This window comes from Paraliomyxa miuraensis (genome assembly GCF_026337845.1).
Taxonomy (GTDB): domain Bacteria; phylum Myxococcota_A; class Polyangia; order Nannocystales; family Nannocystaceae; genus Paraliomyxa; species Paraliomyxa miuraensis.
In genome coordinates this window covers 54,270-236,289 of the sequence record NZ_JAOVZF010000145.1, presented here as the reverse complement: position 1 = coordinate 236,289, position 182,020 = coordinate 54,270, and the positions used below count along the sequence as shown (strand labels likewise).

Genomic DNA, 182,020 nt, shown 5'->3' with positions numbered 1-182,020 from the left:
CCCCCAGCCTTACATTCCCCACGATCCCCCAACCGTCCCCCAACCCCCGTCCCCCACCCCCCCAACCCCATGAACCACCTCAACCAGGAGGGCTCCGCCCGACCGCCGGGGAGGGGGCCCCGGGACGGCTTTGCCGGCCCGGGGGAGGGGCTGCGAAGCCCCTCCAGAAAGACGTAGCGCCTAGTCCCTCCCCCGGAGCAAAGCTCCGGGATGAGGGACTAGTTCGGAAGCTTGCGCCCCCGAACGCGAACCTTGCCCAGCCCCTTCTTGAGCCGCCCGTGCGCCGTCTCGAGCTCGGCCGCCTGGGCCTCGTTGGTGGCGTCGAGCATCATCGACAGCGCGGCGAAGGCGTCGTTGGTCTCGCGATAGAGCTGCTGCCACTCGTCCTGCTCGAGCCGACGGCGGCTCTCGATGATCCCATCGACCCGATCCATGGCGTAGTCGAAGCCCTCGCGGGCCGTGGCCTCGTCGATCTGGCCCGAGCCATAGGGTGCCGAGGGTACGGGCTCGGCGCGCGAGGCCTGCTCGACGTGCTCGACCTGCGCCCCCGGGGTCATCGCCAGCCCTCGCGCGGTGCGACGCAAGATCTCGCGGTTGCGCTCGAGCTCCTCGCGGTGGCCCTCGTCGGCCTGGGCGTCGGCGATGACGTCCTCGACCACCTCGTCGGCATCGGGATTGGACAGCGACAGCACCACCGCATAGCCCACGAGGACGACGGTGGCGAGCAGACCCAGCGCTTGGAGCAGACGATTCATGGCGGTCGGGGACCAACGTGCCGCGCACTGCGCGCTTGCGGGGCTCGTCGGTCCAGAGCATAGGATCGGATGGTGACGTCGGCCAACGACGACGCCGCCATCGCCATGCCCGACGGTGGCCCCGAGCACGAGGCGCTGCTCGATGCGCTGTTTCGAGGGCCGCGCGAGCGTTTCGTGGCCGAGCGCAACGCGGCGGCCAAGCGCCTGGCCGCGGCCGGCGAGAAGGAGGCCGCGGCCGCCCTGCGAGGGCTGCCCAAGCCCGGCGTGTCGGCGTGGGTGGTCAACCAGCTGTGGTGGACGGCGCGACCGGAGGTCGAGGCGCTGCTCGATGCCGGGCGGCGCCAGCTTCAGGCGCTGCGCACGGGCGCGGGCCCGGGCGCGCAGGCGTCGATCACCCAGTCGCGGCGACGCGCGCTGCAGGCCCTCGAGGAGGCCGCCGTCGCGGTGCTGCAGCAGGCGGGGCACGTGCCAGCGACCGGCACGCTCCGCAAGATCAACACCACGCTCGAAGCCCTCGCCGCCCATGCGGCATCGGACGACGGACCTCGGATCGGACGGCTCACCGCGGATCTCGACCCCCCGGGCTTCGAGCTGCTGGCCCGGCTGGCCGCGTCCCGAGCTCCCATCCCCGCGACGGCCCCCTCGCCCGAGCCGAGCGCAATCGAGGACCGGGCGCGAAGCGAGGCCGAAGCGGCGGTGGTCTCGGCTGCGCGCGCGCACGAGGAGGCCCGGCTGAAGATGGAGCACGCCGCCGCGGCCTTCGACCAGACCACCAGGGATGCCGACGAGGCCGAGCTGTCCGCCCAGCATCATGCGCGGCTCCACGAAGCGGCCGTGGCCCGAGCCGAGGCGGCACGTCAGCAGGCCGACGCGGCCGAGCGCGAGGCGCTGCGCACCCGGGCCCATGCCCGGCGCGAGCGCGAGCGCAGCGAGACAGCCCGCGCGGCGCTCACCGATCGCGCCGCGGAGCTGCAGCAGCACGACCAGGCGCTGCTGCGCGCGCGACAGCGCCTGGCCGCGCTCGACTGATCCCCTACCCTGCCGTCGGATCGGAGAAGCGGGGATCGACCAGGAAGGCCTCGTCGGTGAGCGCCTCGAGGAATGCGACGAGGTCGGCCCGCTCCGCGGCCGTGAGCTCGAAGCCCGCGACCAGCGGGCTCTTGTTGGGATTGTCGGCGCCCACGCCCGCCCATGGACCATCGCTCAGCGTGCGGCCACCCGCCGCATAGTGATCGAGCACCCCGTCGAGGTCGGCGATGCTCCCGTCGTGCATGTAGGGCGCGGTGACGGCAATGTTGCGAAGCGAGGGGATCCGATGCCGACCCATGTCGGTGGACTCGCCCGTGAACTCGAACAGGCCCACGTTGGGCGGCGGGTAGCCACCCCCCGCGCCCAGATCGTAGAGCCCGGTGTTCTCGAACCGAGCCGTGGCCTCGGGGTCGTCGGCGCTGCGCATGTCGGACGCGAGCAGCAGTCCCCCGTGGCAGCCTGCGCAGCGGAGCCGCGACGACTCGAACAGCGCCAGCCCGCGCTCGGCGGCCGGGCTCAGCCCGCCCGGCTCGCCGCGAAGGTGGCGATCGTAGGGCGAGTCTCCCGAGCTCAGCGTGCGCTGGAACGCCGCGAGCGCGGCCGCCACGTTGCCCACCGTGAAGGGATCGTCCTGGTCGGGAAAGGCGTCGACGAAGCGGGCCCGGTACTCGTCGGCGGCCATCTCTTCCAGCACGTCGACGATCACGTACTGCGCCCCCAGCTCGAGCGGCACGTCGAGGAACAGGGGCACCAGGGCCTGCGCCTCCAGGGTGTCGAGCACCGGGTTGCCCCACGTCAGCGTGGGCTGGTGGGCCACGTTGGCCAGCGTCATGGAGCTGCGCGTGCCGGCATGGCCATCGGCGCCGATCGAGGTGGCTCGGCCGTCGGTGAAGGCCAGCGCCTGCACGTGGCAGGTGCCGCACGAGATCGTGCCGCTGACGGAGAGACGCTCCTCGTAGAAGAGATGGCGACCCAGCTCGACCTTCGCCTCGCTCATGGGCGCGTCGTCGGGGACCCACGGCTCGGGGAAGTGGGGCGGCAGCCGCCATGCATAGGGCTCCGCCTCGCCGCCGTGGCAGGCAACGACGAGCGGCAGCGCCGCGAGGGCCCAGCGGCTCACGGCGCCTCGAGCCGGACTCGGTTCACACCGTGGCACATGTTGCACGAGCCGCTCGCTGCCGGGTGCCCCATGAACGTGCGGATCACCTCGTCGCTGCCGCGCTCGACCACGGGCCAGAACGGCGGCGCCGCCTCGGGCGGCAGCTCGGTGCTGTAGAAGTTGCCGTACGGATCGGTGACGAGCGTGGCCACCACGTCTTCCTCGCGGTAGGTCCCCACGGGCTGATCCTGGCACTGCGCGCGCTCGTCTCCCTCCTGGCACGGCCCCGCCGCGATCGGCAGCAGCTTGACCGTGGCATCGGTGAGCGGGGTCTCGCCGTCGGCCTCCCACACCGTGCCCGCCACGTCGAACAGGCCCGCCCCCGGCCCCTTGGGCTGGTGGCAGCTCATGCACTGGTTGCCGGGCCCTCGCCGGTGGGTGCGGCTGCCGATCGGCAGCGCGTCTCCCATGGGGTGGGAGCGCGCCACGCCGGCCTCGCTCACCACGGAGACGTCGAGCCGGGGATCGCGATCGAAGGCGTCGCTGCCGGGCTGCGGCACCTGGTCCGACTCGCTCGGCGAGACCAGGTCGGGGGCCGCGTCCACGTCGACCTCGAAGGCGATCTGCTCGGGCGCCGCCTCCTCGCTCATGAAGCGCCGGCCCAGCTTGGTGAAGATCGGATCGCACTCGGGGTCGGGGTCGAACGACATGCAGCCCGCGATGAAGTCGCCGCTGGCGAAGTCGACGGGCGCATCGAGGTCGACCTCGGCCAGCAGCGCGGCCACGTTGATGCGCAGGCCGTCGCGACCGGGCACGAAGTCGTCGACGTCGACGAGGATCTCGTGATCGCCCGCGCACGAGAACCCGTCCTCGACCGACCCCTCGCACGCGGTGGCGCCCACGTGCACGAAGTACGACTCGTGCACCGCGGTGGCGAGGGTGAGCTGCAGGAACTTGTAGCCGCCCTGCCAGCTCCACCACGTGCTCGGCTTGTTCAGCGGGGCGGGAGCGGTGACCGCATCGAGGTGGTTCTGCGCGGGCGGCAGGCCCACGCGAAACGCGATCCCCACGTAGTCCCCGTGATCCGGCGCGGTGCCCACGATGCGCGCGTTGGTCTCCGCATCGCCCAGGCAGGCCCCCGTGGCGTCGTTGAAGTCGAGCAGCACCACGCCCTGGCCTTGCCACTGCTGATCGTCGACCAGCTCGAGGGGCACGCGCTCGCCTCCCTCTCGCACCAGCTCGACGCCGTGGAGGAACACGAGGAAGTCCTTGAGTTCGAAGCTCGCCCCGGTGGTGCCCGCCCCCGCGTACGACGCTCCGCAGGTGACGACGTCCGAGCCGAAGTAGGGGGCCACGGGGATCTCGAACGTGCGAGCATCACCGGATCCACCGGGCTCCGGCTCGTGCGAGCAGCCCGCGGGGGCGAGGGTGAAGGCGAGGATCGCGGTGCAGGAGTAGCGGGAGAGCGAGCGTGGCATGGGTCCGCCCCCCAGGATGGAAGAGCCCAGGGGACGTGGCCATGGGACGAACTGTCGCAGCATGCCGAGGCGCCGGTGCTCGGCCCGAGCGACCGAGAGCCAAGCGGCCACAGGAGCCGTCGGGCGCATCGAATGGCGGGAAGGGGTGCCGGAACACCGTTGGGGCTGCTACAGTCCGCCGCCGAGGACGTGGGGAGCGCAACCAGAACGTCTCGTTGCGGGGTGATGGCGTGGGCGCTTGCGTCCTGGCTTGCCCTACCCAGCGCGCTCGTGCTCGCGGCACCTCCCGAAGGGGCTTCGGCCGCGCCCACCGGTGAGCTTCGCCCTCCGCTCCTGGAGAACACGACGAGCCTCGACTATCCGGCCGACCTCGCCGGACGGCCCGACCCTCCCGCGGGTGACGTGATCATCGAGCTGACGATCGGGACCGACGGCGTCCCCAAGGACCTCACGGTCGTCCAGCCCCTGCACCCCACCCTCGACCAGCTCGCGCTCGAGGCGGTCGGCCGCCTGCGCTACACCCCCGCCACCCTCGATGGCCAGCCCGTGGAGGTGGTGCAGCGGCTGACGATTCCGATCGCTCCGCCGCCGCCCCCCGAGCCCGAAGCCGAACCCGCGACCGAGCCCGCAGCCGAAACCGAGCCCGAGCCCGACTCGGGAGCCGCCGCCGAGGTCGATCCCGACGCGGCCACGACCGAAGGGGGCGACGCGGACGAGCAGGCCGGCCCCGTTCGCATCGCGGGCACCGTGCTCGAGGCGGGCCAGCGCACGCCGATCCCCGGCGCCCGCGTGGTGGCGATCCCGGCCGCCGCCGACGAGGACTTCGGCCAGGTCCGCAAGACCCGCTACGACCCCCCCGGGATCCCGGCCTGGCAGGCCAGCGCGACGACCGACCCGGAGGGCAACTTCGAGCTGCGTGGGATCCCGGGCGGCGGCAAGATCCGCGTGATCGTGCTGGCCCAGGGCTACGAGCGCATCGAGTTCGTCGAGGGGCTCCCCGCCAACGAGGCCATCACCGTCAAGTACTTCGCCCCGCGGCTCGAGACCAACCCCTATCGCACGGTGGTGGTCACCGAGGGGGCGGGTCGCGAGGAGGTCGCCCGTCGCACGATCACCGCCGACGAGATCCGCGTGCTGCCCGGAACCCAGGGCGATGCGCTCAAGTCGATCCAGAACTTCCCGGGGGTCGCCCGCGCCCCGTTCGGCATCGGCCTGCTCGCCATCCGCGGCACGGGCCCCAACGACTCGGCCGTATACCTCGGGCACCACGAGATCCCCACCCTGTTCCACTTTGGTGGGCTCACCTCGGTGTTCAACGGCGACATCCTCGACAAGATCGACTTCGTCCCCGGCAACTTCGACAGCCGCTACGGCGACGCGATCGGCGGCATCATCGACGTCACGCCCCGCGCGGGCCGACGCGACGGCTACCACGGCTACATCGACAGCGACGTGTTCGACACCGGCGTGCTCGTGGAGGGACCGGTGGGCAAGGGCTCGTTTGCGCTGTCGGGCCGCCGCTCGTACATCGACGTGCTGCTGCCCGCCTTCATCCCCGACGACGCGGGCCTCGACCTCACCATCGCCCCCCGCTACTACGACTACCAGACCCTGTTCGACTACCCGCTGGCCGGCGGCACCTTCACCGCGCGGATCTTCGGCTCCGACGATCGCACCAAGGTGGTCGCGGCCAACCCCAACGAGGTCGAGCCCGACGAGCGCGACGCGTTCGAGACCGCTCAGTTCTTCCACCGCTTCGATCTGGCCTACGAAAAGAAGAGCGGGCCGTGGCGCTTCCTGGTCACGCCCTCCTATCGGCTCGAGTACATCCAGTTCGGGATCGGGCAGTTCTTCGACTTCGACCTGCGCACCCACAACGTCTCGCTGCGCTCCGAGGTCGAGCGCACGCTCGGTCGGCGCAGCGGCCTTCGCGTGGGCACCGAGTACGTCGGCACGTGGTTCCAGGTGGACGTGGAGGCCCCGCCCATCCCCACCGGGGGTGGCGGCAGCAGCTCGGGCAGCCTCACCACCACGGTGAAGTCCGCGGCGGCGGTCCCCGCCGTCTACTCCACCGCCACCCTGGGCGTGACCGACACCTTCACCCTCTTCCCGGGGGTGCGCATGGGCTACTACACCCGGCCCGATCCCACGAGCTTCGTCGACCCGCGCATGAACTTCGCGTGGCAGCTGGCCGATCGCACCCTGCTCAAGGGCGGCACCGGCATCTACACCCAGTCGCCCCAGGCGGTCGAGTACAGCAGCGAGTTCGGCAACCCGCGGCTGGGGGTCCAGCGCGGGCTGCAGAACAGCGTGGGGGTCTCGCAGCAGTTCGAGTACGGCATCAACCTCGATGGCACCGCGTTCTTCAACTACATCTGGGACCAGAGCACGGGCTCGTCCGAGCTGGTGCGACGCGAGGACGGCAGCATCGGCCCCGAGGTGTTCGCCAACACCCAGCAGGGCCGCACCTACGGCCTCGAGGTGCTGCTGCGCAAGCAGCTGACCGGGCGCTTCTTCGGGTGGCTGGCCTACACGCTGTCGCGCAGCGAGCGTCGAGCCACCCCCGAGGACGACTGGGAGCTGTTCGGCTTCGACCAGACCCACATCCTCACCCTCATCGGCGTGGTCAAGCTGCCCAAGGGCTGGCAGGCGGGCGCCCGCTTTCGGCTGGTCTCGGGCAACCCCATGACCCCGGTCGTGGGCGCGGTCTACGACGGCGCCGGCGGCTTCTACGTCCCGCTGAACGGGGTCACCAACTCCGACCGCATGCCCGCGTTCCACCAGCTCGACCTGCGCGTGGACAAGCAGTGGACCTGGAAGCGGGCCAGCCTTACGCTCTACCTCGACGTGCAGAACGTCTACAACCGCCAGAACACCGAGTTCCTGATCTACAGCTTCGACTACTCCGACCGCCGCCCGGTGGCCGGCCTGCCCATCATCCCCTCGCTGGGGCTCAAGCTCGAGTTCTAGGACTAGTCATGCCCCCCGCATCCTCCGGTAGGCAAGCACACCGCCAGGTGCCCCCCAAGGGGGGGCTGGTGGGGGCATCGCGTCGTTCGTGCATCGTCGCCCTCTCGCTCGTGGGCGTGGGCTCGGCCTGCGCGATCGACTTGCCGATTTCGGAGCGCATCGCGAGCGTGCGGCCGCTGGCAATGCGGGTCGAGGCGATCGACTTCGTCCCCGATCCCGACCGGCCCCCGCGGAGCGAGGCGCTGCCCGTCGAGAGCATTCGCGCGATCCCGTTCATCGTGGACGACCAGGGCCCGCTGACCCCCGAGCGCATCGAGGCCGAGCTCGAGCCGATCTGGCTGGCGTGCCCCATGCAGCCGATCCAGGGCCTGTTCGCCTGCCTCTCGGGGCAGCTCCCGCTGGCCCTCGACGAGATCGAGGACTGCCCCCCGGTCGACTTCTCCGCGCTCGACCCCAGCCTCGGCACGGAGCTGCCGGCCATGCCCGCGCCGTGCCGCATCCCCGTGGGCGTGGGCGCGAGCACCCCGGCCGAGCCCAGCATGCAGGTGCCGCTCGACTTCAACTTCTTCCTCGGCGGCGACCTCGAGCTGACGATGATCGGCCATCGCACCGACGGGGTGAGCACCGAGCGCTGCGCCGAGGCACTGCTGGGCGAGCAGCCCGTGCCCTTCGAGTGCCTGGTTGCCGTGCAGCGGGCCTCGATCGGTCCCGACGCCGAGATCCTGCGCCTGGCCGCCGACGCCGGCCTGCCGATCGACCAGCTCGGCTCGCTGCCCCCGGACGACCAGATCCCCGAGGCCGACCGCAACACCCAGGTCACCGGCTTTCGCGTGGTGGTGAGCGACGAGCCGGTCGGGCGCGACGATCTGCTGCGAGTGCTCGAGGAGCAGGGCACCGAGGTCGCGGCCGGCGACACGCTGATGGCGAGGGCCGGGCAGACCCTGGTCATCGAGACCACCTCTCCCGAGGACGATCTGCAGACCTACCTCATCTCGGCCGAGGATGGGATGTACGAGGAGCGGCAGGAGAACTACCGCGGCGACTGGTACCGTACCTGGGGCACCCTGCTCAGCAACGACAGCGACGATCCCGTCAGCTACAACACCTGGCAGATGATCCCCGGCGAGCAGGACGACATCGAGAGCGACCTACCGCCCGACGGTCGCGCCACGCTCTACTTCGTGCAGCGCGACGACCGGCAGGGCGTGAGCTGGTTTTGGTTCCACGTGATGGTCACGCCCTAGCGCTTGCGCAGGAACTCGAGGTCGCGATCCATCACCGTCTTGCGCCCGTCGGCCCGGGCGTTCTCCGCCGCGCGCCGAGCCACCACCCGCAGGTGGTCGCTGAGCACGTCGAAGACCCCGTCGGACGTGTTCATGCCGAAGCGCTCCTTGACGTACGACTTGAAGCGGGAGACGACCACCAGCACGTCGCCCGGCGGCTCGGGCGGGGCCGCAGGGCGAGGGGCCGAGCCCACCCGGATCCGCCGACGCGGTGCGTCGGGACTGGCGGGCACCACCGCCGGTGCAGTGGTGGTTGCCGTCAGATCGACCTTGGAGATCTCCGAGGTCGGACCATCGGGCCCCGTGCCCGAAGGCTCCTCCCACTCCGCCCTGGTGGGTGCGGTCTCCTCCACCGCCCACGCCTCGCGGTGGCGCATGAGCGGCAGGTGCTCCTCCCAGCACTCCACCGTGCAGAAGCGATAGATGGTGCGCGCGCGATTGCAGGTGGAGACGCTGCACACGTAGTAGGTGTCGCCAAGGTCGATCGGCCCCCGGCAGGTGCTGCACCGCTTCCAGATCGTCGCGTCGTCCTTGCCGCCCGAGGTCGCCATCGCTGGCAATGGTAGCGCGGGCCGGGCGTGGCATCACGGCCCAAGAGGGTACGGGTCCACGTAGACCACGGGCAGACCACGGGGTAAGGGAGTGTCGCAACGTTGCTGCGTGGGCTATGGTGCGTGCGCGCCATGGCAGACGGTGGAGAGACCGAGTCCCGCGGCTTCAGTCGGACCTTTTGGGTCGCCAACTCGGTCGAGCTGTGCGAGCGCGCGGCCTGGTACGGCGTGTTCGTCGCCATCACGCTCTACCTCAGCCGGATCCTGGCCTACTCCGACGTGGAGGCGGCCACCGTCTCGGGGGTGTTCTCGGCGGGGCTCTACTTCCTGCCCACGTTCTCGGGGGCCTACGCCGACCGCATGGGCTTTCGGCGCGCGCTGCTGCTGGCGTTCGGCCTGCTCACCCTGGGCTACGGGGGCATGTGGCTGCTGCCCACGCTGCTGCAGAGCGCGGGCCTGGTGAGCTACGGCCGCGAGGTCGCGTTCCACGGCCTGGAGCGCAGCGGCCACAAGTGGCTGTTCATCCCCGTGATGCTGCTGGTGATGGTGGGCGGCTCGTTCATCAAGTCGGTGATCACGGGGACCATCGCCCGCGAGACCACCGCCTCCACCCGCGCCCGCGGCTACTCGATCTTCTACGCGATGGTGAACATCGGGGCGTTCGGGGGCAAGACGGTGGTCAAGCCGCTGCGCGAGAGCATGGGCAACGAGGGGCTCGTCGTGCTCAACCTGTTCGCCGCCTCGATGACCGCGATCGCGTTCGTGCTGGTGCTGGTGGCGTTTCGCAGCACGCACGGCGACGGCGAGGGCAAGTCGATCGGGCAGCTGTGGCAGGCGCTGCGCGCCGTGCTCGGCCGCACTCGCCTGCTGGTGCTCATCCTCATCATCACCGGGTTCTGGATGGTGCAGCACCAGCTCTATGCCAGCATGCCCAAGTACGTGCTGCGCATGGCCGGCGAGGGCGCCTCGCCCTCGTGGTACGCCAACGTCAACCCGGCCGTCGTGGTGCTGACGGTGGGGGGCATCACCGCGCTCATGCGCCGCCGCACGGCCCTGACCTCGATGACGGTGGGCATGTTCATCATGCCGGTCTCGGCGTTCTGCATGGCGGCCGGCAACCTGGTGGATGGCGGCGAGATCCTCGGCATGCACCCGGTGGCCTTCATGATGGTGGTGGGCATCGGGATCCAGGGCCTGGCCGAGGGCTTCATCTCACCGCGCTTCCTCGAGTACTTCTCGCGCCAGGCGCCCGCCGGCGAAGAGGGCCTCTACCTCGGGTTCTCGCACCTGCACTCGTTCCTGGCCTCGCTGCTGGGCTTCGTCACCTCGGGGTTCTTGCTCGAGCGCTACTGCCCCGAGCCCACCACCCTCTCCGCGGCCGACCAGGCCCAGCGCCTGCGGGCGCTGGCGGGCGAGGGGCCCATGCCGGAGGCCTACGCCCATGCGCACTACCTGTGGATGGTGTTCGTGGGGGTCGCGCTGGTGTCGGCCGTGTCGCTGGTGATCTACGGCCGGGTGGTCCGACGGCTCGACGCCGGAGACGAGGCCCGGGCCCAGACCAGCCCGCACGATCGCGACGAGCCACCCGCGTAGCGTCGAGTCGACTCGATCACGGGAGCCCGCGGCCGTCGCTCACTCGCCTCGCTTGCCCCGCCGCTTGCGCTTGGGCTCGGTCTTCGCGTGCCACGACGCCGGGTCGGGCCACAGGTCGCCCTCGAAGCGGAAGCCCACCACGAAGTAGGGCACTCCCACGCTCACGTCCTGACCGGTGCGGAAGCGGTGCTGAACCCACCACTGCGACAGCACGATGAGCGTGGGCTTGTTGAAGCGCTTGTCGGGGCGATCGAAGAACGTGTAGAGCATGGCCGGACCCAGGCGATGCGTGGGTCCATTGGGGCCGCTGATGGGCTCGGCGGGCTGGAAGTGCTCGGGGCGATAGAACGCCTGGGTCAGGGTGTAGCGCAGGCCCAGGGTCAAGCCGAAGTCGAACAGGTAGAGCCCGTCGAGATCGTTGGTCATCGCCCAGCCCTTGTTGGGGATGGTGATGTCGAGGGTCTGGTCGTACGAGACGGTGTCGCCGGCCCGCAGGTCGTAGTCGGCCCAGTAGAACTTGAGGTTGTCGCGCACCGCGATCCGCCCCACCTTGGCCTGGAGCAGCGCCGAGAGGGTCACGAAGTGCCCGGTGGTGGCGTAGTTGTCGAGCGTGGGATGGCCGAGGTCGTCACGGCGGTCGAGCTCGGTGTCGGACCAGTCGGCGGTCGGGCTGTCGAACGACTGGAACAGGCCGAACGAGCCGAAGTAGCCGGTGTAGTCGTAGGTGGCCGAGAGGTTGAGGATCGCCAGCGGCTGGATGTCGATCTTGGGCCCGATGCGCCCGTACGCGGGCGTGAGATAGGTGTGCAGCTGCGCGGCGACGAAGCTCTCCTTGAACAGCGTGGAGTTCTTCTTGATGAGCTGGTAGCGGTAGCCCGCGGTGAACTCGTTGACCAGCCCGAGCGGGTTGTAGCGCACCGCGCTGAGGTTGCTGTAGATGAGCCGATGCATCGGCCGCTTGCGACGGGGGCGCTCGACCTCGGGCTCGGCCTCGCCGATGGCCTCGACCCCTTGGACCCCGACGGTCTCCGGCTGCTCGGGCTCGGGCTCGGGCTCGGGCTCGGGCTCGGTCGGCTCGGGCTCGGTCGGTTCGGGCTCGGTCGGCTCGCCCGGCTCGGTCGGTTCGCCCGGCTCGCCTGGCTCGGTCGGTTCGCCCGGCTCGGTCGGCTCGCCCGACTCCGGTGTCACGGGCTGGCCCGGATCACCGGGTGCTACGGGTACCTCGGGCTCGCTCGGCTCGCCCGGTTCCTCGGGCGCGACCGAGTCCGGCACCGGCTCGGGCGCCAAGCCCCGACCCTCGGCTTCACTCGAAACGAGGGTGGCCAGCAGCCAACCCCCCACGCTCCACCCCACTGTCGTGGCCCAGCGAACCGCCATGTTCGCTCGCACGATACACCCATCGCTCGGCGCGGGGCCATCCCCTGCCCGCGCGGGTCGGGCTCAGGGGGGCGACCGCCGTCGCTCCTCGGCGAACATCCGCAGCGCATGCTGGCCGATCCGCGTCTGCCGCATCTCCTCGACCAAGGCCCGGGCCGCGGGCGGCAGCTCGTCCACCCGCCCCAGGTACGCCGAGTAGCCCTCGTCTTGGCTCGGCAGCAGCGCGGGCGCCAGCATGCACGCGAGGGTCAGATCGGCGGCGGAGAAGCGATCGCCCACGAGGTAGCCCCCCTCGCCCAGCCGATCGCCGATCCGCTCGTCCAGCTGCGCAACCTCTTGCCGAAGCTTGGCCGCGGAAGCCTCGGCCCGGGCGCGATCGATGCCCAGGGCCCGTCGCAGCACCCGAGACCACAGGGGAAGCCCCCTCACGAACACCGCGGCCTGGAACGATCCCACGTTGTTGCGAGCCAGCGCGGCTATCAGCGCGCGCTCCGGCAAGAGGTGGAAGTAGGCCACGCGACGGGAGTGGGCCCCCATGCGATCGTGCAGCCGCTGCTCGAGCGCCTCGATCTCCGCGCGGTGCTCCCGGGGATAGAGGGTGCTGGCCTCGTCGCCATGGCGATCGTCGGCGTAGCGCACGATCGCCGACGAGTCGCACAGACGCTCGCCCTCGTCGGTGATGAGCACCGGGGTGGACCAGCGCGTGGACACGCGATCGGATCGCCCTCCACGGAACCGGGTGGTCCACATCACCACCGGGAAGTGCAGCAGCGGCAGGCAAGCGCGCTCGCGGTAGACGACGCCGAAGCGGTCGAGGCCCCAGCGGGCCTTCTCGTTGTAGTGGCTGAAGGCGATGGTGACCAGTTGCATCGAGGACGCCTGGAGCATGCCCCCGGTCGTCCTCGATTGCACGCGAACCTCGCCTGGGCCTCAGTCCTGCGGCCAGGGCTCGGGCGTGGGCGTGCCCGGAGGCACCGCGGCGCCCCGCGCCATGAGGTTGTCGATGAACATCAACACGTAGCGAAGGTCGTCCTCGATGTCGGCATCGGGGTGGGTCTCCAGCCACTGCGAGACGCTTCTGTGGAGGATCTGCAGGAGGTTCAGAGCCGAGGCATCGTCGCCCACCTCGGCCCGCTCGGCCGCCATGGCGAATCCCATGTAGAGGTTCAGGGTGACGAACGCCTTCTCGACGCCGGCGTCGTCGAACAGGCCCTCGGCCGGGGTCTGCCCCGGGGCGAGCGACGAGAGGATCCGCTCCTCTTGGACCACGTCCTCGTCGGTCCCCGGCACGCGGTAGCGCAGGGTCAGCGTCCCCACGCGCTCGTCGTCGGGCACCGCTCCCGGCTCGGCCAAGAGCTCGACCACGATCGCGCCCCCGCCCCCGCGACGCCCGCCTTCGGTGTCTCCGACCGACTCGCGGTGCGCCAGGTGCAGGCTGGGGATCGACAGGTGCGCGGCGCCTGCCCCCACGGTCGCGAGCTTGGTGCCGTACACGGCCCGCAGGCGGTAGCCGGAGGCCACGTCCACGTCGATCTCGACCTCGCTGGCCAGCGGCAGCAAGAGCGCCGCGGCCTCTTCCTCGAACACCTCCTCGACCGCGGCGTGATCCTCGAGGAAGTAGAACGCCCCGCCTCCGCGCTCGGCGAGGCTGCGCATGAGGGTCGGATCGAACTCGAGCCCCATGCCCACGGTGGACAGACCGATCCCCTCGATCGCGTAGTCGGTCGCGAGCTCGACCAGCCGGTCGTCGCCCAGCAGGCCCGTGGTCGCCTGCCCGTCCGACAGCAGCAGCACCCGGTTCTGCTCGGCGAGATCGGCCCGATCGAAGGACACCTCGTAGGCCGTGCGCAGGCCGTCGTAGAGGTTGGTGGAGCCGCTGGCTCCGAGCGATGCGATCGCCACCTGGAGCTGCGCCGAGTCGCCGGGCAGGTCGTCGGCGAGCACGCTGGCCACGTCGCCAAAGCCCACCAGGCTCACGCGGTCCTCGGCGCGCAGGCCCTCGGCCATGCGCAGCAGGCCCTCGCGCACGTGCTCGATGGGCGCACCATCCATCGAGCCGCTGGTGTCCACGGCCACCGTGAGGTGCAGCGGCGGTCGCTCGATCCTCGAAGGGTCGATCGGCGTGTTCATGCCGAGCAGCACCAGCGTGCAGTTGGACCCGCTGAGCATGTTGCCCGCCACCCCCAGCTCGGCGTGCAGGCACACGTCGTCCCCGCAGTCGGCGGCCGGGAGCTCGATCTTGTGCTCGTTGAAGAAGCCCACGTCGTCGAGGGTCTGCGGACCGGGGATCCCCCCCGCCTCGAGGATGGCGCGGAACTGGCCGAAGTCCTGGGCTCCGCCCTGCCCCACGCCCGGAGCCAGCGGCGTCTGCCCGCTCCCCGGATCGGATCCGTCATCGCCCTCGCCGGGCGGGGGGCCCCCATCGGGCCCGCCGCTTCCGTCGTCCCCGGAGCAGGCGGGCAGCGTCGACAGGCACAGCGCGGCCGCGGTGGCGGCGAGCGTGCGGCTCAGCGTTCGAGAGATCGTGGCGTTCATGGTCATGTCTCGTTTCGTGTGCAAGTCGGCAAGGATGGCGAGCTAGCGGGGCCACTGGGCGATCACCACCTCGAGGTCGGGGCCGAGGTCGTCCGCCCCGAGGCTGCATGCGGGGTCGAGTACGAAGCGCTCCTGAGCGTGGAGCAGGGTCACCTCCACGCCGCGGCCGTCACCGCCCTGGCGAGCCGGCGCATCACCGGCGTGCAGCTCCACCGCGTCGAGATCGGGACCGCTGACCAGCAGCTTCATCGGTCGCTCCACCGCACCGCAGCGGGGCTCGGACGTCGGGTCGCAGCCGTAGAGCGGCACCGCTTGCAGCTCGACGTCCGCCACCGTGGGCAGGCCCGAGCCGGCCGAGGCCAGCAGCGACGGCATGGCGAGCGCCTCGCCCTGCTCGTCCCTCGCCACGATCTCGAGCGCATTCAGCTCGGGCTCGGTTCCCTGGGGCAGGCGCACCTCGATCTCGTCCCCCGCCGCGAACGGGAAGCTGGTCTGCGGCACGCACAGATAGAAGGTGCGGGGAGCCAGGCCGTCCTGCGACAGCTCGAGGGCCAGGCAGCCATCGAGGCCCACCTCGACCGCTTCGATGCGCGACGGCCCCCACGGCACCGGCGTGCTCCACCCCAGGCGTCCGGCATCGGGCTGCCAGGCACACTCGCCCGCCTCCAACGGATCGATGGGATCCACGGGGAACGCGAGGCCAGCGGCCGCCTGCAGACCCAGGCCATCGGGGCCCCGGTCGACGAGGGCGAGCTCGCCCGCGCTTCCGGTCTGCCCCTCGCCCGGGACCGTGGTGATGGGCGGCTGCCCATCGAACCACAGGATCACATGGGGCGGCAGCGCATCGGCCTCGACCCATGCGGCGTAGCAGGGCGCCTGCCCGGCCGTGTGATCGAGGACCTCGACGTTGGTGTTGGCGGGCAGGGTCCAGCTCTGCGCGGCGTCGAACAGCTCCGAGCGCAGCAGGCTCCCGGGCGCCTCGGCCACCGTGGCGCAGTCGAGCGAGACCCCGGCGCGCAGCGGTCGGATCCGCACCACGCGACCCTGGGCGGTGGCGTTGGACAGGACCACGTCGGCCTGCAGCGAGGGCAGCGGAAGGACGTCGTCCCCGATGCCCTCGCCATCGGTCTCGGTGCCCCAGTCTTCGTCGTCCCAGCAGCAGTCGTCCTCCTCGTAGGACGTGGCCACGCAGCAGAGCAGGCCCACCGAGGCCAGTCCGGCCTCGGCGCTGCGCCGCGCGTTGCGGGCCGCCGAGCGCCGCATCGCCGGCAGCAATCCCCACAGGCTCAGCGCGAGCACGGGCAGGGCCAAGAGGTCGGTGGCATCGCGCGTGATCACCCACGGAACGCCCACCATCTTCGTCAGCGCGGCAAGGCCCGCGGCGCACGTGGCCGAGAGCTGAATGGCGCAGAACACCGCGCCCACCGCCACGTGGCAGGCCACCCACGGCCCAAAGCCACGCACGCGCAAGAGCACCGCCAGCAGCACGGGTGCCACGATCAAGCCCGCAAAGTCGCTGAGCTTGCCCGTGATCACGGGGGGCAGCAGGCCCGCCCCCTTGAGGACGTGGTCGTTGAGCGCGAGCACGGCCAGGCTGCCGAGCCAGGCCGGGTGCAGCAGCGCACGTGAGGGATGGAGCGTATTGGAAGCCATGATCGTCGTGCCAATCCAGGGACGAGCGGGTAGTGCCCACCACCGGCCCTTCGATCACGACGAGCCGCACGAGCCTGCCAAATCGCCACGAAAACGCCATCGACGCGCGCCCTCGACCCCATGCACCAGGAGCCGATACCCTCGATGGTCGATGACCGTGCGCGACCAGATCCGGGAGCTCCTGGAGCTGCGACCCCACACGACGCTGCAGATCTCTCAGGCCGTGGGCATTCCCCAGGGGGAGGTGGCCGGCCACCTCGAGCACCTCGCGCGCTCGCTGCCGCACCAGGGCCTCGTGCTCGAGGTGGAGCCCGCCTCGTGCATCGCGTGCGAGCTCGCGTTCGAGGGCCGCAAGCGCATGACCAAGCCCAGCCGCTGCCCGAGGTGCCGCAGCGAGAGGATCAAGCCGCCGCGGTTCTCGGTGCGGCCGGGGTAGGCCGCCCAGTCTTGCTCACCGGCGGCGTCGCAGCGCCGGACCGAGGAGCACGAGCATCCATGGCCACGGCCCGCCCGCGCCGCCATGTCGGCACCCGCAGCCCTTGCCGTCCTCGTCCTGCCCTGCACCGTCGGTCTCGCCCTCGGTGCCACCGATCTCGATCACCTCGAGGGTCACCTGCGCGCTCACCCCCTCGTTGCCGTTCTCGTCGACGGCCGAGGCCTGGAGCACGTGGGTGCCGGCGGGCACGTTGGTGATCGCAAAGCCCCACGGCTCCATGGTGTCGAGCATCACCGGCACGCCGTCGTGCAGCAGCTCGACCTGCGTGATGGGGCTGTCGTCGGTCACGTTCACCACCACGGAGAAGTCGCTGCCCGCCTCGAACTCCTGGCCGTCGAGCGGGGCGGTGATGAGCACCACGGGCGGATCGGTGTCCACGATGGCGGGGCCGAACAGCGTGAGCAATTCCTGGTGGGCGTTCTGCCCCGTGCCGTCTGGACAGTGCTGCAGGTGCTGCTGGGGGCACACCGAGCCGCCCACGATGGGAATGCACTCATCGATGAAGGTCGGATCCCCGCCCGCGTTGTACGGGTTCATGATGTCGTTGGGCTCGTCGACGTGCTCGAGCCCGAACGAGTGCGCGACCTCCTGGCCGATGGTGGTCGCCTGGATCGCCGCCGAGAACCCATCATTGGCGCTGTGGAACGCGAACGTGACGTTGCTGTGGGTCTGCAGGTTGGAGCAGTCCACCGGCGCGATGCCCAGCACTCCTCCCCCGAAGGGATTGGTGGGGCCCGTCATGTTCATCACGTACTCGCCCTCGGCCGGGCGCTGGTCCACCACCACCATGTTGTAGGCGGCCCAGTCGGCCATCACCGCCTGCAGCACGGCGTCGCGCTGCGTGGCGTCGCCTCCGTAGGCCTCGAAGGGTCCGGCGAGCTCGAAGATCTGCGTGATGTTCTGCTGCGCGCTGTCCATCCCCGAGGTCAGCGTCTCGCCGTCGAAGTTGACGAAGATGACCCATGGATCGGGATCGCCGGGGCCGTGCGAGCCATCGTCATCGGCCCCGAGGTTGCGCCGGGGGTACTCGGGCGGCACCGGTCGGGGATCGCCCCGCGACTGCCCCAGCCCGATCGCCTGCAGCTCTTGCCGCGTCATGTCCCAGGTCTCGGGCCGTGCGTGCGCCAGGACCGGCTCGGCTGCCCATGCGCTCGCGCTCGCACCGACCACGAGGGGGGCCAGCACGAGGCCCACGAGGCCCCGCGCCCGCCCTGGGGCCACGCGCCGCCAACGGCTCGCGAGCAAACGGCGTTCACTGGGATCGAGCGGGACGGTCATCGGGGCACGCTCCAAGCGGGAACCAGCCGGGACCGTCCCGGCCATCGTTCATGGAGCATGATAGGCCCTGCCCCCACGGCTTGGCCTGGACGAGCCGTGAGTTGCCGCTCGTCGTGGCATGCTCGGGACGAACGTCCGGCCGTGCGCGGCGGACGGGAGGAGGACGATGGCGGCACCGCTCTTGGACATGCTCTCTCGGGTCTGCGAACGGATCGGCGAGCTACGAGAAGACGAAGACGTCGAGCGCTTCGCCTCGGTGTTGCTCGCACGGCGACCCGAGGCCTTCGAAGGCCTTCCCGGCGGCGCGACGGGCTCGGCGGCGCGAGCGATGGCCCCGAGGATCGCTCGCAAGCAGCTCGAGCTCGTGCGCGAGCTTCCGGGGATGGTCGAGACGATCGCGGCCACGCTCGACGTGCCCACCGATCCGCCCGCCCTGCAGCTGATGCAGGTGGCGGCGCTGGCCTACCTGGTCGATCCCGGTGATCTGCTCCCCGACGACATGCCCGCCGGCTATGGCTTCGTCGACGACTCGATCGTGCTGCGCGCCATGGCCGTCACGGTACCGCCGCTCTATGGCATGGACGCGACCGCGGTCGCGCGCGAGCGCCTCGTCATCGACTTCCATGGCCTGTGCATCCCGCGGGCGATCGCCCCCGAGCTCGAGCGCTCGGTGAGGTCCTCGTCCACCATGGTGCAGATGCTCGGGTTGCTGCCCCCGGCCCTGGTCCATGACTCGATCCGCAGGCTCCTCGAAGAGCCGCTGGTCCCGCTGCAATCGCAGCCGCCCGCCGGCACGGGATGGGGCCTCTCGCAGGGTAGCTGGTTTCGCCTGCCCGACGGCGTGCTCGAGGAGCTGCCCGGGGGAGGCGTGCGCTACCGCCTCGATCACGAGATGGGGGTCGCGCTCCTTGGAGATGCTCTCGAGCGACGCTAACGAGCACGAGCGCTGGCGCCGATTCGTCCGCGAGCGGCTCGGCGATCCGATCCGGTTCGAGCCCGTCGGCACCGAGCACGGCGAGGCCCGCGTGTGGCGGGCCACCCTGGCCGACCATCGGACGGCCTACCTCAAGGTGCATCGAGTGCCCGACAAGTGGCGGCGCGAGCGAGCGCTCCTGCAGCGGCTGGCCGAGCCCCCGGCCGCTCCCGTGCCCGCCGTGCTGGCCCACGACGCCGAGGGGCTCGCGTTGCTGCTCGAGGCCCGACCGGGGGTCCAGGCCAGCACCCACGCGTGGACGGCCGAGCAGAGGATCGCCCTCCACGAGCAGGCCGGTCGCTTTCGTCGACGCCTCGACGCGGTCCCGCTCGACGGCGAGGACGACCTGCCGCTCCCCGACGCCATGGACCGGCGTCTACGCGCATGGATCGAGCGTGCTCGGACGGGCCTGGATGCTCCGTTGCTGCGCGCGGTGCAGGCCGCGTTCGACTCGCGCTGCTTCGAACATGCCGACCGCAGGTGGTGCCATCGCGACTTCGGGCCCTACAACTGGATCGTGGATCCCAGCGGGCCGCACCTGTCGGTGATCGACTTCGGCCAGGCACGCCCCGATGCCTGGCTGATGGACGTGATCAAGCTGTGGGACGAGCCCTGGGTGCACGACCCCGCGCTGGCCGATGCATTCTGGCGCGGCTATGGCCGCAAGCCCGCGTCGATCGAGCGCCAGCAACTGCGCCAGCTCGCGCTGCTGCACGGCCTGGCCACCGCCACCTGGGGCGACCGCCACCACCACGCCCACTTCTCCCGGCACGGTCGTGCGGTGCTCGCTCGTGCGCTCGCCTCAGCGGAGCCCCTCCCATGACCGCCGTGGCCTCGACCACGGCCCCCGGCGCATGGCTCGTGCATCTATGGGCGCCGCCCGAGCGCGAGGCACGGCTCTTGCGGCTCTTGTCCGAGGACGATCGCCAGCGCTGCGCCCGGTTCGTGTTTCCCTGGCTCGAGACCCGCTTTGCGGTCGCCCACGCCGCCTTGCGCGTGATCGCGTCGCGGCACGGCGCGGGCCCTCCGTCCCAGCAGCGCTGGACCAAGGGACCCCACGGCAAGCCCGCCCTCGTGGACTCGGCGTTCGAGATCAACCTCAGCCACGCGGGCGACTGGGCGCTGGTCGCCGTGAGCCACGACGGCCCCGTGGGCGTGGACATCGAGGCGCTCGCCCCCGAGCGAGTGAGCCCCGGCATGGTGAAGACGGTGACCTCGGAGCTCGAGCGCGCCGCGTTCGCCACCCTGTGCGAACCCCAGCACTCGGCTGCGTTCTTCCGGCTGTGGGTGCGCAAGGAAGCGATGCTCAAGGCACTGGGTACGGGCCTCACCCGCAGGCTCGGCACCATCGACGTCCCCCTGCAGACCGAGGCGCCGCCCGATGGGGTGGTCCTGCGACCGCCCGTACCGGGTCGGCGCCCCTGGCTGTGGGACCTGCCCGCCCCGCTGGGATATCTCGCGGCCATGGTGGTGCTGCAGCCCGAGGGCGAACCCGCGCGCCCCCCCGGGCCCCTGCAGTGGCTGTCGCTCGACGACCTCGACCCTCCGCCCCAATCAGCGGGGATGGGATGAGCGGGGATGGAATGAGCGGGGATGGGATGAGCGGGGTGATCCTGGTGCGCGCGTCGTCGACCGAGGCCGGGGCCGCTGATAGACTCTCGGGCGATGCGCGTCGCGCTCGCGATCACCGTGCGGTCCACCCTGCCCCTGGCCCTGCTGGCCGCGATGCCGTCGGCCGGCTGCTCGGAGCCGAACCCCAACTTCTCCGTGGCCATGTGGTTCGACGGCGTCGAGGAGTCTCGCCCCACCGAGCAAGGGCTGCACCCGGGACCCAACAGCTCCGCCCCCGGAGAGTGGTCGACCACCACCTCGATGGCCAACAACGGCGACACGGCCTGGCACTTCGGGGACGGCACCACCTACCCGCGGCTCTCCAACGCCTCGCTGCTCACCCCGGAGTTCGACGCCGGCTCGACGAGCTTCCTGCGCTTCTCCTACTACAGCGACATCCAGCCGCTGTCGGACTCCACGGCCACCGATGGCCTGGTCGTCGAGGCCCAGGTCGAAGGGGGCGAGTGGACCAGCCTCGAGCCCCACGGAGGCTTCACCCACACCCTCGATCAGGTGGTGCTCGGCTCCCAGCTCTCGCTGGGCGAGGGAGTGCTGTCGGGCAACGATCGCCAGTGGCACGACGACTACGTCGAGCTCGGTGACACCGAGCCGCGCGACCAGGTGCGCTTTCGCTTCCGCTTCGGCTGCGACATCGACGAGAGCAACAACATCGGCAGCGGCTTCTTCATCGACGACGTGGAGTTCCTCGTCATCGAGTGAGCCACCGCGTCAGTCGTCGTCGTCCACGCCCAGCGCCGCCCGTCCGCCTGCGCTGTAGCGCTCGTAGAGCTCGCGCAGCACCTCGCGCGGCAGGCCATGGCGCTCGGCAATCGTGCGCAAGCCGTCGTCCCCCAGCAGCACGGCACCGATGGCCTGCTCGAGCTCGTCGATGGGCAGCGGCAGTCGCTGCCGCCCGGACGCTCGCGGCAGCCCGGCGATCGCCGGGCGCCGCGGCGGCTCGGCGGCGCGGACCGGCGCCGCGCCGTGGTGCAGGGGAAGGCGCGCCGCGGGATCGCCCAGCAGCACGTAGGCCGACAGATCCTCCCTCAGCATCCACAGGTGACTGCGTCGGGCCACCCACGCGTCGTCGGCCGGGATGCGCCCGCTCTTGGCGTCGCGCTCGAGCGCGGTGAGCTCGGCGTTGGTCCGATCGAAGTAGCGGTGGAGCTCTCGCAGCGCGAGCCCGAAGCGATTGCGCTCGAGCAGGCTGCGCAGCACCGCCATCATCTTGCCCGGGCGCTCGCGGGGAGCGCCGTCGTCGAGCTCGCGGAAGGCATAGGTCCATGCCAGATCCACGTGGCCCACGAACCCGAGCGGTCCATCGGGATTGGCCAACACTCGCTGCGGCAGCCAGGCCACGAAGGGACGCTCGGCCGGGAGCGCATCGAGCACGGCCGCCGGCTCCCCGCCAAAGCGCCCCCGTGCCTTCAACGCCTCGAGCCAGGGGAGGTAGGCGCTGGTCTGCGGGCTGCCGGCGCCAAAGCACGCCATCATCAGCCACACCCCGCCGGGCAAGAAGCTCCCGGTGGCCACGTCCTCCCCGCGCAGCTGCCCGCGACGACCAAAGCTCATGGCCCCCTGGCAGCGGCGCTGGTGATCGGCGCTCGGCCAGCCCGCTCGAGGAGGGCCCTCGCCGTGGCTGAGGCTCAAGAGCACCCCCGGTCGATCCGCATTGGCCTCCACCCGCAGGTCCGAGGGATCCCCGACGCGCGATGGCCCTGCCTCGACGATCCGATCGGCGTTGAATTGGCCGCGCTCGAGCCGCTGGCGCGCCGCCTCGAGGCACGGGCGCACGAGCCCCTCGTAGCCCGCGGTGGTCGCACCCGAGCGATCGTGCACGGTGTAGAAGATCGCCCGCCCCTCGCGCTGGGGGGCCGCCCGTGCCTCCCAGCGCAGCACCTTGTCCACGTAGGCCTCGAGATCCTCGTCGTCGTCGAACGCGACTCGGCCCACGTAGCCATCGGAGGACTGCGCTTGCTGGAGCGTCAGCGGAACCTCGTGCAGATCGCCGACGATGAGCTGATAGCGAGGGACCTCGAGGTCGAGGTCGGTGCCCGGTGCGAACACTTGCTTCTTCCAGCGCAGGGCCTCGGACTGGGTCATCCGGGGCGGCACCCGATGCACGCGGACCGGCTCGCCGTGCTGCTGCGCCCGGCGGAGCGCGACCAGGGGCTCGAGGATCGCCAGCAGGCGATCGCCCCGAGGGCCCTGCGGCGCGATGACCCCCCAGCGCTGGTGGACCAGATCGTTGGGATCTCGCCCTTCGTCCCACAGGTGCCCGGGCTGCTCGTCGCTCGCCGTGCCCACCACGACCGCGTCCTCGGTCATGCCCTCGACCAGCGGCTCGTGATCGTCGGCCCGCACCATCAGCAGGCTCAGGTCGCCCGTCACGGTGCGCCCTCGGGCTCGTCGTCCTCGACCTCCTCCACGACCTCGGCCTTCAGCTCACAGCCCATCGAGCCCATGCACCCCTCGTCGGACTCCGATCCGCACGCCTTGACTCGAGCCTCGTGATCGTCGCGAGCGTGCACCACGATCGCAAACCCGCCCGCGGCCGGCTCGCAGCGATAGTGCCGGAAGGTACGCGAGCGTCGCCGCTTGCCCTTGCGGGGCGCCTTGCGCTCGCTCATGGGTTTGGCGGCGACGCTGGGCTCGGTCGGGTCGCCGGTCGACGCGGTCGACTCGGTCTCGTGGCCGGTCTCGCCGGTCGTGGTGCTCGGCTCCGGCGGGGCTCCGGTCGAGGCACCAGCGTCGGAATCCACGAGCGCGGCGGGCTCGGTCGCCATGGGCTCGGGCTCCTCCGGCGGCAGCGCCTTCGACTCGATCCCCGCCTGCGGCTCGACGGCCCTCGACATCGACGTGGCTCGGGTCTGGGAGGCGGCGGTCCGCACCTCGTCGGGACGCACGAGGACGAGCGCACCGCCCAGCATCGCCAGCAGCAGCAGCAGCAGGCCCAGCCCCAGCTTCTTCTTGTCGAGCGAACCACGATCCGCGGCCGGGGGCGGGACCGGAGGCGTGGGCGACGACGGGGGCGAAGCCGCTCCTGGCCCGCCCTCGGGGGGCAGCGGGGCAAACGCAGGCGTCACGAGCAGCGATTCCACGGGGAACCCGAGGGCCTGCTCGAGCCGACCGTCGTGCCAGGCCTGCAGCAGCCGCTGCGCTCCGTCGACGCTCACGCGCAGGACGATGGGGCGAGCGTCGTCGTCGGTCATCGCCCTGCGCTCCCCTGGGATCCTTCCTCCGCGAGCTCGACCGTCGGATCCTCCGACAGCATCCGCAACGCGGCCAGGAGCATGTCCCGCTGGGCCTGACGCGCCTCGGGGGTGCTGGCGGGCACGATCGTCACCGTCTGCTGCGGGGGCTCGGCCGCCGGGGCCGGGCCCTGCGACGTCCCGAACGGATAGGTGCTCAGCACCGGACGCGCGCCGTCCTGGCCGCCCCCGTCGGGGCCGCAGGCCTCGAGCGCGTGGCTGTAGATCTGTAGGCCATACGCGTCGCCCTCGTGGGTCTCCCCCAGCTCGTCGGCGCGCAGCAGGTGCATGCGGGCGTGCCGAACCGCTCGCTCGAGCGACCACCCCTCGCGCAGCAGCTTGTCGTAGAGCGCCTTCGCCAGCCGCCCCGCCCCGGCGATGCTCAGGCGGTAGCGAGACGACACCACGGTGGGGATCCCCTTCTTGTGGATCTCCTGCGCCATGCTGCCCAGGAACAGCGCGTCCTGGCTGGCGTCGCCGCTGCCACACGCCGACAGCACCACCATGCGCACGTGATTGCGATGGGGCCGCAACAGCTTGGCCAGCGCGACCGCCGTCACGGGCTTGTGCGAGCCATCGCCCCACGAGAGCGTCGCGGGTTCCCCCGGCGACCGGCCCGGCGCGCCATGACACAATAGATGGACCACCGACAGCGGCCGCTCGTCGAGCGCGTCTTGCAGCGTACCCGCGTGCACCCGGGGCAGCTCGTGGAAGGCGACCCCTCCGGCCGTGCACGCGGCCTCGATGCTCTCGCGCATCGAGGCGTGGGGAACCCTGCCCCCCGCATCCGACCAGGCAAACAGCACCCCCGGGTGCTCGGGCGCAGCCGGAAGGGGTCGGGTGGCCAGCCCGGGCACGCAGTGCCGCACCATGACCGATGGATGGTCGGCCAGGAACGTATCGCTGGTGTCGGTCCGCACGATCTCCCACGGCAGCGTGTAGAGCTCGGGCGCCGACGAGCGCACCGTGAACACGACCTCCTCGCCGAGCGCGTCGGCGTCCTGCAGCGCGTCCTCGTCGGGCACCCACTGCAGGCCCGCGAGCAGGCGCGCCAGGTCCTTGGCCATGCGCTGCCGCGCCCCGTCGGCGTCCTCGCCGTGGAAGATGGTCGCCAGATCGGAGAGCTGCCGCTGCGACCACGGGAACCGGCTCGGCCCCCGGCGCTCCGACCCCTCCATGCGAACGTAGTCGCGCTCCTCGAACGAGAACGCGTCCTCGTCCTCCGGCTCGGCATCGGGGATGAACAGCAGCTCGCGGTGCATCGGCTCGGTCCTCTCACCCGCCAACCGTTGGCGCTCGGCTCGATTCGATGATCCACGGCGGCCCTCGGCTCCGCAACCGCCGGCGATTTCGATCGCTTTCGAACGCAGTCCGGAGCAGCGAAACGGGCGTTCCGCGGCGTCGGCCGTGAGACCCCAGGGCGTGGACTCAGAAGCGAACCGAGAGCGAGATCGAGGCCTGCTTGTTGCCCCCGCGAGCACGCACGGTGACGCGCTGACCGTGGATGAGCAGCGCCAGACCTCCCGCGACTCCCAGGCCGCCGGCCGCCGTTCCGATGATCCCCCCCAGCAGCGTGTCGTAGCGGTCGCGGCACTCACCGCGAAAGTCGACGTCCTCACCCGAGCAACCGGCCACGCCCTTCTCGTCGATGAGGATCATGGCAACACCGGCCGCGACCCCGGCCAAGCCGGCGCCCAGCACCACCCACCCGCCGATCTTGAGGCCGCGCCCCGGATCGGGACCGTCGGGCACCGGTTCCTTGGCCTTGGCCTTCTTGCCCTTCTTGCCCTGGGGCTCGGGCGTCGCGAGCGGAGCGGCGGCCAGCGTGGCCTCGACGGGCAGCTCGGCCCCCTCCTCCACCACCACCTTCTGCTCGAAGGCGGCGAACCCTGCCTTCTCGATCGCGATGGTGTGCTCGCCCGCGGGCAGCTCGATGACCTGCGGGGTCACCCCCTGCTCGGCCCCATCCACGCGGACCGTGGCCCCCTCGGGAGTCGAGCGCACCGCCACCCGGCCGGGCGCGGGCGCCTTGGGCTCGTCGAGCTTGGCCGCGGCCTGCTGCAAGAGCCCCTGCATGCGCTCGCCCACTTGATCGAGCGAGCACCCCTCGCAGGCCTCCTGGAGCTCGAGCGCGACGGCGTCGTCGGAGCCCAGCACGGCCAACGAGAGCGCATAGCTGCGCTTGCCCGTGAGCTCGACCGACATCCGGGCCTTGTGGCCGCCGACCCCGACCTTCACCCCGCTCACGGCCGATCCGAACCGCTTCTTGAGGCCCTTGCGTGCGTCCTTGGACAGCTTGCCCGAGAGCTCGAGCGGCAGCGCCTCCAACGGCGTGCCGGCCTCGGACTCGGAGGTCTTGGCCCCGGCCGCGGACGGCTCGTTGCCCGCGGACTTGCCCTCGGGTGCCGCATCCGCGGCCTTGGCTGCGTCGGCCGGCTCCGCCTTGCTCGTGCCATCGCCTTCGGCCGCGCCCTCGGGCTTTGCCGGCGCGCTCTTCTTGCTCTTGCTCTTCTTGCTCTTCTTGCTCTTGCTCTTCTTGCTCTTGCTCTCGGGGGCATCGGACGGCGCGGCGGCCGGTGCCGCGCCCTCGGTCTTCGGCGGCGCCGCCGTGACCGACGACGGCAACACCAGCGCCAGCGAGACCACGGTCGGGACGAGGCCACGACCCAGGGAGCGGATGAGCGTCGACATCGGCAGCAAGGCGCGATGAGTTCACCACGCCCGGTCCCTGGGGCTCAAGGGCGATCGGACGAGGGCCCGGCAGGGGGCCGTGGTTGCTCGCCAGCCAGCAGCAGGTCGGCCAGTCGTGCCAGGCCCGGTAGATCGCGGACCTCATCGTCGAGCCTGGGCACGCGCACGCGATGGCACTCGGAGGGAAGCTCGGCGACCAGCCCGTCGACGATCCGCCCAAAGCGCTGGTTCTCGGCCACGGCCTCCTCCCGCAGGGCTCGCATGCGCTGCGCCACTTGCAGCCCCTCGGCCTCATCGAGCGCGGGGTCGAGCGCGGGGTCGAGCGTGCGCACGAGCGCGCGGACCTGCGCCTCCACGTCGGCCGGCGGCAGCCGCAGCACGAGCTGGTGGGGCGCGCGCGGATCCACGGGCACGAAGCTCTGGTTGAACACCACCGCGTGCACGGGCACGCGCCGACGCAGCAGATCGTCACGCAACCAGGCCGCATCGTCGGCGCTCGACGGGCTGGCCGAGCTCACCAGCACGAACGCGGTGTCACGGTCTCGCAGGATCTCCTGCACCCGCTGGGCCCGCGCAATGAACCCCTCCCGCATCGACGCGAACACGGTGAGGAAGGCGATGATCTCGTCGAGCAGGGTCTGACCGGTGACCCGGGCCAGCAGCCCGGTGGCCACCTCGCCGCCCTTGGCCAAGAGCCGCGCCCCCAGCCCGGAGGGCTTGTCGGCCGAGGGGATGAACCAGCTGACCACGCGGCCATCGAGGAAGCTCGCCAGGTGCCCCGGGGCATCGAGGATGTCGAGGGCGTTGCGGGCCGGCGGCGTGTCGAGCACCACCAGGTCGTAGCCGCCGTGCTCGATGGCGTCGTAGAGCCGCTCCATCGCCACGTAGGCGTGGGAGCGGGACAGCGAGCGCGACACGGCCTGGTACACGCGGTTGGCCAGCACCCGTGCCTTGGTCTCCTCGTCGGGAGCGATGCGCTCGATGAGCGCGTCGTAGCTGGCCCCCGTGTCGACCATGGCGGCCCACAGACTGCCGCCCGAGCTCGACGGGTCGCCCTCGCCCTCACCCTGGGAGAGCCGCTCGAGCGGAACGCGGCGAATGGTGTCGTCCAGGCCATCGAGCCCCAGCGCGTCGGCCAGGCGCCGCGCGGGATCGATCGTGAGGACCAGCGTCTTGCGACCGGCTCGCGCCGCGGCCAGACCCAGCGCCGCCGACACGGTCGTCTTGCCGACGCCGCCCGGCCCCACGCAGACCACGAGCGACCCCCGGCCCACCAGCGCGGTCAGGCTCATGCATCCTCCGTGGGCGTCGAGCCCAGGGCCGCCCGGCCCAGCCGGCGCAGATCCTCGAGCTGCATGCGCGCCGCGGTCAGCCGTGGCAGCAGGACCACGGCCGGCACCGCACCGCCCCCATCCGCGCTCTGACGCCGCAGGCCCTGGGTCAGCCGCTCCACCTGCCGACGCGCCTCGGTCTCGGCCGCCAGCACGCGCTGGGCCAGCTCCGCATCGGCGCGCAGCTCGGCGTCGCCGCCCTGCTGCGCGGCCTGCCGCAGGCGCTCCACCATGGCCTCGTGGCCACGCAGCCCCGAGCGCGGCACCCGGTTGACGAACACCCGCCCAAAGCCGACCGAGCGCGCCGAGGCCACGCGCGCGTGCAGCTCGAGGGTCTCCGTCACGGGCAGCTCGTCGGGCAGCGTCACGAGGTTCAGGCGCGTCCTCTGCGGGTCGGCGAACAGGTCGGCCATCTCGTCGATCAGGCGGCGCATGGGGCCCGCCCCCATCAGGTGGCGCACCACCTCGCGCAGCTCGAGGAACATCAAGGCGTGCCCGGTGGCATCGAGATCGACGAGGATCGGGCTCCAGCGTGGACGCCCCCGGCCGTCTCGCTCGGCCTCGAGGCGGTGCAGCGCGTTGACGGTGGCGATCTCGCCGACCGCCGGCATCGCTCGAAACAGACGCTCGAGCACCTGGTTGCCCACGATCGCCCGGGCCAGGCGCCGCGACGGCACGTGCTGGGCCATGTACTCGACCACCGCCTGGTCGATCTCCACGCTCATCGCATGCACCCCGTGCCCCACCGCGCGCGGCGTGAAGCCGACCTCGTCGACCCCGAACACGCTGCGCATGGTCGCGCGGTGCCCGAGCTCGACCACCAACGGCGACCGGCCCTGGGTGGCCGCCTCGATGGCCAGCGCGGCCGTCACCGTGGACTTGCCCACGCCGCCCTTGCCGGTGAACAGCAAGAAGCGATGGTCGAGCAGCTCCGAGCCGGTCGTGGGGGACGTGGCGTGGGCAGCGGCCGGCACCGGGGCGTTGCCTAGCGCACCACCGACCGAAACACAAACCGAGCCCATCCAGGCGGTCCTGGCGGGGGCGCTCGCTCCCGCGCGGCAACCAGCGCCGCGAGCGGGTATCGTTGCCCCGTGCGACGCTCCGCCGCTCCCCAGTCCACCGAGAGGCCGCACCGGCCCGTCCTTGCCTCGTGGGTCCGTCGTGGTCTCGCGATTGCGCTGGGCACGACCCTGGCCCTGCCCGCGGGCATGGGGCTCGCCCCCAGCGTCGCCAACGCGGCCGCCAAGCCCGGCAAGGGCAAGGCCAGCAAGGGCGACGAGGCCGACGAGGCCGCGCTGGCCGAGGCCAAGTCGCTCTACGACGAGGGCAAGGCTCGCTTCGACACCTTCGACTACGAGGGTGCGGTGGACATGTGGACCAAGGCCTACGCCAAGCTGCCCGAGGACGCCTCGGGCATGCGCAACGCCATGGTCTACAACATCGCCACCGCGCAGGAGAAGGCCTACGACCTCGACAAGGATCTCCAGCACCTGCGGCAGGCCGTGCTGCTGCTCGAGACCTACGTGACGAACTACAAGGCGATGTTCGCCAAGACGCCCGAGACCACCGCCGAGGTCGAGAAGGCGGAGAACCGCATCGCCACCCTCGAGGAGCGGATCGGCCGAGCCGAGCGCGGCGAACCCGAGCCCGTCCCCGTGGAGACCGGCGAGGGTGAGACGACCCCCGAGGAGGGCACCGAAGAGGGCGCCGAGGGGGATGCCGAAGGCATCGTGTGGAACACCGGCCACAACCCACCCGCCGATCCCGCGGTGGTGGACAAGAACCGCCGCCTGGCCGAGGCCGACGCCAAGACCGACAAGATCCTCATCGCCTCGTACGTGCTGCTGGGCGTGGGCGGCTTCATCCTGGTCTCGGGGGCCAGCGCGCTGGCCGGCGGCCAACGAGCCACGGACGCCGAAGCGGAGCTCGGGCTGCGCAGCGGCGGCTACGGCGGGCTCGCCCTCGGAGGCGCCGCCGTGATCACGGGCGCCGTGCTGCTCGGCGTGGGGCTCGATCGGCGCAAGAGGGCGCGCGCGGGCACGTTGGTCGCAGCCACGCCCGTGGTCGCGCCGGGGTTTGCGGGTGCCAGCGTCCGCGTGCGGTTCTGATGCCGCGCCGGCCGCGACTGCACGAGCCTCGCGGGCCTCAGGCGCCCGGAGCCGGGAGTGCGCGCGCGAGCGTGACCACGCTGTAGGCCACCGCCGTCTGCCGCCCGAGGTTGCGATAGGCGTGGGGCTGATCGCCGCGAAACACCACCACGTCGCCGGGCTCGAGGGCAAAGCGCTCGCCCGACGCGGTCAGCTCGAGCGAGCCGGACTCGCACGTGAGGTACTCGCGAGTGCCGGGCGTGTGCGGGACGCCGACCATCGAGGCGCCGGGCGTCAGCTCCATGCGCTCGAGCTCCATCCCGGCGATGGGATCGGGCAGCAGCCTGCGCACCGTGACCTTGCCCTTGCGCCGCAGCGGCAGCTCCTGCGCCCGATAGAGCCGGGCCACCGCACGAGGCGGGCCCACCAGCTCCTCCAGCGTGACCTGCAACGCGCCCGCGACCTTCATCAGCACCGACAGCGTGGGGTTGGCGGCGCCCGACTCGAGGTTGGCCCAGGTCGGCCGCGGTAGATCGGCGGCGCGGGCGATCTGGTGCTGGGTGGCTCCTCGGGCCTCGCGGAGCTGCTTGATGTTGAGGGCGAGGTTTTGGGCAGGGTCGTCGGCCATGACGACAGGATGACCGCTTGTTGATGATTTGTCATCAAGGATGACAACAAAGGGTCAAGGGCGCATGGTCGAGACATGACCGAACGAACCGCAGCCCTCATCACCGGTGCCTCTCGCGGCCTGGGGCGAGCCCTGGCTCGCCGCCTCGCCGAGCGCGGGCACCCCGTCGTCCTCGTCGCGCGGGAGCGCGAGCCCTTGTTGGCCGCGGTGGCCGAGCTCGCGGCCGCCGGCTGCACCGCCCATGCGATCGAGGGCGACCTCGGCGATCCCGACGACGCCCGCTCGATCGCCGCCCGGGCCACTGCCCTCGTCGGCCGGGTGGGCTTGCTCGTGCACAACGCCAGCACCCTGGGCCCGCTGCCGATGCCGAGCCTGGCCGACACCACCCCCGAAGACCTCGCGGCCGTGCTCGAGGTCAACCTCCTGGGGCCGTTTCGGCTGACCCGGGCGCTGCTGGGCGGGCTCGCGCTCGGGCAAGGCGGCACCGTGCTGCACATCAGCTCCGACGCCGCAGTGGAGGCCTACCCCGGGTGGGGCGCGTACTCGGTGAGCAAGGCGGCGCTCGATCACCTCTCGCGGGTGTGGGCGGCGGAGCTCGCCGACGCCGGGGTGCGCGTGCTGAGCGTGGATCCCGGGGAGATGGACACGAAGATGCACGCGGATGCGATTCCCGGTGCGGATCGGTCGACGCTGGCGGATCCCGAGGAGGTGGCGCGGAGGATCGTGGCGTTGCTTCACGATCCCGAGGGGGCACCGAGCGGCGCGCGGGTGGTCGCGGCGAAGTGGGAGGTGGCGGCATGAACGGGCACCAGGCATGGAAGGCCGCGGCGGCGCCGCGGGGAGTGGAGCAGCAGCGCTTGTTGGTGGTGGATCCGCGCGGTGGGGTTGCGTTCGACACCCGGGCGCGAGCGTTGCCGGAGCTGCTGCGGGCCGGGGATCTGGTGGTCGTCAACGATGCCGCGACCTTGCCGGCGTCGCTGCCCGTGCGGACGGAGAGCGGACGAGCGCACGAGCTGCGGGTGGCCACCGCCGACGGGCCCACGGGGTGGTGGGTGGTGCTGATGGGCGAAGGCGACTGGCGCACGCCCACGGAGCGGCGGCCCTTGCCCGAGCCGCTCGACGTTGGCGATGCGATCGCGCTGCCCGATGGCACGCGGGCGCGGGTGGTCGAGCGATCGCCTCGCTCGCCGCGGCTCTTGCGAATCGACTGGGGTCGCGACGATGCGAGCGTGCTCGCGCTGCTCTACCGGCATGGAGCTCCGATCCAGTACAGCTATCTGCGGCGTGACCTGAGGATCGAGGAGGTGCAGACGCCGTTCGGCGTGCGGCCATGGGCGGTGGAGATGCCCTCGGCCAGCCGCCCGCTCGACTGGGCCGCGCTGGCGGCCCTGCGGCGGCACGGGGTGCAGCTCGCCACGCTGACGCATGCGGCCGGGCTGTCATCGACCGGTGACGATGCGCTCGACGCCCAGCTTCCGCTGCCGGAGCGGTACGAGATCCCCGCGCGCACCGTCGATGCGATTGCACGTGCGCACGCGCGGGGCGGACGGGTGCTCGCGGTGGGCACCACGGTCGTGCGCGCGCTCGAGGGCAACGCCATCACCCACGGCGGTCGGCTGCGCGGAGGCACGGGGATCACCGCGCTGCGGATCGACCCCGGCTTCCGCCCCGAGGTCGTCGACGGCCTGCTCTCGGGCGTGCACGAGCCCGGCACCAGCCACTACGACGTGGTCTCGGCGTTTGCTCCGGCCGCGCTGGTCGATGCAGCCCACGAGCATGCGGCGGACCGGGGGCTGCTCGTGCACGAGTTCGGCGATGCCACGCTGGTGCTGCCGGGGGTGGCCGAGCCAGCCGCCGCAGCCGCCTGAGCCACGCGTGGCCGGTCAACGAAGTGCCGCTGCCGGCTCGGGCAGAGCACGGAGCCAGTCGTCGAAGCCCCCCAGCGTGCTGTCGCGCAGCTCGGGCGTCTCGGCGAGCTCTGTGATCCGCTCCTGCAGCAGCTGGCGTCCGCGGCGAAGCCGAGTCTTGACGGTCCCGACCGGCAGACCGGTAATCTCGGAGATCTGCGCGGCACTCTGCGCCTCCCAGTAGTGCAGCTCGAGCGCGACTTGATAGTCGAGCGGGATGTGCCGAAGGGCCCGCAGCAACAGGCGCTGCTCCTGCCGGCGACCGAGCACGGTGGACGGACCCGGCGCGAGCTCGGCCGCCGACCGAGCCCCGGAATCCAGTGGCTGCTCCGACCGATGCCGTCCCCGTAGGTGGTGCCGCAGGGTATTGTGGGCGATGCCGAACAGGAACGTCCGCAGGCTGGCGTCGTGGCGAAAGCGCCCCTGGGCCTCCAGACAGCCGAGGAACGTGCGCTGCACGAGATCGTCGGCCGCCTCGGGCACCTTGCTCAGGAAGAAGCGGTAGATGCTCGCATAGTGGCGCTCGAACAGGGCAGAGCCGGCATGTTGGTCCCCCGCCCGCCAGGCCTGCAGCAGCGCCTCGTCCGAGGTGTCCGAAGGGTCCACGCCACGGTCGATGATACGACCGGCCGGGGTCTCGAAGTGGTTCTTCGTTTCCCCGCCACCGTGAATCCCCTCCCGATGCTCCCGATGCTCACGCGGATCCGGAGATCCGGACTATCGGTGACGCCATGCGGCGACCTCGACGGGCCCCTCCCCTGCCTCTGCCGTCACGCGGGCCTCCACCCGCATGTGCCCGGCGTGCCCCACCGGGAAGCCGTAGCAGAAGCCAGCCCTGCTCACCCGCGAGGGCCCCGCGCTCGCCGCGATCACGTCACTCGCATCCTCCAGCGGCGAGACCTCGACCCGCAGCGGACCCGCCGTACCGTCGATGGCCACGGCCATGATCTCGAAGCACCCCGCTGCACAGTGCCCGTCGATGGGCTCGTGACACCCGCGTGGATCGGGATCGAGCACGAGTTCGAACGCAGCCGGACGTCCGACTGCAACCTCCCCCCGTCGAACCGGCCCCACCGCGACGTACCCCAGCGCCGCCACTGGCTCCCAGGGCGAGAGTGCAGCCACGCCGTCCTCCGGGGCCACCGCGCTCGCTCCTCCCGTCCCCATGCAGACCGGCGCACGAGCCTTCGATCGCAGCGGAGCGGGATCGCTCAGCACCACCGTCGCCCCCAGGCCGCCCAGCGCCACCGCCATCACCAGCTCGATCCGACGCCGATGCATCGGCCCCCGAGGTATCAGACGACGAGGCTCGTGTCCACGACCTGGCGCGGGCGAGGGGTCTCGAGGTCTCCGACTGGTGCACCGGCTTGACCAGGTACGCCGCGCAGCCGGCCGACTCGAGCGCCTGGGGGGGCACCTCGCTGCCTGCTTGCCTACCGCTGACCGCGGGGCGAGCAACCCTCACCGTCACGATCGCCCGCCAATCTTGCCCCCCTTGGGGGGCACCTCGCTGCCTGCTTGCCTACCGCTTACCGCGGGGGGGCATGGCTAGTGCGGACCGTGCTGCCCGGACTCGCGCGCCGTCTCCCGCGCGCGATCCTCCTGCTCCTTGCGCTGCTTCATCCAGTCCCTCACCTCGCGCCAGTCGTCGAGCTTGGCCTCGGACTCGCCGAGCAGGAAGGCACGCAGCGACTGGTTGGGATGATCCTCGGGCAGCGGCGCCAGAGCCACGCGCAACACCTCGTCGAGGCTCTCCACGAACTTGAACTCGATGGCCTTCATCACGTTCTTGGGCACCTCGTGGAGATCCTTCTCGTTCTCCCTGGGGCACAAGACGGTCTTGATCTCGGCGCGATAGGCCGCGAGCACCTTCTCCTTGAGACCACCGATGGGCAGGACCTTGCCCCGCAGGTTGATCTCGCCGGTCATCGCCACGTCCTTGCGCACGGGCGCGGCCAGCAGCGCCGAGACCAGGCTGGTCACGATGGTGACGCCGGCCGAGGGCCCGTCCTTGGGCACGGCCCCCTCGGGAAAGTGCAGGTGGAAGTCGACGTGCTCGTAGAAGTCGGGCTCGAGCCCCAGCGCCAGGCTGCGGCTGCGCACGTAGGTGATGCCCGCGGTCGCCGACTCCTTGATCACGTCGCCGAGCTGACCGGTGAGCGTGACCTTGCCCTTGCCCGAGGTGATGGTGGTCTCGACCGGCAAGAGGTCGCCGCCCATGGGCGTGTAGGCCAGGCCGTTGGCCATGCCGATCATGTCGGTCTCCTCGGCCCGGTTGAACCGGTACTTGCGAGGCCCGAGCAGCTTGTTGGCCAGCTTGGCATCGACCTTGAAGGTCTTCTTCTTCTTGGGCTCCTTGACGTGCTCGCGCGCGAGCTTGCGCAGCACGCTGGCAATCTCGCGCTCGAGCGAGCGCACGCCGGCTTCCTTGGTGTAGTGGTGGATGAGCTCCTTGACCGCGCTGTCGCTCCACTGGATCTCGACACCCTCGAGCCCGTTGAGCTCGACCTGCTTGGGCACGAGGTACTGCTTGGCGATCTTGAGCTTGTCCTCGTCGGTGTAGCCGGAGAGCTCGATGATCTCCATGCGATCGCGCAGCGGCAGCGGGATCGTGTGCAGTGAGTTGGCCGTGCACACGAACAGCACCTCGGAGAGGTCGTAGTCGAGGTCGAGGAAGTGATCGACGAACGCCACGTTCTGCTCGGGATCGAGCACCTCGAGCATGGCGGCCGAGGGATCGCCGCGGAAGTCCATCGACATCTTGTCGATCTCGTCGAGCAGGAACACCGGGTTGGTGCTGCCCGACTTGCGCAGGCCCTGGATGATCTTGCCCGGCATCGCCCCGATGTAGGTGCGCCGGTGGCCGCGGATCTCGGCCTCGTCGCGCACGCCACCGAGCGACACCCGCACGAACTTGCGACCGGTGGAGCGCGCCACGCTCTTGGCCAGCGAGGTCTTGCCCACGCCGGGCGGGCCCACCAGGCACAGGATGGGGCCGCGTACCTTCTTCACCAGCGCCTGCACGGCGAGGTACTCGACGATGCGCTGCTTGGGCTTCTCGAGCCCGTAGTGATCCTCGTCGAGGATCCGCTCGGCCTCCTCGATGTCGATCTTGTCCTCGGTGCGCTCGTTCCACGGCAGCGCCAGCACCGTGTCGATGTAGTTGCGCACCACGGTGGCCTCGGCGCTCATCGGGCTCATCATCTTGAGCTTGCGCAGCTCCTTCTTGAGCCGCTCGGTCGCCTCCTTGCTCATCTTCTTGCGACGGATGCGATCCTCGAGCTCGGCCAGCTCGTTCTTGAACTCGTCCTGCGATCCCAGCTCCTTCTGGATCGCCTGCATCTGCTCGTTGAGGTAGTACTCCTTCTGGTTCTTCTCCATCTGCTTCTTGACGCGAGTACGGATCTTCTTCTCCACCTGGAGGATCTCGATCTCGTTCTGCATCAGCTCGTAGAGCTTCTCCAGGCGAGCGCGCACGGACTCGGTCTCGAGCAGCTCTTGCTTGGCGGCCAGCTTGAAGTTGACGTGGGCCGCGATGGTGTCGGCCAGGCGCGAGGCGTTGTCGATGCTCTGCACGCTCACCGCCAGCTCGGGAGGCACGCGCTTGTTGAGCTTGACGTAGTTCTCGAACGTGGCCTGGACCGAACGCATGAGCGCCGCCAGCTCGGGGTCGTCATCGGGGGTGACCTTGGAGGCCTCGATCTCCTCGGCCTCCACGTGGAAGAAGCGCCCGGTGTCGAGGTACTCCTCGATCTTCGCGCGGCTCTTGCCCTCGACCAGCACCTTGACCGTGCCGTCGGGCAGGCGCAGCAGCTGGATGATGGTACCGATGGTCCCGTAGTCGTGGATGCCCTCGGGCTTGGGGTCGTTGACCTTGGCCTTCTTCTGGGCGCAAAGGAGGATGTGACGGTCGGCCGCCATGGCCTCCTCGAGCGCATTGATCGACTTCTCGCGGCCGACGAACAGGGGCACGACCTCGTGGGGAAAGACGATCAGCTCGCGCAGCGGAAGGAGGGGGATCTTGCGTTTCATCGCGGGTTTCCACGCCGAATTCGGCGTTCGAAGCTTGCCAAAGCTAGCATCGGGGGTATGGGCGGTCAAACCTCGGGCCGGTCGAAGTGCAACCGAAACCATCGCGATCTCGATGACTTGGATCGAGCGCCGCGGCCGCCTCACCCGTGCGAGGGCCCGCACGCGAAGAGACTCCACCGAACCTGGTCGATCGGCTAGGTGGGGGCGTGTCGGATCGACGACCGCAACGACCCATCGGCGGCGGGAATCGGCGGCTGCAAGCGTGGCCGGAGACCGTGATCTTCAGCGGGCCGAGGCTTCGCCGTCGAGCAAGCCTGGGCCCACGTACCAGCGCCAAAGACGGGCCACCGCCACCGTCGCCAGCACCGACCACGGCAGCGCAGCGTAGCCTGGAATCGCCACCAGCAGCACGGTGAGCTCCACCAAGGGCGCCCCTTCGACCCAGCGCGGCATCGTCACGCTCAGCCGCTGCGCCAGCATGTCGAGCTGGGGCATCGCAAACACGTCGGCCGGCCGGTCGCGAAGGATGAGCCGCGCCTGGACCAGCGACAGCAGGGCCGCGGCCCCGCCCGCAGCCAGCAGCACCACCGCCGCGACCGTGGAGCGGTGCGTCTGGGCGACCAGTACATAGGTGAGCGCGACCATCATGGCGGCGTGCGACAGCGGCCGCGTGGCTCGGGCCACCCGCTCGCCCGGTGCGAGCGCCACCGAGTCGGTCCGAGGACCACGCAGCTCGCGAAGCGCCTTCATGTGGAGGCCGACCTGCACCCCCACCAGCATCGCGAAGGCCCCCAGGGGCAGGCCGGCCGCCCCTCCGCCGAGCACCAACGGCAGCGCCAGCAGGGCCACGGCCAGCGCCAGCAGCTCGATCTGGGCCAGGGGGCGCCGGCTGTTGCTCAAGCGCCGGAGGATCGGCAAGGTGATCCGTCGATGCCAGGCCGAGCGCCCGGGCAGACCCACGCGGTCGCCGAGCAGCACCAGGTTCTCGGCCCGGGCCAGATCCTCCTCGTACACCAGCCGCACCACGTCGCTCGGACCCATGCCGTCGGGCCACGGCAGCTCCTCGGTGATCGCCAGCGACGACGGCATGTGCCGCAGCCCGCCGCTGAACACCGCGGTGGGGCGGCCCGCCTCGTCGTACAGGGTGTAGCGCTCACCGGGCTCGAGCGGGTGGGCGACCATCAGCCGCAGCAGCTCCGGGTGCACGCCGCTGCCCTCGTAGACCACCAGGGCCGGACGCTCGATCGGCTCGCCGGTCGCCAGCTCCTGTGCCCCGGGGGGCTCGGCCCGCGTGCCCGCTCCCATCAGCACCCCGCCAAAGCCCGCGTCGAGGGCCGCGCGCGCCAGTCGATCGATCAGCGGTCGTCCCAGCACCGGGCACAGCACGTCGAAGGTGGCCTCGGGATCGGGCAGGATCACGAGCACGGGCGGCGGCACGTGGGGGTGGGCCTCGGCCTCCGCCGTCTCGACGATCTCGAAGCCCTCGTGCATGGCCGCGGGCAAGCCTACCGCAGTCGTCGGCGATGCGGCGAGCGAGGCTCGCTACTGCCCCGTGACCTGCAACCGCTCGAGATTGGTGCAGGCGATCGCAACGCGCTCCTCGCAGGCTCGATGAAGTGACGCCCGCGCCGCCGAGGCATCGCCACGCCCATGGAGCATCACCCCGAGATCGTTGCAAGCGACCGCATCGCCCCCTTCGCACGCGCTGCGCAGCGCGGACTCGGCCGTGGTGGCCAGCGTCTGGTCGGGGCGCAGATGGGCCGCCGCCAGGGCCAGCGCGCAGCCATGGGGCAGGCCGCCCTGGCACGCCGTGGTGGCTCGCTCGAGTCGCCTGGGATCCTCGAACGACAGCAGCGTCGCGTGATGGAGGCAGGCTCGCGCGTCGCCCAGCTCGCATGCTCGACCGTAGAGCATGCCCGCGGCCACGAGATCCTCGGACACCGCGGCCCGCAGCCCTCGCCAGTCGGCGGTGAAGCGCGTGGTGCCATCGGTGGAGAGCTCGAGCGCCAGCGTCACGTCGCCCATGAGCCAGTGATGCAGGGAGCCGGCGACCGCACAGGCCCGAGCCTGCCCCCCGTCGCAGCGCTCGGTGGCGACCTCGATGGCTTGCTGCGACACGCTGGCCTCGCGCCCCAGCACCGCGCAGCGAAGGGCATCGCCCTGCTGATAGCGCTCGACCCCACCGGCCGGCGGGGGCGCGGGCCAAAGGCGCATGCAGGCCTCGAGCCCCGGCTCGACCCGGGCGTCGCGATCCTTGGCGACCGTCGCCGATCCACCGCCGTCGGCGACACCATCGAAGGCATGCACGAGCCGAGCGCGCGTGCCTTCGACCGCCACGTAGGCCACGTGCGAGTGACCGCCGTCGTTGGTCACCAGCCCCACCTCGGTCACGCGTACGCCTTCGGCCACGATCGACGACGTCCAGCCGTCGTCGCCGCACACGGCATGGCGCAGGCGACCCACGGCGGACTCGTCGCCCGCGGGGCGTTCGAACAACGCGACCACCGGCCGGTCGCCGGCCAACGCCAGCGCGTAGGCGTCGATCCGCTGCTCGGGAGCCGCATCGAGCGGCTGGCACGATCGGCCGCTCGGAGGTTGGTGCCACAGGGTCCGACCATCGCGCGAGCGCTCGAGCGTGTGCGTCCCGCCGGCCCCCGCCGCCTCGCGCAGGTCCGCGCGAGGACGAGGGCACGGGCCGGGCTCGGCGGGCCCGGTGCTGATGCCATCCCATCGTACCGCCTCGAGCTCGCCTTCGAGCTCCCCGTAGGTGATCACCACGGCGCCGTCCTCCGCAGCCCGACCGCACGTCCGCCACGATGCGGGCGCCAGCGGCACCTCGACGCGCCATCCCTCGTCACGCCGTCGAGCCAGCGCGATCGATTGCACGCCCACCGTGAACGCCCGATCCACCAGCACCACCTGCGGCCGGCCCTCGTGATCCAAGAACACCGAGGGCGTGCCCAGGGCATCCGCCCCCGTCTCGACCAGCACCGTCTCCACCTGCCACGACCGCTCGACGATCTCGGGTGCCTGCGACCACGGACGGATCCAGCCCTTGCACGAGGTCAGGCCCCCCACGGCGAGGACGAGCAGGGACGGCACGAGGCAGCGGGAGACGATGGAGGTACGCATGGCGACGAAGACGGCGCATGCTAGCCCGGGTCGAAACCCGAGGGAGTCCCTCGAGTCTCTCGCCGCGATTCGTATGCCCCCATACAGGAGCGTCACGAGATTGGCGCCTCGTCGTCTCCTTCTTCAGGGGACGGGGGCCGAAGCTCGACCAGCGTCGCGCCCCAGCTCCCCGCCCCGTGGCCGCCGAGGCGATGGGAGAGCACCCCCGGATGTCGCTGCAGGATCGCATGCACGGTTCGCCGCAGGTTGCCGATGCCCTTGCCGTGGATGATCCGCAGCTGCAGCACGCCCTGCCTGCGGTGCTGCTCGATCGTCTCGAGCACCAGCGGCTCGACCTGCTTGGGCGAGAACGAGTGCAGGTCGAGCACGCCATCGACCGGCATCGGCAGGGGGGCCGGCTCGGGCCCGCGGTCACCGCGAATCCCGGCCCAGGGAGCCCATGGTCGCGGCTCCACGGCGACCTCGTCGACCGGTCGCGAGGGACGGCCGCGATTGCGGCGCTCGATCGACACCGGCCGACGCCACGGTGCCCGTAGCCCCCCACCCTTGCGCTCGAAGGTGAGCCACCGTCCCGGCTCTCCCACGCACACCGTGACTCGCCATGGCATGCCGTCGAGCTGCTCGATCGTCAGCCGCACTCGACCCCACAGCGCAGCTGCAACCAGGTCATGAGCCAGGCCGAGCGCGTCGTGATCGTCGTCCGGATCCTCCTCGCGCGGGAAGCGGCGCGCCCATGCGCCGCCGAGGGTCACCACCACGGCATCGTCCTCCACGCTCACCGCGACCGCGAAGCCGTCCTCGGCCACCGGCTCGATCTCCACCAACGTGCCGTCGGCGCGCACCCCGTAGACCCCCGGGTCGCCGTGCTCCCGTGCCACGCAATCCCGAGCCGTGTCGGCCACCTCCCGCAAGAACGCCTCGGCCGCAGGATCCACGCCCGGCAAGCGTGCCCCACTCTCGTGCCGGCGTGGTGCCGAGCGGGGATGCCAAAGCGGGATGCCAAGCAGGGACGAGTCGGGTTGCGAGCCGGCGCGCGAATTCGGGGGCATCCGCCCCCCGGCGGGCATTGAGCGGGCCGGACGCCCTAGGGCATGCTTGACCCCCACGAGCATGGACTCCCGCGAAACCACGGGCACGCGATCGACGGCGGATGCGGAGACGATCGTCGAGGCTCCCGACGGCCGTCGGATCCTGCCGCAAGAGGTCGACGAGAGCGGACTGACCCCGGGCACCCACCTCGGCCGCTACGTCGTGCTCGAGATGATCGGCTCGGGCGGCATGGGCATGGTGCTCGCCGCGTACGATCCCGAGCTCAATCGCAAGGTCGCGCTCAAGCTCATGCGACCCACCAAGCGCGACCGCCGACGGGAGCGCAAGGGCAAGGGCGGCCGCCTGCTGCAGGAGGCCCAGGCCCTCGCCAAGCTCGCCCATCCCAACGTGATCACCGTCTATGACGTGGGAACCTGGGAGGACCGCGTGTTCGTGGCCATGGAGCTGGTCGAGGGCAGCACCCTCAAGGGCTGGCTGCGGGCCCGCAAGCGCCGCTGGGACGAGGTGCTCGCGGTGTTCGTTCCGGCCGGCCGCGGCCTGGCGGCGGCACACGCGGCCGGTCTGGTCCACCGCGACTTCAAGCCCGACAACGTGCTCATCGGCGACGACGGTCGCGTGCGCGTGATGGACTTCGGCCTGGCGGCTCCCGTCCCCGGGACCGACACCGACAGCGTGGGCAGCGTGGAGAGCCTGGACCTCCTCGAGGCCGCACTGGCCCCGCCCGCCGCCGGAGGTCGCAGCGAGACCTCGCGTCCCGACATGGTCGCTTCGCTGATGTCCCAGACCGGATCGGTGATGGGCACGCCCGCCTACATGGCGCCCGAGCAGCACGTGCGCAAGGCCACCGATGCCCGCAGCGACCTCTACAGCTTCTGCGTGGCGCTCTACCATGGCCTCTACGGCGCGCTGCCGTTCGACGGCGAGGACACCTCCACCCTCACCAGCCAAAAGCTCGCCGACCAGCTCGCCGAGCCGCCTTCGGGCGCGAGCGTGCCCGGCTGGGTCCGCAAGGCGGTGCTCAAGGGGCTGGCCTCCGACCGCGCCCTGCGATGGGCGTCGATGGACGAGCTGCTCGCCGAGCTCGAGAACGATCCCCGCGTCGCTCGTCGCAAGTGGCTGGGCATCGCCGGAGGCGTGCTGCTGGCCGGCGGGAGCCTGGGCACCGTCGTATACCTCCGCAGTCAACGTCCCGAGGTCTGCCAGGGCGCCGAGCAGGAGCTCGCGGCGGTGTGGAACGAGGAGCGCAAGTCGGCGGCCAGCGAGGGTCTGCGCGCGGCCGCCGTGCCGGACACGGATGGCGCCTGGCTCGCCCAGGGGGCCGAGCGGATCGTGACGCTCGTCGACGGCTACGGCGCGGCTTGGGTCGAGATGAGCACCGACGCGTGCGAGGCCACCTACGTGCGAGGCGAGCAGTCGGCGCGCCTGCTCGCCCAGCGCCACGATTGCCTGGATCGACGCCGCGCCGAGCTCGACGTGCTGGCCCAGATCCTGGCCGACGCCACCCCCGAGGTCGTGCCGCATGCTTTCGAGGCCGCATCCTCGCTGAGCCCGCTGTCGCGCTGCGCCGACTCGGAATCGCTGGCCGCGGCGGTCGATCCACCCGAGACCGACCAGGCCCGCGTCGCCGTCAACGAGCTGCGCCACGAGCTGGCCCGCGTGCAGATGCTCGATGCCGCCGGCCGCCACGAAGAAGCCGACACGCTGGCCCAGCAGCTGCTGAGCCAGGCTCAGGCCCAGGGCTACGCCCCGGTCGAGGCCGAGGCGCGCTTCCACCTGGGGCTGGTCAAGCACAGCCGCGCCGATGCCAAGGCGGCCGAGGAGCACCTGAGCGAGTCGCACTGGCAGGCATCGAGCGTCAAGCACGACACGGTGGCCGCGGCCGCCGCCAGCGCGCTGGTCGACGTGGTCGGCATCGAGCTGCAGCGCCGCGACGAGGGACTGGGCTGGGCGCGCCACGCCGAGGCGGCGTTCAAGCGGATCGGCCTGGGCGGCGTCGACGAGGCCGCCCTGCGCCATCGCGTGGGATCGATCCACGCCGCCAACGGCAACCTCGACGAGGCCAGCGAGGCATTCGAACAGGCGCAGGCGCTCTACGACAAGCAACCCCATCGCGCGCTGGCGCTGGCGCGCGTGCTCCACGATCTCGCCGCGATCCGGCGCGACCAGGGGCGATACGACGAGGCGGTGGCGCTGCTCGAGCAGGCCAGGACGCTCGTTGCCACCGCGGCCGGCGAGCACCACCCCGAGCTGGCCCGAGCGCTGAGCGGGCTGGGTCGCGTGGCCGATGCACAGGGCCGGGCCGAGTCCGCACGAGTGCGCTACCGCGAGGCGCTGGCCCTGCTCGAGAGCACGGTCGGACCGCGACATCCGTGGGTCGCCGAGATCTACGAGGATCTCGCGCGAAGCCATGCACGAGCCGAAGAGCGGTCCGAGGCCACCCGGATGCAGGAGCAGGCCTACGACCTGCTGAAGCAAGCGCTGGGCGATCACCCGCAGGTCGCCCAGGCCCTGTTCGACCTGGGCACCCTACGCGCCGAGTCCGGTGGGCGCGAACAGGCGCGCAAGGACTGGGACCAGGCGCTCGCGCTGTGGGAGAGCACCCGCGGCAAGGACCATCCCGCGCTCGCCTACCCGCTCACGCGCCTGGCCGCACTCGACCTCGAGGACGGCCATCCCAAGCAGGCGGTGGAGCGACTCGAGCGCGCACTCAAGGTGCGAGGGCGCAAGGGCCTGGCCCCGATGCTCCTGGCCGCCACCCAGTTCGACCTCGCCAAGGCCCTGCACGAGAGCGGCGAGGACCGAACCCGCGCGCAGGAACTCGCACGCAAGGCTCGCAAGACCTACGAAGACGCGGGCTCGCAGGGCGTGGCCTCCATGGCCGCGGTCGATCGCTGGCTGGCCGAGGTCGGGCCCGAGCAAGCACCGCCGTCGGAACAGTAGCGACGACTCAACCCGCTGCACAGCGATCGGCCGCTTCGGTGGCCTGGGTGCAGGTGTCGCGCCCACGGCCGCACGCGCTCGTGTAGCGCTCCTCACCCGGGTGCTCGTCGGCCAGGGCACACACGCGATCGCTCAGCACACAGATCCGATCGGCGAGCCCGCGGATCCTCTCGCAGCGATCGACCACGTCCCCGGGACCAGCCGCGCCGGCCTCGACCGACGCGGGCTCGCGCGAGTCCTCGAGCGTCCGCAGCTCCTCCCACGAACGATCGAGCTCGAGCTCGAGCGAGGAGAGATCCGCGGCTCGCAGCGAGGCATCGTCGCGATCGCCTCCGGCCGCCGACTCGTCGACTCCTCCTGCGGGAGCAGTGAGCGGCGCCTTGGCGGTGCACGCCGAGAGTCCCAGCAGCGCCCCCGCCCCCATGGCGAGGAGTGCCCGGCGAGGGCTCACTTCGCCCCCTCCTCGGCGAGCTCGCGATCGAGCAGCGCACTGTTCATGTCGAGCGCCTCGACGTAGGCGGCGAGGGCATCGTCGTCGCGGTCGAGCTGCTCGAGCACCTCGCCTCGCAGCGCGGCGAGGCGCGCGGTGAAGGGATTGATGTCGAGCTCGCGGTAGGACTCGCCGAGCCCCTCTTCGGCGATTCGCAGCAGCGCCTGCGGCTCGACCGGCAAGACCTCGGGGTGATCGAGCCGTAGCCGGAGCAGGCGGCCATAGACATCGTGGCGAAGCTGCATGCCCACGTCGCCACCCGCTTCGTGATCGGGCCACGGCTGCTCGCGCAGGGCCTCGAGGGCTTCGATGGCTCCCGCCATGTCGCCGCGCTCGAGCATCAGGTCGACCCGGCGGTGCTCGGCGTCGAGCAGCTGGCCCAAGGCCACCACCGTCTGCGGCTCTCGTGGCTTGAGGCGACCGGCCTCGGCCAGCCCCACCAGCATCGCCAGTGCCCCGAGCACCATGCCCAGCGCGAGCGGCAATAGACCCTTGCCACGACGGGTCGCGGGTGCGCGGGTGCTGGTGTCGTTCATGGCGCACCTCCCATGGTGCGGCCATCGGCGTGGATGGCCGCGGTCAGAAGATCGCCACGCAGGCTGCTGCGCCCCTCGTCGACCGAGCGATCGACCTCCGCACGAGCCCCCGGCTCGAGCATGGCGAATTGGGCCTCGATGGTGGCTGCGAGCTCGTCGTGACCGCTCACCGTGGCGAGCTGCTCGCCCGTGAGCGACTCGCCGCCGCCCGGCTGTGGTCCGGGGCCGGACCACACCACCACCAGCACCGCGGCCGCCGCCGCGGCCAGGGTCGCGCTGCCACCCCACAACCACAGTCGCTGAGAGCGGCGCAGCCATCCTCGCCATCCGGTGGATGCGGCGGACTCGGCCAGCGAAGCATCCACGTCGTCCCACAGGCGCTCGAATGCGGCATCGTCGAGGGGCTGCGGGGCGCGGGCGTGTCGCAGCAAGTGGATCACGGCGAGCTCGCCCTCGACGCTGCCCTGCTCGTCTTCGGCCGCCTGCCCCGCTCGCAAGGCGACCTCCCAGCTCGGGTCGAGCACGCCGCCGGGGCGGGTCTCGGTCGCGGAGGTGTCATCGGCGGACATGGTGGCTCCCTCGTGCTCGAATCGATCGGTGATGGCCGGCGGCCCTTGGCGGGGGCCTTCGCCCCCATCGTCTGCCGGGCGGGGTCCGCCCGGTCGCCGGCTGGAACGCGCCCCACAAGAGGGCTCTTACACGGGCCCCAACGAGGCCCTGCGGCGCCGCCACTCGGCCCTCGGCCGCCGTCGACACGGAGTCCTTCATAGCTCACCTCCCAGGGCCATGCCGTGCTTTTCGCAGGCTTGCTTGAAGCTGCGGCACGCCCGAAACAGCAGCACGTCGAGCGTGCCGATCTTCACGTCGAGCAACGCCGCGCACTCGTCGCGGCCACGATCCTCGAGCAGCCGCAGGCGAAGCACCTGGGCGTAGCGCGGATTGAGCGTGTCGAGCACCTGCTCGATCCGCCCGCGCAGCTGCTCGCGCTCTAGTTCTTCGTCGCCCACGGCGCTGGCCGTGCCCCCGCCGAAGGCGTCGACGTGCTCGGCAAAGGCGCCCCGTAGACGCTGACGACGACCCGAGGCCCGCAGCAGATCGCGAGCCTTGTTCTTCGCGAGCACCTTGAGCCAGCCGTAGATCCCCGGCGGCTTCCACGTATAGTTGGGCAGCGCGCGGTTGGCCGCGAGAAAGGTCTCGCGCAGGCAATCCTCGGCGTCGTCGGCGTCGCCGAGCATGGGGATGAGCACGTAGCCGAACAGGGTGCGCGCATAGGCGCGATAGATCTGTTCGAAGGCCCTGCGGTCGCCACCACGGGCCCGCGCGACGATGCGTTCCTCGTCGGGCAGAGGCTGCGGCCGACCGCTCACTGCGCCGAGAGTATCGCCTCGGGCCCGCGACGGCCTAGTGCGAACGAACCGCGACTTGGGCACACTGGCATCCCGAGCATGCCGCGGCTGGACGCCCTGATCGCCCGCAACCTCGGGCTCTCGCGCCGTCAGGTGACGCGCCTGCTTCGAGCGGGGCGGATCCACGATCCGGGGGGCCTGCGGCTCGACGATGGTCGGATCCCTTGCCTGCCCAGCGAGGGACCGCGGCAGGTCGTGGTGGACGGCGAGCCCCATACTCTGCACCACCGCGTCAGTCTCCGGCTGCACAAGCCCGTGGGCGTGGTCACGGCCCACGACGACCCGCGCCACCCCACCGCCCATGCGCTGCTGCGAGAAGCCCCGCTCTTCCGCGAGCTTCGAGCGGTGGGACGCCTGGATCTCGACACCAGCGGCTTGCTGCTATGGACCACCGACGGCACGCTGCTCCATCGCCTGACCCATCCCCGCTACGGGGTGCCACGCGAGTACCACGTGGGCTTGGCCGGTGGGTTTCGCGACCCACCGTCCGACCTACGGCTCGACGACGGCCACGCCCCGCGAATCGTCGCGCTGGAGCGCCGTGTCGTGACCAGCATGCACCCGGGATTGCGACGCTCCCCGGATGCCCGCGTGCACGCGACCATCACCCTCACCACCGGCCGCTTCCATGAGGTCCGCCGGATCTTCATGGCGCTGGGTACCGAAGTGCTCGACCTGTGCCGCGTACGCTTCGGCGTGGTGGAGCTACCGGTGTCGCTGCCGGCGAGCGCCCACGAGCCAATCGATCTCCACGCCGTGTTCCGGGGGCTGTCACCGCAGCCCGAGGCTTGATCGCCACCGCAGGATGGCGACGCCAGTCGTCCCATGGCCAGTCGTCCCATGGCCAGTCGCTTGACAGATGGTTGGACAGCCTCGCGACCGTGGGCGTAGGCTCTGCGGCCATGCCAGATCTCCGCGGCCCCGTGCCGGTCTCCCTGCTGGCCTCTCTATTGGTTGGGCTCGTTCCCATGGCGTGCGGTACCTCCGCGGACCCAGGGCCATCGGACGCCAAGCCCGAGACCGAGCGCCCCAGCTCCGACTCGGCTGCCGCCGCCGTGCCGCCCACCACACCGCCATCGGAGCCCAGCCCGCAGCCCGAGGAAGCCACCCCGAGCGATCCGCTTCCGCTGCCCCCCGAAGGGCCGCACCCCTTCGGGGCCCGCGATCTCATCGCGATGGACCGCCTCGGCGAGCACGCCGTGTCGCCCGACGGCAAGACCGTGGCCTATGTGCTGCGCACGCTCGACCATGCCACCGGCAAGAGCCGCACCGATCTATGGTCGGTGTCCACCGACGGCGGCGAGCCAAGCCAGCTCACCGACGACGAGCATGCCGACGGCAACCCGTGCTGGTCGCCCGATGGCAAGACGCTCTACTTCGTCTCGTCGCGTGGCGGCACGAGCCAGGTGTGGCGCATGCCCGCCGGAGGCGGCGCTCCCGAGGCGGTCACCGAGCTCCCGCTCCCCGTGGCCAACCTCCAGCTCTCGCCCACCGGCGATCGGATCGCGTTCACCACCGAGGTGTTCGTGGACTGTGAGGGCCTCCAGTGCACGGCCGAGCGCCTGGAGAAGCAAGAGCGCGATCCCAGCACCGGCCACGGCTACGACGAGGGATTCGTGCGGCACTGGGACCACTACCGCGACGGCCGGCGCTCGCACCTGTTCACCCTGGCCCTCGACAGCCAGGCCGGCACCGAGCCCGTCGACCTCACGCACGGTCAGGACGCCGACGTCCCCAGCCAGCCGTTCGGCGGTATCGAAGAGTATGCATTCTCGCCCGACGGCGGCACCATCGTCTATACGGCGCGCGACGTGGGAGCCAGCGAGCGCTGGTCGACCGACTTCGACCTCTACGCGGTCTCGACCGACGGCCGGGGAACGCGACGCGAGCTGACGGCCGACAACCCCGCCTGGGACACCCACCCCGTGTTCTCCCCCGACGGCACGATGCTGGCGTACGCATCGATGGCCACGCCGGGCTATGAAGCCGATCGCTTCGCGATCAAGCTGATGGCGTGGCCGGCGGGTGAGGTGCGCACGCTGGCGGCCGACTGGGATCGCTCGGCCGACGAGCTCTCCTTCAGCCCCGACGGCAAGTCGCTGCTGGTCACCGCCCAACATCTGGGCCAAAGGGCAGTGTTCCGGGTCGCGGTCGAGGATGGCGCGGTGACCGAGCTGCTCACCGAGGGACACGTCCTCGGCGCAACGCAGGCCGGCGGTCGCATCGTGCTGGCACGCGACGACCTACGCCACCCCGCCGACCTCTGGATCATGCCGGCCGGCGGAGGTGACCCCGTACAGCTCACCCGCCTCAATGCCGAGCGCTTGTCCGACGTGACGATGGGCGAGCCCGCACAATTCACCTTCGAGGGCTGGCGAGGGGAGACGGTGCACGGCTACGTGGTCGCGCCCGCCGAGCGCCGCGAGGGCGAGCGCTACCCGGTGGCCTTCCTGATCCACGGTGGGCCCCAAGGCTCGTTCGGCAACCACTTCCACTACCGCTGGAACCCACAAACCTACGCGGGAGCCGGCTATGCAGCGGTGATGATCGACTTCCACGGCTCCACCGGCTATGGCCAGGCGTTCACCGACTCGATCCAGGGGGACTGGGGTGGCAAGCCGCTGGTCGATCTACAAGAGGGCCTGGACGCTGCGCTCGAGCGCTATCCGTGGCTCGATGGAGATCGCGTGTGCGCACTGGGGGCTTCGTACGGCGGCTACATGATCAACTGGATCGCTGGCCGCTGGCCCGAGCGCTTTCGCTGCCTGATCAACCACGACGGCGTGTTCGACCAGCGCGCGATGTACTATGCGACCGAGGAGCTGTGGTTCCCCGAGCGCGAGCACGGAGCCCCGCAGTTCCAGGATCCCGCGGCCTACGAGGAGCACAACCCGGTGCGCTTCGTGGAGCAGTGGCAGACCCCGATGTTGGTGATCCACGGCTCGCTCGACTACCGCGTACCCGAGACCCAGGGGCTGGCCGCCTTCACTGCGCTACAGCGGCGCGGGATCCCAAGTCGCTACCTGCACTTCCCCGACGAGAACCACTGGGTGCTGCGTCCCGCCAATACCCTACAGTGGCACGCCGAGGTCGAGGGCTGGCTCGAGCGCTGGCTGGCCGAGATTCCCAACGCCGACACCCAGAAGTCACCCGAGCAACGACGTCGCTAGCCAGGGCGCAACCTGCGACCACGATTGAGGCGCCATCGTCTTGCGCCAGCGGGATCTCCGCTTCGGCGGGATCGGGCTCGTGATGGCCCCCGTGGCTACGCTATCATGACCGTGCATTCCTCCGCGCACGGCCGCGAGCCGTCCACGCGCGCAAGGGCGCTTGCGAAACTTCGCGTCCCGGTCCGTCGTTGGGCAGGGGGAAGACGACCTGGGTAGACCGCCGTGAAGCCCGAGAAGGACAACGCCCTCCAGGCGATCATGAAGGATCTCCGCCGCGAGCGGCGGGTCCGCCGGGCACACTTCCTCCCGGCCTTGCTGCTCGCCGCGGTGGTCGTGATCGGGGTGTTGGTCTCGGTCGAGGTGAGGCCCGATCTCCTGCAGCAACCGGCGGGTCAGCTCGTGCTGCAGGCCGCGCTATGGGTGATGTGTTTGCTCGTGCTGCCGGCGGTGGGAGTGGGATTGCTGTTCCCGGGCCGCTGGACGCGAGTGCTCCTGGCCACGAGCGCGATCCTGCTGGCCGCCTCGGCCTCGACCGGCTGGCCGCTGGCCGGACTCGAGCACGGCGGAGAGTCCGGTGAGGACGCATGCATGATGCTGGTGCTCGGCACCGGGGTGATGCTCGTGCTCATCGGCTTCCTCAGTGGCGCGTTCGTAGAGCGGCGCGGCATGGCCAGCGTGTTCTGGGTGGCGGCAGGGTTGGCCCTGGTCGCCCTCAACGTGGTTACCTGGCACTGCCCTGCCTCGGGCATGTGGCACGTACTGCCCGGACATCTGGGCGGAGCGGTGCTGCTGATGGCCGTGGCGGTGGTGGTGGGGCTGCTCAGCCGCCGCAAGCGCGAAGGTTCCGAGGGTTCCACGAGGTGACCGATCGTGAACCGCGGCTGATGCTCGCAGCCCGAGTTTCGCTGACGACCGCCGAGGGCCCAGGCCGACGGTTCGCAGTCTGGGTCCAGGGGTGCACGCTCGGCTGCCCGGGATGCTGCAACCCAAGGATGCTCTCCCCTCGCGGCGGACCGACGATTCCGGTGCGCGTGCTGGTGGACGAGCTGCGGCGAGCTCGTGACGAGCACCAACTCGAGGGGCTGACCGTCCTCGGAGGGGAGCCACTGCAACAGCTCGCCGGTGTGACCGCGCTCTGCGAGTCTGCGGCGGCGCTCGGTCTGGGCGTACTGGTGTTCTCCGGCTATCGGTTCGAGGAAGCGCGAGCGAAGCCGGGGTTCTCGACCCTTTGGGATGCCATCGACACCCTGGTCGATGGCCGCTACGACGCCCGACGGCCGGAGCCCTCGGCGGACGACGGAGGCCGGCGCTTCATCGGGTCGAGCAACCAGCGGCTGCACCACCGCACCGACCGCTATCGAGATCCCGCGCTCTGGCACGGACCGCCGAGGGTGGAAGCCCATGTGGGCGAGGATGGCCAGCTCGTGCTCAATGGCGAGCCAGCAGCCCTTCAGGCGCTCCTGGATGCGCTTGGGACCAAGGTGGTGCATTCGCGAGCATCGGTGGGCTGACCCCATGTGATTTCCCCGACGCTCCCGGGGTCCGATGATGTGACCTTCAGTAGGATCTTGTCGGGCAAACGCTCCAACGAGGCCCGACGTACCGCTCGGGTCGACCGTCCCGGAGCGAACCCTTCGCCTCTACGCTCTCGGACTCGAGCACCCGCGGCGAACCCTTCGCCTCTGCACTTTCGATTCGGGACGCCCAGAGCGAACCCTTCGCCTCTGCACCCTCGATTCGGGTACCCGGAGCGAACCCGAAGCCTCTACGCCCTCGATTCGGGCCGCCCGGAGCGAACCCTTCGCCTCTACACCCTCGCTTCGGGGCACCCGGAGCGAACCCGAAGCCTCTGCACCCTCGATTCGGGCCGCCCGGAGCGAACCCTTCGCCTCTACACCCTCGATTCGGGCCGCCCGGAGCGACCCCTTCGCCTCTACACCCTCGATTCGGGCCGCCCGGAGCGAACCCTTCGCCTCTGCACCCTCGATTCGAGCATCCCGGGGCGAATCGTGCGCCCGATCCGCTCGGGGAGATGAGCCCAGACCAGAACCGATGAGCCTCCTCGAGAGAGTGGGCATCCCAAGCTCGCCTTCGCGAGGCACATCCGCCACGCTCGCCCTGCATGACCGATGACCTTCCACGTCCGCGCTCGTGGCTGCTCAAGAGCGAGCCCGACACCTATTCGATCGACGACCTGCAACGCGAGGTGATCGGGCACTGGGACGGCGTCCGCAACTTCTCCGCGCGCAACCTGATGAGGGCCATGGAGGTCGGAGAGCTCGCGCTCTTCTACCACTCGAGCACGAAGGTCCCCGCGGTCGTGGGTATCTGCCGGGTGCATCGCGTGGCGTACCCGGATCCGACTCAATTCGATCCCAAGAGCCAGTACTTCGATCCCAAATCGAGCACCGAGACCCCGCGGTGGTCGATGGTCGACGTCGAGTACGTGGGGCACTTGCCGCGCGCGGTTGCGCTGCAGGAGATCAAGGCGACACCGGAGCTCGGCGAGATGGTGCTGGTCAAGCGCTCGCGGCTCTCGGTGCAGCCGGTGACTCGGGCGGAGCTCGAGCACATCGTGGCCATGGGCGGGGGAACGCTGCCGACGACCGGGAGGACGAAGAAAGCCACCATGAGGACGGCGTCCCCCAAGGAGAAGTCCGGTACCAAGAAGCCCTCCGGTACCAAGAAGCCCTCCGGTACCAAGAAGCCCTCCGGTACCAAGAAGCCCTCCGGTACCAAGAAGCCGGCCGGCACCAAGTCCTCGCGCAAGGCGAAGCGCTGACTCACTCGGGATCGGGTATGGCCGCCAGCGCGGCTCGCATGCTCGTTGCGCGCTCGGCGGGCATGAAGGCGTGCTCGATCGACGCAGCCGCCAACGCCCGCAGCCTGGGCGGCCCCCACCCGAAGGCCTCGGCCACCCGCAGGTACTCCTGCACCAGATCCGTCCCGAACAACGGTGGATCATCACTCCCCAGACTCACGGCAACTCCGGCCTCCATGATCCGCGGCAGCGGATGCTCGGCGATCGACCCGCACACGCCGAGGCATACGTTGCTACTGGGACAGACTTCGAGCGGGACCTCCCGCTCTCGTAGGAATTCGACCAGCGCAGGATCGTCCAGACAACGGACCCCGTGCCCGATCCGATCCGCCCCGAGCTTCCGTAGCGCCTCCCAGATCCGCTCGGGCCCCGCGAGTTCGCCCGCATGGGGTAGCGAGCGCAGTCCCTCGGCCCGTGCCCGTGCAAACGCCTCCACCAGGGGCGCCACATCGTGCGGCCGGTCCTCGGGCCCCGCCAGACCCAACCCTACCGTTGCCCCGGGATCCACCCGTTCCATTGCGAGGGCAAACGCCAACGTGGGCTCGGCCTGCTCGGGGAAGATCCGCACCACGTCGAACACCCAGCGCAGCAGCACGTCGTGACGCTCGAGCACGGCCCGGCGGCCCGCAACCAGTCCCTCGATCATCATCGCGTCGTCGATGCCCCGCGAGCGATGCAGGGCGGGCGTGAACGTGACCTCGGCATAGCCAACCCCTTGCTCGTGGAGCCGCCGGCCGAGGTCCTCCGCGATCTCGGCAAAGTCTCCCGCCTGCTGCAAGCACCGGGCGATCGCCAGGTAGAGCCGCAAGAACCCGGCAAAGTCCACGAACGGAAACGCCTGGCGAAGATCGAGTGTCTCGCCCAGCCCGGCCCCGGGCATCTCCACCCGATGTCGACGCGCGAGCCTTCCGGCCATGGCCGGTGTCACCGACCCCTCGAGGTGCAGGTGCAGCTCCGCCTTCGGCAAGGCGCGAACGAACGCGTCGAGGTCGACCATTGCGCACCGAAGGGTATCAGCCCGTCCGCAGCCTGATACCCTGCCCCGCATGGCGGACGACGCCCCCTCGACCCGCGAGCCCCGCGAGATCCCGGCCGGGTGGGCGTTGGTCCCCGTGCTCGCCCTGGTGGCCCTGCTGACCACGGTCCTCATCGTCCTGCCGCGACTCGAGCCGGGCTTCGAGGGGACGGGGCACCTGCCCCTACTCGCAGCCGCCGCCGTTGCCGCTGCGGTCGCCCATCGCTTCGGCCACGACTGGAACGCGCTCGAGCTCGCGGTCGTCGAGGCCATCCGCATGGCGATGCGCGCCATCCTGATCCTGCTGGTGATCGGCATGCTCATGGGCACGTGGCTGGCCGGTGGCATCGTGCCGGCACTCATCCACTGGGGGCTCATGCTGCTGTCCCCCGGATGGTTCCTCCCGACCGCCTGTGCGGTCTGCTCGATCGTGAGCCTCGTCAGTGGCTCGTCGTGGTCGACGGCGGGCACGGTGGGCCTTGCCATGATCGGGATCGGCGGCGCCATGGGCATCGACCCCGCCATGACGGCCGGTGCAGTGGTGAGCGGAGCCTACTTCGGAGACAAGCTCTCGCCGATGTCGGACACCACCAACCTGGCCCCGGCCATGGCGGGGACCGAGCTGTTCACCCACATTCGCCATCAGGTGCTCACCACCGGTCCCGCATGGGCCATCGCGATGGTGGGCTACACGATCCTGGGGCTGACCCTCGACCCCAACACCGCGGCCGCGGGCATGGGCAGCATTGGAGCGACGATCGAGGCCAACTTCCACCCGGGTCTGCTGCACTTGCTGCCCCCGCTGGTGGTGGTGGGCTTGGTGCTGCGTGGCAAGCCGGCGCTCCCGGTGCTGCTGCTGGGCGTGGTGCTCGGTGCCGTGGTCGCGGTGGCGGCCGAGGGCGCCACCGTGGGGTCCACCCTCAGCGCAGCCATGAGCGGCTACGTGGCCACCACCGGTGATGCAGCCGTGGACGAGCTGCTCAGCCGCGGCGGCATGTCGAGCATGGGTAGCACCGTGTTCCTGGTGCTGTGCGCGATGAGCTTCGGCGGGATCATGGAGGGTACCGGCATGCTGCGGGCGCTGGCGGCCCGCCTGCTCCGTGCCGCCACCAACACCGGGAGGCTCATCGCCACCACCGTGCTCACCTCGGTGGGCATCAACGTGGTGGCCGGCGATCAGTACATCTCCATCGTCGTCCCTGGCCGCATGTACGCCGCAACCTATCGCGAGCGTGGCCTACATCCCAAGAACCTCAGCCGGGCACTCGAAGATGGCGGCACCATCACCTCGCCGCTCATCCCCTGGAACACCTGCGGCGCGTTCATGGCCGCGACGTTGATGGTGCCCACCGGAGCCTACTTGGGGTATGCGTTCCTCAACATCGTCAACCCGCTGATCTCGATCCTCTACGGCGTGATGGGGTGGACCATCGCGCCCGCCGATCCGCCATCGGCGGGGCCTCACGAGGACTCGAGCCGCACGCCATCCACGTAGACCGCCACGGGGCGCGCGAGCGTGGTGGGGTCACGCAACGGATCCTCGTCCAGCACCAGCAGACTGGCTGCCTTGCCCGGCTCGAGCCGCCCCAGCCCGGGCAGCCCCCAGAACGTGGCCGGGATCTCGGTCATGGCGTCGAGGATCTCGGCCGAGGACAGCCCCGCACGTGCGAGTTCCTCGAGTTCCTCCGGGTCGATGCCCACCACGGGCGAGTTGCCCAGATCGGTACCATAGAGAACCGTCGCTCCCGCCTCGTGCAGTCGGCGGAGGTTGTCCACCGCGGTGGGACGCGCCCCAAAGGCCATCAACGTGCTCACCACGGCGCGCCCCCGCCACGCCGCCACCGTGTCGTCGGTCAGCGGCTCGACCGGAGCATGGGCCAGCACGTCGACGCCCACGTCGGCGGCCAGGGCCACGTCGGCATCGCCCAATGCGTGCGCGGCCACCTTCAGCCCGCGAGCATGGGCGTGCTCGACCAGCTCGTGGAGCACCGAGCGACGCAGCGTGGGCCCCTGCCCCAGCGGTATCTTCACCACCGACGCCCCCGCGTCCACGAGCACATCGACGGCCGCACGTGCATCCACGCCATCGTCGATCTCGAGCCCAAAGCCCTGCGAACCCCAGCTTCGGGTGGGGTAGCCGCGGCGGGCCGTGAGCATGGGGCCGGCGGTCAGCCAGCGCTCGCGATCGAAGGCTCGCATCGCAGCCAAGGGCGCCGCCAGATCGACGCCCGCCACCACCCCTGCCGCGGCCAGCCGAGCCCGACCACGCTCGACCCCGTCGGCTCCGAACCGATGGGCGAGGTGCACGTGGCTGTCTACCGCCCCCGGCACCACGAACCGCCCCTCGAGATCGATCACCGAGGCCACGGCGGGCGGCTCGTCGTGGATGCCCACGAGGAGACCATCGCGGATCTCGAGCGCAACCGAGCCGGATCCGGGGATGCGTGCTCGTACCAGCACGAAGTGACTCGAGCCCACAGGCACCCGAGACCCGGGTACCTCGTCCACGCCAACCGGCGACGCCGGCGACGCCGACGACCGCGCAGCCGGCGGCGACGCGACCGGCGACGGCGACCCGGACGCGGGCGCAACCCCACATGCACATCCCAGCGCGATCAGCAGGCCACCTCGACCAAGCACTCCGACGGTACGAGACGGGGGCGACCGCGGATCAGTGCTGCTGACGTTGCTGCTGACGCTGCTGCTCTTGTTGGGTCTTGGCCTCCCAGACCGCCGCGAGGGCCTTCTTGCCCTCGATTTCCTCCCCGCCTGCGAAGAACCGGGCGGTGCCTCGCAGCACGTGACTGACGCGCTGCGACAACGGCAACGCGAGGAATTCCTCCACCGTAATCGACTGGGGACCTTCGGGCGTGGAGATCTGGATCTCGTCGGGCAGCATGGATCACCCCTGCGGCAGGCACAGCACGTCGCCGTGCGTGGAGGCCACCAGCTCGATGGTTTGCTCGATGAGATCGGGATCGATGCCGAGCTCGGTGAGCGTCTGTTCGAGGTGCACCAATATGGCATCGAAGTGGGGCTCACCCAGGCCATCGTTGACCAGGCGCTGATGAGCGGACCTCAGATCGCGGCCCGTGTAGCTGTGCGGGCCGCCGAGCGCCATGGTCATGAATGCGATGAACTTCTTCACCTGCGCGTCCATGTGCAGCCCCCTGAAGTAGGGCGCCAGGGACGGGTCGGCCATGACCTTCTCGTAGAAGCCAATGGTTGCGGCCTGAACCGCAGCCTCGCCTCCTAGGAGCTCGTAGAGCTTGCCCACGGCCCGAGGGTAACGCGGCTTGGGGCGGCACGTCAGCCCCGCGGACCGACGAGGCGCTCCGACGGCCTCGCCCCCCCAATTCCGACGCAAGCAGGCGAGATCGCGTCTGCCACGGTCAGCGGGGCTCTACGACTCCACAGGGGTCTTCGGGGGTCGGCGTGCACCCCTGGCAATCCCAACCAAAGCCGTCGAGCAACACCAGGGTATCGAGCTGGTCGTCTCCCATGTCGAACAAGGCCAGGGTCAGCTCGAGCATCTCATGGGGTGCGGCCGACCCCTTGAGTCGAAACCAGCCGGTGCCGCCGCCCTCGCCCAGGGCATGCTCGCCAAACCCGGTGTCCTGCAGCTGTGGCGCAACCCCCTCGTAGGGCACGGGCCACAACGCGGTCACGGTGCATGGTTGCTCGTCCACGAAGCAGAGGTTGCCAACGTAGGTCTCGCTGCTGCTCCACACCACGAACATGTCGTTGAAGGTGGTTCCCACGGACTCGGGAAACTCCTCGGAGAAGAACGCCAGATCGAAGGCGAATCCGTGCGTGCCCCCGGGGACCTCCGCCCGTAGCTGGAACCACAGCAGGTCGTTGGCCGCGCTGCCGCCGGCCAGCCACTGATCCCACAGACTGTCGGAGCAGTCGGCCACCCCGTTGCACCCCATGAACGGGGTCCCCCCGCTGCCCGGTGCAGGCACCATGGGCGCAGGGAGGGGCTTGTCATCGGGGTTGTCGTTGGCGTCCTGCTCGAGGGTGGCCATGAGCACGCGGCCCGTCGCGTCCGGTGGAGCGATGAACCCGCTCGAGATCATCAAGAGCTGGTCGCCATGAGTGGGACCCCAGGTGGGCATGCCCATGGCATCGACATGGGAGCCAAGCTGGGTGCCAATCTGCCAGGCATCGGCATCGGCGGACTGAAACGTGGAGCTCACCAGGGCGATCGCCTGGTCGGGACCCCCGGGGCAATCCAAGCCGATGGCCTGGAGTGGAGTGGGAGCATCGCCGAAGCCGTCGCACGGCACCACCGCCACGGGAGCCTCGCACAGCTCCTGCCCCGTGCTGCTCTCCCCGTCCGTGGTCGAGCCGCTCGTCGCATCGACCGCGGTGCTCGAGCTCGTCGAGCCTTCGAGTCCGGTCGAGACCCCCTCGCCCGTCACGCTCGTGTCGGCGCCGCCTAACGTGGCCGGGGTGCCCGTGCTCGGGGTGCCGGTGCTCGCATCGGTCCCGGGAGGCAGGGGCGTCGCGGTCTGGTCGTCGGCGCACCCTTGCAGGGCGACGACCAAGGCCAACATGGGGCGTGCTCGCATGGGCTCCAACCCGACGGTATCAGCGATCGGCACGCAACGCCGCGCGGCACCGCGCCGGCACCGCCCTACCTATGGTGGAAGGCCGGAAGGATTGCCCGCAGGATTGCCCAGCCCTCCGCGGATTGCCCGCAGAGCCCGCCGACCGCGGGATGGTCCCGCCCTCGCTCGCGTTCGTCCCTTGGTGCTTGGCGACCGCCCCCGAACCCCCTAGGGTGGAGGCATGCGCTGGTGGACTGGGTCGTGCATTGCCTTCGCCGCTCTCGCGGGGTCGCTCGTCGTCCCCTCTTCCGCTCGAGCGACGTCTCCGAACGAAGCCTCCGCTCCGCCGACCGAGGATCCAGCGCCTCGACGCAAGCGCGAGCGGGTCCGCGCCATCGAGGTCCAGGGGCTGGCCATGACGCAGGTCTTGCCTCGGCCGGGCTTTGGAGCCGATGCAGCGTTCGTAGTCGGCCATCCCAACTTCCAGGCCCGCGTGGGCGCGATGCTGGTGGGCATTCCCCCGTTTCGGCTGGGCGAGGGCTCGATCGCCAACGTGCTGCAGGTGGGGACGCTCGATCTATGCGCGGCCAAGCAGGTCTATCAGCATCAGATCCGCATGTGCATGGGCGGCCAGGCCGGTGGCATGGCCCACCTCTGGAAGGGCTACGCACGCCCCGGTCGTGATGCGACGGTCTGGGCCGCCGGCACCCTCAAGGGCGACTACCAGCTCCGGCTGACCTCGCGTTTCGGGGTCATCGGTGGCGTGGGCATGGTGCTGCCGGTGGTCGGGCCTTCGTTTCGTGCCTTCGATGCCCATGGTTCGCCCACGCCGATGGTGTTCCCCGGTCCTGCCGCGGCATACCTGAGCCTGGGCACCACCTTCCACTGGTAGCCCGAACGCGCGGCCCGGCCGGCGGGGCTGGAACTCAGGGCGACGGGGCAGCAAGGCTCGCCAGCAGTGCCTCGGCTGCGGCGCGTTGCTCCTCGAAGCCGCTGCCCAGATCCCGGTAGGCCGCGCGCGCCTGCTCGGCGAGCGAGCGCGCCTGCGATGTCGAGCCGAGCACGCGCGCATGCCCCAGGCGGCACGCCGCGAGCTCGGGCTCGGTGCCGTCCATGATCGCGGCCAGCCCGGTGCAGGCCCGTTCGAACGCCGCGCGGGCCTGCTCCGCACGTCCCTGGACGGCACGGAGCTCGCCTTCCAGACGCAGCACCTGGAGGCGATGGATGTTGTCCGGGCCATACCCGGCGTCATCCTGTACGCGGTACGTTGCCCGCACCACTTCCTCTGCTCGCGCGAGCTCTCCCCGGGCCAGATACACCTCGATGAGCGGAACCGACTGCCGCCCCACGGTCGAGCCCCCTCCGGCGCCGAGCCCCTCGTAGATCGTCCAAGCGCGCTCGAGCTCGCCGCTCGCCTCGTCGAGCCGCCCTGCCCGATGCAGGGCCCGTCCCAACCACCAGCGTGCATTCGCGACCAGCTCGTTGTCGGGCCCGACCCGTTGCTGCTCGCGGGCAACCGCATCCCGCAGATCCTCGAGTCCCCGCTCGACCTCCTGCAGACCGCCCGCCAGGCCCACTCTGGCAAAGCCGCGCAGCGAGAGCCCCACCGCACGCATCGGATCGTCGGGCAGCTCGGCCTCGATCAGCATCAGCGCGGCCTGGGCATCGGCGAGCGCGGCCTCGTTTCGACGCACCGTGGCGTGGAGATTGGCGCGCTCGAGCAGGAAGGTCGCCCTCGGATGGACATCCGAGGGCGGCAAGCGGCCGAGCCCTTCGTCGAGCTCGACCTGCGCGGCCGAAGGCCGTCCGGCCTCCACCAGGTTGGCTGCGAGCCGGGCGGTGAAGATCGCGACATGAGGGTGCTCGGGGCCCAGCAGTGCCTCCGCCGCGACCCTACCGGAGCGCAGCTCGTCTGCCGCATCGGAGGGGCGCCCCAGGCCGGTCGACAGCAGCATGGCCAGGTTGAAGCGCGTCGAGATCTGCTCCACGGGATATGCGTCGGGGTCTGCCTGCTCGATCACCGCGAGGGCCTCGCGATACGAGCGCTCGGCCTCGACCAGCGCTCCGCTGCGAAACAGCGCCACCCCACGATTGTTGAGCAACAGCCACTGCAACCGGGTTGGCCGCCCGAGCTTGTGGGCGAGCGCATCGGCGACCTCGTCGTCCCTCCGCCCTTGGCTCGGTTGCCGCAACGGATCGGCCACCACCCACATGCGACGAGCCAACGCCTCCACCGCGACCTCGTCGTGGCCCGAGCGCAACGCCGCCGCGATGCTGCGGGTCAGTGCCTCCCGGGCCGCCTCGTGCTGGTACACTCCCATCAGCGCGGCTCCCAGCCCGAGCTCGGCCTCCGCCACCAGCGGCTCGTACGCCAGCGTCTGCGCCCGCTGCAACGACGCGAGCGCGCGCTCCCTCGCCGCTTCGTACGCTCCCGCCAGCACCAGCGATGCGGTGCTCGCCAGGGTCTCGCGCTCGCGCTGGACCTGGGCCGCCACCTCGGCGTCCTCGGGTGGCGCCACGGCGGCGGTGAGCGCCCCGGTGTCGCCGCAGGGCGCCACCCCGGGCAAGCTGGCCACGGCCCACGTCGCATTCTGCACGGTCGCGGCATCGGCATGCTCGAGCTCGGTCAACAGCTCATCGAGCCCGGCGCGGCGCGCATCGAGACATGCCGTGCGCAGGTCGAACAACCGCAACGACTGCATGCCACCTCGATGCGACTCGCAGACCTCGTGCCGCATGTCCCCCAGCTGCCCCACGTAGTCATCGACGCGGCCGCTCACCCGCACCAACGTGTCGGCCGCCAGGAGGCTGTCGCTGGCCTCGAATGCGGCGCCGATCCGCTCGCGACGAGCATCGGGCCACAGCGCCTGGCGCTCGGCATCGGCGGGAGGACAGGAGGCCGCCTCGTCGGCGCGAAGCTCCGCCAGTCCGAAGCCACCAAGCCCGGCCAGGATCCCCAGGCCCAGGGCCATCATCCACCGCCGCCGCGATCGCGTGGGGTCGCGCTCGAGCGCCTGCACGAGCGCGAGCATCGACGGCCAGCGATCGGAGGGCTTGGGGGACAGCCCGCGCAGGACGATGCGGTGCACCCACGAGGGCACGCGACCATCGGTCGGTGGAGGCTCGACGTCCCCCGAGACCATGCGATGCGCAATGGCGACCGGGGTGCGAGCATCGAACGGACGGCGGCGATGGAGGGCCTCGTAGAGCGCCACGCAGAAGCTGAACTGGTCGCTGCGTGCATCGGCGAGCTCGCCCCGGTGCTGCTCCGGCGCCATGTAGGCCGGGGTCCCGAGCACCGCTCCCGTCCGCGTCAGGTCGACGGCCAGGGCCGAGCCGCCGCTGTCCGAGCGCACGAGCGCTTCATCGAGCTCGTCCGAGGCCTCGTCGCCCGCCGCGCGCGCGAGCCCGAAGTCCAGCACCTTCACCACCCCGTCGTCGGTGCGCATGATGTTGTGGGGCTTGAGGTCACGGTGGACCAAGCCGGCCTGGTGGGCAGCGACCAGGCCTCGTCCGGCCTGGACGAATGCGTCGAGGACCTCGCGCCAGTCCGGCTCGTCGTTGATCCACTCGGCGAGGCTCTTGCCGCGGATGAACTCCATGGCAACGAAGACCTCGCCGTCGGTGTTGCCAACCTCGTAGACGGTGACGACGTTGGTGTGGGTGAGGCGAGCCATCGCCTGGGCCTCACGCTCGAGCCGCCGCCGTGCCACGTCGTCGGCAAAGTCCGCGGAGCCGATGACCTTGATCGCGATCTTGCGGTCGAGCTGCTCGTCGTACGCGGCGTAGACGGTACCCATGCCCCCTCGGCCGATGCGCTCGAGCACCGAGAACCGTCCGATGCGGAGGACCTCCGGCTTCTGCTCGAACAGCCGCTCGAACACCAGCGCCCCGATCCGATCCTGGGTGACCGCCCCCACGCCTCCGCGGCCCGAGTCGCGGGGCGAAGGGAGCGACACCGAGTCCCCATCGAGGGGCGTCGGCGCGGCCATTCCATCCAGCGCCGCGCGCTCATCCAAGGGGTCGTCGAACGTGGTCATCGCGCCAGGCAAACCCTACCGGTTCCACGCACGAGGTTCCCCCCTCCTCTGCGAGCCACGCAAGCGGGTCCCCCTGCCCCGAGCGCCGCCAGCAGAGCGCGAATGCGTGCAGGCGCTCGGCCCAGCGCCGAGGGCTCATGCCGTCGGCAGCATCCGACGGGGCACGAGCTCGCGCGAGAACTGCCGGAGCGTGAGTTCCTTGCCCTCGTCGTACCTCCCGTGCGCCGACTGCGAGCGTACGTGCAGATTGGCCGGTTGACGCCAGCGAACCATCTTGCGCTGCACCCCCGTCCACAGCCGCGCCCATGCATCCAGTGCAGCCGCAGTGCCCTCGTAGATCTGCGCTTGCGCCTCGTGGCCGTCGGCACAGCACACCAACGCGTGCTCGAGCCAGGCTTCCTGCCGCTCGGGCCGCCGCACGCAGCGGTGGAAGTAGTCGAGCTCGTCGCTGGTGAAGCCGACCCGTGACAGTCCCCGCACGACGAACGAGAACATGGGAGGAACGCTCCACTCGTGGCCGGGGCCCACGGCGCCCAAGCCCACGAGGAAGGGCTCGTTGGTGCACAGCTCGAGCTGAGCACGCACGAACGCCGTCACGTGGGCGTGCAGGGGGGTGTCGAGCGCCTCCGCGTCGCTGGCACCCGCTGCGAGCAGGTACTCGCGATGCCGCGCGACGTGGACCTCGCGACCGGCCCCCTCGTGCTCGTGGAGCAGCGCCTCGAGGATCCAGACCCTGGCCTCGCTACCGCAGGCACGAGGCAAGAGCTGCTCCAGGCATCGGGTGTGCAGGCCCACCACCGCGTGGTGCTGCAACCCCAGGATCTTGTGGTCCTCGCGGGTGAACGGCACGTGCACCAGTCGGGTCAGCAGCGGATGATTGACCGCGGGGTGGCTGCGAACGAACGCGCGTAGCCGGGCGAGGAACTCCCGGGGATCGTCGTGGAACGGAGCATCATGCACCTGCCGCTTGGACCGGGGGCTCGACGCGCTGGGGATGACCACGACCGGATCGGCCGCCGTGACCGCCTCGGACACGGAGAGCACGTGCTGCGCCGGACCCTCGGCACGAGCCACGCGCAGCTGCACGAGCGACGGCGATGCACTCAGCGGTACCGGTGCCGCGGGCCCGGGCCGGGCACGAAGCGGCGCGTTCTCCACGGTGATCCCCACGGGGATCGTCCCGAGCTCGTCGCGAAGGTGCGAGCCGGGATCTCGCACGATGCTGAAGTAGGCGCTGCGCTTCTTGAGCCAGCGCAGCGCCCCCCCGAAGGTATGGAGGAAGAACGCCGGCCGCTTGCGCACCGCCGGCAGCGCGCCCTTGCGAACCGACGCCCACACCGAGTCCCGCTGGGCGGCGAACTTCTCGTAGAAGCGCTCGCGGGGGAGCTTGGTGGGGAGGACGGAGTGCAAGAGGTCGAAGAAGCGGGCGTCGGTGGTGAGGAGCTCTTCGTAGCGCTCGCGATAGAGCTGGGTGCCGGGCAGCGGGGTGAGGATCGAGACCAGCGGAATCGCGACGCCGAGCTCGTTGATGTGGGCATAGAGCCGATCGAAGTCCTCCTCGGAGAAGTCCTGGCGCACCATGAAGATCCCGGTGGAGATGATGCCGAGCTCCTGCATGATCTCGGCGGCCCGGCGGTTCTTCTCCACCGTGGTGCGCTTGAGCAAGTACTCGAGCCCGTGCTCCTCGTTGGACTCGTAGCCCGACAGGACCATGATGAGGCCGGCGTCGCGCAGGCGCTTCATCAGCTCCGGGTTGTCGGCGATGAAGTCGGTGCGCCCCTGGGTCGCGTAGTACTTCTTGATCCCTCGCCGCTCGATCTCGTCGCAGAGCTGGCCGAGGCGGGTACGATTGGTGAGGAAATTGTCGTCGAGGAAGAAGACCACCCGCTCCTCGATCTGCTCGAGCCGGTCACAGATGGCCTCGGCGCTGAGGAACCGGGTCTTGCGCTCGTAGAATTCCCAGATCGCACAGAAATTGCAGTCGAAGCTGCACCCACGAGACGTGCTGATCGAGGCCATCGGCCCGGCGGTCATGAAGAAGTAGTCGCCGGGGCGCCGGCGAACGAGGTGACGGGCCGGAGGCGGGAACGAGTCGAGGTCCCGGTTCTGCTTGCGCTTCTCGGTGGTGACCCAGGCGTTGGTGGCGTCGCGAAACCGCAGGCCATCGATGGCATGCAGCGCGTCGAACGGCTTGCCCGCGGCGAGGTGGGCGACGAGCTCCTCGAACGTCTCCTCGCCCTCGCCGAGCGCGATCGCGTCGACGCAGTCCGCCTCGAAGTCGGCGGGGGACAGCGTGGGGTGGTGCCCACCCACGATCGTGAAGCAGCCCGGGCCCAGGGTGCCCTTGGCGGCCTCGAGCACCGCCTTGGCCTGGTAGCAGTCGGTGGTCATCGACGTCGTGCCCACGAGGTCGGGCTGGAACTCGAGCAGCACGCGATTGAGCTCGACGTCCTCCTCGAGGCGCATGTCGAGGATGCGAACCTCGTGGTCGGGCACCATCGCCGCGAGCTGTGCCAGCGCAACGGGCTCCGACATCCAGATGACATTCTCGAGGCCGAGGCGGCCGGGCTCGAACGGAGCGGGTTGCACGAGCAAGATTCGCATGAATGCTCACGACACGGGCTGCTCGATGGCAGCGTGCTGAGGGCAACGTGTTGAGGACCGTTCGTTGACTCGGCCTGCGAGCGTAACGCAAAATCGGGTGCGTTGGCAGGTCTCACGGCTGCGAAGGACGCCCTCCCCCGCCGACGATGGCAGCACCGAAGCCTCGTTGTGGTGGGGGTTGCGGTGGGGGTCCTGGTCGTCGCGACGGCGGGACTCGGCGCATGGGTCTACGGCGACTTCGCCCCCGCGCTCTACGAGCCGATGGAGCCCGCCGCCGGGGTCGGCAGCCTCTCGGCCCAACAGTGTCGGGTATGCCACGCCGAGATCCATGACGAGTGGGCGAGCAGCGGTCATGCGCGAGCGTTCGACGATCCCCTGTACCAGGCGGAGCTGCGACACCAGCCCACGACGTTCGTCTGCCATCGCTGTCACACCCCGCTCAGAGAGCAGCGCCCATCGGAGACGCACGGGCTGTGGATGGCATGGCCGGCGATCATCCCGCTGTCGTGGCCCAACGATGGATTCGACCCGGCGCTCCAGCGCGAGGGGGTGACCTGCGTCTCCTGCCACCAGGTCGACGGCCACATGCTCGGCCCCTTCGATGACGCGGCCGGGGCCCCTCACCCCACGCGCAAGGCGGAGCTCCGGGCGGTGGAGACCTGCGCCCGGTGCCATCAGTTCGGGTTCGAGCGCATCGGACGACTCGACCGGCCGATCATCGACACGGTGACCGAGTGGCACGAGTATCGCGAGCGGGGCGGTCGGGAGCGCTGTGCCGATTGCCACATGCCGACGGAGGACGCACGTCCCGCGGCCAACGGGGGGCGTCTGCGCCCCCACACGAACCACCGGCTGTTCGGTCCCTTCGATCGCGAGTTCGTGGCCAAGGGGGTGATCGTCGAAGATCTCGAGCTCGTGATCGACGAGCCCAATGTGGCACGGGCATCGCTGGTGCTCGTCAACGGCACGGGGCACCGCCTGCCCAGCGCGGAGCCGGAGCGCTACGTCCGGGTGCACCTGTCGGCGCGCGGGGCCGACGACGAGCTCCTGGCCGAACGCGAGCTCCGCATGGAGCGGCCCGTCGACGTCGCCCGGCTGCGCGAGCTGGGCCCCGACACCACCCTCGCACCGGGCGAGCGCCGGCGGCTGACCCTCGAGCTGACGGACCTTCCTCCCGATGCGAGCACCGTCCGCATCGCGGTGGACTTCCACCTGTGGCGCAACGGCGAGCTCGCCCGCGAGGCCGGCCTGGATGGCGACGACCTCGTGCACTCCATCGTGCAGCGCTCCGCATCCCGAGCCCCATGAGCACGCGACGAGCGAACCTCCTCAACTTGGGGCTGCTGCAGCTCGGCTGTGCAGTGCCGCTGCTGGCATGCGCGCTGGACAGGCGAGGCGCGGGCGTGGTGCTGGCGTGGTCGGTCCTGGTGCTGGCGGTGTCGATCTCCGAGCACCGGGGTCGCGACCTGCGGCTGCTGCTCGCGGGAGCGATCCTCGGCACGCTGGGAGAGCTGGCCGCCGTGCTGGTCGGGCTGATGAGCTTCGTGCACCCGTCGTCGCCCCTCCCGTTCCCCGGGTGGCTCCCCCCCTCGTGGGCGCTGCTCGGAATCGCAACGGCCCATGTGCTCAGGCCCCTGCGGGGGCGCATGCTGGGCTCGGTGATCGTCGGGGGACTCGTGGGCATGCTGGGGCTCTACGGCGCGATGGCGGCCGAAGAGATCGTGGTGACGCACGGGTGGCACGTGGTGGTGATCAGCGGGTGGCTGGGCGTTCTGGTCGCGCTGCTGATCTTCGTGGCGCCCTGGCTGGAGCTCGCGCCTCGATCACGAGGCCGGTTCCCCATCCACGTGCCGCGCCGCTGACCCGAAGGCCCTCGAGAGCAAATTCGCTCACCGCGGCGGCGTCGCTTCAGCGCGCATGCGCGCCCCCACCGAGCGGCTCGAGCGGCTGCTCGCTCCGCAAGAGATGCAGCTGCACCAGCGCACCGGGCTCGAGGTGCGTCTGCTCCCGCAAGAGCGCCTGCAGCACGTTCACCTCGCGCGCCTCGACGGGGATCACCAGCAGCGGGTGCTCGCTCCGCCCCCGCACCACCGCGCGCAGCGCCCGGAACGCCTCGTCGCCGGGCGAGAGCCGCAGCGGCTCGCCAAACCCCTGCGCCACCAGCTCGGCGATCCGGGCCGGGTCGTGCTCGTCGACCTCGATCACGGCCAGCAGTCGCTCGGGGCCAGCGTCGCCGGGCTCGTCGGCCCGCGAGAACGCGCGCTCGGCCGTGCTCACGGCGGCCACGACCTCGTCCGCGTGCGTGGCCGCGCGAAGCCGATCGAGCAGCCCCGCGTGGTGGCACAGCCGGCCCACGTGCGCCAGCGCCCGCAGGTGCGCGTGGTGGTCGTGCTCCGGGGCGAGCAGCACGAAGAACACGTCGGCTTGGTCGCCGTCGACCAGCAGCGGCGACGCGGTGGTGACCAGCGCCACCATCGGCTCCTGCAGATCCTCGATCGGCGCGTGCGGCAGGCTCACTCCCTCGCCCAGGCCCACGTGACCCTCGGGGCGCTGCAGGAGCGCGGCGACGAGCCGGTCCGCCGGCTGCCCTGCGTGCGGAGCAAGCAGCTGCGATGCAGCAACGACCACGTCGCGCAGCTCCTGGGCCCGCAGGCCCACGTGCACGCGCGAGGGCTCGAGCCAGCGCTCGGCCAGCGCCGGAGCGGCGGCCGCAGCCCGGTGCACGCGCTTCCACTCGCCCCACACCAGGTGCAGCATCGATCGGGGCGCGACGGGGCGCGCTCCGGTGAGCGCCTCGCGGTAGCGGTCGGTCAGCTCGTCCCACTCCACCACCATGCCGGGCGCGTCGTTCTTGCGGCGGCGCTGGTTCCAGCTCGACAGCAGCTCGAGGCACGCGTGGTCGATGTGATCGAGGTGGTCGATGTGCACGTGCAGCTCGCGGTCGGTCGGCACCCCGTCGAGCACCTGGGCCAGGTACGGCAGGCGCAGGAACGTGGCGGAGCCGGCCAGGTGCAGGTGGTGCACGTTGGAGTCGCGGCTGGGCTCGCTGCGGACTTGGAGGCTCGTGAACGTGTGGACCAGCTTGGCGACCGCCGCCACGAGCCCGGCCACGATCCCGACGAACAGGTCGAGGAACACCACCCCCAGCAGCGTGATGAGGCAGATCACCAGCTCGGAGCGGCCGCGCCCGTAGAGCTCGCGCAGCGCCCCCACGTCGACGAGCTTGTAGCCGGTGTAGACCAGGATCGCGCCGAGGCTTGCGCGGGGGATCAGCTCGAGCACCTCGGGCGCCGCGACCACGAACACCAGGATCCAAAGCCCGTGCAGCATCGTCGACGCGCGGGTGCGGGCGCCAGCGTCGACGTTGACCGAGCTGCGCACGATCACGCCGGTCATCGGCAGCCCTCCCAGCAGGCCCGTGGTGAGGTTGCCGATGCCCTGCGCCTGCAGCTCGCGGTCGAAGTCGGCCTGCGAGTGCGTCTGTCGCTGATCGATCGCGGCGGCGGTCAGCAGGGTGGCGGCGCTGGCCACGAACGCGAACACCAGCGACCGACCGACGAGCGAGGCATCGAGCAGCACGCCCAGGCTGGTCACGCTCACCGGCTCGAGCCCGTCGAAGAAGCTCGGCGAGATGTCGAGCACGCGGGTCCCGGTCCCGAGCGCCACGGTGACCGAGGTGACGACGAGCAGCGACACCAGGTGCCCCGGGACCAGCTGGAGCCGCGCGGGGCGCAGCGCGTTCCACCCGATCAGCATGGCGATGGTGGCCGCCCCCACCAGTGCGGGGGCCAGGCCGGCCATGCCCCTCGACAGCATGCCGGCGAGCTTGCCGGGCAGGGTGAGGACGTTGTCGACGAACGACGAGCTCGGATCGGCATCGATCGCCACGTGCAGCTGCGAGGCGAAGATCAGCACCCCGATGCCGATGAGCATGCCCCGGATCACCGCGGGGGCCACGGCCCGAAACCACTGGCCCAGGCGCAGCCGGCCCGCGATCGCCTGCCACACACCCGCCAGCATCACCACCGGCCCGAGCATGGCGATGCCGTGCTGCGAGACGATCTCGAACACGGGCACGATGAGGCTGGCGGCCGGGCCGCTGACCAATAACGGTGCGCCCGCGATCGAGCCCACCACGATCCCACCGACGATGCCGGTCACCAGGCCGCGCTCGGGCGGGACGCCACATGCCACCGCGATTCCGATGCACAGCGGCAGCGCGACCAGGAACACCACCACCGACGAGGGGAGATCGGCGAGCCACGTGGAGGCGCTCGGCTCGCGGGGCGAGCTCTGCTTGCGCGCGTGGGTCACAACGGCGCCGAGGCGCAGTCCTCCCTCGAGCACCTCCCGCGACGGCGCGGCGCGAAGACGATCACTGCCCGACGATAGCGATTCGGAGCACGATCCGTCGCCCCGGAACCGGCAGACGCTGGAGGTCGTCGCTCGATCACGACGAGAATTCAATGATTTTCAATATTTATGTCCTCGAGAGCGATTGCATGAACAAATCCCCCCGTGGAGCCGACTCCCGGGGCGGGCGTGACCTCCAAGCAGGGGCGCGCCCGCGGGGGAATCATGATCGACACGCACGGCACGCTCTCGACCCTGGCTCTGGCAACCCTCCTGGGAGCGACGGGTTGCGATCAAGCCGGTGATGGTGGCAACGACTTTCGCGCGGGGGGCATCGGGACGGGCGGCGGCCTGACCCTCAACACCAATCAGTGGGTCAGCTCCAGCGCCCGCGACGTGTACGAGTTCAACCGCATGGGCGAGTGGCACACCAACAGCTACGGCTACGAGACCAGGCTGTCGCAGATCCACCTGCCCAACTCGCCCTACGGACCGGTGACCACCACGGTCGGCGCGGCCGCGGGTGGCCAGCCCAAGGCGACGATCAAGCCCGGCGACGAGCTCGAGATCCGCGTGAGCGGTCCGGCTCCGACCGATCCGAAGTACGTGCTCGAGGGCGATCAGCTCATCGGCATGCAGCTGACGTTCACCGTGCGCGCCTTCGACGGGATCGATCACCCCGCCATCATCCAGGTCGTCGATCACATGGACTTCGAGGGCGTGGGAGCGTTCTACGAGTTCCACAAGGTCGACCCGATCTCGGGCACCTTGCTGGCTCCGCTGTGCGAGCAGGATTCCAACGAGCTGCGAATGGCTCGGGTCTTCGACGGGCTGACCGTCAACGGGGACACCGGCGCGATGACGTTCACCGGGCAGGCCGTGCACCACATCGCGTGCACGTCGAGCGCCCCGGGCAAGGCGGCGCTCTACGGCTATGGCCCGGCCGAGCTCGCTCCGGTCGACCCCATGGCGTTCGCGCTCGCCAACCGGGTGATCCGAGCCGACTACTGCGCCGACGGCTACCCCTACACCTATCCGGGCAACCTCTTCGGCCTGACCGACAACGGAAGCCCGGGCAACGAGGGCACCACCCTGCCCGACGTGCTGGCCAGTCTCGACGAGGGCGTGGTCATCGAGGCGGTGTGGGACGACTTTGGCGTGCTGTGCATCGGCAGCCCGCGCAACACCAACATGGGCCGCGAGGACATCGTGTGCCCCACCAAGCGCTTCCCCAATGGCTCGGTCGCCTACAACTGGCGCCCGCCCACCTGCGAGACCTGGGCCGACCCCGACCCCACGAAGATCCGCTTCTACTCGACCACCGAGGAGTAGCGCCCGGAACGAGCACCGGAGCAAAAACCGAACAATCAGAACCGGAGCAGGACCCCCGGCCCCGGCTCGAGCCTCACGCGCCCGTGCATGCCGTGGCGAAGCCGCCACTTGCGGTAGCGCTCGCGCTGCAGCAGCCCCAGCACGAGGATGGTGCCGCCGCTGGCCAGCATGAGCGCCCCGTAGGCGGTGCGAATGGCGTTGAACGTGTAGAGCCCCTGGCAGCGACCGGCCGTGGTCTCGATGCCCAGCGGACGCAGCCGCTCGGCGCAGTGGGTCGGGACCGTGAGCCACAGGCCCACCGCGCTGGTCACGGTGGCCAGCGTGCCCAGCGGCACGAGGATGGAGCCCACCACGATCCGATTGTGCCCGTCGGGGGGCGGCCGCTCGAGGATGGTGCCATGGCCGTAGTACCCGCCCGGCGCCAGGCCAGGCTCGGATTCGAAGTCGTCGGCCGGGACGTCGTGGGTGGTCGGCGCGGGCTCGGACTCGTCCACTTCGCCCTCGTCGATGGCGACCGGCGCCACCGCCTGGGGCTCGGACTCGTCCACCTCGCCCTCGTCGATGGCGACCGGCGGCGTCGCGGGCTCCGCCCGTGCGAGGCCTGGCATCGAGCCCAGCACCGCCGCCACCCCGATGGCCACGGCTCGGATCATCCGCCGTGCCCTCCGCCGTGGGCCCGACCTGGCTGGCCACCCGCCGCGGCCTGCTCGAAGCGCTTGACCTGACGTCGATAGAACGCGGACTTCGGCTCGATGGCGCTGGCCTTCTGGATCGCCGTCAGCGCCTCCTGCTGGCGATCGAGCAGGTGCAGCAGCTCGGCCTCCACATAGCGAAGATCCGCGTCGTCGGGCGCGAGCTCGATGCCCTTGCGCACCGCCGCCAGCCCGGGCTCGAGCCCGCACTTCTCGCGAAAGGAAAACCACCCGTAGCTGCTGGCCAGCGTGGGATCCTCGGGGTTGGTCGCGACCATCGCCTCCAGTGCGGCCACGGCCTCCTCGGCCCGTCCGAGCCCGCAGAGGATCCGCCCCTCGTGCCGCCGGCTCCGCACCGCCTCCTTGCTGTCGGGGAAGCGTCGCTGCAGCGCACGAAACTCCTCGATCGCTCGCTCGGGCTCGCCCTCGAGCTTGAAGGTGAGGAACAGCGCTCGATCGTAGAGCGCCTTGCTGGCCAGCCCCAGCTCGTCGACCGGGTCGGCCAGCAACACCGCATCGAGCTCGGACCTGGCCGCGTCGGCCTGGGCCGCCAGCAGGTACGCATGCGCCAGCTCGTAGCGCTTGGCCACGTCGTCGGGATCGGTCTCCACCGCGTCGATGAGCTCGGCGAGCACGTTGCCGCCCTCGGAGATCCGCCGCAGCGCCGTCAGCAGCTCGTCCGCGGGCAGGAAGTCGACCAGGCGCCCCTTCTCCACCCCGGTGGCCTCGAGCACGAGCATGGTCGGATAGGCCTGCACGCGGTAGCGCTCGACCAGTTCGGGGCCCTCGCCCTTCTCGGCGTCCACGTGCACCGCCACGTAGCCCTCGCCGAGCGTGCGCCCGACCTCCGGCAGCACGAACACCTCCTCGTCGAGCCGTTGGCACGGGGGGCACCAGTACGCGCCCACATCGACGAAGACGAGCTTGCCCTCGGTCGTGGCCTTGGCGAGCGCCTGCTCGAGCGATCCATGGAACCATGCCACGGCCGATACGATCTCTCCGTCGGGCCGGACCCCGGGCTCGGGCGGGCGCGTGGGCTGCGGTGGCGTGGAGGCCTTGGCCTCGGACGGCTCGTCGACGGCGGGCGCGGTCTTGGGCTCCTGCTTCGGCGGCGCCTGATCACCCCCGCAACCGACCACACCGACCACGAACCACGAGCACGAGGCGGCGAGGCTTGCTCTCGAGAGGCCGAAGAATCTGCGTCGTGCCGCGCTGCGATCGATCATGGATGCGCTCACCCTGCCGCGACCGCCTCGCCGATGCAATGAGGACCGCCGGTCACGCACCGGGGGGTTGCCCAGTCGCGACCCGGGCCCATATTCCCCCGGCGCTCCGGAGAACCGAGCGCGGCCGTCACCAGCATCACCGTGCCCCCGTCGGGGCATCCGGCGTCATCGCCGGCCCTTGCCCGACGCATCACCGCGCATCACCGGCTTCGACCCGTGCTCGCACCGCCCGTCCTCTCGATGGCCCCGGTCGCGCAGGGACGGTCGTACCCCCACGGACAGGAAGCACCACCATGCCCGCCTTCAGCCCCGAATCCGCCACCATCAAGACTCGCCATGCGCTCGCTCACGCACAGGCCATGGCCAAGGAGCTGGGGCACCCCGAGGTGACCAGCCTGCACCTGCTCACGGCCGCGGTCCAGCAAGACGGCGGGCTGGTCGGCCCGCTGCTCGAGCGCGCGGGGGTCCACGCCAACGCGGTCTCGCGCGCGCTGGCGACGGAGCTGTCCAAGCTGCCGCGGGTCAGCGGCGCCGAGCTGCGGGTGGCTCGCGAGCTCGGTGATGCGCTCGAGCTCTCGGCCAAGGAAGCGGCCGAGCTCAAGGACAAGTTCGTCAGCACCGAGCACCTGCTGCTGGCGCTGGTGTCCGATGCGGCGCGTCGCAAGGAGGTCAAGGCGGCCCGGGTGCTGCACGAGCTGGGGGCCAACCGCGAGCTGCTGCTCTCGGCGCTCCGCGACGTCCGCGGCACCCAGACCGTCGACACCGAGGACCCCGAGGGCAAGTACGAGGCGCTGCAGAAGTACGCCCGCGATCTCACCGCGCTGGCCAGGCAAGAGAAGCTCGATCCGGTGATCGGCCGCGACGCCGAGATCCGGCGAGCGCTGCAGGTGCTGGCGCGGCGCACCAAGAACAACCCGGTGCTGATCGGCGACCCCGGCGTGGGCAAGACCGCGCTGGCCGAGGGCATCGCCCAGCGCATCGCCAGCGGCGACGTGCCCGAGAGCCTGCGCGACCGCCGGCTGCTGCAGCTCGATCTGGCCGCGATGGTGGCCGGTGCCAAGTACCGCGGCGAGTTCGAGGAGCGGCTCAAGGCCGTGCTCGCGGAGGTCTGTGCCGCCGAGGGCAAGATCATCCTGTTCATCGACGAGCTGCACACGCTGGTGGGCGCGGGTGCGGCCGAGGGAGCGCAGGACGCCGCCAACATGCTCAAGCCGGCGCTGGCCCGGGGTGAGCTGCGCTGCATCGGCGCGACGACCCTCGACGAGTACCGCAAGCACATCGAGAAGGACAAGGCGCTCGAGCGGCGCTTCCAGCCCGTGCTGATCGACGAGCCCTCGGTCGAGGACACGGTGGCGATCCTCCGCGGGCTGTCGGGCAAGTTCGAGGCCCACCACGGGGTGCGGATCCAGGACGCCGCGCTCGTGACCGCGGCCCGGCTCTCGCATCGCTACATCCCCAGCCGCTTCTTGCCCGACAAGGCCATCGATCTCATCGACGAGGCCTCGGCCCGCCTCAAGATGGAGGTGGAGAGCGTGCCCGAGCCGATCGACGAGCGGGAGCGCAAGATCACCCGCCTGCAGATCGAGCAGACCGCCCTGCGGCGCGAGAAGGACGACGCCTCCAAGCAGCGCCTGCGCGCGGTCGAGGCCGAGCTGGCCGAGCTGCGCGAGGAGGTCGCCGGCATGCGCTCGCGCTGGCAGACCGAGCGCGACCGCATCGCCGAGATCAAGCAGCTCAACGAGCAGATCGACCACATGAAGGGCGAGGCGGCCCGGGCCGAGCGCAGCGGCGATCTCAACCGCGCGGCCGAGCTCACCTACGGCACCCTGCGAGAGCTCGAGAAGTCCCGCGAGAGCGCCCGCGAGGCCCTCCACCGGGCGCTGGCCGGCGGCGGCTCGTTCCTGCGCGAGGAGGTCACCGACGAGGACGTGGCCGAGATCGTCGCCAAGTGGACCGGGATCCCCGTGGCCAAGATGCTGGAGAGCGAGCAGAGCCGCCTGCTGCACATGGAGGACGGCATCCACACCAGAGTGGTAGGGCAGGACGAGGCCGTCGCTCGCGTGTGCGCGGCCGTTCGCCAGGCACGGGCGGGCCTCGCCGACGAGGGGCGTCCGGTGGGCTCGTTCCTGTTCCTCGGCCCCACCGGCGTGGGCAAGACCGAGCTGGCCAAGGCGCTCGCCGAATTCCTGTTCGACGACGAGCGTCACGTGGTGCGCATCGACATGAGCGAGTACATGGAGCGGCACGCGGTCTCGCGGCTCATCGGAGCCCCGCCCGGCTACATCGGCTACGACGAGGGTGGTCAGCTCACCGAGGCGGTGCGGCGCCGTCCCTACTCGGTGGTGCTGCTCGACGAGATCGAGAAGGCGCACCCCGACGTGTTCAACGTGCTGCTGCAGCTGCTCGACGACGGGCGGCTCACCGACAGCCAGGGACGCACGGTGGACTTTCGCAACACCATCGTGCTGATGACCAGCAACATCGGCAGCGAGCTCGCGGCCGCGGGCCTGTCCGGCGAGGCGCTCGAGCGCGGGAGAGCCGAGGCTCTGCGTCGGCACTTCCGCCCCGAGTTCCTCAACCGGCTCGACGGGATCGTGCAATTCCACAGTTTGGGTCGCGATCAAATGCGCGGGATCCTCGACATCCAGCTGCGCCGGCTCGAGCCGCGGCTGCGCCAGCGCGAGCTCGGCTTGCAGGTCACCGAGGCCGCCCGCGACGCCCTGGCCCGCGGCGGCTACGACCCGGAGTTCGGCGCCCGACCGCTCAAGCGGCTGATCCAGCGGGCGATCATCGACCGGCTGGCCCAGGGCATCCTCGAGGGCAGGTTCGGCGCCGGACGGACGGTGGTGGTGGACCTCGAGGAGGGCGCCTCCTACGACCCGGCCACCGACGACGTGCCCCCGCTGACCCTGCGCACGGCGTAGCGTAGGATCGCGCCCGCCGTGCGCTCCCCGACCTGCATCGCGCTCGCCTCGTCGCTGGCGCTCGCCTGCACGCTGCCGGGCTGCCAGCGCGCTCCGAAGCCCGAGCCGGTCGGGGCGACCGCCGCTCCCGAGCAGCCGCCGGTGCAGCGAGTCGAGCGCGTCGATGCATCGCGGTTCGAGGGTCGCTGGGAGGGCACCGTGGGCGGCATGCGAGTGCGCTCGCCGACCGACCAGACCTCGCTCGAGCCCGGCGACGAGGTGAGCCTGTGCTCGTTCGGGATCGGCTGCCGAGTACCCTACGCGCCTTCCGAGCTCGGACCCGACGGCGGCACCATCGAGGGCAAGCCCGGCATGTGCGTGCTCGCGCTGCTGACCGAGGACGGCCAGGAGTACGCGCTGCTGTTCGCCGAGCCGCCCGATGCCACGATCACCGTCACGAGCGACGAGCTCGTGATCGAGCTGCGAGGCGTGGAGGACGACACGGGACGGGCGGTGGCACTTCGCTTCTCGGGGCGGCCTGCGGCACGATCCCTGTAATCGAGTGAAATCGCGACGAGCCGGGCTGAGTGACCGCAAGATCCGGGTCGCTCCCCCACCCCCGCGGGCGTAGGACCAGGCACAATGAACGCGCCCGTTTCCATGACCGACGCCGGCACCAGCGACTACGCACGCGTCGCACGCGTCATCCACTACCTGCGCGAGCACGCCCACGAGCAGCCCTCGCTGGCGGAGTGCGCCGCGCAGGCGGGCCTGTCCGAGTTCCACTTCCAGCGGTTGTTCCAGCGCTGGGCCGGCATCAGCCCCAAGCGCTTCCTGCAGTTCGTGGCGCTCGGCGAGGCCAAGCACGAGCTCGCGCAGGGGAGCAGCCTGCTCGAGGCCAGCCTCGCGGCGGGGCTGTCGGGCGCGGGCCGGCTGCACGACCTGTTCCTCTCGATCGAGCGCATGACCCCGGGCCAGTACAAGGCGCAGGCCGACGGGCTGACCGTGCGCTTCTCGGTGGAGCCCACCCCGTTCGGCCCCGCGCTCTTGGCCGCGCTCGATCGAGGCCTGTGCGGCGTGTCGTTCGTGACCGACACGGGGCAGGCCCATGCGATCGCCGAGCTCACCGCTCGCTGGCCCCGCGCCACGCTGCTCCGCGATCCCAGGGCCATCCGTCCCTACGCGCAGGCCCTGTGCGCACGCATGCGCGGCCAGCAGCCCCGACCGCTGGGCGTTGTACTCAAGGGCACGCCGTTCCAGCTGCAGGTGTGGGAGGCCCTGCTGCGCGTGCCCGAAGGCGCGGCGGTGGGCTACGGAGCGCTCGCCGCAGAGCTGGGCACGCCCACGGCGGCACGCGCGGTGGGCACGGCGGTGGGGCGCAACCCGCTGGCGTTCCTGATCCCGTGCCATCGCGTGATCCGAGCCTCACGGGTGCTCGGCGACTACCACTGGGGCGCCGACCGCAAGCTGGCGCTCCTGGGCATCGAGCACGCACGTCACGCCGCGGGCAGGCAGAAGTAGAACGTGGAGCCCTCGCCGGGCGTGCTCTCGAGCCCCACCGAGCCCTGCATGCGCGACACCACGCGCTTGACGATGGCCAGCCCCAGCCCGTGGCCGTCGGTCTTGATGTGGCCGAGTCGGGTGAACTCGTTGAACACCACCGCCTGCTCCTCGGGCGCGAGCCCGCGGCCGTTGTCGCGCACCATGTACTGGATCATGTCGTCCTCGGAGCGCTTCCAGTCGATCACGATCCGCGGCGGTCGCCCCCCGTACTTGATGGCATTGGTGATGTAGTTGATCCAGATCTGCTCCACCCAGGGCCCGTAGCCGAGCGCCCGCGGCATGTCGTCGGGGACCTCGATGTGCGCCGACGAGGTGGCCAGCACGTGCTGCAGGATCTGGCGGGAGCGCTGGATCAGGACCCGCATGTCCAGCGGCTCGGACTCCACCTCCTGCTTGTGCAGCTTGGACAGCGTGAGCATCGAGCGCACGATGGTGTGGATCCGATCGGCCGAGGCCTTGACCCTGACCATGTCCTCCATCGGCAGCCCCCCCGTCATCAGCCCGGCGTCGACCTGCAGGATGATCTGCGTGAGCGGGTTGCTGATCTCGTGGGCGACCATGCGACCGAACGCCTCCTGCTCCTTGCGGGCGTACGACAGCGCGAGGTGGGTCCGCACCCGGGCCAGCACCTCGTCGGCATCGAACGGCTTGGTCACGTAGTCGACCGCACCCGCCGAGAACGCCTTGATCTTGTCGAGCTTCTCGTCGGCCGCACTGATGAAGATGATCGGGATGTCGCAAAGCCGCGGATCGAGCTTGAACGCGGCGCACACCTCGTACCCGTTCATGCCGGGCATGTTGACGTCGAGCAGCACGAGATCGGGGAGCAGCGCCAAAGCCGACTCGAGCGCCGCCGTGCCGTCGAGTGCCGGCCGAACGCGATGACCTGCCCGCGTGAGGACCTTGGCCAGCACCTTGAGGTTGGTGGGCACGTCGTCCACCATCAGGATGCTTCCGTGGAGATCCTCGTGCTCGGGCAGTCCTAGCGTTCCAGCCATTGCAGTACCCTCCCGAAGTGGAAGTCGCCCACCGCAGGCCCGGGGCTCGTCACTCACCAAGCGCTCCCCGGGAACCAACCGAACGCATCACGCCGGCGTCGTGAAAGCCCAGGGTGCCGCCCCCCTGCGGGGATGGGTGCCGAAAATGGGAAGAATCCATCGAAGTTCGAGGGTAGCCGGATCCTCGCCGCGCCTGAACAACGTAAATATTCAATGATTTCAAATAGTTGAAATCGCAACGCAGTTTCGTTGGCTCGGATTCGCGGAAATGACGCGGTGGTACCCGATGATCCAGCCGGGCTGCAGACGCTCACCCGGGCATCGGGCACCCCTCGTCGACAGGGGGCGGATGCCGTCGAGATGGTCAGCGCCATGACCCGGCTTTCTCGATGCGTCGACCGGGTGACGCCATGCGAAGTCCCCATGGCACCGTGATAGCGTCGGCCCATGCTCGCTCGACGCTTGGCCTTGCTCTCGTTGCTCCCATCGATTCCGTTGCTGCCGGGTGGCTGCTACGGCGGAACCACGGGCAACGACGCGGGCGGCGCGGCGACCGACACCGAGGCGACGTCGGAGGACTCCTCGGGCCCCACGCCACCGACGACCACCACGTCCCCGGCCACCACCGAGCCCGGAGGCACGGGCACGGGCACCACCGCGGGCTCGGCCGACGGCGAGACGGGCACCGGCCTCGACACCGGCGGCAGCAGCGAGACGGGCATGGAGCCGGTGGGCAGCCCGGGGTGCATGGCGATGCAGAGCCTCGAGGAGGGCGAGCACCAGTTCATGCTCGATGGCCACGACCGCCGCTACATCCTGCGGCTGCCGCAGAGCTACTCCGCCGACCAGCCGTGGCCGCTCGTCTTCGCACTCCACGGCAACGGCGGGAGCCCCGACTACTGGGATCAGACCGGCGGCGATCGGGACATCCGCACCGCGTTCGCCGACGATGCGATCATCATCATCCCCGAGGCCATCGACAACCAGTGGCGCGACTACAGCGCGCCTCCCGATACGTGGCCCGAGCGCATCGAGCTCGAGCTGAATTTCTTCGACACGGTGCTCGAGGAGGCGCGCAACGGGCTCTGCATCGACGACGCCAACGTGTTCTCGATGGGCTTCTCCGGCGGGGGCTCGTTCTCCGGCGTGCTCGGCTGCCGCCGCGAGTACATCCGGGCGATCGCGGTGGGAGGCAGCGTGATCTACTTCGAGCCCACCGAGTGCATCGCGACCCCGGCCGCGTGGATCACCATCGGCGACGGCGAGCTGAACGCGGGGCGCGAGGAGTTCCGCGACTTCTTCCGCATGCTGGCCGGCTGCGCCGACACCTCGACCGACGGCAACCCGATGGGCTGCGTGAACTACGACAGCTGCAACGCCGACACCCCGGTGACCTTCTGCTCGCACCCGGCCGGCCACGTGTGGCCGTCGATCGGCACCGACGCCACCAAGGCGTTCTTCGAGCAGTTCTACGCGGCGGGCTAGCCCCTCGCGCTCACGTGGAGCCGGGGTCGAGGTCCGAGGACCACCGGAGATAGCCGCCGAAGCGCTCGGCGATCGCCTCGGATCGCAGCCCGAACCACTCCATGCGGTAGTGGTGGCGCCCGGAGTGCCCGCGCGGCTGCTCCCGTAGGTAGCGCCGGATCCGCTCCGCCATGCCCGACGGCCACGAGAGCGCCAGCGCCTCGTAGATCCGCTCGACCTCGGCCACGTGCTCCTCGACGAGCCTTCGGTGGACCATGTCGTAGAAGCGGGCCCCGACCGGGACTCGCTGGCGCGCGGCCATGCCCCGCTCGATCCCCTCGGCCGACAGCGGCAGCCACTGGGCGCCGATGCGGAGCGGATCGACGCGATGGTTGAAGGCGCTCTGGATGATGGCGGTGAGGTTGCAAAGCGACGGCAGCGCCCGGTCGAGCGCGCGATGGGTCTGGATCACGCACGCATCGGGAAACACCTCGAGCAACGACGAGAGGTGCCACAAATGGAACGGCCACTTGAGCACCAGGCGGCGAGCCGCGCCCGGAGGCCGCGACCACAGCAGCACCTGGAGCTGCTGGCGGTAGCTGCGATAGAACGCAGCGGCGTCGGTGCTCAGCATCCATCGCCCGTAGTCGTCGGCCTGGAAGGCGATGAACAGCGCGGTGAACACGTCGTTGTCGAACAAGAACTGGCACTCGTCGGGCATGTCCGCGTGCATCGGATGCGCGACCGTCAGCCCGGGGGCCAGCCGCCGGCCGATGACCACGGCTCGGTCCCCGAGCTTGCGCCGCTCTCGCTGCTCTCCATCGATGCGCATGCCGGTGGGCACGGGCCGCCGCAGCTCCCAGAGGCATGGAGCGTAGAGTGCCGGGTCCAGGCTCATCAGGTCGTGGAGCGCCGTCGTACCCGTGCGTGGCCAACCCACGATGAAGATCGGGCGCTCCACGGGGATCCGCTCGATCTCGGGGTGTCGCCGCAGGACCTCGGTCAGCTGCAGTCGATTGCACGTGGCCTCCTCGAGGAACGAGCGCATGGTGAGCCGCCCCAGGGAGGTCAGCGAGGCCTCGCGCTCGAGCGACTCCACCAGCCGATCCATGCGCTCCTGGTGACCGGGCATGCCCAGCGCGTGCAGACCGGTCCGCTGCCGGGCCCTGGAGATCGCGAGGCTCGGATCGAGCCAGTCACGCCCCAGGCCGAGCCGCTGTAGCCCCCCAATGACTCGGTCGACGGCACGCGAAGGCCAGGGCGGCCGCGGGGACACGAAGGGCTCGGACATCGCATGCATGCTACTTCAACCGATCGCACGACACCGACGACGAGGAGACGCCGGCGCGGGCTGCTCTGGCTCCGCCCTCCCCGGCCCGGGTATGCTTGGGTGCGTGTCGGTCGTGCTGACGCTCGAGCCGCTGGTGTTCCTGCGCGAGCACCCGTACGGCGCCTGCTATGCGTTCCCGATGGCGGCACCCAAGCAGCTCGCCCGCGGCGGCACGGTGGACGCCGCGCTCGAGGAGCAGCGCTCGTTCCTGACCAAGTACCTCGCGCGCTGCCCCGCGGGGCTCGTCGCCAAGTACGTGTACCCCGAGCAGGCGCGCTTGCTCGAGCTCCCGGTGGTGCTGCCACGGGGCGATCTGCCGCGGCGGCTGAACGTGCAGGCCCCGGTGACCGTGCCGTGCGTGGTGGTGCCCGAGGGGCGAGCGCACTGGGTGCACGTGGTGCCGCTCGGCCACTCCGTCTACGTGCGGCCCACCGAGGAGCTCTCGCGGCGGGTCACGGCCGAGATCGAGCGCATGGCGTGGGCCCAGAACCTCGACGCGAGCGAGTACCTGCGCCTGCTTCCGACCCCGGCGCATCGCCTGGTGCGGCTGCCGATCACGGTGGAGCGCGACGATGCCTCCGACGCCAGCCGCCGCGCGGCCGACCGCCGACGGCAGCAGGGCGAGGCCGACGAGCAGCGCGCGCGGGAGCGACTGGCGAGCGTGGGCACCGAGCTGCTGTCGAAGCATCGCGGGCGTCGCGAGGGGCCCCCGGTGGTCGGTCGCGATCGCGAGATCCGGGCGCTGGCAAGCCTGCTCGACGGGCGGGAGCGCATGAGCGTGGCGCTGGTGGGCGAGCCGCTGGTGGGCAAGAGCGCGATCGTGGAAGGGCTGGTGAGCCAGGCGCTGGTGCGGTTCTCGTCGCACCCGGTGTTCGCCACCTCGGGGGCGCAGCTGGTGGCCGGGCAATCGGGGTTCGGGCAGCTCGAGGAGCGGGTCGACGCGGTGATGAAGGCGGCCGAGGCGATCGATGCGGTGCTCTACTTCGACGATCTCGGCGATCTGTTCGCGGGGACCTCGGGAGGCATCGAGGACATCGCATCGATGATGCGCCCGTGGCTCGTGGATGGCCGCGTGCGCGTGGTGGGCGAGCTGTCCCCCGAGGTGCTCGAGCACCACGAGAAGCGCCACGTGGCGTTCTTCGGCGCGCTGCAGCGCATCACCGTCGAGCCGCTCGACGCGGGGGCGACCCGCGCGATCCTGCGGGCCCGCATCGGGCACCAGGCGGCGACGCAGCGCCACCGCCCGCGACTGCTCGAGAGCTGCGTGGATCCGCTGGTGGATCTGTCGGAGCGATACCTGCGCTACCACTCGTTCCCGGGCAAGGCGGTGGTGCTCGCGGAGGAGCTGCGGGCGATCCACGACGGCGAGGTGGACGAGGACGGACGACCGCGAGCCATCGGCCCCCACGACGTGTACCGGGCGTTCTCGGTGCGCTCGGGCATCCCCATGTTCTTGCTCCGCGAGGAGCAGGCCATGCGCCACGCGGAGGTGCTCGCGTTCTTCTCGCGGCGGGTCATCGGGCAGCGCGAGGCGATCGAGCGCGTGGCCTCGGCGCTGTGCACGGTCAAGGCGGGCCTGCAGCCGCCGAGCAAGCCGCTGGCCAATCTGCTGTTCCTCGGACCCACGGGGGTGGGCAAGACGGAGGTGGCCAAGACGCTGGCGCGCTTGCTGTTCGGCGACACCAGCAAGATGGTGCGCTTCGACATGAGCGAGTACGGCGATCCCCTTGCGGCCGAGCGGCTCATTCGAGGCACCGAGCGCGAGGACGGCGAGCTGACCCGGCGCGTGCGGCAGCAGCCGTTTTGCGTGGTGCTGCTCGACGAGATCGAGAAGGCTCACCCGGCGGTGTTCGACCTGCTGCTGCAGGTGCTGGGCGAGGGACGCCTGTCGGATGCGCGCGGGCGCACCACGTGGTTCCACAACTGCATCATCATCATGACGAGCAACCTGGGGGCGAGCCACCGCCGGCCGCGCTCGGGGTTCGGTGGCGCGGCCGACTCGGCGCGGGCCGAGCACCAGCACTACCTCGACCAGGTCGAGCGCCACTTCCGGCCCGAGCTGGTCAACCGCATCGATCGCATCATCCCGTTCTCGTCGCTGAGCGCCGCGGAGATCTCCGAGGTCGCCAGGGTGGCCCTGCGGGGCCTGCTCGAGCGCGAGGGGCTGACGGTCCGGGGGATCGAGCTGGTGGTGTCCGAGGCCGCGCTGGCGGACCTGGCCTCGGGGGGATTCTCCGACGTCTATGGCGCACGAGCGCTGCGACGCCACCTGGAGGACCACCTGGTGACTCCGATCGCCCGGCTGGTGTCGGAGGCCGGCTCCGATGCCGAGGGCGGCACGATCCACGTTGCCCTGCACGAGCAGGAGCCGGCCCCGGCGATCCCCAAGGGGCACGCGCTGGTGGCCAAGCGGCACTCGGGCGCGCTCGAGGTGGTGCTGATGCGGCGGCCCGCTCGCGAGGAGCGCCGGACGAGCCACGCGCTGCAGTGGATCGCGGGCCTGCGCCGGTCCGCCGCCACGTGTCGCGGTCTGGAGTCGGTCGTCGAGCTTCGCGATCGCCGAGCCACCTTGGTGGCCGAGCTCGCAGGCGCCCGGCATCGCTCCTCGCCGGCGACGCTGGCGTTCGAGCACGCACGGCTGGACACCCACCTGCGGGCCCTCGACGATGCCATGGAGGCACTCGAGGGCGCCGAGGATCTGGCCATCGCCGCGCTGGCGGAGGGAGAGTCGGCCGACGCCTACGTCGACGATGCGGCGCAGGCCCATGCGGGGTTCGAGCGCGCGTTCGTGCAGCTGGTGCTGGGAGCCCACGCGCTCGATGCCATCGTGCTGAGGGTCAAGGCGCACACCGACACGATGCGGCTGACCCGGTGGTTGCTCGGGCTGCTCGAGGCGGCGCGGCAGCGGGGCTGGCGGGTGCTCGTGCATCGCTGGGAGGATCGCGAGCGCCCCCCCGAGTGGCCCCCGGCGCTGCCGTGGGGGCCTCCGCGCGAGCCGGCGTGGGTCGAGCAGGCGCTGCAAGGCGCCGAGCCCGAGGCGATTGCCAGGGCCTTCCGCGGGGTGCTGGTGCGGATCGCGGGGCCGCTGGCGGGCTCCTCGATGGCCTACGAGCTGGGGCTGCACCGCTACTTGCCGCAGGCGCCGGGGGAGGAGCTCGAGCACGTCGACATCGGGGCGGTGTCGATGGCCTTCGACGTCACCGAGGAGCAGCTCGGGTCCGAGGCGCTGGCCCTGGGCAAGCCCGAGGAGCGCGGGGTGCTGGCCCGAACGCCGGCCGTTCGCGAGCACGACCCCACGGCGGGCGAGGTGCGAGCGCCCAGGGCCAACCAGGCGTTCTCGGTGGATCCCGCGGACTACTGGTCGATGCACGAGCGGATCGTGTTCTCGCTGCTCGCCGACGCCCTGGTGCGCGGTGAGGATGCGATCCCGGGAGACGGCACGTGGAGCTGACCTTCACCGTGTTCCAGCGCCGCCGCGGGCGGCACTACGAGTGGTTCCCCCTCGGCCTGGGTCGGCTGGGTCGCGCGTGGCAAGGGGCCAACCTGGCCAAGATCGAGTCGTCGCTGACCGAGGCGCTGCGCAAGTCCCTGACGGATGCGATGCCCGCCGTGCTCGAGCCGCTGGAGATGATCCCGGGGCGACGGCTGGAGCTGGTGGATCTGTCGCTGTCGCTCTCGTCCCGCGGGCGTCTCCACGGCAAGTTCCCGCTGGTGGTGGAGCCCCGCCCCGGCGGGCCCGCGGCGGACGGTGAGCCCTTGCGATGCGTCTACCACCCGCTGCGATCGACCGAGTGGTTTCCCTGGCCCGAGGGAGAGTCGCTGGCCGAGCGAGCCACCGCGTATCTGCGCACGCAGTGGAGCGAGCTGGGCGAGGACGAGCTCGAGGACCTGCGCGCCCACAAGAACGATCGCCTGCGCGTGGTGTCGATGTCGGTGACCACCAAGAACCTGCGCAACCAACTCGACGACGACGACGACAAGAAGCGCAAGGAGGGCGGCTCGCTGGTGGGCGGCGGGCCCCGGCTCCGGGGCAGCGCCCTGCTGGCCCAGCTCGCGGTCGACGAGACCCGACGGGCCATCGACGGGCGCCTGCCCTGCGGCATGCCACGCCGACCGCTGCGCGATCGACTGGCGCAGCTGGTGGCGGGCAAGCGCCGGGTCTCGGTGCTGCTGGTGGGACCCTCGGGCTCGGGCAAGAGCATGCTGGTGCGCCAGCTGGTGCACGACCTGCTGCAGGTCGACGACTACCCCAGCCACCGCAACTACGATCGCCTGCATCCGGTGTTCCGGTTGGCGGGGCGCCGCATCATCGCCGGGATGTCGTACCTGGGGCAGTGGGAGCAGCGCTGCGTCGACGTGGTGGAGGCGGGCCGCAAGGTGGGCGCGGTGCTGTGGATCGAGGATCTGCACGCGTGGGGACGGCTGGGCGAGACGCAGCAGAGCGATCGCAGCCTGGCCAGCTTCTTTCGCGGGCCGGTGGCACGCGGCGAGCTGGCCATGGTGGGCGAGGTGACGCCCGAGCAGTACCAGCAGCTCCAGGACGATGCCCCGGCGCTCGCAGCCGCGTTCACCACCCTGTTCGTCGAGCCCAGCGATCGAGCCGAGACGATGCGCATGCTGGTCCACGAGTCGCGCGCGCTCGAGCTGCGGCACCGGGTGTCGTTCGACCCCGCGGCGCTGCGCACGATCTACGAGCTGGGCCATGCGCTGGGCTCGGGCAGCGCCCAGCCGGGCCGGGCCATCGAGCTGCTGCGCAGCATGGCCGCGGCCGACGACGTGGGGAGCCTCGACCTGCGACAAGTCGAGGCCGCAGTGCGTCGCGGTCGCAAGATCGACGCGATCAAGCTCTACCGCTCCATCTGCGGCGAGGGCCTCAAGGACTCCAAGGATGCGGTGGAGCAGTTCATGAGCGCCGGGCACTGGCCGCTGCGGGGCCTGGCCGCCGAGCCCCCGCCGCTGCGGATCCGCAGCGAGCGCGCCACCGACTTCGGGCACCGTCCAAGGACCTCGGAGATCGATCCCGCAACGGTGATCCGACGGCTGGCCCGGCGCACGGGCATGCCCGAGGTGCTGCTGTCGCCCCAGCGCTCGCTGTCGAGCGTGCACCTGCGAGAGCAGCTCGCGGCCCAGATCATGGGGCAGCCCGCGGCGGTCGACGCCATGACCGCGCTGGTGCTGCGGATCAAGGCGGGCCTGACCGATGCCTCACGGCCGTGGGGCGTGCTGCTGTTCACCGGTCCCACCGGCACCGGCAAGACCGAGATGGCCAAGTGCCTCGCCGAGTACCTCTATGGATCCACCGCGCGGCTGCTTCGCTTCGACATGGGCGAGTTCGCCGACCCGTATGCGCCCGCGCGGTTGATCGGCGACCGGGCGCGGCCCGAGGGCGCGCTGACCTCCCGGGTGCGCGTGCTTCCGTTCTGCGTGGTGCTGCTCGACGAGATCGAGAAGGCCCATCCCTCGGTGCTCAACCTCATGCTGCAGCTGTTCGACGACGGACGGCTCACCGACGCCGCGGGCACGCTGGTCGACTTCACCCACACCGTGGTGGTGATGACCAGCAACCTCGGCGCGCGGGCCATCCCCCCGGCCGGCTTCGGCGGTCGGATCCACGGCAGCGCCTCCGAGGTGGAGGCGGCGGTGCGGGAGTTCTTCCCCCCCGAGCTGTTCAACCGCATCGATCGCGTGGTGCCGTTCGAGCCGCTGGAGCGCGCGGCGGCCACCCAGATCGCGCGGCGGGAGCTCGATCGCCTGCTGACCCGACGCGGCCTGACCGAGCGCAACGTGTTCGTGCGCTTCACCGACTCGGTGGTGCGGGGGGTCGTCGACGAGGCGTTCGACGCACGCTACGGGGCGCGCTCGCTCAAGCGATGGCTCGAGGATCACATCGGCGCATGGCTGGCCGACGAGATCGCGGGACAGCCCTCCGCGGGCCTGCGGGTGCTGTGGCTGCACCGCGGCCCCGAGGGCCTGCGCCTGCACGCCGAGCTGCTCACCGAGGCCGAGGCATGGGGCGAGCCCGGCCCCTTCGAAGCGCTGCTCTCCTGGAACGCCAGCCGCCTGCGCACCCAGGTGCCCGGAGCGCTGCAGCGGCTCGAGCGGCTGCTCGAGTCCCCGCGCGTGGAGGCGCTGGCACGGGCCCTGCGGCAGCGGCTGGCCGCCTCCGTGCACGGCGATGCCGACGCAGCCGATGCGGTGTTCAACCTCGAGGGCCTGCGCAGCGAGCTGACGGGCCTCCGCGAGCGCCTGCGCACCCAGGCCGAGTACGACCCCTTGCTGCTCGCCCGCTCCGAGCTCGAGGAGCGGGCCGATCACGAGGGCGAGCTCATCGAAGCCGGCCGCTTCGGTCGCCTGCGCATCGGCGGCGATCGCTGGACGGGGGACATCATGGTGCGCGTGCTCTCCCCCAATCCCCTGGGCCCCAGCCTCCCCATGCAGCGCCGACCCGACTTCGTGGGCGCCCTGGCGGATCTCTACTTCATGGAGCTGGCGCTCGAGCACGCACACGAGCCCGAGTACCACGCGGTGCTGCTGGAGCTGTCACGGGTGAACCGACCCGAGCAGTCCAATCGCTTCCTCGAGGCCGGCCCGGGCCTCGTGGAGCAGCTGGCCCGGGCCTACGTCGAGCATGGCCGCGGAGAGCCCGACGCCTGGGAGGCGGACGGCGGCACGACCTCGACCCTCGACGAGGCGCTGGCGCGTGCCAACGAGCGCCTGGTGATCCGCCTGGTGGGCCCAGCGGTCCGCGCGTCCTTCGAGGGCGAGCACGGCAGCCACGTGCGCCACGGCCTGGGCGGCGGGAGCGAGGTGGTGCGAGTGCGGGTGCTCGACGGATCGATCACCCCGGCCGAGCACGTGCGGCGGCTCGAGACCGAGCGCGAGGCGTTCGTGGCCGGGCTCGAGTCCGGGGCCGTCCCCCTGCCCGACAATCCCGATGCGGTGCTGCCCATCGTGCGGCGCTATCGCTTCGATCCGCCGCGCCCCGGCGAGCCGACCTCCATCGAGATCGAGGACTACCCCCTGGCCCATGCCGTACAGACCCGTGCGCGCGGCCTGGCGGACGTGCTGCCCTCGCTGTGGCTGCTGCGGGTAGGACGACGATCGGCCGGGCTCCCGCGGGCGTCCTCCCCCGCGGAGCAGGAAGGGGTCGAGAGCTGATGGCGCGCCCGAGCTTTCGCGTGCACCTGTCGACCCACCACGACGGGCGCATCACCGGGCGTCTGTTGCCCTCGTCGGGGCGCGAGGCCCAGCCCCCCGCGGGCTACGGAGAGACCTCCGAGCAGGTGCTGTCCCAGATCGCGCTGGCGATCGAGGAGCGCAGCGCCGAGATCCCGAACTACCTGTGGGAGACCCCCGTCGAGCTGCATCAGGTGCGGGTGTCGGTGCACCCCCAGGCCGTCGTCAAGCAGCGCCACGTGATCGGCAAGCAGGAGATCGTGCTCCCGATCACCTATGCCTCGTCTCGACAGGAGGACGGCGGCCATCGGGTGCTGGTGCCTCGCTTCGACTGGTGGTTCCAGCTCGAGGACGTGGACATGGCGCCCGGCGTGATCAAGCAGGCGGTCAGCACCGCGCTGCTGGGCGAAGGCGGAGCCTCGCTGCTCGAGCTGCGGGCCGAGTCGCACGAGCAGGTCATCGAGTGGTCGCCTCGGCTGCCGCGGGGCGCCTCGCGAGCCCGGAGCGCGCCCGAGTCCAGCCGCACGCCCACCCTGCACGCGGTGGCCGAGGAGCTCGTGGCCCAGGCCAAGCACCGCCGGGGCCGACCGGTGGTCGGGCGGATCGACGTGGAGCGCTGGCTACCGCTGGTGCTGCGCGAGTCCCCGCGGTCGCTGCTGCTGGTGGGCCCGACCGGGTGCGGCAAGACCACGTGGGTGCGGGCGTTGGCCCGGCGGCTGTCGCAGCTCGACCCCGCGGAGCACCCCTACGTGCCACGGATCTGGAGCACCAGCGCGGATCGAATCGTGGCGGGCATGGCCTACCTCGGCCAGTGGGAGCAGCGCTGCCTCGACCTCGTCGACGAGCTCGGCGGGGAAGGCGATCTGCTCTACGTGGGAGGCCTGACGGGGATGGTCCGTACCCGCACCGGCCGCACCTCGATCGCCGACATGCTGCTGCCGGCGGTCCAAGACGGCGAGCTCTCCCTCGTGTGCGAGTGCGACGAGGCCACCCACGAGATGCTCAGCGCGCAGCACCCGGGGCTGCTGGGGCAGATGGTCATGGTGCGCATCGACGAGCCCTCGACCTCGGCGATGCCCCACCTGCTCGACGAGTACCAGCGCCGCGTGCTGCGGGGCCTGAGGATCGAGCCCGCGGGGCTGCGGCGGCTGGTCTCGCACCTCGATCTGTTCCAGCGCGACATCGGCTTTCCGGGCAAGGGCATTCGCTTCATCGACTGGCTCGGTGCCGAGCAGGGCGCGACGGTGGGGCCGGGGCGCACCGAGTCGGCCACCGAGCCGTCCGTCGAGTCGGCCACCCCCACGACCGAGCACGACGCCGAAGCGGTTCGAACGCTGACGGCCGACGAGGTCAGCGAGGCTTTCGCCCGGGCCACCGGCCTGCCCCTCGAGATCATCTCCGATGCCCGCACGGCGAGCCTCGAGACGATCCAGCGCCGCCTGGAGGCGGGCGTGATCGGGCAGCCGGAGGCCTGCCGCGTGGCGGCACGGGTGATCACACGGCTCAAGGCCGGCCTCGACGATCCGCTGCGACCGGTGGGGAGCCTGCTGCTGGTGGGTCCCACCGGGGTCGGCAAGACCGAGCTGGCCAAGCAGCTCGCGCGCTACCTCTTTGGCGACGCCGAGCGAATGATCCGCCTCGACATGAGCGAGTACATGATGCCCGGCTCGGCCCCTCGCCTGCAGGCGGTGGGGCGCGGCGTCCAGAGCCTCGTGGAGCGGGTCCGCAGCCGCCCGCTGTCGCTGGTGCTGCTCGACGAGATCGAGAAGGCCCACCCCGAGGTCTTCGACCTGCTGCTGGCCATGTTGGGCGAGGGGCGCATGACCGACCTCGACGGACGCCTGGTCGACTTCTCGATGACGATCGTGGTGATGACCAGCAACCTCGGGGTCACCCGCACCGCCGCGCCGGGCTTTGGCGGACGGCGGGCCGAGGGCGCCGAGCTGGTGGGAGAGGTGCGCAAGCACTTTCGACCCGAGCTGTTCAACCGCATCGATCACGTGGTGCCGTTTGGCGCGCTGTCGCCCGAGGACATCCTGAAGATCGTGGAGCTCGAGCTGCACAAGGCCGGCGGCCGCGAGGGGCTGCAACGGCGAGGGCTACGGCTGGTGGCCGACACCGCAGCGCGGGCGCGGCTGGCCGAGCTGGGCTTCCATCCCACGCGCGGGGCTCGACCCCTGCGGCGGGTGATCGAGGAGCGGGTGATCGGGCCGCTCGCGGTGCGGTTGGCCGCGGACCGGGCGCTTCGCGATGCTGCGATCCACCTGGTGGTGGAGGGGTCGGAGCGCGCACGCGAGCTGATCGCCCGTGGCCGCGTGGTCGTGGAGGTTTGAAATCGTCCCCCCGAGGGCGGGCGCGCTCGCGGACGCGAGCCCGTGGTACTCTCGTTCCTGCCATGGCCAACGACCACGACAGCTCGGTGCTCAAGCTTCCCGTCGGCCCCTCGGCGCCTCGCCTGGGCAGCCATGCGGTCACCGTCGTCCGGCTCGAGCGCGATGGCACTCCCGTCGTGGAGGTCGATGGGCAGCCGATCCGCGCGCGGGCCACCGTTGCCGTGGCGCCCCAGGACGTGGGCGGCCAGGCGATGGTCACGTTCCTCGAGGGGGATCCGAGCCAGCCGGTGATCACCGGGCTGTTCGTCGAGCCGAAGGCCCCCCCGCGTCGGCGTCACCTCCAGCTCCGCGCCGACGAGCTCGATCTCCAGGCCGCGTCCAAGATCACGCTTCAGTGCGGCAAGGCCAGCATCACCCTGCATCGCGACGGCAAGGTCGTGGTGCGAGGGACCCATGTGCTCAGCCGGGCCACCGGGGTCAACCGCATCCGCGGAGGCTCGGTCGAGCTCAACTGAACGAGGCGAGCATTCGAGCCTCCCACGCACGAGCATTCGAGCCGTGAGCCGACGATTCCTTCGATCGCTGCACGAGGAGCACCTCGAGGAGATCGGCTCGCTCTACGAGCGTCGGATCGGCTTGCTCGACGACGTGGAGATCGACCACGACGACCTCGTGGACCTCGAGTCGCGGCTCGAGGCCCACCTCGATGCGCTGGTGGTGGGGGCCGAGCCGGCCCTCGAGCTGTGCGCCGAGCGAGCGCTCGAGGCCGATCCCGGCGAGCTCTTCGGGGCGCTGTGCGTGTTCCTTCGGCAGGGGCGCCAGGACCTGTTCGAGGCCGCGCTCGCTCGCTTCGAGGACGGGGACGACGACGAGCCCTCCCCCGCGGACGACCCCGACGATGACGACGAGCCTCCCATGGAACAGCTCGTCGCCTCGGCCAAGGCCGAGCTCGGGGTGGGCGACCCCGACGACCCCGACGCCAACGACGACGAGGCCGTGCCCTCGGGCGAGGACGACGACGAGGTCGACCCCGACGCCGCCGCCGCCGCCGACGACGACGACGACGACGAGCCATTCGCTCCCACGCCGGCCCAGGCCCTCGCCGATGCGCTGTGCGCCGACGGGCCGCCGTCGTGGCAGCCGTTCTTCGAGCGCCTGCTCGAGCCGGGCAACCCCGCGGTGGTCGCCGCGATCGCGCGGATGATGGCGGTGCGAGGCCTTCGCGTCGGGCCCAAGGTGGTGGCCGCGGCCGACCGCCTGGAGCCGGGTCCTGCCCTCTCGACGGTGCTGTGGTCGCTGGGCCGCGCCCGGGAGCGCACCGCGTCGCCGCTGCTGGGTCGCTGGGCGCAGCGGCTGCGGGGAGACGAGGCTGCGATCGCGACCCTCGGCATGCTGCGCTCTGGCGATCCCTCCATCCTCGACTTCGTGCTGCGGTTGGTACCAACCCACGCCTGGGCCGTCTCGCTGCTGGCCATCACGGGGGGCCCGGCGGTCGCGCCCGTGCTCCAGTCGCGGCTCGAGCGAACCGAGGTGAGCGCCGAGGACATCATTGCCGCGGGCTTGTTCGGCGAGCCCTCGATGGTGCCGCGGCTGCTCGACCTGCTCGAAGGCTCGCCCGAGGCGACCACCCAGGCGCTGTACCTCATCACGGGGGCACCGGTCGTCGAGACCGTGGTCGAGCCGGTGGAGGAAGCGGGGGTGCTGGGAACGCTCGCCAACGGCGAGCCCGACCCTCGCGATCGAGTCGAGGTGCAGCGGCTCGCCCACGACCCGGCACCGTGGCGCCAGTGGTGGAGCGCCAATGCCAACGCGCTGCCCTCCGGCCGGCGCCATCGCCTGGGCAGGCTCGCCTCCCCCGAGGTCCTCGGCCAGACCCTCCACCGCTTCGTGCTGCGCCGCTTCGTTCGACAGCTCGCGGCCGAGGAGCTCGGCCTGCGCTACGCACCGCAGCGCGATCTCGACGTCGATCAGTGGGTCGGGCCGCAGCGGGCGGCGCTGGCGGGCCTGTCTGCATTGCGCCAGAGCCACGCGGTCATCGCTCGAGCCGACGGCGCGTGGGTGCTGGGGCAAGCGTTGCTGCGCTAGGCGCTGCGTGGAGCGTCGGAGTGGCTGCCGGCACCCGCCCCGCGGCTGCTCAGCGTGAAGGCGCCATCGCGATGTCGGTCATCATCGAGGGCAGCGCGGGTCGCTTGGGCTGAGCGACGATGGCGCCCGCACCCCCGAGATCGTCCGGCTCCATGACCAGCACCGTGGTCTCCGGATCGGCGACGGTCGCCATCGAGAGTTCGGGCTCGGGGGACGGCTCCTCGGGCTCCTGCGGCTCATGGGTCACCGGATCGTTCGGGGCGGCGGGGGCCGAAGGCGAGGTTGCGGGGGCGTGGCCGCACGCCGAGGCCAGCACGGCGGCGAGGATGAGGAGCTTGGACCTGCGCATCACCCAGGTCCTTGTCCGGGTCCCGGGGCTTTCGTGATCGCGATCGACGAACGTCGTCCCGCCTCGCGGCTCCTGCTCCTCGGGGCGGGATCGCGGCCTGTCCGCGGCGCGCGCTCGGGACGACACACCGGCGCCTTGCCCGCGAGCCACGGCTCGCGAGCTGCCATCGAGTAGGATGCCCTCGTGGTGGACCCTGCCGGGAGTCGGAGCCCGCTGGCTGCGACGGTCATGGACTCGCAGCTCGGGATCGAAGACTCGGCCGACGCCGAGGAGTCGACCAGGGCCGGAGCCGGCCCCGTGCTCGAGGCCAGCCGGATCGGCCGCTACCAGATCCTCCGCGAGCTCGGAGCCGGTGGAATGGGCATCGTCTATGCGGCCTACGACGAGTCCCTCAACCGCCGCGTGGCCCTCAAGCTGCTGCTGCGCGAGACCCCGATCACCACGGCGCGGCTGCGGCGCGAGGCGCAGGCCATGGCTCGGATCTCCCACCCGAACGTCGTCCAGATCTTCGAGGTCGGCGAGCACGACGGGCAGCTGTTCGTGGCGATGGAGTACATCGAGGGCATCAGCCTCACCCGCTGGCTGGCCGAGCAGACCCTCACGTGGACCGAGATCATCGACGTGTTCATCCGGGCGGGGCGCGGGCTGCAGGCCGCACACGAGGCCGGCGTCGTGCACCGCGACTTCAAGCCCGACAACGTGATGATCCAGCGCGCGGGCGCCGATGGTGGTCACAGCCCGCTGCGGGTCAAGGTGCTCGACTTCGGCATCGCCATCGTCGATCCCGAGGCCGCATCGCTCGCCGACGAGCTGCCAGTCAGCGCCAAGGACGTGCCCTCGCACCTGACTCGGGCGGGCGCGCGCGTCGGCACGCCGATGTACATGTCGCCCGAGCACGCGCTCGGCCAGACCACCGATCCGCGCTCGGATCAGTTCAGCTTCGCCATTGCCCTCTACGAGGCGCTCTACGGCCACCGACCGTTCGAAGGCGAGGACGTCGAGCAGCTGCTGGAGGCGGTGGTCCGTGGCAAGCTGCGCCCGGAGCCCAGGGACACCGATGTGCCGGCATGGGCCCACGAGACGCTCGCGCGGGCCCTGGCGGTCGACCCCGGCCAGCGATGGGGCTCGATGGACGAGCTGCTCGTGGTGCTCGCCGAGCATCCCGAGCGCACCGACGATCCGGAGCTCGACCGCACGGTGGCCCTGCGCCAGCGACTGTGGATGCTCTCGGTGCTCACGCTCGGTGGGCTCGGCCTGCTCGGCACGCTGCTGCTCGTGCGCGTCAGCGCCAGCGGGTCCGGGTTCGACGAGTACGCGTTCTGGTCCAAGGTGCTGTTCGGGTCGAGCACCGGCGTGGCGCTCGTGGCGACCAAACACGTGTTTCGGCGCAACCACTACAACCAGCGCGTGTTCGCCATGGTCATGGCCCTCGCGCTGGCCACGGTGGCCATCACGATCTGCTCGCGGCTCATCGAGCTCTCGGCCGAGCAGACCGATCGCTTCATGCTCGTGGTGGCCGCGGCGATCTTCGGGCAGGGCAGCGCGAGCGTGGGCCGGTGGCTGGGCATCGTCCCCGTGCTCGCGCTCGTGGGTCTGGCCGCCAGCTTCGTGTTCCCGTTCGCGGCACCGCTGACGCTGGGCATCTGTGTGGTCTGCGGGTCCGGCATGACGGCGTACTTCTGGAGCCGCCGACGGCCAGTGCCGGGCGCGGGCTCCCCCATCATGCGCACGAGCGCGGCGTCCACGGATGGCGACGGCATCGCTCGCGGCCAACTACCGCGGCTCACCCGATCGACGGGGTGACGGGGGCGGCACCAACCACGTTCGCGACTCGAGAAGTCTGCTCCATCCCTCGTCTACTCCTTCTCGACCTCGGTGCCCTTCTCATGGGGTAGGAGGTTGTCGAGCAGCCTGCGACTCACTCTCTCGCGTGTGGTCGCCGAAGAACGTCAGCCTGTCTTCTCAACCTTGGAGATCGGACTCGCGCTGCTCTCGGGCCAGGTCAGCGGGGATAGCTTGCGCTTCCACTCGGGCCACTTCTCCACCCGATCCTCCGCTCGCTTCGCCCCCTCGAGCACCTCCCGCAGGGTCAGGGTGATCGGTTGCGAGTTCTCGGGCTTGGTCGTGGTCATCGGGTGCTCCTGCGGCGGTGGCTCCGGGCAATTCAGAGCTTCCCATCGCCTGGTTGTTGGCGTCTATAGTATTTCGCACAAGCGTCCTCCCGCTCGAGATAGGATCGGGAGTCCAAGGGGAGCCGCGGTAGCGATCCCTCACCGCGCTCCCATCCCTCTCGCGCACCGTCCGCCCCCTTTTTCTTGCGACGGACCGGCCTACCGCTCCCCAGTGTGAGGGAGAACAGATCTACGAACCGCCGAGGACCAATGCCCTCGAACGCCCTGAATTCCACCCGCCGCTCCTGAGACTCCCACCTCCTCTCGTCCTCAAGTGGAAGGACGATCGCGTCGGTATGGAGATCCTTGGCCTTGCTCTTGGCGTACGGCTCGACGTAGACGACCCGCGTGATTCCCGACGCGATGATGTGCTTCGCGCAGTTGTGGCAGGGGAACGTCGTGCAGTAGAGCGTTCCCCCCACGGGGGTGACGCCGGATCGAGCACACGACATCAACGCCGCCATCTCGGCGTGTACGGCTCGGCCGAACTCCGTGAGGTCGAGGATGCCCGTGCCCTCGAGGCGGTCCTTGTACTTCGCGATCAAGGCGCTGCGCGCTCCTGGGCTCAAGTCGTCGATGCCATCACCGGATGCCTCGTCTCGGGCCTCCTCGGGAACGAGCTTGGTGATCACCCGCGCCAAGATGCGGTTGCGCTCGCGCTCGTTGGAGTCGTAGCCGCGGAGATAGTCGGGACCCGCCAGTTCGTCGGTCGACCCATCGAATTCGACTCTCGAGGGCCAGTACGTGCCGCCGTTGGGAGCCGGCGCTTCATTGGCCCCGGATGCAACCACATCGCCAAGGCGATTGGCCACCACGGCGCCCACCTGACGCGAGAGGTCGCTCGAGCGGAGTGCAGCCGCGTAGGCCATGAACATGGCGTGCTCCTCGGGAGTCGGCGGGTGGAACGGGCACGAGAACAGGAGATCCAGGATACGGCGAACCTGGTGCCCGATGCGCTGGCCATCATCGCCATCTACCCACAGGTAGGCATCGGCCAACTGAAAGGTCTCTCGCGTTTGCTGGCCGATCTTCTCGTCTTCGGCCGCGTCCTTGTCGAGCAGCCGGTTGGCCTCGTCGAGGGGGAAGTTCCTCTTGATGAGCGTCTCGCACCGCAGGCTCCGCGGAGCGGAGACCCCGAGCAAGAAGAAGCCCTTGCCATAGACGTGTCGGAGCCGAGTCACCTCGTCGGGGTGCTTGAGCGAGCGGATGAGGTGACCTCGGCATTGATGGGGCAGCACCTCGTCGTGCTCGTCGATCTCTCGTGTCGCATTGATGTGCGCAATGGCCATCAACGCAAGGTAGTCCCCTCCGTGCTCACGGCGCAGATGGGTGCCCGCTTCCATCAGGCGTTCCTGTCGCGCGGCTGGGCGCTCGTCCTGTGGTGCCTGCCGCATCTCGTCGAGGTGCTCCGAGATGCGTACCAGTACCTCGAGGCCATAGCCATGCTCGCGGAGCCCATCGGACAGTGCCTTCTGCACGCCGTCGAGCGGTGTGCCCAACGGTGAGACGAAGGCCAAGACGAGCTCCGCGTCCCGGTTCTCTCGAGCCAGCGCACCAACGTTCTCGATCACGAAACTCGTGGTACAGGATCGACGGCGGGCTGTCACGGATCGCGCGACGAGGATGGGCTACGAGGAACCACTCTCGAGGCAATCGATGGCCCTACTCCGTCCTCGCTTCGGCCCCCGAGCAAGGCAAGCTCGCAGTGCACGACGTGAGCAGCTTCGAGGCGTTCTGGTGCTGCACCAGCGGGGCTTCGACCCTCTCGGTGAGCGCTTCCGCCTGCCGCCCGACGTGTGGGACGGACTGCCCGCCGACACGGACTCCGGGCTTGCCGTCTCGAGCCGCGGAACGATCGCTCGCGGTTGGGCAGCCCCTCGGGCCTCGGCAGCGCGCTACGGCTCCACGCCGTCCTTGGCCCCCCTCGAACGGCGCTGGGCCGCCGCGCGCTCCGCGACCGAGGGTTGGTGAGCGCTCGAAAACGGGAGGATCTTGGACGCGTGCCCTTGGCGTGGTACGTCTCCAATGATTCCGAGCCCTTGAGCGGTCGATGAACGACTCCTTCAAGATGTTCCTCATCGCCCTCGTGACGGCGGTGGCCACCCAGCTGCTCCTTGGGCCGTACATCTTGCAGCTCCAGGGTCTGTTGCCCGCGGGGCCGGCCGGCCCGGCGGGTCCGACTGCGCCGTCCGACCGCGCCACCAAGCTCGAGCAAGGCCTCCCGACGGCCCCGGCCCCGACGCCCAAGCTGAACGCGCCCAACCTCGAGGGCATGTCGGTCGAGGCGGCCCGCGAGCGCTGGCGTGACAAGGGGCTGGTGATCATCGAGGACGGAGAGAAGGTCGACAGCGGCGCCGAGCCGGGGTCGATCATCGAGCAGCGTCCGGCGGCAGGATCACCGCTGGCGTCCAAGGAGATCCGGGTCACCGTGGCCAAGGAAGCCCCCGATGCCGAGATCCCCGACGTGATCGGCAAGCCGGTCGCCGATGCACGGCTGGTGCTGCAGGACGCAGGCTTCGAGGTCCCCGAGCCCACGATCGAGCCCTCGCGCGAGGCTCCGGGTACGGTCATCCGGCAGCTCCCGGCGGGGGGCGAGCGCGCCAAGGCCCCCTCGATCGTGCGCATCGTGGTGGCCGAGTCGCCGTCGATCGAGGTCCCCAAGGTCGCGGGTACCTACCTCGGCAAGGCCCGCAAGACGCTCGAGAAGGCGGGGCTGACCGTGGGCACGATCCGCCGCGTCGAGCACGAAGAACGCGGTCAGGACTACGTGCTGCGCCAGGATCCGCAGCCCGGCGCCTCGGTCCCCCCGGGCACCGAAGTCGAGCTCACGGTGGTGGCTCCCAACTAGATTGGGGGCACCGGCTGGGGGCTGGCCGGATGCTCGGCTGCCCAGATGTCGGGGCAAGAGACAGTTAATACGACCTGCGCCGACGCGGTTTGGGGTCTACGCTACCCAGGAACGCAGCGGTCGATCGCGGCGTCGTCGGTCGATCGATCGTCGGGTCGATCGTGCCAGTGGTTCGTCCGTGGGACGGGTGCATCGACATGGAGGCACGCACGCAGCAATCGGGACACCTCGAGGACGTCTGTGCGCTCGATCTGCTGCAGAGCCTGGGCATCTACCGCCGCTCGGGTCACGTGCGGTTCTTCCATGCACACGGCACGAGCACGCTGTGGTTCTCGGCGGGGCAGATCGTCGATGCGCAGAGCGGAGCGCTGCGAGGCGCGGCCGCGGTGTATCGCATCGTGACGCACGACCGCGGGGAGTTCCGGGTCGAGATCACGGCCGAGCCCCGGCCCCGCACGATCGAGCTCCCGACCACGGCCCTGATCTTCGAGGCGGCTCGGCGGCTCGACGAGGGACAGCGCGTGCGGCAGCGGCTGCCCGCCCCCGACGTGGTGCTGACCTGCCGCGGTCCGATGCCGTCGCTCGCCGATGCGACCGAGGCCGAGCACCGCCCCACGCGATCGCGGTTCGACGGCGGCGCCACCCTCGGCGAGGTGCTCGAGCGATCGCCGCTGGGCGAGCTGGAGACCCTGCTGCAGGTCGATGCGCTGGTGGAGGCCGGTGAGCTGGAGCCCACCGGCGCGGTTCGGGAGCCGCCACCGCCGGCCCTCGATGCCCTGCACGCGGTCCTGCCGCGCGCGCTCGAGCGTCCGCAGCCGATCGCTTCGCTCGCCGATCCCGCCCGGGTTGCCGTTGCGATCGAGCCCGTGCCCGCGCCGACTCGCCGCTGGTGGATCCCCGCGACGCTCGGCGGGGTCGTCTCCATGCTGGTCACGCTCGGGGCGATGCACGGTGGAGACGATCGATCCGCCTCGTCGATGGATCGGCAGGGCTCCGCGGCCGAGCCGACGCCGCTGGCCGTGACCGGTCGACCGATTGCGGGGTTCGGGACCGAGCCGGCCGCGGCGAGCGTGGCTCGGCGCATGCCCGAGCCCTCCGTCACGAGCGACCGGGAGGTCGAGCCCACCTCGGCCGCGGACGATCGCACGGCGAGCTCGCGGTCGCCATCGGCCGCGTCGAAGTCGAGGAGCCGCAGCAAGCACGAGCCGAGAGCGAGCCGAGCTCGCTCCACCCCCACGCTCGATCCCAAGGACACCCGCACACCACCGCCAGCGACTCGCACCTCGACCGCGGAGGACCCCAGCGCCCTCATCGTGGACGCGCGACGAGCCTACACCTCCGGTGACGCGACCACCGCCCACCGCCTGGCTGGCCGAAGCCATGCGCTGCGCCCCAGCGCCGACGCAGCCGAGCTGATGGCCCTGGCCGCGTGCTCGCTCGACGAGCCGGACGAGGCCGCCCAGGCCCTGCGAGACGTCCCGTTGCTGCGGCGCGCCAGCGTGCGCGCCAAGTGCAAGCAGGCCCATGGCGTGCGGCTCAAGCCAGGACGCGGAGCACGGTGAGCGTGGCCCCCTGGTGACGCGCGCACACCGATGAGCGGTCGTCCGCGGGAAATCCGTTCGCCGACCGTATCCCGCGCCTGGTATGGAAGATTCACGGCGTTTGCTACGCTCCGCCTCGGAGACCCGCCGTGAAGATCGGCATCCTCACCCACGACCCATCCAAGTACACGATCCGTCGCCTCGTGGAGGCCGGGGAGTCACGCGGCCACGAGGTCGCGTGCGTGGACTACTCGCGCTGCTTCATGACGATCACCTCGCGCGAGCCCCAGGTGCTGCTCGAGGGGGAGCCGCTGCGGTTCGACGCGATCATCCCCCGCGTGGGCGCGGCCCAGAACTTCTACGGCACGGCGGTGGTGCGGCAGTTCGAGATGGCGGGCGTGATCTCGGCCAACGGCTCGCTGGCCATCGCCCGGGCCCGCGACAAGCTGCGCGCGCTGCAGATGCTCGCGGGAGCGGGCGTGCCGCTGCCGGTGACCGGCTTCACCCGCACGTCCGAGGACATCGGTGCCGCGATCCGCTTCGTGGGCGGCGCCCCGCTCATCGTCAAGCTGCTCGAGGGCTCGCAGGGCGTGGGCGTGGTGCTGGCCGAGACCGACAAGGCGGCCGAGTCGGTGATCGCGGCGTTCCGTCAGCTCGAGGCCAACATCCTGGTGCAGGAGTTCATCGAGGAGGCGCAGGGCGCCGACCTACGCGCGTTCGTGATCGACGGCAAGGTGGTGGCGGCCATGATCCGCCAGGCCGCCCCCGGCGAGTTTCGCAGCAACCTCCACCGGGGCGGCAGCGCGGAGAAGGTCAAGCTCTCGCCCGAGGAGCGCTCGATCGCGGTGCGCTCGGCCAAGGTATTGGGGCTGCGCGTGGCCGGGGTCGACATCCTGCGCAGCAACCACGGCCCGCTGGTGATGGAGGTCAACGCATCGCCGGGCCTCGAGGGCATCGAGAAGGCCACCGAGAAGGACGTGGCCGGCAAGATCGTGGAGTTCGTCGAAGAGCTGGTGCGCCGTGGCAAGAGCCGTGCGGAGGGGTGAGCCCGAGCCATTCGAGCTCGAGGGCACCGCGGTCGATCCGGGCACGATGACCACGGTGGACCTGCCGATCGCCAGGCTTCCCACCGGCGACTGGGTCCACATGCCGGTGGTGGTCTCGCACGGCAAGAAGCGCGGGCCGGTGGTGTGGCTGTCGGGCGCGGTGCACGGCGACGAGCTCAACGGCATCGAGATCGTGCGCCGCGTGGTGCAGCTGCTCGATCCCACGCTGCAGTCGGGCACGGTGCTCGCGGTGCCCATGGTCAACGTGTTCGGCGTGACCGCGGGCTCGCGCTACCTCCCCGACCGCCGCGACCTCAATCGCTCGTTTCCGGGCACGCGCCGCGGCTCGCTGACCGGGCGGCTGGCCCACGCGTTCTTCGAGCGGGTGGCCAAGCGTGCGGAGCTGGGGCTCGACTTCCACACGGGCTCGGGCGGACGCACCAACCTGCCCCAGATCCGCTGCGATATCTCCGACCCCAAGACCCGCCGCCTGGCGGTGGCCTTCGGTGCACCGCTGGTGCTCGACACGCCCGCCACGCCAGGCACGCTCCGCGCCGAGGCCGTCAAGCGCGGGATCCCGGTGCTGCTGTTCGAGGGTGGCGAAGCGGGCCGCTTTCACGAAGAGGTGATCGAAGCGGGCGTCAGCGGGGCCCGACGGGTGCTGGCCCGACTTCGCATGATCCCGGCCGTGCCAGCCGCCGAGGCGCCTCCGGTGTTCACCGAGGGCAACCGCTGGATCCGCGCCGGACGCAGCGGCTTTTGCCGGGTGGAGGTTCGACTGGGCGAACGCATCACCCGCAAGCAGCGGGTCGGGGTGGTCTGCGACGCGGTGGGGCAGAGCGAGCGCGTGCTGCACGCCCCCGACGATGGCGTCGTGATCGGGGTGCTGCGGACGGCCGTGGTACACCGGGGCGACCCCGTGGTGCACATGGCCAAGATCCGCGGCAAGGGGGCGCGCAAGAAGGACCGCCCCGCCGGCCAGACCGAGGACGTCTCGACATGAGGATCGCGATCCTGTCCCGCTACCCGGGGAGCTACTCCACCCGCCGCATGGTCGAGGTGGCCAAGCGACGCGATCACGAGGTCGAGGTCGTCGACTACAGCCGCTGCACCATGAACATCACCTCGCGTCGACCCGAGGTCCGGCTGTCGGGGCGGACCGTGGAGACCGACGCCGTGATCCCGCGGATCGGCGCCTCGCAGACGTTCTACGGCACCGCCGTGGTGCGCCAGTTCGAGGCGATGGACGTGTTCACCGCCAACCCCTCGCAGGCCATCGCCCGCTCGCGCGACAAGCTGCGGGCGCTGCAGCTGCTGGCCGCCCGGGGGATCGGCATGCCGGTGACCAGCATCGCGCGCAACCCCGAGGACATCGCCGAGGTGATCGAGCAGGTGGGCGGTGCCCCGCTGGTCATCAAGCTGCTCGAGGGCACGCAGGGCATCGGCGTGGTGCTGGCCGAGACCCACAAGGCGGCCGAGTCGGTGATCGCAGCGTTCCGCCAGCTCGACGCCAACATCCTGGTGCAGGAGTTCATCAAGGAAGCCGGCGGCGCGGACGTGCGCGCGTTCGTGGTCGACGGCAAGGTGGTCGCCTCGATGCTCCGCCAGGGTCCCGAGGGCGAGTTCCGCAGCAACCTCCACCGCGGAGGCTCGGCCGTGCAGGCCAAGCTCACTCCCGAGGAGCGCAGCACCGCCGTGCGCTCGGCCAAGATCCTGGGGCTGCGGGTGGCGGGCGTCGACATGCTGCGCAGCAACCACGGCCCGCTGGTGATGGAGGTCAACAGCTCTCCCGGGTTGCAGGGCATCGAGACCGCGTCGGGGGTCGACGTGGCCGAGCGCATCATTCGCTTCGTGGAGGAACAGGTGCTCCAGGGGCGCAAGTCCGATCGCATCGAGGGTTGAAGATCCGGTAGAGTCGCCCACGAGGCCCCATGACCGACGCCCCTGCGCCCCAACGAACCTCCGTGCTCGCTCCCCTCGAGGGCCTGTCGCTTCGCACGTGCCTGGCCATCGGAGCGGCAATCGGGCTCGTGTGCCTGGCGCTGGTGGCGGCGTTGGGACCCGAGGACGGCGCCAGCCCGTCCGGCTCGGTGGCCACGGCGGGCGCGGTCGGGGGTGGCGCGGGCGCTGCGTCCGGAGCCGATGGAGCGGGCGACCGAGCCGCGGCCGGCGAGGGCGCGAACGGTGACGACGCGGCCGGCGAGGGCGCGAACGGTGACGACGCGGCCGGTGACGACGCGGCCGGTGACGATGCGACCGGTGACGACGCGGCCGGTGACGATGCGGCCGGTGACGATGCCGCGGCCGGTGACGATGCGGCCGGTGACGATGCCGCGGCCGGCGGCTCGGGTGGCGACGAGCCGGCCATGGCCGACGAGGGGGCCGATACCACCGCGGGCTCCGCGGACGAGCCCGTGCTCGACGACGAGGACGGAGGAGCGGCCAACGGCGGCGGGAACGACGGCGGGCGCTCGACCAGCAAGGCTCCGACCGCACCACCCTCCGATCCGGACGCCGAGTCGGCGATGACGGCCGACGAGCTGCTCGAGGAGGCCAAGAAGGCGCTGTCCGAGAGGCGCTACCGCGACGCCTACCGACTGGCCAATCGCAGCGTGTACAAGAAGAAGTCGGGCGAGGCCTACGAGGTCAAGGCCAAGGCGGCGTGCGGCATGAAGGACGAGTCCGCAGCCAAGGACAGCATGAAGTCGCTGCCGCTGGGTGACGATCGCCGCAAGGAGATCCGCAACTACTGCCGCGATCGCGGCATCCGCCTGGGCCTGTGACGAACGCGGAAGGACCCGAGGCCGGCGCAGCGGTTCCGGGTTGGGAGCCAGGCTCGAGTCCACGCGAGCCCGACGACGCAGCGAGCGGGCGAGGCAGCGCGTTCACGACCACCGATCCTGCGCCCCGGGAGCCGTCCCGAGAGCCACCCTCGGAAGACGAGGCCCTCGACGTGGAGCGCGCCCATGCGCGGGCCAAGCTCAAGGCGCAGCTGTTCCAGGTGGAGAGCGAGCCGCTCCGGATCGGACGCTTCCCCATTCTGGGGCGCCTGGGTCAGGGCGGCATGGGCACGGTGTTCTCCGCCTACGACGAGGAGCTCGATCGCAAGATCGCGGTGAAGGTGATGCGAGCGGTCCCGGGGTCCGGCGGCACCCAGGGACGCGAGCGACTGCGCCGAGAAGCGCAGGCCATGGCCCGGCTCTCGCATCCGAACATCGTGGCGGTGCACGAGGTGGGCGAGGTCGACCGGCAGGTCTTCATCGCCATGGAATTCGTGCGGGGCTCGAGCCTCGATGCATGGCTCATTGCGGAGCCCCGGCCGCTGGCGACGGTGCTCGAGGTGTTCCTCCGCGCGGGTCGGGGGCTCGCGGCCGCGCACGAAGCCGGCCTGGTCCACCGCGACTTCAAGCCCAGCAACGTGATGGTGGGCGACGACGGGCAGGTGAAGATCCTCGACTTCGGGCTGGCCCGAGATTCCAACCAGCGAGGGGGACGCTCCGAGCCGCCTTCGTCGCGCGAGGACGCCTTCGTCGAGCCCCATGATCGCTCGCTGACCAGGACCGGCGCGATCGTGGGCACCCCCGCGTTCATGGCCCCCGAGCAGCATCGCGGCGAGCCGGCCACGGCCAAGAGCGACCAGTGGAGCTTCTGCGTGGCGCTCTACTCGGCGCTCTACGGGATCCATCCGTTTCCGGTGCAGACCCTGCCCGCGCTGGTGGCCGCGATCTGCGACGGGGCACCGGTCGAGGCACCCAAGGACACCCCGGTGCCGGCGTGGGTGCGGCGCGTGGTGCTGCGAGGGCTGTCGCGTGCGCCCGCGGAGCGGCACCCGTCGATGGCCGCGCTGCTCGAGGCGCTGGCGGCCGACCCCGGCGCCCGACGGCGACGGTGGGTCGTTCGCGTGGCCGCGCTGGGGGTGCTGTTCGGGGGTGGCTTTGGCGTGGCGCAGCTCACCGAGCGAGAGCCCTGCCCCGATGGCCGCGAGGCCCTGCTCTCGGCGTGGGACGATGCCCGGCGCACGCGGGTGGCCACCGCGCTGCGGGACGGCGCGCCGCATGGCGACGACACCTGGGCTCGCGTGGAGCCGGCGCTCGACGCCTATGCGGATGCGTGGGTGAGCTCTCGGCACGAGGCCTGCCAGGTGCATCGCTCGGGCACCGTGTCGGACCTGCTCTACGAGCGCCGCCTGGCCTGCCTGTCGCGCAGCCGCAGCGCGCTCGATGCTCTGGTGGAGGTGTTCGAGCAGGCCGACGCGACCGTGGTGGAGAAGGCCGTGAGCGCGGTGACGGGACTGCCCGCGATCGCGCGCTGCGAGGATGCCGAGGCGCTGCTGGCCGACGTCGAGCCGCCGTCCGAGGCGATTGCCGCCGAGGTCGCGTCGCTACGCGACCGCCTGGCGCGGGCGCGCTCGGTAGAGGACGCGGGGCGGCTGCAGGAGAGCATCGCCGCGGCCGAGCAGGTGCTCGCGCGGGCCGAGCAGCTCGATTACCCGCCGCTGGTGGCCGAGGCACTGCTGCGGCGGGGCACCGGCCAGCTGCTGGCCGGCGAGGGGGCCGCGGCCGACCAGAACCTCGGGACGGCGGCCTGGATCGCGATCGATTGCGGTCACGACGAGGTCGCGGCGGAGGCGGCCACGCGCAAGATCTACGTGCGCAGCGAGCAGCTGGGCAAGCCGGCCGAGGCGAAGCTCGAGCTGCCGTGGGCACGAGCGCTGGTGGAGCACACCAACGACGACGCGCTCCTGGGGCTGTTCCTCCACAATGCGGCGGCGGTCGAGATCCGAACTCCCGATCTCGACCAGGCGCGGGCCCTGGCCCGCCAGTCGCTGGAGACCCGGCAACGCTTCCTCCCCCACGCGCACCCCGAGATCGCGCTCACCCTCGCCAACCTCGGTCACATCGAGCGCGACATGGGTGATCACGCCAGCGCGCTCGAGACCCTGCGCGAGGCCATGCACGTCACGGAGATCGCACTGGGTCCTCGGCATCCGCAACGCGCCATGATTGCGACCATTCGAGGCACCACCCTGCTCGATGGCAGCCGCCATGCCGAGGCCAGGCGCGACCTCGAGCTGGCGGAGACGATCTACCGCGAGAGCCTGGGCTCGCAGGCGATCCCGCTCTATCACGTGCTCCATGCGCTGGGGCGGCTGGCCCTCCTCGAGCGACGCTGGGGCGACGCTCGTCGGCTCTTCGACGAGGCGCTGGCCCTGGCCGAGCCCCAGGTCGGCACCGACCACCCCATGCTGGCCAACACCCGGCTCGCCCTGGCCGAGCTCGAGGCTGCAACGGGCGATCCCACGGTCGGCGAGGCCATGGGCCGCGCCGCACAGCAGCAGCTGGAAGCAGCCCTCGGCCCCACGCATCCCTACGTCGCCAGCGCGTGGCTGCGGCTGGGCCGTCTGCTGCTGGCGGCGGGCGTCCTCGATCGCGCCGAGGAGTGTGTCCGGCACGCCGTCGAGATCGAGAGCTTGCGCGCGGCGACGTTTCCCTCCGGAGTCGAGCTGGCCGGGCTGTGGCTGGCACGCATCCAGGCGGCCAGGGGCGAGCACGACACGGCGATCGCTCGGCTCGAGGGCCACCTCGAGGCGCTCGCCGCCTCGGTCCCCAATGACAGCGTGTGGGTGCTCGACGGTCGAGCCGCCCTCGCGGATGCATGGCTCGAGGCCGGAGATCCGCATCGAGCCGCCGAGCTGCTCGGGATCAACGAGACGATCCTCGCCGGGATCCGGAGCGAGGGCGATCCCGAGTCGACGTGGCTACGCGCCCGGCGGGCGCACCTGCGGGCTTCGATCGACTCGCCCGCGTCGACGCGGGCGACCCTCGAGCACGCCACCGCCGTGCTCGAGGCCCATCCCGCCTATGCGGCCGAAGCGCAAGCAGCGCGAGACTGGCTCGCGGAGATCGGGCGCCCATCGCCCTGAGAACGCCGTTCGAGCCGCTGACCACTTTTTTTCTGCGATCGCGGTGATCGAACGCGGTGCCACCCGGTCTAGCGCCACCGACTGGCACGACGCCAGCAGTACCGACCGCCCTTCCACTCGGGAGATCACGATCATGCCTTCGATTCGCACCGCTCTGTTGTCACTTCCCCTGCTCGTCGTGGCCTGCGAGCCCGAGGGAGGCCCCGACTCGTCCGCCTTCGAGCCCATCGACGTGGAAGCCCGCTGCCTCGGCTGCAACTGGGATCCTCCGGTGACCAACACCCACGGCCTCAACGGCCTGTCGGTCGCGGCGCTCGACACCACCGGGCAGATGTACGACGGCTGGCGGCTCGAGTCGGTCGAGATCATGATCGATCGCACCCTCACCCCGGTCTACGACGTATACGTCAAGGACGGGATGCTCCACGGCGTCGACGCCTCGAGCACGGAGCACTCGGGCGCCGCATTCGTCGACTCGGTGTGGACGGTGAAGCTCGAGGCGACCGAGAGCACCGCGGTGATGACGATCTCCGAGTTCACCGATGACCACGGGGCCTCGCGCTACACCTTCTTCGGCGGCACCGGGACCCCGAACTCCGAGACCTATACCTGCGCCGAGGACCCCGACACCGGCGAGTACTCCGTGGTGCTGTTCGAGAACATCGACGTCGACCCGGAATCGGGCACCCACTTCGAGCGCAGCGACACGATCTACTTCGGCTGCGTGTCCGGGGCGGTCGGCAAGGCCGCGGTGTGGGGCTACAGCCCCTGGAACGCCAGCGACGACGCCCACCAGGCGGCCTCACGGGCCGTGAGGGCCGACTACTGCGGAGACGGGACCCCGCACACGGTGCAGGGCACCGCCCTGCAGCTCGCCGACCCGTTCGACATCAACGAGTTCTCGGACCTCACCAAGGACACCGAGTCGTTTTGGACCCCCGACGGTGCCACCTGTGTGCTGACGACGCGCATCGCCGACTACCACGAGGGCATCGAGTGCGAGGGCGTGATGCTGCCCGAGTGCGACCCCGCCGACGAGCTCGCCGACTGGCCCGATGCACTGCTGTGGACCAAGGTCTTGGTCACGCCCTGATTGGCGACTGGCTCGGTCGCTGGTCCGACTATCCCTTGGGCCCCAGCACCTGCTCGCGCAGCGCCGCCGCCCAGGACTCGAGGTCGGTCATCGTCGACTCGACCGCGGCGGGCGAGCGCAGCAGCGTCTCGAGCTGCTCGCGCAGGAGCTCCCGCCCGCGTCGCAGGCGGCTGCGCACGGTGCCCTCGGGGACCCCGAGCACCTGCGCCAGCTCGGGGCCGCGGATCTTCTCGAAGTAGAACAGCTCGAGCGCGACCTGGAGATCGATCGGCAGCGAGCGCAGCGCCACCAGCAGCATCCGCTGCTGCTCGTCCTCGGCGATGATCCCGCTGGGAGACACGCCCAGATCGGCGCACGAGGTCACGCCGTAGTCGATCGCCCCCTCGCGATGCCGACGCTCGAGCTGGTTGTAGAGCTTGCTGCGCGCCACCGTGAACAGGTAGGTGCGAAAGCTGGAGTCGCCGCGAAACCGGTCGCGGCTCTGGACGCAGGCCAGGAAGGTCTGCTGCACCAGGTCGTCGGCCCCGTCGGTGACCTTGTTGCGAAAGAAGCGGAACAGGGCGTCGAAGTAGCGATCGAACAGCTCGTTGCCGGCCATGCGATCGCCGGCTCGCCAGGCATCGAGGAGCTCGAAGTCGGTCTTCACCTGCGGGCCGACTCTACCGCGATCGCCGGGGCCCGGGCCAGCACCGCGCCCCGGAGGCCGCGGCGGCGGACGGGCGCTCGGGGATCGGCACGGCCCCGAGTCCTAGAAGCGCGCCAGGACCACGGTGACGTTGTCGCGCCCGCCCGCCTCGTTGGCCGCGTCGACGAGGCCGCTGACCACCCGCTCCACCTCGCGATCGGTGCGTCGCAGGTGCTCGGCGATCACGTCGTCGCCGAGCATGTCGTAGAGCCCGTCCGTGCACAGCAAGAGCTGGTCCTCGATCTCGAGCTTCACGCGATGCAGCTCGACGTGGAGCTCGTCGCTGCCTCCCCCCACCGCGTTGACGAGCACGTGGCTGAGGTGGGAGCGCGCGGCCTCCTCGGGGGTCATGGCCGAGCCGTCCACGAGCATCTGCGCCAGGGTGTGATCGCGGGTCAGGCGATGGAGCGTGCCCTCGCGCAGCAGGTAGGCCCGGCTGTCGCCCACGTGCACGAGGTGGAGGTCGGGCCAGGTCACGTACGCCATCGTCAGCGTCGTGCCGAGATCGGGCGAGACGTTCTTGCGCCGCGCCACCCGGCGCACCCGAGCCTGGGCGCTGGCCACCGCGTCGCGCAGGCTCTGCGAGAGCTCCTCGAACGAGCGCTCGTCGGATCCCACGGCCCAGGGCATGGTCTCGAACGCATAGAGCGCCATGGCATCGATGGTGATCGCCGAGGCGAGCTCGCCCCCGCCGTGCCCCCCGATCCCATCGGCCACGATGAGCAGACGCCCTTGCGGCGTGTCGGTCAGCCGCGTGCCCGCCTGCGCCGGCAGGCTCGAGCCCTCGATGAACAGCGCGCGCTCGAGCGCGGCCACCAGGAATTGATCCTGATTGCTCGCACGCGTGCGTCCCACGTCGGTCGCCCCGTAGATGTCAGCGATCACGCCGGGGTTGGCGGCGATGGCCGCGGCGTCGGCCAGGCTGCGGTGCCCCCTGCCCCCGGCCGCCAGCAGCTGCAGCGTGCGGTTCTTACCGCCCCGGGTGCCACCCGCGGGCTGAGTGTCGCCGGCCATGGGGCGATCGTCTTGGTCGCTCACTTCGCTTGGATCGCCGGTGCGGGCCCGATTTGCAATCGCCTTCGCCCCGGGGCCCCAGGGGCTCGCCAGGGCTCGTCAGGGCATGGAACGCGCCTCAGGGGTCGCGGCCCAGGCGAGCCACGAGGGAGGTGGCGAGGAAGCCGGCCACGATGAGACCGAGCGCCCCTGCGATCTGCCCCGCGCCGGGATCGAAGAACACCGTGGGATAGTCCTTGGCCGGCAGCTCGGCGAGGCTCTGCGCGGTGAGGACCCTTCCCTTGATCACGTCGCCGACGGCGGGCTTCTCCCCGCGCTGGAACGGCCAAAGCCCCACCACCGCGCCCACCAGCAGCCCCAGCAGCACGCCGAGGGTCGCCTGCTCGTAGCGAGCGAGCAGCCACTTGAGCGCGTTGCTCACCAGGGCCACGCCCACCACCACGCCCAGGCCCACCGGGATCACGATGCCGAGCAGCGGATCCGAGAGCGCGGCCATGTCCCCGGCCTTGAGTGCGAGCTTGACGTCCTCGATCCCGCCCAGGATGGTCACGTAGACCCCGAGCACCAGCAGCAGGTAGCCACCGCTGACGCCCGGCAGGATCATCGCGCTGGCCCCCGCCACGCCGGCGAGGAACATCATGACGAACCCGACGTCGTCGGCCCCCGTGCCCGCGTGGCCCTGCGCCTGCGAGATGCCCAGCGCGGCCATGCCCCCCAGACCGCAGAGGGCGGCGATCCAGACTGCGGGGGTCAGCGGACGTCGCATGAGCCTCCAGATCACCGGGACCCCACCGAGGGTCAGCCCGATGAAGATGCTGTAGGCGACCCAGCGATGCTCGACCACGAAGTCCTTGACCAGCCCCGCGAAGCCCACGATCGCCACCAGGGCCGCCGAGACCACGATGCCCAGCACCAGGAGCGACTGTCGCCGCAGCTTGAGGGTGGTGACGTCGGCCACCGCCCGGATGAAGTGCGGGTAGATCCCCGCCGCCAGCAGCATCGTGCCGCCGCTGATCCCGGGCACGAGGTTGGCCAGGCCCATCAACACGCCTCCCATGCCGCCTCGGGCGAGGAGGGTCGCGGTGGGCAGGGGCGGGGGAGCGTCGTCGTCGTGCTGTGCCAAGGGTCCTCGGGAGCGCCGAGGCTAGCTCACGAAGGCGGGCGCGGGTAAGACCGACGTCAGAGCACGGTGAAGACCACGATCACCAGGTTGCGCCCCCAGGCGGCTCCGGGGGGACGGAAGTGGCTGATGGTGATGGCGGCCGCCACCTGCGGGTCCGTCACGATCGGCCCCTCGAGCGCGGGGTTCCAGCCCTCGAGCGAGTGCGGCAGGAGCACCATCCCCTCGAAGCTGCGGTGGGTCTGCTCGGCAAAGTGCCGCAGCAGCTGCCCGACCGCGTCCTCGGGCATCAGCTCGCCGTCGCGCACGCGCGCCGCCACGGCGGCCATCGTGCGCACGTCGCCCGGAGCCATGACCCGCACCAGGGGGTCCAGACCCGCCGCGGCGCGCTGGCGATCGATGGTCTCGAACAGCGCCACGATCTGCGGCGTGTAGTCGCGATCGCGCAGCTCGCTGTAGCTGGCGATCACGGACACCCGCATGGGCTGCGCTGGATCGGAGATCTCGGTGTAGGCCACGGTGTTGGCCTCGGGATCGAACAGGCGAGAGCGCGAGTAGGGCGAGAACAGCTCGGCCGCCAGATCGCGCTCGAGCGGCCAGTTGCTCGGCGAGGTGCTGGTGGAGAAGCTGCCCCAGCGGATCGCGGTGCCCACCTTGCGGCCCGCCATCATGCCCAGGGCGATCTGATCGGCCAGCTCGCCCTGCGAGGGATCGGCGATCGCCACGAGGAAGTGCGGCAGGAGCTGCGCGAGCACCTCGCTCTGGCCGGCGGAGGCGATGACGGGCTCCATGCCCGCCTTGCGCCGCAGGGCGCTGACCGCCGTGGCGAGCGCGAGGTCGTCGTGCTCCTGCGGGCCGATGGGCAGCGAGAGCCGCGGCGACTGGTAGTGGGTGGGCACCGGGCCGCGCGACGAGACCAACAGCCGCAGCACGCCGCGCCCGAGCAGCCGCCCCTTGGGGGAGGCGTTCAGCTCGATCACGGTGAACGCATCGTCGATGGCCACGGGGCAGCGCAGCGCGAAGCGAGGGGCGGCGATCGGCTCGTGGGTGATCGGGCGACACGGCAGCGCCCCCAGCTCCCCGCGCGAGGCATGGCCGCTGAGGTTGTCGAAGTCCCAGCGCATCCGCCCCCGCACGTCGACCTCGTGCCGCCCGTCGAGGACCAGCGGCACCGGCTCGAGCTCCACGTCGGGCACGCCGAACGCCAGGCCGAGCACCGCCTCGTCCTCGCCACGACCGATGAAGAACCCCGCGCTGGCCTCGGCCGGGACGTCCTTGGCCAGCGCGTCGAGGAACTGGCGATCCTTGACGGGGTGCAGCGGTCGCCCCGGCAGCTCCTCGACGGGCAGGCGCTGGATCGCGACCGCGGGGAAGCTCACCGGCGTGCCGCAGCGCGCGACGATGAAGCCGCGAAGGTCGGCCGCAGGCTCGTCGCCATGGGCGAGCACGAAGCGGCTCATCTCCTCGGCGACGCACTGCATGCCCTGGGTGACGCGGCGTCCGTCCTTGCCCTCGGCCAGCACGGCCGCCAGCGCCCGGGCATTGGGGTCGTCGCCACGATAGGTCACCACCTCGGTGCGCTGGGCCACGGGCCGTTGGAGGTCCCACGCATCGATGGGCGCCACCGACTGACCGAGGAGCCGCGCCGCCTCGGGGTGCGGACGAGCGGAGATCTGGTCGAGCTCGGCCTGGGTGGGGAAGGGATCGGGGATCGAGGACACCGGCTCGTGCTTGGCCGGCACGGCGGCGGCCGGCTGGGGCGGCGCCACGGTGCCCTCGGGTGCCGATCCCGAGGGCGCCTTGAGGCAGGCGCTCACCAGCAGCACGGACAGCGGGGCCAGGATGCGAACCGGGCGACGATCGGCGGTCGGCATGGTGCAGCCAATCATACCCCTGGGCCCGGCCCGCCGTGCCGCCGTCGATCGGGCCCGTCAGCCGTGCGCGGTGGCCAACAGCACCGCCCAGGCCACCAGCAGCACCACGGCACCGAGGCCCCAGCGCAGCGCCAGCCGTGGCCGCAGGCGTCCCTTGGGCCCGATCCCCCGCAGCACGAAGGCCACGACCGACAGCACCCAGCCTCCGAACGCCAGCGCGGCCAGGTGCCCGCGCACGGGTGCCGGGCCGGGCTCGCGCGAGAGCAACGCGAGGTGGTGGGCCGTCCGATCGCCGCCCGCCGAGCGCTCGATGCCCATGGCCTGCTCCTGCTCCGCCATCAAGGCGGCGATCCGCTCGTTGGCCCGCTCCCACCGCTCGCGGTGCGGGATGCCCAGCACCCGCGTGGCCAGCAGGCCCCGACGGATCTCGCGATGAGCCGCCAGCGCCACCTCGCGGCCGGGCGGACCGAGGGCCTCGTGCTCGGCCGCGATCGCCTCGAGGCGATCGAGCGCCACCTCGTCGGCCCCCCCGAGCGGCAGGCGCCAGCGCAGCGCCCGACCGAGGTGCTCGATCCGTGCGTCGACGTCGGCGCGAGCGCGGGCCTGCTCGGCCGCCGCGAGCTCGTTGCGCCCCTCGATGGCCACCCGCGCCGCCACCGGCACGAGCACCGCCGCCACCACGCCGACCACCATCAACGGACGCCGCGCCCACGCCGGGAGGCGCGATGCGGGGGCCGGCGGGGCCGGGCCAGGAGCCTGCTCCCCGACCTCGTCGGGCGTGGATGCGTCGTCGCTCACACCAGATCCCGCCGGGCGAAGAGCACCATGGCCCCCACGAGGCACGCGGCCGCGTAGAGCAACCCGTAGAGGCTGGCCTCGGCCACGTAGCCCCAGCTCACGAAGCTCTCGTGCACGCTCACCACCGTGTCGCCACCGGGCAGCTGCGACCCGGAGACGTAGAGCGCGTGGAAGTCGGGCACCACGTCGGCGCACGCTTCCAGCACGGTGCCCAGCGGAGTGCCGCCCAGCTTCTTGCCGGTGGCGAACGCGAGCAGCTCGGCCCGGTTGCGACCGATGACCCACAGCGCCCCCGTGAACATCGCCGAGAGGTAGGGCGAGGAGAACGACGAGAACAGCATGGCCACCGCCGTGAGCAGGCACAGCTCCACCAGCACCAGCACCTCGGCGCGCACCATCACCACCCCGTGGCTGCCTCCCTGCACGAGCACGAAGATCGCGAGGATGGCCGCCATCAAGGTCACCAGCACGGTCAGCGTGAGCACCTGACCGAGGTACTTGCCCAGCAGGAATTCGAAGCGACGCAGCGGCTTGGGGATCACGAAGTAGACCGTCTTGCGATCGAGCTCCTTGCTCAGCAGGTTGACCCCCAGGAACAGTGCGATCACCACCCCCACGAAGCTGATGCCGAACAGGCCCAGATCCTTGATGACGCGGATCTCCTCGTGCATCGACAGCTCGCCGAGCACCACCGAGAACGCCATCAGACCCACGGCGAACAGGGCGAGCACGTAGAGCACCCGGTTGCGCACGGCCTCGCGGAACGTGTTGAGGGCCACGGCCCACACGCGTGGCCCCATCGCAGACCGGACCCGCCCGGCCTCGTCGGATCGCCCGCTCATCGGCGCGCCTCCCTTCCATCGGCGGCCCCGCCGGGCGGCCCCTCCCCGCCCGGGTCGTCGTCGGGTCGCTCGACCTCGCTCATCAGCAGCGCCTCGAGGCTCTGACGGTGCGGCTGGAGCTGGAGCAGCCGCCCGCCCGCTTGCAGCAGCGCCCGCACGAAGGCATCGGCCTGGTCGAGGTCGGCCACCGACAGCAGGTGGCCCTCGGCCGCCTCGCGATGCTGGCCTTCGAAGCGCCGAAGACCGTCCACCGCATCGGCGGGCGCCTGCCACACCACGTCGACGCCGAGCAGGCGCGGGTCGAGCAGCTCGGCCTGCGAGCCCACGTCGCGCAGGCGCCCTCGCACCAGGATGCCCACGCGATCGCACAGCGCCGAGGCATCGGCCAGGATGTGCGTGCAGAAGAACACGGTGGTGCCCTGCTCGCGCAGCTCGAGCACCAGATCGCGGACCTCCTTGCGCCCCACCGGATCGAGCCCGCTCATCGGCTCGTCGAGCACCACCAGCTCGGGCTCGCCGATCAGCGCCTGGGCCAGCCCCGCGCGCTGCAGCATGCCCTTGGAGAACGACCGCAGCGGGCGATCGGCCGCATGCGACAGCCCCACCCGCTCCACCAGGGCATCGCCGCGCCGCCGCCGGGTCGCCGCGGGAAGGCCGTGCAGCCGCCCCACCATGTCGAGCAGCTCGCGAACCGAGAGGTAGTCGTAGAAGTAGGGATTCTCGGGGAGGTAGCCCACGCGGGCCTTGGCCGCGGGGTCGCCCGCGCGCAGCCCCAGCACCTCGGCCTTGCCTCCGGAGGGGAAGATGAGCCCCATCAGGATCTTGATGGTGGTGGTCTTGCCCGCCCCGTTGGGGCCCAGGAAGCCGAAGATCTCGCCGCGCTCCACCGTGAGGGTGATGCCCCGCAGGGCCTCGGTGCGACGACGGAGGAAGCCCCGGGTGAAGGTCTTGCGCAGGTCGCTGACGTGTAGGACGGCCACGGGGGTGACGAACGGCGCCCTGGGCGGCGCCCAGGCGGTGGATGGCGGACGGCAGGAGGTCGGCGGCCGAGCCGCGTTCGCGAGCGGGGTCCGCCGGCTGGGCCCGGCTCGGCCTCGAATCGGCGCTAGGATACGATGTCCGACGCCACCGATGCGACCCGTCGATCTCACGCGCCGCACGCTCCTGACCGGGCTCGGCGCCGCCGCCCTGGTGCCCGTGGCCGGGCTGGCACGCTCGGTCGCCTCGGCCCCGGGGGGCTCGGGCTCGCGGGCTTCGTTCGATCCGATTCCCGCCGCGCCGCCGGGTCCGGGTGTCTTCGATCCCACCACCCCGGACTGGGATGACCACGACCCCGCGCCCTTCGATCCATTTACGGGCAACCTGCACGGGGTCGACTCCTCCACCATCACCATCGACCTGCCGCAGCTGCGCTACGAGGGCAACTGGAACCCCCGGCCCGGCGCGATGCGGGTGCTGGCCCGCGAGCTGCGGCTGCGCACGCGCCTCGAGCCGGCGCTCGAGCCCGGCGAGGTCGCGGCCGATGCCGACGCCCTGTTCTCGACCCCGTTCCTCTACGTGGCCGGCGAGGGCGAGCTGCCGCCGCTGCCCCCGGGAGGCGAGGAGGCGCTGCGACGCTTCATCGATCTGGGCGGGCTCATCCTGTTCGATGCGGCCGACGGCGGCACCGATCCCGGGTTCGTGCGCGACGTCAAGGCGCTCTTGCAGCGCATCGCCCCCGCCAGCGAGGTGGCCCCGGTCGGTCGCGACCACGTGCTCTATCGCAGCTTCTACCTGGTGGACGCCCCGATGGGCCGCACCCGCACCCACGACCACGTGCTGGGGGTGCAAGACGAGGGCCGGCTGCGCGCCCTGGTGATGCGCAACGACCTGGGCGGAGCCCTGGCCGAGACCAACGACGGCTTGCCCGCCTATCCCTGTACCCCCGGTGGCAACGTGCAGCGCGAGTGGGCCGTGCGCTTCGGCGTCAACGTGCTGCTGTACGCCACCTGCACCGACTACAAGGCCGACCGGGCCCACGTGGAGACCCTGCTCCGGTCTCGTCGCTGGCGATGAGCGAGCGCATCAGTCTCGCGGCCGGGTACGTGCCCGACCCCTTGCTGGTGAGCGTGCTCGCCTGTGCGCTGATCCTCGCCGTGGGCGAGGGCCTGACCGCGTTCCGTCGCCGGCGTCCGGGGGTGCCCCGACGGATCGCCGCGGGCCTGCTCGCCCTGCGCCTGCTGGCGTTGGCATCGCTGCTGGCCGTGGCCTTCGAGCTGACCCTGCGCATCGAGCAGGTCACCGCGTCGGGGCGTCGGCTGGTGGTGCTCGTGGATCGCTCGGCGAGCATGGCCCTGCCCGACGCGCCCGACGAGGACACCGCGCCCACCACCCGGCACGCGCGGGCGATCACCGCGTGGCAGGACGGCGCCGACGCCCGGGTGGGCTGGCGCGACGACGGCCTCGTGGTCGACGTGCGGGGCTTTCATCTCCACTCGCAGCCGTTCACGGGCGCGCTCGCGGACACGCTCGAGGGGCAGTCCGACGGCGCGGGCTCGGACCTCGCCCGCGCGCTCTCCGAGCTGACCCAGCCCGAGCCCGACCGCGCCCCGCTGGCCGGGGTCGTGGTGATCTCCGACGGCCTCGTGGCCGCGGACGCCGCCACCGAGGGCCGCCTGGACACCGTGGCCGCGTCGCTGGGCGTGCCCATCACCACGCTCTTCGTGGGCGCGCCCTTCATCCGCGATGCCAGCGTGGCCGAGGTGCGCGCGGGCGAGTTTGCGTTCGTCGAGAACGTCACCGAGTTCGAGGCCACCATCGTCGCCCACGGCCTGGCCGGGGCCGCCACCGAGGTCCAGCTGCGACGCAACGGCGAGGTGGTCGCCACCGAGCGCCTGCGGCTGCCCGCCGACGGCCTGCCCGCCGTGGTGCGGTTCGAGGTCGCGCCCGATCGAGTCGGCCAGTTCGTCTACGAGATCGCGGTGCCGCCCCAGCCCGGGGAAGCCACGAGCGCCAACAACACGCGGGCGTTCGTGGTGAAGGTGCTGCGCGACAAGGTCCGCGTGCTGCACGTGGCCGGCCGCCCCGACTGGGACGTCCGAGCCCTGCGGACGCTCTTGCGGCGCGACCCCAACGTGGAGCTGCTCAGCTACTACATCTTGCGCGGCCTCGACGACATCACGCGGGAGGACGACACCGCCCCGCTCAGCCTCATCCCCTTCCCCACCGACGAGCTGTTCGAGGAGGAGCTGGGCTCGTTCGACCTGGTGATCCTGCACAACTTCGACGCCGTTCCCCACCAGGTCGAGCAGTACCTCGACAACATCGCCCGCTACGTGGAGGAGGGCGGCGCGCTGGTCCTCATCGGGGGCGATCTCGCATTCACCGATCTGGGCTACGGGCTACCCGAGCTGGCGGGGCTGTTGCCCGTGGACACCCGTCGACGCTCGCCGCTCGAGCATGGCGCCGTGCGTCCGATCCTCACCGAGGCCGGTCGCCGGCATCCGATCACCGCGTGGCTGTCGGCCGCCCACGAGGGCTGGTCGCAGCTGCCCCCGCTCGACGACCACAACCCGCTGCCCCTCAATCCCCGGGGCGATCGGATCGGCGCGACGTCGCTCTTGGTACACCCCGACGGCGCCGATGAAGAAGGACGCGAGCGCCCGATCCTGGCCGTGGCCGAGCCCGGGCGGGGGCGCATCATGGTGCTGGCCACCGGCTCGACCTGGCGGCTGGGCTTCGCGCCCGATCTGCCGCTCATCGACGGGGCCCGGCCCTACGATCTGCTGTGGCTCGGTGCAGTGCGGTGGCTGCTGCGCGACGACACCTCGGGTCGGCTGACGCTCGAGACCGATCGCCCGCGCTACCTCGTCGGCGAGACGGTGGAGCTGCTGGCCACCACGTGGTCGGCCAGCTACGCCCCCGAGCCGGGCATCGCGGTGGACTGGGCCCTGCGACCGCTGGCCACCATGAACCCTTCGCAGGCTCCCGCGCCCGACGGCGCCGCCCCCAAGCCCTTGCTCGAGGGCCAGTGGACCACCGACGGCCTGGGTCGCGCCCGCCACACGCTCGAGGCGCTCGAGGTGGGCGCCTACGTGGCCTGGGCCCGCCGCGAGCTGGCTGCGGGCGACGGCACCGGTCTCGCCGAGCCCAACCTCGATCCCGACGTGGACGCCATGGGCCAGCACGAGGTGCGCCGCGTGTTCATCGTGGAGCCGCCCGGACGCGAGCTTTCGCGGGTGGATGCCGATCCGGGCCTCGCTCGCCTGGCTCGACTCGCCGAGGCCACCGGGGGAGAGGCGCTCGTGGCCATCGAAGGCGACACCCTGCCGCGGAGGATCGCGCTGCGCGAGCCCGAGGACGGCCGCAACGGGCTACGGGTGGATGCACGACGCGACGTGCCGCTGTGGAACGGCTGGATGGCGCTGCTCTTGCTGCTGGCCAGCTTCGGCGGCGAGTGGCTGCTGCGACGCCGGCAGGGCGAGGTGTAACGACGGGCGATGGAGCGACGGCTCGCCTACCCCTCCCAGGCCATCGCCCCCGTCGCCGGATCGTACGCCCGCAGGTGCGACCAGTACTGCAGCACCACGTAGCGCCCATTGAACGCCATCGCGCTCAGGTTGTCGGTCACCATGCCCTGCAGCGGCACCGCATAGCGCTCGGCGCCCGTCTTCGCATCGAGCCCGATCAAGAGCCCTTCCTTCTCCTTGCCGGGCCGGGCCCCGAACACCACGACTCGATCGCCCGCCACCGCCAGCCCCGAGGCGAAGGTCGCCGCCGCATGGGGCAGCTCCTGCTCGAGCACCTGCTTGCCACCCTCGCGCACCCGCAGCGTGAGCATGGGCGTGCCCTGCCGGCGCTTGGAGAGCGCGTACTCGCGGCCATCGACCGTCAGCGACGTCGACTCGCCCGTGAGCCCGATGAGCCCCGGCGTGTCGAACGGCCCCGGGAACCTGGCGGGACAGTCGGTGACGCTCCCCGAGGGCAGCGCGACGCCCATGACCGAGCCATCATTGGTCTGCACGGCCACGCAGTCCTTGCCCATGGCCGCGGCCCTCAGAACGTCACGCCCCCGTAGCGACACGGGCGTGCCCGGCGAGCGCGCGTCGTGGAGCCACACGCCGAAGTCGGCCTTGCCCACCACGAACCACTCGCGCGAGGGACACGAGAGCCTCGCGCCCTCGCCCGCATGCTCGCCGCGCCACAGCGCCTCGCCGGTCGCCCCGTCCACGATCGCCGGAGTGAAGCTCTCCCCCGGCGGACCGACGAGCCCGACCACGTCGTCCACCCCGTCGCCGTTGGCATCCACGAGACAGACCCCGGTGGCATTCCAATGGTTGGCGGTCAGGCCCCCGAGCGCATCGGAGAAGAAGCCATCGACGTCGGTGGCGCTGCCGATCGCCAGGAAGACCGTCACCGCCACCCCCACCAGCGAGAGCACGAGGCTCATGATCACCACGGTGCGCGCGCCCGAGGCCACCGTGCGGGCCGAGCCCTCGAGCGCGAGGCCACTGGGCACCTCGGGCCCGTGCGCCGACACGCGGTTGTGGGCCTTGCAGTAGGTGCACGTCACCACGACCGCGCCCGAGGAGACGTCGAGCGGAGCCCCGCAGGCCTTGCAGTCGATGACGGCCACCTCCCACGAGGATACCGGGTCGCACGACGGGGGCGAATCCCCCTGCGAAGGATCCGGCGCTGCGGGAGCAGCACGGGCCGGTGGCGATCGAGGAGCCCCGGGTGTCACGATGGGTCGAGCCCACCGGGCCGGGGCGCCCGCTCACGGCGGAGGCGCTCGAGTCGCTGTAAGCCGCTATCCCTTCGCCATCGCGGCCTTGAGCGTCGGCGGCAGATCATCGATCGAGCAGGCCAGCCGCGCCTTGCCCTCGAGCAGCTCGAGCTGCGGCGAGCACGGCAGCACGTCCATCGACGGCAGCGGGAACACCAGCGGCGGCACCCCTGCCATCGGGACGGCGAGCTGCACCAGGCGCCCTTCGACGCGGGCCTTCACCTCGAGCTCCTGGCCCTTGTACACCCCCTTGGCCTTGCCGGGCGAGAACACGATCTTCGCGACCCCGACGTTCTGCGTGGCGATCACCCGGCTGACGTCGTCGTCGGTGACGAACGCCTGCGCGGTGGCCTTGCCGATGTCGGTCACCACCAGGCGCTGCTCGTCGATGAGCGCGTCCTTGTCGAGCGAGATCGTGTCCACGTCGAGGCTGACATCGGTGGCCGAGAGCCCCGCCTCCTCCACCGCGCCGATCCTGACGTGGAGCGCCTCCACCTCGCCATCGAGCAGCACCCCCAGCGTGAACGGAAAGCCGTCGAACTCCACGTCGATGCCCTTGGCCTGGGGAAGCGCCTTGGCCAGCTGCTGCTCGGCATGCTCCTCGGCCAGCTCCCGCACGTGCACGTCGGCATAGGCCAGACCGCCCACGATTGCACCGAGCACCAGGAGCACCACCACCAGGATCACGAGCTTCTTCATGGCTTGGACTCGCCCGAGCCAACCGGGCGAGCGCCAGTATGCCGCACGCGGCGCCTTCGCGTCGCCCGGGCCGGCTCATGCCGTAGGGCCGCATCGCGTCGCCGCTCTCCGTCCCCTGCACCGGATCCGCGCACGATCGGCGCTGCGATCCCGTGGACGCAGCGCGAGGCGCTCTCGAGATGCCTCGTGCGCGGTCGTGGCTAGGCTCTCCCCGCGATGATCGAACCCGGAACCACTGCCCCGACCTTCACCCGCACCGATCACCTGGGCCGACCGCTCGACACGGCCGCGCTCGGGGGCAAGCGTCACCTGCTGCTGCTCTTCTACCCGCTCGACTTCACCCCCACGTGAAGCTCCGAGGTGCCAGCGCTGGAGGCGCTGCAAGACCGTCTTCGTGCCGCCCACACCACCGCGTGCGGCATCTCCATCGACACCACGTTCAGCCACGCGGCCTGGGCCGAGCAGCTGGGCGGCGTCTCGTTCCCGCTCGTCTCCGACTTCCACCCCAAGGGCGAGCTGGCCGAGGCGTTCGGCGTGTACCTCGGGGACGATGGGATCTGTGATCGCGCCACGGTGATCGTGGATGCGGCGGGCACCGTACACCACTGCGCCAGCGTGACCCCGGCGGGCAAGCGCGACGCCGAAGCCCTGGTGAAGGTCTGCGAGGATCTCGACGCCGGCTGGTCGGAGTCCCTCCCGGACGCGGTCGCGCCCAGGGGATTGCCGCCGGGGGTTCGGCTCTACGTCAAGGATCGCTGCATGTTCAGCCGCTGGGCGCTCTACGCCCGCACCAACCTGCACCTGCAGGATGCGCTCCCCGTCGTCAACGTCTCCCGCGACCCCGAGGCGCTGGCCGAGCTCGAGCGCCTGGGCGGCAAGGGCCAGGCCCCCGCGCTCTACATCGACGATCGCATCGTGTACGAGTCGGCCGAGATCGCCACGCTCCTGGCCGAGCGCGCCAGCTGGAGCTGACGCTGCCCACCTTCACCCCGGCCGCCTCGGGCTCGGCTTCAGGCCGAGATCACGCCCTCGACCGACTCCCCCACGGTCCCCGTGCGGGCCGAGCCCAGATCGAGCAGGGCCATCACCCGGGTGCTCTGCGACTTGCCGCGCAGCTGGATGTCGTAGGGATCGCTGACCACGGCCTCGTCGCCGAGCAGGTCGCGGGTCGCCTCCGAGATCAGGATGTCCTGACCCAGCACCTTGCACGTCGACTCGATGCGCGCGCACACGTTCACCGAGTCGCCGATCACGGTGTAGTCGAGCCGCTGGGGCGCACCGATGTTCCCGGCGATGGCCTCGCCCGAGTGCACGCCGATCCCCATCTGCAAGGTGGGCATGCCGTCGGCCTCGAGCTTCTCGTTGAGCGCGACGAGCCGGCGGCGCATGCCCACGGCGGCCCGAGCGGCGCGCAGCGCCGACTCCCGTGCGGGCAGGACCACCGGGGCGCCGAACACCACCATGATCGCGTCCCCGATGAACTTGTCGATGAACCCACCCTGGGCCTCGCACTCGTCGACCATGGCGGTGAAGTAGCGGTTGAGCAGGCGCACCAGCCGGCGCGGGGGCAGGCTCTCGGTGAGCAGCGTGAACCCCCGGATGTCGGCCATGAGCACGGTGACCTCGAGCAGCTCGCCGCCGAGATTCAGGCCCCCTTGCAGCACGGTGTCGGTGACCTCGTGGGTCACGTAGCGCGACAGCGCGTCCTTGATGAACTCGCGCTCCTCGAGACCGTCGAGCATCTGATTGACCGCCACCATGAGCTGCCCGGCCTCGTCGCTGTTGCGCGGCAGGGCTCGCATCCCGTAGCGCTCGGGGCACAGCTCCGCCAGCATGCGCGTCAGCTCCTCGACCGGGCCGGTGATGTGGCGAGCGACCAGCAAGCACCCCGAGAGCGAGACGGCCAGGCCCGCGGCCGTGACCACCAGGAGCTCGAGGGCCAGGCCCGAGATGTCGCCGCTCTGCACCGCCTGCTCCGCCCCGCGGTACGCCAGCGTGCCCGCCACCACCGCCCCCACCACCGACACGCCCACGATCACGATGGCCATCTTCGCGGCCAGACCCAGCGACACGATGCCGCGGCCGGACACGGGCAGCAGCGGATTGCGAGCCGCCATCGCCCGCAGCACCTCCGCCATGCAGTGATCGGTGTAGAGCCACACGAACACGGCATCGAGCAGCGACGCGAGCAGGCCGCCGACCGCGATGTGCATGCCGATCGAGAGGCTCTCCGCGTAGAGCCCGGTGACGCTGGCGGCCAGCAGGCTCACGCCCAGCGCAGCCATGCCCACTCCGATCGAGATGAACACGGGGTAGTTCAGCGCCTCGTGCCAGGCACCGAGATCGACCATGTCGTCCGGATCTTGCAGCCACGCTCGCAGCGCCCGGGTGAGGCGCCGGTGCAAGAGGTAGGTGACCCCGATCGAGAGCCCGACCAGGACCCCCAGCCCCGCCAGGAAGAACGCCAGCACCCCGGGGGGGAACACCACCGAGAGCGTGATGTAGTAGGCGCCCACCGCCGCCGCGGTGGAGCCGATCGCGATCGCACCCGCATAGATCGCGGACACCCGGCGCGGAGACGGCAGCGCGACCTCGATCGGGCGCGCCCGCAGCTCGGGTCGCACCAGCAGGCTCACCGAGGTCGCCCCCGCGATCGAGTCGGCCGGCGTGGGCCGGATCTCCGACGGCTGCGGCACCAGACTCACGACGTCATGGCCTCCGCAGCAACCTCGCGTGGTAGTCGGCCGCCAGCGCGAGGGGATCGCTCGCCTGCTCGTACACGTTGGACGGGGTCACGATCGTCTGCGCCCCCAGCTCCAGGGCCCGCGCCGCTGCCCCGGGCGACAGCTCGTCCGACACCACCAGGTGCATCTCGGGCAGCTCGCGCAGGGCCGAGACCAGCTTGTGATCGATGGGGACCCGCGGGTCCTCGTAGTCGAGCGCCAGGTAGCGATAGCCCACCATCCGCGCGTACATCGCGTAGCCCATCAGCACCTTGGTCGACGGAAGCTTGAACGCATCGAAGTACCAGCGCGCGGTCGAGTCGCCCAGGATGAGGTAGGCCACGGGCAGGAACGGAAGCCCCTGCTTCATGATGTTCATGGCCGTCGCCACCGCGCCCGAGCCGAACGGCCGTGCGAAGTGGGAGTTGGAGTTCATCACGTCGGGCATCAGCACGATGTCGGCCTCGCAGACCGCATCGGGGCCCGACGGGTAGAGCACCACCGACAGCGAGGTCTCGCGCCGAATGGTCGGGATGAGCTCGTGCATCGCCGCCGAGCCCGTGCCGCCCATCAGCACCTGCTCGTAGCCGATCTTCTCCAGCTCGCGGTAGAACGCCGGGTCGGGGAAGGCGTCCGGATCGAGCAACGGCACGTAGGACGCAAAGACGTAGCTGAAGTCGGGATCCATCGGGATTGCGGGGCCGCAGGGACGCCCCGGCGTGGATCCTAGACTACACGAGCGGCCGAGTGTTTTCGCGCAGGGGTCGGGATCCGCGCAGTTTCAGCCGTCGCAACCGGGCAGAACGGGCAGGACGGGCAGCGCCCGGGTGCCAAGGGCGACGCGCTGGGCCGGGTCGAGCCCTGCACCGGGATCGGGCGCATCCAGGTCTTCCTCGACCAGCGCGAAGCGTCCGTGGTCGAACGGACGTCCCGGTGCACGCTGCAATGGGACCAGGCGCTCCCGTCGACCGGCCGCCGCCAGCGTACGCGCCCGGAAGTGGCAGTACGGATTGTTGCCCGGCCGACCGAGGATCGAGTGCGCGGTGAAGGTGCACCCTCCCATGCAGGTCCGTGCGAACGCGCAAGTGCGGCAAAACCCCCACAGATCCTCGACGGTACGGCCGCGCAGGGACCCCACGCGAGCATCGTCGGCCCAGATCGTGGCCAGCGGTGCCTCGGCCACGCTACGCCCCGCGTAGGCGTGGGTCTGCAGCGAGGGGCAGCCCTTGATCGCGCCATCGGACTCGATGCCCATCACCAGGCGACCCGCCTGGCAGCCCGCGAAGTGGTCGTCGCCATCCTCGGTGGGCGAACGCAGGAGCGCCTCCTCGGGGCCGAAGTAGCCGAGGTTGTTGCCGGGCATCAGCCGGATGCCATCGGCGAAGGCTCGCCGCTTGAGCGCGACGATGCGGGGGACCAGCTCCAGCAAGTCCCACGGCTGAAGGATCATCTCGGGACGATCGGCCGCGCGCCCCAGCGGCGCGGTGAGCTGCACCTGCCAGGCCACGATCCCCTGCGCGCGCAGGTGCTCGTAGAGCGGCTCGAGGTCGGCTCGATTGAGCCGGTTCACGTTGGTGTTGGCCGCCGTTCGAATCCCGGCCGCCCGCAGGTGCCCAAGCGCCGCCGTGGCTCGATCGAAGCTCCCATGGGAGGCCCGCATGCGATCGTGGGTGGCTCGAAGGCCGTCGATGCTGACCGAGCACAGGCGCAGGCCCGCGGTGGCCATGCGCTCGGCGAGCGGGCCGGTGATGCCCTTGCCGCCGGTGGTCATGGTGGGACGCACCCCGGCGCGTGCGAGCGCCGCGACGATTTCGAAGAAGCCCTCGTGCAGGTAGGCCTCGCCGCCGATCAGCACCACCTCGCGGGCACCGAGCGCCGCGAGCTCGTCGACCACCCGCAGCGCCTGCGCGGTGGTCAGCTCCACGTCGCGGGCCACCGCGGCTCGCGATCCGCAGTGGGTGCAGGCGTGATCGCAGCGCAGCGTCAGCTCCCACACCACGTAGGCGGGGTGGTGAGGCTGCGCGAGCACGTCGAGGCGACGCCGAGACATCGCAGGCTAACGGGGTGCCGCGGGGGGATCGGCCGCGCCCGCTCCGGTCGACTCGGCGGAGCCCGTCGACTCGGCCGCTCCGGTCGACTCGGCCGTGCCCGTCGACTCGGCCGCGCCCGTCGACTCGGCCGCGGCGGTCGATTCCTCCGTCGCGGTGCCGGCCGTGCCCTCCGTGCTGCCAGTCGGATCGGTGTCGGTGGGGTCATCGGGATCGTACGGCACGCCGTAGCAGGCCATGAGGGTCATGGCTACCGATGCACCACCGGCAGCCTTGAGCCAGAGGCCAATGCGACCGCCCACGCTCGAGGCGCTCGCGAGCGCACCGCAGTGGGGGCACGAGGAAGCACGCAGCGGCACGAAGCCGCGACACGAAGGACAACGGGGCAAGGAAGCCACGAGACGCACGATATCACGGGCCGGGGTGCGGCAACGCGCATTTCGATCGCCGCTCCCGAGCAAGCCGCTCTGACCGCTGGCGCGGCACAGCCCGCGCCCCCCGGGACTCGAAGGATTCTTCGGGGGCTGGGGGACGAGCGCTGGGCACCCTCGACGCTATGACTTCTCGGCCATCGGCTCGCGGATGATCTCGTACTCGTCCATGATCGTCCCGTTGATCGTCTTGACGTAGCCGCGCGCCTTGTAGGGATCGCCGTCGACGTAGAAGTCGATGAACAGGGCGCCCGGGGACTCGTCGCAGTCGTCGATCACCCCGCCGTTCATCTTGCACAGGTTCGAGGTGTAGAAGGACGCCCACCAGGTGTCGTCGTCGTGCTTGTCGGCCTCGTAGTCGCGCAGGCCCCGTCCGCCCGTGCCGACGACGCTGACGAACGTGCTGCCCTCGCCCACGGTCACCAGGTCGAAGACGCCGGTCGCCCCGTGGCCATCGTCCCCGTTGCCGAGATTGGTGAGCGTGAGCGTGCGCGAGTAGGTGTGCTCGTGCCCGGTGATGATGATCGCGCCCTCGTCCTGGCAGGCCTGGTACACGCCCCAGCCCGCGTCGTTGGTCTTGCTCCCGAGCTGCATGTCGGTCTGGTTCTTGTGCCACAAGCAGATCGACCAGATCGCGTCATTGGCCTCCAGCTCGGCGCGCAGGTGATCCTCGCTCTCGGCCTGGCCGTCGGTCACGTCGACGCCGGACATGGCCATGAACAGGCCCCGGTAGGTGCAGGCGCTGTTGCCCCCGATCTCACCGGTGCAGGCGGCTCCGTCGGCGAGCGCGTGTTGCAGGCGCTCCACCAGCTTCTCCTGATAGCCGTCGAACTCGGCCTTGTCGTGGTTGCCGACCACCGCGAAGATCGGATAGTCGGATCCGAACCCTTCGACGTTCTCCTCCTCCCACAGGTTCGGGTCGTCCTCATAGTCGAAGTCACCGGCGATGAGCACGAAGTCCGCCCCCTCCGACTCGATGAGCTCGCGAACGGCCACGGAGTCCTCACCGTTGCCCTGGTCGCCGATGAAGGCGACGCGCAGCCCCTCCTGGGTCGGGGTGCCGATGAGGGGAGGAGCTCCGTCTCCGCCTCCCGTGGAGGCGCCGTCTCCGGCTCCGGTGGTGTTGGCATCTCCACCTGCGGTGCTGGCAGCACCGCCACCGGACGATGCGGCACCGCCGGGCACGTCGACGGTACCGGGGCTGGTGTCGAGGTTGCCCACGGTGGCAACCGAACCGTCGGGCCCGACGCCGGACTCACCGAACGGAGGATCCGCGGGTTCCGCCGAGCATCCGACGACGAGCCCAAGCGAGAGGGAGAGGGAGAGAGTGGTGTAGCGGGTGGCAGGAGTACACGGTGTGTCCATCGAGCACGACCGTGTCACGAGCGCACCAGCAGCAGGAGGACCAAGGGAAGAATCACTCGGAGAATTTGCATAGTTCGTTCGATCGATCCGAACCATGCATGATGATGAATACCCGGGTTTCAGGGCACCGTTCGAGCGGCCGATGAGTCATGACGACATGGCCGACCGATCAACGAGGAACTCGTGCCAGCAGCTGGTGGCCTCACCATCGCGTCAGCCCGCGCGGTCACTCGCACGGAGGCGGCGGCGTGCCGTCGCACCACTCGAACGTGAACGTGCAACCGTCGGGGCCGGTGACCTGCGTGCACACATCGCCGCGGTGGTAGTGACTCTCGCCCCATATCATCCCCTCGACGTCGAAGTAACGGATGGCGATCGTGTCGCAGGACTCACCGGGCTCGACGATGACCTCGGACACTCGATTGCCGTTTCCATACGTGAACACACCGGCAGGGGGCTCCGTTTGGACGCTCAAGCTCCCGCCATCGTCGGCCAATGTCCAACGGAATTCCTGATGTTCTTGTCGCTCCGAGCAGACGTACCAGTCGAGAAGGAACGTCCCCGACGCCATGATCTCGATCTTGCCCCACCAGTAGGGGTTGTTCGAGAACGACATTCCGACATCATCGGCCTCGCTGCTGAAGACACCGAGCGCCCACTGTGGAAGCGACTCTCCCATCGTCTCCCTGGCGCCGTTCTCCGAGCCGCTTTCACTCGTCGTCGAGGGATCTCCGTTCGATGCCTCCGTCTCCGTGCGGTCCGTAGGGTCGCTGCATGCCTGTGCGACCAAGCCCGTGAGCGTCACGACCAGCGCGTTCGCGCGAGCGCGACGACGACGTCGCACTCCAACGAGCGCGAGCAACCCGAGGACCGCCGGGGCCAGGTCTCCGCGAGTGGAGCCCGTGCTGCATTCACAGCCGCCGCCGTCATCGATCACACCACCGCCACCCGTGGCGTCGCCGTCGGCCGCTCCAGCCCCGGTGACGTCGTTGCCGACGTCCGTCGCGCCCGTAACGTCGGCCCCCTCCGCAGCATCACACATCGACGTGTCGAGCATGCACGAGGCGTCGCACGCGAGCAAGCCGCCACTGAACTCTAGGCCGGCGCAGCTCGCTCCGCCAAGGTCGTTGCCATCGCAGATCTCCGAGCCTTCGCGTACACCGTTGCCGCAGGTCTCGCAGATTGCTGGAGGTGGAGCACCGCACGCTCGAAGGTCGTGATGGCACAGCACGTCGTTGACCTCCTGGTAGACCGCAGCGCCGAGGTTACACGACACGTGCGTCGCGAATGCGTCGATGAATTGGCGGAAGGAGTTCGCATCGATGCGCAAGGCATAGAGGAACGCGGGCATGAAGGCGTCGCGCGCCGACAGCCCCGGCGGAAGGTTCATCGGCGTGCACACATAGGGCGGCGTCGCAGCGCAGCTCTCACCGTGGAAGATCTCCCAGAACCCCTGGTGAAGGCTGTCGACCCGGTAGCCTCTCGACTGAGCGCACAGCCCCGTTGGCGGGTCCTCCTGGGCGACGAAGTCGTGATCGCAATGCGCTCCCACTGCGCAGGAAGCCGGGTCGAGAAAATGCGAGTAGGGCTCACCGCCCGGCCGACACGCGTCATTGTGCGGGATGCCGTCGCCGCCGAGGCTGATCGCGAGTAGCGGGTCGCAATCGTCGAAGGTCGCCATGGGGAAGAGCTCGCTCGTCGCCGCGATGGTGAACACCTGAGCGACGGCCTCCCGTAGCGCCGGCGCTTCCTCCGAGGTGTCGGGCTGGCAACTCGGCATGCACCCGGGAGCGCCCGTGCAGCCCAAGCCGGCACCGACGAAGTACGGCGCCGCGAACAGATCGACGATGTGGCCGAATTCGTGCGCGAGCACGTGTGCCGACGCGCCGGGGAATTCGATGGCGATGCTCGAGCCGTTCTCCAGCGTGGGGCCACCGAGCGGCTGCTCGTACTCGTCTGCGACGAGAGCGGGATCAACCCCTTCGAGCGAAACGTAGTTGGCGCAGTAGCTCTGCGTCGGACACAGGTCGAAGCCGGGCTGCACCCACAGCATCACCCTCGGCTCGAACTGACCGGGCGAGACCCCCGGTACGACGTTCAAGGAATCCCAGACGCCGGCCATGTACCGATCGACGAATGCGTAGAAGCTCTGGACGCGAACGTAGTGATTCTGAACATCGTACGCGATGGTCCCCGGCAACGCATCGAAGTCCGTCGTCACGCTCACCAGCGGCGGCACGGGACCGATGTCCATGAAGCTCATCGCCGAGCTGAGATCGTAGCCAACCACGCGCTCCGTCCCGACGATCACCTCGCCCCCGCGCGTCGAGCCTCGCAGTGGGCTCGCGTCGAAGAGCTGCGCCAGGCTCGCCGTATCGTCCGGTGGGCCGAATACATCCGATGCGGGATCCTCGGCCATCACACTGATATCCACCTCGTCGACCAGCCCCGCGGCCTCGATGTGCTCGGCGTGGATGATCGGCAGCGGAACGCTCGCCTCGGGGTCGGCGTCGACCACGATCGTGGTCACGGGCGAGAGCCCGGAGCGCACCGTCCCCGCCCAGCCGATGCGCTGCACCCTCGGCACCGCGACCAGGCGCACGCTCGCGATCTCCAACTCCTCGACGGGCAGCCCCGAGCGCTCCGCCGCGTGCGCGAGGATCGACCGTCGAGCCACCGCCTCGCTTGCGTGCTCCTCGACATTCGCCCAGTCCTGCCGCCCATCGACGATCGCGCCGTCGAACGCGATCGCTCCCCTCGGCCCCAGCGTCACCCGCACCGTGCCGTCCGGCCCGTACACGGGAATCCCACGGTACCGCTGCTGCAACCGCAGCACCTCGAGCCTACCTGCGGGTCCCCGAAACACCGGAGCCGGAACCAGATCGAGATCCTCCGGCGACACCCCCGCCGTCAGTCCCACGTCCTCGGGATGCTCGACCACGAACTGCTCGAACGACGCATGCAGTTCCTCGTCCGTCGCACCCGCGGTGGCCTCGAACAGCCGTGCCCCGAAGGCCGCGAGCCCCCATGTACGCCCGTCCCCGTGGCAGTACGACGCAAAGCTGCACTCCGCACCATCACAGGGCCAGTCACACGCAGGCCCCGTCCATCCGGGTGAGCACGTCGGGAGGACCTCGCCGCTGCAGGCCATCGAGTTCGCTCCTGCCGCCGCCGCAGTCTGTTCGGGCCCTTCGCCGCACTCGTGGGTCACGACCCGCCCGCTGCCTTCGCGCACCGACGCGAGCTCGTCCGGACATCCGGCCACCGCAATGCCCACCACCGTCAGCCCCCCTGCCACCAGAACTGGCGAACGATCCACTTGCCCGGACTAGCAACCGACCTCGCTGAAGCAACGACCTCGGCCGAATCGAGCTCGGCCTTTTCGTGCCATTTCCCATTCCATCGCGCGCCAGGCTCGCCTCCGCGAGGCTCCACAGCCCCTCACCCGCGACGTGCTCGCCCGCGACGAAGCAGCTTCCCCGGCATGCTCCACAAGAGCTGCGCCCCGGGATACCCCAACGCACGCAGCACTCCGGCGTAGGTGAAGAACCCCGCCCCGATGATCACCAGCAGCACCGGTGCGAGCACCAGCACGGGCCACGTCGTCGACCCAGCCCTCGCGGCGAGCTGCTGCGCCAGCCACCAGCCGCCCCATGCCACCGCGGCCAGGATCGCGTTGGCCACCAGCAACGCTCCCAGCCGTCGCGCTCGATCGGGCACCGGCAGCGGTCCGATGATCCGAGCGAACGCCACCCGCAGCACCAGCACGTTCGCCAGCGCCCCCAGCCCGGTGCCCAGCGCGATCCCGGGCGCGCCCAGCCAGCGGTAGGTGAGCGCGTTGAACACGATGTTGACCACCACCGCCGTCATCGAGGCCAACAGCGGGATCCGGGGCTTGTCGATGCCGTAGAACCCCGGCGCCAGGATCTTGACCAGGCTGTAGGGCAAGAGCCCCAGCACGTAGGCCTGCAGCACCAGCGCGATGGCCTCGGCGTCGGCCATCGACGTCTGACCGTGGCGATACACCAACACCGTGACCGGCACCGCGAGCACCAGCAAGCCCACGCTCGAGGCACTGACCAGCATCCAGCCCGCGCTGGCGCTCTCGGCCACGCGCTGGGCCAGCGCGCCGCGATCCCCTCGCGCCGCCTCCTCGCTGACGTGGGTGGTGGTCACCGTGGCCAGCGCGACCCCGAACACCCCCAGCGGCAGGAAGAACAGCCGAAACGCATAGCCGAGCTGGGCCACCGCGCCGTCGCCCAGCACCCCCGCGAACCCGGTGTTGACGAAGATGTTGATCTGCACCGCGGCCAACCCCACCGCGGCCGGAGCCATCAAGCGTGCGATCCGACGCAGCCCCGGGTCGTGCCACGCCCCCCGCAAGCGCAGCCCGGGGCGATAGCCCATGCGCCACAGCGACGGCAGCTGGGCCACCGCCTGCGCCACCCCGGCCAGCAGCGTGCCCACGCTCCACAGCATCACCCCGTGCTCGATGCCAGCGCCCGAGAGCCACACCACCACGCCCGCCACGATGCTGACCACGTTGAACACCGCAGGGGCGAGCGCGGGCACCACGAAGCGGCGCTGGGCGTTGAGCATGCCCATCCACACCGCGCCCAGGCTCACCAGCGCGAGGATCGGCATCATGATCCGAGTGAGCTCGGCGGCCAGGGCGACCTTCTCGGCGTCGCCCCCGAAGCCCCGCGCCATCGCGATCACCAGCGCCTCGCTCCACATGATCCCGAGCAGCGTCAGCAGGCCCGTCACGAGCAGCAGCACGCTCAGCACGAGGTTGCCCAGCGCATGGGCCCGGTCGCGTCCCTCCTGCTGCAAGGTCGAGGTGAAGGTGGGCACGAACGCGCTGGACAGAGCGCCCTCGGCCAGCAGGTCCCGCAGGAGGTTGGGGATGCGAAACGCCACCGTGTAGGCGTCGGCCACCGCCCCCACCCCGAACAGCGCCGCGAACACGACCTCGCGGCCGAGCCCGAGCACGCGCGACGCGAGCACGGCCACGGACACGCGACCGGTGGAGCGGAGGGCGTCGGGCACCATCGGGATGGTGGACCGGCGAGGGCCCCAGGTCGAAGAAACGTGCACGACCGGAGCCGCACGGGCTTCCTTGCGGTCATCGCGGGCGCGACTGCGGAAACAGCGCCCGCGCGCGACGCCCTGGCGAGTCCACCGCTACGGCAGCCGCGCTCGCGCTTCCATCAGCGCGAACCCCAAGAGGTTCAGCCCACGCCAGCGCGCGGGATCCTCGGCGCGGGGATCATCGTGCGCCAGCCCGATCCCCCACACCCGATCCACCGGGCTGGCCTCCACCAGCACGCGCCGGGCGGTCCCCAGCAGGAACTCGAGCAGCGCCGGGTGCTGGGAGAACTTGTGCACGTTGCCCTGGACCACGATCTCGAAGCGCCGCTGCGCCCACGTGTCCTCCGAGAACCCGCTGATGCGGCGGCCGTGAGCCTTGGCGTCGCCCGGACCGTGCACCTCGAGGATCTTGGCCCGCCGTGTCTCGTCGCCGAACAGGCGCGCCTTCTCGGCCATCATCCAGTGCTCGGCCGTGCGATAGAGCTGGCCGTCCACCGTGAACGGCGAGGGGTACCACTGGCTGAACACCCACGAGCCGATCGCCCCGTCGACCTTGGCGGTGTGGCCCCAGAAGAACACGTACTTGGCGCGAGCCCCCGCCGCCACCGCGGCGGCAAGGGTCTCCACGTCGCGGGCGTCGGCAGGATCGGCCATGCCCCCCGATGGTAGCCGAGACGGACCGCCGCGGGCAGGCGTCCCCCGAAGGTCTCGCTCACCACTGCGGTCCCGCGCCCGCGGTCCCCGGCCAGCGCACCTCCATCAAGGTCAGTCCACATGCAGGCGCGGTCGGGCCCGCCCTGGTGCGATCGGGGATCGACAGCAGCTGCGCGATCGAGTCCACCGGCCGTCGTCCCAGCCCCACCTCGACCAGCGTGCCGACCATGATCCGCACCATGTTGTAGAGGAACGCGCTGCCGTGCACGTCCACCTCGATCACGTCGGGGCCATGCCCGGGCGCGCCGCCATCCGCCACCGCGTCGAGCCGTCCCGGATCCCCGAGCGGACCGCGAGGGTCGGCCCCCCAGCGCAGGGTGACGCGATCGATGGTGCGCTCGGTGCTCGTGGCCTGACAGTGCGCGCTGCGAAAGCTCCCGAAGTCATGGGTGCCCTCGAGGGCACGCGCCGCCGCTTGCATCACCGAGGGATCGAGCCGTCGCCGCAGCGACCACTCGCCGTGCACCGCGAGCGGGTCGCGGGCGTCGGTGCACCGGATCCGATAGCGGTAGTGCTTGCCCGCGTTGCCGCGCCGCACGTCCACGGGAGCGCCGTCGTGGCCGTGCTCCTCCCAGGCCGCGAGCACGGCCACGTCGGGCGGCAGGCGGCCATTGAGGGCACGGGCCACGCCTCGCGGCGGGATCGCGCGTGGCCCCTCGAACGCGACCAGCTGCCCCCGTGCATGCACCCCCGCATCGGTACGCGAGGCTCCGCGGGTGGGCACCGGCGCGCCGTAGAGGCCCGCCAGCGCCGTCTCGAGCTCGCCCTGCACCGTGCGGATCGGACCGCCGGGACCGGCTGCCTGGCGAGCGAACCCGTGAAACGCGGATCCGTCGTAGGCCACGCGCAGGAGCGTGCTCATCGGGGCGAGCATAGCCCGGGTCGGCGACGGCGTCGGAAGAGCCCCGCGCCCAGCACGATCCACAGCGGCCCCCACGGCGAGCGTCGACCCGTGCGGCAGTTGCAGCTCGAGTCCACGCTCCCGACCCCGGCGCTCTGGCCGTCCTCGGTCTCGGTCCCACTGCCGCCGGCCGTGCCCATGGTTCCCCCCGTCGCGCTCACGCCATCTCCCGCGCCCGAGCCACCACCGGAGTCGCCCTCGGCCGAGGCATCGCCCACGGTGGCGCTGCCCACCGTCCCCGCCGTGTCGTCCAGCCCCACCGTGCCATCGCTCACCGTGCCGGCGCTCGCGCTCATCGTACCCGCGCTCTCGGTACCCATGCTCTCGGTACCCATGCTCTCGGTGCCCATGCTCTCGGTGCCGCTCGCCGATGCGCTCGCCGACCCCATGCTGTCGGTACCCATGCTGTCGGTGCCCATGCTGTCGGTGCCCCCGCTCGCCGATGCGCTCGCCGACCCCATGCTGTCGGTGCCCATGCTGTCGGTGCCCCCGCTCGCCGACGCGCTGCCCGACCCCATGCTGTCGGTGCCCCCGCTCGCCGATGCGCTGCCCGACCCCATGCTGTCGGTGCCCCCGCTCGCCGATGCGCTGCCCGACCCCATGCTGTCGGTGCCCATGCTGTCGGTGCCGCCCACCGGGACGATGGTGCAGTCGTTGGCGCACCCATCGGTCTGATCGAAGTTGCCGTCGTCGCACTCCTCCACCCCGGCGTGCACCACCCCGTCGCCGCAGGTCGCAGCCTCGCAGCTGGTCAGGCAATCGTCGGTGTCGTCGAGATCGGCGTCGTCGCACTCCTCCACGCCGACCTGCACCACGCCATCACCGCAGGTGGCGACGATGCAGCCCACCAGGCAGGCATCCGAGTCGTCGAGGTTGCCGTCGTCGCACTCTTCCACTCCGGCCAGCGGGAAGCCATCGCCACAGAACGCCACCTGGCACGTCGTGGGACACAGGTCGGTGTCGTCGGGGTTGCCGTCGTCGCACTGCTCGAACGGATCGATGATGCCGTTGCCGCAGCACGAGGCCGGCAGCTCCACCATCGCCTCGGTCTGGCTGAGCCCATCGTCGAGGCCCAGCGTGACGTAGACGTACGGGGCCTCGCCCAGCAGCCGGGTGGGCGTGTTGGGCGGCGCGGTGAGATCGACGATGTCGAAGTCGGCCGCTCCGTCGCCGTCGACGTCGAGATCGTCCTCGAACGAGGTCACGATCGCCCGGGCCGTGCCCACCAGATCGGCCGCGTCGCACGCGAGGAACACCGTCTTGCGAAAGCCCACCGCGAGCGGGTCGTAGCCCCACATGAACGCGGCCTGGCCCAGGTCGTTGATGCCGATCGCACGCACCGAAGCCGAGCTCTCCAGGGTGATGCCCGCCACCACGTCGCCCTCGCGCAGCACGATGGAGCCGTCGTAGGCGATGAAGTCGTCGCTGGTATCGGGGCCGTCGGTATCCCCGCTGAACAGGTAGTGCCCAAAGTCGTTGATCGCCACCAGATCGAAGTTGTCCCAGTTGTCGCCGGCGCCGCTGGGATCGAGCTCGCGAGCCACCAGCGCGCCATCGACCCACAGGAAGTTGTCGGTGTCGGAGGGACCCTCCATGTTGAGGACCGCGATCCGGTGCATGCCGCTCTCGGCCACGGCGTAGTCGCCGTCGATCCCCTGGGCGTTGTCGTCGATGACGAATGCACCGATCGGCTGACCGGCGCGCAGCACCACCTCGGCACTGGCCAGCGTGCCATCGGGGGCACGAAACAGCCCGAAGCCGTCCTCGATGCCGTCGCCGTTGGAATCGACCCCCGCCCGCCAGTAGATCGCCCCGGTGCTGGTCATCGAGGGAAACGAGAACGAGACGTAGGTCGAGCCGGGGATGAACCCCACCGCGGGATCACCCACGAGCGCGAAGATCCCCGCGTTGGTGTAGAGCGCATCGACCCCGTTGACGTCGGGCGCATAGACGAACGCCCCCATGCCGTTGCTGTCCATGTGGGGATCGATGCTCGAGAGCACGTCGATGAGATCGTCGCTGCCCTCCCACACCACGGTGTCGTCGATGAACACGAAGTGGTCGCCGTTGTCGTAGAGGCCGACGAACGCGACCTCGTTGCTGGCGTTGACGTACGGTGCGTGCACGTCGACCACCGCGGGCCCGCCGGTGGGCGTGTCGCCCTGGCGCAGGACGATCGTGCCGGACACCACGGCCGCCGAGGCCGGAGCACCGACCGACCATACACACGAGCACGCGCAGACGAGCGACGCGCCGACCCGAGCGCGCGAACGTCCAACGCAGGAACGGAATCCCACGAGGCCAACCATGGCCCCCCGACGATAGCGCGGCTCGTTGCGGCGAGGGCGAAGTTCCGCCCCGTGACCATCCCGAGGTCGTCGCGAGCCCCGCGTGTCACCGACCGCGACGCGGCGCTTTCCCTGGCCCGCTCGGGCCGCCCATTTTCTCTTTTGATTTCAAGTCACTATGCCTCGATGATCACTCCCTGCTAGGGTCCGCCGCGGCTGGGCTCGCGCTCGGTCTCACCCCAAGGGAGCAGTTTTCCATGCCCAAGGTCCTCATCATCGGCGCAGGCGGCGTGGGCGGCGTGGTCGCCCACAAGTGTGCCCAAAACCCCCAGGTCTTCGAGGAGATCGTCCTCGCCAGCCGCACCAAGGCCAAGTGCGATGCGATCGCCGATCAGGTCAAGCAGATCCAGGGCCGCGAGCTCACCACCGCTCGCGTCGATGCCGACGACGTGGCCGAGACGGTGGAGCTGATCGAGCAGGTGCGCCCCGACCTGCTCATCAACGTGGCCCTGCCCTACCAGGACCTCCCGCTGATGGACGCATGCCTGCAGACGGGGGTCGACTACCTCGACACCGCCAACTACGAGCCCAAGGACACCGCCAAGTTCGAGTACCACTGGCAGTGGGCCTACCGCGAGCGCTTCAAGGACGCGGGCATCATGGCCCTGCTCGGGTCGGGCTTCGACCCGGGCGTGACCAACGTGTTCTGCGCCCACGCGCGCGACGAGCTGTTCGACACCATCGACACCATCGACATCCTCGACTGCAACGGCGGCGATCACGGGCACGCGTTCGCGACCAACTTCAACCCCGAGATCAACATCCGCGAGATCACCCAGAATGGACGCTACTGGGAGGGCGGCGAGTGGGTCGAGATCGAGCCCATGTCGCAGAGCATGATGTTCGACTTCCCCGGGGTCGGCGAGCGCAAGGCGTTCCTGCTCTATCACGAGGAGCTCGAGTCGCTGGTGCAGAACATCCCCGGTCTGCAGCGCATCCGCTTCTGGATGACCTTTGGCGAGGAGTACCTCACGCACCTGCGGGTGCTCGGCAACGTGGGCCTGACCAGCATCGAGCCCATCGAGTTCCAGGGCCACAAGATCGTGCCGCTGCAGTTCCTCAAGGCGCTCTTGCCCGATCCGGCCAGCCTGGCCCAGGGCTACACCGGCAAGACCTCGATCGGCTGCCTGGTCCGGGGCACCAAGGACGGCAAGCCGCGCAAGGTGTTCGTCTACAACGTGTGCGACCACGCCGAGACCTACCGCGAGGTGCGGGCGCAGGCCGTCTCGTACACCACGGGGGTGCCCGCGGTGGTCGGCGCCGAGATGATCCTGACCGGCAAGTGGCGACGCCCGGGCGTGTGGAACATGGAGCAGCTGCCCTCCGAGCCGTTCCTGTCCCGACTCGGACCGGCGGGGCTGCCCTGGCACGTGCAGGAGCTGTAGGAAGGCCGTGTCCACCGCGCTGCAGCTGCCCCATCCGGCCCCGGATCTCCCCCTCGAGCAGGTGCCCACGCCCTGCTACGTGGTGGACCTGGGCTTCCTCGACAAGAACCTCGACGTGCTCGCCGACGTGCAGGCCCGCAGTGGGGCCAAGATCCTGCTGGCCCTCAAGGGCTTTGCGATGTGGAGCGTGTTCGACCGGATCGCCAAGGTGCTGCCCGGGATCACGGCCAGCGCGCCCGACGAGGCCCAGCTCGGCCGCGAGCACTTCGGCGGCGAGGTGCATGTGTGCTCGCCGGCCTACAGCGAGTCGGACCTGCGGACGCTGCTGCCGCTGTGCGATCACATCGTGTTCAACTCGCTGTCGCAGTGGCGGCGCTTCGCTCCCACGGTCCGCGCCCACGGCGAGCGGGCTGGCCACCCCCCTGGCAAGCGCATCGAGCTGGGGCTGCGGATCAACCCCGAGCACAGCGAGGTGGAGGTTCCGCTCTACGATCCCTGCGGGCCACGATCGCGCCTGGGGGTACGACGCGCGGAGCTCGAGGGCGTGGAGCTGCACGACCTCGACGGCCTGCACTTCCACAGCCTGTGCGAGCTGGGCTCGGACGCGCTGCAGCGCACGCTGGCCGCGGTGGAGAGCGAGTTCGCGGCGTTCATCCCCGGGCGCAAGTGGGTCAACTTCGGCGGGGGTCACCACATCACGCGGCCGGACTACGATCGCGAGCTGCTCGTGCGCCTGGTGACCGACTTTCGCGAGCGCTGGAAGACCGAGGTCTACCTCGAGCCCGGCGAGGCCATCGCGCTGGGCACCGGGGTGCTGGTGGCCTCGGTGCTCGACGTGCTGCACAACGAGGTCGACATCGCCATCCTCGACGCCTCGGCCACGTGCCACATGCCCGACGTGCTCGAGATGCCCTACCGGCCGCGGATCGTGGGCGCGGGCGATCCCGGCGAGAAGCCGCACCTGTGGCGACTGGGCGGACCGAGCTGCCTGGCGGGAGACGTGATCGGCGACTACAGCTTCGACCGCCCGCTGCGCGTGGGCGACAAGCTGGTGTTCATGGACATGGCCCACTACACGATGGTCAAGAACACCACCTTCAACGGGGTGCGGCTGCCATCGATCGCGACCTACGACCCGAGCACTCGCTCCGTCATCGTGGTGCGGCGCTTTGGGTACGAAGACTACGCGAGTCGCCTGAGCTGAGCGCACGCACGGCGCCGCTGGCATCGCACAGGCTCGCGAGCAGGGCCACCAGCTCGAACGGATCGACCGGCTTGGCCGTGAACGCCTGGAATCCCGCCCGCAGCGCGTGGACCCGGGCGCTCGGCACGGTGTGCGCGGACACGGCCACGGCCGGGGTGCGCGAGCGATCGGACTGCCGCTCGAGCCTCCGCAGCTTGCGGATCAGCGTGAACCCGTCCTCGTCGGGCATCTCGAGATCGGAGAGCACCGCATCGAAGCGCTGCGCGCCGAACACCTGCTGGGCCCGGGCCGAGCCCTCCACCCCCACCACCTCGGCGCCGTGCGCCCGCAGGATGCCCTCGAGCAGCTCGCGGGCGTCGCGGTGGTCCTCGACCAGCAGGACCCGCAGCCCCAGCAGCTCGTCGCCGTGCACCTCGCCGACCGCCACGGCGGGCAGCGTCACCGCCGAGGTGCGGCGAAACATCGGTCGAGGGAGGCTCACGGTGAAGGTCGCCCCCTGCCCTGGGCCATCGCTGTGGGCCATCGCCACCCCGCCATGGAGCTCGACCAGGTGCCGCACGATCGACAGCCCCAGCCCCAGCCCCCCGCTGCGTCGTGCATCCGCATCGTCGGCCTGGCAGAAGCGATCGAACACGAACGGCAGCAGCTCGGCCGTGATGCCCCGCCCGTTGTCGCTCACCGCGACCTCCACGTGCGACGTTCCCCGGCGCACGGTCACCGTGATCCGCCCGCCGCGCTCGGTGTGCTTGGTCGCGTTGGAGATCAAGTTCCACAGGATCTGCAGCAGCCGATCGGGATCGCCCCGAATCACGTGCTCGCCATCGTCGGTGCACAGCTCCAGCCCGATGCCCTTGGCGTCGGCGGCAGGGCGGCCTGCCTCGAGCGCCTGCCGGGCCACCAGCGCCAGATCCACCGTGCGCACGTCCAGGCGCATGCGTCCGGTGATCGCCCGCGAGACATCCAGGAGGTCCTCGGTGAGCTGGGTCTGCGCCACGATGGCGCGCTCGATCACGTCGAGACCGCGGCGCACCAGCTCGGGGTCGCTCAGCTGGTGACGCATCAACGCGACCCAGCCCGCAATCGCATGCAGCGGGGTGCGAAGCTCGTGGGACACCGAGGCGAGCCACTCGTCCTTGAGACGACACGCCTGCTCGGCCTGCTCGCGAGCGCGTCGCTCGAGCGCCAGCAGTGAGCAACGCTCGCGCTCGAGCTCCTCGCGGCGCTCGATCTCCTGGTGCAGGTGCTCGAGCTTCGCGCGGAGCTCCACCGGCACCGCGTCCGCCCGCATGCGCAGGTGCAGCAGCACCAGCGTGCCCTCGGCATCGGCGCTCGAGGCATCGACGTTCCAAGAGGTCGATCCATCCCGCCGCGTCATCACCGAGGGCACGGGCTCCACCGAGCCCGCAGCGAGCCGCAGGTAGCGTCGAAGACCGCCGGGGACCTCCATTCGGTCGAGCAGGCAGGCGCCCTCCAGCGCCGGCCCCAGCGCCGCGCCGGCGGCCCGATTGGCCACGATCACCTCCCCTCCTGCACGCACGAGCAGTAAGGGTTCGTGGATTCGCTCCGCTGCGATCCTAAACGTAGTGCTCGGCACTATGTCGGCCTGTTTCCTTCCGCGCCCCTCCCACTCGACCTACATGGGAGCAGAAGAGCGCCCAATCACCACGCGTCTCCTGGGACCCCAATTCCAAGCCACAATGGACCTCCTCGGTGTTGGTTGTGACACGCGGTCTGTCAACTACGAAAGCTCGAGCTTGCGGTTGCTCGTTCATGGCGTAGGCCGTCGCACGCGCCTACTCATGTCTCCTGCGTCCACCACGCACGACCTCGCGTCCCTTTCGCGCTCGAGCACGTCGTTGTCGGTGTCGGCGCTGAGCGTCCGGCACGGCGATGGCATCCGGCCCCCGCCGAACCTCGATTCGGTGGTCCGAGGCCTCGCCGCGACGTGCATGGCAATCGGCCTGATCGTGCTGGTCGGCTGGGTGAGCGGGTGGTCCTGGCTCACGTCGTTCATCGGCCACGGGGTCCCGACCAGGCCCAACACCGCGGTCGGCCTGGTGCTGGCCGGAATCGGCCTTTGGACCATGGCCCGCGATCCCACCGGGTTGTCCTCGTTCCCCGCCACGCTCGGCGGATTGGTCGCCGGACTGGGGCTGGTCACCGTCGCCGGGCACCTCGTCGGGCGCGGCCTGGTGCTCGACCAGCTGCTGTCCGCGTCGAAGACCGCGGACCCCGGCCCGATGGCGCTGGGAACGGCGCTGGGGCTCGTGCTGGCCGGGGTCTCGATGCTGCTGCGCCGCTTCCACGCGGGCGCAGCCAGCGTGACGGGCCTGGGCGTGCTGCTGGTCGGCACCCTGATGACCATCGAGTATCTGCTGGGCATCGAGGTCGTCTACGGCGTGGAGGAGTGGCGCAGCGCCGCCATGGCCCTTCCCACCGCGCTGGGCTTGCTGGTGCTGGGCGGCGGACTGCTGCTCACGCGACCGCGCCGGGGCTTCACGGCCATGCTCACCGGCCATGGGCCAGGTGCGACCCTCGCCCGACGCATGACCCCCGTGGCCGTGCTGGTCCCGGTGGGGGTGGCGTGGCTGTCGACGATGGGCGCTCACCCCTCGACCCGAGGTCACGAGGGCCTGTCGTTCGGGGTGGTGACCGGCATGGCGATGCTGCTGGCGGCCACCCACTGGACCTCGGTATGGCTGCAGCGGACCGAGCTGTCTCGCCAGCGAGCCCGCGACCGCCTCGCCCGGCGCGAGCACCAGCTCGAGAAGGCGCTGCTCGGCGAGCGCGAGGCCCGACGTCGAGCCGACTTCGAGGCCGCCACGCATCGCACCCTGCGTCGGCTGGCCACCTCGTTCTCCCAGCATCGAGAGCAAGAAGCGCTGGTGCAGCACATCATCGACGAAGCCACCGCGCTGGTCGATGCGACGGTGGGTACGCTGTGCGCGGATTCAACCGGCGAGGCCGGTGTCGTGGTGAGGCTCCATGCGTCGAGCGGTCGGCAAGCGGCCGCGACGCCCATCGAGCCCAATGCCGAGCCCGGCCCGCCGCTCGCTCCCGAGCCTGGTGATGTCGCCGAGGCTCCCGCGCCACCGGCCACCCCGTCCATGCCGCGGTTCGAGGCCGACGTCGTGATCGTGATCGGCGACACCAACAACAACCCGGAGGCGGCGAACTGGCTCCCGCGTCCGCTCGATCACCCACCCGTGCGCAGCGTGCTGGGGGCCCCCGTCGTCACCAGCAGCGGGCAGGTGCTGGGGGGGCTGCTCGTCGGGCATCCCGAGCCCAAGCACTTCGACGACGAGGACGTCAACCTGCTGCGCAAGATCGCCGAGATCGCCGCCACCGCGCTCGAGACGGCGCAGCTGATGGCGGCGCTGCGTCGCAGCGAGGCCCAGGCCCACGAGGCCGATCGCCGCAAGGATCAGTTCCTCGCGATGGTCGGCCACGAGCTGCGCAACCCGCTGGCTCCCATCGCGGCTGCCCTCGAGATGCTCCACGCCCAGGGCAGGCCGGGGCAGGACACCATGTGGTCCGTCGTCAACCGCCAGATGCGACACCTGCGTCGACTGGTCGACGACCTGCTCGACGTGGCGCGGATCGGCCGGGGCATGTTCGAGGTCACACCACACGCCACCGCGATGACCGACGTGGTCACGCTGGGGGTGGAGATGGTGCGCGACCTCGTGCACAAGCGACGGCACACGCTCACGGTCGACGTGCCCGAGCAGGGCCTGGCGATCGTGGTCGACGAGCATCGCATGGCACAGGTGGTCGCCAACCTGCTCTCGAACGCGGCCAAGTACACCGAGCCCGGAGGGCACCTGGAGGTCGCCGCCCGGCGCAACGACGACTCGCTGACCGTGACCGTTCGCGACGATGGGCCCGGCATCGACGACCACAGCCTCGCGTCGTTGTTCGGACCGTTCGTGCAGGGACCGCGGACGCTCGACCGCGCCGACGGCGGGCTCGGCCTCGGGCTGACGCTGGCCCGCGCGATCGTCGAGCGGCACGGAGGCACGATCACGGGCCGTCGCCTGCGTCCCCGGGGCACCGAGTTCACCGTGGTGCTGCCGCAGGCCGAGCTCCCGGCCGCCCCCATTCCCATCAAGGCTCGGCGCCACCACCACGACCGGGCCCTGCAGGTGCTGGTGGTCGACGACAACGAGGATGCGGCCCAGATGCTGTCGATCCTGATGGGCTCGTGGGGCTATCAGTGCAGCACCGCGATCCATCCCAACGAAGCGCTCGCGCTGGTCGAGCGCGAGCCTCCCGACGTGGCGATCGTCGACATCGGGCTGCCCGACATGAGCGGCTACGAGCTGGTCGGACACCTACGCAAGATCCTCCACCACGACGCATTGATCGTGGCCCTCACCGGCTATGGTCAGTCGCGCGACCGCGAGCAGGCGCTCGAGGCCGGCTTCGACGCGCACTTCACCAAGCCGGTCTCGTCCAAGGACCTACGCACCATGCTCGAGGACTTCGGGCGACAGCGCGCGCATGGGTAGCCTGGCGAAGCCGTCCCGCGTGAGCTACTTGCGACCGACTGCCACCAGCCGTAGGGCGCCGGGGCCGTAGGGGCGGCCGTCGAGGCCCCCGTAGAGCTCGACCCTGGAGAGGCCGGCCCAGCTCATCAGCTCGCGTAGCTCGCGACCCGAGTAGAGCGTGTGCTCGAAGTGGAATCGCTGCACCTCGCGGTCGCGAATCAAGAGCCACTCGCTGCGCGCGCGGCCCCAGTCGTCGTGGATCTCCACCCGCTGGATCAGCAGCGATCCGTCGCGCTCCTGGGTGGGCTGCCGGTTCAGCGGCAAGCGCTCCGCCAGCGCCTCCTTGCCGACCATGTCGAGCACGATGACCCCGTCGTCGTGGATGCTCTCGACCATGTTCTTGAGCACCTTCATGTCATCGGCCTGAGCCGGGAAGAAGCCGAACGAGGTCGCGAGGTTCACGGCCAGATCGAACGCTCCGGGCTCGACGAACTCGCGCATGTCCTTGCGGACCCAGTCGATCGCGACCTTGGCCTCGTCGGCCCGCTCGCTGGCCTTGCGCAGCAGGTAGTCGCTGAGATCCACCCCCGTGACCTGCAGGCCGGCCCTGGCGAGCGGAACCGCGTGGCGCCCCGGTCCGCAGCACAGGTCGAGCACGCGACCCGAGCTCACCCCCGACAGCTCGAGCAGCTTGAGCACCTCCTCGTGCGCGCCCTCGAAGCTCTCCGGCGAGAACATCACGGGGTAGATGTCCGCCCAGAAGCCCTCGTCGGTGAACCAGTCCGCCATGGTGGCGATCATGCCACGACCTCCCGCCCGTTGGGGTACCGTACGCCGGAAGGAGCGACAAAGAGCCATGGGCAACGGACGCGCGACGTGGATGTGGACGACGATGGCCGCGTGCTGTCTTGGTTGCAGTGGCTGCGGCGACAGCAGCGGCGACGGCGACGGCAGCACGGGGGGGACCGCGACCACCGAGATCACGGCGCCGTCCACCACGCAGCCCGACCCCACCAGCTCGACCAGCTCGGGCGCCGACTCCACCAGCACCACCGTCGACCCCGACGGCACCGGCACCGGCGACACCGACGACACCGGGGAACCCGAGCCACCCGAGGGCACCTTCTGGGTGTTCGTGACGGCCAACCAGGGCGTGTCCACGTGGTCGATGGATCCGGTCACCGGCGCGCTCACGCTCGAGCGCGAGCTGCCCATCGGCGCGGACGTGGGGCCGTTGGCCTCCGATCCTCAGCACCGCGCGCTCTACGTGGGGGTCACCGGCGCGCAGCGGGCCGATGCCTTCGCGATCGATCCAGTCACGGCCGACCTCACCCCGCTTGGGCAGGTGGGCCTGGGACTCAACCCCGTGTACCTGTCGACCGATCGCACCGGCCGGCACCTGCTGACCTCCACCTTCGGCGGCGACGAGCTGGCGATCTTCCCGATCGAGCGCGACGGCTCGCTCGGCGGACCCGAGACCCAGCGCCTGGACACGCCGGAGGAGCCGCACTCGATCATCGTCCATGCGAGCAACCAGTGGGTGGTGGTCCCGCATCGCACGCCCGATCTCATCGGCCAGTATGCGCTCGACGAGGCCACGGGCACGGTGAGCGCCGGCGCGGTCCCCCAGGCAAGCGCACCAGCCGGCACGGGTCCGCGCCACCTGGTGTTCCATCCCGACGGCGGCCACGCCTACGTGAGCGACGAGTTCTCCGACAGCGTCAGCGTGTACGCCTTCGACGCCAGCAGCGGGCAGCTCACGCACCTGGCCACCGAGAGCACGATCCCCGCGGGCTTCGACGGATCCAACAACACCTGCGCCGACGTCCACATCACGCCCGACGGGCGCTTCGTCTACGTGAGCAACCGGGGCCACGACAGCCTGGCCATGTTCGCGGTGGACCCCGTCACCGGTCTGCTGACCTCGCTGGGGCAGGTCTCCACCGAGCCCCGCCCGCGGGAGTTCGAGGTCTCGCCGCGCGGGCGCTACGTGTTCGCGGCCGGGCAAGACTCGGGCATGGTCGCCAGCTACGCGATCGACCAAGAGACCGGGGTGCTCACGCCCGGGCCCGTCTACGACGTGGGGCCCACCCCGCTGTGGGTGCTGGCGATCGAGCTGCCGCCGGTCTAGCGATGTGCCATCCGCAGGGCGCGACGCCGTGGGGCAATGTCCTCGTCGTAGCGCGAGCGCTGATCCTCGGGGATCGGCTCACCCACGCGCTCGGCCCGAGCGCTGCCCTTGGCTTGCAGGCGCATGGGCTCCATGGTCCGCGGCTCACCATCGACCTCGTGCCACAGCTCGAGCCGTAGGCGGTCGTGCGGCGTGCGCCCCGAGTGCCCGGCGAGCGCGATGATCTGCCCCTGCCGCACCTCGCTGCCCACGTCCAGCGCCCCCACCGTACGCAGCAGGTGTGCGTAGCGAACCCTCGTGCCGTCGCGGAGCTCGATGTCGAGGAACTCGCCGCGATCGCCGTCGTGATCGAGCTCGACCACGATGCCATCACCCACCGCCGACAGCGGCGCGCCCTCGGGCAGGCGATAGGCCGCACCCAAGCGCCCCTCCACCACCTCGAGCGAGGGCGGCAGCATGCCGCGGGCCTCGGGCGAGACGTGGTGCCAGGCCACGGGCGAGCGCAGCAGCGCCCGGCGCACGGGCTGCCCCTTGGCGTCGAAGTAGGCGCTGTGTCCCCCCTCGGGCTTGTACAGGAAGGACTCCACGCGGGCGGTGGCTCCGTGGTAGCGCAGCGCCAGGATCGCCCCGTAGCGATGGAAGCTGCGGCCCAGCCAGCGCTTCTCCACGATCACCCCGAGCTGATCGTCGGGGCGTGGCTCGGTCATGAGATCCACGTCGTGGGCCAGCACCGCGGCGACCAGCCGCGCCAGCTCGGGCTTCTCGCCGGCCTGCTCCACGGCCGCCCGCAGGTCGGCGTTGCGTCCGAGGGTCAGCGCCACCACCTCCACGTCGGCCCGCAGCGGATGCTGGAGGTTGCGCACCGAGAATCCCTCGGCCGCATCGCCATCGCGACAGGCCTGGAGCACGTGGCCCTCGGCCAGCTCGATCTCCAGTGCCCGCACCCCGCCCAGGCGATCCATCGCCACGCGCACGGGAGCCCCGCTCCCGCCCAGCAGGGCGAGGTCCACATGGGTGCGCACGTTGGCCTCGACGCGATCGATCTCGGTGCCCTCGACCCCGAGCTGCAACAGCGCCAGCCTCAGCGTGAGCCCCCGCGAGAGCGTCGACTCGAGGTGCACCAGATCGTCGAGCCCCTCGAAGATCCGCACGGGATCTCCGGTGCAGGCGCGCTCGGGAGGGTCGGCCACCGGAGGCAGCGGGCCCCCGTGGTGCCCGATGGCCGCGACCGGAGCCCCGCCCCACAGCCCGGTCAGGGCGCCCTCGCCTCGCCACAGGAACACGTACGCGTTGACCAGGGCCAGCACCGCCATCAGCAGCACGGTGCGGTTTCGGGCCTTGCGCTCCGCGGGATCGAGCGGCGCCCGCGGTCGTCGGCGCAGCGAGAACGATCGCGTCGTCGGCCGAGCGTTGGCGTCGACCCGCCGGTTCGAGCTTCGGCGAGCTCGCTTGCGCGGACGGCTCGCGGCCAGCCGCTCGGTACGCGGCTGCTTGTGGCTGCGGGGGCGCTTTGCGGAGCGAGGCACGGCAACGGCGGAGGGAGCGGGCAGCAGGGCCAGCAATCCCAGAAACTGGCTAGCACGGGGGTGTCGCCCCCCAAACTTTTCGGCGAGTCGGTCCCGGACCGAGCCCACGCGACCGGCCGGGACCCGCGCCCTCCCCTCGTCGGGCGCTTCCTGCTATGCGTCCCGGGTCGTGGACCCCACCTACCGCAGCGAGCAGAACCGCGACGTGCCGCCCGCACGCCCCGGGGAATTCGCCCCGATCCCGCTGGGGCCCATGGCGGTGTGGCCTCCGGTGGTGCTCGCCCCCATGGCCGGGGTGACCAACTACCCGTTCCGGAGCCTCTGCCAGCGCTTCGGCGCCGGGCTCTACGTCAGCGAGATGATCACGGCCCGCCCGCTGGTCGAGGGCAACGCCAAGACCCTGCGCCTGGCCGGCTTCGGCCCCGACGAGCACCCCAGGAGCTTGCAGCTCTACGGCGTCGACCCGCACTACGTGGGGCTGGCGGTGGAGCGCCTGGTCGGAGAGGGCGCGGTCGATCACATCGACATGAACTTCGGGTGCCCCGTCCGCAAGGTCACCCGCAAGGGAGGCGGCGCCGCCATTCCCATCAAGCCCAGGCTCCTGCGCAACATCGTGCGGGCCGCAGTGCGGGCGGCCGGCACGGTGCCGGTGACCATCAAGTTCCGCATGGGGATCGACGACCAGCACCTCAGCTCGCCGCAGGCCGGCATCATCGGCGAGGAGGAAGGCTGTGCGGCCGTGGCCCTGCACGCCCGCACCGCCGCGCAGCTCTACGACGGCCAGGCTCGCTGGGAGGCGATCGCCGAGCTCAAGCAAGCGGTGCGCACGATCCCCGTGCTGGGCAACGGCGACATCTGGGAGGCCGAGGACGCGCTGCGCATGATGAGGCAGACCGGCTGCGACGGCGTGGTCGTGGGCCGCGGCTGCCTGGGTCGACCGTGGCTGTTTCGCGATCTCGCCGACGTGTTCGAGGGCCGCGAGCCCGCCGATCCTCCGCGGCTGGGTGCGGTGGTCGAGATCATGCTCGAGCACGCGCAGCGGCTGTGCGCATGGGTGGGGCAGCCCCATGGCGTTCGCATGTTTCGACGGCACGCGACCTGGTACACCAAGGGCTTTCGCGGCAGCGCTCGGCTGCGGCAGCAGGTGATGCAGGCCGGCACGCTCGCGGAGCTCCGCCAGGCGCTCGCGGGGCTCGACCCCGAGGAACGCTTTCCCCCCTCGGCGATGCGGGTGCCCCGGGGCAAGACGGGCGGCACGCAGAAGGTCGCCCTGCCCGACGGCTACCTCGACGACCTCGAGGACGACACGCCCCCGCAGGCCGAGGAAGACAGCGACGGCGGCTGAGCTGGCCCCCGCGACCACGCCCGGCTCGTCTCGCGCTCCCCGAGCGGCTCCGTCGAAGACCCGGCCGTCATGACGCCACCAATGCCATGACGCAACCATGACGAAGCCATCGACGAGCCGTGACGACGATTCGACCCGTGGTGCGTCCCAGGGGCTACGCCGAGCCAGGCGCGCTCAGGAGCCCACCATGTCGAAGACTCGCGTTTCCTTCCTCCTCGGCCTCAGCGGCCTGTTGCTCATCGGATGTGACTCCGCCTCGAAGGAAGAGGCGAGCGCTCCCGCGCGGGCGGCAGAGGCCAAGGCCGATGCCCCTGCTCCCATCTCCGCCGCCGACCGAGGCAGCGAGGAGTTCCACGCGAAGGCAGGCGAGGCCCCCCCGCCTCCCGCCGCCAGGCCCGAGCTGGCACCGCTGGGCGATGCCCGCAGCGACGACGGCGAGGGCGACCGTGGAGCGGAGCGCTTCGCTCGAGCCCCCCTGCCCACCCCCGGTCAGCTCACCGCGGGCCGCTGGTCCGATCGCGACGACTGGACGCGCTGGCAGCTGCTGCTCTCGCCCGGCTCGAGCTACGCCTCGATGCTCGACTCCTGGTTCCAGGGCCACCTGCAGCGCGTGGCCGTGACCCTGCGCGACGCCGATGGCGCTGCGGCCGACACGACGCTGGTGCTCGAGGACGACCACGGCAACCGCTTGTGGCAGGCCCGCACCGACAACCACGGCCGCGCCGAGCTCTACCTGCAGCCCGGCCAGAGCGGCCGCCTCTCCGTGCGTACCCCCGATGGCCGCACCCTCGCCACCCGCCGCGTACACGCGGGAGAGCAGCACGAGCTGCGCGTGGGCGAGGACGTGCCCGTGGCCGCCGCCCTCGACCTGATGTTCGTGGTCGACACCACCGGCTCGATGGGCGACGAACTCCACTATCTACAGACCGAGCTCACCGACATCGTCGGCCGCGTGCGCCGTGACTCCGCGCAAGCGCTGCAGGTCCGCACCAGCGTCAACTTCTTCCGCGACGAGGGCGACGACTACGTGGTGCGCAGCTACCCCTTCACCTCCGAGCTCTCGGAGACCATGCAGCAGCTCCGCGCCGAGCATGCCTCGGGTGGTGGCGACTACCCCGAGGCCCTCGACGCCGCGCTCTCCGACGCGGTGGAGCAGCACCAGTGGAGCGAGTCTGCGGTGGCCCGCATCGTGTTCGTGGTCACCGACGCCCCGCCCCACGACGGCTTCGCGGTCGGCCAGCGGCTGCAGCGAGTCGCGGCCGCGGCTGCGGGCAAGGGGATCCGCATCGTGCCCATCGCCAGCAGCGGCATCGACAAGCCCACCGAATTCGTGCTGCGGCACCTCGCGGTCAGCACCGGCGGCACCTATGTGTTCCTCACCGACCACAGCGGGATCGGCAATGCCCACATCGAGCCCACGGTCGGGCCGCACACGGTCCAGCCGCTAGGCGACCTCATCGTCGACATCATCGACGAGCACACCCGCACCGACGGCCTGCGCCTGACCGTGCCCGCACCGATCGCCGCATGGACCCCCGAGCAGGAGCACGAGCATCCCTGCGGCTACGCGATGGGTCGGACCCATGACCGCGACTTCGGCGGCTGGGGCATGCTGGGCGCCGGCCTGCTGCTGCCCGCGCTGCTGGGGGGCCTTTGGTGGCATCGCAGCCGCCGCGCGCCCCTCCCCGTGGCCGATGCCCGCGTGGCCCGAGCCCGCCGCATGCTCGACGCGCTGCTCCGTGCGCGGGCCGGGCGAGGCAGCGAGACCAGCTCGTGGGCGATCGAGATCCGCGAGGTCGTCGAGGGCATGGAGCAGCTCGCGCGCCAGCAGCAGGCCATCGATACGTCGCTGCGGGTCGCTGGTGCACAGCCCGGCGAGGCCGATCCCACGGGCATGCGCACCGCGCTGCGGGCCGAGGTCGCGCGGCGACGCGCGGAGATCGACGCCGAGCTCGAGGCGGGCCTCGTCTCGGTCGAGGCGGCCTACCTGCACGTGCTCGGTGGCGTGGGCGAGCGCTCCGCCACCCAGGCCAGCCTCGACGCCGCCCGCGAGGCACTGCAGACCCGCATCGAGCTCGAGCGCGAGCTTCGCGTCGACGGCTGATCACCAGCGGTGATCCACGAGCGGCCCCAGGCGCGCGTCGTAGAGGCTCTCGACGCGCGCCATCGACTCGTCCGCGAGCGGAGCCAGCCGCATCGCCGCTGCGTTGTCGCTGACCTGGGCGGGACGCTTGGCGCCGGGGATCGCACAGGTCACCCCCTCGTGCATGAGGATCCAGCGCAACGCCCACTGCGCCATCGTGGCACCCGGAGGCACCTCGGCGCGCAGGGCTTCCACCAGCTCGAGCCCCAGCGCGTATGGCACTCCCGAGAACGTCTCTCCCACGTCGAACGCCTGGCCCTCGCGGTTGAAGTCGCGGTGGTCGTCGGCCTCGAACCGGGTATCGGGGCGCATCTTGCCGGTCAGCAGGCCCGAGGCGAGCGGAACGCGAGCCAGGATCCCCACCCCTCGCGCCGCGGCCACGCCGAGCAGCTCCCGGGCCGGCCGCAGGCGAAACACGTTGAAGATGATCTGGATCGTCTGCACACCGGGGTGCTCGATGGCCGCGAGCGCCTCCTCCACCGTCTCCACGCTGACCCCGTAGGATCGCACCTTGCCCGCCGCCACCAGCCCATCGAGCGCCGCGAACGTCTCGGGTCGGCGGTAGACCTCCGGGGGCGGACAGTGGAGCTGCAACAGGTCGATGCGCTCGCGCTGCAGATTCCTCAGGCTCCGCTCGACGAACGCCCCCAGGTTCGCTGCGTCGTAGCCCTCCGCCGTGTGCGGCTGCAGGCGTCGCCCCGCCTTGGTCGCCACGAACACCTCGTCGTGCGGACGCTCGCGCAAGACCTTCGCGATGAGGCGCTCGCTCTTGCCGTCCCCGTAGACGTCGGCCGTGTCGAACAGGTCGATGCCCTCGTCGATCGCACGGTGCAGCGCCGCCTCGCTCTCGCGATCGTCGACGCTGCCCCACGTGCCTCCGATCGCCCAGCAGCCCAGGCCGATCGGCGACACGCTCACCCCGGTACGCCCCAGCGGTCGTCGCTCCATGCGGGCGAGGTTACCAAGCAAGCAGGCCGCTCCGAGCACGAGACTGGCGCGAATGCGCGTTGGCCTCGCCCGGGCTGCGACCGGGATGCACGAGGGAGGATCTCGTGGCACCTTTGATGGGCCACGATGGCAAGCCTCCCACGCCTCTGCTCGGGCCTGCTGGTGCTGTGTCCGCTCGCCTGCGAGGACCCCGGCCCCCCGCCCGAGCCCGAGCCCACCGAGCTGGTGGAGCTGACCGCCTGGGAGCGGGTCGCCGATCCGGCCGATGACGTGTTCGGGGCCGAGCGCCCTGCCGATCTGGTCTGCGACGAAGTGCTGGGCGTCATCATCGAGCTGCTCGGCGGTGAGCCGGTGCTCGAGATCGACACCGACTTCTGCAACTACGCCACCGTCGAGCAGCCGTCGCTGCGGACGCTGCGGCCCGGGGATCGGATCGCGATCTCTGTGTGGCACTACGACCTCACCGCCCCCGAGCCAACCCAGGCCCACCTCGCGCTGGCGATCGACGGCGAGCTCGTCTGGGAGCAGCACCTGCCGGTCCCGACCGCGCCCGCGCTCATCGAGGACGAGCTCGAGATCGACCGCGAGATTCCAGCGGGCGCCCCGCTGCAGTTCCACGTCCACAACCACGGCGCCAACACCTACGACCTCGTCTCGCTCGAGGTCGTCGACGACGAGGCCACGCCGCCGTGACGCGAGCGAGTCACGCGAGCCGAGCCCCGTGGGCCCGTGTGCGTGGCGCAATGCTGGGCGCCGCGCTCGTGCTCGGTGCCTGCATCGACCCCGGCCCCTGCGAGTCGATCCCCGGCCACGTGTGCGCGGTAATGGGCACCGGCGAGCTCGGCTTCAACCGCGACGGGCAGCCGCCCGCGCAGACCGACATGTTCCTGCCGTCGGCCGTACGCCGTGGCCCCGACGATCGCATCTACGTGATGGACTTCAACAACCAGCGCCTGCGCGTGATCGACGACGACGGCCTGGTGCAGACCGTGATCGGCAACGGCTTCCATGCCATCGCCGACGTCGGAGCTCCGGCCGACGCGACCCCGCTCGAGAACCCGATCGACTTCCGCTTCGATGCCCAGGGGCGCATCGTGTTCGTCTCGTACCACGACCCCCGCGTGCTGCGGCTCGACGACGACGATCGGCTGAGCTCGCTGGCCGGGGCCGCGGACGGCGTGGTGGGCTTCACCGGCGACGAAGGCGATGGTGGCCCCGCCACCGCTGCCCTGTTCATCCAGCTCGACGGGATCGCCCTGCACCCCGACGGCACCATCGACGTGTCCGACAGCCTCGCCAATCGAGTGCGACGGATCACCCCCGACGGGATCGTCGACACCATCGCCGGCACCGGCGAGGCCGCCTACTCGGGCGACGGCGGGCCGGGTGTCGATGCGGCGATCCACTGGCCCTCGGCCCTCGAGCTCGACCCCGAGGGCAACCTCCTCATCGCCCAGACGCGCAGCCACGTGGTCCGTCGGCTGCGGATCGACGGCACCATCGAGACCATCGCCGGCACCGGCACCGCCGGCTTCTCGGGCGACGGCGGGCCGGCGACCTCGGCCCAGCTCGACCAGCCCTACGGCCTCGCGCTCGACGACGATGGCACCCTCTACGTGGCCGATCGCGCCAACTTCCGCGTGCGCCGGATCGCCCCCGACGGCACGATCGACACCGTTGCGGGCACGGGCACCGAGGGCTTCACCGGCAACGGCGGTCCGGCGCTGCAGGCCGACTTCGGCTACCTCGGGCGCCTCGCACTCGACGACGACGGCCTGTTGGTGGCCGACCAGAGCAGCTCGGCGATCCGCCGCATCATCTTGTCGTCGCGCTGATTGTCGCGCTGACGCTCACGCCCCGGCCACTCGCACCTGCTTGCCATCGAAGGCCACCGCGAAGCCGTGCACGGGGCTCACCCCGGCGGCACGCAGCTCGCGGCCGTAGTCGCGGTCGCGAATCTGGTCGAGCCCTTCGGACAGCGCCTGCTCGAGCGTCTTCCGTCCCGCCCTCGCCACCTTCAGCTCCAGCACCACCCCCGCCCTCCCCGGCTGCTTGGGCCGGAGCATGACATCGGGGCGCCCCTCGCCGGACTCTCGGTTCGACCGCACCTCGTAGTCGGCGTCCAGCGCGGCGAGCAAGCCGATCACGAACGCATGGTAGACCTGCTCGGGACGGGGTGAGGCATCGCGACCAGCCCCAGCGTCCCGCCCCGCCGGGAAGTCCCGCCCCGCCGGGAAGTCCCGCCCCGCCGGGAAGTCCCGCCCCGCCGGGAAGTCCCGCCCCGCCGGGAAGTCGTAGTAGCTCAGCACGTTGCCGGTGAATGCCGACAGCTCGTCCTCCAGGGCCTCCGCGTCCCCCTCGACCAGCGCGCGCTTGAGGCGTTCCATCGCGCTCTCACCACCCATTCGGTCGGTCATCCACTCGCGAAACGTCGACGTGTAGACCCGCTTGACCTCTCGATTCGGGATGGTGAGCAGGTAGTGGGGCTCGTCCTCGGGATCGACGACACGCTTGTCCGCCTTGAGGTAGCCCGAGAACGTCAGCAAGCCGAACAATGTGTCGGCGCGCGTGTCGAGATCCGAGAGTGCCACGTTCTCGTCGAGCCGGCGCAGCACGCCACGCCCCTCGAGCAAGGCGGCAATGTCATCGTGAGCGGTGGCTGCGTGTCTGACCAGCGACTCGCGAACCAGCTCGTTGGCACTGGTCGAGACCCAGAACGGTCGGGGCTCGGATTCCGCACCATCGATGTAGTTGATGATCGACCAGGGGTTGTAGATCACCTCTCCACCGAAGACATAGCCGTTGTACCAGGCCCGTACCGCGTCCATGCGGCCACGCCGCCCCACGCGCTCGAGCAGCGCCATGACCTCGGGCTCGGTGAAGCCGAAGCAAGTCGCGAAGTCCGGCCGCAACAGCGTGTAGACGGCCAGGTTGTTGAGCCCCGAGAAGATGCTCTCCTTGGCGACGCGGAGGATCCCGGTGAGCACCGCCTTGAATAGGTGCGGGTTGCCCTTGAGCCCCTGCGTCAAGAACAGGCGGAAGAAGTCGAGCACCTCGCGCAGATAGCCGCCCGCAACACCGGCGTGGATGGGCGCATCGTACTCGTCGATGAGGATGACGACCTTCTCCCCGTGGACCCGGTGCAAGTAGTTCGACAGATCGAGCAAGGCATCCGCGTAGGCCGAGAGCTCCGCGCTGCCGTCGAGCACCTGTCGATAGCGCCGCACTTCCTCGTCCGTCATGCGACCGCTGTCGAGCAACGCACGGTGCTCTGCGAACAGCCCGGCCAGTCGCTTGCGGATCACGTCCCACGCGAGTTCGAACGTCTCGAGCTTGATGCCCTTGAGCGTCAGGAAGATGACTGGATACCGCTGGAAGTGAGCGCGATATCGTTCGCCGGAGTGCCAGATCGCGAGATCGGCGAACAACGGGGTGAGATCGTGGTCCTGCTTCTCGAAGAAGCAGCGGAGCATGGTCATGGCGAGCGTCTTGCCGAACCGCCGCGGACGGGGAAGCAAGAGCGCCTGCGCTCCCTTGTCCAGGATTTCACGAATGAGGTGCGACTTGTCGACGTACTCCATGCCCCGCTCGCGTAGCGTCCGAAAGTCGTCGACGCCGATGGGGATCGGGCGAGGCATTCCTGCGACAGGGTAGCGCCACGCTTGCCGCGGTCACAAGGCGGCGCAAGACGGCGATGCAACCGCCGGCCCGGAGCTTTCACGGAGGGATCGAGCAGGTCCCGTCGTAGCCATCGGGCGGGACGCCGCAGCCCGTGTGGCACGCGATGCAGCGCTGTCCATCCTCCTCCACCACGCGGCGGTCGAGGTCGAGCTCCTGCCACTGCCAGCCCAGCGTCGGCTCTCCGCTGCCCTCGGCAAGCTTGCGCATCACCGTCCACTGCACGATCTCGCCGCTGCACGACACGTCGCCGAAGTCGTACTCCTCCTTCATCACCACCGAGCCCTCGGGGAAGGGCTCGGCCCGCCCCTCGTAGGCGGCCAGGCCGGAGGGATCGACGAGGATCCGGATGTTGTGGAGATCGTGGTCGCCGCTGCCCCGGCAGTTGCGGACCTCCACGTAGCTCGCGTCGTAGTCCTCGGGGAACAGCGGCGCGGGGCCACCGTCGTCACCGTCATCGCCAGGGCATGCACTCAGCAGCGGGACCACCCACAGCACGAGGACCCTGGACCAACGTGCCGGCCCATCGGGCCGGCACGCACGCCGATGGCTCATCGGAGCAGCACCGAGCGGATCACGTTGTTGCCGGTGTCCGAGAGCAGCAGCCGTCCGTCGACGTACTCGATCCCGAACGCCAGGTTGATGAGCGCCTCCTCGGGAGGACCGCCGTCGCCCTCGAAGCCGTGCTCGCCACAGACTCCGATCGCCGTCGAGATCGTGCCACCCGGGTCGATCGCCCGCACGCAGTGGTTGCGCACGTCGGTGAAGTAGAGCGTGCCGTCGTCGCCGAAGGCGAGGTCCACCGGGAAGTCGAGCAGGGCCTCGGTCGCAGGACCACCGTCGCCCCCGTAGCCGCTCTGCGGCACGCCGTCGACGGGCGGGATCCCGGCCACGCGGCGGACGATGCCGTCGGTGTCGATCATGCGGATGAGGTGGTTGCCCGTGTCGGCGAAGTAGAGGTTGCCCTGGGCGTCGAACGCGATCCGACCGGCCGGCGGCGCCGACTGGCCGAACGGCTGCGCCATCCGCAGCTCGGTCGCGGGGATGTCGTCGCCCGAGTACCCCGGCGTGCATGGCTTGCCGCAGGTCTCCATGGGATCGCCGCAGGTGAACTTGCCCGAGGGCCCGTTGTCCCCGTCGGGGCACGGCACGGGGTCGACCCCCGGAGCGCAGAGCCCCGGGCCGTTGGGCGCCGGCGCATCGATCACGCACTGCCCCGCGCGCAGGCGGATCATGCCCTCGCCGTCGATGTGGCGCAGCACCTGGTTGGCCTGATCCATGATCACCAGGTTGCCCTGCGGATCGTAGGCGATGCTCGCCGGCAGATCGAGCGACGAGGTGAGCGCGGGTCCGTCGTCGCCGAAGTAGGCGCGCTTGCCATCACCGCAGCTGTCGGTGACATCGCCCGTGAGGCGGTTCACCATGCGGATCTTCGAGTTGTGCCAGGCGGCCATCACGATGTTCTCGCCGGTCTGGTCGAAGATGATGTTGGTGGGGTGGTTGAAGTCGCCGTTGGCCGGATCGTCGAGGCTGCCGCCGAGCTCGCCGCGACCGGCCACCCACCGCACCTGCTCCTCCTCGAGCGCACGCAGGCGGTGGTTGTTCCAGTCGAGGATGTAGACGGTGCCATCGGAGGCGGTCAGGGTGTCCTGCGGCAGCGAGAACCGGGCATCGAGCGCCGGCAGCGGGTGCTCCTCGGCGTCGCGGTCGTAGCCGTTCTCGCCGCTGCCGGCGATCGTGCAGATCGTACCCACCACGTCGGGATCGCACGGCGGCGGGCCTTCTTCTTCGCAGCCGGCGGCGAGCAGCACGAGGGTGGCCAGGGCGGTGGTCGAGCAGAGGGATTTCATCGGGCCACCTTCACGATCCGGCTGTTGAGCGTGTCCATGACGTAGAGGTTGCCGTCGGGATCGAACGCGATCCCGAACGGGCGACGCAGCTGGGTCTCGGTGGCCGGCAGGCCGTCCTCGCCGAGGCCGAGCTCTCCGGTGCCGACCACGGTGTCGATGATCCCGCTGTCGAGGTCGATCGCCCGCACGCGACCATTGTCGGTGTCGGCGAAGTAGAGGCGACCATCGGGCCCGATCTCGAGGTCTCGTGGAGCGCTGAGCCTGGCCTGCAAGGCGGGGCCCCCGTCGCCTCCGTCGCCTTCCTCGCCCGTCCCGGCGAACGCGTCGATCTGGCCGCTGCCCAGATCCATCACGCGAATGACGTCGGCCTCGGTGTCGGAGATGTAGAGCTTGCCCTGGTGGTGCACGATGCCGCCCGAGGGGTTGGGGTTGCTGCCCACCGCCCACGAGAACTCGGCCTCCAGCGCCGGCCCCCCATCACCGCTGTAGCCCCGGCTGCCGGCCCCTGCGATCGTGTCGATGTCGCCATTGGCGTCGATCTGGCGGATGCGCTGGTTCTGCTGATCGACGAGGTAGATGTTGCCGGCCTCGTCGACCGTGGCATCGTTGACCTGCTTGAACAGCGCCCCGGTCGCGGGACCACCATCGCCCGCGAACCCGGCCCCGCCGCCGCACATCACCGTCACGTGGCCGTCGTCGGGATCGACGGTGAGCAGCTTGTGGTTGTGCCACGCCACCACGAGCAGCGAACCGTCGGGGGCGGGCACCAGGTTGGTGGGGTGGTTGAGCATCCACTCGCTGCCATCGGCACCGCCGGGGGCCACCCCCGTGAGCGGACCATCGCCGGGGAAGATCGGATCCTGCGAGCCGACCATCGTCTCGACGGTGTCGTCGGTCAGCACGCGCCGGATGAGGAAGTTGTTGAAGTCGGTGAACCAGGCCGTGCCGTCGGGCATGAACAGCAGATCCTGGGGCTGGCTCACCAGGGTCTTGCGCCGATGGAGGCCATCGCCATTGAAGCCCTCGTCGAGGGCCAAGCCCGCCCAGGTGCAGGCCTCGCCGGACTGCAGCGCCTTGCACGAGCGATCGACGTCCTCCGCGTCTTCTTGCTCACAGCCAGCCGCGAGCACGACGGCCGTCGAGGGGAGGAGCACCGCGAAGAGTCTCGAACGTAGTCTCATATGCCTCCAGTGGGGACCGAGCCCCCGTAGTGTAACAAGATCCCATCGGAGAACGGGGGCGACAGCGTCTGCCCACCGGCCAGCCAAAATCCGCCTTCGTCGTCGATCCACGTTCCGTGGAGGTTCTGCCGGGTGCCCGCCTCGTCGAGATCGGCGAGCTGCCAGCCCGCGTCGTCGCGCACGTAGACCGCCCCGAACAGCCCGACCGCGACCCCCGTGCCGTCGGGCCCGAGCGACACCCCGGACAGCCCCATCGGCGGTACATCGGTCGGCGTGACGTTGGTCCATCCGCTGCCGTCGTGCTCGACGATGAAGCCGGACGCGAGGCCACCGACGGCGGCATAGTGGCCGTCGCGCTCGTGAACGGTGAACAGCGAGGTGCCCACGCCCGTGTCGCCCGAGGTGAACGCGCTGCCGTCCCAGTGCAGGGCGACGCCGTTGCTGCCCACGGCCCATGCGTCGCTTCCCGACGCGCCATACATCTTCCAGATCGCCGCGCCCATCGCCACATCGGCTGGCACCGAGGGCTCGGGCATCCACACGTCGCCTCGTAGGCGCCACGCAAAGCCGCCCGCCGACTCGGATGCTCCGCCCACGGCCCACACGTCGTCCGGCGACGCGCCCCAGATCCCGAACACGGTCTCGGTTCCCGGCGTGTCCATGAGGGTGAAGCTGCCGGGGCCATCGCCAGGTTGGTGACGCAGGATCACCCCACCATCACCACCCATGTAGATCGGCCCGTCCTCGAAGCCGAACACCCACCACAGATCGCCCTGGGTCTGGCCGGTCGCCACGCGCTCCCAGCCCTGCCCGTCGAAGTGCAGCACGGTGGGCCCCTGACCATCGCGCGCGTCCGCGCCCACCACCCAGACATCGGAGCGGCTGGTGCCCCACACCGAGAGCAGCGCACCGGGGACGTCCTCGGCCACGATCTGCCAGACATCGGGCTCGGGCTCGGGCTCGTCGGGCACGCAGCCCATGACGACCACGCTCACTGCCACCGCGAGCCCCCACGGGCGCTTCCAACCTCGCACGGGTTCCTAGCTAGCAGCGGGGGCTGCCTTCCACAAGACAAGGGCGGTACGACGCCCATGGCACGCGAGCCTCGTGGCGGCCGATCGTCGCGGTCCGCGACTGCGCATTCATCGCAGCTCATGGATCCCGTGTTCCACCACACGGGCGGTATCCTGGGCGCCCATGGTTTCGCTCACGGCTCGGCTCGTACTCCTCGGCGGGCTCTGGTGGACGAGCGTCGGCTGTCGCCCTGCTTCGGGGCCGGTGGTTCCGCAGCCGCCGGTCTCGCCAACGCTCGAGCAAGACGGCGGGACCGTGCGGTCGCTCGAGCTCGGCCTCGAGACCCGCTATGCCTGCATGCGCCGCGGCAAGACCCTACAGTGCTGGGGCAAGGGCGTGCTGCTGCCCAACGGCGAGACCGCCTCGCCCGAGGATCGGATGTCGATGCCCGGCAGCGACATCGAGGGCTTCGCCGTCGGCTCCGATCGCATCTGCGTCGTGTCCAGCGGGACGCTGCGCTGCTGGGGTCACGACGAGGACGACATCACGCCCGCCCTCGATCGCGAGACCGTCGAGGGGCCCATCGAGGAGGTGCCGTCGCTGCTCGACGTGGCCGAGGTGCGGATCCACGGCACCACCGTCTGCGCCAACGAGCGCTCGGGCTCGCTGGTGTGCTGGACCTACGAGGAGCCCCTCGAGGATCCCTACGAGCACCACGACGAGGCAGAGGAGGATCCACCGTGGATGGAGCGCCACGAGGTCGCCCACGAGGTGATCGCCTTCGATCCCGGCGAGGACTTCGTGTGCGTGGTGATGGCCGGGGGGCGCTTGGCCTGCTCGGGCTCCGATCCCATCCACGTCGATCGTGCCGATCGGGCCCAAGAGCAATGCTACGACGAGGTCGAATGCGACGAGGGCGACGAGGACGAGGACGAGGACGAGGACGAGGACGACTACTGCGACGAGGAACACGGCGAGTTCGAGTGCGATGCGGCGTACGAGGACGACCTCATGACCGCGTGGACCGACCTCGTCGACATCGACGGGGTTCCCGAGCCGGTCGAGGTCGCCGCGGGCGATACCTTCGCCTGCGCACGTACCAAGCGAGGTCACGTGTTCTGCTGGGGTGACGGTGACCAGGGACAGCTCGGGCACGGAACCACGCGCAGCTCGCTGTCTGCCGTGAAGGTGCTGGACATCGACGGGGCGGTGGCGATCGACGCCGGGTGGGCCCACGCCTGCGCCGTGCTCGGTGATGGGCGCGTGGCCTGCTGGGGCAGCGACCGCTTCGGGACCGTGGGCAGCGGAACCACGGCCGTGGCCACTCCCCGCGTCATCCCTGGCATCACCGAAGCGACCGACGTGGTGCTGACCCGCGATCTGTCCTGCGCCATCCTCCGCGATGGCACGGCTCGTTGCTGGGGTCAGGACCCTGCGGGGCGGGTCCGCGGAGGAGGCCCACCCCCGCGCGGGATCCCTCCGGTGGCGACGCAGGGCGTGGGGCGGCTGATGCCGTTCGGCCAGGACACCTGCGCGGGTCGAGAGGATGGATCGATGGTCTGCTGGGGCCAGCACGAGCTCCCCAACACCCACACGGTGACCGCCTTCGCCGAGCCTCGCCCCTCACCTCACGCCGGGCTCGTGCAGCTGCTGACCGTGGGTCCCTGCGCCCGCACCTCGGGCGACGAGCTCCGATGCTGGCGCTCGACCGCGGAGATGCACGAGGTCGGACCGACCACCCTCGTGGTCTCCAAGGCGGTGGCAGCCGATTCGAATGCCTTCGCCTGTGCCGTGACCAGCGACGGGCACGTGCACTGCTGGCGGCCGGTCTCGGGCAAGGCTCCCGCGCCAATCCTCGTCAGCTCGATCTCCGAGGCGGTGGACGTGGCGGTGGGCAAGGAGCACGGCTGTGCCGTGCGACGCGACGGCAAGGTGGACTGCTGGGAGCTGTCGGCCACCCTCAGCGCGCCTGCGCGACGCTTGCCCGCCCTCGACGATGCGGCACAGATCGCCGAGGGCGACGGCCAGCTGTGCGTGCGCACCAGGGCCGGCCGCGTGCGGTGCTGGAAGGAGAAGGAGCTCGACGAGCCGTCGTTCGACCATCCGCTGGAGGAGGTGGAGGCGATCACCGCCGGCACTCACCACGCCTGCGCGCTGACCAAGGGCCAGGTGTGGTGCTGGGGGAACAACGGCAACGAGCAGCTGGGCTCGGCCGCGGCGGGCAAGAGCTCGGCGGGGCCGCGGCGGGTGCCGGGTCTTCGCGAGGTGGTCGAGATCGCCGCCGGTGATGCACACACCTGTGCGCGTCAGCGAAGCGGCAGCGTGCGGTGCTGGGGGCGCGGGAACGAGGGGCAGCTCGGGCGCTTGCCCACCGGGTGGCTGGCCGAGCCAACCCCGATGCTCGCGCCGCAGTGGCTCGAGCCGCGAGCGACCAAGGAGACCACGGGCCGACGCGCACGGTCAGGCCCGCCATGATCCAAACAGCGCCACGACCAACAGCGCCACGATCAGCGCCCAGAACATGATCCCAAAGCCGGCCCGGGCCACGCCTACGGATCGTCGGCGCGCACGTGGGCGAGGTCGACCCCCTGCTCGACCATCCACTGGCCGAACGCGGACATCGCCGCCTCGTCGGTGCTGATGATCTGGGCGAAGGCGGTCGCATCCTCGTCGCTCGGTGGGGCGTCGATGGGGCGCTCGAGCACCGCAGCGAGCCGGGGGAAGCGCTCGACCAGCTCGGGGTGGTCGCGCAAGAAGTCGACCGCGTTGTCGCCCGGCGTCCCCACGGTATAGCGGAACACGAATTCGTCGGAGACGGGCTCGGTGGAATCTGCCAGCTCGGCCAGCGGGGCCGACTCGAGGATGCACTCGCGGAATTCGTCGACCGCGATCGTGTCCTCGAGCACCTCCACCGAGTCGACCACCGACCCGAGCTCGGGATCGGCGAGCACCTTGGCCGAGAACCGCGCCTTGCCCTGGGCCCGTGGCGGCAGCAGCTCGCGGCAGCCCTCGATCGCACCGGCCAGGCGCAGCTGAAGCTGCAGCGAGCCCCAGCACTCCTCGGTGCAGTGGCCGACGGCGTCGGTCTCCTCGTCCTCGTCGGCCGCCGCCGGCTCGGCCCCGCGGCCGTGCCAGGCGGCGCGGATGCGCTCTCGCTTGGCTCGCCAGGCCTCCTGCCGCGTGGGCGGGGCGGGAGTCGGGGCCGCCGCCTCGGCCACGGGCGTGGGTGCGGCAACCGGCGTGGGCTTGCCCTGGTCGGGCGCAGCATCGGGCCGGGTCATGAGCCACGCCGCCACTCCACCGCCGAGCAGCACGGCGACGGCCAGCACTGGAAGGAGCCCCTCGTCGTTGGTCGCCATGGTCGCGTTGGACACCCGGGAACCCCGCGGGGTTCTTCATCCCGGCTGGTAGGCCACGAAGGCGAACGCGTCGATCGGCAGATCGCAGCTGCCCATCTGGGGATCGAGGTGCCGGGCCCCCAGCACGAACAGCGACCACGGGCCGAGCTGGCCCGAGGTGCGATCGAGCAGGTGGATCCCGTCGTCGCCAATGAGGAAGTCCACCGCGAGCCGCGTGAGCTGGGCGGGGCACGGCTCCTGGATGAACATGCCCGGCTCCTCGTAGGGCTCGGGATCGCAGTCGCCGAACGCCAGCGCGTAGGTCAGCGGGGCGAACCACGGGTCGACGTCGACGCCGAGCATGGGAGGAATCTCGCCGCCCCCGTAGTAGCCCAGCAACAGCTCGTCGGTCTCGCTGCGCACCACGATGTAGGTGAACCCGCCGTAGTCGATCGGGAAGTCCTTGGCCACCCGCAGGTGGATGGGCGTACCCACCGTCATGGGTAGATCCAGCGGGCCGTTGCCGTGCACCACCTCGAGATCGTGGGGGACCATCATGCCGTCCTCGTCGCACTCCAGCGCGAAGGTGCGAACATCGCCCTCGTCGGTCACCCCCTGCACCACGCAGGCGGCATCGATGGTGAGGAAGAAGGTGCCCTCGGGAGGCTCGTAGGGCGAGATGGAGACGTAGAAGGTGAGGTCCTCCGGCTGCGGCTCGCACACGGAGCCCGCGGTGGGATCGATGCCCGTACCCGAGCTGGTCTCGTCGGCCGAGCCCACGGTCGTGGCATCCGTGGTGGACGTGACACCGGAGGAGGACGTGCTGGTCGTGATGGGCTCGGTGGTCTCCGAGGTCTCGGAACTTCCGGAGGACTCCTCCGAGGGAGTGCCCGGGCAGGCGGCAAGCAGCACGACGAATACGAGGGACGCAATGCGCATGTGAAGTCCAATCCAGACGAGGGATTCATCGTAGCCGATGCGGCGCGCCGTCGCCTGCCGTGAGCGCGCCGCCGGCGAGACGCGACAGCAACGCGCCGCTCATGCTCGCCAGCGTCCCGCTCTGCTCGTCGAGGGCGCGGATCTCGTGGAACAGCGCCTCGACGATGCGGCCGAAGGCCGCTGCGACCGGCTCGCTGGGGAGCACCACCGGGTACGCCCCCAGCGCGGCGGCCGGCACCCGCTGGCGTCCCGTGGTGCCTTGCATCCGCTGGATCGCGAACTCGCGAAAGCTCGGCTCGCGGGCCAGCAAGTACGCCCACACGGGCGGCAGCGGGGGACGGGCACGCAGCACGATGTACTCCGTCGAGCCCCAGGCGATCTGGCCCGGCGCCAGGAAGTCCACGAAGCAGGTCTTGCCGTTCTCGAGGCAGGGGGTGATGCGAGCGAGCAGCGCGTCGCCGTTGGTGAAGCGCGCCCCCGAGCCGACCGCTCGCAGCGGCCACGCCGACGCGCGATGACCCACGGTGGGGATCCGCGCCATCTCGACATGAGGCGCCAAGGTCCCTCTGCTCAGGGGGCGCGAGGGATTGAGCGCCGCCGCGTCCCGGAGGCGACCGGGCGTCCATCCCTTCGGGATCGGACCGAGGGTCGAAGCCTCGAGCGCCGAGGGAAACAGCGCGGCGACCTCGGCATCCATGCCCGCGGGTGCCCTGCCCCGGGCCTTGGCGCGGACGGGCTCGAAGTCGACGAACCACGCGCGAAACAGCGTCGAGGCCATCGCCTCGAGCGTGTGGCTCGTGGCGCGATTCAGCTCGATCTTGGCCTCGAGGTCGTCGAGCAAGCGGACCGCGGTGCGCCTCACGGCATCGAGCGGCGGAACGGGGTAGGCCAGCAGGTCGTGCCGGGACAGACCGACGACGGCGCTCCCGGTCGCGTGCCCCTCGCAGTACGCTCGATACTGGGGCGTGCGCAGGGTCCAGTACAGATGGCTCGCCACGATCGGGTCGGGATCGAGCAGCTCGAGCTTGGCCGTGTCCTGCGTCAGGCGACCCGAGGGCACCGCCGACGGGACCCGAGCCACCGATCCGATCATGGTGCCGTCCTTGGTCGCGCCCTTGAGCGCGACATACAGATCGCCGGGGGCGAGCATCAGGTGCTCCGGGCAGTCGCCTCCGTAGGTCTTGGGATCGCATCGAAAGCCACCACCCGGCTCGATCGACCCCAGGCCCAGCAGCGCCGGTCCCGGCCGCCCCACGAGCATGCCTTCGTACGTCGTGCCGCGCTGCAGCGTCGCGTGGTCGCCGACCGTCGAGCGACGCGTGCTACCGGCCATGACCGAGCTCCGAGAGCGCCTCGAGGATGGAGCGCTCGAGCCGCTTGCCTGCTCGCAGCTGCTCCTCCAGCGTGGCCCGAAGCCGCGCCATCTCGTCCTCGAACGCTTCCCCTTCGGTCGCGGGTGCGGCCTCGACCCCCACGTAGCGCCCGGGGGTGAGCACGAACCGCTGCGCGGCGATCTCCGCGGTCGCGACGCTGCGGCAGAACCCCGGCACGTCTCGGTACTCGGCCCCGGCGTCCCCGCGCCACCGGTGATAGGCATCGGCGATCCGCTCGAGGTCGTCACCGGTCAGCTCCCGGTGTACCCGGTCGAGCATCGTCCCGAGCTTGCGCGCATCGATGAACAGCGTCTGCGTGCTGCGATCCCGCATCGCCCGTCCACGCACGCCCCGGCCGCCGTGCTTGTCGCGCGCGAGCACCCAAAGGCACACCGGGATCTGCGTCGAATGGAACAGCTGCCCCGGCAGCGCCACCATGCAGTCGACCAGATCGGCCTCGACGATCGCCCGGCGGATCCTCCCCTCCCCCGACTGCTGCGACGACATGCTCCCGTTGGCGAGCACGATCCCCGCGATGCCGGCCGGCGCGAGGTGATGGATGATGTGCTGCACCCATGCGAAGTTGGCGTTGCCGACCGGCGGTACCCCGTACCGCCACCGCGGGTCCTCGCGCAGCCGGTCCCCGCCCCAGTCGCGGTCGTTGAACGGCGGGTTCGCCAGCACGTAGTCCGCCCGCAGGTCGGCGTGATGGTCGTGATGCAGCGAGTCCCCCCACCGCGGCCCGAGGTCCCCGTCGATCCCTCGAATGGCCAGGTTCATCCTCGCCAGCCGCCACGTGGTCGGGTTGCTCTCCTGCCCGAAGACGCCGATGTCCTCGAGCCGGCCGCCGTGGGCCTGCACGAGCGTCTCGCTCGAGACGAACATCCCGCCCGACCCGCAGCACGGGTCGAACACCCGCCCCTCGTAGGGCGCGAGCAGCTCGGCCAGCAGCCGGACCACGCACTGCGGCGTGTAGAACTGCCCGCCCCGCTTGCCCTCGGCCGAGGCGAACTGGCCCAGGAAGTACTCGTAGACGTGCCCGAGCAGGTCGCGAGAGCCGCCGCTGGCCTCGCCAAGCCCGATCCCACCGATGAGCGCGACCAGCTCCCCGAGCCGCCGCTGGTCGAGTCCGGGCCGGCCGTAGCCGCGGGGCAGCACGCCCGCGAGCACGGGGTTGTCGCGCTCGATCGCCGCCATTGCGGCGTCGACTCGCTTGCCGATGCCCGGCGCTCCGGCCCGCGCCTCGAGACTCGCCCAGCGGGCCGTCGGAGGCACCCAGAAGCTGCCCTTGGCCCGATACGCGCCCGGCGACTCCGGGTCGGTGCCCGCATCACGCGTGGCCTCGAGCCGAGCACGCCGATCCTCGAAGACATCGGAGACGTACTTGAGGAACACGAGCCCCAGCACCACGTGCTTGTACTCGGCGGCGTCGAGGTTGTTGCGGAGCTTGTCGGCGGCCTGCCACAGCGTGGACTGCAAGTCGAGGCTCATCGCCCGCGTTCCCTCTCGAGCTGCGCCAGCTGGAGGCGGGCCTCGTCGGCCGCCCCCTTGGCGTCGGGCAGGCGCTCCAGACCGCCCAGCGCCTCGCGCAGCAGCGCCTCGGCCTCCTCGGGCCGGCCCGCGCGTCGCTCCAGCTTGCCCAGGGCGAGCAGGGTGTGGGGCAGGTCGATGTGCTCGCGTTCCCCGAGGATCTCCCGCGCCCGCGACAGGCCGACCCGCGCCTCGTCGAGCTCGCCTGCATCCCGCTGGAGGTTGCCCAGGCCGGTCAGCGCGGCCGCGAGCTCGCGATCGGCGTGCCCCCCGGCCTCGAGGATCGCGATGGCTCGAGCGTAGTCGCGTCGAGCCACGTCGAGCGCACCGAGCTGGACCTCGATGTCGGCCAGATCGATCAGCGGCGAGGCCAGCTCGGGGCTCTCGTCGCCCATCCGTCCCTCCACCGAGCGCACCGCCGCCCGTCCCAGCTCGCGCGCACGCTCGAGGTTGCCTCGCCGCTTCTCCACGTTGGCCAGGTTGATCAGGCACTGACCCACCAGCGAGTGATTGGGACCATGGACCTGCTCGACCACCTCGATGGCGCGCTCGTAGAGCGCAGCCGCCTCGTCGTAGCGGCCCTGCTTCTTGTACACCACGCCCAGGCTGACCAGCGGGTAGGCCAGCTTGATCGTGGGCTGGCTCGGGCGTTCGAAGCTCTCGATCGCGCGCAGCAGCAGCGCCTCGGCTTCCTCCCACTTCTGCTGCTTGGTGAGCGTGTTGCCGAGGTTGAGCGCCGCGACGCCGATCGCGGGATGGGTGGGCACCAGCATCTCTTCGCGGATCGCCAGCACCTGCCGCTGCTTCTCGGCCGCAGCCTCGAGGTCGCCCTTGTGCTGCAAGGTGATGGCCAGGCCGCCGAGCAGCACGGTCAGCTCGCCCGGGTCGGGCTCGGTGCCGGCACCGAGGATCTCGATCGCGCGCTCGTACTGGCGGATCCCCTCCGCGTAGTTGCGCTTGTTGGCCTCGATCCCGCCGATGGCTCCGTGCAGGCGCGCGAGGGTGCGGGGTGGATCTCCCGCGCGGTGGACGAGGGCCAGCGCCGTCTCGGCGAGGCGCAGCCCCTCGTCGTGACGCGACAGGCCGTTCCCCACCACGAACACCAGCGCCGACGCGGCCTGGGCCGCGATCGCATCGTGGCCCAGCTCTTGGGCCTCCATCAGCGCGCGCTCGAGCAGCTCCTTGGCCGGCTCGAACCGGCCGTCCGCCAGCGCGCGGTTGGCCCCTTGCACGATCAGCTCGACCACGAGCGGTCGGTAGCCGAGCCCCTCGGCCCGGGCCAGCGCCTGCGCGTGCCGCTCGGCCGCCTCTTGCGTGCGCCCCATGTCGTCGAGGCTCTCCACGCGGCTCATCTCACCACGGAGCTCGTCGACCGCCGCGGCGACCTCGGGATCGGACGGCGGCGGCAGCTGCTGCGCGAGGCGACCGTCGTCGTCGCAGTCCGCGACGGGACCGAGCCCTGCGATGGTGTCGAATGCCTTGTCGGGGGTGAGGGTCTCGGACTCGGTGATGATGGCCAGCGCTCCTTCCAGGGCGTCCGAGGAGCGGCGCAGGCACGCCACGCGGCGATCGAGCCCCGTGGCATCGAGCGTCCCGTCGCGATGAGCCTCGCAGGCGCGCACGAAGCCGTCGACGATGTCCGTGGCGCGCTGACTGGCGCGGGCCTCGATGAGGGCCAGCTCCTGCGCCGAGGCGCTGGTCGACAGCCGCCGCTCGAGCGCCGTGCGGACCTCTGTGGTGAGCGGGCCCTGGGGCGCATCGCAGCCGCTGCGATCGCCCATGCCCCACGCCACCGCGAGGCCTCCCACCGCGGCCAGGCCTCCCAGCAGCGCCAGCGCTCGCGAGCGAGCGGAGCGACGAGACCGTAGCGCAACCAGCAACGCGGGCATGTCGGGCCAGCGCTCGGCCGGCTCGGGCGACAAGCCCCGCTGGAGCACCGGCACCAGCCCCGCGGGGGTCCGGTCTTCGGTCGCCGGCGCCCATTGGCGGCGAAGCTTGGACCGCGCGAGCCCATCGAAGGTGTTGCTGCCGAACACGGGCTCGCCGCGCAGGGCCTCCCACAGGCTCGCGCAGAACGCATACTGATCCGCCGCCGGACCGATCGACTCGCCCGCGTGCTGCTCGGGTGCCATGTAGCGTGGCGTCCCCAGCACGATCCCCGTCTGGGTGACTCGCGGCGCCACCATCATCACCGCGCTGGAGCTGCTTGCGCTCCCCGACGGGTCGGTGCCCCGGAGCGATTCCCAGCCCGGCTGGGCGATCAGGGCGAGGCCGAAGTCGACGACCTTGGGGATCCCGCGGGCATCGAGCACCACGTTGGCGGGCTTGAAGTCGCGGTGAACCAGGCCGCGTCGATGGGCCGCGGCGAGGCCTTCGCCCGCGAGCCGGAACACCCGCAGGATCTCGCTGACCGGGGGAGTCGTGCCGAGCCACTGCGAAAGCGACGGTCCCTCGAGCAGCTCCATCACCACGAACACCCCCCGCTCGCCGTCGCCCAGCGCGTAGGAGCCCACGTCGAACACCGAGACCACGTTCTCGTGGGAGAGCTGCGCCAGCGCCCGGGCCTCCAGCAGCATGCGGTCGGCGGCCCGCGAGCGCTCGTCGGCCACGTACGCGGCGGCGCGGATCAGCTTGATCGCCACCCGTCGCTTCAGCTGTCGATCGAGCGCCGCGATCACCACGCCCAGGCCACCGCGGCCGAGCACCTCCCCCAGCGCGTAGCGCTCGCGAAGGACCTCGGGGGTCTGCTCGTGCAGGCTCGCGGCGTCGTCACCGGGCAGCGACGCCTCGCCGTCGCCGACCGGTACGGTCATTGCGTCGTCGCTGTCGGTGGTCACCATTGCGCGGGCATCGACGCGCGTCCGCGGGCGTCGGCTCGCGAAGGATACCGCGTTCGAGGGGCCCGGGAGGCCGCGGTGCGCATTCTACGTGCCGACGCCTTCGGGGCGCTACGGGGGGCAGGCGTCCATGCCCCCGACCTCCAGGCACGCGGTGTCCGAGTCGACGAAGGGGGCACAGCTGGGAACGAGCTGCGCCTGGAGCTCCGTGCAGTCGGGCTCGTCCAGCACTTGGGCAAGGGGCGGAGGGTTGCCCGACAGCACCTCGCATGCATTGGTGGCGCCCGAGTCGTCGAGGTTGGTCCACGTCGTCGTGGTGCAGCAGTCGTCGTAGGGGAGGATGTCGTTGTTGTTGCGCATCGCCGTCGAGGCCAGGCACGCCTCGTCGATCAGGACGTCGATGATCGAGGTGTCCTGCGTCCCGCTGTCGAGGGTGATGCCGAAGTACTTGGCCCGCGACCAGCCGTCGGCGATCGTGAGGTTCACGTTGTCCAGTGCATCTCCGTGGTGGTTCCACTCGGCGTGTACACCCCGGCGCACGTTGGGCCCGATGCAGAACTGCTCGAGCGTGGTCCCGTCGGTGCCCGCCTCGAATCCGATCCCGGAGCCCCAGCCGTCCTCGTTGGAGCCCTGATCGTCCACGTCCACGTCGCGCAGCGTGACGCGGTGGATCGGATCCTCGTCGTCGCCCACGAGGATGCCGGTCCAGGCGACGTCTCGGATCCGAGCGCGATCCACCTGCGTGGTCTCGCCGATCCAGATCCCGTGCTCCTGCGTCCCGGGACAGTACGCCCCTGGCCCGGCCCCGTTGCCACACAAGGGATCGACCTCCTGGCTCGACCACTCCGGGTCACCGATGCCGTGGATGGCCAGATCGGACAGCCGTGCCGGATCCCCGACCACCACCGGGGCGGGACCCGCCGCGCAGACCTCGGGGGGTGGCCAGCCGAGCTCGACCAGGATTCCGAAGCGCTCGAAGTTCAGCACCTCCACCCGCGCGATCTCCAGGCCATCGGGTCGCAGCGCCGAGATCGCGCGGTCGACCGCGTCCCAGCCGCGAAACCAGCAGTCGTGCACCTTCATCCCCCGCGAGTGGCCCCAGGCCATGAGCGCCGACGTGGGCGCGTTGGGCTGCGCGTTGAGCGGGACCGCGTGCTCGGCCTGCATGATGTCGAACACGAGGCCGTGGAACTCGGGTCCGTCGAACTTCGCCGCGATCGCCGGGTTGCAGTAGTTGCCGCCCGCGACGACGCCGAACGTCAGGATCGCCTGGCCTGCGTCCTTGGCCCACAGGCGGTGCGCCCGTGCGAGCGACAGGTACGGCGCCGGGTGGGGGACGAGGTCGTCGAGGCCGCTCTCGAGGTAGTAGCCATCGTCGAGGATGATGTCCATGTTCTTGCCGGGATCGAGGAGCGCAGCCTGCTGGAGCTCTGCGGCATCGTGCACGACCCGGCAGTCGTCGTTGGCTTCTTGGAGCGGGGTGCAGCTCGGCACCACGTACGGCTGCGGCGGAATCGGTGGGTCGATCCCCAGCTGCTGCGCAATGCCTCCGCCGGTCGGGTCGGGCTCCACCCCGCACACCGGCTCGTCGAAGGTCCACTGACCCGGGACCGCATAGGGCGGTGGGAACACCTCGCCGGGACCACCGGGGAGGCCTTCGCTGCTCTCGCCGCCTTCGCTGCCGCTCCCGGTGCCGTCGCGCCAGGCCAGCGGCTCGGTGGTGGCGGTGGGATCGCTTGCGTCCGTGCAAGCCGCGAGCGCCAAGGGGAGCAGCAGGACGCACCGAGGCAGCGCCTGCGCCTGTGGGGAGGAGTCGTGATGATGGGGCATCGACGGGAGAGTTCCCGCGGCCCGGCGATCGGATCACCGCAGCGCCATCACGAACCGCCGCAGGGCCAGGAGCAGCCGACGACGGCGGTGCTACGCCCCGTCGAAGACCTCCGTCGCGGTGGTTGCCGTAGCCGCACGGCGTAGCCACGCATCGAGCCGTCCCATGTCGCGACACGACTCCACGCGCTCGAGTTGCTCGGTGGTGAGGCCCATGCCGCGCGTCTCCAGGATCGTCAGCAACGCGCGCGCCTCTCCCTTGGCCTCGCCCTCTCGATGGCCGTCCTGCTGCCCCTCTTCGTAGAGCCTCCGCCCCCAGTCACTCTGGGGCTTCCAATTGCTCAGTTCCATCTCGATCGTCCTCCTCAACTCCGTGTCGATGAACGAAATGTATATATCCCAAATCAGATCGCCATGCTCGTGTTCCTTCGATGCCAAGGCACGCCACAACGCACGTCCCACGTCCGCGGCGATGGGTGAGTCGCGATGGGCCATGCCGGAGATGAAGGCCAGTTCGATGGACTTCCGCGCCTCATCGACCGAGGTGATGGGCTCGATCTGCTCAGGGCCGATCACCCACGGACGCAAGGTCATGTCACCGATACAGAAGGGTCCAGCGGCCCACTCGGCCACGGTGCGGTCGAGGGCGAGCACGACCACGTGCACGGGGCAACGCAGGCGATAGTGAGCCCAGGCCGCGTAGAGGGCCCAGGTGCGGGCCTTGGCGTCATCGCGGGCGAGCTGGACCTCGATGACCAGGGCGCACAGGAGGTTGCCGTTGCGGTCGAAGACCTTGAGAACGAGATCCTTGCCCACCTCGATCACATTGCTGCCACGATTGTGGTCGGTGTCGAACGTCAGACCCTCGTCGGCAAGCGGAGGAAGGCGGTCGCCGAGGTAGTGACGCAGTAGACCCGGCGAGCGGCGGAGCAGCTCGACCAGGATCTCGTGCAGCGACGACAGCACGAAGGGCTGATCTGCGGATCCCGTGCCAGTAGGTCGGGTGAAGGATTTCGCGGGGATGCACGACCGATGCGGGTGGAGAGTGGCCCACGGGTTGGCCAGGTGGTTCGCCGGTGGGCCACTTCGAGGGGCTCGGGTGGGGTGGATGCAGGGGCGTAGATCGGCGATGGGAGGCGGCTTGGAGGGGTTTCGCGGTGGAGAGTGGGTGCCTCTCGAAAGGGTGGTCCGCCCGTTGGCCATCGTGTGTGGGTGTCGATCTTCGGCCGCCTGCGCGGGGGTTTGCGCGAAGACGTGGGTCGTGGGGACGAGGGTACGGCGCGATGTTTGGCCAAGTGCCCGACCTCAGCGCTGGCGCAGGAATCGTCGCTCGTGGGTGGTGCCGTCGCCATGCCTCGTCGGCCTCGCAACTCTCGCGACACTCGCTCACGGGCCGCCCCTGGAGGAGCGGCTCGCAGTCGTACCAGAAGGTGCAGTGGTCCTCGCACCACTGCGCGGCGAGGTGCCGTCGGCTCGGCTGTTCCTCCTCGATCTCGCGCGCGGAGCAGGCGGCGAGCGCGAGCGGGCAGGAGCGGGGCACCAAGGACAAGCGTACCGATGGCGAGGCGGTGGTGTCGACGGCGGGGATGGCGGAGGGTGGCGGCTTGCAGGGCCGGCGGCCGCGACCCAACGCTACGCACCGTCGAAGATTTCCGTCGCGGTGGTTGCCGTAGCGGCACGGCGTAGCCACGCATCGAGCCGTCCCACGTCGCGGCACGACTCCACCCGCTCGATCTGCTCGTTGGTGAGGCCCATGCCACGCGTCTCCAAGATCGTCAGCAACGCGCGTGCCTCGCCCCGGGCCTCGCCGTCCTGCTGGCCCTCTTCGTAGAGCCTCCGCCCCCAGTCACTCTGGGGCTTCCAATTGCTCAGTTCCATCTCGATCGTCCTCCTCAACTCCGTGTCGATGAACGAAATGTATATATCCCAAATCAGATCGCCATGCTCGTGTTCCTTCGATGCCAAGGCACGCCACAACGCACGTCCCACGTCCGCGGCGATGGGTGAGTCGCGATGGGCCATGCCGGAGATGAAGGCCAGCTCGATGGACTTCCGCGCCTCATCGACCGAGGTGATGGGCTCGATCTGCTCAGGACCGATCACCCACGGACGCAAGGTCATGTCACCGATACAGAAGGGTCCAGCGGCCCACTCGGCCACCGTGCGGTCGAGGGCAAGCACGACCACGTGCACGGGGCAACGCAGGCGATAGTGAGCCCAAGCCGCGTAGAGCGCCCAGGTGCGGGCCTTGGCGTCATCGCGGGCGAGCTGGACCTCGATGACCAGGGCGCACAGGAGGTTGCCGGTGCGGTCGACGACCTTGAGAACGAGATCCTTGCCCACCTCGATCACATTGCTGCCACGATTGTGGTCGGTGTCGAACGTCAGACCCTCGTCGGCAAGCGGAGGAAGGCGGTCGCCGAGGTAGTGACGCAGTAGACCCGGCGAGCGGCGGAGCAGCTCGACCAGGATCTCGTGCAGCGACGACAGCACGAAGGGCTGATCTGCGGATCCCGTGCCAGTAGGTCGGGTGAAGGATTTCGCGGGGATGCACGACCGATGCGGGTGGAGAGTGGCCCACGGGTTGGCCAGGTGGTTCGCCGGTGGGCCACTTCGAGGGGCTCGGGTGGGGTGGATGCGGGGCGTAGATCGGCGATGGGAGGCGGTTTGGAGGGGTTTCGCGGTGGAGAGTGGGTGCCTCTCGAAAGGGTGGTCCGCCCGTTGGCCATCGTGTGTGGGCGTCGATCTTCAGCCGCCTGCGGGGGTTTGCGCGAAGACGTGGGTCGTGGGGACGAGGGCACGGCGCGATGTTTGGCCAAGTGCCAGACCTCAGCGCTGGCGCAGGAATCGTCGCTCGTGGGTGGTGCCGTCGCGGAGCACGAGGAGCGTGAGGTCGTCGAGATCTTGGGCCAGCGCGAGGGCATCGAGCAGCTCGGCCTCGGTGGTCAGGGGAAGGTGGGCCACGCGGAGGACGAGGTCACCGTCGTGGAACCCGAGCCGACCGGCGAGATTGTCGGGCTCCACGCCATGGAGCCGCAGGCCGAGCGGTGGGCCGCCGGTGGGGAAGAACGAGAGGCTGGTGCCCTCGGCGAGCACCGCCTCGGGCGAGGAGAGCATGGCGTCGATGAGGGGCTGGCCGATCCGGCAGGTGGTTCCCGAGCAGGAGACCTCGGCGTAGAAGGGCTCGAGCGAGGACATATCGCCGGTGCTCGAGTCGGCGGCCGCGGTGGTGTCGGCGGTGTCGGGGGCGGTGGTGACCCCGCCGCCGGTGGAGGGCTCCCCGGCGGTGGCGTCGTCGTGGCAGGCCGACTGGCCACCGCACTCGGTGCTGAGCAGAGAGCAGCAGCCGTCGTGGAAGACGGTGGTGACGGCCTCGTAGCAGCTTGGCTCGAGCCATTCGTCGAACGGATAGGGCGGGTCGGGCTCGAGCCCGTTGGCAATGGCGACGTCGAGGCACGCTTGCCGGGTGGCGTCGATGATCTGGGCGCGGAGCAGCTCGTACTGGAGCTGTGGCGCGCCGGTCTGGAGCACGGCGTCCTCGGCGGGAGTCATGCAGATGCAACGGGTGACCCAGCCGGTGGTGCCGTCGGACTGGGTCTCTTGAACCTGAACGATGCTGTCGTTTTGGAGAGCTTCGGCGAATTCCGCCGTGGCACACCAGCGAGCGCCACAGTAGACGGATCCGACGATTCCCTCGTCCGGGATGATGCACGAGCTGCCCAACAGGCTGGCTACGAGCAAGCCCACTACGAGGATGCTGGGCAGGAGCCGCACGGGCTCACCCCTCGTCGGGATCGTCATAGCTGCACCCCTGGAGCGCGAACTCATCGTAGTAGGACTGGCAGGGATTGTCTGCGCCAGGGATGTCGGGATCGTCGCGCATGTCCTCGCAGGACTGCATGGTGACGCACTCGTGGTATCCCCAGATGATGTCACCGCACTCGTCGGTCCAGTCCCAGGCCTCGTCTGCCTCACACCGCTCGCGGCAGCCCTGGGTGGACATGCCCTCGAAGAAGGGCTCGCAGTCGTACCAAAAGGTGCACCAGTCCTCGCACCACTGCGCGGCGAGGTGACGTCGGCTCGGCTGCTCCTCCTCGACCTCGCGCGCGGAGCAGGCGGCGAGCAGGAGGGCGAGCAGGACGGGGAACGAGCGGGGCACTGCGATCGAGGATAGCGACGAGGAGCGCGAGAGGTCGATGGCGGCGATGGCGACCGAGCGCAGGGAGAAGGGACGGTGTTCGAGGGCGACCGAAGGGCCGGGCGCGCCCCCACTTCACCCCCAGTGCAGCCGCGGCCCCAGCCGCCGCAGCGCTTCCTTGCGCGCCTCGTAGTCCGGCATCACCATCCCCAGGCGCGCCCAGAACGCGGCCGTGTGCTCCCGGTACCGCAAGTGCACCAGCTCGTGCGCGACCACGTAGTCCACCAGTCGCATCGGCGCCTGGATCACCCGCCAGTTGAACCGCAGCACCCCGCTGTCGTCGCAGCTCGCCCAGCGCTTGCGCTGGTCCCGAACGAGCACGTCGGCGGGCTCCACCCCGAGCCGGGCCGCCCACTGATCCACCCGCTCGGGCAGCCGCGCTCGCGCATGCGTACGGTACCAGTCCCCGATCGCCCCGAGCACCACATCCCTACGTTCGGCCTCGGCCAGACCACGCCGCACGGGCACCTCCAGCCACCCCCGCACGAGCTTCGCCGCCCCGTCGCAGCCCGTCTCCCGCACACGCAGGCGGTACGCCCGCCCGAGGTACAGATACGACTCCCCGCTCACGAGCTGCCGCGGCGGCACGGGGGTCTCGACCTGCCCGACCGTCCGCAATCGCTCCACGATCCACCGCGCCTTGTCTCGCACGACCTCGTCCAGCCGCCCCACCGCCACCCCCTGCGGCGCCGTGAGCAGCACCCCCTGCACGGGGTCCACGGCCACCGCCACGGTCTTGCGCCGGGTGCTGCGGCGGATCGCGTAGTCGATCCGCGTGCGTCCCCACTGCACGCGCGAGGTCTCGAGGTCGGCGGTCATCGAGGGGCGTAGCGGGCCTTGGCGAGGTTGACGATCTCGGCGGCGATGCGCTTGGCCTCGTCCGGCTCGCGGCCGGCCACGCGGAGCTGCTTGCTCACCCGTCGTCGCATCTCGCGGAGCACGTCCTCCTTCTTGGCCCAGTCCACGTACTTCGTAAAGGGGTCGATCGCGTCGTCGATGACGCTGGCCAGGTCGCGGAGCTGGGCGAGGGCGGCCCGCTGGGTCGAGCCATAGCCGGGCGAGGCCTCGCCGGCGGCGGTGGCGGTCTGCGGGGATCCCTGGCGCAGCACGCCGAAGATCGCGAAGCCCCGTCGGCTCAGCTCGAGCTCGTCGGCGTCGTCGGCCTGGCCGCGGCGCAGCTCCGTACGCAGCTCGAGCTCGAGCTGCAGCCGCTTGGCGGCGTCGATGCGGCCCTGCTCGTAGTCCTCGATGATCCGGTCGAGCCGCTCGCGTAGCGACTCGTAGAACGCGGGGTCCTCGTCGAGCTTGACGTGGATCTCGTGGCGGATCGCGTGCTCCATCTCGCTGGCGCGGGCCTCGTCGGAGCCGAGCGCCTCGATCTTCTCGTCGAACTCGGGCGAGAGGATCGGCACCTGCATCACGAGGATCTGGATCCCATCGGCGACCACCGCCTCCTCGATGAGCCGCTGCACCTTGGCCCCGCAGTCGCTCATGTCGGGGCCGGCGCGGTCGGCCCGCGAGCGGGCCGCCTTGCGGACCTTGCCCAGCCACTTGGCGTCGGGCACGAAGCGCAGCGCCCGGCGGTCGGGGTAGAGCATGTCGAGCGATTGCGCGAAGGCGCGGAACGCCTGATCGAAGTGGGCGAAGACGTCGTCGTCATCGAGCACCCGCAGGCACGCGGTGAGGCTGGAGGGATCGCGCAGGCCGGAGAAGAACCGCAGCACCGCCTGGTGGCGTGCCTCGAGCCGGGGCAGCTCGTCGGCCTTGGGAGTCATCGCGCCCTGCACGTCCTGCGAGGTGAACAGCGAGAGCGCGGTCTGGAGGTCGTCGGACACCCCCCAGTAGTCGACGACCAGGCCATGGGTCTTGGTGTCGGAGTAGCGGCGGTTGGTGCGGGCGATCGCCTGGAGCAGGTTGTGCTCGCGCAGGGGCTTGTCGAGGTAGAGCACCTGCTCGACCGGAGCGTCGAAGCCGGTGAGCAGGCGATCGCAGACCACGAGGATCTTGGGGTCGGCGGTGCGATCGAGGAACTTCTCGATGAGCTCGTCGATCTCGTGGTCGGTCTTGGCGTAGGGGGTGAACTTGGCCTCGTCGTTGTGGCGGGCCGAGATCACCAGGGCGGACGAGGGGCCGTTGAGACGGCGGAGCACCTCGTGGTAGGCGAGCGCCGCGTCGCGGCTCGTGGCGGCGAGCTGGGCCTTGAAGCCGTTGGGGGCGATGTGGGTCTCGAAGTGGTCGATGATGTCGAGGACGATCGCCTCGATGCGCCGCGGAGCCTCGGCCAGGGCCTGCTCGGTCGCGTGCTTCTTCTTGATCGCCTCGCGCTCCTCGGCGGTGCGATCGGCGAACTCGCGCTCGAACAGGCGGTCGAGGCTGTTGCCGATGATGCGCAGCTCGGGCAGGCGGCTCTCGTAGAGGATCGGCACCGTGGCCCCGTCGGCCACCGCTTGCTCGATCGTGTACTTGTCGATGTAGGGCCCGAAGGTCTGGAGCGTGCTCTTGTCCTTCTTGTCGATGGGCGTGCCGGTGAAGCCGACGAACGCCGCATTGGGCAGGGCCGCGCGCATGTTGGCGGCCAGGCCCCGGTACTGGCTGCGGTGGGCCTCGTCGACCATGACCACGAGGTTGCGCGCGTCGTTGAGGACCGGCATGGGGGTGCGATCCTTGCGGCGGTCGCCGGTCTTCTTGCTGGCGTTGGTCTGCTCGTCCTCGGCTTGGTCCTTGCTCTGGTCCTCGGCCTTGCCCGCACCCGACCCGGCCACGCTGTCGCGAAGCTCCTGGAACTTCTGGACGGTGGTCATGATGGTCTTGCCGGGCGCGTGGCGGAGCAGCTCCTGCAGGTCGCGGACACCCTTGGCCTGGTCGACCACGTAGCCTGCGTTCTTGAATGTGCCGGTGATCTGCTTGTCGAGCGAGGTGCGGTCGGTGACGATGATCAGCCCCGGGTTCTGCAGCCGCGGGTCGCGGCGCAGCTTGAGGGCCAGCCACAGCATGGTCAGCGACTTGCCCGAGCCCTGGGTGTGCCACACCACGCCGCCGCGCTCGCTGCTGCGCTTGGCCTCGGTGATGCGGCGGATGGTGCGGTCGACCGCGATGTACTGCTTGTAGCGGCAGAGCTTCTTGACCAGTCGGCCCTCGTCGGTCTCGAACACCACGTAGTTCTTGACCACGTCGAGCAAGGCCTCGGGGCGGAGCAGGCCGTGCAGGAGGATTTCCTGCGGGCGCAGGGTACCGGCAATGCGGCCGATGTCGTGCTCGAGCTGATCCCGGTCGGCGGGGTAGGTGTCCTTCCACTCGAAGAAGAAGCGGTGCTCGGTCTGAGTTGTGCCGTAGCAGGCATGCTCGCCGCAGGTGGCCACGAGCACCTGTACGGTGTTGAACAGCCTTGGGGCGCCCTCGCCGAGGAACTTCTCGTCGGCCTCCTGGTAGCGGCGCATCTGGGTGATCGCGTCGTCACGCCACTTCTCGCCGAGGGTCGGGCTCTTGCACTCGATGACCGCGAGCGGGATGCCGTTGACGAACAGGACGATGTCCGGCTTGATCTTCTTGCGGCGCTGGCCCTGGACGCGGTACTGGCGGACCGCGAGGAGATCGTTGGCGGCGGGATTCTCGAAGTCGATGTAGCGGAAGGGGCGGCCGTGCTGGCTGGCGGTCTGCTTGATGGACTCGCCGTAGGTGAGCAGCGTGTGGAGCTTGTGGTTGGCGTCGATGAGCGAGATGGACTCGACGCGGGTGAGCATGGCGATCGCCTTGGCGACGTTGGCGTCGGTCATCCATGGGTTGAGACGACGGAGGGCGGCGGCGAGGCGGGTGGTGAGGATGGGCTCGCGCAGGGACTCGCGCTCGGAGGGAGATTCGAGGGCGTCGGCGGGGATGGTGGTGTAGCCGAGGCGCTCGAGGAGGGCGATGGCGGGGTCCTCGGAGAGGGAGAGCTCGTTCCAGTCGCGGGTGGTCATGGCGCGGGCTCCGGGGCGGGGGTGGGGCGGACGCGGATCTCGCCGGTGAGGAGGAGGGACTGGAGGGCGGACTTGAGGGAGAGAAGTCCTTCTCGATGGCGTCGCTCCTCCCGAATGCGCCCCTCGAGACTACCGAGCGTATCGGCAATCGTGACCTGTTCATCGATAGCTGGCATGGGAAAGAGCAGCTTCTTTAGAACCGGGGAAGATATCACCTTGCGTCCCTCGCCGCCCGAGAGTTGTTCTATCTGGCGAACAACCCGAGGGCTACCAACGAGCAGATACATCAAGAACCGACTGTCGATTCGGGACCGATCCGGTGAGATGCGCATTAGATTCGACGATATTATCCAACCGTCAGCGCGCTCAGGAATGACGACCGAACGACCAATGTCAGCAACCCTGGAGAAGACAAGATCGCCTTGACGAACACGGTAGTCACGAAGCTCTTTGGCCTTCGCATCATTGACAAAGAAGAGCCCCTCGTCGGATATCTCACCTTCGCCGAGGCTCTGTATGGTGAGCACCGGCACTCCCGACGGCCTAAAGTGTTCCGTTTTCAGGGACGATCCGAACGGACCTGTGCGCAGCACAGGATCTTGCCCATTGCCGATATCGCTGAGCTCAGCAGTGCTCCACTCTCCCGGAATCCGGCCGATCTCGGTCTGTTTGAAGGTCTTGTGGCGGCCGGGGAGGCCCTTGGTGAGCAACTCCTGCATCAAGCCCTTCTTGACCACCTGCACCTTGTCGATGACCGCCAGCGTCTTCTCGATGGCCTCATCCACCGAGGACAAGATCGCCGCGATCTTGCGCTGCTCGGCGAGTGGAGGTAGCAAGATCTCAAAGCGCTCTATGATATCCCTGTTAATTTTGACCATCGACCCGCTCGTACCGCGGGCCGATGTCTGAAAGTACTCTCTCCCAACCGAAGACAGCACGAATGCTTCGAGATAGCCAACATGAACCCGTTCTGCGTTCACTCGGAGTCGCACCAAGAGATCGGGGTACGCACACCACTCTGGTATGCCGGAGTAGACTCCGGCATAACCAACACGGTCCCTGGTGTTCGATCTACTGATCAGAAGTTCGCCCGGACTGAGACGAAAATTCGCCACCTTCTCGTCCTCAGGTGGGGCGGGCTTGATCGCAGACGCAACGAACCCTCGCTCGGAGACTGCCCCCAATGAGAGTATCCATCGCCCATTGGGCTGATTGGGGCACTGCGGGGAATATCCATTCCTGGGTCTTTCCCTCAGCACACTGGCGAGCGAGGTTTTTTCCCAACCTTCCGGCTCACCCATATCCCAACTCCTCCAGAAACGCGTTCATTCGCCCCTCCGCCTCCGCCCGCTCCTTCTCGAGCTCCCGCAACCTCGCCACCGCCGCCTGCAGATCCACCCGCTCCTCCTCCTCCGACGTATCCACATACCGCGAGATGTTCAGGTTCCAGTCGTTCTTCTCGATCTCCCCGACCTCGACCACCCGCGCGTACTTCTCTACGTCCTCGAACCCCGCCACACACTTCGCGATCCGCCCCACGTCCTCCTCCCGCAGATAGTTCTGATTGCTCCCTTCCCGAAATTCCCGCGACGCATCCACGAACAGCACCTTCCCCCGCCGCTCCTCCTCCTTCCCTCGCGCCAGCACCAGCACCGCCGCCGGGATCCCCGTCCCGTAGAACAGATTCGGCGGCAGCCCAACCACCGCCTCGAACAGATCCTCCCGCAGCATCGCCTCCCGGATCTTCCCCTCCGCCGCCCCTCGAAACAGCACCCCGTGCGGCATCACCACCCCGACCTTCCCGCCCTCCTTCACGGTCGCGACCATGTGCTGCACGAACGCCAGATCCCCCTTGCCCTTGGGCGGCAGCCCGAACCGAAATCTCCCGAACCCATCCCGCTCGGCCACTTCCCTCCCCCACTCATCCAGCGAGAACGGCGGGTTCGCGATCACCCGGTCGTACAGCACCAGCTCCCCACCCTCGAGCAGCTTCGGATCCCGGATCGTATCCCCCTTCTCCACCCTCGCGCTCGGCCGCCCGTGCAGCAGCATGTTCATCTTGCAGATCGCCCACGTCCCCAGGTTCTTCTCCTGCCCGTGCAGCGTCAGGTTCTGCGGATCCCCGCCTCGCCGCTCCACGTGCTTGGCACACTGCACCAGCATGCCCCCCGATCCGCACGTGGGATCGCAGATCCGCATCCCCTCCCGCGGATCCAGCAGCTCCACGATGAGCCGCACCACCATGTTCGGCGTGTAGAACTCCCCGCCCTTCTTCCCGGCATCGTCCGCGAACTTCTCGATCAAATACTCGTACGCCCGCCCGAGCATGTCCGGCTCGCTCAGATCCCCATTGCGCAGCCGCAGCTTCGAGAAGTGCTGCACCAGCCGCCCGAGCACCTGATCGCGATTCTTCGTGTCCCCCAGCCGGTTCGGGTCGTTGTAGTCGATCCCCGCCAGCACACCCTCGAGCGCATCGGGGTTGGCGTCCTCCAACGCCAGGCACGCCTTGTTGAGCGCCTCGCCCACGTTGGTCGCCACCTTCACGATCTCGCCCCACCGCGCCCGGGTCGGCACGAAGAACTGGTGCTCGTCGGGGTCCTCCCACGCGATCTCGGGGTCCTCGCCCTCCTCCACCAGCTTCTCCGCCTCCTCCTCGAAGCGATCCGACAGCCGCTTCAAGAACAACAGCCCGAAGATGTAGTTCTTGTAGTCGCTCGAGTCGATCGACCCCCGCAGGATGTCCGCGGCCGACCACAGATAACGCTCGAGCTCGGCCACCGATCCGAGGGCAGCTCGATCGCCAGTTGTTCCGGCTCGTTCGCCCGCGCCGACGTCACTGTCCGCTCCACCGCTGCCTTCCGCTCGGCCCGCGCCCCTGCCTTCGCGCTCTTCTTGCCCCGCTTGCGCGGCGCGGGCTCGGTCGACCCGCCCGCGCCCGCGCCGTCCTCATCACTGGCCTCGCGCCCGAGGATCCTCTCCACGATCCCCGCCTTCTGCTTGCCCTTGTCGCTCAGCCCGTGGGCCCGGCAGATCTCCTTGAGTTCCTCCCGCCCGAGCGCCCCGAGGATCACCTCGTAGCTGGCCCGCTTGCTCCGCGCGAGCGCATCGATGAGCTCGTCCTTGTTGCTCCGCGCATTCACGTCCAGCTCGAACCCCTGCGCCAGCTCGATGAGCCGGGCCCGGGTGAGCACCTCGAGGGCATCGCGTTGGTCGACCTTCGACATGAGGTGGGTCCGAGGATACCAACCCCTGCGGACCTCCCGCGACCACCTCACCCTTTGCGCCCTGCTCCTGGTGGCGCATTGAAATCGACATGGACCTCGAACGCTTCGCCGGGCCGCTCTCCATCCGACCGCTCCCCCTCACCGTGGCGCTCCTGACGTCGAGCATCCTCGCGTGCGAGGACCCTGGCATCCCGCAGTCGCTCCACTACGACGGCGACCACCTCGAGGTCTGGGCCAGCGACGGCCTGCAGGCCTGCGAAGGCACGTTCCCGTACATGGAAGCCTGGCTCTCCGCCTTCCGCGAGCGCGTGGGGCGGTCCGACAGCTCGGTGCGGCACACCTTCTACTGGCTGTCACCCGAGGAGTTCGAAGCCTCCCCGTGTAGGGACGATGTCGCGGCCTGCGCGTTTCCTCGATCGGACGTCATCTACTCGTCCGTCGCGCCGATCGAGCACGAGCTGGTCCACACCGAGATCGAGGGCTCGCCGAGCTCGCTCCTGCGCGAGGGCGCAGCGGAGGTCTTCGGCAGCGCGGGCTACTACGACGTCACGAGCAGCGCCTCCATCGAAGACTTGGCCGACGAGCGCCAGATCCCGGGCCTCGACTATCAGACCGCCGGCCGATTCTCGCGCGTGCTCATCGACCGCTTCGGCGTCGACGCCTACCTCGACCTCTACCTCGGCCTCGATGGCGTC

Annotated in this window: 139 protein-coding genes (1 of these 139 running past the window's edge); 55 read left to right on the top strand and 84 right to left on the bottom strand. The window is 70.6% G+C overall.

Features of this window, described 5'->3' with window-relative positions:
• Positions 1-218: 218 nt before the first annotated feature.
• Positions 219-755 (bottom strand): hypothetical protein, encoded by a 537-nt coding sequence (locus OEB96_RS12660; RefSeq protein ID WP_266215854.1) that lies wholly within the window; start codon positions 753-755, stop codon positions 219-221.
• 69 nt (positions 756-824) lie between these two features.
• On the opposite strand from OEB96_RS12660, the gene OEB96_RS12655 reads away from it, so the two are divergent.
• Positions 825-1,784, top strand: coding sequence for a hypothetical protein (locus OEB96_RS12655; RefSeq protein ID WP_266215853.1), 960 nt, complete (start codon positions 825-827; stop codon positions 1,782-1,784).
• Positions 1,785-1,788: 4 nt separating this feature from the next.
• Here OEB96_RS12655 and OEB96_RS12650 read toward each other — a convergent pair whose 3' ends face one another.
• Positions 1,789-2,904 (bottom strand): methanobactin export MATE transporter MbnM, encoded by a 1,116-nt coding sequence (locus OEB96_RS12650; RefSeq protein ID WP_266215852.1) that lies wholly within the window; start codon positions 2,902-2,904, stop codon positions 1,789-1,791.
• Positions 2,901-4,361 (bottom strand): MbnP family copper-binding protein, encoded by a 1,461-nt coding sequence (locus OEB96_RS12645; protein WP_266215851.1) that lies wholly within the window; start codon positions 4,359-4,361, stop codon positions 2,901-2,903. The genes OEB96_RS12650 and OEB96_RS12645 overlap by 4 nt, the downstream gene beginning before the upstream one ends.
• A gap of 270 nt (positions 4,362-4,631) precedes the next feature.
• Between OEB96_RS12645 and OEB96_RS12640 the strand changes: the two genes are divergently transcribed.
• Entirely contained in the window at positions 4,632-7,331 is a 2,700-nt protein-coding gene (locus OEB96_RS12640; RefSeq protein ID WP_266215850.1) for an energy transducer TonB, read from the top strand.
• 8 nt (positions 7,332-7,339) lie between these two features.
• A complete protein-coding gene (locus tag OEB96_RS12635; protein ID WP_266215848.1) occupies positions 7,340-8,575 on the top strand; it encodes a hypothetical protein in 1,236 nt (411 codons plus the stop codon).
• Here OEB96_RS12635 and OEB96_RS12630 read toward each other — a convergent pair.
• A complete protein-coding gene (locus tag OEB96_RS12630; RefSeq protein WP_266215844.1) occupies positions 8,572-9,165 on the bottom strand; it encodes a hypothetical protein in 594 nt (197 codons plus the stop codon). The two genes, OEB96_RS12635 and OEB96_RS12630, sit on opposite strands and share 4 nt — an antisense overlap.
• A 132-nt stretch (positions 9,166-9,297) precedes the next feature.
• On the opposite strand from OEB96_RS12630, the gene OEB96_RS12625 reads away from it, so the two are divergent.
• Complete coding sequence (locus OEB96_RS12625; RefSeq protein WP_266215843.1) at positions 9,298-10,758, top strand: MFS transporter; 1,461 nt, start codon at positions 9,298-9,300, stop codon at positions 10,756-10,758.
• A gap of 39 nt (positions 10,759-10,797) precedes the next feature.
• On the opposite strand, the gene OEB96_RS46430 is transcribed toward OEB96_RS12625, so the two are convergent.
• The 4 genes from OEB96_RS46430 to OEB96_RS12605 all read right to left on the bottom strand — a co-directional run bounded on the left by OEB96_RS46430 (position 10,798) and on the right by OEB96_RS12605 (position 16,323).
• Positions 10,798-12,135, bottom strand: a complete 1,338-nt coding sequence (locus tag OEB96_RS46430) for a hypothetical protein (RefSeq protein WP_323137366.1) — start codon at positions 12,133-12,135, stop codon at positions 10,798-10,800.
• 63 nt (positions 12,136-12,198) lie between these two features.
• Entirely contained in the window at positions 12,199-13,047 is an 849-nt protein-coding gene (locus OEB96_RS12615) for a glutathione S-transferase family protein (protein ID WP_266215842.1), read from the bottom strand.
• A gap of 18 nt (positions 13,048-13,065) precedes the next feature.
• The gene (locus tag OEB96_RS12610) at positions 13,066-14,670 is read right to left on the bottom strand and encodes a vWA domain-containing protein (RefSeq protein ID WP_266215841.1); all 1,605 of its coding nucleotides are present in this window, start codon (positions 14,668-14,670) and stop codon (positions 13,066-13,068) included.
• Positions 14,671-14,712: 42 nt separating this feature from the next.
• Positions 14,713-16,323 (bottom strand): hypothetical protein, encoded by a 1,611-nt coding sequence (locus tag OEB96_RS12605; protein WP_266215840.1) that lies wholly within the window; start codon positions 16,321-16,323, stop codon positions 14,713-14,715.
• Positions 16,324-16,474: 151 nt separating this feature from the next.
• On the opposite strand from OEB96_RS12605, the gene OEB96_RS12600 reads away from it, so the two are divergent.
• Positions 16,475-16,759, top strand: coding sequence for a transcriptional regulator (locus OEB96_RS12600; RefSeq protein ID WP_266215839.1), 285 nt, complete (start codon positions 16,475-16,477; stop codon positions 16,757-16,759).
• 15 nt (positions 16,760-16,774) lie between these two features.
• Here OEB96_RS12600 and OEB96_RS12595 read toward each other — a convergent pair whose 3' ends face one another.
• A complete protein-coding gene (locus tag OEB96_RS12595) occupies positions 16,775-18,097 on the bottom strand; it encodes an Ig-like domain-containing protein (RefSeq protein ID WP_266215838.1) in 1,323 nt (440 codons plus the stop codon).
• A gap of 166 nt (positions 18,098-18,263) precedes the next feature.
• Between OEB96_RS12595 and OEB96_RS12590 the strand changes: the two genes are divergently transcribed.
• The 4 genes from OEB96_RS12590 to OEB96_RS12575 all read left to right on the top strand — a co-directional run bounded on the left by OEB96_RS12590 (position 18,264) and on the right by OEB96_RS12575 (position 21,401).
• Positions 18,264-19,031, top strand: coding sequence for a DUF1232 domain-containing protein (locus tag OEB96_RS12590; protein WP_266215837.1), 768 nt, complete (start codon positions 18,264-18,266; stop codon positions 19,029-19,031).
• On the top strand, positions 19,012-19,893 hold the full coding sequence (locus OEB96_RS12585; protein WP_266215836.1) for an aminoglycoside phosphotransferase family protein: 882 nt from the start codon (positions 19,012-19,014) through the stop codon (positions 19,891-19,893). Before OEB96_RS12590 ends, OEB96_RS12585 begins: the two co-directional genes overlap by 20 nt.
• Entirely contained in the window at positions 19,890-20,642 is a 753-nt protein-coding gene (locus OEB96_RS12580; RefSeq protein WP_266215835.1) for a 4'-phosphopantetheinyl transferase family protein, read from the top strand. Before OEB96_RS12585 ends, OEB96_RS12580 begins: the two co-directional genes overlap by 4 nt.
• Positions 20,643-20,735: 93 nt before the next feature.
• Positions 20,736-21,401, top strand: coding sequence for a hypothetical protein (locus OEB96_RS12575; RefSeq protein ID WP_266215834.1), 666 nt, complete (start codon positions 20,736-20,738; stop codon positions 21,399-21,401).
• Between the two features lie 9 nt (positions 21,402-21,410).
• Here OEB96_RS12575 and OEB96_RS12570 read toward each other — a convergent pair whose 3' ends face one another.
• From OEB96_RS12570 to OEB96_RS12545, 6 genes are all read right to left on the bottom strand, one after another.
• Positions 21,411-23,072 (bottom strand): hypothetical protein, encoded by a 1,662-nt coding sequence (locus OEB96_RS12570; protein ID WP_266215833.1) that lies wholly within the window; start codon positions 23,070-23,072, stop codon positions 21,411-21,413.
• Positions 23,069-23,893 carry a hypothetical protein gene (locus tag OEB96_RS12565; protein WP_266215832.1) on the bottom strand — a complete coding sequence of 275 codons (825 nt, stop codon included), beginning with the start codon at positions 23,891-23,893 and terminating at the stop codon, positions 23,069-23,071. Before OEB96_RS12565 ends, OEB96_RS12570 begins: the two co-directional genes overlap by 4 nt.
• Complete coding sequence (locus OEB96_RS12560) at positions 23,890-25,194, bottom strand: CHAT domain-containing protein (RefSeq protein ID WP_266215831.1); 1,305 nt, start codon at positions 25,192-25,194, stop codon at positions 23,890-23,892. The genes OEB96_RS12565 and OEB96_RS12560 overlap by 4 nt, the downstream gene beginning before the upstream one ends.
• A 166-nt stretch (positions 25,195-25,360) precedes the next feature.
• A complete protein-coding gene (locus tag OEB96_RS12555) occupies positions 25,361-26,623 on the bottom strand; it encodes a PEGA domain-containing protein (protein WP_266215829.1) in 1,263 nt (420 codons plus the stop codon).
• Between the two features lie 44 nt (positions 26,624-26,667).
• Positions 26,668-27,915, bottom strand: a complete 1,248-nt coding sequence (locus OEB96_RS12550; RefSeq protein WP_266215828.1) for an ArsA family ATPase — start codon at positions 27,913-27,915, stop codon at positions 26,668-26,670.
• Positions 27,912-28,928 carry an ArsA family ATPase gene (locus tag OEB96_RS12545; RefSeq protein ID WP_266215827.1) on the bottom strand — a complete coding sequence of 339 codons (1,017 nt, stop codon included), beginning with the start codon at positions 28,926-28,928 and terminating at the stop codon, positions 27,912-27,914. Before OEB96_RS12545 ends, OEB96_RS12550 begins: the two co-directional genes overlap by 4 nt.
• 117 nt (positions 28,929-29,045) lie before the next feature.
• Here OEB96_RS12545 and OEB96_RS12540 point away from each other — a divergent pair, with 117 nt between their 5' ends.
• Positions 29,046-30,062, top strand: coding sequence for a hypothetical protein (locus OEB96_RS12540; protein WP_266215826.1), 1,017 nt, complete (start codon positions 29,046-29,048; stop codon positions 30,060-30,062).
• A 37-nt stretch (positions 30,063-30,099) separates the two neighbouring features.
• Here the strand turns inward: OEB96_RS12540 and OEB96_RS12535 are convergent, their stop codons facing one another.
• Positions 30,100-30,669: a helix-turn-helix domain-containing protein gene (locus OEB96_RS12535; RefSeq protein WP_266215825.1), complete on the bottom strand. Its 570-nt coding sequence runs from the start codon at positions 30,667-30,669 to the stop codon at positions 30,100-30,102.
• A gap of 75 nt (positions 30,670-30,744) precedes the next feature.
• On the opposite strand from OEB96_RS12535, the gene OEB96_RS12530 reads away from it, so the two are divergent.
• Positions 30,745-31,470 carry an SDR family NAD(P)-dependent oxidoreductase gene (locus OEB96_RS12530; protein WP_266215824.1) on the top strand — a complete coding sequence of 242 codons (726 nt, stop codon included), beginning with the start codon at positions 30,745-30,747 and terminating at the stop codon, positions 31,468-31,470.
• Entirely contained in the window at positions 31,467-32,537 is a 1,071-nt protein-coding gene (locus OEB96_RS12525) for an S-adenosylmethionine:tRNA ribosyltransferase-isomerase (RefSeq protein ID WP_266215823.1), read from the top strand. The genes OEB96_RS12530 and OEB96_RS12525 overlap by 4 nt, the downstream gene beginning before the upstream one ends.
• 15 nt (positions 32,538-32,552) lie before the next feature.
• Here OEB96_RS12525 and OEB96_RS12520 read toward each other — a convergent pair whose 3' ends face one another.
• The 6 genes from OEB96_RS12520 to OEB96_RS12495 all read right to left on the bottom strand — a co-directional run bounded on the left by OEB96_RS12520 (position 32,553) and on the right by OEB96_RS12495 (position 40,675).
• On the bottom strand, positions 32,553-33,182 hold the full coding sequence (locus tag OEB96_RS12520) for an RNA polymerase sigma factor (RefSeq protein ID WP_266215822.1): 630 nt from the start codon (positions 33,180-33,182) through the stop codon (positions 32,553-32,555).
• A 111-nt stretch (positions 33,183-33,293) separates the two neighbouring features.
• Positions 33,294-33,857 (bottom strand): hypothetical protein, encoded by a 564-nt coding sequence (locus OEB96_RS12515; RefSeq protein ID WP_266215821.1) that lies wholly within the window; start codon positions 33,855-33,857, stop codon positions 33,294-33,296.
• A 267-nt stretch (positions 33,858-34,124) separates the two neighbouring features.
• Positions 34,125-36,608, bottom strand: coding sequence for an endopeptidase La (lon, locus tag OEB96_RS12510; RefSeq protein ID WP_266215820.1), 2,484 nt, complete (start codon positions 36,606-36,608; stop codon positions 34,125-34,127).
• A 282-nt stretch (positions 36,609-36,890) separates the two neighbouring features.
• On the bottom strand, positions 36,891-38,099 hold the full coding sequence (locus tag OEB96_RS12505; protein ID WP_266215819.1) for a hypothetical protein: 1,209 nt from the start codon (positions 38,097-38,099) through the stop codon (positions 36,891-36,893).
• Between the two features lie 51 nt (positions 38,100-38,150).
• The gene (locus OEB96_RS12500; RefSeq protein WP_266215818.1) at positions 38,151-39,740 is read right to left on the bottom strand and encodes an SEL1-like repeat protein; all 1,590 of its coding nucleotides are present in this window, start codon (positions 39,738-39,740) and stop codon (positions 38,151-38,153) included.
• Between the two features lie 92 nt (positions 39,741-39,832).
• On the bottom strand, positions 39,833-40,675 hold the full coding sequence (locus tag OEB96_RS12495; protein ID WP_266215816.1) for a Smr/MutS family protein: 843 nt from the start codon (positions 40,673-40,675) through the stop codon (positions 39,833-39,835).
• Positions 40,676-40,850: 175 nt separating this feature from the next.
• Between OEB96_RS12495 and OEB96_RS12490 the strand changes: the two genes are divergently transcribed.
• Complete coding sequence (locus OEB96_RS12490) at positions 40,851-43,730, top strand: serine/threonine-protein kinase (RefSeq protein ID WP_266215815.1); 2,880 nt, start codon at positions 40,851-40,853, stop codon at positions 43,728-43,730.
• A gap of 7 nt (positions 43,731-43,737) precedes the next feature.
• Here OEB96_RS12490 and OEB96_RS12485 read toward each other — a convergent pair whose 3' ends face one another.
• The 4 genes from OEB96_RS12485 to OEB96_RS12470 form a co-directional block, all read right to left on the bottom strand.
• The gene (locus tag OEB96_RS12485) at positions 43,738-44,181 is read right to left on the bottom strand and encodes a hypothetical protein (protein ID WP_266215814.1); all 444 of its coding nucleotides are present in this window, start codon (positions 44,179-44,181) and stop codon (positions 43,738-43,740) included.
• Positions 44,178-44,756: a tetratricopeptide repeat protein gene (locus OEB96_RS12480; RefSeq protein WP_266215813.1), complete on the bottom strand. Its 579-nt coding sequence runs from the start codon at positions 44,754-44,756 to the stop codon at positions 44,178-44,180. Before OEB96_RS12480 ends, OEB96_RS12485 begins: the two co-directional genes overlap by 4 nt.
• Complete coding sequence (locus tag OEB96_RS12475; RefSeq protein ID WP_266215812.1) at positions 44,753-45,325, bottom strand: hypothetical protein; 573 nt, start codon at positions 45,323-45,325, stop codon at positions 44,753-44,755. Before OEB96_RS12475 ends, OEB96_RS12480 begins: the two co-directional genes overlap by 4 nt.
• A gap of 195 nt (positions 45,326-45,520) precedes the next feature.
• The gene (locus OEB96_RS12470) at positions 45,521-46,123 is read right to left on the bottom strand and encodes an RNA polymerase sigma factor (protein ID WP_266215811.1); all 603 of its coding nucleotides are present in this window, start codon (positions 46,121-46,123) and stop codon (positions 45,521-45,523) included.
• Positions 46,124-46,201: 78 nt separating this feature from the next.
• On the opposite strand from OEB96_RS12470, the gene OEB96_RS12465 reads away from it, so the two are divergent.
• The 5 genes from OEB96_RS12465 to OEB96_RS12445 all read left to right on the top strand — a co-directional run bounded on the left by OEB96_RS12465 (position 46,202) and on the right by OEB96_RS12445 (position 52,114).
• Positions 46,202-46,954, top strand: coding sequence for a pseudouridine synthase (locus tag OEB96_RS12465; protein WP_266215810.1), 753 nt, complete (start codon positions 46,202-46,204; stop codon positions 46,952-46,954).
• 110 nt (positions 46,955-47,064) lie between these two features.
• Positions 47,065-49,332 carry a S9 family peptidase gene (locus tag OEB96_RS12460; RefSeq protein WP_266215809.1) on the top strand — a complete coding sequence of 756 codons (2,268 nt, stop codon included), beginning with the start codon at positions 47,065-47,067 and terminating at the stop codon, positions 49,330-49,332.
• Positions 49,333-49,554: 222 nt separating this feature from the next.
• A complete protein-coding gene (locus OEB96_RS12455) occupies positions 49,555-50,196 on the top strand; it encodes a hypothetical protein (RefSeq protein WP_266215808.1) in 642 nt (213 codons plus the stop codon).
• Positions 50,197-50,216: 20 nt separating this feature from the next.
• Complete coding sequence (locus tag OEB96_RS12450) at positions 50,217-50,843, top strand: 4Fe-4S single cluster domain-containing protein (RefSeq protein WP_266215856.1); 627 nt, start codon at positions 50,217-50,219, stop codon at positions 50,841-50,843.
• Between the two features lie 611 nt (positions 50,844-51,454).
• Complete coding sequence (locus tag OEB96_RS12445) at positions 51,455-52,114, top strand: EVE domain-containing protein (RefSeq protein ID WP_266215807.1); 660 nt, start codon at positions 51,455-51,457, stop codon at positions 52,112-52,114.
• Position 52,115: 1 nt separating this feature from the next.
• On the opposite strand, the gene add is transcribed toward OEB96_RS12445, so the two are convergent.
• Entirely contained in the window at positions 52,116-53,150 is a 1,035-nt protein-coding gene (add, locus tag OEB96_RS12440; protein WP_266215806.1) for an adenosine deaminase, read from the bottom strand.
• Between the two features lie 49 nt (positions 53,151-53,199).
• On the opposite strand from add, the gene nhaC reads away from it, so the two are divergent.
• Positions 53,200-54,663 (top strand): Na+/H+ antiporter NhaC, encoded by a 1,464-nt coding sequence (gene nhaC / locus OEB96_RS12435; RefSeq protein ID WP_266215805.1) that lies wholly within the window; start codon positions 53,200-53,202, stop codon positions 54,661-54,663.
• On the opposite strand, the gene OEB96_RS12430 is transcribed toward nhaC, so the two are convergent.
• From OEB96_RS12430 to OEB96_RS12415, 4 genes are all read right to left on the bottom strand, one after another.
• The gene (locus OEB96_RS12430) at positions 54,630-55,628 is read right to left on the bottom strand and encodes an amidohydrolase family protein (RefSeq protein WP_266215804.1); all 999 of its coding nucleotides are present in this window, start codon (positions 55,626-55,628) and stop codon (positions 54,630-54,632) included. The genes nhaC and OEB96_RS12430 overlap by 34 nt on opposite strands.
• A gap of 211 nt (positions 55,629-55,839) precedes the next feature.
• Positions 55,840-56,067 carry a hypothetical protein gene (locus OEB96_RS12425; RefSeq protein WP_266215803.1) on the bottom strand — a complete coding sequence of 76 codons (228 nt, stop codon included), beginning with the start codon at positions 56,065-56,067 and terminating at the stop codon, positions 55,840-55,842.
• A 3-nt stretch (positions 56,068-56,070) separates the two neighbouring features.
• The gene (locus tag OEB96_RS12420) at positions 56,071-56,445 is read right to left on the bottom strand and encodes a group I truncated hemoglobin (protein ID WP_266215802.1); all 375 of its coding nucleotides are present in this window, start codon (positions 56,443-56,445) and stop codon (positions 56,071-56,073) included.
• A gap of 115 nt (positions 56,446-56,560) precedes the next feature.
• The gene (locus OEB96_RS12415) at positions 56,561-57,727 is read right to left on the bottom strand and encodes a choice-of-anchor L domain-containing protein (RefSeq protein WP_266215801.1); all 1,167 of its coding nucleotides are present in this window, start codon (positions 57,725-57,727) and stop codon (positions 56,561-56,563) included.
• 409 nt (positions 57,728-58,136) lie between these two features.
• On the opposite strand from OEB96_RS12415, the gene OEB96_RS12410 reads away from it, so the two are divergent.
• Positions 58,137-58,613, top strand: coding sequence for a hypothetical protein (locus tag OEB96_RS12410; protein WP_266215800.1), 477 nt, complete (start codon positions 58,137-58,139; stop codon positions 58,611-58,613).
• A 34-nt stretch (positions 58,614-58,647) separates the two neighbouring features.
• On the opposite strand, the gene OEB96_RS12405 is transcribed toward OEB96_RS12410, so the two are convergent.
• Together OEB96_RS12405 and OEB96_RS12400 are read right to left on the bottom strand one after the other, a co-directional pair.
• Positions 58,648-61,761, bottom strand: coding sequence for a serine/threonine-protein kinase (locus OEB96_RS12405; RefSeq protein ID WP_266215799.1), 3,114 nt, complete (start codon positions 61,759-61,761; stop codon positions 58,648-58,650).
• A 135-nt stretch (positions 61,762-61,896) separates the two neighbouring features.
• Positions 61,897-64,296, bottom strand: coding sequence for a B12-binding domain-containing radical SAM protein (locus tag OEB96_RS12400; RefSeq protein ID WP_266215798.1), 2,400 nt, complete (start codon positions 64,294-64,296; stop codon positions 61,897-61,899).
• Between the two features lie 252 nt (positions 64,297-64,548).
• Between OEB96_RS12400 and OEB96_RS12395 the strand changes: the two genes are divergently transcribed.
• Complete coding sequence (locus OEB96_RS12395) at positions 64,549-65,673, top strand: hypothetical protein (protein ID WP_266215797.1); 1,125 nt, start codon at positions 64,549-64,551, stop codon at positions 65,671-65,673.
• The gene (locus OEB96_RS12390; protein WP_266215796.1) at positions 65,670-66,227 is read left to right on the top strand and encodes a DUF2878 family protein; all 558 of its coding nucleotides are present in this window, start codon (positions 65,670-65,672) and stop codon (positions 66,225-66,227) included. Before OEB96_RS12395 ends, OEB96_RS12390 begins: the two co-directional genes overlap by 4 nt.
• A 46-nt stretch (positions 66,228-66,273) precedes the next feature.
• Here the strand turns inward: OEB96_RS12390 and OEB96_RS12385 are convergent, their stop codons facing one another.
• Positions 66,274-68,679 (bottom strand): SulP family inorganic anion transporter, encoded by a 2,406-nt coding sequence (locus OEB96_RS12385; protein ID WP_266215795.1) that lies wholly within the window; start codon positions 68,677-68,679, stop codon positions 66,274-66,276.
• A 204-nt stretch (positions 68,680-68,883) separates the two neighbouring features.
• Between OEB96_RS12385 and OEB96_RS12380 the strand changes: the two genes are divergently transcribed.
• Positions 68,884-70,050 (top strand): ADYC domain-containing protein, encoded by a 1,167-nt coding sequence (locus tag OEB96_RS12380; RefSeq protein ID WP_266215794.1) that lies wholly within the window; start codon positions 68,884-68,886, stop codon positions 70,048-70,050.
• Positions 70,051-70,085: 35 nt separating this feature from the next.
• On the opposite strand, the gene OEB96_RS12375 is transcribed toward OEB96_RS12380, so the two are convergent.
• Complete coding sequence (locus OEB96_RS12375) at positions 70,086-70,691, bottom strand: hypothetical protein (protein ID WP_266215793.1); 606 nt, start codon at positions 70,689-70,691, stop codon at positions 70,086-70,088.
• Positions 70,692-70,699: 8 nt separating this feature from the next.
• On the bottom strand, positions 70,700-71,968 hold the full coding sequence (locus OEB96_RS12370) for a thioredoxin family protein (protein ID WP_266215792.1): 1,269 nt from the start codon (positions 71,966-71,968) through the stop codon (positions 70,700-70,702).
• Between the two features lie 293 nt (positions 71,969-72,261).
• Here OEB96_RS12370 and clpB point away from each other — a divergent pair, with 293 nt between their 5' ends.
• From clpB to OEB96_RS12355, 3 genes are all read left to right on the top strand, one after another.
• Positions 72,262-74,892 carry an ATP-dependent chaperone ClpB gene (clpB, locus tag OEB96_RS12365; RefSeq protein ID WP_266215791.1) on the top strand — a complete coding sequence of 877 codons (2,631 nt, stop codon included), beginning with the start codon at positions 72,262-72,264 and terminating at the stop codon, positions 74,890-74,892.
• Between the two features lie 18 nt (positions 74,893-74,910).
• On the top strand, positions 74,911-75,429 hold the full coding sequence (locus OEB96_RS12360) for a hypothetical protein (protein ID WP_266215790.1): 519 nt from the start codon (positions 74,911-74,913) through the stop codon (positions 75,427-75,429).
• A gap of 84 nt (positions 75,430-75,513) precedes the next feature.
• Positions 75,514-76,392: a methylated-DNA--[protein]-cysteine S-methyltransferase gene (locus OEB96_RS12355; RefSeq protein ID WP_266215788.1), complete on the top strand. Its 879-nt coding sequence runs from the start codon at positions 75,514-75,516 to the stop codon at positions 76,390-76,392.
• Here the strand turns inward: OEB96_RS12355 and OEB96_RS12350 are convergent.
• On the bottom strand, positions 76,368-77,432 hold the full coding sequence (locus tag OEB96_RS12350) for a hybrid sensor histidine kinase/response regulator (protein ID WP_266215787.1): 1,065 nt from the start codon (positions 77,430-77,432) through the stop codon (positions 76,368-76,370). The genes OEB96_RS12355 and OEB96_RS12350 overlap by 25 nt on opposite strands.
• A 447-nt stretch (positions 77,433-77,879) precedes the next feature.
• On the opposite strand from OEB96_RS12350, the gene OEB96_RS12345 reads away from it, so the two are divergent.
• Positions 77,880-78,917: a hypothetical protein gene (locus OEB96_RS12345; protein WP_266215786.1), complete on the top strand. Its 1,038-nt coding sequence runs from the start codon at positions 77,880-77,882 to the stop codon at positions 78,915-78,917.
• Positions 78,918-78,927: 10 nt separating this feature from the next.
• On the opposite strand, the gene OEB96_RS12340 is transcribed toward OEB96_RS12345, so the two are convergent.
• Positions 78,928-80,187, bottom strand: a complete 1,260-nt coding sequence (locus OEB96_RS12340; RefSeq protein WP_266215785.1) for a sulfotransferase family protein — start codon at positions 80,185-80,187, stop codon at positions 78,928-78,930.
• 103 nt (positions 80,188-80,290) lie between these two features.
• Between OEB96_RS12340 and OEB96_RS12335 the strand changes: the two genes are divergently transcribed.
• From OEB96_RS12335 to OEB96_RS12315, 5 genes are all read left to right on the top strand, one after another.
• Positions 80,291-83,677 carry an AAA family ATPase gene (locus OEB96_RS12335; protein WP_266215784.1) on the top strand — a complete coding sequence of 1,129 codons (3,387 nt, stop codon included), beginning with the start codon at positions 80,291-80,293 and terminating at the stop codon, positions 83,675-83,677.
• Entirely contained in the window at positions 83,668-87,384 is a 3,717-nt protein-coding gene (locus OEB96_RS12330) for an AAA family ATPase (RefSeq protein ID WP_266215783.1), read from the top strand. Before OEB96_RS12335 ends, OEB96_RS12330 begins: the two co-directional genes overlap by 10 nt.
• Positions 87,384-89,735: an AAA family ATPase gene (locus tag OEB96_RS12325; protein ID WP_266215782.1), complete on the top strand. Its 2,352-nt coding sequence runs from the start codon at positions 87,384-87,386 to the stop codon at positions 89,733-89,735. The genes OEB96_RS12330 and OEB96_RS12325 overlap by 1 nt, the downstream gene beginning before the upstream one ends.
• 62 nt (positions 89,736-89,797) lie before the next feature.
• Complete coding sequence (locus OEB96_RS12320) at positions 89,798-90,250, top strand: DUF6484 domain-containing protein (protein ID WP_266215781.1); 453 nt, start codon at positions 89,798-89,800, stop codon at positions 90,248-90,250.
• Positions 90,251-90,293: 43 nt separating this feature from the next.
• Positions 90,294-91,820 (top strand): hypothetical protein, encoded by a 1,527-nt coding sequence (locus OEB96_RS12315; RefSeq protein ID WP_266215779.1) that lies wholly within the window; start codon positions 90,294-90,296, stop codon positions 91,818-91,820.
• A gap of 49 nt (positions 91,821-91,869) precedes the next feature.
• Here OEB96_RS12315 and OEB96_RS12310 read toward each other — a convergent pair whose 3' ends face one another.
• Positions 91,870-92,169 carry a hypothetical protein gene (locus tag OEB96_RS12310; RefSeq protein ID WP_266215778.1) on the bottom strand — a complete coding sequence of 100 codons (300 nt, stop codon included), beginning with the start codon at positions 92,167-92,169 and terminating at the stop codon, positions 91,870-91,872.
• Positions 92,170-92,397: 228 nt separating this feature from the next.
• On the opposite strand from OEB96_RS12310, the gene OEB96_RS12305 reads away from it, so the two are divergent.
• Entirely contained in the window at positions 92,398-93,972 is a 1,575-nt protein-coding gene (locus tag OEB96_RS12305) for a serine/threonine-protein kinase (protein ID WP_266215777.1), read from the top strand.
• Between the two features lie 146 nt (positions 93,973-94,118).
• Here OEB96_RS12305 and OEB96_RS12300 read toward each other — a convergent pair whose 3' ends face one another.
• Both OEB96_RS12300 and OEB96_RS12295 read right to left on the bottom strand, forming a co-directional pair.
• Positions 94,119-94,301, bottom strand: coding sequence for a hypothetical protein (locus OEB96_RS12300; RefSeq protein ID WP_266215776.1), 183 nt, complete (start codon positions 94,299-94,301; stop codon positions 94,119-94,121).
• A 32-nt stretch (positions 94,302-94,333) separates the two neighbouring features.
• Entirely contained in the window at positions 94,334-95,818 is a 1,485-nt protein-coding gene (locus OEB96_RS12295) for a deaminase (protein ID WP_266215855.1), read from the bottom strand.
• A gap of 572 nt (positions 95,819-96,390) precedes the next feature.
• Between OEB96_RS12295 and OEB96_RS12290 the strand changes: the two genes are divergently transcribed.
• The 8 genes from OEB96_RS12290 (at position 96,391) to OEB96_RS12255 (ending at position 106,791) form a co-directional block, all read left to right on the top strand.
• Positions 96,391-97,188: a PASTA domain-containing protein gene (locus tag OEB96_RS12290; protein WP_266215775.1), complete on the top strand. Its 798-nt coding sequence runs from the start codon at positions 96,391-96,393 to the stop codon at positions 97,186-97,188.
• A 161-nt stretch (positions 97,189-97,349) separates the two neighbouring features.
• Complete coding sequence (locus OEB96_RS12285) at positions 97,350-98,750, top strand: DUF4388 domain-containing protein (RefSeq protein WP_266215774.1); 1,401 nt, start codon at positions 97,350-97,352, stop codon at positions 98,748-98,750.
• 128 nt (positions 98,751-98,878) lie between these two features.
• Entirely contained in the window at positions 98,879-99,775 is an 897-nt protein-coding gene (rimK, locus tag OEB96_RS12280) for a 30S ribosomal protein S6--L-glutamate ligase (RefSeq protein WP_266215773.1), read from the top strand.
• Positions 99,750-100,778, top strand: coding sequence for a succinylglutamate desuccinylase/aspartoacylase family protein (locus OEB96_RS12275; protein WP_266215772.1), 1,029 nt, complete (start codon positions 99,750-99,752; stop codon positions 100,776-100,778). Before rimK (OEB96_RS12280) ends, OEB96_RS12275 begins: the two co-directional genes overlap by 26 nt.
• Entirely contained in the window at positions 100,775-101,677 is a 903-nt protein-coding gene (gene rimK / locus OEB96_RS12270) for a 30S ribosomal protein S6--L-glutamate ligase (protein ID WP_266215771.1), read from the top strand. The genes OEB96_RS12275 and rimK (OEB96_RS12270) overlap by 4 nt, the downstream gene beginning before the upstream one ends.
• Before the next feature lie 29 nt (positions 101,678-101,706).
• Positions 101,707-102,558, top strand: a complete 852-nt coding sequence (locus OEB96_RS12265) for a hypothetical protein (protein WP_266215770.1) — start codon at positions 101,707-101,709, stop codon at positions 102,556-102,558.
• A 170-nt stretch (positions 102,559-102,728) separates the two neighbouring features.
• On the top strand, positions 102,729-105,698 hold the full coding sequence (locus OEB96_RS12260) for a serine/threonine-protein kinase (RefSeq protein WP_266215769.1): 2,970 nt from the start codon (positions 102,729-102,731) through the stop codon (positions 105,696-105,698).
• Between the two features lie 133 nt (positions 105,699-105,831).
• Positions 105,832-106,791, top strand: a complete 960-nt coding sequence (locus tag OEB96_RS12255; RefSeq protein WP_266215768.1) for an ADYC domain-containing protein — start codon at positions 105,832-105,834, stop codon at positions 106,789-106,791.
• Positions 106,792-106,819: 28 nt separating this feature from the next.
• Here OEB96_RS12255 and OEB96_RS12250 read toward each other — a convergent pair whose 3' ends face one another.
• From OEB96_RS12250 to OEB96_RS12220, 7 genes are all read right to left on the bottom strand, one after another.
• A complete protein-coding gene (locus OEB96_RS12250; protein ID WP_266215767.1) occupies positions 106,820-107,437 on the bottom strand; it encodes an RNA polymerase sigma factor in 618 nt (205 codons plus the stop codon).
• A gap of 102 nt (positions 107,438-107,539) precedes the next feature.
• On the bottom strand, positions 107,540-108,490 hold the full coding sequence (locus OEB96_RS12245; RefSeq protein ID WP_266215766.1) for a PP2C family protein-serine/threonine phosphatase: 951 nt from the start codon (positions 108,488-108,490) through the stop codon (positions 107,540-107,542).
• Between the two features lie 118 nt (positions 108,491-108,608).
• Complete coding sequence (locus OEB96_RS12240) at positions 108,609-109,613, bottom strand: undecaprenyl phosphate translocase family protein (protein ID WP_266215765.1); 1,005 nt, start codon at positions 109,611-109,613, stop codon at positions 108,609-108,611.
• 56 nt (positions 109,614-109,669) lie between these two features.
• A complete protein-coding gene (locus tag OEB96_RS12235) occupies positions 109,670-111,484 on the bottom strand; it encodes a hypothetical protein (RefSeq protein WP_266215764.1) in 1,815 nt (604 codons plus the stop codon).
• A gap of 57 nt (positions 111,485-111,541) precedes the next feature.
• Positions 111,542-112,282 carry a hypothetical protein gene (locus OEB96_RS12230; protein ID WP_266215762.1) on the bottom strand — a complete coding sequence of 247 codons (741 nt, stop codon included), beginning with the start codon at positions 112,280-112,282 and terminating at the stop codon, positions 111,542-111,544.
• Positions 112,279-113,124 (bottom strand): ABC transporter permease, encoded by an 846-nt coding sequence (locus OEB96_RS12225; RefSeq protein WP_266215761.1) that lies wholly within the window; start codon positions 113,122-113,124, stop codon positions 112,279-112,281. The genes OEB96_RS12230 and OEB96_RS12225 overlap by 4 nt, the downstream gene beginning before the upstream one ends.
• Positions 113,121-114,104, bottom strand: coding sequence for an ABC transporter ATP-binding protein (locus OEB96_RS12220; RefSeq protein ID WP_266215760.1), 984 nt, complete (start codon positions 114,102-114,104; stop codon positions 113,121-113,123). The genes OEB96_RS12225 and OEB96_RS12220 overlap by 4 nt, the downstream gene beginning before the upstream one ends.
• A 151-nt stretch (positions 114,105-114,255) precedes the next feature.
• On the opposite strand from OEB96_RS12220, the gene OEB96_RS12215 reads away from it, so the two are divergent.
• Together OEB96_RS12215 and OEB96_RS12210 are read left to right on the top strand one after the other, a co-directional pair.
• The gene (locus OEB96_RS12215) at positions 114,256-115,179 is read left to right on the top strand and encodes a DUF4159 domain-containing protein (protein ID WP_266215759.1); all 924 of its coding nucleotides are present in this window, start codon (positions 114,256-114,258) and stop codon (positions 115,177-115,179) included.
• Positions 115,176-117,593 carry a hypothetical protein gene (locus OEB96_RS12210; RefSeq protein WP_266215758.1) on the top strand — a complete coding sequence of 806 codons (2,418 nt, stop codon included), beginning with the start codon at positions 115,176-115,178 and terminating at the stop codon, positions 117,591-117,593. The genes OEB96_RS12215 and OEB96_RS12210 overlap by 4 nt, the downstream gene beginning before the upstream one ends.
• 26 nt (positions 117,594-117,619) lie before the next feature.
• On the opposite strand, the gene OEB96_RS12205 is transcribed toward OEB96_RS12210, so the two are convergent.
• Together OEB96_RS12205 and OEB96_RS12200 are read right to left on the bottom strand one after the other, a co-directional pair.
• Positions 117,620-118,738 (bottom strand): zinc finger domain-containing protein, encoded by a 1,119-nt coding sequence (locus OEB96_RS12205; RefSeq protein WP_266215757.1) that lies wholly within the window; start codon positions 118,736-118,738, stop codon positions 117,620-117,622.
• A gap of 174 nt (positions 118,739-118,912) precedes the next feature.
• Positions 118,913-119,587: an LmeA family phospholipid-binding protein gene (locus OEB96_RS12200; protein WP_266215756.1), complete on the bottom strand. Its 675-nt coding sequence runs from the start codon at positions 119,585-119,587 to the stop codon at positions 118,913-118,915.
• Positions 119,588-119,803: 216 nt separating this feature from the next.
• On the opposite strand from OEB96_RS12200, the gene OEB96_RS12195 reads away from it, so the two are divergent.
• Together OEB96_RS12195 and OEB96_RS12190 are read left to right on the top strand one after the other, a co-directional pair.
• Positions 119,804-119,938, top strand: coding sequence for a thioredoxin domain-containing protein (locus OEB96_RS12195; protein WP_266215755.1), 135 nt, complete (start codon positions 119,804-119,806; stop codon positions 119,936-119,938).
• 9 nt (positions 119,939-119,947) lie between these two features.
• Entirely contained in the window at positions 119,948-120,559 is a 612-nt protein-coding gene (locus OEB96_RS12190) for a redoxin domain-containing protein (protein ID WP_266215754.1), read from the top strand.
• A gap of 38 nt (positions 120,560-120,597) precedes the next feature.
• On the opposite strand, the gene OEB96_RS12185 is transcribed toward OEB96_RS12190, so the two are convergent.
• The 10 genes from OEB96_RS12185 to OEB96_RS12140 form a co-directional block, all read right to left on the bottom strand.
• Entirely contained in the window at positions 120,598-122,292 is a 1,695-nt protein-coding gene (locus OEB96_RS12185) for an adenylate/guanylate cyclase domain-containing protein (RefSeq protein WP_266215753.1), read from the bottom strand.
• Between the two features lie 4 nt (positions 122,293-122,296).
• A complete protein-coding gene (locus OEB96_RS12180) occupies positions 122,297-122,998 on the bottom strand; it encodes a geranylgeranylglyceryl/heptaprenylglyceryl phosphate synthase (protein ID WP_266215752.1) in 702 nt (233 codons plus the stop codon).
• 93 nt (positions 122,999-123,091) lie between these two features.
• Positions 123,092-124,360: a radical SAM/SPASM domain-containing protein gene (locus OEB96_RS12175; protein WP_266215751.1), complete on the bottom strand. Its 1,269-nt coding sequence runs from the start codon at positions 124,358-124,360 to the stop codon at positions 123,092-123,094.
• 6 nt (positions 124,361-124,366) lie between these two features.
• Positions 124,367-124,606 (bottom strand): hypothetical protein, encoded by a 240-nt coding sequence (locus OEB96_RS12170; RefSeq protein WP_266215750.1) that lies wholly within the window; start codon positions 124,604-124,606, stop codon positions 124,367-124,369.
• 306 nt (positions 124,607-124,912) lie between these two features.
• Positions 124,913-126,010: a metallophosphoesterase gene (locus OEB96_RS12165; protein WP_266215749.1), complete on the bottom strand. Its 1,098-nt coding sequence runs from the start codon at positions 126,008-126,010 to the stop codon at positions 124,913-124,915.
• Positions 126,011-126,380: 370 nt separating this feature from the next.
• Positions 126,381-129,473 carry a hypothetical protein gene (locus OEB96_RS12160; protein WP_266215748.1) on the bottom strand — a complete coding sequence of 1,031 codons (3,093 nt, stop codon included), beginning with the start codon at positions 129,471-129,473 and terminating at the stop codon, positions 126,381-126,383.
• 122 nt (positions 129,474-129,595) lie between these two features.
• Complete coding sequence (gene murJ / locus OEB96_RS12155) at positions 129,596-131,206, bottom strand: murein biosynthesis integral membrane protein MurJ (RefSeq protein WP_266215747.1); 1,611 nt, start codon at positions 131,204-131,206, stop codon at positions 129,596-129,598.
• A 132-nt stretch (positions 131,207-131,338) separates the two neighbouring features.
• Complete coding sequence (locus tag OEB96_RS12150) at positions 131,339-131,899, bottom strand: NADAR family protein (protein ID WP_266215746.1); 561 nt, start codon at positions 131,897-131,899, stop codon at positions 131,339-131,341.
• Positions 131,900-131,957: 58 nt separating this feature from the next.
• Positions 131,958-132,821, bottom strand: coding sequence for a tRNA pseudouridine(38-40) synthase TruA (gene truA / locus OEB96_RS12145; RefSeq protein WP_266215745.1), 864 nt, complete (start codon positions 132,819-132,821; stop codon positions 131,958-131,960).
• Positions 132,818-135,049: a DUF4215 domain-containing protein gene (locus OEB96_RS12140; protein WP_266215744.1), complete on the bottom strand. Its 2,232-nt coding sequence runs from the start codon at positions 135,047-135,049 to the stop codon at positions 132,818-132,820. The genes truA and OEB96_RS12140 overlap by 4 nt, the downstream gene beginning before the upstream one ends.
• A 356-nt stretch (positions 135,050-135,405) precedes the next feature.
• Here OEB96_RS12140 and OEB96_RS12135 point away from each other — a divergent pair, with 356 nt between their 5' ends.
• Positions 135,406-136,593, top strand: coding sequence for a saccharopine dehydrogenase family protein (locus OEB96_RS12135; protein ID WP_266215743.1), 1,188 nt, complete (start codon positions 135,406-135,408; stop codon positions 136,591-136,593).
• Between the two features lie 7 nt (positions 136,594-136,600).
• Positions 136,601-137,797, top strand: coding sequence for a carboxynorspermidine decarboxylase (gene nspC / locus OEB96_RS12130; protein WP_266215742.1), 1,197 nt, complete (start codon positions 136,601-136,603; stop codon positions 137,795-137,797).
• Here nspC and OEB96_RS12125 read toward each other — a convergent pair.
• Positions 137,745-139,310: a hybrid sensor histidine kinase/response regulator gene (locus OEB96_RS12125; protein WP_266215741.1), complete on the bottom strand. Its 1,566-nt coding sequence runs from the start codon at positions 139,308-139,310 to the stop codon at positions 137,745-137,747. The two genes, nspC and OEB96_RS12125, sit on opposite strands and share 53 nt — an antisense overlap.
• A 436-nt stretch (positions 139,311-139,746) precedes the next feature.
• Between OEB96_RS12125 and OEB96_RS12120 the strand changes: the two genes are divergently transcribed.
• The gene (locus OEB96_RS12120; protein WP_266215740.1) at positions 139,747-142,308 is read left to right on the top strand and encodes a hybrid sensor histidine kinase/response regulator; all 2,562 of its coding nucleotides are present in this window, start codon (positions 139,747-139,749) and stop codon (positions 142,306-142,308) included.
• Positions 142,309-142,332: 24 nt separating this feature from the next.
• On the opposite strand, the gene OEB96_RS12115 is transcribed toward OEB96_RS12120, so the two are convergent.
• Positions 142,333-143,076 carry a class I SAM-dependent methyltransferase gene (locus tag OEB96_RS12115; RefSeq protein ID WP_266215739.1) on the bottom strand — a complete coding sequence of 248 codons (744 nt, stop codon included), beginning with the start codon at positions 143,074-143,076 and terminating at the stop codon, positions 142,333-142,335.
• Positions 143,077-143,143: 67 nt separating this feature from the next.
• On the opposite strand from OEB96_RS12115, the gene OEB96_RS12110 reads away from it, so the two are divergent.
• Positions 143,144-144,418: a lactonase family protein gene (locus OEB96_RS12110; protein ID WP_266215738.1), complete on the top strand. Its 1,275-nt coding sequence runs from the start codon at positions 143,144-143,146 to the stop codon at positions 144,416-144,418.
• Here OEB96_RS12110 and OEB96_RS12105 read toward each other — a convergent pair.
• Positions 144,415-145,944 (bottom strand): peptidoglycan DD-metalloendopeptidase family protein, encoded by a 1,530-nt coding sequence (locus tag OEB96_RS12105; protein ID WP_266215737.1) that lies wholly within the window; start codon positions 145,942-145,944, stop codon positions 144,415-144,417. The genes OEB96_RS12110 and OEB96_RS12105 overlap by 4 nt on opposite strands.
• 169 nt (positions 145,945-146,113) lie before the next feature.
• Here OEB96_RS12105 and dusB point away from each other — a divergent pair, with 169 nt between their 5' ends.
• Positions 146,114-147,289, top strand: a complete 1,176-nt coding sequence (gene dusB / locus OEB96_RS12100; protein WP_266215736.1) for a tRNA dihydrouridine synthase DusB — start codon at positions 146,114-146,116, stop codon at positions 147,287-147,289.
• A gap of 187 nt (positions 147,290-147,476) precedes the next feature.
• Positions 147,477-149,393, top strand: coding sequence for a vWA domain-containing protein (locus tag OEB96_RS12095; RefSeq protein WP_266215735.1), 1,917 nt, complete (start codon positions 147,477-147,479; stop codon positions 149,391-149,393).
• Here the strand turns inward: OEB96_RS12095 and OEB96_RS12090 are convergent, their stop codons facing one another.
• A complete protein-coding gene (locus OEB96_RS12090) occupies positions 149,394-150,380 on the bottom strand; it encodes an aldo/keto reductase (RefSeq protein WP_266215734.1) in 987 nt (328 codons plus the stop codon).
• Positions 150,381-150,506: 126 nt separating this feature from the next.
• Here OEB96_RS12090 and OEB96_RS12085 point away from each other — a divergent pair, with 126 nt between their 5' ends.
• Positions 150,507-151,073, top strand: coding sequence for a hypothetical protein (locus OEB96_RS12085; protein ID WP_266215733.1), 567 nt, complete (start codon positions 150,507-150,509; stop codon positions 151,071-151,073).
• Between the two features lie 50 nt (positions 151,074-151,123).
• Positions 151,124-152,215, top strand: a complete 1,092-nt coding sequence (locus OEB96_RS12080) for an NHL domain-containing protein (RefSeq protein WP_266215732.1) — start codon at positions 151,124-151,126, stop codon at positions 152,213-152,215.
• A 15-nt stretch (positions 152,216-152,230) separates the two neighbouring features.
• On the opposite strand, the gene OEB96_RS12075 is transcribed toward OEB96_RS12080, so the two are convergent.
• From OEB96_RS12075 to OEB96_RS12055, 5 genes are all read right to left on the bottom strand, one after another.
• The gene (locus OEB96_RS12075; protein ID WP_266215731.1) at positions 152,231-154,018 is read right to left on the bottom strand and encodes an AAA family ATPase; all 1,788 of its coding nucleotides are present in this window, start codon (positions 154,016-154,018) and stop codon (positions 152,231-152,233) included.
• A gap of 79 nt (positions 154,019-154,097) precedes the next feature.
• Positions 154,098-154,556: a cytochrome P460 family protein gene (locus OEB96_RS12070; RefSeq protein ID WP_266215730.1), complete on the bottom strand. Its 459-nt coding sequence runs from the start codon at positions 154,554-154,556 to the stop codon at positions 154,098-154,100.
• Positions 154,557-154,609: 53 nt separating this feature from the next.
• Entirely contained in the window at positions 154,610-155,908 is a 1,299-nt protein-coding gene (locus OEB96_RS12065; protein WP_266215729.1) for an NHL repeat-containing protein, read from the bottom strand.
• Positions 155,905-157,062 carry an NHL domain-containing protein gene (locus tag OEB96_RS12060; protein ID WP_266215728.1) on the bottom strand — a complete coding sequence of 386 codons (1,158 nt, stop codon included), beginning with the start codon at positions 157,060-157,062 and terminating at the stop codon, positions 155,905-155,907. Before OEB96_RS12060 ends, OEB96_RS12065 begins: the two co-directional genes overlap by 4 nt.
• 23 nt (positions 157,063-157,085) lie before the next feature.
• The gene (locus OEB96_RS12055; RefSeq protein WP_266215727.1) at positions 157,086-158,123 is read right to left on the bottom strand and encodes a beta propeller repeat protein; all 1,038 of its coding nucleotides are present in this window, start codon (positions 158,121-158,123) and stop codon (positions 157,086-157,088) included.
• Positions 158,124-158,286: 163 nt separating this feature from the next.
• Here OEB96_RS12055 and OEB96_RS12050 point away from each other — a divergent pair, with 163 nt between their 5' ends.
• Positions 158,287-160,578 (top strand): RCC1 domain-containing protein, encoded by a 2,292-nt coding sequence (locus OEB96_RS12050; RefSeq protein ID WP_266215726.1) that lies wholly within the window; start codon positions 158,287-158,289, stop codon positions 160,576-160,578.
• Positions 160,579-160,652: 74 nt separating this feature from the next.
• On the opposite strand, the gene OEB96_RS12045 is transcribed toward OEB96_RS12050, so the two are convergent.
• From OEB96_RS12045 to OEB96_RS11975, 15 genes are all read right to left on the bottom strand, one after another.
• Positions 160,653-161,462 carry a hypothetical protein gene (locus tag OEB96_RS12045; protein WP_266215725.1) on the bottom strand — a complete coding sequence of 270 codons (810 nt, stop codon included), beginning with the start codon at positions 161,460-161,462 and terminating at the stop codon, positions 160,653-160,655.
• 36 nt (positions 161,463-161,498) lie between these two features.
• Positions 161,499-162,380 (bottom strand): hypothetical protein, encoded by an 882-nt coding sequence (locus OEB96_RS12040; RefSeq protein ID WP_266215724.1) that lies wholly within the window; start codon positions 162,378-162,380, stop codon positions 161,499-161,501.
• Between the two features lie 25 nt (positions 162,381-162,405).
• The gene (locus OEB96_RS12035; protein ID WP_266215723.1) at positions 162,406-163,713 is read right to left on the bottom strand and encodes a restriction endonuclease subunit S; all 1,308 of its coding nucleotides are present in this window, start codon (positions 163,711-163,713) and stop codon (positions 162,406-162,408) included.
• The gene (locus OEB96_RS12030; RefSeq protein ID WP_266215721.1) at positions 163,703-165,244 is read right to left on the bottom strand and encodes a class I SAM-dependent DNA methyltransferase; all 1,542 of its coding nucleotides are present in this window, start codon (positions 165,242-165,244) and stop codon (positions 163,703-163,705) included. Before OEB96_RS12030 ends, OEB96_RS12035 begins: the two co-directional genes overlap by 11 nt.
• Positions 165,241-168,123, bottom strand: coding sequence for a serine/threonine-protein kinase (locus OEB96_RS12025; protein ID WP_266215720.1), 2,883 nt, complete (start codon positions 168,121-168,123; stop codon positions 165,241-165,243). The genes OEB96_RS12030 and OEB96_RS12025 overlap by 4 nt, the downstream gene beginning before the upstream one ends.
• Positions 168,124-168,231: 108 nt before the next feature.
• Complete coding sequence (locus OEB96_RS12020; protein ID WP_266215719.1) at positions 168,232-169,950, bottom strand: hypothetical protein; 1,719 nt, start codon at positions 169,948-169,950, stop codon at positions 168,232-168,234.
• Positions 169,951-170,040: 90 nt separating this feature from the next.
• Positions 170,041-170,913 (bottom strand): hypothetical protein, encoded by an 873-nt coding sequence (locus OEB96_RS12015; RefSeq protein ID WP_266215718.1) that lies wholly within the window; start codon positions 170,911-170,913, stop codon positions 170,041-170,043.
• A gap of 666 nt (positions 170,914-171,579) precedes the next feature.
• A complete protein-coding gene (locus OEB96_RS12010; protein ID WP_266215717.1) occupies positions 171,580-172,440 on the bottom strand; it encodes a hypothetical protein in 861 nt (286 codons plus the stop codon).
• A gap of 336 nt (positions 172,441-172,776) precedes the next feature.
• Positions 172,777-173,721 (bottom strand): hypothetical protein, encoded by a 945-nt coding sequence (locus OEB96_RS12005; RefSeq protein WP_266215716.1) that lies wholly within the window; start codon positions 173,719-173,721, stop codon positions 172,777-172,779.
• Positions 173,722-173,725: 4 nt separating this feature from the next.
• Positions 173,726-174,106, bottom strand: a complete 381-nt coding sequence (locus tag OEB96_RS12000; protein ID WP_266215714.1) for a hypothetical protein — start codon at positions 174,104-174,106, stop codon at positions 173,726-173,728.
• Positions 174,107-174,220: 114 nt separating this feature from the next.
• A complete protein-coding gene (locus OEB96_RS11995) occupies positions 174,221-174,964 on the bottom strand; it encodes a M48 family metallopeptidase (RefSeq protein WP_266215713.1) in 744 nt (247 codons plus the stop codon).
• A complete protein-coding gene (locus tag OEB96_RS11990; RefSeq protein WP_266215711.1) occupies positions 174,961-178,101 on the bottom strand; it encodes a type I restriction endonuclease subunit R in 3,141 nt (1,046 codons plus the stop codon). The genes OEB96_RS11995 and OEB96_RS11990 overlap by 4 nt, the downstream gene beginning before the upstream one ends.
• The gene (locus OEB96_RS11985) at positions 178,098-178,979 is read right to left on the bottom strand and encodes a restriction endonuclease subunit S (RefSeq protein WP_266215709.1); all 882 of its coding nucleotides are present in this window, start codon (positions 178,977-178,979) and stop codon (positions 178,098-178,100) included. Before OEB96_RS11985 ends, OEB96_RS11990 begins: the two co-directional genes overlap by 4 nt.
• A 415-nt stretch (positions 178,980-179,394) precedes the next feature.
• Positions 179,395-180,879 carry a class I SAM-dependent DNA methyltransferase gene (locus tag OEB96_RS11980; RefSeq protein ID WP_266215708.1) on the bottom strand — a complete coding sequence of 495 codons (1,485 nt, stop codon included), beginning with the start codon at positions 180,877-180,879 and terminating at the stop codon, positions 179,395-179,397.
• Positions 180,777-181,325: an SAP domain-containing protein gene (locus tag OEB96_RS11975; protein ID WP_266215707.1), complete on the bottom strand. Its 549-nt coding sequence runs from the start codon at positions 181,323-181,325 to the stop codon at positions 180,777-180,779. The genes OEB96_RS11980 and OEB96_RS11975 overlap by 103 nt, the downstream gene beginning before the upstream one ends.
• 89 nt (positions 181,326-181,414) lie before the next feature.
• Here OEB96_RS11975 and OEB96_RS11970 point away from each other — a divergent pair, with 89 nt between their 5' ends.
• Positions 181,415-182,020, top strand: partial view of a hypothetical protein gene (locus OEB96_RS11970; protein WP_266215706.1) — the 5' portion only. Its footprint extends 492 nt past the window's final position; 606 of the gene's 1,098 nt are visible here — the first part of the coding sequence; the start codon lies at positions 181,415-181,417; its stop codon lies off the right edge, out of view.

Coding starts and splice junctions, on each gene's coding strand:
- OEB96_RS12660 (WP_266215854.1), bottom strand. CDS start 755: ATGAATCGTCTGCTCCAAGCGCTGGGTCTGCTCGCCACCGTCGTCCTC.
- OEB96_RS12655 (WP_266215853.1), top strand. CDS start 825: ATGGTGACGTCGGCCAACGACGACGCCGCCATCGCCATGCCCGACGGT.
- OEB96_RS12645 (WP_266215851.1), bottom strand. CDS start 4,361: ATGCCACGCTCGCTCTCCCGCTACTCCTGCACCGCGATCCTCGCCTTC.
- OEB96_RS12635 (WP_266215848.1), top strand. CDS start 7,340: ATGCCCCCCGCATCCTCCGGTAGGCAAGCACACCGCCAGGTGCCCCCC.
- OEB96_RS12630 (WP_266215844.1), bottom strand. CDS start 9,165: ATGGCGACCTCGGGCGGCAAGGACGACGCGACGATCTGGAAGCGGTGC.
- OEB96_RS12625 (WP_266215843.1), top strand. CDS start 9,298: ATGGCAGACGGTGGAGAGACCGAGTCCCGCGGCTTCAGTCGGACCTTT.
- OEB96_RS46430 (WP_323137366.1), bottom strand. CDS start 12,135: ATGGCGGTTCGCTGGGCCACGACAGTGGGGTGGAGCGTGGGGGGTTGG.
- OEB96_RS12610 (WP_266215841.1), bottom strand. CDS start 14,670: ATGAACGCCACGATCTCTCGAACGCTGAGCCGCACGCTCGCCGCCACC.
- OEB96_RS12605 (WP_266215840.1), bottom strand. CDS start 16,323: ATGGCTTCCAATACGCTCCATCCCTCACGTGCGCTGCTGCACCCGGCC.
- OEB96_RS12600 (WP_266215839.1), top strand. CDS start 16,475: ATGACCGTGCGCGACCAGATCCGGGAGCTCCTGGAGCTGCGACCCCAC.
- OEB96_RS12595 (WP_266215838.1), bottom strand. CDS start 18,097: ATGACCGTCCCGCTCGATCCCAGTGAACGCCGTTTGCTCGCGAGCCGT.
- OEB96_RS12590 (WP_266215837.1), top strand. CDS start 18,264: ATGGCGGCACCGCTCTTGGACATGCTCTCTCGGGTCTGCGAACGGATC.
- OEB96_RS12585 (WP_266215836.1), top strand. CDS start 19,012: ATGCTCTCGAGCGACGCTAACGAGCACGAGCGCTGGCGCCGATTCGTC.
- OEB96_RS12580 (WP_266215835.1), top strand. CDS start 19,890: ATGACCGCCGTGGCCTCGACCACGGCCCCCGGCGCATGGCTCGTGCAT.
- OEB96_RS12575 (WP_266215834.1), top strand. CDS start 20,736: ATGCGCGTCGCGCTCGCGATCACCGTGCGGTCCACCCTGCCCCTGGCC.
- OEB96_RS12565 (WP_266215832.1), bottom strand. CDS start 23,893: ATGACCGACGACGACGCTCGCCCCATCGTCCTGCGCGTGAGCGTCGAC.
- OEB96_RS12560 (WP_266215831.1), bottom strand. CDS start 25,194: ATGCACCGCGAGCTGCTGTTCATCCCCGATGCCGAGCCGGAGGACGAG.
- OEB96_RS12555 (WP_266215829.1), bottom strand. CDS start 26,623: ATGTCGACGCTCATCCGCTCCCTGGGTCGTGGCCTCGTCCCGACCGTG.
- OEB96_RS12550 (WP_266215828.1), bottom strand. CDS start 27,915: ATGAGCCTGACCGCGCTGGTGGGCCGGGGGTCGCTCGTGGTCTGCGTG.
- OEB96_RS12535 (WP_266215825.1), bottom strand. CDS start 30,669: ATGGCCGACGACCCTGCCCAAAACCTCGCCCTCAACATCAAGCAGCTC.
- OEB96_RS12530 (WP_266215824.1), top strand. CDS start 30,745: ATGACCGAACGAACCGCAGCCCTCATCACCGGTGCCTCTCGCGGCCTG.
- OEB96_RS12525 (WP_266215823.1), top strand. CDS start 31,467: ATGAACGGGCACCAGGCATGGAAGGCCGCGGCGGCGCCGCGGGGAGTG.
- OEB96_RS12515 (WP_266215821.1), bottom strand. CDS start 33,857: ATGCATCGGCGTCGGATCGAGCTGGTGATGGCGGTGGCGCTGGGCGGC.
- lon (WP_266215820.1), bottom strand. CDS start 36,608: ATGAAACGCAAGATCCCCCTCCTTCCGCTGCGCGAGCTGATCGTCTTT.
- OEB96_RS12505 (WP_266215819.1), bottom strand. CDS start 38,099: ATGCACGAGGGCTTCGAGATCGTCGAGACGGCGGAGGCCGAGGCCCAC.
- OEB96_RS12500 (WP_266215818.1), bottom strand. CDS start 39,740: ATGCGTACCTCCATCGTCTCCCGCTGCCTCGTGCCGTCCCTGCTCGTC.
- OEB96_RS12490 (WP_266215815.1), top strand. CDS start 40,851: ATGGACTCCCGCGAAACCACGGGCACGCGATCGACGGCGGATGCGGAG.
- OEB96_RS12480 (WP_266215813.1), bottom strand. CDS start 44,756: ATGAACGACACCAGCACCCGCGCACCCGCGACCCGTCGTGGCAAGGGT.
- OEB96_RS12475 (WP_266215812.1), bottom strand. CDS start 45,325: ATGTCCGCCGATGACACCTCCGCGACCGAGACCCGCCCCGGCGGCGTG.
- OEB96_RS12465 (WP_266215810.1), top strand. CDS start 46,202: ATGCCGCGGCTGGACGCCCTGATCGCCCGCAACCTCGGGCTCTCGCGC.
- OEB96_RS12460 (WP_266215809.1), top strand. CDS start 47,065: ATGCCAGATCTCCGCGGCCCCGTGCCGGTCTCCCTGCTGGCCTCTCTA.
- OEB96_RS12450 (WP_266215856.1), top strand. CDS start 50,217: ATGCTCGCAGCCCGAGTTTCGCTGACGACCGCCGAGGGCCCAGGCCGA.
- OEB96_RS12445 (WP_266215807.1), top strand. CDS start 51,455: ATGACCGATGACCTTCCACGTCCGCGCTCGTGGCTGCTCAAGAGCGAG.
- add (WP_266215806.1), bottom strand. CDS start 53,150: ATGGTCGACCTCGACGCGTTCGTTCGCGCCTTGCCGAAGGCGGAGCTG.
- nhaC (WP_266215805.1), top strand. CDS start 53,200: ATGGCGGACGACGCCCCCTCGACCCGCGAGCCCCGCGAGATCCCGGCC.
- OEB96_RS12425 (WP_266215803.1), bottom strand. CDS start 56,067: ATGCTGCCCGACGAGATCCAGATCTCCACGCCCGAAGGTCCCCAGTCG.
- OEB96_RS12415 (WP_266215801.1), bottom strand. CDS start 57,727: ATGTTGGCCTTGGTCGTCGCCCTGCAAGGGTGCGCCGACGACCAGACC.
- OEB96_RS12410 (WP_266215800.1), top strand. CDS start 58,137: ATGACGCAGGTCTTGCCTCGGCCGGGCTTTGGAGCCGATGCAGCGTTC.
- OEB96_RS12405 (WP_266215799.1), bottom strand. CDS start 61,761: ATGACCACGTTCGACGACCCCTTGGATGAGCGCGCGGCGCTGGATGGA.
- OEB96_RS12400 (WP_266215798.1), bottom strand. CDS start 64,296: ATGTCGGAGCCCGTTGCGCTGGCACAGCTCGCGGCGATGGTGCCCGAC.
- OEB96_RS12390 (WP_266215796.1), top strand. CDS start 65,670: ATGAGCACGCGACGAGCGAACCTCCTCAACTTGGGGCTGCTGCAGCTC.
- OEB96_RS12370 (WP_266215792.1), bottom strand. CDS start 71,968: ATGATCGATCGCAGCGCGGCACGACGCAGATTCTTCGGCCTCTCGAGA.
- clpB (WP_266215791.1), top strand. CDS start 72,262: ATGCCCGCCTTCAGCCCCGAATCCGCCACCATCAAGACTCGCCATGCG.
- OEB96_RS12355 (WP_266215788.1), top strand. CDS start 75,514: ATGAACGCGCCCGTTTCCATGACCGACGCCGGCACCAGCGACTACGCA.
- OEB96_RS12350 (WP_266215787.1), bottom strand. CDS start 77,432: ATGGCTGGAACGCTAGGACTGCCCGAGCACGAGGATCTCCACGGAAGC.
- OEB96_RS12345 (WP_266215786.1), top strand. CDS start 77,880: ATGCTCGCTCGACGCTTGGCCTTGCTCTCGTTGCTCCCATCGATTCCG.
- OEB96_RS12340 (WP_266215785.1), bottom strand. CDS start 80,187: ATGTCCGAGCCCTTCGTGTCCCCGCGGCCGCCCTGGCCTTCGCGTGCC.
- OEB96_RS12325 (WP_266215782.1), top strand. CDS start 87,384: ATGGCGCGCCCGAGCTTTCGCGTGCACCTGTCGACCCACCACGACGGG.
- OEB96_RS12320 (WP_266215781.1), top strand. CDS start 89,798: ATGGCCAACGACCACGACAGCTCGGTGCTCAAGCTTCCCGTCGGCCCC.
- OEB96_RS12310 (WP_266215778.1), bottom strand. CDS start 92,169: ATGCGCAGGTCCAAGCTCCTCATCCTCGCCGCCGTGCTGGCCTCGGCG.
- OEB96_RS12305 (WP_266215777.1), top strand. CDS start 92,398: ATGGACTCGCAGCTCGGGATCGAAGACTCGGCCGACGCCGAGGAGTCG.
- OEB96_RS12300 (WP_266215776.1), bottom strand. CDS start 94,301: ATGACCACGACCAAGCCCGAGAACTCGCAACCGATCACCCTGACCCTG.
- OEB96_RS12290 (WP_266215775.1), top strand. CDS start 96,391: ATGAACGACTCCTTCAAGATGTTCCTCATCGCCCTCGTGACGGCGGTG.
- rimK (WP_266215771.1), top strand. CDS start 100,775: ATGAGGATCGCGATCCTGTCCCGCTACCCGGGGAGCTACTCCACCCGC.
- OEB96_RS12265 (WP_266215770.1), top strand. CDS start 101,707: ATGACCGACGCCCCTGCGCCCCAACGAACCTCCGTGCTCGCTCCCCTC.
- OEB96_RS12255 (WP_266215768.1), top strand. CDS start 105,832: ATGCCTTCGATTCGCACCGCTCTGTTGTCACTTCCCCTGCTCGTCGTG.
- OEB96_RS12245 (WP_266215766.1), bottom strand. CDS start 108,490: ATGGCCGGCGACACTCAGCCCGCGGGTGGCACCCGGGGCGGTAAGAAC.
- OEB96_RS12235 (WP_266215764.1), bottom strand. CDS start 111,484: ATGCCGACCGCCGATCGTCGCCCGGTTCGCATCCTGGCCCCGCTGTCC.
- OEB96_RS12225 (WP_266215761.1), bottom strand. CDS start 113,124: ATGAGCGGGCGATCCGACGAGGCCGGGCGGGTCCGGTCTGCGATGGGG.
- OEB96_RS12215 (WP_266215759.1), top strand. CDS start 114,256: ATGCGACCCGTCGATCTCACGCGCCGCACGCTCCTGACCGGGCTCGGC.
- OEB96_RS12210 (WP_266215758.1), top strand. CDS start 115,176: ATGAGCGAGCGCATCAGTCTCGCGGCCGGGTACGTGCCCGACCCCTTG.
- OEB96_RS12200 (WP_266215756.1), bottom strand. CDS start 119,587: ATGAAGAAGCTCGTGATCCTGGTGGTGGTGCTCCTGGTGCTCGGTGCA.
- OEB96_RS12195 (WP_266215755.1), top strand. CDS start 119,804: ATGATCGAACCCGGAACCACTGCCCCGACCTTCACCCGCACCGATCAC.
- OEB96_RS12180 (WP_266215752.1), bottom strand. CDS start 122,998: ATGGATCCCGACTTCAGCTACGTCTTTGCGTCCTACGTGCCGTTGCTC.
- OEB96_RS12175 (WP_266215751.1), bottom strand. CDS start 124,360: ATGTCTCGGCGTCGCCTCGACGTGCTCGCGCAGCCTCACCACCCCGCC.
- OEB96_RS12170 (WP_266215750.1), bottom strand. CDS start 124,606: ATGACCCTCATGGCCTGCTACGGCGTGCCGTACGATCCCGATGACCCC.
- murJ (WP_266215747.1), bottom strand. CDS start 131,206: ATGGTGCCCGACGCCCTCCGCTCCACCGGTCGCGTGTCCGTGGCCGTG.
- OEB96_RS12150 (WP_266215746.1), bottom strand. CDS start 131,899: ATGGCCGATCCTGCCGACGCCCGCGACGTGGAGACCCTTGCCGCCGCG.
- truA (WP_266215745.1), bottom strand. CDS start 132,821: ATGAGCACGCTCCTGCGCGTGGCCTACGACGGATCCGCGTTTCACGGG.
- OEB96_RS12135 (WP_266215743.1), top strand. CDS start 135,406: ATGCCCAAGGTCCTCATCATCGGCGCAGGCGGCGTGGGCGGCGTGGTC.
- OEB96_RS12120 (WP_266215740.1), top strand. CDS start 139,747: ATGGCAATCGGCCTGATCGTGCTGGTCGGCTGGGTGAGCGGGTGGTCC.
- OEB96_RS12115 (WP_266215739.1), bottom strand. CDS start 143,076: ATGGCGGACTGGTTCACCGACGAGGGCTTCTGGGCGGACATCTACCCC.
- OEB96_RS12110 (WP_266215738.1), top strand. CDS start 143,144: ATGGGCAACGGACGCGCGACGTGGATGTGGACGACGATGGCCGCGTGC.
- OEB96_RS12095 (WP_266215735.1), top strand. CDS start 147,477: ATGTCGAAGACTCGCGTTTCCTTCCTCCTCGGCCTCAGCGGCCTGTTG.
- OEB96_RS12090 (WP_266215734.1), bottom strand. CDS start 150,380: ATGGAGCGACGACCGCTGGGGCGTACCGGGGTGAGCGTGTCGCCGATC.
- OEB96_RS12085 (WP_266215733.1), top strand. CDS start 150,507: ATGGCAAGCCTCCCACGCCTCTGCTCGGGCCTGCTGGTGCTGTGTCCG.
- OEB96_RS12080 (WP_266215732.1), top strand. CDS start 151,124: ATGCTGGGCGCCGCGCTCGTGCTCGGTGCCTGCATCGACCCCGGCCCC.
- OEB96_RS12075 (WP_266215731.1), bottom strand. CDS start 154,018: ATGCCTCGCCCGATCCCCATCGGCGTCGACGACTTTCGGACGCTACGC.
- OEB96_RS12065 (WP_266215729.1), bottom strand. CDS start 155,908: ATGAAATCCCTCTGCTCGACCACCGCCCTGGCCACCCTCGTGCTGCTC.
- OEB96_RS12050 (WP_266215726.1), top strand. CDS start 158,287: ATGGTTTCGCTCACGGCTCGGCTCGTACTCCTCGGCGGGCTCTGGTGG.
- OEB96_RS12045 (WP_266215725.1), bottom strand. CDS start 161,462: ATGGCGACCAACGACGAGGGGCTCCTTCCAGTGCTGGCCGTCGCCGTG.
- OEB96_RS12040 (WP_266215724.1), bottom strand. CDS start 162,380: ATGCGCATTGCGTCCCTCGTATTCGTCGTGCTGCTTGCCGCCTGCCCG.
- OEB96_RS12035 (WP_266215723.1), bottom strand. CDS start 163,713: ATGGCCGGTAGCACGCGTCGCTCGACGGTCGGCGACCACGCGACGCTG.
- OEB96_RS12030 (WP_266215721.1), bottom strand. CDS start 165,244: ATGAGCCTCGACTTGCAGTCCACGCTGTGGCAGGCCGCCGACAAGCTC.
- OEB96_RS12025 (WP_266215720.1), bottom strand. CDS start 168,123: ATGGTGACCACCGACAGCGACGACGCAATGACCGTACCGGTCGGCGAC.
- OEB96_RS12020 (WP_266215719.1), bottom strand. CDS start 169,950: ATGCCCCATCATCACGACTCCTCCCCACAGGCGCAGGCGCTGCCTCGG.
- OEB96_RS11995 (WP_266215713.1), bottom strand. CDS start 174,964: ATGACCGCCGACCTCGAGACCTCGCGCGTGCAGTGGGGACGCACGCGG.
- OEB96_RS11990 (WP_266215711.1), bottom strand. CDS start 178,101: ATGACCACCCGCGACTGGAACGAGCTCTCCCTCTCCGAGGACCCCGCC.
- OEB96_RS11985 (WP_266215709.1), bottom strand. CDS start 178,979: ATGGTCAAAATTAACAGGGATATCATAGAGCGCTTTGAGATCTTGCTA.
- OEB96_RS11975 (WP_266215707.1), bottom strand. CDS start 181,325: ATGTCGAAGGTCGACCAACGCGATGCCCTCGAGGTGCTCACCCGGGCC.